Annotated in this window: 203 protein-coding genes, 4 pseudogenes and 1 riboswitch (2 of these 208 cut by a window edge); of the genes and pseudogenes, 118 read left to right on the plus strand and 89 right to left on the minus strand. The window is 64.3% G+C overall.

Going from position 1 to position 226,571, the window contains the following annotated elements; translation table 11 throughout:
* From GWG67_RS13970 to GWG67_RS13990, 5 genes are all read right to left on the minus strand, one after another.
* On the minus strand, positions 1–405 hold the beginning of the coding sequence (locus tag GWG67_RS13970; RefSeq protein WP_275169906.1) for an ABC transporter substrate-binding protein. The gene continues 879 nt to the left of window position 1, outside the view; only the first 405 of its 1,284 coding nucleotides appear in the window; its start codon is at positions 403–405; its stop codon lies off the left edge, out of view.
* Between the two features lie 46 nt (positions 406–451).
* A complete protein-coding gene (locus GWG67_RS13975; RefSeq protein ID WP_275169907.1) occupies positions 452–1,525 on the minus strand; it encodes a branched-chain amino acid ABC transporter permease in 1,074 nt (357 codons plus the stop codon).
* Between the two features lie 3 nt (positions 1,526–1,528).
* Complete coding sequence (locus tag GWG67_RS13980; RefSeq protein ID WP_007612526.1) at positions 1,529–2,422, minus strand: branched-chain amino acid ABC transporter permease; 894 nt, start codon at positions 2,420–2,422, stop codon at positions 1,529–1,531.
* A 79-nt stretch (positions 2,423–2,501) separates the two neighbouring features.
* Positions 2,502–4,433 carry a long-chain fatty acid--CoA ligase gene (locus GWG67_RS13985; RefSeq protein WP_275169908.1) on the minus strand — a complete coding sequence of 644 codons (1,932 nt, stop codon included), beginning with the start codon at positions 4,431–4,433 and terminating at the stop codon, positions 2,502–2,504.
* Positions 4,430–5,251: an ABC transporter ATP-binding protein gene (locus GWG67_RS13990; protein ID WP_275169909.1), complete on the minus strand. Its 822-nt coding sequence runs from the start codon at positions 5,249–5,251 to the stop codon at positions 4,430–4,432. The genes GWG67_RS13985 and GWG67_RS13990 overlap by 4 nt, the downstream gene beginning before the upstream one ends.
* A gap of 333 nt (positions 5,252–5,584) precedes the next feature.
* Here GWG67_RS13990 and GWG67_RS13995 point away from each other — a divergent pair, with 333 nt between their 5' ends.
* On the plus strand, positions 5,585–6,259 hold the full coding sequence (locus GWG67_RS13995) for a Crp/Fnr family transcriptional regulator (protein WP_106946375.1): 675 nt from the start codon (positions 5,585–5,587) through the stop codon (positions 6,257–6,259).
* Here the strand turns inward: GWG67_RS13995 and GWG67_RS14000 are convergent.
* Entirely contained in the window at positions 6,256–7,518 is a 1,263-nt protein-coding gene (locus GWG67_RS14000; RefSeq protein WP_275169910.1) for an MFS transporter, read from the minus strand. The two genes, GWG67_RS13995 and GWG67_RS14000, sit on opposite strands and share 4 nt — an antisense overlap.
* A gap of 129 nt (positions 7,519–7,647) precedes the next feature.
* On the minus strand, positions 7,648–8,487 hold the full coding sequence (locus GWG67_RS14005; RefSeq protein WP_275169911.1) for a uroporphyrinogen-III synthase: 840 nt from the start codon (positions 8,485–8,487) through the stop codon (positions 7,648–7,650).
* A gap of 140 nt (positions 8,488–8,627) precedes the next feature.
* Here GWG67_RS14005 and purU point away from each other — a divergent pair, with 140 nt between their 5' ends.
* A complete protein-coding gene (gene purU, locus GWG67_RS14010) occupies positions 8,628–9,491 on the plus strand; it encodes a formyltetrahydrofolate deformylase (RefSeq protein ID WP_275170195.1) in 864 nt (287 codons plus the stop codon).
* A 38-nt stretch (positions 9,492–9,529) separates the two neighbouring features.
* Here purU and GWG67_RS14015 read toward each other — a convergent pair whose 3' ends face one another.
* Positions 9,530–9,814 carry a hypothetical protein gene (locus GWG67_RS14015; RefSeq protein WP_275169912.1) on the minus strand — a complete coding sequence of 95 codons (285 nt, stop codon included), beginning with the start codon at positions 9,812–9,814 and terminating at the stop codon, positions 9,530–9,532.
* A 524-nt stretch (positions 9,815–10,338) separates the two neighbouring features.
* On the opposite strand from GWG67_RS14015, the gene GWG67_RS14020 reads away from it, so the two are divergent.
* The 6 genes from GWG67_RS14020 (at position 10,339) to GWG67_RS14045 (ending at position 16,190) form a co-directional block, all read left to right on the plus strand.
* Positions 10,339–11,529 carry an ABC transporter substrate-binding protein gene (locus tag GWG67_RS14020; protein ID WP_275169913.1) on the plus strand — a complete coding sequence of 397 codons (1,191 nt, stop codon included), beginning with the start codon at positions 10,339–10,341 and terminating at the stop codon, positions 11,527–11,529.
* 155 nt (positions 11,530–11,684) lie between these two features.
* A complete protein-coding gene (locus GWG67_RS14025) occupies positions 11,685–12,554 on the plus strand; it encodes a branched-chain amino acid ABC transporter permease (protein WP_007612509.1) in 870 nt (289 codons plus the stop codon).
* 8 nt (positions 12,555–12,562) lie between these two features.
* The gene (locus GWG67_RS14030) at positions 12,563–13,591 is read left to right on the plus strand and encodes a branched-chain amino acid ABC transporter permease (protein WP_275169914.1); all 1,029 of its coding nucleotides are present in this window, start codon (positions 12,563–12,565) and stop codon (positions 13,589–13,591) included.
* A complete protein-coding gene (locus GWG67_RS14035; RefSeq protein WP_275169915.1) occupies positions 13,588–14,343 on the plus strand; it encodes an ABC transporter ATP-binding protein in 756 nt (251 codons plus the stop codon). Before GWG67_RS14030 ends, GWG67_RS14035 begins: the two co-directional genes overlap by 4 nt.
* Positions 14,336–15,052 (plus strand): ABC transporter ATP-binding protein, encoded by a 717-nt coding sequence (locus GWG67_RS14040; RefSeq protein WP_275169916.1) that lies wholly within the window; start codon positions 14,336–14,338, stop codon positions 15,050–15,052. The genes GWG67_RS14035 and GWG67_RS14040 overlap by 8 nt, the downstream gene beginning before the upstream one ends.
* Before the next feature lie 19 nt (positions 15,053–15,071).
* Positions 15,072–16,190 (plus strand): cobalamin-independent methionine synthase II family protein, encoded by a 1,119-nt coding sequence (locus GWG67_RS14045; protein ID WP_275169917.1) that lies wholly within the window; start codon positions 15,072–15,074, stop codon positions 16,188–16,190.
* A 222-nt stretch (positions 16,191–16,412) separates the two neighbouring features.
* Here the strand turns inward: GWG67_RS14045 and GWG67_RS14050 are convergent, their stop codons facing one another.
* Positions 16,413–18,131 (minus strand): caspase family protein, encoded by a 1,719-nt coding sequence (locus tag GWG67_RS14050; protein ID WP_275169918.1) that lies wholly within the window; start codon positions 18,129–18,131, stop codon positions 16,413–16,415.
* 172 nt (positions 18,132–18,303) lie between these two features.
* Here GWG67_RS14050 and GWG67_RS14055 point away from each other — a divergent pair, with 172 nt between their 5' ends.
* From GWG67_RS14055 to GWG67_RS14070, 4 genes are all read left to right on the plus strand, one after another.
* Positions 18,304–19,659, plus strand: coding sequence for a hypothetical protein (locus GWG67_RS14055; protein WP_275170196.1), 1,356 nt, complete (start codon positions 18,304–18,306; stop codon positions 19,657–19,659).
* A 60-nt stretch (positions 19,660–19,719) separates the two neighbouring features.
* Positions 19,720–20,916 carry a methionine adenosyltransferase gene (gene metK, locus GWG67_RS14060; RefSeq protein ID WP_247290184.1) on the plus strand — a complete coding sequence of 399 codons (1,197 nt, stop codon included), beginning with the start codon at positions 19,720–19,722 and terminating at the stop codon, positions 20,914–20,916.
* 125 nt (positions 20,917–21,041) lie between these two features.
* Entirely contained in the window at positions 21,042–22,463 is a 1,422-nt protein-coding gene (gene ahcY, locus GWG67_RS14065; protein WP_275169919.1) for an adenosylhomocysteinase, read from the plus strand.
* Between the two features lie 158 nt (positions 22,464–22,621).
* On the plus strand, positions 22,622–24,082 hold the full coding sequence (locus GWG67_RS14070; RefSeq protein WP_275169920.1) for an NAD(P)/FAD-dependent oxidoreductase: 1,461 nt from the start codon (positions 22,622–22,624) through the stop codon (positions 24,080–24,082).
* A gap of 22 nt (positions 24,083–24,104) precedes the next feature.
* Here the strand turns inward: GWG67_RS14070 and GWG67_RS14075 are convergent.
* The 3 genes and pseudogenes from GWG67_RS14075 to GWG67_RS14085 all read right to left on the minus strand — a co-directional run.
* Positions 24,105–25,343, minus strand: a pseudogene (locus tag GWG67_RS14075) (YbfB/YjiJ family MFS transporter); the annotation flags it as partial.
* Between the two features lie 32 nt (positions 25,344–25,375).
* Complete coding sequence (locus GWG67_RS14080; RefSeq protein ID WP_275169921.1) at positions 25,376–25,612, minus strand: 4-oxalocrotonate tautomerase family protein; 237 nt, start codon at positions 25,610–25,612, stop codon at positions 25,376–25,378.
* Between the two features lie 18 nt (positions 25,613–25,630).
* Positions 25,631–26,341, minus strand: coding sequence for an SDR family NAD(P)-dependent oxidoreductase (locus GWG67_RS14085; RefSeq protein WP_275169922.1), 711 nt, complete (start codon positions 26,339–26,341; stop codon positions 25,631–25,633).
* 213 nt (positions 26,342–26,554) lie between these two features.
* Here GWG67_RS14085 and GWG67_RS14090 point away from each other — a divergent pair, with 213 nt between their 5' ends.
* On the plus strand, positions 26,555–27,478 hold the full coding sequence (locus tag GWG67_RS14090; protein WP_275169923.1) for a LysR family transcriptional regulator: 924 nt from the start codon (positions 26,555–26,557) through the stop codon (positions 27,476–27,478).
* Positions 27,479–27,622: 144 nt separating this feature from the next.
* Positions 27,623–27,778: a hypothetical protein gene (locus tag GWG67_RS14095; RefSeq protein WP_007612486.1), complete on the plus strand. Its 156-nt coding sequence runs from the start codon at positions 27,623–27,625 to the stop codon at positions 27,776–27,778.
* 21 nt (positions 27,779–27,799) lie between these two features.
* Here GWG67_RS14095 and GWG67_RS14100 read toward each other — a convergent pair whose 3' ends face one another.
* Positions 27,800–27,946, minus strand: a complete 147-nt coding sequence (locus tag GWG67_RS14100) for a hypothetical protein (protein ID WP_275169924.1) — start codon at positions 27,944–27,946, stop codon at positions 27,800–27,802.
* A gap of 308 nt (positions 27,947–28,254) precedes the next feature.
* Complete coding sequence (locus GWG67_RS14105) at positions 28,255–28,797, minus strand: hypothetical protein (RefSeq protein ID WP_275169925.1); 543 nt, start codon at positions 28,795–28,797, stop codon at positions 28,255–28,257.
* Between the two features lie 127 nt (positions 28,798–28,924).
* Here GWG67_RS14105 and GWG67_RS14110 point away from each other — a divergent pair, with 127 nt between their 5' ends.
* Positions 28,925–29,383 carry a nuclear transport factor 2 family protein gene (locus GWG67_RS14110; RefSeq protein ID WP_275170197.1) on the plus strand — a complete coding sequence of 153 codons (459 nt, stop codon included), beginning with the start codon at positions 28,925–28,927 and terminating at the stop codon, positions 29,381–29,383.
* A 77-nt stretch (positions 29,384–29,460) separates the two neighbouring features.
* Here GWG67_RS14110 and GWG67_RS14115 read toward each other — a convergent pair whose 3' ends face one another.
* From GWG67_RS14115 to galE, 3 genes are all read right to left on the minus strand, one after another.
* Positions 29,461–30,162 (minus strand): fumarylacetoacetate hydrolase family protein, encoded by a 702-nt coding sequence (locus GWG67_RS14115; RefSeq protein WP_275169926.1) that lies wholly within the window; start codon positions 30,160–30,162, stop codon positions 29,461–29,463.
* A gap of 35 nt (positions 30,163–30,197) precedes the next feature.
* Entirely contained in the window at positions 30,198–32,000 is a 1,803-nt protein-coding gene (locus tag GWG67_RS14120; protein WP_275169927.1) for an ABC transporter ATP-binding protein, read from the minus strand.
* A gap of 118 nt (positions 32,001–32,118) precedes the next feature.
* On the minus strand, positions 32,119–33,132 hold the full coding sequence (gene galE, locus GWG67_RS14125; RefSeq protein ID WP_247290164.1) for a UDP-glucose 4-epimerase GalE: 1,014 nt from the start codon (positions 33,130–33,132) through the stop codon (positions 32,119–32,121).
* 125 nt (positions 33,133–33,257) lie between these two features.
* Here galE and GWG67_RS14130 point away from each other — a divergent pair, with 125 nt between their 5' ends.
* Positions 33,258–34,295, plus strand: a complete 1,038-nt coding sequence (locus GWG67_RS14130) for a glycosyltransferase family 4 protein (RefSeq protein ID WP_275169928.1) — start codon at positions 33,258–33,260, stop codon at positions 34,293–34,295.
* Positions 34,296–34,475: 180 nt separating this feature from the next.
* On the opposite strand, the gene waaF is transcribed toward GWG67_RS14130, so the two are convergent.
* Complete coding sequence (gene waaF, locus GWG67_RS14135; RefSeq protein ID WP_275169929.1) at positions 34,476–35,546, minus strand: lipopolysaccharide heptosyltransferase II; 1,071 nt, start codon at positions 35,544–35,546, stop codon at positions 34,476–34,478.
* A 243-nt stretch (positions 35,547–35,789) separates the two neighbouring features.
* Between waaF and GWG67_RS14140 the strand changes: the two genes are divergently transcribed.
* The 7 genes from GWG67_RS14140 to GWG67_RS14170 all read left to right on the plus strand — a co-directional run bounded on the left by GWG67_RS14140 (position 35,790) and on the right by GWG67_RS14170 (position 44,372).
* Positions 35,790–36,200, plus strand: a complete 411-nt coding sequence (locus GWG67_RS14140) for a hypothetical protein (RefSeq protein ID WP_275169930.1) — start codon at positions 35,790–35,792, stop codon at positions 36,198–36,200.
* A gap of 205 nt (positions 36,201–36,405) precedes the next feature.
* Positions 36,406–37,386: an ADP-glyceromanno-heptose 6-epimerase gene (gene rfaD / locus GWG67_RS14145; protein ID WP_275169931.1), complete on the plus strand. Its 981-nt coding sequence runs from the start codon at positions 36,406–36,408 to the stop codon at positions 37,384–37,386.
* Positions 37,387–37,397: 11 nt separating this feature from the next.
* The gene (gene rfaE1, locus GWG67_RS14150) at positions 37,398–38,882 is read left to right on the plus strand and encodes a D-glycero-beta-D-manno-heptose-7-phosphate kinase (RefSeq protein ID WP_275169932.1); all 1,485 of its coding nucleotides are present in this window, start codon (positions 37,398–37,400) and stop codon (positions 38,880–38,882) included.
* Complete coding sequence (locus GWG67_RS14155) at positions 38,879–40,168, plus strand: O-antigen ligase (RefSeq protein WP_275169933.1); 1,290 nt, start codon at positions 38,879–38,881, stop codon at positions 40,166–40,168. The genes rfaE1 and GWG67_RS14155 overlap by 4 nt, the downstream gene beginning before the upstream one ends.
* Positions 40,169–40,291: 123 nt before the next feature.
* The gene (locus GWG67_RS14160; RefSeq protein WP_275169934.1) at positions 40,292–42,205 is read left to right on the plus strand and encodes a nucleoside-diphosphate sugar epimerase/dehydratase; all 1,914 of its coding nucleotides are present in this window, start codon (positions 40,292–40,294) and stop codon (positions 42,203–42,205) included.
* A gap of 2 nt (positions 42,206–42,207) precedes the next feature.
* On the plus strand, positions 42,208–43,428 hold the full coding sequence (locus GWG67_RS14165) for a glycosyltransferase family 4 protein (RefSeq protein WP_275169935.1): 1,221 nt from the start codon (positions 42,208–42,210) through the stop codon (positions 43,426–43,428).
* Positions 43,425–44,372 (plus strand): NAD-dependent epimerase/dehydratase family protein, encoded by a 948-nt coding sequence (locus GWG67_RS14170; RefSeq protein WP_275169936.1) that lies wholly within the window; start codon positions 43,425–43,427, stop codon positions 44,370–44,372. Before GWG67_RS14165 ends, GWG67_RS14170 begins: the two co-directional genes overlap by 4 nt.
* Here the strand turns inward: GWG67_RS14170 and GWG67_RS14175 are convergent.
* On the minus strand, positions 44,360–45,379 hold the full coding sequence (locus tag GWG67_RS14175) for a glycosyltransferase family 4 protein (protein WP_275169937.1): 1,020 nt from the start codon (positions 45,377–45,379) through the stop codon (positions 44,360–44,362). The genes GWG67_RS14170 and GWG67_RS14175 overlap by 13 nt on opposite strands.
* Positions 45,376–46,335, minus strand: coding sequence for a lysylphosphatidylglycerol synthase transmembrane domain-containing protein (locus tag GWG67_RS14180; RefSeq protein ID WP_275169938.1), 960 nt, complete (start codon positions 46,333–46,335; stop codon positions 45,376–45,378). The genes GWG67_RS14175 and GWG67_RS14180 overlap by 4 nt, the downstream gene beginning before the upstream one ends.
* A 266-nt stretch (positions 46,336–46,601) precedes the next feature.
* On the opposite strand from GWG67_RS14180, the pseudogene GWG67_RS14185 reads away from it, so the two are divergent.
* The 10 genes and pseudogenes from GWG67_RS14185 to GWG67_RS14230 form a co-directional block, all read left to right on the plus strand.
* Positions 46,602–46,870 (plus strand): annotated as a pseudogene (locus GWG67_RS14185) (UDP-glucuronate 5-epimerase); the annotation flags it as partial.
* A 7-nt stretch (positions 46,871–46,877) separates the two neighbouring features.
* On the plus strand, positions 46,878–48,290 hold the full coding sequence (locus GWG67_RS14190) for a mannose-1-phosphate guanylyltransferase/mannose-6-phosphate isomerase (protein WP_275169939.1): 1,413 nt from the start codon (positions 46,878–46,880) through the stop codon (positions 48,288–48,290).
* Between the two features lie 183 nt (positions 48,291–48,473).
* The gene (locus GWG67_RS14195) at positions 48,474–49,478 is read left to right on the plus strand and encodes a Gfo/Idh/MocA family protein (RefSeq protein WP_275169940.1); all 1,005 of its coding nucleotides are present in this window, start codon (positions 48,474–48,476) and stop codon (positions 49,476–49,478) included.
* A 9-nt stretch (positions 49,479–49,487) separates the two neighbouring features.
* Positions 49,488–50,663, plus strand: a complete 1,176-nt coding sequence (locus GWG67_RS14200; RefSeq protein WP_275169941.1) for a DegT/DnrJ/EryC1/StrS aminotransferase family protein — start codon at positions 49,488–49,490, stop codon at positions 50,661–50,663.
* Positions 50,664–50,890: 227 nt separating this feature from the next.
* On the plus strand, positions 50,891–52,417 hold the full coding sequence (gene murJ / locus GWG67_RS14205) for a murein biosynthesis integral membrane protein MurJ (protein ID WP_275169942.1): 1,527 nt from the start codon (positions 50,891–50,893) through the stop codon (positions 52,415–52,417).
* Positions 52,418–52,578: 161 nt separating this feature from the next.
* Positions 52,579–52,995 (plus strand): SRPBCC family protein, encoded by a 417-nt coding sequence (locus tag GWG67_RS14210; protein WP_247497915.1) that lies wholly within the window; start codon positions 52,579–52,581, stop codon positions 52,993–52,995.
* Positions 52,996–53,281: 286 nt separating this feature from the next.
* Positions 53,282–53,560, plus strand: coding sequence for a DUF1127 domain-containing protein (locus GWG67_RS14215; protein WP_275169943.1), 279 nt, complete (start codon positions 53,282–53,284; stop codon positions 53,558–53,560).
* A 278-nt stretch (positions 53,561–53,838) separates the two neighbouring features.
* Positions 53,839–56,148 carry a xanthine dehydrogenase family protein molybdopterin-binding subunit gene (locus GWG67_RS14220; RefSeq protein WP_275169944.1) on the plus strand — a complete coding sequence of 770 codons (2,310 nt, stop codon included), beginning with the start codon at positions 53,839–53,841 and terminating at the stop codon, positions 56,146–56,148.
* A gap of 104 nt (positions 56,149–56,252) precedes the next feature.
* The gene (locus GWG67_RS14225; protein WP_275169945.1) at positions 56,253–56,699 is read left to right on the plus strand and encodes a cytochrome c; all 447 of its coding nucleotides are present in this window, start codon (positions 56,253–56,255) and stop codon (positions 56,697–56,699) included.
* A gap of 335 nt (positions 56,700–57,034) precedes the next feature.
* Complete coding sequence (locus GWG67_RS14230) at positions 57,035–58,330, plus strand: cystathionine gamma-synthase family protein (protein ID WP_275169946.1); 1,296 nt, start codon at positions 57,035–57,037, stop codon at positions 58,328–58,330.
* A gap of 76 nt (positions 58,331–58,406) precedes the next feature.
* Here GWG67_RS14230 and GWG67_RS14235 read toward each other — a convergent pair whose 3' ends face one another.
* Positions 58,407–58,823 carry a CHRD domain-containing protein gene (locus GWG67_RS14235; RefSeq protein WP_275169947.1) on the minus strand — a complete coding sequence of 139 codons (417 nt, stop codon included), beginning with the start codon at positions 58,821–58,823 and terminating at the stop codon, positions 58,407–58,409.
* Between the two features lie 155 nt (positions 58,824–58,978).
* Here GWG67_RS14235 and GWG67_RS14240 point away from each other — a divergent pair, with 155 nt between their 5' ends.
* Positions 58,979–59,908, plus strand: a complete 930-nt coding sequence (locus GWG67_RS14240) for a cytochrome c (protein WP_275169948.1) — start codon at positions 58,979–58,981, stop codon at positions 59,906–59,908.
* A gap of 23 nt (positions 59,909–59,931) precedes the next feature.
* On the opposite strand, the gene GWG67_RS14245 is transcribed toward GWG67_RS14240, so the two are convergent.
* Positions 59,932–60,177 (minus strand): Lrp/AsnC family transcriptional regulator, encoded by a 246-nt coding sequence (locus GWG67_RS14245; RefSeq protein WP_007602021.1) that lies wholly within the window; start codon positions 60,175–60,177, stop codon positions 59,932–59,934.
* Positions 60,178–60,306: 129 nt separating this feature from the next.
* Between GWG67_RS14245 and thiD the strand changes: the two genes are divergently transcribed.
* From thiD to GWG67_RS14265, 4 genes and pseudogenes are all read left to right on the plus strand, one after another.
* The gene (gene thiD / locus GWG67_RS14250; RefSeq protein WP_275169949.1) at positions 60,307–61,107 is read left to right on the plus strand and encodes a bifunctional hydroxymethylpyrimidine kinase/phosphomethylpyrimidine kinase; all 801 of its coding nucleotides are present in this window, start codon (positions 60,307–60,309) and stop codon (positions 61,105–61,107) included.
* A gap of 185 nt (positions 61,108–61,292) precedes the next feature.
* Complete coding sequence (locus GWG67_RS14255) at positions 61,293–62,105, plus strand: UDP-2,3-diacylglucosamine diphosphatase (protein ID WP_247287409.1); 813 nt, start codon at positions 61,293–61,295, stop codon at positions 62,103–62,105.
* Positions 62,106–62,118: 13 nt separating this feature from the next.
* Positions 62,119–63,151, plus strand: a pseudogene (locus tag GWG67_RS14260) (glycosyltransferase family 4 protein).
* A 63-nt stretch (positions 63,152–63,214) separates the two neighbouring features.
* A complete protein-coding gene (locus tag GWG67_RS14265) occupies positions 63,215–64,198 on the plus strand; it encodes a threonine/serine dehydratase (protein WP_035994560.1) in 984 nt (327 codons plus the stop codon).
* A gap of 73 nt (positions 64,199–64,271) precedes the next feature.
* Here the strand turns inward: GWG67_RS14265 and GWG67_RS14270 are convergent, their stop codons facing one another.
* The gene (locus tag GWG67_RS14270; RefSeq protein WP_275169950.1) at positions 64,272–66,089 is read right to left on the minus strand and encodes a caspase family protein; all 1,818 of its coding nucleotides are present in this window, start codon (positions 66,087–66,089) and stop codon (positions 64,272–64,274) included.
* Between the two features lie 164 nt (positions 66,090–66,253).
* Here GWG67_RS14270 and GWG67_RS14275 point away from each other — a divergent pair, with 164 nt between their 5' ends.
* Positions 66,254–66,697, plus strand: coding sequence for an RbsD/FucU family protein (locus tag GWG67_RS14275; protein WP_275169951.1), 444 nt, complete (start codon positions 66,254–66,256; stop codon positions 66,695–66,697).
* Positions 66,698–66,727: 30 nt separating this feature from the next.
* Here the strand turns inward: GWG67_RS14275 and GWG67_RS14280 are convergent, their stop codons facing one another.
* Positions 66,728–67,045 carry an antibiotic biosynthesis monooxygenase gene (locus GWG67_RS14280; RefSeq protein ID WP_275169952.1) on the minus strand — a complete coding sequence of 106 codons (318 nt, stop codon included), beginning with the start codon at positions 67,043–67,045 and terminating at the stop codon, positions 66,728–66,730.
* Positions 67,046–67,166: 121 nt separating this feature from the next.
* Between GWG67_RS14280 and GWG67_RS14285 the strand changes: the two genes are divergently transcribed.
* Entirely contained in the window at positions 67,167–67,526 is a 360-nt protein-coding gene (locus tag GWG67_RS14285) for a hypothetical protein (protein WP_007612410.1), read from the plus strand.
* Positions 67,527–67,800: 274 nt separating this feature from the next.
* On the opposite strand, the gene GWG67_RS14290 is transcribed toward GWG67_RS14285, so the two are convergent.
* Positions 67,801–69,186, minus strand: coding sequence for a hypothetical protein (locus GWG67_RS14290; protein WP_275169953.1), 1,386 nt, complete (start codon positions 69,184–69,186; stop codon positions 67,801–67,803).
* A 75-nt stretch (positions 69,187–69,261) separates the two neighbouring features.
* On the opposite strand from GWG67_RS14290, the gene GWG67_RS14295 reads away from it, so the two are divergent.
* The gene (locus GWG67_RS14295; RefSeq protein ID WP_275169954.1) at positions 69,262–70,458 is read left to right on the plus strand and encodes a major facilitator superfamily domain-containing protein 6; all 1,197 of its coding nucleotides are present in this window, start codon (positions 69,262–69,264) and stop codon (positions 70,456–70,458) included.
* On the opposite strand, the gene dgcA is transcribed toward GWG67_RS14295, so the two are convergent.
* The gene (gene dgcA, locus GWG67_RS14300) at positions 70,428–71,423 is read right to left on the minus strand and encodes an N-acetyl-D-Glu racemase DgcA (protein WP_275169955.1); all 996 of its coding nucleotides are present in this window, start codon (positions 71,421–71,423) and stop codon (positions 70,428–70,430) included. The two genes, GWG67_RS14295 and dgcA, sit on opposite strands and share 31 nt — an antisense overlap.
* A gap of 143 nt (positions 71,424–71,566) precedes the next feature.
* Here dgcA and GWG67_RS14305 point away from each other — a divergent pair, with 143 nt between their 5' ends.
* From GWG67_RS14305 to GWG67_RS14315, 3 genes are read left to right on the plus strand one after another with little or no spacing between them, the layout of a single operon-like run.
* Entirely contained in the window at positions 71,567–72,700 is a 1,134-nt protein-coding gene (locus GWG67_RS14305) for an ABC transporter permease (protein ID WP_275169956.1), read from the plus strand.
* 2 nt (positions 72,701–72,702) lie between these two features.
* Entirely contained in the window at positions 72,703–73,473 is a 771-nt protein-coding gene (locus GWG67_RS14310; protein ID WP_007612400.1) for an ABC transporter ATP-binding protein, read from the plus strand.
* A 16-nt stretch (positions 73,474–73,489) separates the two neighbouring features.
* On the plus strand, positions 73,490–74,371 hold the full coding sequence (locus GWG67_RS14315) for an MlaD family protein (RefSeq protein ID WP_275169957.1): 882 nt from the start codon (positions 73,490–73,492) through the stop codon (positions 74,369–74,371).
* 196 nt (positions 74,372–74,567) lie between these two features.
* On the opposite strand, the gene GWG67_RS14320 is transcribed toward GWG67_RS14315, so the two are convergent.
* Positions 74,568–80,276 carry an apolipoprotein A1/A4/E family protein gene (locus tag GWG67_RS14320; RefSeq protein WP_275169958.1) on the minus strand — a complete coding sequence of 1,903 codons (5,709 nt, stop codon included), beginning with the start codon at positions 80,274–80,276 and terminating at the stop codon, positions 74,568–74,570.
* Between the two features lie 396 nt (positions 80,277–80,672).
* On the opposite strand from GWG67_RS14320, the gene GWG67_RS14325 reads away from it, so the two are divergent.
* Together GWG67_RS14325 and GWG67_RS14330 are read left to right on the plus strand one after the other, a co-directional pair.
* Positions 80,673–81,047 carry an Hpt domain-containing protein gene (locus tag GWG67_RS14325; protein WP_275169959.1) on the plus strand — a complete coding sequence of 125 codons (375 nt, stop codon included), beginning with the start codon at positions 80,673–80,675 and terminating at the stop codon, positions 81,045–81,047.
* A gap of 165 nt (positions 81,048–81,212) precedes the next feature.
* On the plus strand, positions 81,213–81,533 hold the full coding sequence (locus GWG67_RS14330) for a 2Fe-2S iron-sulfur cluster-binding protein (RefSeq protein WP_007602043.1): 321 nt from the start codon (positions 81,213–81,215) through the stop codon (positions 81,531–81,533).
* Between the two features lie 12 nt (positions 81,534–81,545).
* On the opposite strand, the gene GWG67_RS14335 is transcribed toward GWG67_RS14330, so the two are convergent.
* Positions 81,546–82,013, minus strand: coding sequence for a thioesterase family protein (locus GWG67_RS14335; RefSeq protein WP_275169960.1), 468 nt, complete (start codon positions 82,011–82,013; stop codon positions 81,546–81,548).
* 179 nt (positions 82,014–82,192) lie between these two features.
* On the opposite strand from GWG67_RS14335, the gene GWG67_RS14340 reads away from it, so the two are divergent.
* From GWG67_RS14340 to GWG67_RS14350, 3 genes are all read left to right on the plus strand, one after another.
* Complete coding sequence (locus GWG67_RS14340; RefSeq protein ID WP_275169961.1) at positions 82,193–83,221, plus strand: NAD(P)/FAD-dependent oxidoreductase; 1,029 nt, start codon at positions 82,193–82,195, stop codon at positions 83,219–83,221.
* A 116-nt stretch (positions 83,222–83,337) separates the two neighbouring features.
* Positions 83,338–83,940, plus strand: a complete 603-nt coding sequence (locus tag GWG67_RS14345; protein WP_275169962.1) for a DUF2147 domain-containing protein — start codon at positions 83,338–83,340, stop codon at positions 83,938–83,940.
* A gap of 380 nt (positions 83,941–84,320) precedes the next feature.
* Positions 84,321–84,677, plus strand: coding sequence for a hypothetical protein (locus GWG67_RS14350; RefSeq protein WP_275169963.1), 357 nt, complete (start codon positions 84,321–84,323; stop codon positions 84,675–84,677).
* 89 nt (positions 84,678–84,766) lie between these two features.
* Here the strand turns inward: GWG67_RS14350 and garD are convergent, their stop codons facing one another.
* From garD to GWG67_RS14380, 6 genes are all read right to left on the minus strand, one after another.
* A complete protein-coding gene (garD, locus tag GWG67_RS14355) occupies positions 84,767–86,308 on the minus strand; it encodes a galactarate dehydratase (RefSeq protein ID WP_275169964.1) in 1,542 nt (513 codons plus the stop codon).
* Between the two features lie 118 nt (positions 86,309–86,426).
* Entirely contained in the window at positions 86,427–87,875 is a 1,449-nt protein-coding gene (locus tag GWG67_RS14360; protein ID WP_275169965.1) for an aldehyde dehydrogenase family protein, read from the minus strand.
* Positions 87,876–87,892: 17 nt separating this feature from the next.
* The gene (gene gudD / locus GWG67_RS14365) at positions 87,893–89,236 is read right to left on the minus strand and encodes a glucarate dehydratase (protein ID WP_275169966.1); all 1,344 of its coding nucleotides are present in this window, start codon (positions 89,234–89,236) and stop codon (positions 87,893–87,895) included.
* Positions 89,237–89,261: 25 nt separating this feature from the next.
* Positions 89,262–90,206 carry a 5-dehydro-4-deoxyglucarate dehydratase gene (gene kdgD / locus GWG67_RS14370; RefSeq protein WP_275169967.1) on the minus strand — a complete coding sequence of 315 codons (945 nt, stop codon included), beginning with the start codon at positions 90,204–90,206 and terminating at the stop codon, positions 89,262–89,264.
* A 123-nt stretch (positions 90,207–90,329) separates the two neighbouring features.
* On the minus strand, positions 90,330–91,235 hold the full coding sequence (locus GWG67_RS14375) for a LysR substrate-binding domain-containing protein (protein ID WP_275169968.1): 906 nt from the start codon (positions 91,233–91,235) through the stop codon (positions 90,330–90,332).
* A gap of 122 nt (positions 91,236–91,357) precedes the next feature.
* Positions 91,358–92,710 (minus strand): MFS transporter, encoded by a 1,353-nt coding sequence (locus tag GWG67_RS14380; protein ID WP_275169969.1) that lies wholly within the window; start codon positions 92,708–92,710, stop codon positions 91,358–91,360.
* Positions 92,711–92,973: 263 nt separating this feature from the next.
* On the opposite strand from GWG67_RS14380, the gene GWG67_RS14385 reads away from it, so the two are divergent.
* Positions 92,974–94,059: a hypothetical protein gene (locus tag GWG67_RS14385; RefSeq protein WP_275169970.1), complete on the plus strand. Its 1,086-nt coding sequence runs from the start codon at positions 92,974–92,976 to the stop codon at positions 94,057–94,059.
* A gap of 63 nt (positions 94,060–94,122) precedes the next feature.
* Here GWG67_RS14385 and GWG67_RS14390 read toward each other — a convergent pair whose 3' ends face one another.
* Both GWG67_RS14390 and GWG67_RS14395 read right to left on the minus strand, forming a co-directional pair.
* Positions 94,123–96,072, minus strand: a complete 1,950-nt coding sequence (locus GWG67_RS14390) for a hypothetical protein (RefSeq protein WP_275169971.1) — start codon at positions 96,070–96,072, stop codon at positions 94,123–94,125.
* Between the two features lie 154 nt (positions 96,073–96,226).
* Entirely contained in the window at positions 96,227–97,309 is a 1,083-nt protein-coding gene (locus GWG67_RS14395; protein ID WP_275169972.1) for a YbhN family protein, read from the minus strand.
* A gap of 425 nt (positions 97,310–97,734) precedes the next feature.
* On the opposite strand from GWG67_RS14395, the gene GWG67_RS14400 reads away from it, so the two are divergent.
* From GWG67_RS14400 to GWG67_RS14410, 3 genes are all read left to right on the plus strand, one after another.
* Positions 97,735–98,241, plus strand: a complete 507-nt coding sequence (locus tag GWG67_RS14400; protein ID WP_027566868.1) for a ferritin-like domain-containing protein — start codon at positions 97,735–97,737, stop codon at positions 98,239–98,241.
* A 148-nt stretch (positions 98,242–98,389) separates the two neighbouring features.
* Positions 98,390–99,796: an MFS transporter gene (locus tag GWG67_RS14405; RefSeq protein WP_275169973.1), complete on the plus strand. Its 1,407-nt coding sequence runs from the start codon at positions 98,390–98,392 to the stop codon at positions 99,794–99,796.
* Between the two features lie 112 nt (positions 99,797–99,908).
* On the plus strand, positions 99,909–102,308 hold the full coding sequence (locus tag GWG67_RS14410) for an EAL domain-containing protein (protein ID WP_275169974.1): 2,400 nt from the start codon (positions 99,909–99,911) through the stop codon (positions 102,306–102,308).
* A 2-nt stretch (positions 102,309–102,310) separates the two neighbouring features.
* Here GWG67_RS14410 and GWG67_RS14415 read toward each other — a convergent pair whose 3' ends face one another.
* A complete protein-coding gene (locus GWG67_RS14415) occupies positions 102,311–102,745 on the minus strand; it encodes a hypothetical protein (protein WP_275169975.1) in 435 nt (144 codons plus the stop codon).
* 79 nt (positions 102,746–102,824) lie between these two features.
* Here GWG67_RS14415 and GWG67_RS14420 point away from each other — a divergent pair, with 79 nt between their 5' ends.
* Positions 102,825–103,412, plus strand: coding sequence for a hypothetical protein (locus tag GWG67_RS14420; RefSeq protein ID WP_275170198.1), 588 nt, complete (start codon positions 102,825–102,827; stop codon positions 103,410–103,412).
* A 26-nt stretch (positions 103,413–103,438) separates the two neighbouring features.
* Here the strand turns inward: GWG67_RS14420 and GWG67_RS14425 are convergent, their stop codons facing one another.
* Complete coding sequence (locus GWG67_RS14425) at positions 103,439–104,782, minus strand: PLP-dependent aminotransferase family protein (RefSeq protein ID WP_275169976.1); 1,344 nt, start codon at positions 104,780–104,782, stop codon at positions 103,439–103,441.
* 183 nt (positions 104,783–104,965) lie between these two features.
* On the opposite strand from GWG67_RS14425, the gene GWG67_RS14430 reads away from it, so the two are divergent.
* Positions 104,966–105,202, plus strand: coding sequence for a DUF1127 domain-containing protein (locus GWG67_RS14430; protein ID WP_275169977.1), 237 nt, complete (start codon positions 104,966–104,968; stop codon positions 105,200–105,202).
* Between the two features lie 921 nt (positions 105,203–106,123).
* Here GWG67_RS14430 and GWG67_RS14435 read toward each other — a convergent pair.
* The gene (locus GWG67_RS14435; RefSeq protein ID WP_007602088.1) at positions 106,124–106,549 is read right to left on the minus strand and encodes a universal stress protein; all 426 of its coding nucleotides are present in this window, start codon (positions 106,547–106,549) and stop codon (positions 106,124–106,126) included.
* A 110-nt stretch (positions 106,550–106,659) separates the two neighbouring features.
* Entirely contained in the window at positions 106,660–107,190 is a 531-nt protein-coding gene (locus GWG67_RS14440) for a histidine phosphatase family protein (protein ID WP_275169978.1), read from the minus strand.
* A gap of 209 nt (positions 107,191–107,399) precedes the next feature.
* Here GWG67_RS14440 and GWG67_RS14445 point away from each other — a divergent pair, with 209 nt between their 5' ends.
* The 9 genes from GWG67_RS14445 (at position 107,400) to GWG67_RS14485 (ending at position 121,050) form a co-directional block, all read left to right on the plus strand.
* Positions 107,400–108,884: an FAD-binding oxidoreductase gene (locus GWG67_RS14445; RefSeq protein WP_275169979.1), complete on the plus strand. Its 1,485-nt coding sequence runs from the start codon at positions 107,400–107,402 to the stop codon at positions 108,882–108,884.
* A 56-nt stretch (positions 108,885–108,940) separates the two neighbouring features.
* Positions 108,941–109,453, plus strand: a complete 513-nt coding sequence (gene msrB / locus GWG67_RS14450) for a peptide-methionine (R)-S-oxide reductase MsrB (RefSeq protein WP_085357245.1) — start codon at positions 108,941–108,943, stop codon at positions 109,451–109,453.
* Positions 109,454–109,723: 270 nt separating this feature from the next.
* Complete coding sequence (locus tag GWG67_RS14455; protein WP_275169980.1) at positions 109,724–111,985, plus strand: flagellar hook-basal body complex protein; 2,262 nt, start codon at positions 109,724–109,726, stop codon at positions 111,983–111,985.
* 34 nt (positions 111,986–112,019) lie between these two features.
* Positions 112,020–113,903 carry a flagellar hook-associated protein FlgK gene (gene flgK / locus GWG67_RS14460; protein WP_275169981.1) on the plus strand — a complete coding sequence of 628 codons (1,884 nt, stop codon included), beginning with the start codon at positions 112,020–112,022 and terminating at the stop codon, positions 113,901–113,903.
* A gap of 21 nt (positions 113,904–113,924) precedes the next feature.
* Positions 113,925–115,808, plus strand: a complete 1,884-nt coding sequence (locus GWG67_RS14465; protein WP_275169982.1) for a flagellar protein — start codon at positions 113,925–113,927, stop codon at positions 115,806–115,808.
* 72 nt (positions 115,809–115,880) lie between these two features.
* The gene (locus GWG67_RS14470; RefSeq protein ID WP_275169983.1) at positions 115,881–116,663 is read left to right on the plus strand and encodes a hypothetical protein; all 783 of its coding nucleotides are present in this window, start codon (positions 115,881–115,883) and stop codon (positions 116,661–116,663) included.
* On the plus strand, positions 116,653–118,302 hold the full coding sequence (locus GWG67_RS14475) for a hypothetical protein (protein ID WP_275169984.1): 1,650 nt from the start codon (positions 116,653–116,655) through the stop codon (positions 118,300–118,302). The genes GWG67_RS14470 and GWG67_RS14475 overlap by 11 nt, the downstream gene beginning before the upstream one ends.
* Before the next feature lies 1 nt (position 118,303).
* A complete protein-coding gene (locus GWG67_RS14480) occupies positions 118,304–119,557 on the plus strand; it encodes a hypothetical protein (RefSeq protein WP_275169985.1) in 1,254 nt (417 codons plus the stop codon).
* On the plus strand, positions 119,554–121,050 hold the full coding sequence (locus tag GWG67_RS14485) for an aspartate aminotransferase family protein (protein WP_275169986.1): 1,497 nt from the start codon (positions 119,554–119,556) through the stop codon (positions 121,048–121,050). Before GWG67_RS14480 ends, GWG67_RS14485 begins: the two co-directional genes overlap by 4 nt.
* Positions 121,051–121,169: 119 nt before the next feature.
* Here GWG67_RS14485 and flbT read toward each other — a convergent pair whose 3' ends face one another.
* Entirely contained in the window at positions 121,170–121,610 is a 441-nt protein-coding gene (gene flbT, locus GWG67_RS14490; RefSeq protein WP_275169987.1) for a flagellar biosynthesis repressor FlbT, read from the minus strand.
* Positions 121,611–121,929: 319 nt separating this feature from the next.
* Here flbT and GWG67_RS14495 point away from each other — a divergent pair, with 319 nt between their 5' ends.
* From GWG67_RS14495 to GWG67_RS14520, 6 genes are all read left to right on the plus strand, one after another.
* Positions 121,930–124,209, plus strand: a complete 2,280-nt coding sequence (locus tag GWG67_RS14495) for a DUF1522 domain-containing protein (RefSeq protein ID WP_275169988.1) — start codon at positions 121,930–121,932, stop codon at positions 124,207–124,209.
* Positions 124,210–124,568: 359 nt separating this feature from the next.
* The gene (locus tag GWG67_RS14500) at positions 124,569–126,848 is read left to right on the plus strand and encodes a DUF1522 domain-containing protein (RefSeq protein ID WP_275169989.1); all 2,280 of its coding nucleotides are present in this window, start codon (positions 124,569–124,571) and stop codon (positions 126,846–126,848) included.
* A gap of 318 nt (positions 126,849–127,166) precedes the next feature.
* The gene (locus tag GWG67_RS14505) at positions 127,167–129,446 is read left to right on the plus strand and encodes a DUF1522 domain-containing protein (protein ID WP_275169990.1); all 2,280 of its coding nucleotides are present in this window, start codon (positions 127,167–127,169) and stop codon (positions 129,444–129,446) included.
* Positions 129,447–129,661: 215 nt separating this feature from the next.
* Positions 129,662–131,953, plus strand: a complete 2,292-nt coding sequence (locus GWG67_RS14510; protein ID WP_275169991.1) for a DUF1522 domain-containing protein — start codon at positions 129,662–129,664, stop codon at positions 131,951–131,953.
* A 291-nt stretch (positions 131,954–132,244) separates the two neighbouring features.
* The gene (gene flaF, locus GWG67_RS14515; protein ID WP_007612319.1) at positions 132,245–132,613 is read left to right on the plus strand and encodes a flagellar biosynthesis regulator FlaF; all 369 of its coding nucleotides are present in this window, start codon (positions 132,245–132,247) and stop codon (positions 132,611–132,613) included.
* Positions 132,610–132,753 carry a hypothetical protein gene (locus tag GWG67_RS14520; protein ID WP_275169992.1) on the plus strand — a complete coding sequence of 48 codons (144 nt, stop codon included), beginning with the start codon at positions 132,610–132,612 and terminating at the stop codon, positions 132,751–132,753. The genes flaF and GWG67_RS14520 overlap by 4 nt, the downstream gene beginning before the upstream one ends.
* A 3-nt stretch (positions 132,754–132,756) precedes the next feature.
* Here GWG67_RS14520 and GWG67_RS14525 read toward each other — a convergent pair whose 3' ends face one another.
* From GWG67_RS14525 to GWG67_RS14540, 4 genes are all read right to left on the minus strand, one after another.
* Entirely contained in the window at positions 132,757–133,116 is a 360-nt protein-coding gene (locus GWG67_RS14525) for a hypothetical protein (protein WP_275169993.1), read from the minus strand.
* 159 nt (positions 133,117–133,275) lie between these two features.
* Positions 133,276–133,773: a hypothetical protein gene (locus GWG67_RS14530; protein ID WP_275169994.1), complete on the minus strand. Its 498-nt coding sequence runs from the start codon at positions 133,771–133,773 to the stop codon at positions 133,276–133,278.
* Positions 133,774–133,784: 11 nt separating this feature from the next.
* A complete protein-coding gene (gene flgJ, locus GWG67_RS14535; protein WP_275169995.1) occupies positions 133,785–134,150 on the minus strand; it encodes a flagellar assembly peptidoglycan hydrolase FlgJ in 366 nt (121 codons plus the stop codon).
* A complete protein-coding gene (locus GWG67_RS14540; protein WP_275169996.1) occupies positions 134,150–135,274 on the minus strand; it encodes a flagellar basal body P-ring protein FlgI in 1,125 nt (374 codons plus the stop codon). The genes flgJ and GWG67_RS14540 overlap by 1 nt, the downstream gene beginning before the upstream one ends.
* A 270-nt stretch (positions 135,275–135,544) precedes the next feature.
* Between GWG67_RS14540 and GWG67_RS14545 the strand changes: the two genes are divergently transcribed.
* On the plus strand, positions 135,545–135,958 hold the full coding sequence (locus GWG67_RS14545; protein ID WP_007602121.1) for a flagellar assembly protein FliX: 414 nt from the start codon (positions 135,545–135,547) through the stop codon (positions 135,956–135,958).
* 4 nt (positions 135,959–135,962) lie between these two features.
* On the opposite strand, the gene GWG67_RS14550 is transcribed toward GWG67_RS14545, so the two are convergent.
* Positions 135,963–136,334: a helix-turn-helix domain-containing protein gene (locus GWG67_RS14550; RefSeq protein ID WP_275169997.1), complete on the minus strand. Its 372-nt coding sequence runs from the start codon at positions 136,332–136,334 to the stop codon at positions 135,963–135,965.
* Between the two features lie 148 nt (positions 136,335–136,482).
* On the opposite strand from GWG67_RS14550, the gene GWG67_RS14555 reads away from it, so the two are divergent.
* From GWG67_RS14555 to GWG67_RS14565, 3 genes are all read left to right on the plus strand, one after another.
* Entirely contained in the window at positions 136,483–137,094 is a 612-nt protein-coding gene (locus tag GWG67_RS14555) for an NAD(P)-dependent oxidoreductase (RefSeq protein ID WP_275169998.1), read from the plus strand.
* A gap of 216 nt (positions 137,095–137,310) precedes the next feature.
* On the plus strand, positions 137,311–137,676 hold the full coding sequence (gene dksA, locus GWG67_RS14560) for an RNA polymerase-binding protein DksA (RefSeq protein WP_008554760.1): 366 nt from the start codon (positions 137,311–137,313) through the stop codon (positions 137,674–137,676).
* 519 nt (positions 137,677–138,195) lie between these two features.
* Positions 138,196–138,975 (plus strand): 2-keto-4-pentenoate hydratase, encoded by a 780-nt coding sequence (locus GWG67_RS14565; protein ID WP_275169999.1) that lies wholly within the window; start codon positions 138,196–138,198, stop codon positions 138,973–138,975.
* Positions 138,976–139,224: 249 nt separating this feature from the next.
* Here GWG67_RS14565 and flgH read toward each other — a convergent pair whose 3' ends face one another.
* Genes flgH through flgF form a run of 4 tightly spaced genes read right to left on the minus strand, consistent with a single transcriptional unit; the run spans position 139,225 to position 142,712 of the window.
* Positions 139,225–139,992 carry a flagellar basal body L-ring protein FlgH gene (gene flgH / locus GWG67_RS14570; RefSeq protein ID WP_018456424.1) on the minus strand — a complete coding sequence of 256 codons (768 nt, stop codon included), beginning with the start codon at positions 139,990–139,992 and terminating at the stop codon, positions 139,225–139,227.
* A gap of 3 nt (positions 139,993–139,995) precedes the next feature.
* The gene (flgA, locus tag GWG67_RS14575) at positions 139,996–141,135 is read right to left on the minus strand and encodes a flagellar basal body P-ring formation chaperone FlgA (RefSeq protein ID WP_275170000.1); all 1,140 of its coding nucleotides are present in this window, start codon (positions 141,133–141,135) and stop codon (positions 139,996–139,998) included.
* Between the two features lie 10 nt (positions 141,136–141,145).
* Positions 141,146–141,934 (minus strand): flagellar basal-body rod protein FlgG, encoded by a 789-nt coding sequence (flgG, locus tag GWG67_RS14580; RefSeq protein WP_007602131.1) that lies wholly within the window; start codon positions 141,932–141,934, stop codon positions 141,146–141,148.
* 16 nt (positions 141,935–141,950) lie between these two features.
* Entirely contained in the window at positions 141,951–142,712 is a 762-nt protein-coding gene (gene flgF / locus GWG67_RS14585) for a flagellar basal-body rod protein FlgF (protein WP_275170001.1), read from the minus strand.
* Positions 142,713–143,090: 378 nt separating this feature from the next.
* On the opposite strand from flgF, the gene fliL reads away from it, so the two are divergent.
* The 5 genes from fliL (at position 143,091) to GWG67_RS14610 (ending at position 146,811) form a co-directional block, all read left to right on the plus strand.
* Positions 143,091–143,582: a flagellar basal body-associated protein FliL gene (fliL, locus tag GWG67_RS14590; RefSeq protein WP_275170002.1), complete on the plus strand. Its 492-nt coding sequence runs from the start codon at positions 143,091–143,093 to the stop codon at positions 143,580–143,582.
* Between the two features lie 19 nt (positions 143,583–143,601).
* Positions 143,602–144,804, plus strand: a complete 1,203-nt coding sequence (gene fliM / locus GWG67_RS14595; protein ID WP_027567600.1) for a flagellar motor switch protein FliM — start codon at positions 143,602–143,604, stop codon at positions 144,802–144,804.
* Positions 144,801–145,247, plus strand: coding sequence for a DUF6468 domain-containing protein (locus tag GWG67_RS14600; protein ID WP_007612299.1), 447 nt, complete (start codon positions 144,801–144,803; stop codon positions 145,245–145,247). The genes fliM and GWG67_RS14600 overlap by 4 nt, the downstream gene beginning before the upstream one ends.
* Positions 145,248–145,256: 9 nt before the next feature.
* Entirely contained in the window at positions 145,257–146,015 is a 759-nt protein-coding gene (locus GWG67_RS14605; RefSeq protein ID WP_275170003.1) for a MotE family protein, read from the plus strand.
* Positions 146,016–146,613: 598 nt separating this feature from the next.
* Positions 146,614–146,811 carry a hypothetical protein gene (locus GWG67_RS14610; RefSeq protein ID WP_275170004.1) on the plus strand — a complete coding sequence of 66 codons (198 nt, stop codon included), beginning with the start codon at positions 146,614–146,616 and terminating at the stop codon, positions 146,809–146,811.
* Positions 146,812–146,832: 21 nt separating this feature from the next.
* Here the strand turns inward: GWG67_RS14610 and GWG67_RS14615 are convergent, their stop codons facing one another.
* On the minus strand, positions 146,833–150,975 hold the full coding sequence (locus tag GWG67_RS14615) for a VCBS domain-containing protein (RefSeq protein ID WP_275170005.1): 4,143 nt from the start codon (positions 150,973–150,975) through the stop codon (positions 146,833–146,835).
* Between the two features lie 417 nt (positions 150,976–151,392).
* Here GWG67_RS14615 and GWG67_RS14620 point away from each other — a divergent pair, with 417 nt between their 5' ends.
* From GWG67_RS14620 to GWG67_RS14630, 3 genes are all read left to right on the plus strand, one after another.
* On the plus strand, positions 151,393–152,019 hold the full coding sequence (locus GWG67_RS14620) for a FecR family protein (RefSeq protein ID WP_342761035.1): 627 nt from the start codon (positions 151,393–151,395) through the stop codon (positions 152,017–152,019).
* A gap of 135 nt (positions 152,020–152,154) precedes the next feature.
* The gene (locus GWG67_RS14625) at positions 152,155–152,985 is read left to right on the plus strand and encodes a tetratricopeptide repeat protein (RefSeq protein ID WP_275170006.1); all 831 of its coding nucleotides are present in this window, start codon (positions 152,155–152,157) and stop codon (positions 152,983–152,985) included.
* Positions 152,986–153,201: 216 nt separating this feature from the next.
* Positions 153,202–156,948 (plus strand): tetratricopeptide repeat protein, encoded by a 3,747-nt coding sequence (locus tag GWG67_RS14630; protein WP_275170007.1) that lies wholly within the window; start codon positions 153,202–153,204, stop codon positions 156,946–156,948.
* Positions 156,949–157,234: 286 nt separating this feature from the next.
* Here the strand turns inward: GWG67_RS14630 and GWG67_RS14635 are convergent, their stop codons facing one another.
* From GWG67_RS14635 to GWG67_RS14645, 3 genes are all read right to left on the minus strand, one after another.
* The gene (locus tag GWG67_RS14635) at positions 157,235–158,440 is read right to left on the minus strand and encodes a multidrug effflux MFS transporter (RefSeq protein ID WP_275170008.1); all 1,206 of its coding nucleotides are present in this window, start codon (positions 158,438–158,440) and stop codon (positions 157,235–157,237) included.
* 187 nt (positions 158,441–158,627) lie between these two features.
* Complete coding sequence (gene fliP / locus GWG67_RS14640) at positions 158,628–159,389, minus strand: flagellar type III secretion system pore protein FliP (RefSeq protein WP_275170009.1); 762 nt, start codon at positions 159,387–159,389, stop codon at positions 158,628–158,630.
* Complete coding sequence (locus GWG67_RS14645) at positions 159,386–160,357, minus strand: flagellar biosynthetic protein FliO (protein WP_275170010.1); 972 nt, start codon at positions 160,355–160,357, stop codon at positions 159,386–159,388. The genes fliP and GWG67_RS14645 overlap by 4 nt, the downstream gene beginning before the upstream one ends.
* Before the next feature lie 350 nt (positions 160,358–160,707).
* On the opposite strand from GWG67_RS14645, the gene flgB reads away from it, so the two are divergent.
* The 9 genes from flgB to atzF all read left to right on the plus strand — a co-directional run bounded on the left by flgB (position 160,708) and on the right by atzF (position 169,677).
* On the plus strand, positions 160,708–161,112 hold the full coding sequence (gene flgB / locus GWG67_RS14650) for a flagellar basal body rod protein FlgB (protein ID WP_275170011.1): 405 nt from the start codon (positions 160,708–160,710) through the stop codon (positions 161,110–161,112).
* 18 nt (positions 161,113–161,130) lie between these two features.
* Positions 161,131–161,556: a flagellar basal body rod protein FlgC gene (flgC, locus tag GWG67_RS14655; protein WP_027567607.1), complete on the plus strand. Its 426-nt coding sequence runs from the start codon at positions 161,131–161,133 to the stop codon at positions 161,554–161,556.
* A gap of 16 nt (positions 161,557–161,572) precedes the next feature.
* Positions 161,573–161,881 carry a flagellar hook-basal body complex protein FliE gene (gene fliE, locus GWG67_RS14660; protein WP_275170012.1) on the plus strand — a complete coding sequence of 103 codons (309 nt, stop codon included), beginning with the start codon at positions 161,573–161,575 and terminating at the stop codon, positions 161,879–161,881.
* 153 nt (positions 161,882–162,034) lie between these two features.
* Positions 162,035–162,298: a flagellar biosynthesis protein FliQ gene (gene fliQ / locus GWG67_RS14665; RefSeq protein WP_007612284.1), complete on the plus strand. Its 264-nt coding sequence runs from the start codon at positions 162,035–162,037 to the stop codon at positions 162,296–162,298.
* A 17-nt stretch (positions 162,299–162,315) separates the two neighbouring features.
* Positions 162,316–163,086: a flagellar biosynthetic protein FliR gene (gene fliR / locus GWG67_RS14670; RefSeq protein ID WP_275170013.1), complete on the plus strand. Its 771-nt coding sequence runs from the start codon at positions 162,316–162,318 to the stop codon at positions 163,084–163,086.
* Positions 163,087–163,097: 11 nt separating this feature from the next.
* Positions 163,098–164,177, plus strand: a complete 1,080-nt coding sequence (gene flhB / locus GWG67_RS14675; protein ID WP_275170014.1) for a flagellar biosynthesis protein FlhB — start codon at positions 163,098–163,100, stop codon at positions 164,175–164,177.
* Positions 164,178–164,331: 154 nt separating this feature from the next.
* Positions 164,332–166,914 (plus strand): cell cycle histidine kinase CckA, encoded by a 2,583-nt coding sequence (gene cckA / locus GWG67_RS14680; protein ID WP_275170015.1) that lies wholly within the window; start codon positions 164,332–164,334, stop codon positions 166,912–166,914.
* A 205-nt stretch (positions 166,915–167,119) separates the two neighbouring features.
* Positions 167,120–168,124, plus strand: a complete 1,005-nt coding sequence (locus GWG67_RS14685) for a Tim44-like domain-containing protein (protein WP_275170016.1) — start codon at positions 167,120–167,122, stop codon at positions 168,122–168,124.
* A 167-nt stretch (positions 168,125–168,291) separates the two neighbouring features.
* On the plus strand, positions 168,292–169,677 hold the full coding sequence (gene atzF / locus GWG67_RS14690; protein ID WP_275170017.1) for an allophanate hydrolase: 1,386 nt from the start codon (positions 168,292–168,294) through the stop codon (positions 169,675–169,677).
* A 10-nt stretch (positions 169,678–169,687) separates the two neighbouring features.
* Here the strand turns inward: atzF and GWG67_RS14695 are convergent, their stop codons facing one another.
* The 4 genes from GWG67_RS14695 to GWG67_RS14710 form a co-directional block, all read right to left on the minus strand.
* Positions 169,688–170,377, minus strand: coding sequence for a Crp/Fnr family transcriptional regulator (locus GWG67_RS14695; protein WP_275170018.1), 690 nt, complete (start codon positions 170,375–170,377; stop codon positions 169,688–169,690).
* 126 nt (positions 170,378–170,503) lie between these two features.
* A complete protein-coding gene (locus tag GWG67_RS14700; RefSeq protein WP_275170200.1) occupies positions 170,504–171,343 on the minus strand; it encodes an ABC transporter ATP-binding protein in 840 nt (279 codons plus the stop codon).
* Positions 171,344–171,363: 20 nt separating this feature from the next.
* Positions 171,364–172,212, minus strand: coding sequence for an ABC transporter permease (locus GWG67_RS14705; RefSeq protein ID WP_275170019.1), 849 nt, complete (start codon positions 172,210–172,212; stop codon positions 171,364–171,366).
* Positions 172,203–173,216 (minus strand): NrtA/SsuA/CpmA family ABC transporter substrate-binding protein, encoded by a 1,014-nt coding sequence (locus tag GWG67_RS14710; protein WP_275170020.1) that lies wholly within the window; start codon positions 173,214–173,216, stop codon positions 172,203–172,205. The genes GWG67_RS14705 and GWG67_RS14710 overlap by 10 nt, the downstream gene beginning before the upstream one ends.
* 365 nt (positions 173,217–173,581) lie before the next feature.
* Between GWG67_RS14710 and GWG67_RS14715 the strand changes: the two genes are divergently transcribed.
* Together GWG67_RS14715 and GWG67_RS14720 are read left to right on the plus strand one after the other, a co-directional pair.
* On the plus strand, positions 173,582–174,259 hold the full coding sequence (locus GWG67_RS14715; RefSeq protein WP_275170021.1) for a lectin: 678 nt from the start codon (positions 173,582–173,584) through the stop codon (positions 174,257–174,259).
* Between the two features lie 185 nt (positions 174,260–174,444).
* Positions 174,445–175,152 carry a glutathione S-transferase gene (locus GWG67_RS14720; RefSeq protein ID WP_275170022.1) on the plus strand — a complete coding sequence of 236 codons (708 nt, stop codon included), beginning with the start codon at positions 174,445–174,447 and terminating at the stop codon, positions 175,150–175,152.
* Between the two features lie 77 nt (positions 175,153–175,229).
* Here the strand turns inward: GWG67_RS14720 and GWG67_RS14725 are convergent, their stop codons facing one another.
* From GWG67_RS14725 to GWG67_RS14735, 3 genes are all read right to left on the minus strand, one after another.
* Complete coding sequence (locus GWG67_RS14725; RefSeq protein WP_275170023.1) at positions 175,230–175,904, minus strand: isoprenylcysteine carboxylmethyltransferase family protein; 675 nt, start codon at positions 175,902–175,904, stop codon at positions 175,230–175,232.
* Between the two features lie 116 nt (positions 175,905–176,020).
* A complete protein-coding gene (locus tag GWG67_RS14730) occupies positions 176,021–176,194 on the minus strand; it encodes a hypothetical protein (RefSeq protein WP_007612258.1) in 174 nt (57 codons plus the stop codon).
* 234 nt (positions 176,195–176,428) lie between these two features.
* Complete coding sequence (locus GWG67_RS14735) at positions 176,429–176,902, minus strand: hypothetical protein (RefSeq protein ID WP_275170024.1); 474 nt, start codon at positions 176,900–176,902, stop codon at positions 176,429–176,431.
* Between the two features lie 247 nt (positions 176,903–177,149).
* Between GWG67_RS14735 and GWG67_RS14740 the strand changes: the two genes are divergently transcribed.
* On the plus strand, positions 177,150–178,805 hold the full coding sequence (locus GWG67_RS14740) for a fumarate hydratase (protein ID WP_275170025.1): 1,656 nt from the start codon (positions 177,150–177,152) through the stop codon (positions 178,803–178,805).
* 157 nt (positions 178,806–178,962) lie between these two features.
* Here GWG67_RS14740 and GWG67_RS14745 read toward each other — a convergent pair whose 3' ends face one another.
* The 6 genes from GWG67_RS14745 to GWG67_RS14770 form a co-directional block, all read right to left on the minus strand.
* Positions 178,963–179,883, minus strand: coding sequence for an SH3 domain-containing protein (locus GWG67_RS14745; RefSeq protein WP_275170026.1), 921 nt, complete (start codon positions 179,881–179,883; stop codon positions 178,963–178,965).
* 15 nt (positions 179,884–179,898) lie between these two features.
* Entirely contained in the window at positions 179,899–180,195 is a 297-nt protein-coding gene (locus tag GWG67_RS14750; protein ID WP_247497827.1) for a hypothetical protein, read from the minus strand.
* A 103-nt stretch (positions 180,196–180,298) separates the two neighbouring features.
* Positions 180,299–180,853 (minus strand): inner membrane-spanning protein YciB, encoded by a 555-nt coding sequence (locus GWG67_RS14755; protein ID WP_275170027.1) that lies wholly within the window; start codon positions 180,851–180,853, stop codon positions 180,299–180,301.
* A 12-nt stretch (positions 180,854–180,865) separates the two neighbouring features.
* A complete protein-coding gene (locus tag GWG67_RS14760) occupies positions 180,866–181,441 on the minus strand; it encodes a hypothetical protein (RefSeq protein ID WP_275170028.1) in 576 nt (191 codons plus the stop codon).
* A 77-nt stretch (positions 181,442–181,518) separates the two neighbouring features.
* A complete protein-coding gene (locus GWG67_RS14765) occupies positions 181,519–181,782 on the minus strand; it encodes a hypothetical protein (protein WP_275170029.1) in 264 nt (87 codons plus the stop codon).
* A gap of 40 nt (positions 181,783–181,822) precedes the next feature.
* Complete coding sequence (locus tag GWG67_RS14770; protein WP_275170030.1) at positions 181,823–183,220, minus strand: carotenoid oxygenase family protein; 1,398 nt, start codon at positions 183,218–183,220, stop codon at positions 181,823–181,825.
* Between the two features lie 107 nt (positions 183,221–183,327).
* On the opposite strand from GWG67_RS14770, the gene GWG67_RS14775 reads away from it, so the two are divergent.
* Together GWG67_RS14775 and GWG67_RS14780 are read left to right on the plus strand one after the other, a co-directional pair.
* Positions 183,328–184,053, plus strand: a complete 726-nt coding sequence (locus GWG67_RS14775; protein WP_275170031.1) for a TetR/AcrR family transcriptional regulator — start codon at positions 183,328–183,330, stop codon at positions 184,051–184,053.
* Between the two features lie 49 nt (positions 184,054–184,102).
* Positions 184,103–184,378 carry a hypothetical protein gene (locus tag GWG67_RS14780; RefSeq protein WP_275170032.1) on the plus strand — a complete coding sequence of 92 codons (276 nt, stop codon included), beginning with the start codon at positions 184,103–184,105 and terminating at the stop codon, positions 184,376–184,378.
* 15 nt (positions 184,379–184,393) lie between these two features.
* Here GWG67_RS14780 and GWG67_RS14785 read toward each other — a convergent pair whose 3' ends face one another.
* A complete protein-coding gene (locus tag GWG67_RS14785) occupies positions 184,394–185,014 on the minus strand; it encodes a hypothetical protein (RefSeq protein WP_275170033.1) in 621 nt (206 codons plus the stop codon).
* Positions 185,015–185,177: 163 nt separating this feature from the next.
* Between GWG67_RS14785 and GWG67_RS14790 the strand changes: the two genes are divergently transcribed.
* Positions 185,178–185,738: an SET domain-containing protein gene (locus GWG67_RS14790; RefSeq protein WP_275170201.1), complete on the plus strand. Its 561-nt coding sequence runs from the start codon at positions 185,178–185,180 to the stop codon at positions 185,736–185,738.
* A gap of 143 nt (positions 185,739–185,881) precedes the next feature.
* On the opposite strand, the gene GWG67_RS14795 is transcribed toward GWG67_RS14790, so the two are convergent.
* Together GWG67_RS14795 and GWG67_RS14800 are read right to left on the minus strand one after the other, a co-directional pair.
* A complete protein-coding gene (locus GWG67_RS14795; RefSeq protein WP_275170202.1) occupies positions 185,882–186,280 on the minus strand; it encodes a hypothetical protein in 399 nt (132 codons plus the stop codon).
* Positions 186,281–186,325: 45 nt separating this feature from the next.
* Positions 186,326–186,547: pseudogene (locus GWG67_RS14800) on the minus strand (hypothetical protein); the annotation flags it as partial.
* 101 nt (positions 186,548–186,648) lie between these two features.
* Here GWG67_RS14800 and GWG67_RS14805 point away from each other — a divergent pair.
* Positions 186,649–187,470 carry a helix-turn-helix domain-containing protein gene (locus GWG67_RS14805; protein WP_275170034.1) on the plus strand — a complete coding sequence of 274 codons (822 nt, stop codon included), beginning with the start codon at positions 186,649–186,651 and terminating at the stop codon, positions 187,468–187,470.
* 67 nt (positions 187,471–187,537) lie between these two features.
* Complete coding sequence (locus GWG67_RS14810; protein WP_275170035.1) at positions 187,538–188,203, plus strand: DsbA family oxidoreductase; 666 nt, start codon at positions 187,538–187,540, stop codon at positions 188,201–188,203.
* A 7-nt stretch (positions 188,204–188,210) separates the two neighbouring features.
* Here the strand turns inward: GWG67_RS14810 and GWG67_RS14815 are convergent, their stop codons facing one another.
* Complete coding sequence (locus tag GWG67_RS14815) at positions 188,211–189,374, minus strand: GNAT family N-acetyltransferase (protein ID WP_275170036.1); 1,164 nt, start codon at positions 189,372–189,374, stop codon at positions 188,211–188,213.
* Positions 189,375–189,544: 170 nt separating this feature from the next.
* On the opposite strand from GWG67_RS14815, the gene GWG67_RS14820 reads away from it, so the two are divergent.
* Positions 189,545–189,973 (plus strand): YeeE/YedE family protein, encoded by a 429-nt coding sequence (locus GWG67_RS14820; RefSeq protein WP_275170037.1) that lies wholly within the window; start codon positions 189,545–189,547, stop codon positions 189,971–189,973.
* 5 nt (positions 189,974–189,978) lie between these two features.
* Entirely contained in the window at positions 189,979–190,446 is a 468-nt protein-coding gene (locus GWG67_RS14825; protein ID WP_275170038.1) for a DUF6691 family protein, read from the plus strand.
* Positions 190,447–190,504: 58 nt separating this feature from the next.
* On the opposite strand, the gene GWG67_RS14830 is transcribed toward GWG67_RS14825, so the two are convergent.
* Entirely contained in the window at positions 190,505–190,834 is a 330-nt protein-coding gene (locus tag GWG67_RS14830; protein ID WP_275170039.1) for a hypothetical protein, read from the minus strand.
* Between the two features lie 110 nt (positions 190,835–190,944).
* Positions 190,945–191,349: a hypothetical protein gene (locus GWG67_RS14835; protein WP_275170040.1), complete on the minus strand. Its 405-nt coding sequence runs from the start codon at positions 191,347–191,349 to the stop codon at positions 190,945–190,947.
* 199 nt (positions 191,350–191,548) lie between these two features.
* On the opposite strand from GWG67_RS14835, the gene GWG67_RS14840 reads away from it, so the two are divergent.
* On the plus strand, positions 191,549–191,782 hold the full coding sequence (locus GWG67_RS14840; protein ID WP_007602200.1) for a hypothetical protein: 234 nt from the start codon (positions 191,549–191,551) through the stop codon (positions 191,780–191,782).
* Positions 191,783–191,815: 33 nt separating this feature from the next.
* The gene (locus tag GWG67_RS14845) at positions 191,816–193,831 is read left to right on the plus strand and encodes a pyrroloquinoline quinone-dependent dehydrogenase (protein ID WP_275170203.1); all 2,016 of its coding nucleotides are present in this window, start codon (positions 191,816–191,818) and stop codon (positions 193,829–193,831) included.
* A 49-nt stretch (positions 193,832–193,880) separates the two neighbouring features.
* Here the strand turns inward: GWG67_RS14845 and GWG67_RS14850 are convergent, their stop codons facing one another.
* Positions 193,881–194,120 carry a PilZ domain-containing protein gene (locus GWG67_RS14850; RefSeq protein WP_275170041.1) on the minus strand — a complete coding sequence of 80 codons (240 nt, stop codon included), beginning with the start codon at positions 194,118–194,120 and terminating at the stop codon, positions 193,881–193,883.
* A gap of 180 nt (positions 194,121–194,300) precedes the next feature.
* Between GWG67_RS14850 and GWG67_RS14855 the strand changes: the two genes are divergently transcribed.
* Positions 194,301–194,594 (plus strand): HdeA/HdeB family chaperone, encoded by a 294-nt coding sequence (locus tag GWG67_RS14855; RefSeq protein ID WP_275170042.1) that lies wholly within the window; start codon positions 194,301–194,303, stop codon positions 194,592–194,594.
* Between the two features lie 112 nt (positions 194,595–194,706).
* On the opposite strand, the gene GWG67_RS14860 is transcribed toward GWG67_RS14855, so the two are convergent.
* Complete coding sequence (locus tag GWG67_RS14860; protein WP_007612196.1) at positions 194,707–195,171, minus strand: PaaI family thioesterase; 465 nt, start codon at positions 195,169–195,171, stop codon at positions 194,707–194,709.
* A 361-nt stretch (positions 195,172–195,532) separates the two neighbouring features.
* Here GWG67_RS14860 and GWG67_RS14865 point away from each other — a divergent pair, with 361 nt between their 5' ends.
* Both GWG67_RS14865 and GWG67_RS14870 read left to right on the plus strand, forming a co-directional pair.
* Positions 195,533–195,844, plus strand: coding sequence for a hypothetical protein (locus GWG67_RS14865; protein ID WP_275170043.1), 312 nt, complete (start codon positions 195,533–195,535; stop codon positions 195,842–195,844).
* 105 nt (positions 195,845–195,949) lie between these two features.
* Complete coding sequence (locus GWG67_RS14870; protein ID WP_275170044.1) at positions 195,950–196,204, plus strand: hypothetical protein; 255 nt, start codon at positions 195,950–195,952, stop codon at positions 196,202–196,204.
* A gap of 9 nt (positions 196,205–196,213) precedes the next feature.
* Here GWG67_RS14870 and GWG67_RS14875 read toward each other — a convergent pair whose 3' ends face one another.
* Positions 196,214–196,447 (minus strand): hypothetical protein, encoded by a 234-nt coding sequence (locus GWG67_RS14875; protein ID WP_275170045.1) that lies wholly within the window; start codon positions 196,445–196,447, stop codon positions 196,214–196,216.
* Between the two features lie 185 nt (positions 196,448–196,632).
* On the minus strand, positions 196,633–196,821 hold the full coding sequence (locus tag GWG67_RS14880) for a hypothetical protein (protein WP_275170046.1): 189 nt from the start codon (positions 196,819–196,821) through the stop codon (positions 196,633–196,635).
* Positions 196,822–197,118: 297 nt separating this feature from the next.
* Here GWG67_RS14880 and GWG67_RS14885 point away from each other — a divergent pair, with 297 nt between their 5' ends.
* Complete coding sequence (locus GWG67_RS14885) at positions 197,119–197,376, plus strand: DUF2798 domain-containing protein (protein ID WP_275170047.1); 258 nt, start codon at positions 197,119–197,121, stop codon at positions 197,374–197,376.
* Positions 197,377–198,077: 701 nt separating this feature from the next.
* Here the strand turns inward: GWG67_RS14885 and GWG67_RS14890 are convergent.
* Positions 198,078–198,245 carry a hypothetical protein gene (locus GWG67_RS14890; protein ID WP_275170048.1) on the minus strand — a complete coding sequence of 56 codons (168 nt, stop codon included), beginning with the start codon at positions 198,243–198,245 and terminating at the stop codon, positions 198,078–198,080.
* A 251-nt stretch (positions 198,246–198,496) separates the two neighbouring features.
* On the opposite strand from GWG67_RS14890, the gene recA reads away from it, so the two are divergent.
* The gene (gene recA, locus GWG67_RS14895; RefSeq protein ID WP_007602214.1) at positions 198,497–199,585 is read left to right on the plus strand and encodes a recombinase RecA; all 1,089 of its coding nucleotides are present in this window, start codon (positions 198,497–198,499) and stop codon (positions 199,583–199,585) included.
* A 191-nt stretch (positions 199,586–199,776) separates the two neighbouring features.
* Here the strand turns inward: recA and gcvP are convergent, their stop codons facing one another.
* From gcvP to gcvT, 3 genes are all read right to left on the minus strand, one after another.
* A complete protein-coding gene (gcvP, locus tag GWG67_RS14900; RefSeq protein WP_275170204.1) occupies positions 199,777–202,641 on the minus strand; it encodes an aminomethyl-transferring glycine dehydrogenase in 2,865 nt (954 codons plus the stop codon).
* A 256-nt stretch (positions 202,642–202,897) separates the two neighbouring features.
* Positions 202,898–203,266, minus strand: a complete 369-nt coding sequence (gene gcvH / locus GWG67_RS14905; RefSeq protein ID WP_275170049.1) for a glycine cleavage system protein GcvH — start codon at positions 203,264–203,266, stop codon at positions 202,898–202,900.
* A gap of 11 nt (positions 203,267–203,277) precedes the next feature.
* Positions 203,278–204,426 carry a glycine cleavage system aminomethyltransferase GcvT gene (gene gcvT / locus GWG67_RS14910; protein ID WP_275170050.1) on the minus strand — a complete coding sequence of 383 codons (1,149 nt, stop codon included), beginning with the start codon at positions 204,424–204,426 and terminating at the stop codon, positions 203,278–203,280.
* A gap of 160 nt (positions 204,427–204,586) precedes the next feature.
* Positions 204,587–204,675: riboswitch (glycine riboswitch) on the minus strand.
* Positions 204,676–204,897: 222 nt separating this feature from the next.
* Between gcvT and alaS the strand changes: the two genes are divergently transcribed.
* Together alaS and GWG67_RS14920 are read left to right on the plus strand one after the other, a co-directional pair.
* Positions 204,898–207,591, plus strand: coding sequence for an alanine--tRNA ligase (alaS, locus tag GWG67_RS14915; protein ID WP_275170051.1), 2,694 nt, complete (start codon positions 204,898–204,900; stop codon positions 207,589–207,591).
* Between the two features lie 4 nt (positions 207,592–207,595).
* Positions 207,596–208,822 (plus strand): cyclic nucleotide-gated ion channel, encoded by a 1,227-nt coding sequence (locus tag GWG67_RS14920; RefSeq protein WP_275170052.1) that lies wholly within the window; start codon positions 207,596–207,598, stop codon positions 208,820–208,822.
* Positions 208,823–208,826: 4 nt separating this feature from the next.
* On the opposite strand, the gene GWG67_RS14925 is transcribed toward GWG67_RS14920, so the two are convergent.
* Both GWG67_RS14925 and GWG67_RS14930 read right to left on the minus strand, forming a co-directional pair.
* Positions 208,827–209,321: a DUF3455 domain-containing protein gene (locus tag GWG67_RS14925; RefSeq protein ID WP_275170053.1), complete on the minus strand. Its 495-nt coding sequence runs from the start codon at positions 209,319–209,321 to the stop codon at positions 208,827–208,829.
* Between the two features lie 99 nt (positions 209,322–209,420).
* On the minus strand, positions 209,421–210,635 hold the full coding sequence (locus GWG67_RS14930; RefSeq protein ID WP_275170054.1) for an NADP-dependent isocitrate dehydrogenase: 1,215 nt from the start codon (positions 210,633–210,635) through the stop codon (positions 209,421–209,423).
* Positions 210,636–210,992: 357 nt separating this feature from the next.
* On the opposite strand from GWG67_RS14930, the gene GWG67_RS14935 reads away from it, so the two are divergent.
* On the plus strand, positions 210,993–212,192 hold the full coding sequence (locus tag GWG67_RS14935; protein WP_275170055.1) for a TrmJ/YjtD family RNA methyltransferase: 1,200 nt from the start codon (positions 210,993–210,995) through the stop codon (positions 212,190–212,192).
* A 60-nt stretch (positions 212,193–212,252) separates the two neighbouring features.
* On the opposite strand, the gene GWG67_RS14940 is transcribed toward GWG67_RS14935, so the two are convergent.
* From GWG67_RS14940 to mddA, 4 genes are all read right to left on the minus strand, one after another.
* On the minus strand, positions 212,253–213,956 hold the full coding sequence (locus tag GWG67_RS14940) for an amidohydrolase (RefSeq protein ID WP_275170056.1): 1,704 nt from the start codon (positions 213,954–213,956) through the stop codon (positions 212,253–212,255).
* A gap of 159 nt (positions 213,957–214,115) precedes the next feature.
* Positions 214,116–214,865 (minus strand): PaaI family thioesterase, encoded by a 750-nt coding sequence (locus tag GWG67_RS14945; RefSeq protein ID WP_275170057.1) that lies wholly within the window; start codon positions 214,863–214,865, stop codon positions 214,116–214,118.
* 28 nt (positions 214,866–214,893) lie between these two features.
* Positions 214,894–215,871, minus strand: coding sequence for an NADPH:quinone oxidoreductase family protein (locus GWG67_RS14950; protein WP_275170058.1), 978 nt, complete (start codon positions 215,869–215,871; stop codon positions 214,894–214,896).
* Positions 215,868–216,617, minus strand: coding sequence for a methanethiol S-methyltransferase (mddA, locus tag GWG67_RS14955; RefSeq protein WP_275170059.1), 750 nt, complete (start codon positions 216,615–216,617; stop codon positions 215,868–215,870). The genes GWG67_RS14950 and mddA overlap by 4 nt, the downstream gene beginning before the upstream one ends.
* 148 nt (positions 216,618–216,765) lie before the next feature.
* Here mddA and GWG67_RS14960 point away from each other — a divergent pair, with 148 nt between their 5' ends.
* Complete coding sequence (locus GWG67_RS14960) at positions 216,766–218,334, plus strand: alpha/beta fold hydrolase (RefSeq protein ID WP_275170060.1); 1,569 nt, start codon at positions 216,766–216,768, stop codon at positions 218,332–218,334.
* A 70-nt stretch (positions 218,335–218,404) separates the two neighbouring features.
* Here the strand turns inward: GWG67_RS14960 and GWG67_RS14965 are convergent, their stop codons facing one another.
* Entirely contained in the window at positions 218,405–219,067 is a 663-nt protein-coding gene (locus GWG67_RS14965) for a TetR/AcrR family transcriptional regulator (RefSeq protein WP_275170061.1), read from the minus strand.
* Positions 219,068–219,313: 246 nt separating this feature from the next.
* Between GWG67_RS14965 and GWG67_RS14970 the strand changes: the two genes are divergently transcribed.
* The 3 genes from GWG67_RS14970 to GWG67_RS14980 are packed head-to-tail and all read left to right on the plus strand — an operon-like array spanning position 219,314 to position 221,949.
* On the plus strand, positions 219,314–219,856 hold the full coding sequence (locus tag GWG67_RS14970; RefSeq protein ID WP_275170062.1) for an OsmC family protein: 543 nt from the start codon (positions 219,314–219,316) through the stop codon (positions 219,854–219,856).
* Between the two features lie 34 nt (positions 219,857–219,890).
* Complete coding sequence (locus GWG67_RS14975) at positions 219,891–221,024, plus strand: acyl-CoA dehydrogenase family protein (RefSeq protein ID WP_275170063.1); 1,134 nt, start codon at positions 219,891–219,893, stop codon at positions 221,022–221,024.
* Positions 221,025–221,070: 46 nt separating this feature from the next.
* On the plus strand, positions 221,071–221,949 hold the full coding sequence (locus GWG67_RS14980) for a sulfurtransferase (protein ID WP_275170064.1): 879 nt from the start codon (positions 221,071–221,073) through the stop codon (positions 221,947–221,949).
* A 6-nt stretch (positions 221,950–221,955) separates the two neighbouring features.
* On the opposite strand, the gene GWG67_RS14985 is transcribed toward GWG67_RS14980, so the two are convergent.
* A complete protein-coding gene (locus GWG67_RS14985; protein ID WP_275170065.1) occupies positions 221,956–223,884 on the minus strand; it encodes a sigma 54-interacting transcriptional regulator in 1,929 nt (642 codons plus the stop codon).
* Positions 223,885–224,045: 161 nt separating this feature from the next.
* Between GWG67_RS14985 and GWG67_RS14990 the strand changes: the two genes are divergently transcribed.
* From GWG67_RS14990 to GWG67_RS15000, 3 genes are all read left to right on the plus strand, one after another.
* Positions 224,046–225,425: a CmpA/NrtA family ABC transporter substrate-binding protein gene (locus GWG67_RS14990; protein WP_275170066.1), complete on the plus strand. Its 1,380-nt coding sequence runs from the start codon at positions 224,046–224,048 to the stop codon at positions 225,423–225,425.
* Between the two features lie 169 nt (positions 225,426–225,594).
* Positions 225,595–226,434 (plus strand): nitrate ABC transporter permease, encoded by an 840-nt coding sequence (ntrB, locus tag GWG67_RS14995; RefSeq protein WP_275170067.1) that lies wholly within the window; start codon positions 225,595–225,597, stop codon positions 226,432–226,434.
* Positions 226,435–226,438: 4 nt separating this feature from the next.
* Positions 226,439–226,571, plus strand: partial view of an ABC transporter ATP-binding protein gene (locus tag GWG67_RS15000; RefSeq protein WP_275170068.1) — the start only. It continues 800 nt past the right edge of the window; the window shows 133 of its 933 coding nt (coding positions 1–133); its start codon is at positions 226,439–226,441; its stop codon lies beyond the right edge, outside the window.

Below are 226,571 nucleotides of genomic sequence, written 5' to 3' on the forward strand. Positions count from 1 at the left end.
GCCTTCGGGATCGGTGAGGGCGGCGGCGTAGGAGCCGGAGAGGTCGGGGATTTTATCTTGTGCGAGGAAGCCGGTCAGCGCCTCGGTGTCTGCCGTGCCCCAGCCCATGATCGCCGCGACTTTGGAGTCCGGCGCCGACCACTTCTTGTAGAGCGCGATGGCGCGCGGCACCTGGTAGCCATAGTCGTTGGTGTCGACGTTGATCTGCTTGCCGCCCACGCCGCCGTTCTTGTTGACCCAGGCGAAGGTGTCGGCGACGGCCTGGCCGTAGGGCGTGCCGACGTCGGACGTGCCGCCGGAATAATCGGCGAGATGCCCGATTGCGATCTGCGCCTGCGCGCCTGACGAGAATGCGGCGATCGCCAGTGCAAGCGATGCGGTGCTCAAAAGGGATTTTGTCTTCATTGGTTGCCTCCTCCTGTTTATTTGTTGGTTAGAGAGTTGCCCGCGCTCAATGGGAGAACGGGTAGAGTTTCCAATACGCCCTGATCTGTCGCCAGCGATGGGCGAGCCCGTCGGGCTCGAACATCAGGAACGCGATGATGATCACCCCGATCGCGATCTCGCGCAGGAAGGTTATGTTGTTGTTGAGCGACAGCGCCTTGTCGATCGCGCCGCCCTTCAGCGTCACGCTGAGGAACTCCATCGTCTCGGGCAGCAGCACCACGAACGCGGTGCCCATCAGCGTGCCCATGATCGAACCGGTGCCGCCGATAATGATCATGGCGAGGAACAGGATCGAGCGTTCGATGCCGAAACCCTCTTGCGACACCACGAGCTGGTAGTGCGCGTAGAGCGCGCCGGCGATGCCGGCGAAGAACGCCGCGAGCCCAAATGACAGCGTGCGGTACTTGGTGAGATTGATGCCCATGATCTCCGCGGAGAGATAATGGTCGCGGATCGCCACCAGCGCGCGGCCGTCGCGGGTGCGCATCAGATTGGTGACGAGGACGTAGCTTGCAACTACGTAGGCGAGTACGACGTAGAAATATTGCCTGTCGCCGCGCAGCGTGTAGCCGAAGATCGAGAACGGATTGGCGCTGGCCGGCACCGAGCCGCCGGTGAACCACTCCGCGCGGGAGAAGAAGTCGAGCAGGATATATTGCGCGGCGAGCGTGGCGATCACGAGGTAGAGCCCCTTCAGCCGCGCCGCCGGGATGCCGAAGATCAGCCCGACCAGCGCAGTGACGACGCCCGCGAGGGGGATCGCGAAGAACACCGGGATCGATGTGCCGTTAGAGATGTAGGCAGACGTGAACGCGCCGAGCAGGAAGAACGCGGCATGGCCAATTGAAATCTGGCCGGTGAAGCCAACCAGGATGTTCAGCCCGAGGGCCGCGATGGAAAAGATGCCGATCTGAATCAGGATGCTGAGCCAGTACCCGCCAAGGAATTGCGGCACGAGGCAGAGCAGTACTACGCCGGCGATCGCAAAATTGCGGCTGGTCGTGGTCGGAAAGATCGTGGTGTCGGCCGCGTAAGAGGTGCGGAAATCACCAGCAGGGATGAGCGCGGGGCCGGCCATGTATCAGATCCGTTCGATGTCGTGGGTGCCGAACAGGCCGTAGGGCTTGATCATCAGCACGATGATGAGGACGTAGAACGGCGCGATCTCGTAGAGATTGCCCCAGTGAAGGTATTCGCTGTCGACATATTGCGCGATGTTCTCGAGTAACCCGATGATGATGCCGCCGAGCACGGCGCCCCCGACGGAATCGAGCCCGCCGAGGATCGCCGCCGGAAACACCTTAATGCCGTAAGCGGCGAGGCCCGAGGATACGCCGTTCACGACGGCAACAACGACGCCTGCCACCGCCGACACCGTTGCGGAGATCGCCCAAGCCATCGCGAACACGCTCTTCACGGAAATGCCGAGAGATTGCGCGACCTGCTGGTTGAACGCGGTGGCGCGCATCGCAAGCCCGTACTTTGACGCGCGGAAGAACCAGGCCATGCCGATCATCATCGCGATCGAGACGACGAGGCTCATGACATAGACGGTTTGGATTTGGAGCCCGAACAAGCTGACGGACTGGCTCTCGAACACGCGCGGGAACGGCTGCGGATTGACGCCGAACATCCATTTCAGCGTCGCCTGCAGCACGGTGGACAGGCCGATCGTCACCATGATGACGGAGATGATGGGTTCACCGATCATCGGTCGCAGTATCAGGACCTGCACCGCGATGCCGAACACGAACATGAACACCAGCGTCATCGGCATGCCGATCCAGAACGGCACCTGATATTTCGCGAGCAGGGTCCAGCACACCCAGGCGCCGACCAGCAAGAGTTCGCCCTGCGCGAAATTGACGACTTGCGTGGCCTTGTAGATCAGCACGAACGACATCGCGACCACGCCATAGAGCGTGCCGACCACGAGGCCGTTGACCAGGAGCTGAATGAGAAAGGCGGTGTTCATGTTATGCTATCCTTCGCCTCACCCCGCTTGCGGGGAGAGGGCGTATCGACTGGCAGCGCGCGCCCGTTTGAAAGCGTGCTCACTCCGCGGCCTCCGCGAGCTGGCCCGGTTCACCCAGATCCACGACCCTCAGCGTTGTTCGTACGCGCTGCGTGGTGCCGTCCTGGAACCGGATCACAGTGTCCACGGGGATGTCGGCCTGCCCGCGGTAGATCGCGTCGATGATGCCTTCGTATTTTTCGTTGATGACGCTGCGGCGCACTTTCCGCGTGCGGGTAAGCTCGCCGTCGTCGGCGTCGAGCTCCTTGTAGAGCAGCAGGAAGCGCGAGATGCGCTGTGCCGGCGGCAGAGTGGCGTTGACGGTCTCGACTTCCTTCTTGAGCAGCGCATAGACCTCGGGCCGCGAGGCGAGATCGCTGTAGGTCGTGAACGAGAGCCGGTTCTTCTCAGCCCATTTGGAGATGATGGAGTAGCGGATGCAGATCATCGCCGCGAGCGCGTCGCGGCCTGCGCCAAGCACCACGGCTTCCGCGATATAAGGCGAGAACTTCAGCTTGTTTTCGATGAACTGCGGCGAGAAGCGCTCGCCGCGCGAGGTCTCGGCGAGATCCTTGATGCGGTCGATGACCACGAGCTGGCGATTCGCGTTGAAATAGCCGGCGTCGCCGGACAGCATCCAGCCATCCCTGACGTCTGCGACGCTCGCCTCCGGGTTCTTGTAATAGCCGAGGAACATGTGAGGATGCCGCACCACGATCTCGCCGACACCGTGAACGTCGGCATTGTCGATGCGGATTTCGATGCTGTCGGCCATCGGCACGCCGGTGGTGTCGGGATCGACCTTGCCCGCGGGATGCAGCGTGTAGGCCCCCAGCAGCTCGGTCTGGCCGTAGAGCGTGCGCAGCGGCACGCCCATCGCCTGGAAGAACTTGAATGTCTCGGGCCCGAGTGCCGCGCCGCCGGTTGCGGCTGAACGCAGCCGGGTGAATCCGAGGCGGTCGCGCAATGCACGGAACAGGATCGCGTCGGCAAAGCCGGAACGCTGGCCCTGTTCGAGCGCGGCAAGCCCGCTCTTCATGCCGATGTCGAACAGGCTTTGCTTGAAAGGCGTTGCGTCCATCACCCTGGCGCGGACGTCGGCGGCGATCGATTCCCACACGCGCGGCGCAAACAGGACAAACGTCGGCGCGATCTCGCGCAGATCGCTCATCATGGTCTCGGGCTCTTCGACGAAGTTGATCTTCATCCGGCACAAGAGGCCTTTGCCGAGCACATAGACCTGTTCCATGATCCAGGGCAGCGGCAGCACCGACACGTATTCGTCGTCCGGCCCCTTCGGGTCGAAAGCCAGATACGTCGCGCAATGGCCGAGCACGCGGCCGGCGGCGAGCATCGCGAGCTTTGGATGCGAGGTGGTGCCAGACGTCGTGCAGAGGATCGCGACGTCCTCGCCCTTGGTCGCGTCCACCAGCCGGTCGTAAAGCTCCGGTTCGCGCGTCGCCCGCGCCCGGCCGAGTTCGGCAAACGTCTCCGCCGACATCAAACGCGGATCATCGTATTTCCGCATGCCGCGTGGATCGGAATAGATGATGTGCTTCAGCTTTGGGACGCGGTCGGCGAGCGTGAGCAGCTTGTCGACCTGCTCCTCGTCCTCGGCAAAGACGAGCTGCGCCTCGCCATAGTTGAGGAGATACGAGGCTTCTTCGTCGAGCACGTCGCGATAGAGCCCGAGGCTCAAGCCTCCAACCGCATGAGTGGCGATTTCCGCCGCGACCCAGTCCGGCCGGTTGTCGCCGATGATGCCTATGACGTCTTGGCGCCCAAGGCCCAGTTCGACGAGGCCGAGCGCGAAATCGCGCACCCGCCTCTGGTAGGCGTTCCAGGTGAACGGGCGCCATAGCCCAAGATCCTTCTCGCGCAGCGCAATCTCATTGCCGTACTCCTTCGCATTGAGCCGGAGCATCTTCGGATAGGTGTCGGCCTGCGCGACGCGGCCTGCGTAATCCATCATGCCGCGCTCTCCTGCGCCGGCGGAGCATCGTCAGGATCGACCAGCACCTCGTCCGCTTCGCCGAGATAGGCGCGCCTGACGTGGGGATCGGCGAGCACGGCGGCCGGATCGCCCTCTGCGATCTTGCGGCCGAAATCCAGCACCATGACGCGGTGGGAGATGTCCATCACCACACCCATGTCGTGCTCGATCATCACCACGGTCATGCCGAACTCCTCGTTGAGATCGACGATGTAGCGGGCCATGTCCTCCTTCTCCTCGAAGTTCATTCCGGCCATCGGCTCATCGAGGAGAATGAGGCGCGGCTCCAGTGCCATGGCGCGCGCGAGCTCGACCCGCTTGCGCAGGCCATAGGAGAGGGTGCCGGCTTGCGCCTTTCGCACCGACTGGAGATCGAGGAAATCGATGATCTCCTCGACCTTGCGGCGGTGCTCGAGCTCTTCCTTGCGCGCGCCGGTGAACCAGTACAGCGAGCCCGTGAGAAAATTGTTCTTCAGGAGGTGATGGCGGCCGACCATGATGTTGTCGAGCACGCTCATGTGGTGGAACAGCGCCAGGTTCTGGAAGGTGCGGCCGATGCCGAGCGAAGCGCGCGCGTTGGGCGTCAGGCCGGTGATGTCGCGGCCCTGGTAGAACAGCTGGCCTTCGGTCGGCTTGTAGCGGCCGGAAATACAGTTCACGATCGAGGTCTTGCCGGCGCCGTTGGGGCCGATGATCGAGAACAGCTCGCCTTCCCTGATGGCGAAGCCGACATCAGTCAGCGCACGAACGCCGCCGAATCGCAAGGACACGCCGCGCACTTCAAGACTGGTAGCCACCAAACAGATCCCTCCCGGTGATGGCGCTTTCAGTGGCGCTCTTCGTCCGTTCTATCGGGCGATCCTAGTACGGCCGTGCCGGTGAGACCATGCAGCAGATGGTCTCGACCGGAGCCGCGCCGCTCTCGTTCCCGTTTGGGATCAAAAGCCGCATCGCCCGAGGTGGTCCTCAATAGGGGAAAGCGCTATTTTGAAATGTCTCCCGGCTGACAATTCTGCGACAAAGTTTTTGGATGGGAGCATCCTCCATCTTTCGTCGGATGGTGGTCGGAACGATCATGCTGCATTGCAGCAGAATAAGGAGTGACGCACGGTGCGGCTGGCTTCGGGATCATGATTTCAGAAGATCAACTGAAGCGCGTCGCTGCCTGGTCGCGCGAGCTCACGCAAGCGGAGATCGAGGTCGCTCGCGCCGGGATAACGGAGCGGTCCTACGGCACCGGCGAGACCGTCTTCATGCGCGGCGACACGTTCGACTATTGGGCGGGCATGGTCTTCGGCCTTGCCCGGATGGGCGGGGTCTCGCGCGACGGCAAGGAGACGAGCCTTGCCGGGCTGACGGCGGGGGCCTGGTTCGGCGAAGGCAGCGTGCTCAAGAACGAGCCGCGCCGCTATGACGTGGTCGCGCTGCGCAACAGCCGTGTCGCACTGATGGAACGTAGCGCCTTCATGTGGCTGTTCGAGAACAGCGTCGGCTTCAACCGCTTCCTGGTGCGCCAGCTCAACGAGCGGCTCGGCCAGTTCATCGGCATGCTCGAAGTCAACCGCACGCTGGATGCCACCGCGCGGCTTGCCCGCAGCATCGCCTCGCTGTTCAATCCGATCCTCTATCCGGAATCCACCGCGCATCTGGAGATCACCCAGGAGGAGATCGGCGCGCTTTCCGGCATGTCCCGCCAGAATGCCAACCGCGCGCTGAACCGGCTGGAGAAAGAGGGCTTGCTCCGGCTGGAATATGGCGGCGTCACCATCCTCGATATCGAGCGATTGCGCGGGTACGGGGATTAGCGTCCATTGGCGGGGGCGTGCACCGGCCAGAGGTCAGCGCGCCAGCGCACCGCGATCGCCATCATTGCGATGAACCCCGATACAGCATAGAGCGACCCCGTCGCGGAATAGCCGATGATGTCGATCAGGCTGCCGGCCGCGAGCAATCCGAGCGGCAGGCCGTAGATCACCATCATGCGCACGCCCATGACGCGGCCGCGAAGGTGTGCGCTGGCCGTCCGCATCAGGATGACGGCAGCTGATATCATCGACATGCTCTGGGCGATGCCGGCGAGCACGAGGCAGGCCATCGCCACCGGCATCGTCCTGATCTCGACGAACACCAGCAGCATGGCGTACCAGGCCAGCGTCGCGCCGATCAGGAGCCGGGCAATGCGCAATCCGCTGACGAGGCTGAGCGTGATGGAGCCGATCAGCGAGCCGACGGCGAAGCTCGCCGAGAGATAACCGAGGCCGGTCTGGTCAGTATGAAAGATATCCCGCGCGATGTAGGGCAGCAATCCGCCGGTGAAAGGAAATGCGGTCAGGTTGGCGAGGAAGGCGACGCACAACGCCGCGCGCATCGCCGGACCATTCCAGGCGTAGACGATCCCTTCCTTCAAATCGACCAGCAATCTCGAAACGGCGCGACTGTCCGCCGAAAGATGAGTTGTGGCAATGGTCCTTTCCGGCCGGGTCAGGCAGAGCATGAGCAGCGCGGCCGCGAGATAGAGGCAGACGATCACTACGTAAACGAGGCCAATGCCGAGGACGGCAAACAGCCCGGCCCCCGTCAACGCGCCGGCGATGCGCGCGCTGTCCTGGGTCGTGCGCGCAACGCTGATGGCGCCCACCAGTTGCTCGGCCGGCATGATGTCGGCGAGCAGCGCGCCGCGAACGCCGAGGTCCGAAGGTCGACTCAGGCCCATGATTGCGACGATGATCATGACGCTTAGGGGCGTCAGGTGACCGGTCAGCGCCAGAATCATGATGGTCGACGCCAGCACCATATAGGCAAGACGCATCGCGACCAGGAGATCGCGATGACCCATGCGGTCGCCGATCATGCCGAACACCGGCGCCACCAACGTCCCGACGAACTGGAGCGACGCAAGCACGGTGAGTAGCAGCACCGAGCCGGTCTCGACCATTATGTACCAGCCGAGCACCAGCGTCTCGATCTCGAATGCCCAGGAGGTGAGCAGATCGGACGGCCATTGAAAGCGATAGTTGCGGATGCGGAATGGCGCGAGCGCGGAAAGACGTATGGTCGTGCTCAAGACTCGACGACGGGTTTCACGGCGATTCCCTGCCCTTTGTTATTCGTTTTTCTGCTCGCAGGGTAACCCCGGCGATCCCGGTGTCAATCGGCGCTGCCGCATAGTGCCATGCTCGCCGACGACGCGCGATCAACGCGCAGGAGCTTGCTTCCGCTCCGCGAGCGCCGTCGCCATGGCCGAGATCAGGGGCCGCATGAAATAGGCTTCGTCGGCCGGCGAGACGTCCGTGCGCAAACCATGCGCGGTGAGCTCGCCCGAGACCGCCGGTCCTACCGACGCGATCAGCGTCCGCTCGAGACCTACGCGCAGCTTCGCCTCGCTGCCGTGGGCTTTCGCGGCTTCGATCAGCCGGCGGACCTGCCCGAGATTGGTCAGCGCGATGGAATCGATCCGCCCTTCGGCCATGTCGTCGATGGCGGTGACGATGTTGGCATCCGCCGCCTTGGAATCGTAGGCATAGGGCAGCACGCTATCGACCTCGGCCCCTTGCGCCGACAGCGCATCGGTCAGCGCGCTGTGGTCTTTGTCGGGATAGAGCTGGAGGCCGAGGCGATGCCCCTTCAGGTCGAGATTGCCCAACATCTCGATCACGCCCTCGGTGGTCGGCTTCTCCGTGGTCTGCTGCGCATCGAGCCCGACTTCGCGCAGTGCCTTGCCGGGCTTCGGGCCACGGGTGAATTTCCGCGATCCGGCAAGCGCCGCCACGAGGGCCTGATCGAGCCCTCGCGCGACGGCGAGCTTCATGATCCGCCGCAGCCCTTCGCCGGTCATCAGCACGAGATCGTCGAAGGGCTTGTCGATGGCACGGCGGATCCAGGCCTCGACCGGGGCGGGGTCCGGTGCATCCTGGATGGTGAACATCGGGCATTGCACGACCTCGGCGCCTTGCTCGGCCAGCAGCTTCGAAAACTGCGCCTCCTCGCGCGTTTCCAGGATCAGGATGCGGGTGCCGTTCAAGCGGTCGGCCATGAGCCTACTCCGGTCAGTCAAAGCAATGGTGCGTTCATCCTGACTCCACGGTCGGGATTGGCGCAAGGGTGGGGTCGGTGATAGAGCAGGGCGCAATCGCGGATCGTTCCGCAGCCGTTGCCCAAACCTTCATCAAGGCCATGCCAGATCATCAATATGTCCTGACCCTGTCCTGTCCGGATCGTCCCGGCATCGTCTCGGCGGTGTCGACCTTCCTGGCCCATAACGGACAGAACATTCTCGACGCCCAGCAGTTCGACGACATCGAGACCAACAAGTTCTTCATGCGGGTGGTGTTTACCGCCGCCGATCTCGCCGTGGAGCTGTCGGCGCTCCAGACCGGCTTTGCCGCGATCGCCGAGCGTTTCGGCATGGAATGGCAGATGCGAGATCGCGCCGCGCTTCGCAAGGTGATGCTGCTGGTATCGAAATCCGACCACTGCCTGGTCGACATCCTCTATCGCTGGCGCACCGGCGAGCTGCCGATGACTTTGGCCGCAATCGTCTCCAATCATCCGCGCGAGGTCTATGACGGGCTCGATTTCGGCGGGGTTCCATTCCACTATCTGCCTGTTACGAAAGAGACCAAGCGCGATCAGGAGGCGCAGATCCTCGACCTCGTCGCCAAGACCGGGACGGATCTCGTCGTGCTTGCCCGCTATATGCAGATATTGTCGGACGATCTCTCGGCAAATCTGTCGGGACGCTGCATCAACATCCACCACTCATTCTTGCCGGGTTTCAAGGGCGCAAAACCCTATCACCAGGCCCATGAGCGTGGCGTCAAGCTGATCGGCGCTACCGCGCATTACGTCACGCGCGACCTCGACGAGGGCCCGATCATCGACCAGGACGTCGAGCGCATCAGCCATCGCGACACGCCTGAGGATCTCGTCCGCAAGGGCCGCGACATCGAGCGCCGCGTGCTCGCGCGCGCGATCCGCTACCATCTCAACGACCGCGTCATCCTCAACGGCCGCAAGACCGTGGTGTTTGTGGATTGATTTGCTTCACTTCTCGCCGCAGCCGCGAGGCGGACGATTTAACGCACCGCGGTGCCGGGCGCTGAGCCCGTTGCGCCCTTCTGCGCCTGCTCTTCCTTTTCGCGATCCGCTGCCGGCATCAGCCGCTTGCGCTCGCGCTCCTTCATGTAGGCATCGTATTGCGGCGTGCCCGCCCGCGGCGGCGCGTCCGCCGGTAAGCCGCCGGCCCATTGCGGGACGTAGTCGCCCATGCCGGACGAGAGCTTTTCGTTGACGGTGCCGCAGCCGGACAGGCCCGCGGAGAGCGCGAGGAGGATCAGGAGGGAACAAGAGGATCTGGGCATTGTGCGGAGGGCGCGATGTCAGTCGTGTTGGACGCCAGGTTAGGCTGGCGCCCGGAGAGTAGCTTTCAACAAGGTAAAATAGACTTATTCGAGGTAGGTAACGAGCTACCGCAATATGCCGACCCCAGATCTTGCTGATGTTCAAATTCTGCAAACAAAAGACGAAATCCTCCATCTACCCGGCTAGCTGCGCTCCTACACTGGGGCAAGGGCTCCCGAGAAAGCGGCTTGATTTGCAAAGAAGCTTTTTCGTTGACAGGTCCATTTTGTTTGTACAATCGTACAAATGAAAGCGACCGCGGTCACGATGCCAGGTTGCCCCACGTGACCCGATATCGCTTCTGCCGTCGGCAATCGGAACGCTCGGCTTGCGCCGAATGGTCGCCAAACGTCCGATTGACAATAAGGGCGCGAAAGACGCCATGTGGCGCGCGACATCACGCGTGCGTGAGCTAAACTTAAGGCAAGGACCGGGCACTCGGTCCGGCGCACAAGAGATCAGGAATGAAGGGGAGGGACATCTGATGTTCGAACGCAAACAACTGTCTCGTACGACTATTTGGGCCGCTGCAGCTACCGCCATCGCGGGCCTTGCGGCCATCGCTCCGGCCAGGGCTGAGGACAGCGTCAAGGTCGGCCTGATCCTGCCGATGACTGGCGGCCAGGCCTCGACCGGCAAGCAGATCGAGAACGCGATCAAGCTCTACATGCAGCAGAAGGGCGACACCGTCGCCGGCAAGAAAATCGAGATCATCCTCAAGGACGATGCTGCGATTCCGGACAAAACCAAGACCGCCGCGCAGGAGCTGATCGTCAACGACAAGGTCCATTTCATCGCCGGCTTCGGCGTGACGCCGGCCGCGCTCGCGGCGGCGCCGCTGGCCACGCAAGCCAAGATCCCGGAAGTCGTGATGGCAGCCGGCACCTCCATCATCACCGAGCGCTCGCCCTACATCGTGCGCACTAGCTTCACGCTGGCGCAATCCTCCACCATCATCGCCGACTGGGCGGTGAAAAACGGCATCAAGAAGGTGGCGACCCTGACCTCGGACTACGCGCCGGGCAATGACGCGCTCAACTTCTTCAAGCAGAACTTCACCGCTGGTGGCGGCGAGGTGGTCGAAGAGGTGAAGACGCCGCTTGCCAATCCGGATTTCGCGCCGTTCCTCCAGCGTATGAAGGATGCCAAGCCTGACGCGATCTTCGTGTTCGTGCCGGCCGGCCAGGGCGGCAACTTCATGAAGCAGTATGCCGAGCGCGGGCTCGACAAGGCCGGCATTAAGGTGATCGGACCGGGCGACGTGACCGACGACGATCTCCTCAACAACATGGGCGACGCCGTGCTGGGCACTGTCACCGCGCACCTCTATTCGGCGGCGCATCCCTCGCAGATGAACAAGGATTTCGTCGCGGCCTACAAGAAGGCGTACGGAAACCGGCCGGGCTTCATGGCAGTGAGCGGCTATGATGGCATTCACCTGATCTACGAGGCGTTGAAGAAGACCAATGGCGACACCGACGGCACCAAGCTGGTCGAAGCCATGAAGGGCCAGAAGTGGGAGAGCCCGCGCGGGCCGATCTCGATCGACCCCGAGACCCGCGACATCGTGCAGAACATCTACATCCGGAAGGTCGAGAAGGTCGACGGCGAGCTCTATAACGTCGAGTTCGCGACCTTCGAGGCCGTCAAGGATCTCGGCAAGACTAAGAAGTAACGCACGAAAGCGCGTCATCCCCGAGCGCGCATCGGGGATCTCGCCCGCCACTCTCGTCATGACCGGGCTTGACCCGGGCAACCACGCGAGAGCCGAACCAAGAACGTGGATGGCCGGGACAAGCCCGGCCATGACGATAACTCCAAGCTGAGACGATGACCTCAATCCTCACCAACCTGTTCGATGGCGTTGCCTACGGCATGCTGCTGTTCGTGCTGGCTTGCGGGCTCGCGGTCACGCTCGGCTTGATGAACTTCGTCAACCTCGCCCATGGCGCCTTCGCCATGGCCGGCGGCTATGTCTGCATGGTGCTGGTCAACCGGATGGGCTGGCCATTCTTCGCTGCATTGCCGCTTGCCTTCGTCTCCTCTGCTGCGATCGGCATCGTGCTCGAGCGCACGCTGTACCGACACCTCTATGCGCGCAGCCATCTCGATCAGGTGCTGTTCACGATCGGCCTCACGTTCATGTCGGTCGCGGCCGTCGACTACATCCAGGGCTCCTCGCGGGTCTTCATCAACTTGCCGGCAGCGCTCCAGGGCCAGTTCGACGTGTTCGGCGTCGGCATCGGCCGCTACCGCCTGATGATCATCGTGATCTGCGGGCTGCTCACCATTGGTCTCCAGATGGTGCTGGCCAAGACGCGGTTCGGCAGCCGTCTGCGCGCCGCGGTCGACGATCCCCGCGCCGCGAGCGGCCTCGGCATCAACGTGCCGCAGGTGTTCGCTTTCACATTTGCCTTTGGTTGCGGCCTGGCTGGTCTCGGCGGCGCGCTGAGTGCCGAAATCCTCGGCCTCGACCCGTACTTTCCGCTGAAGTTCATGATCTACTTCCTGATCGTGGTCACCGTGGGCGGCTCGTCCTCGATCACCGGCCCGTTTCTGGCCTCGCTGCTGCTCGGCATCGGCGACGTCGCTGGCAAATATTACGTCCCGAAGATGGGGCCTTTCGTGATCTACACCATGATGATCGTGATCCTGATCTGGCGCCCGAACGGTCTGTTCGGCCGCACGGCCGCGCGTTGAGTTCGCCGATGAGCGCCTCCTCCGACGTCGGCTATCACGCCCAGCGCAAGGCCCGCTGGCATTATGGCGAGGCCGCTTTCTGGCTGATCGTGCTGGCCTGCGGCTTCGTATTTCCCACGCGTTATTTGATCATGACGGACATCCTGCGGCTCGCGCTGTTTGCGATGTCGCTCGATCTGATCCTCGGCTACGCTGGCATCGTCTCGCTCGGCCATGCCGCCTTCTTCGGCGTCGGCGCCTACGCGGCAGGGCTTCTTGCGCTGCACGGAATCATCAACGAACCCGTGCTTGCGCTTGTCGTCGCCGGCCTTGTCGCGATGGTGCTCGGATTCGCCACCAGCTTCCTCGTGATCCGCGGCGTCGACCTGACGCGGCTGATGGTGACGCTCGGCATCGCGTTGTTGCTCGAGGCGCTGGCCGAACGCTTCTCCAACATCACCGGCGGCACCGACGGCCTGCAGGGTATCGAGATGCAGCCGATCTTCAGTGAGATCCCATTCGATATGTTCGGCAAGACCGGCTTCTTCTATTCGCTCGCCGTTCTGTTCCTGTTGTTCCTGTTCGCCCGCCGCGTCGTGCATTCCCCGTTCGGACTGTCATTGCGCGCGATCAAGAACAACCCGCTGCGCGCGGCCGCTATCGGCATCCCCGTCAACCGCCGCTTGATTGCGATCTACACGCTCGCAGCGTTCTATGCCGGCATCGCAGGCGCGCTGTTCACCCAGACCACTGCGATCGCCTCGCTCGACGTGTTCTCCTTCGAGCGCTCGGCGGACCTGATGCTGGTGCTCGTGATCGGCGGCACCGGCTATCTCTACGGCGGGCTGATCGGCGCAGTGCTGTTTCGAATGCTGCAGGAATTGTTCTCCACCATCACCCCGCAATACTGGCAGTTCTGGATCGGCCTCGTGCTCGTCGTGATCGTCCTTGTCGGCCGGCAGCGACTGCATCGCTGGATGCTGTATGTGCCCAATCTGGTCATCAGGCAGATAGCCGGGCGCAAGGCCGTCGTCGCCGTACCGGAGAGCGACGCATGATCATTGCGCTCGAAACCCAAAGTCTCGAAAAGCAGTTTGGCGGTCTGCGTGTCACTCGCGACTTGTCGCTAAAAATCGAACAAGGCGCCCGTCACGCGCTGATCGGCCCGAACGGCGCCGGCAAGACCACGGTCATCAACCAGCTCACCGGCGTGCTCAAGCCGAACTCGGGCCGCATCCTGCTCGAAGGGCAGGACATCACGGATCTGCCCGTGCACAAGCGCGTCTTGCGCGGCTTGTCGCGCACCTTCCAGATCAACCAGCTCTATCCCGACCTGACTCCGCTCGAGACCATCGGTCTCGCTGTCTCCGAGCGCCTCGGCCATGGCGGCGACTGGTGGCGGCGGATGGGCACGCGCAGCGACGTCAACGGCGAGATCGCCGACCTCCTGACGCGCTTTCACCTGCTCGACGTCATGAACGAACAGACCGTGACGCTGCCTTACGGCAAGCAGCGCCTGCTCGAGATCGCGGTCGCGATCGCCGCCAAGCCGCGCGTGCTGCTGCTGGACGAGCCCGCTGCCGGCGTGCCCGAGAGCGAGCGCCACGACATTCTTGCCGTCGTAGGCAGCCTGCCGCGCGACGTCACCGTGCTGCTGATCGAGCACGACATGGACCTGGTGTTCTCCTTCGCCGACCGCATCTCTGTCCTGGTCTCAGGCGCGCTGCTCACCGAAGGTCCGCCCGAGCAGGTTGCGCGCGACCCGCAGGTCAAGGCGGTCTATCTCGGCGAGGAGGCGGTCAATGTCTGACCTGCTCGCGATCGACTCGCTTCGAGCCGGCTACGGCGAGGCCGTGGTGCTGCCGAACATGTCGCTGCGTCTAGCCGAAGGTCAGGTGCTGGCGCTGTTGGGGCGCAACGGCACCGGCAAGACCACGCTGATCAACTCCATCGTCGGCGTCACCCGTCGCTTCTCCGGCACTGTCGGGCTGGGTGGTACCGACGTCACGACCTTGCGGCCGGACCAGCGGGCGCGCGCCGGGATTGGCTGGGTGCCGCAGGAGCGCAACATCTTCCGCTCTCTCACGGTGGAGGAGAACATGTCCGCAGTGGCCCAGCCCGGCGCCTGGACCGTCGAGAGGGTTTACGAGATGTTCCCGCGGCTGAAGGAGCGGCGTAGCAATTTCGGCAACCAGCTCTCCGGCGGCGAGCAGCAGATGCTGGCGATCGGCCGCGCGCTGACCCTCAATCCGAAAGTGCTTCTCCTGGACGAGCCGACCGAGGGCCTTGCCCCCATCATCGTCGAGGAGCTCTTGAAAGCGATCGGGACCATCACGCGGGGGGGCGGCATCTGCTCGATCATCGTCGAGCAGAATGCCCAAAAGATTCTGGGGCTGGCCGACCGTGTTGTGATATTGGAGCGCGGAACGATCGTCCACGACGCCCCGAGCGCCGCGCTGAAGGCCGACCCGTCGGTCCTCGAGCGCCACCTCGGCGTCGCAGGGGCGGCGGCCCACTAAAAATAACTGGGAGTAAGAAATGCAGCGAACCAAAGCCCCCTTCCGCGCCGACGAGGTCGGCAGCCTCCTGCGTCCCGCCAAGATCAAGGAAGCCCGCGCCAGGCTGGAGAAGGGCGAGATCTCGGCCGACGATCTGCGCAAGATCGAGGACATGGAGATCGAGAAGGTCGTGCATAAGCAGGCCTCGCTCGGCCTGAAGCTCGCGACCGACGGCGAATTCCGCCGCTCCTGGTGGCATTTCGACTTCCTGGCCAAGCTCACCGGCTGCGAAATGTTCCACCCCGACACGGGCATCCAGTTCGCGGGCGTCGAGACGCGGCATGACGCGGTGCGGGTGATCGGCAAGCTCGATTTCCCCGATGACCACCCGATGCTGGATCACTTCCGCTTCCTGAAGAAGGTCGCCGACCAGGCCCACGTCACCGCCAAGATGACGATCCCTTCGCCGGCGGTGCTGCACTTCCGCGGTGGCCGCAAGGCGATCTCCAAGGACGTCTATCCCGATCTCGACGCCTTCTACGAAGACCTCGGCAAGACCTACCGCAAGGCCGTGAAGGCGTTCTACGACGCCGGCTGCCGCTATCTCCAGTTCGACGACACCGTGTGGGCCTATCTCTGCTCGCCGGACGAACTGCAGAAGGCGCGGGAGCGGGGCGACAATCCCGAGGGTCTCCAGCAGATCTATGCGCGCGTCATCAACTACGCGCTGGCCGAGAAGCCCGCCGACATGGTGGTGACGACGCATGTCTGCCGCGGCAATTTCCGTTCGACCTGGATTTCGTCAGGCGGCTACGAGCCGGTTGCCGAGACCATGCTCGCCGGCACCAATTACGACGGCTATTTCCTTGAATATGACAGCGACCGTGCCGGTGGCTTCGAGCCGCTGCGCTTCCTGCCCAAGGGCAACAAGGTCGTCGTGGTCGGCGTCATCACCTCGAAGTTCGGTGAGCTCGAGAACAAGGACGCCATCAAGCGCCGTCTCGAGGAAGCCGCCAAGTTCGCCCCGCTGGAGCAGCTCGCCCTCTCCCCGCAGTGCGGTTTTGCATCGACGGAGGAGGGCAACGTCCTCTCCGAAGAGGAGCAGTGGGCCAAGCTCAGCCTCGCCGTCGAGATCGCAAAGGAAGTGTGGGGCAATTGAGCTCTACGCAGCCCGTCTCGTGAGTGACGGTTAACTGGTGCAACACCCTCGGTGTCGTCCCGGCGAAGGCCGGGACCCATACCCCAGGGAGATGTTGTGGCGCGAAGGCGGCAACTCCGAGTCTTCGCCAAACTACGTCCTGTGGTTATCGGTCCCGGCCTTCGCCGGGACGACACTGAGTATGAGCACGACGCTTCGCCTCACCGCAGCAGACACGCCCCCTCACTTCTCCGCCAGATAAACCTCGCCCAGTAGCGACGAGTTCGACCACGGCACCTGCTTGTTCTTCGTTGTCGACACCACCTCGGCCCGCACTCGCGTCAGCATCTGCTGCACTTCCAGGCCCGGCGTGCCGAGATGGCGCGAGAGCGCGGCGGAGAACGGCGAGTTGGCACCCTCGCCGTCGAGCGCGACCTGGCCCGGTGCAGTGGCGAAAGCGATCAGCGTGCCGGCGCCGAGCGTCGCACCGGCTCCGAGACTCGTTGGCGCCGCGAGGCCCGAGGCAGCCTCGATGGCGCGGTTGACGCCGGCTGATGCGACCTGCCGTGCCATCGGATTATTGCGGCAGGCATCGAAGATCAAAATGTTGGTGCGGACCTGGTCGTCGAGGCCGGCCATGATCGTGTCCATGTCGATCATCGCGTCCGTCATCCTCGCACCCGGCTTGAGTTCGACGTCGACGGGAATGAGATAGTTGCGGCCGTCGACCTGCACACCGTGGCCGGCATAGTAGACCACCACGACCTGCGCTCGCGCCGCCTCCCGCAAGAAGTCACGCGTCATCTTTTGCATCGCCGCGCGGTCGAGATCGACGCCTTCCGACACGGTGAAGCCGATGTTGCGCAGGCTCTTCGCAACGGCGCGCGCGTCATTGGGCGGATTGGGTAGCGCCTTGACATGCGCATAGGCGCCATTGCCGATGATCAGCGCCATGCGCGTGCCACGCGCAGCTGGAGCAGGCGAGGGGGGCGACGCGGGACCCGTCTGCTGGGGAGCCGGCGCCTGTGCCGGCTCCGTCGTCGGTGACGGCGCATCGCGCGGGATCGGCACGCTTGCGTCGGTGACCAGCGACAGCCGCACCTTTGCGGTGGCCTGATTGGCCTTGCTGCCGGCATCGGAAGCCGCGATCGCCAGCGACGCCTTGTAGTCGTCCCTCGCGTGCGCGTAGTCGCCTTTCGCCTCATAGGCTAGCGCGCGATGGGTGTAGCCTGAGATCAGCACGCTGTTCGGCGGCGTCATGATATTGACTGGCGGCTTCTCTTTCGCGAGCCGGATCGCTTCGCTGCCGTCGGCAATCGCGCGATCGTAATCGCCTCTGACACGCCAGACCGCAGTCCGGTTGATCAGCGGCTGCGGCAGCGTCGGGTCGAGCCGGATCGCCTGGTTGATGTCGGCCAGTGCGCCGTCGAGATCGCCAAGTGCCTCCTTCGCGATGCCGCGGTTCTGGTACGAGAATGCCGATTTGGGATCAGCTTTGATCGACATATCGTAATCGGCAATGGCCTTGGCGTAGTCGCCCTTGCCGCGCCAGGCATTGCCGCGATTGTGGAAGATGGTACCGCTCGGCGGGCCTAGCTTCAGCGCGTCGTCGAAATCGGCGATCGCAATCTCGTACTCGCCTCTGTCGTAGTAGGCCGATCCCCTGAGATTATAGGCCGCCTGGCTCGGCTGGAGCCGGATCGCTTCCGTGGCGTCGGTGATGACCTTTGGGTAATCGCCCTTCTTGTTCCAGCCTACCGCGCGCCAGAAGTAGACCGTCGCGAACTGCTCGCCTTTGAACACCTTCAGCGCAATGATCTTGGTGCAAGCGTCGATCATCTGGTCGGCCGGCGTGGTGTCGGTGGTGCAGAGCGGCCCAAGCTGGTTGCGTGCCTGCGCAAAAGCGGATGCCGACCACAGGGTTGCGGCGAGCACGAAGAGCGCGACGAGCAGGCGACGCATTGGCAGTGGTCCCGTTGAGGAGAGGCGTCTGTTTGTTGCCCGGCAGCGCGTGGTGGTTCACGGCCTCGCTATTGTCCACACGGCAAACCAGGTGGATGTATCCCTATTCCCTCAGTGGGCAGATTTTGCTAGGAGGCATTACCCAACCCTTCTGCCCACTGCGTCCCACTTCATGAAGAATGACGAAATCCTGAGCCAAATCACCGAGTTCTGCCGTAAGGCGGACATGGCGGAGTCGACGTTCGGCCGGCGCGCGGTGAACGATGGGAAGCTCGTGCACCGCCTGCGCGAGGGCAAGCGCATCACGATCGATACTCTGGACCGGATCCAGGCCTACATGGCCGCATCGATGGCCGGTGGCGTGCCGCCGCCGCGCGGACTTCAGGTGCCCCCGGAAAAGCGCGATCCGCGCGGCAATTTCCGCTTTTTCGAGAATCGCCAGAAATACCTGCTGTTCGTCCACACTTGCAGCGAGAAGCGGGTGGTCGCCGAGCGCGTGGCGCTGGAGCTTGCCAGCATCCATCCCCGGCCGCCGGCGCTGCGCGTGTTCGATGCCGGCGTTGGCGACGGCACGGTGCTGGCGCGCGTGCTGCGCTCGATGCATCAGCGCTTTCCGCACATGCCGTTCTATGTCGCCGGCAAGGAGCTCAGTCTCGAGGACCTCCGCCTGACGCTGGACAAGGTGCCGGATCGCATTTTCGAGCATCCGGCCTCGGTGTTCGTTTTTACCAACATGCTCTACGCGGAGGCGCCCTGGCTCACGCCGGCATCGCCTGCGGCGGCAGCCGCGACCGTCTGGCACGAGGTTCCCTTGCGGGGTGCTTCCTCGGGCGAGTTCGAGACGCAAATTACGGAATTGAAGCCGTTTTTGGAGCAAAACTGGCGCGCGGCGGTCAGCCCGCGCACGGGGATGCCGCTCTATGAGCGGCCTGTCGTGCTGGTGCTCTACCGTGAAGACCAGCGGTTTCTGCTCGATTCGACCATTCCACGGCCGGGCCAGGCCGAAGCAAATTTCGACCTCGTTATTGCATCCCAGCCATACCGCGCGCTGTCTTCGGTTAATTTCAGGGCGAAACGGATCATTGCGCCCCTGGCGCGGGCCTTGCGGGCAGGCGGCCGCCTGATCGGAATTCACTCCCACGGCCAGGATCCGGGCATGGAGATGATCCAGGCGATCTGGCCTGGAGAAAATCCTTTCTCGGTGAGCCGTCATGAGCTATTGCGCGCGGTGAAGTACGAGCTCGGCTCGGTGGGCCGCGACTTAAATTTTAATGCTTATGCAGATAACCGCTCGATCTTCAGGTATGATATGGAAGCGCTGCCCAACGAGGTGACAGGCACTATCGGAACCTCGACGGCCTTTGCAGCCTGGAATGCGGCGGTGTATGTCGCTCAGATTGAGGACGACCGGTTGACGGAAATGACTCAAAACGGCCGCACTCTGGATGCCGCCAGGGACGTGCTGCGAAAGTACAATGGGCTCTGGTTTCTCGACGAATCCTACGTCATCTCGCGCCGGCGTGATTGACATCATTCAAAGCTAAATATCGCAACGCCCGCCAGCTAGCGGCGGAACAAGGGGTTACTGATGCGCGCGTCCTATCTCTTCACCAGCGAGTCCGTGTCCGAAGGCCATCCGGACAAGGTGTGCGACCGGATCTCCGACGAGATCGTCGATCTGTTCTACCGCGAAGGACCGAAAGCCGGCATCGATCCCTGGCAAATTCGCGCCGCCTGCGAAACGCTCGCGACCACCAACAAGGTCGTGATCGCCGGTGAGACCCGCGGTCCTGCGTCCGTCACCAACGAGCAGATCGAAGGCGTCGTCCGCGCCGCGATCAAGGACATCGGCTACGAGCAGGAAGGTTTCCACTGGCAGAAGGCGGACATCGAGATCCTGCTGCATCCGCAGTCCGCCGACATCGCGCAGGGCGTCGATGCGCTGCAGCCGGGCGAAGTCAAGGAAGAGGGCGCTGGCGACCAGGGCATCATGTTCGGCTACGCCACCAACGAGACGCCCGATCTGATGCCGGCGCCGATCTTCTACGCCCACAAGATCCTCCGCCTCATCTCCGAAGCGCGCCACTCGGGCCGCGAGAAGGTGCTGGGCCCGGACTCCAAGAGCCAGGTCACGGTGCAGTACGAGAACGGCAAGCCGGTCGGCGTGCGCGAGATCGTGGTGTCGCACCAGCATCTGGTCGAGGACATCTCGTCCAAGCAGATTCGCGACATCGTCGAGCCCTATGTGCGCGAGGCGCTGCCGAAGGACTGGATCACGGCGAAGACGATCTGGCACATTAACCCGACCGGCAAGTTCTACATCGGCGGTCCCGACGGCGATTCCGGCCTGACCGGCCGCAAGATCATCGTCGACACCTACGGTGGTGCGGCCCCGCACGGCGGCGGCGCGTTCTCCGGCAAGGATCCGACCAAGGTCGACCGCTCCGCGGCTTACGCTGCCCGCTACGTCGCCAAGAACATCGTGGCGGCCGGTCTTGCGGATCGCTGCACGCTGCAGCTCGCCTACGCCATCGGTGTGGCGCGTCCGCTGTCGATCTACATCGACACCCACGGCACCGGTAAGGTGTCGGAGGATCAGCTCGAGAAGGCCGCCGCCAAGGCGATGGATCTCACCCCGCGTGGCATCCGCAGCCATCTCGATCTCAACCGCCCGATCTACGCGCGCACTTCGGCTTACGGCCATTTCGGCCGCACGCCCGACAACGAGGGCGGTTTCTCCTGGGAGAAGACCGATCTCGTCGAAGCGCTCAAGCGCGCGGTCTGATCGCCGACGTCATTCCCGGGACGCCGCGACAGCGGCGAACCCGGAATTCTTCCATCGTATCGAGATTCCGGGCTCGCCTCTCCAGGGCGACCCGGAATGACCAATTCAACAACAGGACGCCCGCAATGAACGCGAAGCCCGGCTTCACCGATTACATCGTCAAGGACATTTCGCTCGCCGATTTCGGCCGCAAGGAGCTCTCGCTCGCCGAGACCGAGATGCCCGGCCTGATGGCCACCCGCGAGGAGTACGGCCCGAAGCAGCCGCTGAAGGGCGCGCGTATCGCGGGCTCGCTGCACATGACGATCCAGACCGGCGTGCTGATCGAGACGCTGGCAGCGCTCGGCGCCGACATCCGCTGGGTCTCCTGCAACATCTATTCGACGCAGGACCACGCCGCGGCGGCAATCGCAGCCGCCGGCATTCCGGTATTCGCCGTCAAGGGTGAGAGCCTTACCGAGTATTGGGACTACACCGCCAAGCTGTTCGACTGGCACGGCGGCGGTCACCCGAACATGATCCTCGACGACGGCGGCGACGCCACCATGTACGTCCATCTCGGCCTGCGCGCCGAGAACGGCGACACCAAGTTCCTGGACAAGCCGGGCTCGGAAGAAGAGGAAGTCTTCTTCGCGCTTCTGAAGAAGCAGCTCAAGGAGAAGCCGAAGGGCTACTTCGCCGAGATCGCCAAGAGCATCAAGGGCGTTTCCGAGGAAACCACCACGGGCGTGCATCGTCTCTATGACATGCAGAAGGCCGGCACGCTGCTATGGCCGGCCATCAACGTCAACGACAGCGTCACCAAGTCGAAGTTCGACAACCTCTATGGCTGCCGTGAATCGCTGGTCGACGGCATCCGCCGCGGCACCGACGTGATGATGTCCGGCAAGATCGCGATGGTTGCGGGCTTCGGCGACGTCGGCAAGGGTTCGGCCGCCTCGCTGCGCCAGGCCGGCTGCCGCGTCATGGTCTCCGAAGTCGATCCGATCTGCGCACTGCAGGCGGCGATGGAAGGCTATGAAGTCGTGACCATGGAAGACGCCGCGCCCCGCGCCGACATCTTCGTCACCGCGACCGGCAACAAGGACATCATCACGATCGAGCATATGCGCGCGATGAAGGATCGCGCCATCGTCTGCAACATCGGTCACTTCGACAACGAGATCCAGATCGCGGGTCTGCGCAACCTGAAATGGACCAACATCAAGCCGCAGGTCGACGAGATCGAATTCCCCGACAAGCATCGCATCATCATGCTGTCGGAAGGTCGCCTCGTGAACCTCGGCAACGCGATGGGCCATCCGTCCTTCGTGATGTCGGCCTCCTTCACCAACCAGACGCTGGCGCAGATCGAGCTTTTCGCCAACAACAAGGACGGCAAGTACAAGAAGGAAGTGTACGTGCTGCCGAAGTCGCTCGACGAAAAGGTCGCGCGCCTGCACCTCGCCAAGATCGGCGTCAAGCTCACCGAGCTGCGCAAGGACCAGGCCGACTACATCGGCGTCAAGCAGGAAGGTCCTTACAAGTCGGACCATTACCGGTACTGATCCGCTGATCGTATCCATTATCGACGCAAAGCCCCGGAGCGATCCGGGGCTTTGTTGTTTTGAGCGCGACGCACCTGCTTCCTCGCGGTTGTGTCAGGCCGATTGCCAGTTGACGAGCGGCGATCCCGGTCAGACAATCCTCGGCTGCGGAGGAAACAATGGCTCAAGACCATTTCGACGTGCTGATCGTCGGTGCCGGCCTGTCCGGCATCGGCGCGGGCTTCCACCTGCAGACCAAATGCCCGGGCAAGAGCTATGTCATCCTCGAGGGCCGCGATTGCATCGGCGGCACCTGGGACCTGTTTCGCTATCCCGGCGTCCGCTCCGACAGCGACATGTTCACGCTGGGCTATTCCTTCAAGCCCTGGACCGATCCGAAGGCGATCGCTGACGGCGCGCAAATTCTCAACTACGTTCGCGAAACCGCAGCCGAGAACGGCATCGAGAAGCACATCCGCTTCCACCATCGCGTCAAGCGTGCGGCGTGGTCGACGAGTGAGGCGAGCTGGACCGTCGAGGCCGAGCGCATCACCGGCGACGGCGCGACCGAAACCGTGCGTTTCACCTGCAATTTCCTGTTCATGTGCTCGGGCTATTACAAATACGAGGCGGGCTACACGCCGGAGTTTCCGGGCGTCGCGGATTTCGCCGGCCGCATCGTGCATCCGCAGAAATGGACCGACGACATCGACTGCGCCGGCAAGCGCGTCGTCGTGATCGGCTCGGGCGCGACCGCGGTGACGCTGGTGCCGGAGCTCGCCAAGACGGCCGCGCAGGTCACCATGCTCCAGCGCTCGCCGACCTATGTGGTGTCGCGCCCGGCGCAGGATCCCGTCGCCAACAAATTGCGGCGCAATCTGCCGACGCGGCTTGCCTATCACCTGATCCGCTGGCGCAACGTGATGTGGGGGATGTTCTTCTTCCAGCTCAGTCGGCGCCGCCCTGCGAAGGTGAAGGAGCTGGTTCTCAAGGGCGTGCAGATGGCGCTCGGCCCCGACTACGACGTCGCGACCCATTTTACGCCGCGCTACAATCCCTGGGACCAGCGACTCTGCCTCGTGCCGGATGGCGATCTGTTCAAGGCGATCCGCGAGCAGCGCGCGTCCGTGGTCACCAAAGAGATCGACACGTTCACGCGCGACGGCATCCGGCTGAAGGACGGCAGCGAGCTTGCGGCGGACATCATCGTGACCGCGACGGGACTGGTGCTCCAGGTCGTCGGCGGGTTGGAGGTGATCGTCGACGGCCGCGCCGTCGATTTCGCCAACACGCTGACCTACAAGGGCATGATGTATGCGGACGTACCTAACATGGCCTCCGCCTTCGGCTACACCAACGCATCGTGGACGCTGAAATGTGATCTCACCTGCGAATATGTCTGCCGTCTCATCAACTACATGGACCGGCATAATTTCCGTCAGTGCATGCCGCACAATGACGACCCCACGATCACTGCGCAGCCATCGCTCGATTTCACCTCGGGCTATGTGCAGCGCTCGGTCGCAAAGATGCCGAAGCAAGGCTCGAAGCAGCCGTGGCGACTCTACCAGAACTACGCGCTCGACATCGTCTCGTTGCGGTTCGGCCGGATCGACGACGGCGTGATGCAATATTCCTGATCGCAACGATTTCGGCGTTATATGCCTTGCGGGTGGTAAGCGGCAGCGCAAGATCAATCGCGAGTGCGAGCACCACGGCGCCGCCGCCCAGCGCGAACAGGATGAGATAATCGCCGCCGGTCTGCGCATAGATCCAGGAGAAGCCGTAGGCCGCGGCCGCCTGGAACAGCGCAAAGCTGGTTGTGGCATGGCTCCATGTCGTGCGCTGCTGCTCGGTCGAATGTGGGACCAGCTCATGGATGCGTCCGAGCACGAGCGGTACAATGCCGGGTGTGAAGCCGCCGACCACCACGCTCGACACGATCAGCGAGAGAGGCGCGGTACTGACGGTCGGGAGCAGCACGGCGGCCGCCTCGATCAGGAACGCGGCGCGCAGCGCGGGTCCAAACCCGGCGCGGTCGCCGAGATGACCGGTGACCAGCGGGCCGACAATTGCGCCAAGGCCATAGAGCACCCAATAGTGCGATCCCGCGGCGATACCGTGGCCGAGGCCGCGCGCGACAAAGTCTACGATGAAGACCATGTGCGGCACCAGCGCAACCGCGTTGAGGCCGTATTGGACGAGCAAGCCGCGAACAACGGGCGAAGCGTGGTCGTGCTTCGCGCGATACGATGGCACGGTATCGGCTTTGACTTCAGCAGGCCAGTTCCACCAGCTCACCAGCGTGAGCGTGCCCGAGAGCACGCCAAGGCCATACCAACTCTGTTGCAAGCCTTGCTGTAGCAGCAGTGGCACCAGCGTGCCCGATGCGGCCACGCCGAGCCCAACGCCCGCAAAGATCACGCCGCCGACGATGCCGCGCCTCACGGCCGAGGTATGCGGCAGAATGACGGAGGCCGCCAGCACCATGATGATTCCCCCGATGAGCCCCGACAGGAAGCGCCAGGCGAAGAACCAGGTGAACGACACCGGGGTTGAACTGGCAAAAAAGGAGAGGGGGGCGAGCAACATCATCGTCCGCACGGCACGGACGGCGCCGATGCGCGCGGCCACGGCCCGCGCCGCGAGCGCGCCGGCGAGATAGCCGGCCAGGTTAGCGGCACCGAGATAGACGACGTCTGACGCACCGAACCATTTCGCGGCGATCAGGGCCGGGATCAACGGCGTGTACGAAAAGCGCGCGAGGCCAAGTCCGACCAGCGATGCCGACAATCCTGCCACCGCATATCGCCAGGTTTGCCGGGAAGCTGCTTGTGATGCCGCTCCCGGCCGCCGCTGCGGCCGGGTATCGTGCTTGGGATTTGCATTGAGTTCGGTCATCTCATTCTCCTGCGCGCGCGATGGCGCGCGGATCAACCTGTCCGGGCGGCGCGGCGCCGCCGGAATTCCGGCACAGGCCGGCCGCCCCAGCCCCAGTTCTCGAGGTCGACCTCCTCGATCACGACAAAGGTGGAATCGAGCGGCTTGCCGAGCACGTCGAGCAGGAGCTCGCTCGATCCCTTGATCAACGCCGTCTTCTCCTCCGCCGTGAGCGAGGCCGTTCCCGGCGTCGTTCCTTCGCGAGTCACTTGAATGGTGACAATGGGCATATCGTCTCTCCTCTTGGCCTAATGGCCGGCGCTCTGGCCGCCGTCGACATGCAGGATCTCGCCGGTGACGAAGGAGGCACCCTCGAGATAGAGCACGGCGTCGACGATGTCGGACATCTCGCCCATATGGCCGACGGGATGCAGCGCATCGAGCTGGGCGTGCGTCGCGACGGGGTGCATCGGCGACTTGATGATGCCGGGCGACACCGCGTTCACGCGGATACCGCGCTTGGCATATTCGATCGCGAGCGACCTGGTCGCGGCGCTCAACCCACCCTTGCTCAGCGAGGCCAGCACCGAGGGCACATTCGAATTGGCCTGGTCAACCAGCGTGGTTGTGATCTGGACAACGTGGCCGGACCCCTGCTTCTCCATCTCGCCGATGGCAAGCTGCGTGACGTGGAAGAAGCCCGCGACGTTGGTGCCCATCACCGCCGCATAGTCCTCCGCCGTGTACTGCGTGAACGGCTTTGCGACGAAAATGCCGGCGTTGTTGACCAGCGTGTCGACACGGCCAAAGCGGGAGATGGCTTGCGAGACCACGCGCTCGGCGGTGCTCCGCTCGGCGATGTCGCCGGCAATGGCGAGGACATCGTCGTCGGCCGAGGGCTTGATGGAGCGCGCTGTCGCGACGACGCGATAATTGCGATCGCGAAAACCCTGGACCAGGGCGGCACCGATGCCCTGCGAAGCACCGGTGATGATGGCAACCTTCTGTTCGACACCCATGATGGGCTCCTGTTGTTGGCTTTCAGAACCTGCGCCAGCAGTGGCTGGCTTGGCGGATGAAATACGCCGCAGCGGGCCGGCTGCGAATATGCGCTGTCCGGCAGACACTCTTTCGCGGTGCGAACGAATGCCGCGCCGGCGCCAGCGGTGGTTGCTGCAGCGTGAGCGAACGCCTAGCTTGCAATCGGAGTTCGATGGGCTGGTGGGAGACGTATGGATCGTCTGGATGCGATGAAGGTGTTTGTCCTTGCGGTGGACGAGGGCAGCCTCGCGGCTGCGGGCCGCAAGCTCGGCCGTTCGCCGGCGGCGGTGAGCCGCGCCATTGCCTTCCTGGAGCAGCGGGTCGGTGCCGAGCTGCTGCACCGGACCACACGTTCCATCAAGCTGAGCGAGGAGGGCGAGCGCTATGTCTCGGTCTGTCGCCGCGTGCTCACCGAACTGGAGGAGGCCGACGATATCGCGGCCGGGCCGCGCACGGCACCCCGCGGCCTGCTCACGATCACTGCCCCTGTGGTGTCGGGCGAGATGGTGCTGCGGCCGATCCTCGATGCGTTTCTCGACGCCTATCCGACCGTGTCGGCAAAACTCCTGTTGTTCGATCGCGCCGTCAATCTGATCGAGGAGGGGGTCGATGTCGCGCTCCGCATCGGCCATCTCGCGGATTCAGCGATGGTCGCGCTGCGGGTCGGCGAGATCAGCCGCGTCGTGGTGGCATCACCACGCTATCTGAAGCAGCACCCGCGGATCACCGAGCCCGGCGATCTCGCCAAGCACCAGATCGTCGCGATGGCCCACCTTCCCAATTCGTGGACCTTTGCGCCGCAGGCCGGCTCGTCGGCTGCCCGTACGGTGCAGTTCACGCCGCGGCTCGTCGTCAACAGCACCTATGCGGCGGTAGCCTCGGCCGTCGCCGGCCGCGGCGTGGCGCGAATGTATTCGTATCAGGTGGGTGAGCAGGTCGCGCGCGGCGAGCTCGAGATCGTGCTGGCCGGCGACGAGGATCCCGAGATGCCCGCGCATTTGATCTGTCCGCAGGGCCGGCTCTCGGTGCCGAAGGTGCGGACCTTCACGGACTTTGCGGTGCCAAGGCTGAAGAAGCAGTTTGCTCAGCTCAAGAACGGCATCACGGCGCGGTGAGCCGCTGCGCACGGGCAATGCGTTGTTTTGCGTATACGGCCGCCCGGGTGAATCGGCCATGCTGCCCGAACGGTTAACGCCGGATTAACCGCGGAGTCCTAGCCTGTCTCGGCCGGGGTTACTTGCAAGGCCGAGGTGAGCCCAATGGAAGCCCAGAGAATCGCGGTCGACGCCGTCGTCGCGTTGACCGATTGCGACCGCGACGCCGTCATCGCATTCATCCGCCGCCTGTATCTCGCCGGCGTCACCGACCCCAAGCGCCTGACCTTCAAGGGTCTCCAGGCCCTGTCACGGGCGTGACCAGGGCCCCGTACAATCTATTTACTGGAGGGTCGGATCGCTGATCCGGATTGACGTGACGCGGTCCGCCTGCACTTCGAATGAGAAGGGCCATGGGTGATAGGTCCAGAGCTCGGTCTTCTCCAGCTCGCTCGGCCCGACATGGAAGGGGTCGCCGAACTGCGCCATCAGTTTCTCGGTGCTGCCGCCGAGATTGATGTAGTTGAAGCTGTGGCCGGGGGCCGGTGCCAGCCCGCTGACCGAAGCGCGATCACGCGGTTCGCTTTCACGGTTGCGGCGAGATAGGGAAACTGATCGGCCTTGCCGAGGAAGTACATATAATCCTGGCGTTGTTCGCCGGCGGCAGCTTGCGGTGCGGTTCGCCGAGCGCCACGCTCAGATATTCGCTGACGGCGCTGATCCTCGGCCTCATCGTGCTGTCGGCGTTGCGGTGATCGCGTTTGCATGGGGTGGCGAAGCAGACCGCCAGCATTCTTCTAATGACGGTGCTTGTGTCCTTCGGAGCTATCGGGCCGTTGGTAACCTCGCAGCTCCGCGTATCGCTGCATTTGGCTCTGATCGAGCAGGGCGGTTGTCGACAGATGATATTTGAGATGGCTTTCGCGGAGCAGTGCCTGGGTTTCCGAAATGGCAAGGAGGGCCGCCTTGAGTGACTCCGATGTCACGGCGCGGGTGAAGAAGAGCCGGTCCAATTCCGTTTCCTGCTCGAGCAGCTTGTTACCCAGCGGGACCGCCTCCTGCTTCATGGCATCGAAGAGGCGCTGAACCTGGATGCGCTGGTCCGCGGTCAAGTCAAGCCGATCACCTAGCTCAAGAACATGACTCGGACCGGGATATCCATTGAGCTCGGCGGCAAGCGCCAGGCCCATGCCACGTCCGGCTCGAAGATCGTCGATCTGCTGGTGCGACAGCGCCTTGATGGGGCGATGCTCAAGGCCAGCATAAGGCTGACTGGACTGCGCGCTGGCAACGTTGCACGAGACGATAAGCGTGGCTGCAAGCAGGAGAAGGCGTCTCATGAGTCTGGCTCCATGAAATCGGCCCGGTTCGTCGATCTCCACCGGTGCTCTCCGCGTATCTTGCTGGACAGTTCGCCCCATGGCAACAAAGAGTGCCGCGATTGAGTTGCCGAACATGGAGCAGGCGATGGCGTCCTTGCCGACCGCGAATACCGAGATCACGCTGTACTTTCGCCACTGGTTGGAAACCTTCGCGGGTTATGTCCGCGAGGTCGACTATGCTTCGGCGCGGCCGCTCTTCCATCCGGATGTGCTGGCCTTCGGCACCCACAACGACGTTATCCCCGGCCTCGACCAATGGGTCACGACGCAATGGGACAACGTCTGGCCGAAGACGTCCGACTTCCGTTTCGTCGTCGACCAGGCCTCGATGCTGGCATCGTCCGATGGCACAATGGCGACCGTGATCGTGCCGTGGACGAGCACAGGCTATCACCCCGACGGCAGCGCGTTTCCACGCCCGGGCCGGGCCACGATGGTGTTTTCAAGACATCGTGATGATTGGCTGTGCGTGCATTCCCACATGTCGCTCAATCGCGGTGTGCCGCAGGCAAGCCACGCTGATCGGCCGGTGAAGGCCCGGTAGATCGGCATCGTCGGCCATCGAAATGCAAAAGGCCCCGGACATGTCCGGGGCCTTCTTATTTGGAGTCGCCGTGAGCCTTACTCTGGCTGGCCGATCGAGACCTTCAGCGTACCGACGCCGTCGACGCCGCATTCGAGCTTGTCGCCGGGCTGGAGCTGCGACACGCCGGCCGGCGTGCCCGTCATGATGATGTCGCCGGCGGCGAGCTTCACCTGCTGCGAGAGCTGCCAGATGATCTCAGGCACGTTCCAGATCAGCTCGGTGAGGTCGCCTTTCTGCGCTTCCTTGCCGTTGACCGTGAGCCAGATCTTGCCCTTGGCAGGGTGGCCGATCTTCGATGCTGGCTGCACCGCGGAGCAGGGCGCCGAATAGTCGAACGACTTGCCGATCTCCCAGGGGCGCTCCTTCTTGCGCGAGGCGATCTGGAGGTCGCGGCGGGTCAAGTCGATGCCGACGGCATAGCCGTAGACATGGTCGAGCGCCCTGTCGGCGGGAATGTTGAGGCCGCCGCTCTTCATCGCGACGATCAGTTCGACCTCGTGATGCAAATCCTTGGTCAGCGGCGGATAGGGAATGGTGGCGCCGTCGGGCACCAGCATGTCGGCGTGCTTGGCGAAGAAGAACGGCGGGGCGCGCTCGTCATTACCCATCTCGCGGATGTGCTCGAGATAGTTGCGGCCGACGCACCAGATGCGGCGCACGGGATAACGGCCGCTTTCCCCGACGACGGGAAGCGAAGCCTGGGTCGGAAGCGGGATGACGTAGGAGGCGGCGTTCATAGTGCGATCTCGCTGCTCTTGAGGTGAAGGGAACTCTATGCGGTTGCGCTGATCGGCGCCAAAGCGCCGGCGTCGTGATGTTGCAGGCGGAAGAACGACGCATAGCGTCCGCCGCGGCGAAGCAGCTCGTCATGCCGGCCCTGCTCGACGATCTCGCCGCCCTCGACCACCAGGATCGCATCGGCGTGCATGATGGTGTGCAGGCGATGCGCGATCACGATGGTGGTGCGGTTCTGGCAGAGATGCTCGATCGCCTCCTGCACCTGCCGCTCGGACTCCGAATCGAGCGCGGCGGTGGCTTCGTCGAGCAGGATGATCGGCGCGTTCTTGATCAGCGCGCGCGCCACCGCGATACGCTGGCGCTGGCCGCCGGACAGTTGCGTGCCGTGCTCGCCGACGGGCGTGTCGTAGCCGAGCGGGAAGCCCATGATGAAATCATGCGCGCAGGCTGCTCTCGCTGCATCGATGATCTGGTCTTCGGTTGCGCCCGGCTTGCCGAAGGCGATGTTGCTGCGGATGGTGTCGCGGAACAGATAGACGTCCTGGCCGACATAGGCGGTCTGAGCCCGCAGCGATCTTCGCGAGACCGCGCCGATCGACTGGCCGTCGATCACGATGTCGCCTTGCGTCACCTCGTAGAAGCGCAGCAGCAACGCCAGCACCGTCGATTTGCCGCCGCCGGAGGGGCCAACCAATGCGGTGACCTTGCCGGGCTCGGCAACAAAACTCATGCGGTTGAGGACGGTCTCACCGTTGCGATAGGAGAAGCTGACGTCACGCAGCTCGATACGGGCAGTCGACAGTTTCAGCGCCGGCTTGTCGTCGTCGGAATGCTCGCTCGCGGGGCTGTCGACGACTTCGAGCAGCATGCGTGCGCCGACGAGCTGGCTGTTGAGGTCGATGTTGAGCCGCGCCAGCCGCTTGGCCGGCTCGGTCGCCATCAGGAAGGCGGTCATGAAGGAAAAGAACGCGCCGGGCGTGGCGTTGAGGGCGACCACGCTGTAGCCGCCATAGAGCAGGCAGCCCGCGACCGCGAAGCCGCCTAGCATCTCCATCAGGGGATTGGAGCGGTTGGCGACGCGGGCCATCTTGTTGGCATTGCGCTCGACGATCGCGATGTTCTCGTCGATGCGGCTCTGCATGGTGTCTTCGAGCGTGAACGCCTTCACCGTGCGGATGCCCTGCAGCGATTCCTGCATCGTCTCGAGAATGTCGGCGGTGCCGGTGAACTGGTTGTAGGCGAGGCCCTTGATGCGCTTGACCAGCTTGCGCAGCACCAGCATCGCCGGCGGCACGGCGACGAGGCCGATAAACGACATCACGGGATCCTGCCACACCATCACGCCGATCATGGCGAGCAGCATCATGAGGTCGCGCCCGACCGCATTGACCAGCATGTTGAGGACATCGGTGATGGACTTTGCGCCGGCCGTCAGCCGCGCCAGAAATTCCGACGAATGCCGCTCGGAGAAGAAGCCGACGCTCTCGCGCATCAGCTTGGCGAACAGCTGGCGCTGGTTGGTGGCGAGGATGGCGTTGGAGATCTTGGTCAGGATCACCATGTGGCCGTAAGTCGCCACGCCCTTGATGAAGAGCAGGATCACCGTGATGCCCGAGAACATCGCGATGCCCGGGATGTTCTTGTCGACATAGGCCTGGTTGATGACCTGGCCGAGCACGTAGGTCGCGCCCGCGGTCGATCCGGCGGCAAGCGCCATCAGCGCGAAGGCGACGAGATAGCGCCGCCAGTAGATGATCCCCTGTTCCGTGACCAGGCGGCGAATCAGCACCGCTGCCGCATAGGGATCGTCGGTGATTTTCTTTGGAAACTGAGCCATCCGCAGTCCATTGACGGCACAGGAATAAGCCTGCCCGCGCGTCAGGGATCGAACGGCCTCTGTGCCCGCTAAGCCAGCGCTTTTCAAGCCCAATTAAGGGCTTGCGCCCGGATGGAATCTAGGCCGAGGCGGCGTGGCGGAGCTCGCCGTGACGCTCGCGGAACAGCTTGTCCTCCCAGGCCAGCGCATGGGCTGCAATGGTCTCGAGGTCGTCGTATTGCGGCTTCCAGTCGAGTAGGCCGCGGATGCGGCTGGTGTCGGCGACCATGGTCATGATGTCGCCGGGCCGGCGCGGGGCGTATTGCACGGCGAAGCTGCGGCCCGAGACGCGGCGTACCGCGTCGATGGTCTCCAGCACGGAGTAGCCGCGGCCATAGCCGCAATTGAGCGTCGTCGAGGCGCCGCCGTTGCGCAAATAGGCGAGCGCCGAGCGATGCGCCTGCGACAGGTCCGTGACATGGATGAAGTCGCGGATGCAGCTGCCATCCTGGGTCGGATAGTCGGTGCCGAACACGTCGATCTTGGCGCGCTGGCCGGTCGCGGCTTCCACCGCGATCTTGAGCAAATGGGTGGCGCCGGCGGTGGCAAGGCCGATGCGGGCCTGCGGATCGGCACCCGCAACGTTGAAATAGCGCAGGGTCACGTATTGCATGCCGTAGGCGGCGGCGACGTCGTGCAGCATGATCTCGGTCATCAGCTTCGACGACCCGTAGGGCGACAATGGCCGTGTCGGCGCATGCTCGGGCACCGGCACCTGGTCCGGATCGCCGTAGACCGCCGCGGTCGAGGAGAATATGAAGCGGTCGATGCCGCGCTTGACCGCGACATTGAGCAGGTTGCGCGCGGTCGTGAAATTGTTGCGGTAATAGCCGAGCGGATCGCGCATGGAATCCGGCACGACCACCGAGCCAGCGAAATGGATGATGCTCTCGATGTTGTGCTGGGCGATCACGCCTTCGAGCAGGTTCTCGTCGCCGGCATCGCCAATGAACAGCGGCACGCCTTCGGGCAGATAGGCCGAGAAGCCGGTGGAGAGATCGTCGATCACGACGACGTCCTCGCCAGCTTCCGCCAGCGCCAGAACCGTGTGGCTTCCGATATAGCCGGCACCGCCGGTGACAAGCACAGTCATGATCTCACCCGTCTTCGATCAACGCTCCAAGCTAACGTTTACGTGGTGAAGAGTGGGTATCGGCGCGGCTGAACTGGTCACTATGCTTAATGTTGCGTATAGGGACTTTCGAAACGGAGCGTGGCGTGGCGAATTCCCCAAGCGATCTCGAAGTGATCGTGCCAAATCTGCACAGGCGCTATTCCGGGGTCACCGCGACCAACCGGATGGTGGCGCCGCGGCTGGCAAAGCTGTTTCGCGCCGCGTGGTTCGGCTCCGACGCGCCGGAGGGGATCGCGCGCCTGAACGGTGCCGATCTCTTGAGATTGTGGCGCCGCAAGGCGCCGGTGATCTGGCACGCGCGCCGCAACAACGAGATGATCGCGGGTGTGCTGTTGCGCGCGCTCGGCTGGCCGCTCAAGCTCGTCTTCACTTCGGCGGCACAGCGCCACCATAGCTGGATCACGCGCTGGCTGATCCGGCGCATGGACGCGATCATCGCGACATCAGATCTTTCGGCCTCGTTTCTGAAAGTGCAGGCGAGGGTGATTCCGCACGGCGTCGACACCGCCGTCTATGCGCCGCCGGCGGATCGCACTGCCGCCTTTGCCGAAGCCGCGCTGCCGGGCCGCTACGCGATCGGCTGTTTCGGCCGCGTACGCGCGCAGAAGGGCACCGATGTGTTCGTCGATGCGATGTGCCACCTGCTGCCGCGCTATCCGGATTTCACCGCAATCATCGTCGGCCAGGTCACACCCGAGCAAACTGTTTTCGCAAACGACCTGAAGAAGCGGATCGAGGTCGCCGGCCTGCAATCGCGCATCGTCATCACTGGCGAACTGCCGATCGAAGACGTGCAGCGCTGGTATCAGCGGCTGACGATCTACGCCTTCACCTCGCGCAACGAAGGCTTTGGCTTGACGCTGATCGAGGCGATGGCGGCCGGCAGCGCGCTGGTCGCCGCGCGCGCCGGTGCGGCCGAACTCGTGGTCGAGGATGGCGTGACCGGGGTGCTGATCCCGACCGGTGATGCGGATGCGCTGGCTGCAGCGGTGGAGCCGCTGATGCGCGATGTGGCCACGGCAACCGCGATGGGCGAGCGCGGGCGGGCACGGGTGCTCGAACGGTTCAGCCTCGATGCGGAAGCTGCGCGGATCGGCGAGGTCTATCGGCCGCTGCTTTGAGTCACTGCTGTCGCATCCCCAAAACAAAAACCGCGAAAACAACCCCATGCACAGTAGCCGGGGCCAACGAAATCAATGGCTTGGCCGGCGGGTCATTGTTCTGCTGATTTTACGAAGTCGGTTTGACTCGTCGGGCAAAACACCGGTATGATGTCATTATCGGCGTAGCCTCGACGGCCTTCAGGTCATGGCCCGCAAGCCGGCCTCACCCAGCACCCGCTGCGCAATGTCGACCACTTCGCTCGCCGCGATATCTCGCATGCAACGATGATCGTTCATCTTGCAGATCGTGCTCTGGCAGGGCTGGCAGGAGAGCACGCTCTTGTCCTGGACCACGGTCGCGGCGAGGCCGTTGAGGGGGGCCCAGAGGTAGGGGCTGGTCGGCCCGAAGATGCCCATGGTCGGCGTGCCCAGGGCGGCTGCGATGTGCATCAGGCCGGAATCGTTGGAGATCGCGACGCCGGCCGCAGCCATGGCCAGCACGCCGTTCCGCAGATCATTACCGGTGAGGTCCCGGACCCCAGCGCCGCCGGCCGCGACGATCTCCTGGGCCAGGCCCTTTTCCCCGGGCCCGCCGACCACCCAGACATCAAGGCCGCGCTCGGCGAGCAAGCGGGCGGCCTCGGGATAGTAGGTCCAGCGTTTTGACACCCCGACCGAGCCGGGGGCGAGCGCTACGGCAGCGCCCGCGCTGAGGCCGTTGGCCTGCCGCCAGCGGACGATGTCCTCGGCCGGGACCCGCAACTGCGGCACCGGCCATTCCGCCGGCAGCGGGGCGCCATCGGGCTGGGCGAGGGCGGCGTTCTTGTCGATGAAGCGGGGCAGCTTCTTTTCGCCCCAGCGCCAGCGATTGAGCAGGCCGAACCGGAGCTCGCCGACGAAGCCGACCCGTTCGGGAATCCTGGCCAAAGCGGGCGCGATGGCGGCCTTCCAGGTCCGGGGCAGCACCAGGGCGGTGCCGTAGTTCCGCTCACGCAGGAGCTTCGCCAGGCCGAGCTGGCGGCCTACGGCGAGCTGTCCGCGCGGCAGATCCCAGACGATCGCACCGCGCACGCCGGGCATGTAATCGACCAATGGCGCGCACAGGGACGTCGTGAGCAGATCGACCGGCCGGTTAGGCCAGCGCTCGTTCAGGACCCGCACGACGGTGTGATTCCGGACGAAATCGCCGATCCACATGTAGGGGACGATTAGGATCGGGCGCGTGTCGCTCGGGTCGTCTTTCCCCCTAAGTTGCGAATCTCGGTTCATTCGTTAAATGGTCTGGGGGCTCTGATGGAGCGATTCGATTAGCTGCTCCGGGCCGGCAGGTAAAGCTGGCAGAAGCGCTGGCGCCAAAATGCGGCAGTGGGTCAGTTTGAAACTGACCTCGAAAGAAATCTCCTTGGTTAACTGGATCCGGTTGCCCTATGCCTATTTCTCAACCGAAATGGAAGACTATCGCCGCCGGGGGGCGGGTTTCTGGCCAAGCTAGTCGAGCCATACGAGATCGAGGTGATGGGGGACGCCCATCAATGTGCAACGCTCGTAGAATTGCTAGAATTGGACGATGGCGAGCCTTTTGTCTCGATTTTATGTCGAGGCGACCATGGTTCTTGGGGTGGCTTCCAATTCATGGAGTTGAGCTTCGAGGTTCAATTTATCGTGCTGGGAGAGGTCTTTACGACGCAAAACCCGGCTGTAACCCAGCAGCACTTGCCTGCTCAGTTCCGGGCGGAAATACTCCCAATGGTCGCGAGGTGCTACGCCGCAATTTTAGAGAAGTTCAGGCCAGGTTTTGTGTACAGAGCTTGCGCTCACCCGAATTTGCCAGAGGAAGCGCTAGAAAAACACCATTTCCTAACCAGAGCAATCATAGCCTGCGGCTACTATAAGGGCATTGCCAGCGACGTCGCCCTTGAATAGGGCGCAGACGGCGAACTTCCCACCCTGTTTTACGATCTTCCAGCCAATGCGCTCCGTCATCGCTCCAATATGCGCCTAGAATCGCTGCCGTGCCACCCTGCCGGCTGCCACAATTAAACCGACCCACTACCCAAAACCGCTTACACTTTGGCAGATCATGCGCTAGGGCAGAATCGGACCTTAGAAATTCGGGCAGGGACTAGAAATGTTGCTGGTGACCGGCGGGGCCGGTTTTATCGGATCGAATGTCGTCGCCGCGCTGAACGAGGCCGGCCGCAGCGACGTCGTGGTCTGCGATTTCCTTGGCAACGAGGGCAAATGGCGCAACCTCGCCAAGCGGCAGCTCGTGGATATCGTCCCGCCGGCTGAGCTGCCGGATTGGCTGAAGGGCCGCAAGCTCGATGCCGTGATCCATCTCGGGGCGATTTCCGCGACCACGGCGACCGACGGTGACCTCGTGTTCGAGACCAACTTCCGCCTGTCGATGCGCCTGCTGGACTGGTGCACGGCGAATGAGGTGCCGTTGATCTACGCCTCCTCGGCGGCGACCTACGGCGACGGTGAGGCAGGTTTTGATGACGACAGCTCTGTCCCTGCGCTGAAAAAATTGCGGCCGATGAATCTCTACGGCTGGAGCAAGCATCTGTTCGATCTCGCCGTCGCCGAGCGCGCAGTGAACGGCGAGAAACTGCCGCCGCAATGGGCCGGGCTGAAATTCTTCAACGTGTTCGGCCCCAACGAATACCACAAGGGCTCGATGATGAGCGTGCTGGCGCGCCGTTTCGACGACGTCAAAGCGGGCCGTGTCGTGCAATTGTTCAAGTCGCATCGCGAGGGCATCGCCGACGGCGACCAGCGCCGCGATTTCATCTATGTCGACGACGTCGTGCGCGTGATCATGTGGCTGCTGGCGACGCGCTCGGTGTCCGGCATCTTCAATGTCGGCACCGGCAAGGCGCGCAGCTTCAAGGATCTGATGCTGGCGGCTTATGCCGCGCTCGGCGCCAGCCCCAACATCGAATACATCGACATGCCCGAGCAGATCCGCGGCAGCTACCAGTACTTCACCCAGAGCGAGTTCGATCGCCTCCACCGCGCCGGGTATAATGGCGGTTTCACGACGCTCGAGGACGCGGTGAAGGCCTATGTCGGGGATTATCTCGACCGGCCCGACCGCTTCCGCTGAGGCCCATCACCATGCCAACGCCCATTCTCGATTTCGATGCCCTCGTGCAAGCCATCTCGGGCCGTACGGTACTGTGCATCGGCGACATCATGCTGGACGAGTTCGTCTATGGCGAGGTGTCGCGGATCTCGCCGGAAGCGCCGGCGCCTGTCATCGCGGCACAGCGCAGCGAGATCCACATCGGCGGTGCCGGCAATGTCGCGCGCAACGTCGCCGCGCTCGGCGCGCGCTGCATCTTCGTCGGCCTCGTCGGCGATGACGAGGCGGGCAGGCAGCTCGCCTCGACGCTTGCGGAGCAGGGCGCAATCGAAAGCGTGCTGGTGTGCGATCCCTCGCGTCCGACCACGCGAAAGGTCCGTTTCGTCTCCGAGCATTTTTCCACGCACATGCTGCGTGCGGATTGGGAGCAGGCACAGCCTGCTTCCGATACGATCGAGACGAAGCTGATCGAAGCGATCCTGCCGCAGATCGCGCGCACCGACATCGTGCTGCTGTCCGACTACGCCAAGGGCGTGCTGACCGCCCGCGTCATCCGCCACACCATCGACGCCGCGCGAAAACTCGGCAAGCCCGTGATCGTCGATCCCAAGAGCCTGAACTGGGCGATCTATCGCGGCGCCACGCTGCTCACGCCCAATCGCAAGGAATTTTCGGAAGCGACCCGAAGCCGCGCCGACACGCCGCAGAGCATCGTCGATGCCAGCGAGGACGTGATGCGGCTCGCCGATTGCGAAGCGATCCTGGTCACCCAAGGCGAGCACGGCATGACGCTGGTGCCGCGCAACGGCGAGGCCGTTCATGTTCCGGCGTTTCCGGTCAAGGTACGCGACGTCTCCGGCGCCGGCGACACCGTCGCCGCGGCGCTCGCGGTGTCGCTTGCCACCGGCGCGGACTGGGACACGGCGCTGCGCATGGCCAGTGCCGCGGCCGCCGTCGCCGTCGGCAAGCAGGGCACCGCCAGCGTGAGTGTGGCCGAGTTGAAGCGAAAGATATTGCCGCATGCCTATCTCGCGGCCGAAGAGAAGATCGTGCTCGAGCCCGGTGCGCTCGACGCGCAGCTTGCGGAATGGAAGAAGCAAGGCCAGCGCGTCGGCTTCACCAATGGCTGCTTCGACATCCTGCATCCCGGCCACGTCAAGGTGCTGACAGCGGCGCGCTCCGCCTGCGACCGCCTGATTGTGGGCCTGAACAGCGACGCCTCGGTGCGGCGGCTGAAGGGCGCCGACCGCCCCGTTCAGGACGAGCGAGCGCGTGCGGAAGTGCTGGCGGCGCTCGAAGCCGTCGATCTCGTCGTTATTTTCGATGAGGATACGCCGATCGACCTGATCACCCGCATCAAGCCGAGCGCGCTGATCAAAGGGGGCGATTACACCCGCGAGCAGGTGGTCGGCCATGAGGTCGTCGAGGCCGCGGGCGGCACGGTCGTGCTGGTCGACATTCTCCAGGGCTTCAGCACGACGGCGCTGGTTCATCGCGCGCGGGGAGAGAGCAAATGACGACGCTCGCCGGGGAGACGACCGGCCAGGTGCTGTGGCGGCGTCTGCGCAGTCCGGCGGCCTGGTCCGAGACGGTCGATCTGTTTGCAATCCTGACTGCGGCCTCGCTGCCATGGTCGACGTCGCTTGCGGCGATCTTCAATGTCCTGATGCTGCTCTCTCTGGTGCCGTTCCTCGACGCCCGAGAGTTCCTGCAATCGCTAAAGCGTCCGATCTGTGCGGCGCCGATTGCGCTGGTCTTGCTCGCGCTGATGGGGACGCTGTGGTCGGACGCCGCCTGGGGCGCGCGCTTCTACGCGGTCAATCCGACCGTCAAGCTGCTGGTGCTGCCGGTCCTGCTCTATCATTTCGCGCGCTCGCCGCGCGGACATTGGGTGTTCGTCGCCTTCCTGGTGTCCTGCGCGCTGTTGTCGGTGATGTCCTGGGTCGTCGCCTTCTACCCTGATCTTGCGCTCAAATCCGATCGCGTCGAGCGCGGCATCTTCGTCAAGAACTACATCGACCAGAGCCAGGAGTTCACGCTCTGCGCGGTCGCGCTCGCCTATCCGATCGTGCAGTTGCTGCGCCAGAAGCGCTACTGGATCGCCGGGCTGCTCACGGCGCTTGCGCTCGCCTTCTTCGCCAACATGGCGTTCGTGGTGGTATCGCGCACCGCGCTCCTCACGATTCCGATCCTGTTCGGTGTGTTTGCGTTGCTTCATCTGAGATGGCGCAACATCGCGATCATCTCCGCGGCCCTGCTCGTGGGTGCGGTTCTCGCCTGGCAGGCCTCGCCGCAATTGCGCAAGACCGCTGACAGCTTTGCCAGCGACTACACACGCTATGTGGAAAAAGGCGAGTCGACCTCGGCAGGCTTGCGGCTCGAATTCTGGCGGAAATCCCTCGGTTTCTTCGCGGAGGCGCCGATCAGAGGGCACGGTACGGGTTCGACTCGCGGGCTATTCGAGCGTGCCGCGACGCCGGGCAGTGGTCTGTACCAGGCGTCCGCCGAGGTGATCGGCAACCCGCATAACCAGACGCTGAACGTGGCCGTGCAATGGGGCGTCATCGGGGTCGCCGCTCTTTACGCCATCTGGATCCTGCATCTGCTTTTGTTTCGTGGCGACGGGCTCGCAAACTGGGTCGGCCTCCTGGTCGTGGTCCAGAACGTCTTCACCTCGCTGTTCAACTCCCATCTGTTCGACTTCCACGAGGGCTGGATGTACGTCATCGGTGTGGGCGTTGCCGGCGGCATGGTGATCCGGGCCCAGCAGGCCGAGGCGAAGGCGGCAGTAGCCGGTTCCTGAACGGCCGCCCGGATGGCAAACCTTGACGGGCAAATCTTGAGGGGCAAGCCTTGACTGGCATGTCCGGCCGAGATGGGATATCAGCGCGATCAGGTTGCATCTAACTGGATTTTCGGTCAGCGGATGACGCGTCTTTCGCATCTCACCTTGCGCAATGCCATGATCGCGCTCCACGACCTGCTGGCGACCACGGCGGCGCTGTTCGCCGCCTTCTATCTGCGCTTCGAGGGCGGCGACGGATTCTTCGACCGCCTGCCGCTGCTGATCCAGATCCTGCCCTATTTTCTGGCCTTCAGCTTGGTCGTGTGCTTCGTCTTCAACCTGACCACGACGAAATGGCGCTTCATCTCGCTGCCCGACGCGCTGAACATCATCCGCGTCGCGACCGTGCTCACGGTTGCACTCCTGGTGCTCGACTACATCTTCGTGGCCCCGAACGTTCGCGGCGCCTTCTTCCTCGGCAAGGTGACCATCGTCCTCTACTGGTTCCTCGAGATCTCCTTCCTCAGCGCGTTGCGCATGACCTACCGCTATTTCCGCTACACGCGGGTGCGGCGTCACGCCCGCACCGGAGATGCCGCGCCGACGCTGCTGATCGGCCGCGCCGCGGATGCCGAGGTGCTGTTGCGGGGAATCGAGAGCGGGGCGATCAAGCACATCTGGCCGGTCGGCGTGCTCTCGCCGTCGAGTTCCGATCGCGGCCAGTCCATCCGCAACGTCCCGGTTCTGGGCGGCGTCGACGACATCGAGGATGTCGTCGCCGACTTCACCAAGCGCGGCAAGGGGATCGCGCGCGTCGTGATGACGCCGACGGCATTCGAGCCGGAGGCCCATCCCGAATCGATCCTGATGCGGGCGCGCAAGCTCGGCGTGATCGTGAGCCGCATGCCCTCGCTCGAGAGTGGCGACACGCCACGGCTCACGGCCGTCGCCGTCGAGGACCTGTTGTTGCGGCCGAGCGAAAAGATCGACTATGCGCGGCTCGAGGCCCTGATCGAGGGCAAGGCGGTAATCGTCACCGGCGGGGGCGGCTCGATCGGTTCCGAGATCTGCGAGCGCGTCGTCGCGTTCGGCGCGGCGCGCCTTCTGATCGTGGAGAATTCCGAGCCGGCACTCTACGCGATCACGGAAACGCTCGCGGCGCTCGGCACCGCTGCTTCGATCGAAGGGCGGATCGCCGACATCCGCGACCGTGAGCGCATCATGCGCCTGATGGCCGAGTTCAAGCCGGACATCGTGTTCCATGCCGCCGCGCTAAAGCACGTGCCGATCCTCGAGCGCGACTGGAGCGAGGGCGTCAAGACCAACATCTTCGGCTCGATCAACGTCGCCGATGCCGCGCACAGCGCCGGTGCCGAAGCGATGGTGATGATCTCGACCGACAAGGCGATCGAGCCGGTGTCGATGCTCGGCCTGACCAAGCGCTTCGCCGAGATGTATTGCCAGGCGCTCGACCATGATCTTGCGGCAGGGCTCGGTGGCGCCAGGCGGTCGATGCGGCTGATCTCGGTCAGGTTCGGCAACGTGCTGGCGTCGAACGGCTCGGTGGTGCCGAAGTTCAAGGCCCAGATCGATGCCGGCGGTCCCGTGACGGTCACGCATCCCGACATGGTCCGCTACTTCATGACCATCCGCGAGGCCTGCGATCTCGTCATCACGGCGGCAACGCATGCGCTGGGAACGCAGCGTTCGGACGTGTCGGTCTACGTGCTCAACATGGGCCAGCCGGTGAAGATCGTCGATCTTGCCGAGCGCATGATCCGTCTGTCGGGCTTGCAACCCGGCTACGACATCGAAATCGTGTTCACGGGCATGCGGCCCGGCGAACGCTTGCACGAAATCCTGTTCGCCTCCGAGGAGCCGACCCGCGAGATCGGCGTCGCCGGCATTATGGCCGCGCAGCCGAACGAGCCGCCGATGCAGACGCTGCGCAAATGGATTGCGGCGCTGGAGCAGGCGATCGCGCGCGACGATCGGGCCACCATCAGGACCATCCTGAAGGACGCGGTTCCGGAATTCGGGTCGACCGCGGCCTGATCATGCAGCCTCGAGGCAAGATCGTCGTGGCGAGCCAGCACTACCCGCCTGATCCGAGCACGACTGCGGCGATCATGGCCGAGATCGCCTGCCGCATCGCCGGGGATCACGAGGTCGTGGTGCTGTCGGGCTCATCAGGCGCGTTGCCGGCCGCGCAGACCGGCCCGGGCAAGCCGCGGGTCGTCGCCGTCAAGAACCGGATGGCGGGCAAGGCGGCGCTGGTGCGGCGCGGCGCCTCCGAGCTGCTGTTCGCGGCGCGCACGTTCCTGGCGCTGACACGGGAGCTGAGGCGAGGTGACGTCGTGCTCACCGTCACCGCACCGTTCATGCTGCCTTACGCGGTCGCTGCGGCGGCGAGGCTGAAGGGCGCGCGTTCGGCGCTGATCATGCACGACCTCTTCCCCAACGTGCTGGTGATGGCGGGCCTGCTGAAGCCCGGTTCGATCGTGACCATGACGATGCGCGCCGCCAACAGCCTGATGTTCCGCGCGCTCAATGCCGTCATCACCATCGGCCGCGATGCGGAACGGCCGCTGCTGAGCTATTCCGGCATGACGCGAAACAAGATCCGTTTCATCCCGAACTGGGCGACGCTGGTGGCCGCACCCCGGCCGGTGACGGCGGATAATCCGTTCCGCAAAGCGCTCTCGGCGGGTTTCGTTGTCGGCCTGTCGGGCAATCTCGGCTTCACCCATGATCCGGAGATCGTGTTCGAGGCGGCGCGTCTTTTGAGGGCCGAGCCTGACATCCACTTCCTGCTCTCCGGCTGGGGCATCGGCTTCGAGCGATTGAAGCAGTTGCAGGCCGATGCGAACTTGCCCAATGTCTCCTTCGTGGGGCGGGTCGAGGATGCCGAGCTCGAGACACTCCTGGCGGCGGCCAATCTCTGGATCATTCCGTACCGGAAGGACGTTGCGGGGGTGTCGGTGCCGAGCCGGTTCTACAATCTGCTGGCGGTCGGCCGTCCCGTGGTGCTGGTCTCCGAACCGGAGGCCGAGGCCGCGTTGACGGTGGTGGAGAACGGGCTGGGCTGGGTGGTGACGCCGGGCCGTGCCGATCAACTGGCCGAGGTCATCCGCGCGGCGTCTCACTCCGACGGTGTCGCCATTGCGGAGCGCGCGGTAAAGGCGGCAGCGAAATTCGATCGCGTCGCCGCGATGAACGCCTATGCTGCCCTGGTCGACGAATTGTTGCGCAACCCCGAACTGGCGGAGCAACGATGAACGAGCGCAAGCCAGTCGTGCTGGTGACGGGTGCGAGCGGTTTCGTCGGCCGTCATGTCGTACCCGCGCTGGCGCGCGAGGGGTGGTCGGTCCGCCGCGCGGTGCGCAGACCGGAAGGCATGGACGACGAGGTCGTGATCGAGACGATCGGGCCTGACACCGACTGGCAGGCGGCACTTGAAGGCGTCGATGCCGTCGTTCATCTCGCCGCGCGGGTGCATCACAAGCACGAAGAGCATGCGGTCCAGCTCTATCGCAACGTCAACATTGCCGGCACGCTGCACCTGGCGCGCAGCGCGGCGACGGCCGGCGTGCGCCAGTTCATCTTCATCAGCACCGTTCTCGTGCACGGTCGCAGCAACGAGGGCCGCGCGCCGTTCAGCGAGAACGATATCCTGACGCCGCGCGGTCTCTACGGCATGTCCAAGGCCGCGGCCGAAGCGGGCTTGAAGACGCTGGCGCGCGACAACGCCATGACGATCTCGGTGATCAGGCCGCCGCTGGTCTATGGTGCGGGCGCCAAGGGCAATTTTGCGCTGCTGACGCGTGCAGTGAACCTCGGTCTGCCGCTGCCCTTTGCCGCGATCCGCAATCACCGCGCCTTCCTTGCCGTGCAGAACCTGTCGTCGTTCATCCTGCGACGGCTCTCTCATCCAGATCCCGCGAGCAATTTCGAGATATTCCTGGTGGCCGACAGGGAGCAGGTCTCGACGCCCGAGTTCATCGCGCGGCTGGCCAAGGCTGCCGGCAAGAACTCGCGGCTGTTCGGCATGCCGCAGGACCTGCTCAGCACGCTGCTGAGAGTGATGGGCCGGGAGGATACGCAGGACAGCCTGATCGGCTCGCTCGAGCTCAACCTCTCCAAGGTGACCGCGACCGGGTGGCAGCCGCAGGTGTCTCTGGACGAGGGGCTGCGGCTGGCGCTGGTGGCTCAGGACGCCTGAGGGCGGGAGAACCGCCGCAGCACGATGCCGATCGCGATTGCGCCCGCCAGCAGCGCGATCAGCGTGATCGTCACCGAGCCGGCGCGAGCGGTGACGATGGCAAGCCCCGCGAGCACGATATTGAGGGCGAACACCTCCCCGATCACGCGAGAGACCGTGAAGCCGTGGTCGGTGGCGCGCTGGTAGAAATGCGAGCGATGCGCCGACCAGAATTGCTCGCCCCTTGCGATGCGCCGAAACAGCGTGATGGTGGCATCCACGAGGTAATAGGCCGGCAGCAACAGAGCCGCGGCGGGCTGCCCACGCCAGGCGAGCTCGAGCAGGCACCAGCCGAGCAAAAGGCCGATCGGCAGGCTGCCGACATCGCCCAGGAAGACTTTTGCGACCGGCTTGTTGAACGGCGCAAAGCCGAGCATGGCGCCGCACAGCGTCGCGGCGATCAGCGCAGCCGGCCACGATAAATCGCCAAGGAGTGCCAGCAGCAGCAGCGTCGCGGTGACGGGCACGACTTCCGCCACCGTCATCAGATCGAGCCCGTCCATGAAGTTGACGAGGTTCAAGAACCACACGCCCGCCAGCAGGATGAGTCCGCGCTCCAGCGCGAGCGGCAACGCCGGCACGATGCGCGCGGTCTCGGGCGTGGTGAACACGACGACGCCGACCGCTGCGGCCTGCAGCACGAGACGCACGAGCACCGGCAGCGACTTGATGTCGTCGGCAAATCCGACCAGGGCGATCAAGACCGTCGCAGCGATCAGCGCCGGCGGAATCGCGACGTCCGCCCAGGCTGCCCAGGCTGATGCGACCAGCAGCGTCGCTGATATCACCGCGATGCCCGCACCCTGCGGGGTCGGGATACGGTGAGAGGACCGCGCGTTGGGCCGCGCCAATGCGTAACGCTGCAGCAGGGGGCGGCTGGTCCAGGTGATGACGCCCGACACAAGCGCGGCAATCGCAACGGCAAGCAGCGATGGTAGCGCGCCGAGCGCGTCGACGGCCGCGTTCACTCCGGCACCCCTAGCGGCGCCGATCCCTGCGCGGCTTTCTCGGCGCTCAGGATCCAGACCAGACCGCCGATCGCGCCGACGATGAAGTACACGGCGCCGAACAGCAGCGAGACGTTGACGCCCTCGTTCGTGGCGAGGCCCGCGAAGCCGAAGGCGAGACTCATGGTGGCTTCACGCACGCCCCAGCCAGCGATCGAGATCGGCATCATCGTGATCAGCATCACCGGCGGCACCAGCACAAAGACGTCGCTGAAGCCGACCGGCGCCGCGATCGACTGCACGACGCACCAGGCGACCACGACGGCCAGCACATGCACGGCGAGCGACAGGACCACGACGGCCGGTCCGCGCGAGCGGCTGAAGATCACGCGGTTGGCGATCACGGCACAGGCGTGAATGTGATGCGTGGCCCACCAGGTTTTCAGCCACCGCCATTGCAGCGCGCCGAAGACCAGGAAGCCGAGACCGCCCGCAAGCGCCGTGAAGTCGACGAGCAGCAGCGCGGAGCGCCCGTGCGGATCGGCGATGAGGGCGTAGCTCCAGGGCAGGCTTGCCACGATCATGATCGCGAGCGCGATCAAACCGATCGCACGGTCGACGAAGATCGAGTAGGTCGCCGCGCGCCAGCCGGCGCCGGCGCGCGCGACGAGCCACAGCCGGACCGCATCGCCGCCGATCGCCGAGGGCAGGGTCTGATTGAAGAACGATCCGATCACGTTGTAACGCATGGCCCGGCTGAGCTCGAGCGGGGCGCCGCATTCGGCGCTGATCTCGCGCCAGCGCAACACGCCGACGAAGATTTGCAGGAACGCGATCGCGATCGCCAAGCCGATCCAGAACAGGCTGGTCACGTTGAAACGAGAAAACAGTTCGGACAGATCGACCTTGCGCAGCGCCAGGTAGAGCAGCGCTCCGGAAATCAGGATCTTGGCCGTCGACAGCAGGATTCGGCGCATTTCGCCCGCATGAACAAGGGTTTTGAAGCAACCCGACGCAAGGCGCCGAATTCGGCCGCTTTGGTATGGTTTTGGCGCCGATCTTGCAATAGCGGTGATCGGGAGCCCGCATGCAGGGCGGCGGGCTATTGCGACGCCGTCGACGCCGAGGCTAAAGAGGCGCCGCGGGCGAAAGATCGAGCGACGGATCGGGCGAAGCAGTCTTTGGGAACAGGATGACGGATCAGGCGATTTTGGTCACGGGTGCCGCCGATTTCATCGGCTTGGTGCCCGCAGGTGACCCGGCTGCCGCAAATGCGCCGTCTAAGGTCTACAATGTCGAGAACCACCACCCGGAAGAGCTGACGCACGTCGTCGGAGTTCTGGAGCAGGAGCTGGGTCGGACGGCGATCAAAGAATTGCTGCCGAGAAACCTTTGGAAACGTTCGCGGATGTCGAGGATCTGATGCGCGACGCCGGCTTTGCACCGTCAAGGCCGATCGCGCACGGAGTTCGTAATTGTGTCACCTGGTATCGGGACGACTTCAAGGTTTGAGATGACGATGGACAAACGCATTATCCCCCTGATCATGTGCGGCGGTGCCGGAACGCGGCTGTGGCCGGCTTCGCGCGAGGTGCGCCCCAAGCAGTTCCTGCCGCTGTTCGGCACGCGCTCGACCTTCCAGGACACGCTCTCGCGCGTTTCGGAGGCGTCGCTGTTCGATCGCCCGATCGTCATCACCAATGCCTCCTACCGCTTCATGGTGCTGGAGCAGCTCGCCGAAATCGGCATCGAGGCCGACGTGATCCTCGAGCCGATGCGGCGCGATTCCGGCCCGGCGATCGCAGCCGGCGCGGTGTTCGCGCAGAACCGCGCGAGTGAAGCGATCGTGCTCGCGCTCGCCGCCGACCACGTGGTGCAGGACAATGCGGCCTTCGTCGCGGCGTGCCGCCAAGGCCTCACCGCCGCGGGTGCCGGGCGCATCGTCACGTTCGGTGTCAAGCCGGAGCGAGCGGCGACCGAATACGGCTATATCAGCCCGGGCGAGGTCATCTCCGGCGAGGTGCACGCGGTCGCGCGCTTCGTCGAGAAGCCGGATGCGGTGAAGGCGGCCGACTACGTCAATTCCGGCTATCTCTGGAACAGCGGCAATTTCATGTTTCCGGCCGCCGTCCTGCTCGACGAATACCGCAGGGTCGATGCGGCGAGCGTGGAGGCGATTTCCAATGCCGTCACCCATGCCGGCCGCGATCTCGGCTTCGTGACGCTGGAGCCCGAGGCGTTCGGCGCGGCCAAGGCGATCTCGATCGACTATGCGGTGATGGAGAAGACCGCGCGCGCCGCGGTCGTGCCGGTGTCGTGCGGCTGGTCCGACGTCGGCTCCTGGCACGCGGTGTGGGAATTGTCGGACAAGGACGCGCAAGGCAATGCTTCACATGGCGCCGCCGTGTTCGAGGATTCCCGCAACTGCAACGTCACCACCGATGCCGCGCTGGTCGCACTCGAAGGCGTCGACGATCTTATCGTGGTTGCGACTGCCGATGCGGTGCTGGTCTCGCGTCAGAAGGATGCCAACGGGCTCAAGCGGCTGGTCACAAAACTCAAGGCGGTCGCGCCGAAGGTCACCGAGGAACACCTCAAGGTGCATCGGCCCTGGGGCAGCTATCAGTCGGTCGACAATGGCGAGCGCCACCAGGTCAAGCGCATCGTGGTGAAACCGGGCGGGCGTCTGTCGCTGCAGAAGCACCATCATCGCGCCGAGCACTGGATCGTCGTCCGCGGCACCGCCCGCGTCACCGTCAACGAGACCGTCAAAAGCGTGCACGAGAACGAGTCGATCTACATCCCGATGGGCGCGGTGCACCGGATGGAGAACCCGGGTAAAATCATGCTGGAACTGATCGAGGTCCAGACGGGAAGCTATCTCGGGGAAGACGACATCATCCGGATTGAAGACGATTATCAAAGGTCGTAACCAGCACACTCCGAATCACGCGACCCGGGCCAAAACAGTGGTCTCTTTCAGAGGCTTAAGCCCGGGGAGCGTGTAACTGTTTGAATCAAATCGTGTCCGGACCGCTAGCTCCGCATTCGCCACAAATGTGGCGTCCGTGCTAGAAGCGCCTCGGGGATTTGCGTTGAATCGGGGTTTGCTCAAATGAGTTCCACAGGATCTGCACCGGCAAAGGCCGGCTTGCGCGTCGGCGTCATTGGCGCCGGTGTGATGGGCAGCAACCACGCGCGCGTGCTTGCGGGTCTTCCCGGCGTCAGCCTCGTCGGCGTCGTCGATCCTTCGCCGGCACATCGCACCCGGGCGATGGAGCTTGCCAATTGCGCGAGCTTCGAGACGCTCGACCAGCTGCTGGCCGAAGGCGTCGATGCGGTCACCATCGCGGCGCCGACCCATCTGCATCACGAGGTCTCGCTCGCCTGCATCGCCAAGAACATCCACGTGCTGGTCGAGAAGCCGATTGCGTCCACGGTCGCGGAAGGCCGCGAGATCGTCACGGCTGCGCAAAAGGCCGGCGTGACGCTGATGGTCGGCCATGTCGAGCGCTTCAATCCGGCGGTCGCCGCCGTCAAGCAGGCGATCGCGGGCGAGGATATTCTGTCGATCGCGATCACGCGCGTCGGCCCGTTCCCGCCCCGCATGTCCAATGTCGGCGTCGTCATCGATCTTGCCGTGCACGACATCGACCTGATCCGCTGGTTCACCGAATCCGACATCGTCGAGGTGCAGCCGCAATTGTCGAGTGCGGTCGCCGAGCGCGAGGACATCGCGCTCTTGCAGTTCCGCACCGCCAACGGCGTGCTCGCGCACATCAACACCAACTGGCTGACGCCGTTCAAGGCACGCAGCGTCACGGTCGCGACCCGCGGCAAATACGTGATGGGCGATCTCTTGACGCGCCAGGTCACCGAATGTTTCGGCTTCAAGCCTGACGGCAGCTATTCGATGCGGCATCTGCCAGTCGGCCATGACGAGCCGCTCCGCGCCGAGCTGATCGCGTTCCTCAAGGCCGTGCGTCATGGCGAGACGCCGGCGGTCACCGGCGACGAAGGCGTCGCCAGCCTCGAGATCGCGACGCAGTGCCTGGAAACGCCGTCCCGCCCCGCAGCCTCGTCGTCTGCCCGCAAGGGTCCGCGCCGCGTTGCCGGCTGAACTCTTTCCATGTCGACCAGCCAAGAAGGCGCCATGAACCAGCATCTGCGTTCCGAACCCATTCCCTTTATCGACGTCGCCTCGCAGCGCCGCCGGCTCGGCGACTCGCTCGATGCCGCCGTGAAGCGGGTTCTCGATCATTGCCAGTTCGTCAACGGCCCTGAAGTCGCCGAGCTCGAGAAGCAGCTTGCCGCCTATTGCGGCGCCAAGCACGTCATCGGCTGCGCCAGCGGCACCGATGCGATCCTGATGGTGATGATGGCGAAGAATGTCGGGCCGGGCGACGCCGTGCTGTGCCCGTCCTTCACCTTCATCGCGACCGCGTCGCCGGTGGCGCGGACCGGCGCGACGCCGGTTTACGTCGACGTCGACGAGACCACCTTCAACATGAGCCCGGAATCGCTCAAGCGCGGCATCGCGACGGCCCGCAAGGCCGGCCTCAAGCCGGTCGCGGTCATTCCGGTCGATTTGTTCGGACAGCCCGCCGATCACGACGCCATCGCCGACATCGCCAAGGCCGAAGGCCTGTTCGTGCTCGACGACGCCGCGCAAGGTTTTGGCGCGAGCTACAAGGGTCGCAAGCTTGGCACCTTTGGGCTCGCCACCGCGACCAGCTTCTTTCCCGCAAAGCCGCTCGGCTGCTTCGGCGACGGCGGTGCGATCTTCACCGATGACGACGAGCTCGCGGCGACGCTGCGCAGCATCCGCGTGCACGGGCAGGGCGTCGACAAATACGACAACGTCCGCCTCGGCCTGACCGGCCGGCTCGACACCATGCAGGCCGCGATCCTGATCGAGAAGCTGAAGATCTTCGACGACGAGATCGCCGCCCGCAACAAGGTCGCCGAGCGCTACGCACGAGGCCTCAGCAATGTGGTCACCGTGCCGCGCGTGGCTCCCGGCAATACGTCGGTCTGGGCGCAGTACACGATCCGCCTCCCTAAGGGTACCGACCGCGACGGCTTTGCCGCCGCGCTGAAGGCGCAGGGCGTGCCGACGGCGATCTATTACGGCAAGTCGATGCATCAGCAGACCGCCTACAAGCAGTACCCGGTCGCCGAGGGCGGCCTGCCGGGCTGCGAGAGCCTGTCGCAGGATGTCATCAGCCTGCCGATGCATGCCTACCTGACCGAAGCCGATCAGGAGCGAATCATCGCGGCCGTACGCGGCGCGCTTTCAGCCTGATTTCGCTGTTCTTGCCCTCTCCCCTTGTGGGAGAGGGTGGCTCGCCGCAAAGCGGCGAGACGGGTGAGGGGTCTCTCTCCGCCCGGAATGCGCGGGGAGAGACCCCTCACCCCAATGAGTTTGCGTCTACTTGCGGCGCTGCCCTCTCCCACAAGGGGAGAGGGCACAGCAATGCGCATTCGCAAGATGCAATCGACCTCTGTTCGATAAGCCTCTAAAACAGACGCATGCTCGGACGTATCTTCACGGTTGGTGGTTACACGCTGCTCTCGCGGCTGACGGGGTTTGCCCGCGACATCATGCTCGCGGCGATTCTCGGCGCCGGCCCCGTGGCCGACGCCTTTTTCGTGGCGCTGCGGCTGCCCAACCATTTCCGTGCGATCTTTGCCGAGGGCGCCTTCAACGCCGCCTGGGTGCCGGCCTATGCGCACGTCCATGGCGAGCGCGGGGAGGGGGCGGCAAGGTTGTTCGCCGACCGCATCTTCACGCTGCTGCTGGCCTCGCAGGTGATTCTGCTGATCGTCGCCTGGTTGTTCATGCCGCAGGCCATGAGCATTTTGGCGCCCGGCTTTTCCGAGGACGCCGAGCAGCGCAGGCTCGCGATCGAGCTGACCCGGATCACCTTTCCCTATCTGCTGCTGATCACGCTGGTGACGCTCTACGGCGGCATGCTCAACGTGATGCAGCGCTTTGCCAGCGCCGCGGCCGCGTCGATCTTCCTCAACATCTCGATGATGATGACGCTGGCAATCGCCGCCTGGTTTCCCAGCGCGGGCCACGCTGCCGCCTGGGGCGTCCTCATCTCCGGCTTCCTGCAATATGCCCTGCTCGCCGGCGATCTCGCCCGCCATGGCGGCCTGCCGCGCTTTGCGCCACTCAAGCTCGACGAAGACGTCCGCGCATTCTTTAGGGCGTTGGGACCTGCGACGCTGGGCTCGATGGGCACGCAGCTCGCGCTGTTTGCCGACACCATCATCGCGACCTTCCTGCCCGCGGGCGCGTTGTCGGCGCTGTATTATGCCGACCGTCTCAACCAGCTCCCGATCGGCGTGATCGGCATTGCCATCGGTACGGTGCTGCTGCCGGAGATGTCGCGGCGGATCACGGCCAACGACCATGACGGCGCGATGAAGGCGCAGCGCCGTGCGTTCGATTTCACGCTGCTGTTCTCGGTGCCGTTCGTCGCCGCCTTCCTCACCGTCCCCGACGCGATCATGCGCGCGTTGTTCGCCCGCGGGGCGTTCTCGAAAGCCGATGCCGCCGCCGCAGGCGCCACGCTCGCGGCCTATGCCATCGGTCTCATCCCCTTCGTGCTGATCCGCAGCGCGGTCGCGACCTTCTATGCGCGCAAGGATACGGCGACGCCGGTTCGCGCCTCCCTGACCGGCATCGCAGTCAACGTCGCCCTCAAGGTCGCCTTGATGGGATCGCTGGCCCAGATCGGGCTTGCGCTTGCCACTGCCGTCGGCGTCTGGACCAATCTGCTGCTGGTGCTGTTCTTCGCGGTGCGGCGAGGCTTTCTCGTGCTGGACCGCGCCTGGCTATTGTCGCTCGCCAAATTCCTGCTGACCGGGATCATCCTGGCCGCTGCCTTCTGGCTCATCGCGCGCTTCGGCGGTCCTTCGTTCGGCTCGATGCACTTCCGGGACGAATTGACGCTGCTTCTGCTGGCCGTCGGGGGCACGATCGTCTATGGGCTCGCCATCCTCGCGCTGTTCGGCCGCCGCTGGCTGGTCTCGCTGGTGCGGGGTTAACTTTTTCCTATTTTCAACGCATTGACGGCTCGACCTTGTCGGCACGGGCCAGTCTCGATCGTCCTTGGATGGACACATCTCGGAAGTGCTGGATGAACCCTGCACAATTGACGTGATGCCGTCACCTCGAGCCGGCAAAAATCGAACCAGGAGCACTGTTTATGAGGATCACCGTAGAAACCAACGTAGCAGCCCCCATCGATCAGGTCTGGCGCGCTTATACGACGCCGGCCGACATCATGAAGTGGAACGCCGCGTCCGACGATTGGCATACGACCAAGGCGACTGTCGACCTGCGAGAAGGCGGTGTCTTCTCATCGCGCATGGAGGCCAAGGACGGCAGCATGGGCTTTGACTTCGCCGGTACCTACACGAAAATCATCGAGCACAAGCGGATCGAATATTCGTTCGGCGAGCGAAAAGCTGAAGTCGAGTTTGTGCCCGGCCCGAAGGGCATTCTCGTCCGCGTGGTCTTCGATGGCGAATCGACGCATTCGGTCGAGCAGCAGCAAGGCGGTTGGCAGGCAATCCTCGACAACTTCGCACGATACGTGGAAGCGAAGCAGAAGAAGTCGTGAAGACCGTTTAAGGGGGAAGAAAGCGCCAGAGTAAGGTGCTCGCCCCCAGGATGTGACGGACGACCATACATCCCTTTGATATCGCGCAGTGGCTGTGGTATTGGCGTCTCATGATCAAATCGTCGCGCAAACTCAACCGCAACCACATGACCCGCTTCGGCTGGGCCCTGGAAGGAGTCGCGCGCTAGAATTCGACGACGACATCTTTTCACCAGGCCCCGCCGGCATCGGACGGGGCCTTTTGTTTGGCCACGCTTCCCTGCCGGCACAACAGCAGGAGCGTCCGATGCCACCCCAACAGACGAACATCACATCCGAGGCCGAGGGGCTTCCCCTCGAGCTCGCATCAGCGTGGAGCGTCCCAGGTTTGCTCGCGCAATACTGGCGTGCGCTTCAGGAGTGGCGCTGGCGGCAGCGCCCACAAATCGCCTTGCAGGACCTGAGTGACAGGGAGCTGATGGACATCGGCTTGACCCGTGGCGAGGTCGACTACATCTCGCCTGAACGAACTATCGATAGGTTGAGGGATCACGCCACGCACCTATGGAGCCGCGCGGGAATGTAAATGTTCAGTCATCCAAAGCGGACATGCGCCTTGTGAGCAAGCAGTCGTCAGCACGCCTGCTTGTTCTCAGGCGTGCACCGCGGGGTGGGTTCGGCAACTATCATGCCATCAAGCGGACCGATCCTCACAGCGAAATGACCGAGTTGCGGCTCTTCCGTTCCATCCTGCTCTGACATGTGAGGGCGGTGGACGGTTTTCGCATTGCTAAACCCGTTTGCCTTGCCAGTTTTTCCACGGCAATATGCCGGCAAAACAACCATGCGAAACGGGATGAGAAAATGGCAGCCCCTATCAAGTTCGGCGTCGGCCAAAGCGTGTTGCGCAAGGAGGATGACGCGCTGATCCGCGGCAAGGGCCGCTATACCGACGATTATGCGCCGCAGGCCGCGCTTCGCTGCCTGATGCTGCGCTCGCCGCACGCGCATGCCAAATACACCATCGATGCGAGCCGCGCCCGCACCCTTCCCGGCGTCGCGCTGATCCTGACCGCAGATGACGTTGGGGATCTCGGCAATCTGCCCTGCCTGTTCAATCTCGAGACCGATCCCTTCACCGGGCCGCCTTACCCAATCCTCGCCAAGGACGAGGTGCGCCATGTCGGCGATTCCATCGCCTTCGTGGTGGCCGAGACCATCGACCAGGCCCGCGACGCGATCGAGGCGATCGACGTCAAATGGAGCCCGCTGCCGGCAGTGACCGGCGTCGTCAACGCCGTGAAGAAGGGCGCGCCGCAGGTCTGGCCGGACAAGCCCGGCAACGTGCTGTTCGACGTCTCGATCGGCGACAAGAAAGCGACCGAAGCGGCGTTCGCCAAGGCGCATGCGGTGGCCGAGATCTCGATCGTCAATCCGCGCGTCGTCGCGAACTTCATGGAAACGCGCGCAGCGGTGTGCGAATACGACGCCAAGCGCGACCATCTGACGCTGACGGTCGGCAGCCAGGGCAGCCATCGGCTGCGCGATATCCTCTGTCAGAACGTGCTCAACATCCCGACCGACAAGATGCGGGTGATCTGCCCCGACGTCGGCGGCGGCTTCGGCACCAAGCTGTTTCCCTATCGGGAATACGCCCTCCTGGCGGTCGCCGCGCGCAAGCTGAAGAAGGCGGTGAAATGGGCGGCCGATCGCACCGAGCATTTCATGGGCGACGCGCAGGGCCGTGACAACGTCACCACCGCGAAGATGGCGCTGGCCGAGGACGGCAAGTTCCTCGCGATGGATTGCGACCTGATGGGTGACATGGGCGCGTATCTGTCGACCTTCGGGCCCTATATCCCGCATGGCGGCGCCGGCATGCTGCCGGGCCTCTACGACATCCAGGCGTTCCATTGCCGGGTGCGGACCATCTTTACCAACAGCGTGCCGGTCGACGCCTATCGCGGCGCCGGGCGGCCTGAGGCTGCTTACGTCATCGAACGTCTCGTGGACGCCTGCGCGCGAAAACTCGACATGGGGCCGGATGCCATCCGCCGCAAGAATTTCATCCAGCCGAAGGCGCTGCCCTACAAGACGGCGACCGGCAAGGTCTACGATTCCGGCGACTTCGCCGCGCATCTGAAGCGCGCGATGGAGATCGCCGAGTGGAAGGAGTTTGGCAAGCGCGCCAAGGCGGCCAAGAAGAATGGTCTGATCCGCGGCATCGGACTTGCGAGCTATGTCGAGGTTTGCGGCACCATGGGCGAGGAGACCGCCAATGTGCGGATGGACCCCAATGGCGATATCACCGTCCTGATCGGCACCCAGTCGAGCGGACAGGGCCATCAGACCGCCTATGCGCAGATCGTTGCCGAGCAGTTCGGCGTTGCGCCCGAGCGCGTGCACGTCCACCAGGGCGACACCGACATGATCGCCACCGGACTCGGGACCGGCGGCTCGGCTTCGATCCCGTCAGGCGGTGTCAGCGTCGAGCGTGCGACCCGCGAACTTGGCGCGCGGCTCAAGGAGATCGCGGCGCAGGCGCTGGAAGCCAGCGCCGGCGACCTCGAGATTACCGATGGCCTGGTGCGCATCGCCGGCACCGACCGTTCGATCTCGTTCGCCGATCTGGCCAAGCGTCCCGGCGTCGATCCGTCGAAGCTCAATGCGAGCGCGACCTTCGCCAGCGCCGACGGCACTTATCCGAACGGCACACACGTCGCGGAGGTCGAGATCGATCCGGCCACCGGCATCATCAAAATCGTCAACTACGTGATCGTCGACGATTTCGGCATGACGCTCAATCCGCTGCTGCTGGCCGGCCAGGTCCATGGCGGCGCCATGCAGGGCATCGGGCAGGCGTTGATGGAGCAGGCGGTCTATGGCGCGGGCGACGGCCAACTCGTCACCGCGACCTTCATGGACTATGCGCTGCCGCGCGCGGCGGACGGGCCGGACTTCGTGTTCGAGACGGCCAACGTTCCCTGCAAGACCAATCCGCTGGGGGTGAAGGGCGCGGGCGAAGCCGGTGCGATCGGGTCCTGCCCGGCGGTCGTCAATGCCATCGTCGACGGGCTCTGGCGCGAATACAAGATCGACCACATCGACATGCCGGCGACCCCGGAGCGGGTGTGGATCGCCGTCAACGAGCACCATCGCCGTCACAGCCTGTGACAATTTTTCAGGGAATGAAATCTGCCAGGCGGTGTTGGCCCCATTGAGGGGTCAGCACGATCCTGCATCAAGGCGATCTTGCAGCAAGGAAAGGGATTTTGCGAATGAAGCGAGTGTTGGTTGTTGGGGGCGCGCTTTTGCTCGGTATGGGCGCGGTTTGGGCACAACAGGACTCCGTCAAGGAGGTCCAGATGCTGATGAAGGGCAACGGCAAGAACGCCGGCGCGGTGGCGGCGATCGTCAAGGGCGAGAAGCCCTACGATCAGGCCACGGTGGACAGCGCACTGGCGCAGTTCGAGGACACCGCCAAGAAGCTGCCGAACCTGTTTCCCGCGAGCGCCAAGGGCATGAAGCCCGAGGGCGACTACAGCGCCTCGCCGAAAGTGTGGGAGGACAAGGCCGGATTCGATGCCAAGGTCGCGAGCTTCGCCAAGGTCGTCGCCGAGGCCAAGGGCAAGATCAAGGATCTCGACTCGCTCAAGGCGAATTTTCCCGCGGTCGGCAAGGAATGCGGCGGCTGCCACGAAACGTTTCGCGTGAAGAACGGCTGAGGCAAAAATCGTAGCCCGGATGGAGCGCAGCGCAATCCGGGAAATCCAATCGAGCTGACAGACTGCCCCGGATTGCGCTGCGCTCCATCCGGGCTACTGGGAATCAAGAAGGGCGGCCTGCGAAAGCAGCCGCCCTTTTAATTGCGTCGCGTGTCACCGCTGGAAATTCTGTTCGCAAGGCCTGACGGATCGCTGCCGGAGCAGCTATCTTTGCTCCAGCCGCCGCGGCATTGGCGTGAGCTTTTGACGCTGACGCATCTCGCTTCTGACTACGTCACGACATCAGGAGTTCCAATCCGCGGCGAGCACCTCAATCAGCAACAGCGAGACAAGCCATGGTAAAACCGTTCCCGTCGAAGACGCACATCGGCAACCATATGCTGCATCCCGAAACGCTGATGCTGACCTATGGCTATGATCCGCAATTGTCGGAAGGCGCGGTCAAGCCACCGGTGTTCCTGACCTCGACCTTCGTGTTCAAGACGGCCGAGGACGGGCAGGACTTCTTTGATTTCGTCTCTGGCCGGCGCGAGCCGCCGGAAGGGATGGGCGCCGGCCTGGTCTATTCGCGCTTCAATCACCCCAACAGCGAAATCGTCGAGGACAGGCTCGCGATCTACGAGCGCACCGAGAGCTGCGCGCTGTTCTCATCCGGCATGGCGGCCATCGCAACTACGATCCTGGCGTTCGTCCGCCCCGGCGATGTCATTTTGCACTCCCAGCCGCTCTATGGCGGCACGGAAACCCTGCTGACGAATACGCTTGCGCGTCTGTCGATCGGCGCCGTCGGCTTCGCCGATGGCGTCGACGAAGCCGTGGTCGGTCAGGCCGCGGAGGAGGCCATGCGCAAGGGAAGGGTTTCGATGATCCTGATCGAAACCCCGGCCAATCCCACCAACGGGCTGGTCGACATCGCGATGATGCGGCGTGTCGCCGACACCATCGGAAAGACCCAAGGACACGTTCCGATCATTGCCTGCGACAATACGCTGCTCGGACCGGTGTTTCAGCGACCGATCGAGCACGGGGCCGATATTTCGCTGTACTCGCTCACGAAATATGTCGGCGGTCATTCAGACCTGATCGCGGGCGCCGCGCTGGGGTCGAAGGCGGTCGTGAAAGGCATCAAGGCGCTCCGGGGCGCCATCGGCACCCAGCTCGATCCGCATTCCTGCTGGATGATCAACCGGTCGCTCGAGACGCTGAGCCTGCGCATGGAAAAGGCCGATGCGAATGCACGCCTGGTGGCGGACTATCTGCGCGATCATCCCAAGGTGGCCAAGGTGCACTATCTCGGTCATCACGATGCGGCGTCGCCGGATGGACGTGTGTTTGCGCGGCAATGCACAGGGGCGGGGTCGACGTTCTCGTTCGACATCGTCGGCGGCAAGGCCGCGGCCATGAAATTCCTCAATGCGCTGCAGATTCTCAAGCTGGCGGTGAGCCTTGGTGGAACGGAGTCGCTTGCGAGCCTGCCTGCCACCATGACCCACTCCGGCGTACCCGCCGACATCCGCCGGAAAATCGGCGTGCTCGATTCCACGATCCGGCTGTCGATCGGCATCGAACACCCGTCGGATCTGATCGCCGACCTCGCGCAGGCACTGAACGCGGCCGAACCAGAGGCGTGACGCCTGCGCCAGCGTACGCGGAATCGAAAAGGGCGGCTGCGATGGCAGCCGCCCTTTTTGCTGACCTGTGCGAAGTTTACTTCATCACCTGGCCGCGGATCTCGCCGCCCGGATTGGCCGCGGTGTGGATGTTGACGTAGAGCTTGCCGCCGAGCAGATCGGCCGCCTGCGCGTCGGTCAGTGTCGCCGAGCCCTCGGCCGGGCTGGTGGCGGCGCCGGGAATCGGGATCGCAACGCCGGCGTTCTTGCCGGGCTCGGCAGGTCCGTGGAAATGCGCGGCGGTGGCAGGACCGGACAGGCCGGAATAGGTGACTTTCCAGGACAGCTTCTTGCTGGCGGCGTCGTAATCCAGATCAGCTGTTCCGGTGCCGCTGCTGGTCGTTGCCGGGACTTCGGACTTGGCATCGAGCGTTGCTTTCAGCTTTTCCGCGCTGGCCGAACCCGCAAAAGCAACGGCGCCAAGCACTGACATGGCGATGACGATCTTGTTCATGAAGTTTCTCCCTGCTGAACCCGTTTGGGCTGCCAAACTTCCAACAGCCGGCATTTCAGTTTATTCCCGTTTCAGGCTGCGGTGGGCTAAATTCTTCGTGGCTGGAGCCGCGAGGACATCGGTCATAAGCTTCGCTGCGACGACGAAAGGACCGCATGTTGCGACGAACAATCTCCGTGGCGCTGCTCGCCGCACTCGCCGCAGCCGGTGTCTATTGGTGGCTCAGCGCGCCGGTGGTGGCGGCCGCCGGCACCGCGCCTGCCCGCGCCCCTGACCTTGCCAATGGCCAGGTGATGTTCAACGCCGGCGGCTGCGCCTCATGCCATGCCGTTCCCGACCAGCCCGATCGTCTCAGGCTCGGCGGCGGCGTCGCGATCAAGTCGCCGTTCGGAACGTTCTACGCGCCGAACATCTCGTCCGATCCGACCGACGGCATCGGCAAATGGAGCGAGGCCGAATTCGTCAACGCGGTGATGCACGGGGTCTCGCCCGACGGACGGCATTATTTTCCGGCCTTTCCCTATACGTCCTATCAGCATGCCAGGCGCGAGGACGTGCTCGATCTCTTTGCGTATCTGAAAACGCTGCCGGCCGTTGCCGGCAAGGTGCGCGACCACGACGTGGGCTTTCCGTTCAACATCCGGCGCAACGTCGGCATCTGGAAATTTGTGTTCATGGACGGCAAGCCCTTCGTCGCCGACAGCGCGAAGTCGCCGCAGTGGAATCGTGGCGCCTATCTCGTCAACAGTTTTGGCCATTGCGCAGAATGCCACAGTCCGCGCAATGCGCTTGGCGGCATCATCGCCGGACAACGCTTCGCCGGCGGGCCCAATCCGGAAGGCGAGGGGTGGGTGCCCAACATCACCCAGAAGGGCCTTGGCGAGTGGAGCGCGAAGGATTTTGCCTATTTCCTGAAGACCGGCGAATTGCCCGACGGCGACAGCGTCGGCGGCGCGATGACGCGGGTGATCAAGAACACCTCGCAATTGCCGGACGACGATCTCGCGGCGATGGCGGACTATCTCAAATCACTGCCGCCGGTGGACGGTCCGCCGCGCCCCAAGCGCAAGGAGGGCGGCGCCTGATCAGGGCCGCCCTTTCCGGACGGTCAACTCGCGCCAAACGCCTTGAAGGTGATGATGGTGAGGGTGTCCTGGATGCCGGGCAGCACCTGCACCTTCTCGTTGACGAAATGGCCGATATCGGTGTCGTTGTCGACGTAGAACTTCACCAGCAGGTCGTATTGACCGGCCGTGGAATAGATCTCGGAGGCGATCTCGGCTTCGGCAAGCGCATTGGCAACCACATAGGATTGGCCGAGCTTGCATTTGATCTGGACGAAAAAGGGAACCATCGCGGTCACTCCGAAAGCATATCTGCTGGCTAATAGGCCAAACCCGACCGGATTTAGCAAGCGAACTTGCTGGGCTGGCGGAGGCGCGCTAGGACGGGCCATGGCTTCGAAAACGCGGAATATCGCCCCATGACGACGCCCGTCGCGCTGACCATTGCCGGCTCCGATTCGAGCGGCGGCGCCGGCATCCAGGCCGACCTGAAGACCTTCGCCGCTCTCGGCGTTTTTGGCGCTTCCGCCATCACGGCGCTGACGGCGCAGAACACGCGCGGCGTCACCGGCATTCACACCGTGCCCGCCGAATTCGTCACCGCGCAGATCGATGCGGTGTTTTCCGATCTCGAGGTCGGCGCGGTCAAGATCGGCATGGTGGCGCAAGCCGCCAGCATCGATGCGATCGCGGCCGCGCTGTCGCGCTGGGCGCCCCGGCATATCGTGCTCGATCCCGTGATGGTGGCGACATCGGGCGATCGCCTGCTCGCGTCCGAAGCCGTCGACGCCCTGCGCATCAAACTGATGCCGCTGGCTTCGGTGATCACACCCAATCTGCCCGAGGCCGCGGCTCTGCTCGGCGAACCGGTCGCGGCCAGCGAGGCCGAGATCGAGAGCCAGGGACGTCGGCTGCTGGCGCTCGGCTGCCGGGCGGTCCTGATCAAGGGCGGGCACGGCGAGGGCGCCGAGAGCATCGACTATCTCGTCGATGCCAGCACCACGATCGCGCTCGCCGCGCCGCGCGTCGCCACAAGCAACACCCATGGCACCGGCTGCTCGCTGTCCTCGGCGGTCGCCGCCGGGCTCGCCAGAGGCGAGGATCTCGAGCGCGCCGTGCGCAACGCCAAGACCTGGATCAGCGCGGCGATCGCGGCCGCCGACCGCTTCAGCGTCGGCCACGGCCACGGCCCGATCCATCATTTCCACAATTTTTACTGAACGCCGCTCGCGAGCGCGTCGCGGTTCCGGATTCTTGCGGAGGGCGCTGCGACGCCATGTCGCCTGATTGTCGCATGCGACTGATATTCGCGGGGTGGGCGAGGCAAGCGCGATTCGTATCCGAAGGTGCCTCAAAGGTTCAATTGGTCATCCCCCTGTCACGGGACATTGTTACAGGCTGGCGCATGGGAAGTTACGATGTGAGTGACGAGAGCCCGGAGCGGCGCTTTCGCACGTTGTTCATCTCCGACGTTCATCTCGGAGCCCGCGGTTCTCAAGCCGACCTTCTGCTCGACTTCCTGCGTTTCCATGATGCCGACACGATCTATCTCGTCGGCGACATCGTCGACGGCTGGGCGCTGAAATCGAGCTGGCATTGGCCGCAATCGCATAACGACCTCGTCCAGAAGCTTTTGCGCAAGGCGCGCAAGGGCGCCAAGGTCATCTATATCCCCGGCAATCACGACGAGTTCCTGCGCAACTATTACGGCACGCATTTCGGCGGCATCGACGTGGTCGAGAACACCGTCCATACCGGCGCGGACGGCAAGCGCTATCTTGTCATCCACGGCGACATCTTCGACCTCGTGGTGCAGAACGCACGCTGGCTCGCCCATCTCGGCGACAAGGCCTACGACTTCGCGATCCAGCTCAATCGCTTCGTCAACTTCTTCCGGCGCATGTTCAAGGTGCCCTATTGGTCGCTGTCGCAATGGGCCAAGCAGAAGGTCAAGAACGCGGTCAACTATATCGGCGCGTTCGAGCAGGCGCTCGCCGCCGAAGCGCGGCGCCACGACGCCGACGGCGTGATCTGCGGCCACATCCATTACGCGGTGATCCGCGACGAGGGCGGCATCCGCTACATGAATTGCGGCGACTGGGTCGAGAGCTGCACGGCGCTGGTCGAGCACGATGACGGCCGTTTCGAGATCATCACCTGGGCGGACCAGGCCGAGAAGCCGGCACAGGTCCCGCAGGTTGCAGCCAGAGCTGCATGACAAAGGCAGCCTGATGCGCATCCTGGTCGCGACCGACGCCTGGCACCCGCAAGTCAACGGTGTGGTTCGGACGCTGACCAAGCTTGCCGACGCAGCCAAAAGCCTCGACGTCGAATTCGCGTTCCTGACGCCGCAATCGTTCCGCACCTTTGCGATGCCGAGCTATCGTGACGTGCGGCTGGCCATGCCGCGGCCGGGCAGAATCGCGAAGCTGATCGAAGAGGCGCGCCCGGACAGCATCCACATCGCGACGGAGGGTCCGATCGGCCTGATGGTTCGGCGTTACTGCCGCCAGCGCAAGCTGCCCTTCACGACCAGCTTCCACACCCGATTTCCCGAATATGTCCGCGCCCGCGTGCCGGTGCCGGGCTCGCTGATCTGGCGGGCGCTGCGCCGATTCCACAGCCCCAGCCGCGCCGTGATGGCGGCAACCCCTGCGCTCGCCAGCGAGCTGACCGAGCGCGGCTTCGACAATGTCGTGCTGTGGCCGCGCGGCGTCGACACCCATTTGTTCCATCCCCGCGCGATCGATCTCTGCCTGCCCGCGCCGGTGTTCCTCTCAGTCGGTGGAGAAGAATCTCGAGGCGTTTCTCGACCTCGACCTGCCCGGCACCAAGGTGATCGTCGGCGACGGTCCGGAACGTGTCGCGCTGGAGGAGGCCTATCCGGACGCGATCTTCCTTGGCGAAAAGCACGGCGAGGAACTGGCGGACATTTACGCGGCCGCCGACGTCTTCGTGTTTCCGAGCAAGACCGATACGTTCGGCCTGGTTCTGCTCGAAGCGCTGGCGAGCGGCCTGCCGGTCGCGGCGTTTCCAGTGAAGGGCCCCCGCGACGTGATCGGCGATGCGCCGGTCGGCGCACTCGATCACGATCTGCGCAGCGCCTGCTTCGCCGCGCTGGACGTCCCCCGGCAGGACTGTGTCGAATTCGCCGCCAACTACACCTGGGAGGCCTCGGCCCGGGCTTTTGTCGACAGCATTTTGGCGGTCGGTGCGGTGCTGCCGGGCCGGAACGGGGCGGAGCCGGCGCGATTCGTCGCCTGAGAGCCCAAAATCCTCGCGCGGAGATGTCTTGCTCGCGCCGCATCCGCCGCGATAACATCGGGCATGACAGAACAGCTCCTCCCGATCGGCCCTGCCGATATCGATGCCGCAGCGCGCGTGATCGCGCCGTTCGCCGTCCGCACCCCGCTGTTGTCCTTTCCGGTGCTCAACGAGCGTGTCGGCGCAAAGGTCTATCTCAAGCCGGAGATGCTCCAGCGCACCGGTTCGTTCAAGTTCCGCGGTGCTTTCAACAAGGTCGCCTCGATCCCGCAGGACAAGCGCGCCGGCGGCGTGGTCGCGTTCTCCTCCGGCAACCATGCCCAGGGCGTGGCTGCGGCGGCAAAGATCCTGGACATGCAGGCGACTATCGTGATGCCGGCGGATGCGCCGTTGTCGAAGCGCGAGCGTACCAAATCCTACGGTGCCGAGGTCGTGCTGTACGACCGCGACCGCGATGACCGAGAGGCGATCTCGCGCGGCATCGCCGAGAAGCGTGGCGCGACGCTGGTCAGGCCCTATGACGATCCCTTCGTGATCGCCGGCCAAGGCACCGCCGGCCGCGAGATCGCCGAGGATATGGCGGCGCTCGGTCTCGCCCCCGACATCGTGGTGGCCCCGGCCTCCGGCGGCGGCCTGATCGCAGGCGTCGCGACGGCCGTGAAAGCACGCTACCCGCTGGCCCAAATCGTCGTCGCCGAACCGGAGGCGTTCGACGATCACGGCCTGTCGCTGACCGCAGGTCATCGCGAACCGCACGGGCCGGCAGGCCGCACCATCTGCGATGCGCTGATGGCTCTGATCCCCGGCGAGATGACGTTCGCGATCAACAGCAAGCTGCTCGCGCGCGGCGTGACCGCCTCAGACAAGGAAGTCGGCGCGGCCGTCGCGTTTGCCTATCGCGAGCTGAAGCTCGTGGTGGAGCCGGGCGGCGCGGTGGGCTTGGCCGCGCTGCTTGCGGGACGACTTGATGTTGCCGGCAAGAACGTCGTCATCGTGCTGTCCGGCGGCAATGTCGATGCCGATCTGTTTGCGGAGCTGGTGGCCTGATATTCTAATCATCTGACGTGAAGAAGGGCAGCGCGTCACCGCTCTGCCCTTTGTTGTGTGCGGCCGACCGCAATCAGTGCATGAAGCCGCGGTGGTTGTTGCCGCCGTTACCACCCTGGCTCTGGTTCATCGACTGGCGGAAGTTGTTGCTGCCGTTGTTGACGATGCGGTTGGTCGTGTTGAACTGCGGGCGGTTGTTGTTCTGCACCTGCACCTTGTTCACCGGGTTGTTGTTGATCTTCGCGCCGTTGTTGATGCGGATCGGGTTGTTCTGCGTCTGAACGTTGACGGGCTTTGCATCGATGGTCGTGCCGCCCTTGCCGACATTCACCGGCATGCTCACGATCTTGCCAGGATTGCCATTGGTTGTGCCATTGGCAGTGCCGCCATTGTTGCCGCCGTTCTGCGTCTTGTTGGTCGCAGGCAGCGTCACGATCTTGCCGATGCCGCCCTTGGTGGTCGTGGTGTTGGTCGGCGCGGGCAAGGTCACGATCTTGCCCGGGGTCTGCGACGGCGTGCCGTTCTGCTGGTTGGGCTGGTTGTTGCCCGCCGGCAGGTTGATGATCTGGCCGCCATTGCCGAACTTGCCGAAGCCGGTGTTGTCGCCCGACTTCTGCACGATCGGCAAATTGCCGTTCACTTGCGCGCCGCCATTACCCTGCTGCAGCGGCATGTATTTGGGCTGGCCGAGATTGCCGATCTTGAAGGTCGGGGCGATATTCTGCGGCGCCAGGAACTTGGTCGCCTGCATCAAGGGAATCTGCTTCGGCTGCATCTGGAGCTTCAGCGCGACCTGCGCATAGGGCGTGTTGCCGTAGCTGTCGTAGAAGTTCTTGTAGGCGACCGGCGAGTTCGCGAGCACCGTCTTGTGCCAAGCCTGCGTGAGCAGCAGGTTGTTGAGCAACCAGCGGACGTGATCGCAGAGCGGGTCGTGCGGATACATCGTGATGAACTCCTGATAGTACTCCGCCCGGGCTTCGGACACGACGTAATCATAGGCCTGGCGTGTGGAGCGGCTCGGCAGGTTGGAGGCCATCTGCACCACAGGCGCATTCACCGGCGCGCGGTTGGCGGCAACGGCGGTGTCGCCGAAGAAGGTGAAGTCGGATGTCAGCGACGAGCTCTCCCACGGGATCTGCGCGCCGCTGGTGGTCTGGTTGACTTCGAGGCGCACGCGCTTGAACAGCTGCTCGATCGGCACGTTGGGCTCGCGCGCGACGTTCAGGAAGGCCTGCGTGTAGGGGCTGTGGCCGCCGGTGCCGTCCTGCGCTTCCGCGCCCGGGGCGGTGGAATAGCCGACGATCGAACCGTTCGGCGCATCGACGATGGCCAAGCCCCGGCCGGCGTCGTTGACGTTCGGGAACGGGTTGTTGCGGCAGGCGTCGAGGATGACGATGCGCATGCGGCTCGGAATTGTCTCCAGCGTCGACATCACGTCGACCAAGCGGACGGAGTTGCTGACGAGCTCGGTCTGGCTCGAGACCTTGGCGTCGACGGGAACGAGGTAGTTCTCGCCGGCGAGCTGCACGCCGTGACCGGCGTAGTAGACCATCGCCACCGTGTTCGGACCGCGCGCCGACACTTTCGCGGAAAAGTCCTGCACCACGCGGAGCATGTCGTTCTGGGTCAGGTCGGTCGCGGCGACCACTTCGAAGCCGGCCGAATTCAGGAACTTCGCCATCGACTCCGCGTCATTGTCGGGGTTGGCGAGCTGCGGCGCGTTCTGATAGTTCGAATTGCCGATCACCAGCGCCACCCGCTGTTCCGGACCTTGCAGCGCGGTGGGAGCCGGCTCGACCGGGGCGACTTGCGCGGAAACAGGGCCGCAGGCGAAGCCGAACAGGCTTCCCAGCAGGCTGGCGGTCATCAGGAAAGGTTTTAGGCGGAACATGGCGTGCTCCTTTGGCACTGATCTCGATACGAGATTGGTTGCCGGGAAGCTTGGCCGCGTTCGAGTTTGAAGTCCGTGATCGCCATCACCATGGTAGGCTGCGTGATCTGAATCACGCTTGGAACCCGCCAAGGTGGGCGCCCAATGGGAGGACAGTCCGTCACATGCTGAAATCGATCGATCCGATCCTCACGCCCGACCTGCTCTGGCTGCTGGCTTCGATGGGCCATGGCGACGACCTCGTTTTCGTCGACGCCAACCACCCCGCGGCACGCATCGCGCAGAGCACGAATTCGCAGCGCCTGATTCAGTTGCCGGGCATGAGCATGGAGACCGCAATCCGCGCCATCATGTCGGTCTATCCGCTCGACGATTTCGATCCCGATCCGGTGCGCGTGATGATGCCGGTCGATGATCCCGACCGCGTCCCCGACGTGCAGCGCGCGGTGCTCGCCGAGATCGAACGCGCCGCCGGCCGGCCTGTCACGCCCGGAAAACTCTCCCGGCCTGATTTTTATCGCGCGGCGGCGGCGAGCTTTGGCGTCGTGCAGGTCGGCGACAGCAGCAGTTACGGATGCTTCCTGATCAGGAAGGGCGTGATCGGCTAGCAGCGCACGATCGAACGATGCGGGGCCGCGTCACACGTGCTCGAATGGTCCGACCTCACGGATCACCTTGCAGATCTGCAGGAAGCCACTGGCGTAGAACTCGGCATGTCCCCGCTTCATCGTCTCGACATGTTCGGGGTGGGTCCGCCAGGCTTCGAGCGCTTCCTCCGAGGCAAAACGGAACACGGTGAGCTCCTCGCCGTCGTCGGCCTTGAACGACTTGATCGACACAAAGCCGGGAAGGCGGCTGACGATGTCGTACATGCGCGCGCCGAGTCGGTCGTGTTCGTCGACAGAGGCGCCGTCACGCAATTGCAGATCGCCAATGACAATCACTTCGCCAATCATGTTTCCTTGCCCCTCGGTGATGGATTTCCGTTCCCGATATCTTCGGTTTCGCGATGGCTTTGTTACATCGCCCACCCGAATTTGAATGGCCTGCCGGCATCCGACTGTTTATGGTCGGACCATGTCGCGCCTTATGTGTCTATCTGTCGCTATCGTCCTATCGCTGCTGCCGGCTGTCGCGCCGGCTGCTTCAATCCAAAAGCGTCCCAAGCAAGCCTGGCATGGCTACGGCTTTCTGCCGGGCTATCGCCAGCCGCTGAGCAACAGCATTCCGCTCTACAAGCAGAAGGAAGCGATGCGGCGGATGTCGCCTAGCGACCGCCGCCATTGGTACATCGATCCAGTCCCGCAATATTACGGCTGGGACGGTGAGTGGCGCTATTTCGGCCGGCCCGGCTTCGGCGGCGGCCGCTACAATGGCGGCAGTTTTGGGCCGTGCTGGACGCGGACGCCGATCGGCGCGGTTTGGAATTGCGGTTGATGGGCTGAGCGCGCGGCGGCCTATCCGTCATTGCGAGCGCAGCGAAGCAATCCAGACTGCCGCTGCGGAAAGACTCTGGATTGCTTCGCTACGCTCGCAATGACGTTGAGGAGAGGGTGCTTTCCCACGCCGCTCTCGTGTCCCGGACGCAGCGCAGCGTCTCTTCGACGGTGCGCTGCAGAGCCGGGGCCCATGTTGGGGCGGACGCTGTGGCTCCGGGGTCCCGGATCTGCGCTTCGCCTGTCCGGGACACGAGGCCGAGTTGGCGCTCCCCTTACGAGAAGAACGCGATCTTCTCGGCCTGGGTCATGCGGCGGATTGGTGCCATGGGATCGTTGGCGGCGGCGCGGGGCTTTTGCAGGATGCCGCTGGCGAGGATGGTGGCGCCGAGTGAGGCTTCCGGGACCGGCGAGGGCATCGGCAGCGTCGTGGCCTGCGCCGCGCCGAATGTCGCCGTGGCGGCCATGACAGGCGACGGCTGCTCCATCACTTCGGCGGCGGCTTCCGCAATGGCGTTGGTGAGGCGCGCAAGCGATTCCATCGCGATCGGCGCTTCCTCTACGGGCTCCTCCACGACCGCTGCGGCGGCGACTGGCTCTGGTGCGAGCGGCTCTGGTGCGATCGGCTCCGCTATCTCGGCTGCGATGGGCGCTGCGGCCTCCGCAACCACCGGCTCGGGAACCGATGCTTCCATCTCGACCGGCTCGATGATCTCGTCGAATTCCGGGTCGGGCGCGGCCATCTCCAGCGCGATCGCGTCGAGGATGGCTTCGTCCTCGGCTTCGGCAGCGGCATCGAGCGAAAATTCGTCCGTCACCTCGGCGAAGGCGGCGGGCTCTTCAAGAGCGGCGTCTTCGGGCGCGATCCGGCTCTCGGCGACGGTCTCCGGCTCCAGCGTGGCGTCCATCGCCTGTTCCGCAACGGAGAAGACTTCAGCGACGCCGGCCGTCTCCACGGCGGCTTCGGGATCGATCGCCTCTGCGATGTCCTGCGGCTCCGTAAAAGCCACGGCGGCTTCGCCGGCCATTGCCGCAGGTGCGGCCTCCGCAAGCGGAGCTTCCGCAACGGGCGACGGTGCGTCCTGCACCGGAGCCGGCGAGGGGCGCGCGGCCCGCGGCGTTGCGTCAGCGTCGGTCTGGTCGATCCGGTCCTTGAGCAGATCGAACGCGGCCTTGAGGTCTGCGCGGGGGTCGATGGTCGAAACCTGCGCGCAGGCTGCCTCGATGGAGGCGAGCTGCGAATCAATCAGATCGCAGATTCGCCCGTCGGCGCCGATCTCGCGCCAGCGCCAGGAGATCTCCTTGATGATGCGCAGGCCGCGCGGGATCGGCGCGAGGCTCGCCTCGATCGCCCCGGGATCGAACGCCGCGATCGCGATCGTCTCGGCCTCGCGGATCGCGTGCCGGATCGCGACCAGCGCCTCGGGCAGGCGGTCCTCGACCACGGGTTGGCGCTGTGCCGCAAGGGTTTCTTCGATTTTCGCGACCGCGTCGAGCACCATGCGGGTGTCGGCATTGCGGTTGCGCTTGGCGTATTCGCCGAGGAACCAGCGGCCGCGCGCGGTCTCCATGAAGGCTTCGCGGATCGCGTCGTAATCCTGCTCGTTCGGCTCGGCCGCGCGGGCAGACATAGGCGAGAGGGCGAATGCTTCGTTGGCCATGTCAATCTCGTCGCGCAAATCACCGCGCGTTACAGTAACGATCACCACGATATCGACCGAATCGCAATTGGTTTGATGGCACCCGAATCACAAATCCCCATCGCAGCATCTCAGAAGCGGCGATTCGCCGTCAGCCTCGCGCTGTTCTACTCGGCCGTGTTCGCGGTATCGGGAACGCATCTGCCGTTCTTTCCGGTCTGGCTGAAGGCGATCGGCATCGACGCTGCCTGGATCGGCCTCATCAACGCGCTGCCCGCGATCACGCGCTTCACCACGCTGCCGCAGATCACCGCCTTTGCCGAAAAGCGACATGCCATTCGCGCCGGCATGATGGTGTCCGTGCTGGCGACGGCGATCGGGTTCACGGCGGTCGGCTTGCAGCAGCAGCCGCTGGCGCTGTTCCTGATCTATGCGCTGACCTGCATGATGTGGACGCCGACCATGCCGCTGACCGACGCCTATGCGCTGCGTGGCGTCGCCCGCTACGGGCTCGACTACGGGCCGGTGCGGCTGTGGGGCTCGGCAGCCTTCGCGGCCGGCTCGCTCGCCTGCGGCTATCTCGTAGACCACATCGCGCCGCGCGATCTGATCTGGGTCATCGTCGCCTGGGCCGTGATTGCGGTCGCCGCCGGCATGCTGCTGCAGCCGCTCGACGATGTCAGGCGAAGGACGACGGCGGTGCACGACAGCAAGGCGCTGCTGCGCGATGCCGGCTTCTGGGCCATCATCGTCTCTGCCGCGCTGATCCAGGGCAGTCACGTCGCGTATTATACGTTCTCGGCCATCAACTGGCAGGCCCACGGCCTCGGCGGGCTGACGATCGCGGGCCTCTGGACATTAGGGGTGATCGCCGAGATCGCCGTCTTCGCGCTGTCGCCGCGCTTCTCGCTGCATCCGTCCTCGCTGATGGCGATCGGGGGCGCGAGCGCGGTCGTGCGCTGGGTCGTCACCGCATACGATCCGCCACTCGCGCTGCTCGCGGTCGTGCAGCTTGGCCACGGCCTGACCTTCGGAATGACCATTCTCGGCACCATGAGTCTTCTGGTGCAGCGGGTGCCGTCGCATCAGATCGCGCGGGGGCAGGGCTACTACGCCGCGTGCAACGGGCTGTTGGGTGCGACCACCTCGATCGCGTCAGGCGCGATCTACGCCCGCATCGGCGATGGCCTGTATTACGTCATGGCAGCGATGGCCGCTGCCGGCGCACTTCTGATCTGGTCGGCGCGGCACCAGCTGAAAGCTCATCCCCACAGCGACGAGTCCGGCGGATAGATCAGGCTGTCGTCGTAACGAAGGCCATGATCGCGGTCGCGCGCCAGCAGCAGCGGGCCGTCGAGATCGACGAAGCGCGCCTGCGGCGTCACCAGCATCGCCGGCGCCATCGACAGCGAGGTTGCGACCATGCAGCCGATCATGATCTCGAAGCCGAGCGCCTGAGCGGCATCGGCCATTGCCAGCGCCTCGGTGAGGCCGCCGGTCTTGTCGAGCTTGATGTTCACGGCGTCGTAGCGCTCGCGCAGGGGTGCGAGCGAGTGGCGGTCGTGCACGCTCTCGTCGGCGCAGACCACGAGCGGCCGCTTGATCCGCGCCAGCACGTCGTCTTTGCCTGCGGGCAGCGGTTGCTCGACCAGGGTGACGCCGACGGCCTCGCAGGCCGCAAGATTGTGCTCCAGATTGGCCTCGGTCCAGGCCTCGTTGGCATCCACGATCAGTTCGGATTCAGGAGCGGCCTCGCGCACGGCGGCGATCCGCTCCCCGTCGCCGTCGCCGCCGAGCTTGATCTTGAGCAGGGGCCGGTGCGCCGCTTTGGCGGTCGCGGCAGCCATGGCCTCGGGCGTGCCCAGCGAGATCGTGTAGGCCGTGGTGCGCTCGCCCGGCGACGGGCGGTCGAGCAGGCTCCAGGCCCGCAGGCCGGCGGCCCTGGCTTCCAGATCGATCAGGGCGCAATCCAGCGCGTTGCGGGCCGCCCCGGGCGGCATGGCGGCTTGCAGGGCCTGGCGGGTGAGGCCGCGGGCCACGGCCTCCTGCATGGCCTGGATGGCGGCAAGGGTCGCCTCGGGCGTCTCGCCATAGCGGGGATAGGGCACGCATTCGCCGCGGCCGGTCAGGCCCTCCCGGCTGACCTCGGCCAGGACGGTCACAGCCTCGGTCTTGGCGCCCCGGCTGATTGTGAAACTGCCCGCGATGGGAAAGCGCTCGATTCGCGCAGAGAGAACAGGAACTTTGCTGGAAGTCATTTTGAACTCTGGCGAAATCTGAACCTGCTGGTTACCTCTAGCAACTAAGGTTAACCAGTTGGGGATACCTTCTCTGGGTAAGGGCGCGTGCGCAACCATCTGATTTCATCCGTTTCTCGCGCCGCGGCACGGGAGCGGACATCTTGAACGGCGATCCGAAGCTGGAACGGATTGCGAAGGGCAATGCGCTGGCACTCTGCGCCACCGGAACCTGGACCGCGAGCTTCGCGCCGGTCCTGGAGCGGATGGTGGCTGACGCCGAGAAGCTCGCCGGCGGCTCGCAAAGCATCTTCATCGACGTTTCCGAGGTCTCCAAGCTCGACACTTTCGGCGCCTGGCTGATCGAGCGGCTACGCCGCAGTCTGACGCAGGGCGCCGTCGAGGCGCAGATCGCCGGCCTCTCCGCCAATTATTCGAGCCTCGTGGACGAGGTGCGGCGGGTCAGGGCAACGCCCGTCATCGACAGCAGCACGATCACCATCACCGGCATGCTCGAGCAGATCGGCCGGGCCGTGGCCGGCGTTGCCGGCACCGTGGCAGGCCTGATCGACATGCTCGGCGCGGTGCTCGCGGCGGTCGCGCGCACCCTGATTCATCCGCGCTCGTTCCGCCTGACCTCGACCGTGCATCATCTCGAGCAGGTCTGCTGGCGCGCGGTGCCGATCGTGGTGCTGATCACCTTCCTGATCGGCTGCATCATCGCCCAGCAGGGTATCTTCCACTTCCGCAGGTTCGGCGCCGACCTGTTCGTCGTTGATATGCTCGGCGTGCTGGTGCTGCGCGAGATCGGCGTGCTGCTGGTCGCGATCATGGTCGCGGGCCGCTCGGGCAGCGCCTACACCGCCGAACTCGGCTCGATGAAGATGCGCGAGGAGATCGACGCGCTGCGCACCATGGGTTTCGACCCGATCGAGGTCCTGGTGCTGCCGCGCATGCTCGCGCTCGTTCTCGCGCTGCCGATCCTGGCCTTCCTCGGCGCGATGGCCGCGCTCTATGGCGGCGGCCTCGTCGCCTGGCTCTATGGGGGCGTGCAGCCGGAGGCTTTCCTGCTGCGGCTGCGCGATGCCATCTCGATCGACCATTTCATCGTCGGCATCGTCAAGGCACCTGTCATGGCCGCGGTGATCGGCATCGTCGCCTGCGTCGAGGGGCTCGCGGTGCAAGGCAGCGCCGAATCGCTCGGGCAGCACACGACGTCGTCTGTCGTGAAAGGCATTTTTTTCGTCATCGTCATGGACGGCGTGTTCGCCATCTTCTTCGCCGCGATCGGGATGTGACGATGGCAGGCGAGATCCAGAACCCCATCATTCGCGTCCGCGACATCACCGTGCAGTTCGGCGCGACGCGCGTGCTCGACGGGCTCGACCTCGACGTCAAGCGCGGCGAGATTCTTGGCTTCGTTGGTCCTTCCGGCGCGGGCAAGTCCGTGCTGACACGCACCATCATCGGCCTCGTGCCGAAGGTCGCAGGCAGCATCGAGGTGTTCGGCGTCGATCTGGATGCCTCCAATACGTCGCAGCGTCGCAACGTGGAGCGGCGCTGGGGCGTGCTGTTTCAGCAGGGCGCGCTGTTCTCCTCGCTCACGGTGCGGCAGAACATCCAGTTTCCGATGCGCGAATATCTGCGGGTGTCGCAGCGGCTGATGGACGAGATCACCATCGCCAAGCTCACTATGGTGGGTCTCAAGCCGGAAGTCGCCGATCGCTTTCCGTCGGAACTGTCGGGTGGCATGATCAAGCGCGTGGCGCTGGCGCGCGCGCTGTCGCTCGACCCGGATCTCGTGTTCCTGGACGAGCCGACCTCGGGCCTCGACCCCATCGGCGCCGGCGACTTCGACGAGTTGGTCAGGACGTTGCAGCGTACTTTGGGGCTGACCGTTTTCATGGTAACCCACGATCTCGATAGCCTTTACACAGCATGTGACCGCATCGCCGTTTTAGGCAACGGTAAGATCATTGCGGCAGGGTCGATCGCCGACATGCAGGCCTCGCAGCATCCCTGGCTGAGGCAATATTTCCATGGCAAGCGCGCTCGCGCGGTGATGGGCTGAGGTGCCGGAGTAGCTGATGGAAACGCGCGCAAATTACGTGCTGATCGGATCGTTCACGCTGGCGGTGATCGCCGCCGCGATCGGCTTCGTGCTGTGGTTTCAGTCGTTGCACACCACCAAGCAGCGCAGCCCGCTGCGCGTCGTGTTCGAGGGCCCGGCCGCGGGCCTGCGCAACGGCGGCAGCGTCAATTTCAACGGTATCCGGGTGGGCGAGGTGGTCTCGGTGAAGCTCGACAACCCGCGGCGGGTTGTCGCACTCGCCATGGTCGAGAACAACGCCCCGATCCGCAAGGACACCCTGGTCGGCCTCGAATTTCAGGGCCTGACCGGCGTTGCCGCGATCTCGCTCAAGGGCGGCGAGGAGGCCGCGCCGTCGCCGCCGCTCGACGAGGACGGCATCCCCACGCTGACGGCCGATCCCAACAAGCTCCAGGACGTCACCGAGGCGATCCGCGGCACGCTCCAGAACATCAACAAGATCGTCGCCGACAATCAGGAGTCGGTGAAGAACTCGCTGAAGAATCTCGAGACCTTCACCAACTCGCTCGCCCGCAACTCCGAGAAGATCGACGGCGTGATGGCCAAGGTCGACGGCGTGATGCTCAAGGCCGATAGCCTCATGCTCGGCCTCAACACGCTCGCCGGCGGCAAGGATGGCGGCGAGCTGTTCCAGGCGGTGAAGTCGATCCGGGAACTGGCCGACGATTTCGACAAGCGCTCCGGCGCATTGATGACCGACGGCCGCCGCACGCTCGGCGACATCAGTCGCGCCGTCAACAATTTCGACCGTAACCCGACCCGCGTCCTGTTCGGCGCCAGCAACAGCGCACCGCCGGCCGCTCCGCCTCCGCCGCCAGAGCCGCCGAAGCCGGCCGCGCCGGAGCGCCGGCGGCAGTAGCCGCGTTGCACTCGTCTCTCACCTCGTCATTGCGAGCGAAGCGAAGCAATCCAGACTGCCTCCGCAGAAGCAGTCTGGATTGCTTCGTCGCAAGAGCTCCTCGCAATGACGAGTTTTTGGAGGCGCAGCGATGTGCCCCAAAACAAAACGGAGCCCGCGAGGGCTCCGTTTTTCATTCGCTATCGCCGCGAACCGCTCACCCCAGCCGGCCCGCTGCGTGCGCGAGCAGTGTGTACACTAGGCCCGTTTCCGAGGTCAGGTGGTTGCGCAGCTCCTGCGGGCCGCGGCCGTCGCGGGCGACTTCGTCGAGCAGACGTTCGAACTCGGCGACATAGCGGTCGACCGTGCCCTTGAAGTTGCGGTCGGAGCGATACTTGCGGGCGACCTCATCAAAGGCCTTCTGGCCGGCGGGCGTGTAGAGGCGCTTGGTGAAGGCCTTGTTCTCGCCGCGCTGGTAGCGGTCCCACATCTCGGACGCGAGGTTGCGGTCCATCAGCCGGCCGATGTCGAGCGACAACGATTCCAGCGGATTGCCGCCACCTTGCGGAGCCTGCGGCTGCGGAGCCGGTGCAGCCTGGCGGGCGCGCGGGGCCTCACGTCCGGTGGGTGCACCCTGGTTGGCGTCCGTGCGGCTCAGCAGGTCGGACAGCCAGCCGTCGCGGCCCTGGTCGTTTCCGGCCGGTGCGACCGGCGGCGCTTCGGTGCGGCGCGAGGAGGCCGGCATGCCGAGGTCCGGCGGCGGCAGCGTCGAGGCGCTGGCGCTCTCGCGCATGCGCGTCTCGGTGCTGCGCGCGCCGACCGCCGCCAGCATCGGCTCTTCCTGACGCTGCACGCTGGCGCGGCCCGTCGTGGAGACGTCGAGGCCACGGCCGTGCTGGGCCACGATGCGGTTGAGCTCGGCGAGCGCCTCGATCTGGTCGACGATCACCTTGCGCATCTGCGCAGTGCTCTCGGCGGCCTCCTGGGGCATCTCGAGCACGCCGCGGCGCAGCTCGTTGCGGGTGGCTTCGAGCTCGTTGTGCATCTCGAACGCCATCTGCTTCATGCTGGAGACGAGGTTGGTGAACTTCTCGGTCGACTGCTTGAACATCGCATCCGCCTCGTCGGTGGTCTGGCGGTAGATGTCGTGCATGGCCTCGACGGTCTGCCGGTGCTCCTCTTCGGAGGCCGACCGCACCGCCTCGAACTGGCGGGTGATCGCGGCGGAACCGGCGCCGGCGGTCTCCGCCACGACGCGGGCGATGTCGCGGGCACGCTCTTCGGCGGCTGCCAGCGATTCATCGAGCAGGCCGGTGAAGCGCGACAGGCGCTGGTCGAGATCGGCCGTGCGCAGGTCGATCGTAGTGACGAGCGATTCCAGCGCCTGCTTGCGTTCGGCGAGCGAAGCGGTGGTGTTCTTGTTGCTCTGCTCCACGACCTGCGCGGCCTCGACCAGTGCCTTGCCGTGCGCGTCGAACTGGGTCGACAGCTCGCCGAGATCCTGGAGCGCCCGCGTGGTCTTGCTGTTGAAGACGTTGAGCTGGTCTTCCAGGTTCTGCGTCGCAGCGCCGTTGCGCGAAGTGACGTCGTTCATCGCCGAGACGAAGTCGGCGACGCGCGTCACCAGCGCCCGCTCGAGCGAGTTGAGGTTGTCGTGCGCACCGGTCAGCACCTCCTGGAGCAGGATGTTGCCTTCGCGCAGGCGCTCGAACAGGGCGACCGTGTCGGTGCGCAGGATCTTGCTAGTCTCCTGCATCTCGGTGACGGCCGCGATCGAGACCTGGCGCGACTGGTCGATCGCCGCGCGGGAGGCCTGCTCGAGGTCCTTGAGCGACTTGTTGACGGCACCCGTCGCCATCTCGCTCGCCGAGTTGATGGTTCGCGCCACCTCGGAGCCGTTGCCCATCATGGTCTGCGAGAACGCGTGGCCGCGGGTCTCGATCGACTTCAGCGCGTCGGACGTGACGCGGTCGATGTCGAGCGTGAGCTGGCTGGTCTTGGAACCGATCGCGTCCACGAGCGAGCCGCGCTTGGCGTCGATCATGTTGGCGAGACGGTCCGACTGCTGCTGCACGTAGGTGACAATCTCGTCGGTCTTGCCGGTCATGGCCTGGCCGAAGCTGCTGCTGGCGGCGAGCACCGAACGCTCGACGTCCGCCGAGCTCGACTTGACCCGCGAGCTTGCCTCGTTGGAGGCGTTGATCAGCGCGTTCTGGGCGTTGAGCGCGCTGGTCTGGATGTCGTTGGTCGCGTTCGCGGTGGCCGTGCTCAGCGTACGCTCGATCTCGCTCGAGATCGTGCGGATCTGGCTTGCGGCATCCGCCGAAGTCGAGGTCAGCGAGGTCTGCGCCTCACGCGCGCTGTTGAGGATGGTCGAGGCGGTGTCGGCGCCGACCGAGGTCAGCGTGCGCTCGATGTCCGTGGTCAGCGACTTGATCTGGCTCGCAGCGTCCGTCGAAGCGGAGATCAGCGTGCCCTGGGCTTCGCGTACGCCGCTGGTGAGCGCCTCGATGGTGGCGCCGCCGGCGGTCGCCAGCGCGCGCTGCATCTCGGCCGCCAGCGAACGAACCTGGCCGGTCTGTTCGGCGGAAACCGCCAGCAGCGTGCTCTGGGCATCGCGGGCGCTGGTCGTGATCGTCTCGGCGGTCGACTGGCCGACCTGCGAGAGCGACCGATGCACTTCGGCGGCGAGAGACTTGACCTGGCTCGCCGCATCCGAGGACGCGTTGACGAGCGTGCTCTGGGCTTCGCGCGCGCCGGTCATGATGGTCTCTGCCGTCGCGGTGCCGGCCATCGAGAGCGAGCGCTGCACGTCCGAGGACAGCGCCTTGATCTGGTTGGCGGTCTCGCTCGAAGCCGCGACCAGCGCGCTCTGCGCGTCGCGGGCGCCGGCGGTGATCGATTCCGCCGTGGCGGAGCCGGCCATCGACAGCGAGCGCTGCACGTCGGCGGTGAGGGTCTTGACGTGGTTGGCCGCGTCTGAGGACGCCGTGACGAGCGTGGTCTGCACCTCGCGGGCACCGGCCAGGATCGAGGCGGCGGTCGCCGAGCCTGCCGACGACAGCGTGCGTTCGACGTCGGCCGTGAGCCCCTTGATCTGGTTGGAGGCATCGCCGGATGCTGCGACCAGCGTCGACTGCGCTTCGCGGGCGCTGGTCAGGATCGAGTTCGCGGCACCGGTGCCGACCGCGGTCAGCGCGCGCTCGACCTCGGCGGAGGTCATCTTGAGCTGGGCGTTGACGTCGGAGGAAACCGTCATCAGCGACTGCTGTGCGGTGCGCGCACCGGTTTGGATGGTCTCGCTGGTGTTGACCACGAGGTTGGTGAGCGAGCGCTCGGCGTCCTCGACATGCGAGCGGATCGCGGTCGAGATCATCTCGGCGCGGGACATCATGTCCTCGCTGGCCTGGCGTCCGCTGCTTTCGATGCGGCCGGCGACGGCCTCGACGCGCGAGCCGAGCAGGTCCTCGAACTGCGCCACGCGCACGTCGATGTCGCTGGCGACCGAGCCGACCTTGGTCTCGATGGCCTGCTGGATGTCCTGGAACCGCGCCGTGACCGTGTCGGTCAGGTGCATGCTGCGGCCGTCGATGATCTCGGTGACGCCGGTGATGCGGCGGTCGACCGCCTCGATCGCCTGCGCGGTGCCGTCCGTGAGCGTCGAGGTCAGGAGGGTGAGGCGGGTGTCGATCGACTGCACCGCCTGCGAGGCGCCGTTCGTCACCGCGGTGGTCAGATAGGTGAGGCGCGTGTCGATGGATTCGAGCGCCTGCGACGCGCCGCCGGTGAGCGTGGTCGTCAGATGCGTGAGGCGCGTGTCGATCGTCTGGATGGTCTGCGATGCGCCATCCGTCAGCGAGGTCGTGAGGTGGTTGAGGCGGTTGTCGATCGTCTCGATCGCCTGCGATGCGCCATCGGTTAGCGACGTCGTGAGATGGGTGAGGCGGTTGTCGATCGACTGGATCGCCTGCGCGGCACCGTCGGTCAGCGACGAGGCGAGCGTGTTGAGCCGTCCGTCGATGGTCTCGGTGACCGACTTCGCACGGGTATCGAACGACTGTTCGAGCGCGGCGACGCGGCCGACGAGCTGCTCGTCGAAGGTCTTGATGTGACCATCGATCGTCGAGTCGAGGCTGGAGATTTTGCCGTTCAGCGAGGTGTCGAGGTTGCTGACGCGCTCGCCGACCGTGGTCTCGAACTGCACCAGGCGCTGGTCGAGCACAGCCGTGATCGCGCCGCCGTTCGAGGTGAAGCGGGTGTCGAAATTGTCGACATAGGTCTTCAGCGACTCATGGATGTCCTGGGTGCGCTGGCCCATCCGATCGACGATCTCGCCGCCGAAGGTTTTCACGGTGCGGTCGAACTCGGAGATGTGGCGGGTGATCAGCGCGCCCAGCGTGCCGGAGTCGCGGGCGAACTTCTCGACCAGCTCGGTGCCCTGGTTCTTCACCAACTCGTCGAAGGCGCTCATCTGGAGCGACAGCGAGTCGTGCGCGGTCTCGGTCTGGCTGACGACCTTGGCGACCAGCGTGTTGACGGTGGCGTCGAGCGCTTCGCTCGCCTTGTCGCCGGAGGTCATGATGTGGCCGGCGAGGCGATTGCCGGCGTCGTCGATCTTGGCAGAGAGGTCGTTGGAGCGCAGTTCGAGCTCGAGCAGCAGCGAGTCCGACGAATTCTTCAGGCTGTCGTGCACCTGCTCGGTGCGCTCGGAGATGCCGTCGACGATCGCGGCGGAGCGCTGCTCGAACTCGCCGGTGATGCGGTCGATGCGCTCGTTCAGCATTTCGTGGACGCGGTCGGCGAGGTCGACGAACTCGTCGTGAACGTGGCCGGTCTTGAAATTGAGGCTGGTGGTCAGCCGCTCGCTGGCGTCGAGCACGGCGCGCGTGGTCTCGTTGCTGGCCTCCTCGAGGCGGTCGAGCAGGTCGCCGCCGCGCTCGCCGAGCGCGAGGATCATATTGTCGCCGGCGTTGCTGAGCGCACCGGTGATGTGGGCGCCGCGCTCTTCGAGCGCGCCTGTGATGGACTTGGCGACCTCGTCGACGCGCGAGGCGATCGCGTCCGAGATCAGCGCGATGTCGTGGCGCAAATCGATCTGCACACCGGAGATGGCGCTGCGGACCTGCTCTGCCTGGCCGACCAGATTGTCGCGCTGATGCGCGATGTCCTGGAGCAGGGCGCGGATGCGCACTTCGTTGTCCGAATAGGCGCGTTCGAGCGCCGCGACCTCGTTGGCGACCAGCGTCTCGAGCTCGCCGGCGCGCGCGATGGCGCGCTCGATGCCGTCGCCCATCGCCGCAACCTCGCGGCGGATGGCCTGGCCCACGGTGACCATCGAATCCGAGGCCGAGCCTTCCGGCTCGGAGAAGCGGATCGCAACCTGGGCCATTGCTTGCGCGACCGAGCTCATTTGCTGGCCGCGCCAGACGAGGCTCGCCAGGAAGAAGAACAGCATGATCGGCGCGAAGAACATCGTGACGAGGCCGGCAATGGCCAACACGCCGCCGCTCTGGCCCATCGCCGCCTGGATCGAAGGCAGGAAGCCGACCGTCAGCGCGGCGCAGGCCGCCAGCCAGATGACGGTGAAGATTGTCGCGCCGGTATAGATGTTGCGGGTCGGGCGTCCCGTTTGCAGCGTCTGCAAGAGCTGGCCGATGGTCGCACGGTCGTCATTGGCGGCGCGGCGCGAGGAGCGCGGCTCCTCGACCTGGTCGAACATCGCGCGTTCGTTCGCGGCAGGACGCGGGTCGAAGCTCGGTTCGTCGAAGATCGGGGGAGCCGGTGGCCCGACCGGGGGCGGCGTTTCGCTGCGCATCGAGGCATTGCGGCTGGTGTCCGCAGCCGTGTCGCTGATGTTCAGGGCTTCCTGGATTGCAGAAAGCGCATCTTCTGTGGGGTCTTTGACCTTTTTCGGAGTGTTTGCCATGTTCAGTCCGAGCCCTCGTTACTTGTACGCGTCCCCCCGCGAGCTCTGCGCGCTACGCAAGCCCACAGTCCGGATCATGCCGCTTGCGCGGATCTCCGAGCCATCCCCACCCGGACGGCTTGTCCGCCAATTTCTCCAACATCCTATTGGCAGAGCGTCGCGAATGAAATGCCCGCGATTAAGACATTCTTAATCATCGTTAACAGGATCGTGCCGTAAGGCCTTAGCAATAAATGGAATTCTCCACGGAACTCGCCGGATTGCGGCAACTTTTCGTCAATAAACAGGCAGATTTGCGTAAAACGGCCGGAACATTTCGTTAACCATTTCCGTGCTTGGGTGGAGGGAACTTGACCGCCGGACCGGCGGACAACGCGCGATGCCGGGGCCTGCGCCATGACGCCTGAACTGCAACGGATGGACTGGATGCCCTCGCCCCCGCTTGCACCCATCGACAGCCCGCTCGACCTCGATCATCTCTCCCGCATGACGCTCGGCGATTCCGAGCTGGAACAGGAAGTGCTGGCGATGTTTGCCGAGCAGGCGGTGCGCCTGATCGCGGCAATGGCAGCGCTGCCCGCCGAGGCCGGTGTACTCGCCCACAAGCTCAAGGGCTCGGCGCGCGGGATCGGCGCCTTTGCGGTGGCGGATGCCGCAGCCAGCCTGGAGACCGCGATCCAGACCGGCCAGGGCCGGCCTCACGCCTTCGCCGCGCTGAAAGAGGCGGTGACCGAAGCGCGCGCCGCCATCGGGGCGATCCTCAACCCTTAGGCTGACAGGGCCAGAGCCGTCCTCTAGTGTTTTGTTTTGACGGGTTTTCTTCCCGCGAAGCGGTATTCACGACTTATCAAAACGCTATGGCGCCGGGCTGATCGACCCGTTATAGGACAGCCCGGACCCTCCTTCATTCCCTAGATCGCGGCAGTACGAGCACACATGGCCAAAATTCACTTTGTCGATCACAAGGGCGAAACCCGTACGGTGGACGTCGAGAACGGCGCGACTGTGATGGAAGCCGCCATCCGCAACAGCATTCCCGGCATCGAGGCCGAATGCGGCGGCGCGTGCGCCTGCGCCACCTGCCATGTCTATGTCGACGAAGCGTGGCGCGAGAAGGTCGGCAGCCCGACGCCGATGGAAGAGGACATGCTCGACTTCGGCTTCGACGTACGCCCGAACTCGCGCCTGTCCTGCCAGATCAAGGTCTCCGACGATCTCGACGGCCTCGTCGTGGCGACGCCGGAGCGGCAGGCCTAACTCTCTTAGCTATCATGTGCTCGGCGGCGCGACCTCGATGCCGCACTTGTGCCAGGGGCTGAGCTTCTTGAGCACTTCCGCGGTGAGTGGCGTTGGCCGGCGCGACGCTTCGTCGATCATCACGGCGACCGACGTCGCCGATGCAATGCACTTCCCTTCCGAAAATACCACCTGCTCGAACGTCACCGACGTTCGTCCCAGCTTCGCGACGCCGAGGCCGAGTTCGATTGTGTTCGGCCAGTGCAACTCGGCGCGAAAATGGATGTCGAGCCGCACCATGATCCAGGCAAGTCCCGGCGGCGTCAGCCCGTATTCCGGGAGCTTCGTCAGCGTGACACGGCCGGTCTCGAAATAGGTAGCGTAGACCGCGTTGTTGACGTGCTGGTTGGGGTCGAGATCGCCGAAGCGGACATTGTCGCTGAGGCGAAAAGGATAGTCCTCCAGGCGCGGCGTCGTATCGAGGCGGCTTGGTGCGTTCACCGATTGATCTCCGTCATAGCGTTGCTGGTTACAGCCCAGTTATCCTGACCCGGCAAGTGGGTGCGGCTGCGGGGCGCTCCCGCTTTTATGCCTTCCCTGATCCATCCCCGTTGGCTAGACAGGCAGGGTCACCTCGGCCCAAAGGGCGCCGTCCCACCGAACGACGATAAAGAGACGACATGAGCGACGCGATCAAAACGGATGTGCTGATTATTGGCGCCGGCCCCTGCGGTCTGTTTGCCGCTTTCGAGCTGGGCCTTCTCGACATGAAGACGCATTTCGTCGACATCCTCGACAAGGTCGGCGGCCAGTGCGCAGAGCTCTATCCGGAAAAGCCGATCTACGACATTCCCGGCATTCCGCAGGTTTCGGGGCAGGGCCTCACCGAAGCCCTGATGGAGCAGATCAAGCCTTTCCATCCGACCTTCCATCTCGGCGAAATGATCGAGACTGTGGAGAAGATCGGCCATCCCCTGTTCCGCTGCACCACGGACGCCGGCAAGGTGTTCGAATGCAAGGTGCTGGTGATCGCTGCCGGCGGCGGCTCGTTCCAGCCCAAGCGTCCACCGGTGCCGGGGATCGAAGCTTATGAAGGAAGCTCGGTGCACTATGCCGTGCGCAAGATGGAGACGTTCCGCGACAAGAACGTGCTGATCGTGGGTGGCGGCGATTCCGCGCTCGACTGGACGCTCAATCTGCATCCGATCGCCAAGCGCATCACGCTCTTGCACCGTCGCGACGATTTTCGCGCCGCCCCCCACAGCGTCGAGCAGATGCGCGCGCTGGTCTCTGCCGGCAAGATGGATCTGCGGCTCGGCCAGGTCACCGCGTTGTCGGGCAACGAGGGCAAGCTGAGCGGCGCCACCGTCAAGGGCAACGACAACAGCGTAATCGAAATTGCCTGCGACACCATGCTGCCGTTCTTCGGGCTGACCATGAAGCTCGGTCCGGTCGCGAACTGGGGCATCGCGCTGGAGAATAATCTGGTGCCGGTCGAGACATCCGCGTTCGAGACCAACGTGCCGGGCATCTTCGCGATCGGCGACATCAACACCTATCCCGGCAAGATCAAGCTGATCCTGTGCGGCTTCCACGAGGGTGCGCTGATGTCGCAAAAAGCCCATCGCTACGTGTATCCGGAGAAGCGGCTCGTGTTCCAGTACACGACATCGTCCTCCAGCCTGCAAAAGAAGCTCGGCGTCAACTGACGGCGGCGGGCGATGCCCCATGTTTCTGGTGCTGGAACAGTTCGCGAAATCGCCGTAGTCTGCGGCCATTGCAGTAGGCGGCTTAGCAAGGCGATTGGCTCAGCAAGGTGATGATAATGCGGACTCTCTTTTCCAGCTTTCGGTTGTTCTCGCTCCTCGCGCTCGCGATGTCGCTCGGCGCGGTGAGCCCGGTTGCGGCGCAAGTGCAGCAGCCGACCGCCGCGGGCCTCTGGCAGAAGGTCGAAGACGGCAAGACGGTGGGATGGTTCCTCTTCGTCGACCACAACGGCATCTTCGAAGGCGTCATCGCAAAAACCTTTCCGCGGCCCGGCGACGATCCGAACGAGATCTGCGCGAAATGCACGGATGATCGCAAGAACGCGCCGGTGCTCGGCCTCTCCTTCATCCGCGACATGAAGCGCGATGGCTTGAAGTATGACGGCGGTAACGTGGTCAATCCGCGCGACGGCAACATCTGGAAGGCCAAGATGACGGTCAGTCCGGATGGGCAGACCCTGACGATGCGCGGCTTCCTCGGCATTTCCCTGTTCGGCAAGGATGAGACCTGGACGCGTCTTCCCGACGCCAACATCGCGCAGGTCGATCCCGCCATCGTCGCGAAATATCTCCCGGCGCAAGCAACCGCTGCGACAAAGCCGGTGCCCGCGCCTGCGGCGAAGAAGGGCGGCGCGATGATGGCGCCGGCGCCGAAGCAGTAGGGTCTACGTCGCGCGCTTTGCCGCCCGAACTTCCGTAGCTCCACACACCGCCGTCATTGCTCGCGAAGGCCGGGGGGCTCCAGTACGCCGCAGTCTCTCAGCGTTCTTGCGCGGTGTCCGTGGCCCCGTGCGCAATCGCGCATGCGGCCGGCGATGACCGCGGAGATCTTGGCGCGCGAGTAGCGGTCATACCGGTCGAAAGACGAATGCGTGCCGGCCGCGCGCCAGTAGTTCCCCGGAATGCGCGGTGGCGCCGGATTTGCATAGCTTTCCGCAAAGCTGTTGGGGGATGAGTCGCCGTCCTTGACGCCTTCGCCGAGTCGCGGAAGGCGGACGGCAACTATCGCCCCGCGGCGATGACCTCGATCCGCGGAGACGACATGAGACGTGCAATAACGTGTGCCGCCATGCTGCTGGTCCTGACGGTGCTGTTGACGGCCCCGATGATGGCGCGCGACGACGGGCGCTACGCCAACTCGCCATTAAAGCCCTGGTTCGAGAGCCTGCACAGCGAATACGGCCAATGCTGCTCGGATGCCGATGGCTATGTGGTCGCCGATGTCGACTGGGAGTCCGACAAGGGCCGTTATCGCGTACATCTCGACGGCGAATGGGTGGTCGTGCCCGACGGCGCCGTCATCACCGAGCCGAACAAGATCGGCCGCACCATGGTGTGGAAGCACTATATCGACGGCCATCCGCGCGTGCGCTGCTTCATGCCGGGCAGCATGACGTAGACTGAAGCGTCATCCCGGGCGAAACGTAGCGTCGAAACGGGACTCGCACCAATGCATCCACGCGGCGAGGCAGCGCCCGCGCGCGGCGCTCAGGTCACCGGCGCCGGATTGAACAGCGTCAGATCGTTGTGGATGCCCCAGCGATCCGACCACGGCTTGGTGCGGCCGCTGGCGACGTCGAGGATCAGGCGGAACAGGTCCCAGCCGGTCTCCTCGATGGTCTTTTCGCCGGTGGCGATGCCTCCCGCATCGAAATCGATCAGGTCCTTCCAGCGTCGTGCGAGCTCGCTGCGGGTCGCTACCTTGATCACGGGCGCGGCCGCGAGGCCATAGGGCGTACCGCGGCCGGTGGTGAACACCTGCAAGGTCATGCCGGAGGCGAGCTGGAGCGTGCCGCAGATGAAGTCGGACGCCGGCGTTGCCGCAAACAGCATGCCTTTCTGCGTCGCCTTCTCGCCGGGCGAGAGTACGCCGGTGATTGCGGACGATCCGGACTTGACGATCGAGCCGAGCGACTTCTCGACGATGTTGGCAAGCCCGCCCTTCTTGTTGCCCGGCGTGGTGTTGGCGCTGCGGTCAGCGCCGCCGCGGGCCAGATAGGAATCGTACCAGGCCATCTCGCGGACCAGTGCGCGGCCGACGTCCTCGTTGATGGCGCGGCGGGTGAGGAGCTGGATCGCGTCGCGCACTTCGGTGACTTCCGAGAACATCACGGTGGCGCCGGCGCGCACCAGCAGGTCGGCCGCGAAGCCGACCGCGGGATTCGCGGTGACGCCGGAGAAGGCGTCGCTGCCACCGCATTGCAGGCCGATGACGAGATCGGCGGCCGGGCAGGTCTCGCGGGTGCGCTTGTTGAGGATCTTCAGGCGGGCTTCGGCCTGGGTCATGATGGCGTCGACGATGGCGCCAAAACCGTCGAAGGCTTCGTCCTGCATGCGCACGATGGCATTGCTGACGCCTTCCGGCACCAGACGCTCGGGCGCGAGCTTTTCGCATCCCAAGCTGACGACCAGGATCTCCCCGCCGAAATTCGGGTTCTGCGCGATGTTTTGCAGCGTGCGGATCGGAATCACAGCGTCGGGCGCGTTGATGGCGACGCCACAGCCATAGGCATGCGTCAGCGGCACGACGTCATCGACATTCGGATATTTCGGCAGCAGCTCGGCGCGGATGCGCTTCACCGCGTATTCCATCGTGCCCTTGACGCATTGCACGGAGGAGGAGATGCCGAGGATGTTCTTGGTGCCGACAGAGCCGTCGGAGTTGCGAAAGCCTTCGAATGTGAAACCTTCGAGCGGCGGCAGCGGCGCGGGAACGGCGGTCGAGATCTCCAGCTTGTCGAGGGCAGGGGCCTCCGGCATGCGGATGCGCGCTTCGTCCACCCATTCGCCGGCCAGGATCGGCGCGAGCGCATGACCGATCACCTCGCCGTAGCGGATGATCGGGGCGTCCTGGGGGATGTCGACCAGCGCCGTCTTGTGGCCTTGCGGCACGAAGGCGCGCAGCGTCAGCCCGCTGGCAAAGCGCGAGCCGGCGGGAAGCCCGAAATCATTGACCACGATCGCGACGTTGTCGCGATCGTTGAGCTTGATGTAGCGCGGCTGCTCTTTCGCTGCGACCGACTGGTCCATGGAAGGACTCCGAAGTGTAGGGTGGGTTAGCGCAGCGTAACCCACCACCGTCTGCATCCGTCGAACCACAAGAGGTGGGTTACGCTGCGCTAACCCACCCTACGACACCTACGATCCATCAACCGGGATAGGTATAGGCGGTCTTCACCGTCGTGTAGAACTCGCGGGCGTAGGAGCCCTGCTCGCGGGCACCGTAGCTCGAACCCTTCCGGCCGCCGAACGGCACGTGATAGTCGACGCCGGCGGTCGGCAGATTGACCATCACCATGCCGGACTCGCTGTTGCGCTTGTAGTGCGAGGCGTATTTCAGGCTGCTGGTGCAGATGCCGGAGGCAAGGCCGAACTCAGTGTCGTTGGAGATCGCGAGCGCCTCTTCGTAGTTCTTGGCGCGAATGACGGCGGCAACCGGGCCGAAGACCTCCTCGCGCGAAATGCGCATGTTGTTGTTGGCCTCGGTGAACAGCGCCGGCTGGAGGTAGTGGCCGGGCGTTTCGCGCTTGAGCAACTCGCCGCCCCAGGCGAGCTTGGCACCCTCGTCCTGGCCGATCTTGATGTAGCGCAGGTCCTGGTCGAGCTGGCTCTGGTCGACCACCGGGCCGATATGCACGCCGGCCTTGAGCGCGTCGTCCACCGTCAGGCCTTTCAGGCGCTCGGTCACCGCCGCAACGAAACGGTCGTGAATACCTTCGGTGACGATCAGGCGGGACGAGGCGGTGCAGCGCTGGCCGGTGGAGAAATAGGCGCCGTTGACGGCGACTTCGACGGCGGTCTTGAGATCGGCGTCGTCGAGCACGACCAGCGGGTTCTTGCCGCCCATCTCGAGCTGGAATTTCTTCATGTTGCTCGAGGTCACGCAGGCCTGCGCGATCTTGCGGCCGGTCTGCACCGAGCCGGTGAAGGTGATCGCGGCGACGTCGGGATGCTCGATCAGGGTCTGGCCGACCACGGAGCCCGAGCCGACAACGAGGTTGAACACGCCGGCCGGGATGCCGGAACGGGTGATGATCTCGGACAGCGCATGCGCCGAGCCCGGCACCAGCTCGGCAGGCTTGAACACCACGGTGTTGCCGTAGCAGAGCGCCGGGGCGATCTTCCAGGCGGGGATCGCGATCGGGAAATTCCAGGGCGTGATCATGCCGACGACGCCCATCGGCTCACGGGTGAGCTCGACGTCGATGCCGGGACGCACCGAGGCCCCCTTTTCGCCGATCATGCGCAGCGCCTCGCCGGCGAAGAACGCAAAAATCTGGCCGGCGCGGGCGACCTCGCCGATGCCTTCGGGGAGGGTCTTGCCTTCCTCGCGGGCGAGCAGGCGGCCGAGCTCTTCCTTGCGGGCGATGATCTCGAGCGAAATCTTGTTCAGCGCGTCGTAGCGCGCCTGCGGCGTCGACTGCGCCCAGGCGGGGAAGGCGGCCTTGGCGGCTGCGATCGCCTTCTCGGTCTGCGCCTTGTCGGCCTTGGCGTATTCGCCGACTAGGTCGTTGGTGTTGGAGGGGTTGATGTTCTTGGTGACGCCGGAGCCGTCGACCCATTCGCCGCCGATGAAGTTCTTCAGGATCGCAGTCATAGCTTCCTCCAGAGTTTTTAACGAACCAGGCAGGGACGCTTGTCGTCGAAGGTCCAGCCGGGGATCAGGTCCTGCATGGCAATAGCGTCATCGCGGGCGCCGAGTCCATGCTGCTTGTAGAGGTCATGCGCGGCGTCGATGGCGGCCCTGTCGATTTCGATACCCAGGCCCGGCCTATCAGGCACAGCGATCTTGCCGCCCTTGATCTGGAGCGGCTCCTTCGTCAGCGCCTGGCCGTCCTGCCAGATCCAGTGCGTGTCGATCGCGGTGACCTTGCCGGGGGCGGCGGCGCCGACATGGGTGAACATGGCGAGCGAGATGTCGAAATGGTTGTTGGAGTGCGAACCCCAGGTCAGGCCGTTGTCGCGGCAGGTCTGAGCCACGCGCACCGAACCTTGCATGGTCCAGAAATGGGGATCGGCCAGCGGAATGTCCACCGCGCCGAGGCGCAGCGCATGGGACAATTGCCGCCAGTCGGTCGCGATCATGTTGGTTGCGGTCGGCAGGCCCGTGGCACGGCGGAACTCGGCCATGATCTCGCGGCCGGAGAAGCCGCCTTCGGCGCCGCAGGGGTCCTCGGCATAGGCGAGGATGCCGTGCATGTCCTTGCAGAGGCTGACAGCCTCGTCGAGCGACCAGGCGCCGTTCGGGTCCAGGGTCACGCGGGCATTGGGGAAGCGTTTTGCGATTGCTGTGACGGCCTCGATCTCCTGCTCGCCGCGCAGCACGCCGCCCTTGAGCTTGAAATCAGCGAAGCCGTAATGGTCGTGGGTGGCTTCCGCGAGCCGCACCACGGTTTCCGGCGTCATCGCCTGCTGATGGCGGAGGTTGAACCATTCGGGCTTGCCGGTCTCGCCGCCGATATAGTCGAGCTTGGATTTGCGCCGGTCGCCGACGAAGAAGAGATAGCCGAGGGTCTCGACGCTGTTGCGCTGCTGGCCTTCGCCGAGCAGGGCTGCGACGGGCAGGTCGAGATGCTGGCCGAGCAGATCGAGCAGCGCCGACTCCACGGCCGTGACGGCGTGGATCATGACGCGGAGATCAAAAGTCTGCTTGCCGCGGCCGCCGGCATCGCGATCGGCGAAGGCGGTCCTGATATCGGCGAGGATGTTGTTCATCGCGCCGACGGTCTTGCCGATCACGAGATCACGGGCGTCCTGCAGCGTCTGCCAGATCTTCTGGCCGCCCGGCACCTCGCCGACGCCGGTGTGACCGGCATTGTCGGTGAGAATGACGATGTTGCGGGTGAAGAACGGCGCATGCGCGCCGCTCAGATTGAGGAGCATGCTGTCACGACCTGCGACCGGGATCACCTGCATCGCGGTGACGACCGGTGCGCCAGTGATCTCGGTCTTGGCCATCGCAGGCTCCTCCCTGTGTCGTTTGTTATTCTGCAGCCTGTTGTGACGATCGGATGGCGGGCAGATTCTTCACCAGCGCGGCCACTTCCGCGATCTCCTGCTCGGTGAGGTCGGTCAGCGGCGGACGGACCGGGCCGGAATCGCGGCCGATCACCTTCATGCCGGCCTTGATGATCGAGACCGCATAGCCCTTCTTGCGGTTGCGGATCGCGATCAGCGGCAGGATGAAGTCCTTCAGCCCGGCGTGGATCGTCGCGTGGTCGCGCTTGCGCACGGCGGCGTAGAAGTTGGTGGCGAATTCCGGAACGAAGTTGAACACCGCCGAGGAGTAGGTGGTCACGCCCATGTCGAGATAGGGCAGCGCGAAGGTCTCTGCGGTCGGCAAGCCCCCGATATAGGTCAGGCGGTCGCCGAGCTTGGTGTAGACGCGGGTCATCAGCTCGATGTCGCCGATGCCATCCTTGTAGCCGACGAGGTTGGGGCAGCGTTCGGCGAGGCGGGCGAGCGTATCGGGCTGGAGGATGGCATTGTCGCGGTTGTAGACGATCACGCCGATCTTCACGGAGGCGCAGATCGCTTCCACGTGGGCAGCAAGCCCATCCTGCTCGGCATGGGTGAGATAGGGCGGCAGCAGCAACAAGCCGTCGGCGCCGGCCTTCTCAGCGCCGATCGCGATCTCGCGCGCGGTGGCGGTGCCGTAGCCGGTGCCGGCGAGCACGGGCACGCGGCCCTTGGTCTCCTCCACGGCGATCTTGACGACCTGCGGAACTTCGGCGGCCGTCAGCGAGAAGAACTCGCCGGTGCCGCCGGCGGCGAACAGGCCTGCGACGTCATAGCCGCACAGCCACTCCATGTTGGCGCGGTAGGTCGCCTCGTCGAAGGAGTAATCCGCCTTGAACGGGGTGACGGGGAAAGACAGGAGGCCGGATCCGATCTTCTGGGCCATCTCCTGCGGGGTCATCTTGCTCATGGGCGCTGCTCCCTTGCCTCGTGTTGTGGAGGACGCAAGCCTGCGCGTCCATGCGCCGTGGTTTAGGAGACCGTTCGATGCGGGTCCAAGCCAAAGCCTATATCGACCGATGCGAATTCAGCATCAATCTTCCATCGCCTCCGCCGAGGACAATTCGCTCGCGATTTTGATGAGCGCCGACAGCAGCGGGTTCTCGTCGTCGCGGCGCCAGACCATGAACAACTCGACCGGGACACGGGTTCGCAGCTTCAGCGGCCGCAGGCGGACGTCCGCGATCTTCAGGCTCGCCGCCGCTGCCGGCACGATGGCAAGGCCGAGGCCGGCGCGCACCATGGCGAGGATCGAGTGGATCTGGCTCAGGTGCTGGACATAGCGCGGCAGGATGTCGGCGCGGGTGAACAGCGCCACCAGCACGTCGTGAAAGTAGCGGCTCTCATAGGGCGAATACATCACGAAGGGCTGGTTGTCGAAATCCTTGATGGTGACGCTCTCGGCATTCGCCAGCGGATGCTTTTTCGGGATCGCGGCGAGCAGGGGCTCGGCGACGACACGGCGGCTGGCGATTTCGGGGCGCGCGATCGGCGGCCTGAGCAGGCCGGCATCGATCTGGCCCGAGGTCAGCGCCTCGAACTGGTCGCCCGACACCATCTCCTTCAGTGAGAAGTCCACCTCGGGCAGCTTGGCGCGGCAGGCGGCGACGAGTTCGGGGAGGAAGCCGTAGGCCGCGGCCGCGGTGAAGCCGATCTTCAGCGAGCCGGACTTGCCGAGCGCGATACGGCGGGCGACCTGCGAGGCGCTTTCCGCAAGCTTCAGGATGCGCCGCGCTTCCGGCAGGAAGCTGCGCCCGGCAGGCGTCAGGCGCACCGAGCGGCTGGTACGCTCCAGCAGCGGCGCATCGATGATGTGCTCGAGCACCTGGATCTGTCGGGACAGCGGCGGCTGGGTCATGTTCAGCCGCGCGGCGGCGCGGCCGAAATGCAATTCCTCCGCTACCGTGACGAAACAGCGGAGCTGGTTGAGGTCGAACATCGATACATGCCTTAGATGGATAAGGCGTTTCCCCGGCGCTTCTAGCATCGATTACTCCCAAAACAAAGACGGCGGCCGTGAAGCCGCCGTTAAGTTGCCTGGTCAAGCTCCCATGGGAGCCCTCAGGAGGAACGTTTGAGCACCACGCGCTCGATCTTGCCGACGACCACGAGATAGGCGAATGCGGCCACCAGCGCGTTGGCGCCGACGAAGATCAGCGCGCCGTTGAACGAGCCGGTCGCGGCCAGGATGTAGCCGATCACGATCGGGGTGCTGATCGAGGAGAGGTTGCCGAAGGTGTTGAACAGGCCGCCCGAGACGCCGCCGGCTTCCTTCGGCGAGGTGTCTGAAACGACAGCCCAGCCGAGCGCGCCGATGCCCTTGCCGAAGAAGGCGAGCGCCATGAAGCCGACCACCAGCGCCTGGCCGTCGACATAGTTGCAGGCGATGATCGACATCGACAGCAGCATGCCGCCGACAATCGGGATCTTGCGCGCCATGGTCAGCGAGCCGGTCTTGCGCAGGATCGCGTCGGAGATGACGCCGCCAAGCACGCCGCCGATGAAGCCGCACAGCGCCGGCAGTGTCGCGACGAAGCCGGCTTGCAGGATCGACAGCCCGCGCTCCTTGACGAGGTAGACCGGGAACCAGGTCAGGAAGAAATAGGTCAGCGTGTTGATGCAGTACTGGCCGAGATAGACGCCGAGCATCATGCGGTTGGAAAGCAGCTGGCGGATATGGTCCCACCCGGAGCCGGCCTCGGGCGCGCGCTCTTGCTTCAGATCCTCTTTGGGCGCGTCGAGGTCGACCAGCGCACCTCCGGCCTTGATGTAGTCGAATTCGGCCTCGTTGATGCCGGGATGCTCCTTCGGGCCATAGATCGTCTTGATCCAGACCAGGCCCATGATGATGCCGAGTGCGCCCATCACGAAGAACACGTAGCGCCAGCCGTAATCATGCGCGATCCAGCCCATCAGCGGCGCGAAGATCACGGTGGCGAAATACTGCCCGGAATTGAAGAAGGCGGACGCGGTGCCGCGCTCGTTGCTGGGAAACCAGGCCGCGACGATGCGTGCGTTGGCGGGGAAAGACGGCGCTTCGGCGATACCGACCAGGAAGCGCAGGCCGAACAGCACGATGATCGCGGTGCCGGCGCTGAAGAATCCGACCCAGCCCTGCAGCGTCGTGAACAGCGACCATACGATGATGCTGAAGGCATAGACGAGGCGGGAGCCGTAGCGGTCGAGCAGCCAGCCGCCCGGCACCTGCGCGATCACATAGGACCATCCGAACGCCGAGAAGATGTAGCCCATCGCGACGGGATCGAGATGCAGCTCCTTGGAGAGCGCGGGGCCCGCGATCGACAGCGTGGCGCGGTCGGCATAATTGACGGTCGTGACCAGGAACAACATGGTCACGATGAACAGCCTGACGCGAGACCTTCTCACATCCGCTGCGGACATCACTGCGCTCATTCCGCGCCTCCTTAGAACACGAACGTTTCCCCACAGCGACTCCTAGAGGTGCGCGCGGCAAAGTGTCCAAGTTCAAGGCAGTATCGATCGATGCCGCTTTTGGATTGATGCAACGGCAGGTGGGGGAACGATTGTGAGAATGCCGAGACGTGAGCCCCACCGTCATTGCGAGCGCAGCTCCGCCGAAGAAGCAAAGTAATGGGTTGCAATCTGTACTTGTGGGCCGATTTTGGCTAGCGTTCAGTATGGCCGCCGGAGGAAGAATGTTGACGCAAATCTTCGCTCACTTGAAATCTCCTGCGAGGGCACGATCATTGCATCGGGTTTTCCTTGCCACCCTGTTGAGCGCAATCATGTTCGCGCCGGGCGGCCTCGCTGCGGCCGCATCAGATGCGAACAAGTCGGTGACGCTTCGCGGCGCCGAAGCCTTCAACCTTCTCGTTGGCAACACGTTGCGGTCGGTTGGTAATAGCAAGCTGATCCCCGCGTTTCGATACTTCATGACGCAGCAGTTCGAATATCGTTGCAGCGGGTGGGATCCGTCCGGCCTCGCTGCGCGGGATATCAGACTCCACAGCGAGGCTGGGGGGTGCGAGTTGCTCTTCGTGGCGCTCAGGCAAGGTCGGCTCTGCGAGAGCTATCAATACGAGGAGTGTCAAGAGCACGAACTCGAGCTCACTTTTGCCCGGCGCTCCGATCCGGCGAAGGTTGCAGAGGGGGAGGTGTTCGGTGTTGTCACCTTGCCGGAAACTGGCAGGACGGCGACCGGCCCAAGTGATCCTGATCTGATCAAAGGAAAGTTCGAGCTTGTCAAAGGGAACGGAACAATCTTTCCGAATTTCGATCCCGTTCCGAAACCCGATCTTGTGCGACCGGACCCTCTTGCATTGTCTCTGCCCCCGCAGGATTCCGGCAGGACACAGCGGTTGATCGGGCTGAGTGATGCCGAAGCAACCACGAAAATCATCGGAAACACCATGGTGCGGCTCGGCCCGGACAGGAAATCAGACGGCCGTAGAGGCGAGTACTATACTCCCGACGGACGGATTATTGTGATCTCCATTCCCAAGCCGCCGGAAGGCATTGACCTCTTGCATCCCTCGGCTGAGATTGCTGGAACGATCTTCATCAATCGGTGGAAGATAATAAACGGCGCACTCTGTCGCACTGAGAACGACGAGCCGACGAAATTCAATTGTAACGTCTCCCTGTCTCTGGAGCCTCCTGAGCAGGCTGGCGATCAAGGCACTCCACGCTATGTCGCAGGCAACAGCGGAGTTGGGCAAGGCGCCTATCTCGCGAAAGGAAATTCGTTCGCGTTTGACTTCGGCAAATCGGTGCGGAAGTAGGGTGTCTACAGGCGGTCGCTGCGCTCGCGATGACCGTGTGGAGAGAACTCGCTCTCGTCGCTATTAGCGCGCGCCCGGCAGCAGTGGCGCGAGCAACTCGCGTGTCACGCCCGGGGGCGCCGCATCGAGCCCCAGCACGGCGCTTGCGGCCGGCAGTGCCGCGTCCGCCATCGCGGCGTGGCCTTCGGCGCTCGGATGCACGGCGCCGCCATAGACGGCGGAGAGCACGCCCCAGGTCGCGTCGTGAATGTCGGTCGGCTGGCTCGCCGCCGGCAAGCCTTGCGGATAGGTCATCGCGGCGAAGTAGCTGTCATTGGCGTCGCGGATCCAGCGCGCGCGCGGCAAATAGGCGCGGAATTCGGAGGCGCCGCGGCCGCACAGCATCGGCTGGCTCGCCGCGCTCACGATGTCGGGATTGAAGCTCTGGCCGTTCTCGGCAAAGCAGGTGCGGTCGAATTCGGGATCGTTGCCCGAATGCGCGCAGAAGCCGTGATCGGCGAACGCCGCCTGATGCGAATCCACGAAGGTCATGCGGTCGGCCTCGGGATCGCGGCACAGCGCGCCGCGGGTGCAGGTGGCGAGCCCCTTCAGTTGCGGCAGGAATTCGGTGTCCACGAAGCTCGAGACGCGGGCGAGGCGTTGCGGATCGGCGTTAAAGGAGGGATGGATGTCGAAGCCGGCGCGGCCGCCGCGGCAGGGCACGCCGCCGTCGGCGAGCGCCGGGTTGGCGTAGGAGACGTAGACCACATGCGAGAGGTCGCCGCCGACCAGCGGCTTCAGCGCCTCGCGCAGCTTGACGAAATTCTGCGGCAGCTCGCGCGCCAGCGCATCGCGGGAATCATCGACGCTCGCCATCACGCCGGAGCGCCGGAAGATCGCGCGCTCGGTTGCGGTCTCGACGATCACGTCGGCGACGAGGCCGGAGAAATAGACGTCGTTGGCGCCGACCGAGAGCAGCACGAGGTCGAGCGTGCGCTCGGGCTGGCGTTTCCTGGCGGCGGTCAGCGCCTCGCGCAGCTCGGCGACCTGCGCGTTCACGCTGATGTTGCAGACGCCGGTCTTGCCGGGCGGGCATTCGCGGGCGCGCTGCGAGCCGAGCAGCCCGTCGCTGATGCTGGCGCCGGTGCAGGCGAGCGGCAGAAAGGTCACCGCGACGTGGGTGTAGCGTACCGCGAGCGCCAGCGCGGTGCGCGCCTGATAGCTGTAGAGCGATCGGTGGCAGGGCGAGTTGAACCAGAGCGCGCTGTAGCGCTGCCAGTTGGCAAGCGTATCCGGCGCTTCGCAGGCGCGGCCGCCCTTGAAGCCGGCGCGGCTCGGCCGGTAATACTGCGCACCGGCGGTGCCGAGATAGGAGCGGAAGCAAAAACCTTCGTCCGACAGCGCCAGCGGCCGGTCCGGATTGCCTTCGCCCGAGGCGATGCTGTCTCCGAGACCAGCGACGAAGATGTCCCGGACCTGGATCTCGGTCTGGACGCGCTGGGTGGGATCGGAGCCGGAGGAGACGTCGACGCTCGCGACCGTCTGCTTGCCGTAGCGGACCCGCAGATTGACCGGCTCGGCGCAGTCGAAGGTGGATTGTTGCGGCCCGTCGCCGTCGTCGAACGACCAGGCGCAGGTGGCGCCGACCGGCACCGCGCCGGCGAGGCGCACGGTGACGGGATGGTCGAGGGGGGTGAGGTAGTTTTCCGTCGTGTTGTCGCGGGTGCAGGGCTGGTTGACCCGGCCCTGGAGGTCGATGCAGAGCCGGTTGACCATGTTGCGGGCCCAGCCGCGGCCCTCGCTCTGGAGCTCCAGCGATTGCTCGGCGGCGAGGATGCTGCGGTTACGCGCGTTCTCGACATGGAGCAGGAAGTCGCGCTCTTCGCGGAACAGCCGGAAGCGGTTGCGGACCTCCCAGCTGATCTGCATGGCGCCCGCGTCCTGCGCGGCCGCCTGCTCCAGCGGCAGCGCGGTGAGGAGCCCGGCGAGCAGCAGGGCACCGGCGAGGAAACGGCGAAGGAATACAGGGATCATGGCCTGCGTTTTCAACGGCAAAGTTGAGGCGGAAATAAGAGAGCTGCCCTCCGCCTGCAACATTGGTCTGATGCTTTTGCCAGCTGGCGTCTAGCGGACTATCGTTGGAGCATGATCTTCCCGGAAAACCGCTTCGCGCTTTTCCGGAGCACGCTCAGCGTTTGCTGGCCTGCCGCAGCGACCGCTCGCGCTCCATCGCGGCCACCTGCTTGGGCAGGTTGGCCTGCGCGCAGGCCTCCGCCAGCCTTCGGCGCTCCTGCCAGGGCTCCACCACATTCATCCAGAGCTCGCGTGCGCCCATGATGGAGATGGCAAGACCGAACGGGATCACGAAATAGAGGATGCGGAAGACGAGGAGCGTGGCCAGAAGCTGCTCGCGGCCGAATTCGGGCAGCGCCACCAGCATGGCGGCGTCGAACACGCCGAGCGAGCCCGGGGCGTGGCTGGCGAAGCCGAGCAATGTCGCCAAGATGAACACCACGGAGAGCGACAGGAAATCGATCTGCGGAGTGGCCGGCACCAGAAGGTACATCGCCAGCGCGCAGAATCCGAGATCGACGACGCCGATCAGGATCTGCACCAGCGTCAGAGGCGCTGACGGCAGCACCACTTTCCAGCCCTTCTGGCCTAGCTCGCGGCGCTTCTCGCCCATGCACAGCCAGACCAGATAGGCGCCGATCGAGGCGAGGCCGCCGAGCGCAATCAGCCGGTTGATCGACGACGGCAGCTGATCCATGTAGGAGGCGGCATCCGGATGAATGGCCATGCCGATCGAGAGCACGAAGATGTTACCGAGCCAGAAGGTCAGGCCCGACAGGAAGCAGATTTTTGCGACGTCGATCGCATTCAGCCCGTAATCCGAATAGATCCGGAAGCGGATCGCGCCGCCGGTGAAGACGGTGGCGCCGATATTGTGGCCGATCGAATAGGACGTGAAGCTGGAGAGCGCTGCGATGCGATAGGGCACGTGCTTCTTGCCGATCGTTCGCAGTGCAAAAAAGTCGTAGAAGGTCAGCGTACAGAACGCGAAGCATACGCAGATCGCCGCCAGCCCGATATTGGCGCGGGGGATCTCGGTCAACGCCGTCAGGATGACACCGGTGTCGATGCCCTTGAGCGTCCGTACCAGCGTGGTGATCGCGAACGCGATAATGAAGACGCTCGCCGCAACGCCGAGTCGCCGCCAGCCGATCCATCTCTTGAAGCCGCGCTTCAGCGCGGTCAGCAGTCCGTGCATTCATCCTCCCGGCGGGGGGCAAGACCGACCAAGCCAGACATTGGCCGGTCGGATGCGATCAGTGCCCGATGTGGGCTTTGATCGCTAGGCATGATGTAGCTCATTTAAGGCAAAAACACTGACTTGTGCAGCCCTTGACAAGGATAGGTTCTGCCTTGGACCAGCTTGGACCAGCCACTTTGTCATACGCGGTTCACATCGGACGCGCGTTAAGCATATGAGTCGTGGGACTGGTCGCGTCCGTCCGTGACATGATTTCAGATCCTGCAAGGCCGGCATTGTTCCAGCGCAAGGGATGCGGGCTTTTTTGGAACGACGATGCCGTGCGCTGGTTAGTCCCCCATCAGCAATCGAACATGGCGGAATAACCGGCTTCTCCAGCAAGCCGGTGCCTCCGTGTTCCCACAACCGAGAGGATCGGACCGATGGGATTGTTCACAAAAGACATCAAAACCATGAACGACCTGTTCGTGCATCAGCTCCAGGACATCTATTACGCCGAGCAGCAGCTCACCAAGGCTCTGCCGAAAATGGCGGATAAGGCGACCGATCCGCAGCTGAAGCAGGGCTTTTTGACGCACCTCGAAGAAACCAGGGAGCACGTCAAGCGCCTTGAGGAAGTGTTCAAGATGCACGGTGCGCAGGTGAAGGCGGTCGACTGCCCCGCCATCGACGGCATCATCGAGGAAGCCGACGAGACGGCCGGCGAAGTCGCCGACAAGGCGGTGCTCGACGCCGCGCTGATCAACGCGGCACAGGCGGCGGAGCACTATGAGATCGTCCGCTACGGCAGCCTGATCGCCTGGGCCAAGCAACTCGGCCGCAACGACTGCGCCAGCGTGCTCGCCAAGACGTTGGAAGAGGAGAAGGCGACCGACAAGAAGCTGACCACGCTCGCCGAGAGCAAGGTGAACCTGCGCGCGGCCAGCTAGGGCCGGGCGTCTCCAGGATCGGGATAGAGCGTCGCGCGGTCATCCGCGCGACGCTTGCGCATTACGCATCCATCATTCGGTCGTTATCGTAACATGATGGCGCGCGGGAAGCCTATCGTTCGCATGGGGCTGCAATCGAGATGGCAGCATGCGAGTAAGCACCGTCAAGTACGAAACCTTCGGAGCCGGCGCGCCGAATGCCGGCTCCCGTCTTGCGACATCCCTCACCCTTGCCGCGATGAGCCTTGGTTATGGCGTGGTGCAGCTTGATGTCACCATCGTCAATACCGCGCTCGACGCGATGGGCAGGACGCTCGGAGGCGGCGTCGCCGAGCTGCAATGGGTTGTCAGCGCCTACACCATCGCGTTTGCCGCGTTCATCCTGACGGCCGGCGCGCTCGGCGACCGGATCGGCGCCAAGCGCGTCTTCATGGCGGGGTTCGCCATCTTCACTGCGGCCTCGCTCGCCTGCGCATTGTCGCCCAATGCGACCGTGCTGATCGCAGCGCGGCTGGTCCAGGGGCTAGGGGCGGCGATCCTGGTGCCGAATTCCCTTGCGCTGCTCAATCATGCTTATCCGGACGACCACGAGCGCGGCCGCGCCGTTGCGATCTGGGCCGCCGGTGCGAGCCTCGCGCTCACTGCCGGCCCCTTCGTCGGCGGCGCGCTGATCACGCTGGTCGGCTGGCGCGCGATCTTCCTGGTCAATCTGCCGGTCGGCCTCGTTGGCCTCTGGCTGAGCTGGCGTTACGCCAGCGAAACCACGCGGGCGCGTTCGCGCGAGATCGATCTGCCCGGCCAGCTTGCCGCGATCGGCGCGCTGGGAGCGCTCGCCGGAGCGATCATCGAAGGCGGCGCGTTTGGCTGGGAACATCCAGCCGTGATCGCGGCCTTCGTCGCAGCCGCAATTCTCGCCGTGCTCTTCGTCTGGCGCGAGAGCCGCACGGCGCAGCCGATGTTGCCGCTGTCGCTGTTCGGCCAGCGGCTGTTCGCGCTGACCTCGCTCGTCGGCCTGCTCGTCAACATCGCGATCTACGGCCTGATCTTCGTGCTCAGCCTGTATTTCCAGAGGATCAACGGGCTTTCGGCGTGGTGGACCGGTCTCGCCTTCGTGCCGATGATGGGAGTGGTGCTGCCGGTCAATCTGCTGGCGCCGCGCCTCGCCGAGCGTATCGGGGCGGCGTGCCCGACCATCGTCGTCGGCGCCTGCGTCTCGGCGCTCGGTTGCGTCGGCCTGCTCTGGATCGAAGCCGGCACGAGCTATTGGGCGATCTTTGCTCAGATGATCGCGATCAGCGGCGGACTTGGGCTGCTGGTGCCACCGCTGACCTCGACCTTGCTGGGCAGCGTCGAGAAGGCGCGCTCCGGCATCGCGGCCGGCGTCCTGAACGCGACGCGGCAAACCGGGAGCGTCCTCGGCGTCGCGCTGTTCGGGTCGCTGGTGGCCTCGGAGGGGGCGTTCATGACGGGCCTGCACCTGTCGCTGGTCGTGTCCGCGGCCGTGCTGATGCTCGCCGCCGCTGTGATCGGCCTCGGCGCGCCGGCGCGCGGATGAACAATCCGAGCGAATGAACACAGCTTCCGTTCACCATCCCCGAAACAGTCGCGTAGCCGGTTACCGACTGTCCATTTCTGTCGGTTGAAGTGCGGGTCGATAGGGGCCCGCAATGTATCAAGTTCTCTACTGTCTCGCCGAAGAACACGACTGGCGGCTCGTCGCGCTTGGCGGCGCGGTGTGCCTGCTCGCAAGCGCGGCGGCGATCAGCCTGTTTCACCGGGCGCGCGCGACGCACGGCCCCGGGCGCCTGGTCTGGATCGCCCTGGATGCCGCCGTCAGCGGATGCGGCATCTGGGCGACGCATTTCATCGCGATGCTCGCCTACGGGCCGGGCGGCGCCGGCGCCTACAACATCCCGGTGACGATCCTTTCGCTGATCTTCGCGATCTCCTTAACCTTCGTGGGGCTGAGTCTCGCGGCATCCTCCGTGCGCGCGCCGTGGGTCGTGCTCGGCGGCGCCATCGTTGGCACCGCGGTCGCGACGATGCATTATACCGGCATGGCGGCGCTGGAAATGCCGGCACGCGTCAATTGGATCGGGAGCACGGTTGCCGCCTCGGTGCTGTTCGGAATTGTCTTTGCAGCGCTCGCCCTGTTCGTCGCTGCGCGGCGCGACGACCTCTTCCATGCGCTGACCGCGAGCACCCTGCTGACGGTCGCCATCGTCGTACATCATTTCACAGCGATGGGCGCGGTCGTGCTGACGCCGGATCCGACACTCGCGATCAGCGGGTTATCGATCCCGGCGGACTCATTGTCCTTCTTCACCGCAAGCGCCGCGGTCGCGATCATCGCGATTGCGTTGGTGGCCGCGCTACTCGACCGCCGCGCCAAGGGCGAACTGGGCCGCCAGCAGATCGTGCTGGACACGGCGCTCGAGAACATGTCGCAGGGACTGTGCATGTTCGACGCGGAGGGCAAGATCATCCTGTTCAACGAGCGGTATGCCGCGATGCTCGGCCGCACCGACACCCTGCTCACCGGCCGGCTGCTGGTCGACGTGCTGCGGGAGGAACAGGCAAAGGGTCAGTGGCAGGGCGATGCCGGCGAATTCTTTGCCCGGCTCGTCGCCGACGCGCGCGAGAGCCGGACCACGACCGACGTCGTAACCAGGTTCGGCCGCTCCATCCGGGTCGTCAACCAGCCGATGCAGGGCGGCGGCTGGGTCGCGACCTTCGAGGACATTACCGAATGGCTGGAGGCCCAGGCCAAGATCTCGCACATGGCCCGCCATGACGCGCTGACCAGCCTGCCGAACCGCGTGCTGTTCCACGAGCAGCTCGTGCAGGGACTGCGCCGGACCAGATCGGACGACCAGCTCGCGGTGCTTTGTCTCGATCTCGACCACTTCAAGGACATCAACGACTCGCTCGGCCATCCCATCGGCGATGCGCTGCTCAAGGAGGTCGGGCGCAGGCTGAAGGCCACCGTCGGCGAGAGCGACACCGTGGCGCGGCTCGGTGGCGACGAGTTCGCCGTGGTCCAGATCGGACGTTCCGAGGAAACCGCGGCAAGGTCCCTTGCCGGCCGCCTCGTCGAAGTGATCTCTGCGCCTTACGAGATCGACGACCATCAGATCATCATCGGCGTCTCGATCGGCATCTCGCTGTCGCCGCAGGACGGCAGCAATCCCGACGAGCTGTTGAAGAATGCCGACCTCGCACTGTATCGCGCCAAGGCGGACGGCCGCGGCACCTATCGGTTCTTCGAGACCGGCATGGATGCGCGTGCACAGGCTCGGCGCCTGCTGGAGATGGACCTGCGCGCCGCGCTGCAACGCAACGAGTTCGAGGCCTACTATCAGCCGATCCGCGACGTCGTCAGCGGCCGTGTCGTCGCGTTCGAGGCGCTGCTGCGCTGGAACCATCCGCAGCGCGGCCTGATCGCGCCGCTGAACTTCATTCCGCTGGCCGAGGAGACCGGACTGATCATTCAGCTCGGCGAGTTCGTGCTGCGCTCCGCCTGCACCGACGCGGCCACCTGGCCCGACGATGTCGATGTCGCGGTCAACCTGTCGCCGGTGCAGTTCAAGAATCCGAACCTGATCGCATCCGTGACCGAGGCGCTGGTCGCTTCCGGGCTCGACGCTCGCCGCCTCGAGCTCGAGATCACCGAATCCGTGCTGCTCCAGAACAGCGAGGCGACGCTGGCCACACTGCATGACCTCCGCGCCATGGGCGTACGCATCTCGCTCGACGATTTCGGCACCGGCTATTCATCGCTGAGTTATCTGCGCAGCTTCCCCTTCGACAAGATCAAGATCGACCGCTCCTTCGTGTCGGAACTCGCGACGCGCGAGGATTCCATGGCGATCATCCGCGCCGTGACCGGGCTGGGCCGGAGCCTCGGCATCGTCACCACGGCAGAGGGGGTCGAGAACGATGCGCAGCTCGAGCTGCTCCGGCGCGAAGGCTGCACCCAGGCGCAGGGCTATCTGTTCAGCAAGCCGCGGCCCGCTGCCGATGTCGCCATCATGCTGGACCGGCCGCCGTTGCGCGCGACCGCCTGAGATTAGCCGCGGCGCAGCGCGAAATGTGCGCCGCAGAATGCCATCACGGCACCGAGGCCCAGCGCGGCAATCCCGGCCAGCACGCCCGAGACCGTCGGCACCGGGCTCGGCGCCGAGGCCACTTGGCCCGCGCCCGCAAGCAGCAGCACGCCGACCGCGATCAGGAACTGCCGCATCCGTCGCGGAATCTGGCCCGAGACGGCGCTCTGCATCAGGGTCGCCGTGAAATAGCCGCCGGAGAAGCCGACGGAGGCGATCAACCACCAGGCGATCGCCGCGCCCGCCGGTATGAACACGTGGGTGTCCGAGTGCCAGAGGCCGCCGAGGTCGAGCCCGTAGCGGGCGCCCAGCATGTGCACGGCGAGCGCGAGCAGCACGCCGGAGATCACGGCCGCGCCGAGAATCAGGCGGCGCGGAAAAAAAATCGTCTCAGCCATGTCTCGCTTGTAGGATGGGGCAGGGCGCTCGCGCAAGCGGATCGCAGACTGGATCGCCCGGATTGGATTGTTTGTGAAGATGCAGGATTCGGGAGCTGAGGCGGCTGCGGGTGCGAGCTATGCCTATAAGGCTTCGTTGATCGGCTCGGCGCATCGATTCGAGCTGACGGAGGAGGGGCTGTCCTGGCACATCGCCGGCCGCAGCTCGCTTTGGCGTTATGACGAGATCAGTGCAATCCGGCTGTCGTTCCGCCCGGTGTCGATGCAGCAGCACCGCTTTCGCGCCGATGTCAGCCACTCCAATGGCGGCCGCATCAGGATTCTGTCGACGAGCTGGCAGACGGCGGCGCTGATGGCACCGCAGGACAATGGTTTTCGGGATTTCATCGTCGCGCTGCACGCGCGCATGGCGCAGGCCGGCAGCCGCGCCGAGTTGACCGCGGGCCTTGGCCGCAGGACCTATTTGGCGATGCTGGCTTTTCTTGCGGTGCTTGCAGTAGCGATGACTGGGCTCCTGATCCGCGCGCTCGCGATCGGCGAATTTGCCGGCGCGCTGTTCATCATCGGCTTTGCCGCGCTGTTCGCCTGGCAGGTCGGCGGCTTCGTCCGGCGCAACCAGCCGCGGAGCTACGGTTTCGATCGCGTGCCGAGGGCCTTGCTGCCTTAAATGGCCGTGTTGCCCTGGACGGCGCGTTACTCCGTCGAGTCGAAATCCTCTTCCTTGGTGCCGAGCAGCGACGCGATCGTGCGCAGGCCGGAATCGAGTTGCTCGAACGTGGGCGGGGCGAGCGCGAGCCGCACTGCGTTCGGTGCGTGGCCATGGGCGATCGCGAAGGTCGAGGACGGTGTCAGCGCGATGCCGCGCCGGGCGGCTGCGGCGACGAAGGTCTGCGAGCGCCAGTGTGCCGGCAGCGTGAGCCAGAGGTGATAGGAGCGTGGATCGGCGGAGAGCTGGTAGCCGGCGAGCAGCCTTGCCGCGGTCTGCTGGCGGCGCGCGGCGTCGATGCGTTTCAGCCGCGTCAGCTCGGCGACGGTGCCGTCTGCCATCAGCCGCTGCCCGGATGCGAGCGCATGGCCTGACGCAATCCAGCCGCCGGTGCGGACCGCGCTCATCACGCTCTCACGCAATCGCGGCGGCGCGACGAGGATGCCGAGCGCGAGGCCCGGCGCGACCTTCTTGGACAGGCTGTCGATCACGATGCAGCGGTCGGGGCCGAGCGCGGCCAGCGGGGTGTCGTCGGCCAGGAAGCCGTAGACGGCATCCTCGATGATGGTGAGATCGAGCTTCTCGGCAACGCGCATGATGTCGGCGCGCCGCGTCGCGTTCATGGTGACGCCGAGCGGGTTCTGGATGATGGGCTGGAGATACAGCGCCGACAGGTGTGCCTCGCGATGCGCCTTCTGGATGGCGTCGGGGCGCGCGCCGAATTCGTCCATCGGAATCGGGACCAGCGTCACGCCGAGCCGCGCGGCGATGCTCTTGACGTACGGATAGGTCAGCGCCTCGACGCCACAGCGGCCGCCGGTGGGAACGAGGGCTGCGAGGGCGGCCGCGAGCGACTGCTTGCCGTTGGCGGTGAAGACGATCTGCTCGGCCTGCGGCGCGAAATCCTTGCGCGCGAGATAGGCGGCGGCTGCATTGCGCGCGCTCTTGGTGCCGGTGCTGGTGGAGACGCGCAGCGCGGATTCGAGCGCGTCGACGCGTTCGAGACCGGCAAGGCTCTTGGCGATCATCGCCCATTGCTGCGGCAGCAGCGGGTAATTGACCTCGAAATCAATCCGCGCGTCGCGCGGTTCGCTCAGCGCCTCGACCTCCCGCCTGATGGCGCCGGAGATGAAGGTGCCTCGGCCGACCTCGCCGACGACGAGGCCGCGGCGGAGCAACTCCGTATAAACCCGGCTCGCGGTCGAGACCGCGATGCCGCGGTCATAGGCAAAATTACGCTGCGGCGGCAGCCGGTCGCCCGGCCTTAACGTGCCGTTAGAGATATCGAGAGCAATGGCATCGGCAAGCTTCACGTATTCGAACTTGGACATTATTGCACCGAGAGCAATGTTTCACTTGCTCCGAGTAGTGTAGTGGAGCATTTAAGTTCCATCAAGCTCCATGATTGAGCCGAGGAGAGCGAGAGCAATCCGAGGCAAATGAGGTGCAGGCGCTCGGGCGCTTGCGCCAACGGCATCCGTTTCGCCGCGTGGACAACAGGCCGGAGAAGGACAATGACCACGATCTCGCAGACCGCCGGGCGGAGTTTACGCTCATCCGCGTCAGACGGATTTTTCCGCAAGCTGGCCAACGGCGCCTATGCGCTGTTCGACAGCCTGGAGCGCCGCTCCGCCGTCAAGACGCTGAACGACCTCGATGACCGCGCCTTGCGCGACATCGGGATCACGCGCAGCCAGATCGAGGACGCGGTCTACGGTCAGGCCAAAGCAGAACTGACGCGCTATCTGTAAGCGCTTCGCTCTTGTCCCGGACGCGCTGCGTCCGGGGCACCAGACTGAGTTTTCAGGCACACCCGCTTCAACATCGTCATTGCGAGCGCAGCGAAGCCAATCCAGAATCACACCGCGGAAAGACTCTGGATTGCTTCGCTGCGCTCGCAATGACGGCATTTGTGGGTAGCACTGTCGCTCCTTTAGCTCGTGCTTTCATCGTAGACATACCTTCGCCCTCTCGCGGCTTGGTTCGCCCGAGCTTTGCTTCATCGCCTTGCCCTCTCAAGAAAGAGGGCGCAGGGAAGACCGGGCGCCGGCTGGCACCCGCGGTCCACTGTGCGAAAGTTGCAGTAAGAAAATCTGCACAGCGGCATACAGGTGAAGCCAAAACGTCCGGCCTTCCCTTCGCAGCGGTTTTACGGCTTATGCCGTGCTCTCCCCGGGGAGCGATGCACTATTGCCCCCGTCGCCTCATGGATCGCTGATGCTGCGTGCCCGGTCGGTCCGCCACATCACCACAAGACTTGACGCACAGACCCCGGGCGTCAGGACGACACGGTTTTGCCGTACGCTGTCAACACCGGTCGTGTGCGCGACGCCTACGCTCACGGTTGCCCGCCCTGCGAAGCCATTCGCGCCGATGTGGCCCAGCGTCCGCCGCCGTCCGGCCCGCGTTCGTGACGATCGCGATACGCCCCTCTTCCTTGGGCCGGGTTGCCGCGACACATACGTGATTTCCGAAGTTCGGTAAAGTAGAATATTTTCAGCGGCGGGCGTTGACCTGCAGTTTTGGTATTTTGCCCGACGGGCAACGCAGGGGCTTGTAGCCCGGATGAGCGAAGCGATATCCGGGAATCGTGACACGAGCTGTCCCGGGTATCGCTTCGCTCACCCGGGCTACGACCTGGCAGCTTGCAATGCTGAGTTTCGCCGCAACGCTCAGTGCCTCACCACCAGCACCGAGCACTTGGCGTAGCGCACGACATGCCCGGCATTGGAGCCGAGGAAGTAGGTGCGCATCGCCGGCCGGTGCGAGGTCATCACGATCAGCTCGGCTTTCATGTGCACGGCTTCCTCCAGGATCTCGTGGTAGATGCCGCCCTGGCGCACCACGCTGGAGATGCGGGATGGCTCGATGCCGGATTCGCGTGCGACGATGGCGAGGGCTTCTTCCGAGGTCTGGCGCTGCTGTTCGTCGAAATCGGCCGGGACGTATTCGGCCAGCATCACCGGCGTCATCGGCAGCACGTTGAGCAGGCGCACCACGCCGCTCCAGGTCTGCGACAGCGTTGCCGCGGTCGCGATCGCCGGCTTGGCCAGATCGGTGTCGGCGAGGTCGATGGGCACGAGGATGGACTTGAACATCTGCGCCTCCAATCTTGCGGTCAGGACGTCTTGCGATCAGGAAGTTTTGGCTGGATCAACCGGTCGAGACGGCGCGCTACGCGTCTCATTCCGATCGAAGCAGCCATAAGCTAACGAAGCAGCTTTGGGCTGACGAACTGCACCAGTTTGCCGCGGCGGTAGGCCACGTCGGCCCAATCCTTGACGTCAAAATCGAAGATCGCAAGCCCCGCGGTGGGGAGATTGTCGGCGAGCGCCTTGGCGGCGGCCGGATCGCCGCCACCCGTCAGCATCAAGGCGACCTCGTGCATGCCCGGATTGTGGCCGATCAGCAGCAACTGCTTCGGGTCGGCCGGGACGGTCGCGGTGCGAATGGTCTCGAGGATCTGCGCAGGATCGGCGCCGTAGAGTTCCGGCAGGATCTCGACCTGCGGCGCCGCGACGCGGTCCTTCATCGCCTCCCAGGCGATGTCCCAGGTCTGCCGGGCCCGGACGGCATGCGACACCAGCACGGTCTCGGGAAAGGGCGGATGGGTGGCGATCCAGTCGCCGAGCTGCGCGGCATCCCGGCGGCCGCGGTCGTCGAGACGCCGATCCTGGTCACGGCCGCTCGGCGCGTCGGTCTCGGTTTTGGCGTGACGCAGCAGCAGCAAACGGCGCATGGCATTCTCGAATCGTTGCACGACCAAAGGACAATCTGAGAGGATAATCTACAGGCGCCGGTCGAGGACAAGGTGACAAGCGGCCGCTCAGGCTTTTAAAGCGCGATGAGATTAGGGCGAATCGTCATCGCGCTTTAGGTTATTGTTTCGAGCATGATCTTTCGGAAAACCGCTGCACAGTTTTCCGGATCATGCTCTAAGAAAACGACATGAGCGAGACTTTCACAAGCGTGTCCCAGGAAGAAGCCGGCTTTCGCGACCGGGCGCGGCTGTCGTTCGACCTCGATGCGGACATTTGCGTCATCGGGGCCGGGCTTGCCGGACTCTCCATCGCGCTGGAGGCGGCCCGGCTCGGGGCCAGCGTCGCGGTGCTCGAGGGCCGCCATGTCGGCTGGAACGCCTCCGGCAACCAGCTCGGCACCGTGATGCCCGGCTTCGCGCTGCCGCTCGCCGAGCTGATCGAGCGCATCGGCTTCGAGGACGCGCGGGAATTGTGGACGCTGTCGAAAGAGGGCGCCGAGTTCGTCCGGGCCAACGCCACCGAAGAGAACATGCCGGGGATCGGCCCGAGCGACGGCGTGCTGGAGGTCTCCAACGTCGATGCCGGCGACCGGCTGATCAGCCGGTTGCAGATGCTCACCGAGGATTTCGACACCGAGGTCGAGGGCTGGCAGGCCGATCGCGTCCGCGAGGTGCTCAAGACCGATCACTACTTCCACGGCGTGTATTATCCGAGGGCGTTCCAGGTCGACGGGCGCAAATATGTGCACGGCCTCGCGGCGCTGGCGCGGCGGGCGGGGGCGCGCATCTTCGAGGATACGCCGGTCGTCAGCATCGATCATTCCGGTATCCGCAAGCGCATCGTCACGCCCTCGGCGCGGCTGCGCGCCACCCACATCGTGCTTGCCGGCAACATCCATCTCGGGGCGCCGTTGCGGCGCCTGTCGGAAACGCTGCTGCCGGTCTGGCGCTATACCGGCATCACCGCGCCGCTCGGCGAGCGCGTGCACGAGATCATGTCCTTCAGGGGATCGGTGATGGATTCCGACGGCGTCGATCATTTTCGGATCGTCGATGGCGACCGCCTGATGTGGGAGAGCCCGGAGACCACCTGGGCGGCGCGCCCGCAACGCTTTGCGGGCGCCGTCAGGCGGCGGATCCGGTCCATCTTTCCCCAACTCGGCAATGTCGAAATCACCGAAACCTTCGGCGGCGCCACCGGCCAGACCGTGCATGGCATGCCGCAGATCGGCCAGTTGCGCAAAGGCCTGTGGGTGGCCAGCGGGTTCGGCCGCCAGGGCATGAACACCTCGGCCATGGCCGGGCAGATGATCGCGCGCAGCATCCTGTGGGGCGACGAGCGCTGGAAGCTGTTCTCACCGTTCGAGCTGGTCTGGGCCGGGGGAACGACGGGGCGGGTTGCCGGCCAACTGGTCGGAATCTGGGGCAGGGCGAGTTCCGCCGCGGCAGGCTCGCTTGCGCGCTATCGTGAACGTGCCAGGATCAAGGACCGGCAACGCGAGACGCGCCTCGCCGAAGCCAACCGGGCTGCCGGCACCGGGCCGCGCCGGCCGCCGTCAGGTGTCAGGCCGCGGCTTACCCAGCCGAAAACTGCGTCCGAAACCGTGGAACGAGCCTCGCGCGACGACAGCGTCTCGCACGAGACCCGAGAAAAATCCCGCCCGGAAGTGTAACGTACGCGGTTAAAGCCCGTATCTCAGGGCATGGACGCTCCCTCATGGAGAATGAGATGTTTGACCGCCGCATCCTGTTGACGACTGTCGCCGGCCTGTTTGGCCTTGCGGCCTTCCGCTGGCTCAGAGCATCGCCCGCGGAGGCTGGAGAGAAAGCCGCACAGAAATTCGAGATCGAGAAGACGGACGCCGAATGGCGTGCCCAGCTCACGCCGCAGCAATATGAGATCCTGCGCAAGGAAGGCACCGAGCGGCCGGGCTCCAGCCCGCTGCTCAAGGAGCACCGCAAGGGCGTCTTCGCCTGCGCCGGCTGCGACCTGCCGCTGTTCGCCTCCGACACCAAATTCGAGAGCGGCACGGGCTGGCCCAGCTTCTACCAGCCGATCGAGGGCAATGTCGGCAAGACCGAGGATCGCACCTTTGGCATGCTCCGCACCGAGGTGCATTGCCGGCGCTGCGGCGGCCATCTCGGGCACGTGTTCGACGACGGTCCGAAGCCGACCGGATTGCGCTACTGCATCGACGGTTTCGGGCTGGTCTTCCACCCCGCGGCTGCATCCGCAACGTAGGCCTTTCTCCTCGTCATTCCGGGGCGGTCCGCAGGACCGAACCGGGAATCTCGAGGTTCCGGATTCGATGCTGACGCATCGCTCCGGAACGACAATCGTGCCGGCAATTGTTGCCGGTCCCGGCAATTGTGCCCCGGTCATCAGACCGGGGCTTTTTCGTCAAGTCATTGATTTCCTGAGAAAACCCGCATTGGCATAGCCCTTGCGACAGTCTCCTCCGACTGCGGCCATGGTCGACCGGCCGCCGAGATCGGATCTGGAGACAAAGTTATGGGTATCTTCGATGCAATGAACACCTCGGTGGGTGGCCTGCAGGCGCAGTCCTACGCGCTGCAGAACATTTCCGGCAACATCGCGAACTCATCCACCACCGGTTACAAGGGCATCGGGACCAGCTTCGTCGATCTCATTCCGGACGCCTCGGTGCCGAGCAAGCAGGTCGCCGGCGGCGTGACCGCCAATGCCAAGGCCACCATCACCACGCAAGGCACGATCTCGGGCTCCACCGTCGCCACCAACATGGCGATCACCGGCGACGGCTTCTTCTCGATCCAGAAGGCAACCGGCATCGTCGACAACTCGCCGGTGTTCAGCGGCGTCACCTATTACACGCGGCGCGGCGACTTCCAGCTCAATGCCAACGGCAATCTGGTCAACGGCGCCGGCTATTACCTGATGGGCGTCACGGTCGACCCGAAGACCGGCAACCCGCAAGGCAACGTTGCGACGGTCCTGAAATTCCAGAACAACTTCATCCCGGCACAGGCGACGACCTCGATCCAGTACGCGGCGAACCTGCCGACCCAGCCGAACACCGTCGCGAGCACGACTGCGGCGACCAAGACGCTGCTCGCGGCTGGCGGAATCAATCCGTCGGACTTCCAGGCCAACCCCTTGCCGGTGGGCACACCGCCCGCGCCCTATACCAGCGCGACGGTGTCCGGCGCAGCCGCCACGGGCAACATCCGCTCGGCCTATTCGTCAACGACGGGGACGGGCACGGTCCCGCTCCAGAACAACTCGTCCGCGGTGGCATCGGGCACCACTTCGCTCGACAATGCCGTGGGCACGCATCTCGCCTCCAGCATCCTCACAGCGCTGAGCGGCCAGACGCTGACCATCAACGGCAACACAATTACCTTCGACGGCAGCACCACCGTCGCGACGGTTGGCAGCAACACCACGATTGGTCTCGGCGCGGGCACGACGGCGACCGTGGCCAGCATCCTGAATGCGATCCAGACGGCCGGCGGTGCCGGTGTCACGGCCTCGCTCTCCGCCAGCGGCAATATCCAGATCTCGACGGGTACCGGCACCGACGTGGCGGTCAACAGCGGCACCGCAGCCACGGCACTCGGCATCAGCAGCGTGGCGCGGGGCGGCAACGTGCTGTCCTCGCCCTCGATCACAGGCGCCACGGTGCTGAGCGGCGCGGCAACGGCCGGTGGCGCCGAGGTGCTCTCGTCCGGCTTTTCGGCAGGCCCGCCCGCCGACACCATCACCGTCAACGGTCAGACGCTGACCTTTGTGGCCTCGGGCGCCACCGGTCCGAACCAGATCAACATCACCGACAACATCACGACCCTGCTCGGCAAGATCGACGCTCTCTCCGGCGCGTCGGGGTCGTCGATCAGCAGCGGCGGCGTCATCACGCTGAACACCGGCACCGTCTCCAATCTCTCGGTAGCCAGCTCCAACAGTGCGGCCTTCGCCGCGCTCGGCTTCACCTCGACCATCAGCAAGAATCGTGACGGCGGCGGCACCGCCGGCACCGGCGGCGTCATCGGCAACGACATCGCGACCTTCACCAAGGAATCGATCAGCGGTGGCGCGGTGACCGCCTACAACGCCGCCGGCACGCCGGTGAACCTGCAATTGCGCTGGGCCAAGACCGACAGCGCCTCGCTCGGCGCCGGCCATGCCGATACCTGGAACATGTTCTACCAGACCGACCCGAATGCGACCGGTTCGACGGTCGGCTGGGTCAACACCGGCCAGGCCTTCACCTTTGCCTCCGACGGCTCACTGACCTCGCCGAGCGGCTCGGGCATCACCATCAACAACGTCAGCGTCAGCGGGCAGTCGCTCGGCTCGGTGTCCTTCAACATCTCCTCGGGCGGGCTGACGCAATATGCCAGCACCAGCGGCGCGGTGACCATCAACACCATCACCCAGAACGGCTACGCCGCGGGTCAGCTCCGCTCGGTCGCCGTCAACAACAACGGTCTCGTGGTCGGCACCTTCTCCAACGGCCAGAACCTCGACCTCGCACAGGTCTCGTTGTCGCACTTCAACGGCACCAATTATCTCAAGGCGATCGACGGCGGCGCTTACGCTTCAACCGAGCAGTCGGGGCCCGCGATCGACGGCGCGTCGGGCACCATCAGCGGCTCGTCGCTGGAAGGCTCGAACACCGACATCGCCGACGAATTCACCAAGCTGATCGTGACCCAGCAGGCCTATTCGGCCAACACCAAGGTGATCACGACCGCGAATTCGATGGTGCAGGACCTCTTGAACGTGTTGCGCTGATCGCGCGTGACGTAACCAAAGGCGGCAAGTCAACATGGGTTTGAGTTCAGCCCTCGCCAGTGCGATGAGCGGTCTGCGTGCCAATCAGGCTGCGCTCTCGATCGTTTCCTCGAACGTCGCCAACTCGCAGACGCCGGGTTACGTCGTCCAGACGCCGAACCAGATCGAGGTCACCACCGGCGACTTCGGCTCGACGGTGATGACGACCGGCGTCAGCCGCGAGCTCGACACCTATGTGCAGAACCAGCTGCGCACCGAGACCGGCGGCAGCGGCTACGCCGACCAGATGGCCAACATCCTGAAGCAGCTTCAGAATGTCTATGGCACGCCCGGCAACAGCGGTACGCTCGAAAACGCGCTGAACAGTTTCACCACGGCGCTGCAGGCGCTGTCGACCAACGCGGGCTCGTCGTCGGCGCAGACGGTTGCGCTCGGCGCGGCGCAGACGCTGGCGCAGCAGCTCAACCTCGCCACCAAGGGAATCCAGTCGCTGCGCTCCAACGTCGAGCAGGATCTTGGCACCTCGGCGCTAGCCGCCAACGCGGCGATGCAGCAGGTCGCCGACATCAACGGCAGGCTCCAGGGCCTGTCGGCAAACGACCCCTCGGCCGCGACGCTGATGGACCAGCGCGACCAGGCCATCAACACGCTGTCGAAATATGTCGACGTCCACGTCACCACCGACGGGTCCAATCAGGCCAACATCTACACCACCACCGGCATCCAGCTGGTCGGCGCCGGCCTGGCCTCGCAATTCACGTTTGCGTCCGCCGGCGCGCTGTCGGCGACCTCGCTCTACAACATCGATGCGGCCAAATCCGGCGTCGGCGCGTTCAACATCAGGCTCCCGAACGGATCCTCGGTCGACGTCATCGCCAACAGCGTGGTGTCTTCGGGCCAGATCGCGGCCGATCTGAAGCTGCGCGATCAGACGCTGGTGCAGGCGCAGAACCAGATTGACCAGTTCGCCGCGACGATGTCGAGCGCGTTGTCGGACAAGACCACGGCCGGCAGCACGGTCACCGGCCCGCCGGCCGGCTTCGATCTCGATCTTGCCGGGGCGGCGCCGGGCAACAGCGTCAACTTCACCTACACCGATACGACCACCAACACGAAGCGACAGGTCACGCTGGTCAACGTGACCGATCCGACGGCGCTGCCGCTCCAGAATGCCACCAACGCCAATCCGATGCAGATCGGGGTGAACTTCGCCGGCGGCATGAGCGCGATCGCCTCGGCGCTCAACACCGCGCTTAACGGCTCGCATCTGTCGTTCGCCGCCGCCCCGTCGCCGGCGACGGCCACCACATTGCGGGTGACCGACGACAACAGCGGCCTCGCCAAGGTCAATTCGGCCTCGATCACCAAGACGATCTCGTCGCTGACCTCGGGCAATCCGCAACTGCCGCTGTTCACCGATGGTGGGCAGGCGCTCTACACCGGCGCGATCACGGCATCGGGTTCGCAGATGACCGGCCTTGCCGGGCGCATCGCCGTGAACACGCAGCTCGCCACCGACCCGACCAGGCTGTCGGTCTACAACACCTCGCCGGTGACGCCCACGGGCGACACCACGCGCTCGGACTATCTCTATTCGCAGCTCACCTCGGCGGTGTTCTCCTATTCGCCGCAATCCGGTCTGGGCTCGGCAAGCCAGCCCTTCACCGGCAGCGTCTCGAACTACCTCCAGCAGTTCCTGAGCATCCAGGGCAATGCCGCGACCCAGGCGACCCAGCTCCAGCAGGGCCAGAGCGTCGTGGTCTCGACGCTGCAGGCCAAGTTCAACTCGACCTCCAGCGTCAATCTGGACTCGGAAATGTCGAACCTGATCCAGCTGCAGAATGCCTATGCCGCCAACGCTCATGTCATGTCGGTGGTGCAGAGCATGATGAATACGTTGCTCCAGGCTCAAGTGTAACAAGTAACAGGGCTCTGAAACATGTCGATCAGCAGCATCAACTATTCCTCGTCGGTTCTCGGTTCGCAGATCCGCAACATCAATCAGCAGCTCACCGACCTATCGACGCAGCTCTCGACCGGCAAGCTGTCGCAGAACTATTCCGGGATGGGCACCAACGAGGGCTTTGCGATCGCCGGGCGCGCGCAGCTCTCCAACATCGCCGCCTATACCGACACGATGACCAACGTCAACGTCAGCATCAACCTCGCCAATACCGCGTTGCAGTCGCTGACCACGATCCGCAACACGGTGCAGACGGGCTCGGCCAACACCGCGCAGGATCTCAACGTCAACGGCCAGACGGTTGCGCAGAACACCGCGGCTGCGCAATTCGGCTCGATGGTCGGCGTTCTCAACACGCAGTCCGGCAACCGCTATCTGTTCTCCGGAACCGCCTTCAACACGCCGTCGGTCGCGAATGCCGGCGACATCATCAACGGCACCACGACGCAGGCGGGCTTCAAGACCGTCATGGCGGAGCGGCAGGCCGCCGACCTCGGCGCCAACGGCATGGGCCGGCTGGTACTGGCGACGCCACAGCCGACGCCGAGCTCGGTAATGGTGTCCGAGGACGCCGCGGCATCGCCATTCGGCCTGAAGATCGCCGCGGTCTCCTCGACGCTGACCGGCGCGACGGTCACCGGCCCGAGCGGCTCGCCGGTGTCGTTCTCGGTCGACCTCAACGGCGTCAATCCGAACAATGGCGACAAGCTCAGCGTGCAGTTCACGCTGCCCGATGGCTCGACCGAGCAGATCGACCTGACGGCATCGACGGCGACGCCGACACCGCTCGGCAGCTTTGCCATCGATGCAAGCGTCCCGGTCAACCCGAACAACACGGCGACGAACCTCAACACCGCGCTGAACACCGCGATCAAGAAGCTCGCCGGCACCTCGCTGGTGGCGGCCTCCGCCGTCACCGCCGGCGACAATTTCTTCAACACCGACAGCTCGGCGATCGGGGTTGCCAAGACCAGCCAGGCGTCCGTGCCGATCAGCGGCACCACCGCGCTATCCGGCACCTCGCCCTCGGACTCGATTGCGCCGGGCTTCTCCGCCGGCGACACCCTGACCGTCAACGGCACCACGATCAGCTTCGTCGCTTCGGGTGCGACCGGCAACCAGCTGAATATCGGCGACAGCATCCAGGCCCTGATGAGCAAGATCGACGCCATCACGGGCACCTCGCGGCCGTCTACCGTCCATGGCGGCTCGATCACGATCAACACCGACGATGCGGCGAGCCTGAACATCACGAGCTCGAATACGGGTGCTCTCGCCTCGCTCGGTTTCAGCTCGACGCCGATCACCGCCACGCAACCGCCGCTGCGGGTCGGCTCGTCGCCCGCGAGCTCGGCGACCACGCTGGTCAACGGCTCGGCCACCACCGTGAAATGGTACCTGGGCAATGACGGCCCCGGCTCGCCGCGCTCCACCGCGATGGCCCGGGTCGACGATTCCGTCACGGTGCAGTATGGCGCGCAGGCCAACGAGGACGCGATCCGCAAGGAGCTGCAGGCGGTCGCCGTGTTCGGGACGTTCTCGACCTCGCCGACCGGGCAGTACTCGGGCGGGCAGGTCGCCGCGCTGAGCCTGCGGGTGACGCAGGCCTTGACGAAGCAGCCCGGCCAGCAGCGCATCGAGGACATCCAGACCGACATCGCGATGGCGCAGAACACCATGAAGGGCGCAAGCTCGCGCCAGACCCAGGCCAAGGCGCAGCTCCAGACCATCATCGACCAGGCGGAATCGGCCCCGCCGGACCAGGTTGCGAGCGAGATACTGGCGCTCCAGAATGCCCTCCAGGCGTCCTACCAGGTGACATCGAACCTCTCGCAGCTCTCGCTCGTCAAGTTCCTGTAAGCCGGGCGTTAAGGCGCCGTTAACCATGCCTCTTTACCTCTTGGTGAGGATTGCAGCGGGGCGGAGCTGACGATGTCGGAGAAGATGAAACTGGTGGTGGCCACGCCATGTTTCGGCGGGCAGGTGACGAGCATCTATGCGAGCTCGATCTTCGCGCTCCAGCGCGCCGTGCACGGCATGGCCAATCTCGAGCTCAAGGTGCAGCTGCGCGACGGCGATGCGCTAATCACGCGCGCACGGGCCAATCTGGCGGCGATGTTCCTGGACGATCCAGAGGCGACGCATTTCCTGTTCATCGACGCCGACATCGGCTTCAAGCCGGAGCAGGTGTTCCGGCTGATCGAGTGCGGCGCGGACGTCGTCGCCGGCTGCTATCCGATCAAGCGGATCAACTGGGACAAGGCCGCGCGGGCGATCCAGTCCGGCCGCGCCGACGTGCCGGCGGCATCGCTCGACTACGTGCTTGAGATCGAGGACCCCGACCGCATCGTGGTGGTGAACGGCTTCACCCGCGTGCGTTACGCCGGCACCGGCTTCCTGATGATCCGGCGCTCCGTGCTGGAGACGATGTGCCGTCATCCGGATTACGCGGCCTTGCAATTCTTCCGCGAGCATTCGCACGATACGCTGGCGGCGAGCCTGAACCGGTTTGCCTTGTTCGAATGCATGATCGATCCGGCGACCGGCACCTATCTGTCCGAGGACTTCGCCTTCTGCAAGCGCTGGACCGACATCGGCGGCGAGATCTGGGCCGACATCGAGAGCTCGCTCGATCACGTCGGACCGTCGGTGTTCCACGGCGACATCACCTCGCAATTCGCACCGGCGCCCGCGGCGGCGGCCGATGCGGCGTGAGCCTTTCGGGATGAGCGCCGGCGCATCCCGTCTGTCAGCCAGCGAGCGCGCGTCTGACGGCGGCTCGCGCTATCGCCTGCGCGATCTCTTCACACCGCTGGATACGCTGCTCGCCTCCGGCGGAGATCCGCGGCTGGCGCTCGATGCGAACGACCGTGTCAACGCTTATGGCTGCGCGGCTTCGCCGGAGCCGGAGCTCTGGAATTTCGCCTCCGCGACCGCGTCGACGATCTCGCAGATGGCCTACGACCGCGCCGCGCTGGCGCGCGAAGATCTGATGCACAAATGCCTGTTCGACGAGGTCGAAATCGCCTTCGATGCCCGCTGCGAGGACATGCGCGAGGAGCTGCGCGGCCACCTTGCGCTCTCGTCGCGCATCGACGTCGTGTTCTCGCCGTCCGGCACGGACTCCCAGCTTCACGCCCTGTTCGTGGCGCGCGCGGTGCTCGGTGCGGCGCCGGTGACGATCGTGGTCGGCGCCGACCAGACCGGAAGCGGGACGCCGCATACCGCACGCGGCCACCATTTCAGCACGATGACGCCAGGCGGCGTGGCCGTGCGCAAGGATGGCGCGGTGACGGGGCTCGCCGGCGATAGCATTGCGGTGCCGCTGATCGACATGGCGACCGGCATTGCGATGCGCACGGACGCCGATGCCGCGGTGCTGCGCGCGGTCGAGACCAGCCTCACGCAAGGCCGCCGCGTTTTGTTGCAGATCATGGATTCGTCAAAACTCGGTTGGCGTGCCCCAAGCGAGGCCTGTCTCGACGAGATCGCGCGGCGCTGGCCGCGCAAGGTTCAAATCGTCGTCGATGCATGTCAGGCGCGGCTCGGCCGCCGGCGGCTGCGCGCCTATCTCGACCGCGGTTACATGGTGCTGATGACCGGCTCGAAGTTTTTCGGCGGCCCCGCCTTCAGCGGTGCGCTGCTGCTGCCGAAAGGCCTGTCGCGCTCGATCGACCGGATGGGTGCGATCGCGCCCGGCATCTTCGACTATGCCGGCCGCTGCGACTGGCCGGTGGCGTGGACGACGCTACGCTCTCGCTTCGAGCGCCGGCCGAATTTCGGTCAATGGCTGCGCTGGGAGGCCGCGCTGGCCGAGATCGGCAGCTACTACGCCGTGCCTGGGGCTTTCCGCGCCAGGATGCTGGCCGAACTTGCAGCCGGCATCGACAGCATGATCGCGTTGTCGCCGTCGCTTCGTGCCGTTCCAGCCGCGATCGAGAAGTCAGGCGCGGACGACGAGGAATTCGCGCAAGCCACGATCTTTCCGTTCACGCTGCTGCGCGGCGGCAAGTCGGTCTCGATCGCCGAGACCAGCGCCGTGCATCGGGCGCTGGCGCGCGACATGGCCGAGGAGATCAGCGACAGCGCGGCGGATCGGCAAGTGGCCGCCCAGCGCTGTCTCGTCGGCCAGCCGGTCAGACTTGAGCGGCAGGACGGTGCGCCGCAGTTCGTGTTGCGCCTCTGCGTCGGCGCACGATTGTTGACCGAAGCCTGGTCGCCGGATCCAATGCAGGCGCAACGCAATGTGCAACACGTTCTCGATCGCATCGCCCATGTGCTGGTGAAGATCGAGCTGTTGCTTGACCGTGGCGCGGTCACGGCCGCGCCGGCAAAGTCCGCGTTCGAGGTGTGAGATGCAACATCCAGTTTCCGCGCAGAGCGGCGTGACCGCGCCGAACCATGCCGACCGCATCGGCTTTGCGCAGTTGACGCGCCGCGCCTTCGAGGGCGGCGACCTGCATCCATTGCGCGAGCGACTGCTGGCGCGGATCGAGGAAGGGACGGCGGAGGCCGGCGAAGGCCTCGATCTCTCGCTGATTGCCCAGCTTCTCGGCGAGAAGGAGGCCGGGCTGGTGATCCAGACCGAAGTGCTCTCCTTCCACCAATTGTTTCGTACGCCTTGCGCTGCTGCAAAACCCCGGCTGCGCGTGCTCGCGCTCGCCGCCGATATCGACATGGGCGGCAACACGCCGATCGACTTCCTGCTTGAAGACTCCGACATCGAGCTGTTGACGCTCTACGTGGTCAAGGGCATCGGCCTGCCGGAGACTCTGCCCGAGCACGACGTCGCCATCGTGATCGCATCCGATTCCGAGGAGTGCCGGCAGGCGCTCGCGCTGATCGAAAAGGCTGCGCCACACTGGCCGAGGCCGCTGCTCAATCGTCCCGATCTCATCGGCAATCTCGATCGCGACAAGCTGTATCGTCTGCTGGCGGGCGTACCCGGTCTCGACATTCCAGTGACCGCCCCCACGACGCGCGCGCAATTGTCGGAGCTCTCGCAAGGCAAGATCGTTTGCGAGGAGATCACGGGCGAACTGCGCTTTCCGATGATCGTGAGGCCGCGCGGCACGCATGCCGGCGTCGGGCTTGCCAAGCTCGACGACGCGGCGGCGCTCGCGGCCTATCTTGCCGAGCGGAAAGAGCAGGACTTCTTCGTCGCGCGCTTCGTCGACTATGCGAGTCCCGACGGGCTCTACCGCAAATATCGTCTCGCCATGGTCGATGGCAAACCCTACGCCTGCCACATGGCGATCGCCGATCGCTGGGACATCTGGTATCTCAACGCCTTCATGGCGTTCAGCGAGGAGAAGCGGGCCGAGGAAGCCATCTTCATGCTCGACTTCGACCAAGCGTTCGCGGCGCGCCACAAAATCGCGCTGGACGAAATGAGCAGGCGCGTCGGCCTCGATTACTTCATCGTCGATTGCGCCGAGAACCAGAACCGCGAGCTCCTGGTCTTCGAAGCCGACAACACCGCCGTCGTGCACAACATGGATCCGCCGGCCGTGTTTCCGTACAAGCCGCCGCAGATGCGCAAGATCTTTGCGGCATTCACGGCGATGCTGTCGCGGCACGCAAGAGCGGGCGAGGAGAGTGCGGCATGAACGAGATCATCCGTAACACGCAAAGCTCCGTCACGCCCACTTCGCTCGATCCGCAGGACTGGAGCGAGTTTCGCGCGCTCGCCCATCGCATGCTCGACGAGACGATCGACAGCATCGCCAACGTTCGCGCGCGTCCGGTGTGGCAGCCGATCCCCGAGGGCGTCCGCGCGGGATTCAAGGCCGACGTACCGCGGGAGGCGAGCGATCTCGCCGACGTCTATCGCGACTTCTCCGAACACGTCGCGCCCTATGCGACCGGGAACGTCCATCCCGGTTTCATGGGCTGGGTGCATGGCGGCGGGACCGCGGTCGGCATGGTCGCGGAAATGCTCGCGGCAGGCCTCAACGCCAATCTCGGCGGCCGCGACCACATGCCGATCGAGGTCGAGCGCCAGATCGTCGACTGGATGCGCAGCCTGTTCGCCTTCCCGGAAAGCGCGAGCGGTATCTTCGTCACTGGCACGTCGATGGCGAATCTGATGGCGGTGCTGGTGGCACGTACGAGCGCGCTCGGCACGCTCGCGCGGCAGTACGGCATCGGCAATGACGGTGCGCTTCTCACCGCCTATACATCGCAGGCGGCGCATGGCTGTGTCTCGAGGGCGATGGACATCGCCGGGCTCGGTACCGATGCGCTGCGCAAGATCGACGTCGATGCCGGTCATCGCATGGACGTTGCCGCGCTACGTGCGCAGATCGCGATCGATCGCGAGGTCGGCTTCAAGCCGTTCCTCGTCGTCGCATCCGCCGGTACGGTCGATATCGGCGCGATCGACGATCTCCGCGCGATCGCGCAGCTGTGCCGCGAGGAAGGAATCTGGTTTCACGTCGACGGCGCCTTCGGTGCGCTCGCGATCCTGTCGCCCGAGCTTGCGCCGCTGCTCGGTGGCGTCGAGCTTGCGGATTCCATTGCGCTCGATTTCCACAAATGGGGACAGGTGCCTTACGACGCCGGCTTTCTGCTGGTACGCGACGGCGAGCAGCATCGGCAAGCCTTTGCGCAGCCCGCGGCCTATCTGCGTCGCGAGGCGAGGGGGCTTGCGGCCGGCGCGATCTGGCCGTGTGATCTCGGCCCCGATCTGTCGCGCGGCTTCCGTGCGCTGAAGACGTGGTTCACGCTGAAGACGTTCGGCACCGATCGGCTTGGTGCGGCGATCACGCGAAGCTGTGCGCTGGCGAAATATCTGGAGACGCGCGTCCTCGCCGAGCCGCGGCTGGAATTGCTGGCACCTGTCAATCTCAGCATCGTCTGCTTCCGTTACCGCGCTGCCGAAGAGGTCAATCGCGAGATCGTCGCCGACATCCAGGAGTCCGGTATTGCGGCGCCATCGAGTACGACGCTGGACGGCAGGTTTGCGATCCGCGCCGCGATCGTCAATCACCGTACCAACGAGTCCGACATCGACGCGCTGGTCGCGGCCGTGCTGGAATTCGGCGGAAGACGGACCGGGGGAGTGATCGACGTCGAGGCGCCGCCGCTCGCGGCGCAGTAGCCTTGAAGCCGGCTTGAAACGACAACGGCCCCGGAGGCGATCCGGGGCCGTTGTCGTTTCAGGCTGGTCGTTCGTCCGGCCCGGTCGTTCGCCCGGCGTGGGCCCGCGAACGCGTGGGATCAGGCGGCGGTGCTGACGTCGTCCTGGCCCGCTTCCGTCTTGGGATGCGTGGCCTCGAACTGGCTCCGTAACTTCTCTTCATAGGCGATCAGCTTGCGGGCATCCTTCAGCGCGCGATAGAGGTCGCCGTTGAGGATGTTGTTGTTGATGCCTTCGATGATCGGCCAGGAGCTCGGCACCGCGGTGACGATGTCGCGCACCAGGTTGAAATAGGTGCCGTGCTGGGTCTGCGGATCCGGCGAGATGTACATAAGCTGGACCGCCAGATAGACGAGCTTGGCGGGCGAGTCGGCGGTCTCCGGCGTGAGGATGTCGCGCTCGCGCAGGATCGGCACGTTGTCGCCGTCGATCAGAAGGCGGGCGCGCTGGTCGGTGTTGGTTATCACGCAGTTGCCGACGATGATGCGTTCGTGCGGTCTGAGCTCGACCTTGAGGGCCATGCCTGTTCTCCATCAACGCTTTCGTAACCGAGCGTGTGTTGCGGCGGATCAGGGCGCAATACTCCATCAAGACTAGTTAACGAGTTGTAAATCCCGGTCATTGCCGCGAAAAAACTCAATTATATCAACGTCGAAATCACCCGGCGGAGCGGCGTCACGGGCCTGCATATCGGCCGAATCGCACGGCGACTCAGCAAAAGTGCCCATTTCATTTCATGTTTCGTTAGAGGACTCCGCCCCACGGTCCGCCGGTCGCTGGGTCACTCGATCCATGCAGACGCGTAACAGTAAGCGTCGTTTACCAGAAAGGTAACACCCAATGTCCGGTATCGTTCTCTCCTCCTCGGTTCGTCAGAACCTCCTCTCCCTCCAGTCCACCGCTGATCTTCTCGCCACCACGCAGAACCGTCTGTCGACCGGCAAGAGCGTCAATTCGGCCCTGGACAATCCGACCAACTTCTTCACGGCACAGTCGCTCGACAACCGCGCCAGCGACATCAACAATCTCCTCGACGGCATCGCCAACGGCGTGCAGGTGCTGCAGGCCGCTAACACCGGCATCACCTCGCTGCAGAAGCTGATCGACTCTGCGAAGTCGATCGCCAACCAGGCGCTGCAGACCACCGTCGGTTACTCCACCAAGTCGAACGTCTCCGCCACCATCGCGGGTGCGACCGCGGCTGACCTGCGCGGCACGACGAGCTTCGCCAGCGCGACCGCAAGCAGCAACGTCGTGTTTAGCGGCGCGGCGGGCGGCACCACGGCGGCGACCGGCACCACGACCCTCGGCGCCACCATCGGCTCTTTCGCCAGCACCGGCGCGACGGCCGGCGACGGCACCACGGCCCTGACCGGCACCATCACGCTGATCGCCACCAACGGCACGACCGCAACCGGCCTGTCCGGCAACGCCCAGCCCGCCGACGGCGACACGCTGACCGTGAACGGCAAGACCATCACCTTCCGCAGCGGCTCCGCTCCGGCTTCGACCGCGGTTGCGTCCGGTTCGGGCGTCAGCGGCAATCTCGTCACCGACGGCAGCGGCAACACCACCGTCTATCTCGGCACCGCGGGCACCCCGGCTGCGAACGTCAACGATCTGTTGACCGCAATCGATCTCGCCAGCGGCGTGAAAACGGTGTCCATCACCGCGGGTGCAGCGACGTTCGCCACCAGCGCCGGCCAGACCGCTTCGACCGCTGCCGGCGGTGCCGTCACGCTGAAGAGCTCGACGGGTGCGGATCTGAGCGTCACCGGCAAGGCCGACCTGCTCAAGGCTCTCGCCCTTACGACGGCCGTGGGCGGCGGCAACGCCACCGTGAGCGTCAACCGGACCACCAGCGCCGGCTCGCTGGGTGCGACCATCGCCGACGGTTCGACGCTGAACGTCGACGGTCACGTCATCACCTTCAAGAACGCGCCGATCCCGGGCTCGACCGGTGCTCCGAGCGTTCCGAGCGGGTATGGTGCGGGCGGTAACGTCCTCACCGACGGCAATGGTAACTCGACGGTCTATCTGCAGGCTGGCACGGTCAACGACGTGCTGAAGGCGATCGACCTTGCCACCGGCGTGCAGACCGCGACGGTCAACGCCAACGGCACCGCGACGCTTGCGACTGCGACCGGCCAGACCAACTCGTCGATCAACGCCTCGGGCCAGCTCAAGCTCTCGACCGGCGTCAATGCCGACCTCTCGATCACCGGCACCGGCAATGCGCTGAATGCGCTTGGCTTCGCCGGCAATACCGGAACCTCGAGCGCCTTCACTGCGGCCCGTACCTCGGGCGTCGGCGGCCTCACCGGCAAGACCTTGACCTTCTCCTCCTTCAACGGCGGCACGGCGGTCAACGTCACCTTCGGCGACGGCACCAGCGGCACGGTCAAGACGCTCGATCAGCTGAACACGAAGCTTCAGGCCAACAACCTGACGGCGACGATCGATGCCAACGGCCTGCTGACGGTCTCGACCACCAACGACTACGCGTCCTCGACCATCGGTTCGAGCGCCGCGGGTGGTGCGATCGGCGGCACGCTGACTTCGGCGCTGACGTTCTCGACGGCTTCCAGCCCCGTCCAGGACACGGTTGCCCAGACCTCGCGTTCGAACCTGGTGTCTCAGTACAACAACATCCTGAACCAGATCGACACGACCTCGCAGGACTCCTCGTTCAACGGCGTCAACCTGCTGAACGGCGACCAGCTCAAGCTGGTGTTCGACGAGACCGGCAAGTCGAACCTGAGCATCACGGGCGTGACCTACAACTCCAAGGGTCTCGGCCTTGCTGCGCTGACCAGCGGTGTCGACTTCATCGACAACTCCGCGACCAACAAGGTGCTGTCGAACCTGAATGCCGCGTCGAGCACGCTGCGTTCGGAAGCGTCGAGCCTCGGCTCGAACCTCTCGGTGGTGCAAGTGCGTCAGGACTTCAACAAGAGCCTGATCAACGTGCTGCAGACCGGTTCGTCCAACCTGACCCTGGCCGACACTAACACCGAAGCGGCCAACAGCCAGGCGCTGTCGACCCGCCAGTCCATCGCGGTCTCCGCGCTGTCGCTGGCCAACCAGTCGCAGCAGAGCGTGCTGCAGCTGCTCCGCTAACAAGCGGACGACATCGCAAGCAAGATCCGGCGGCGGGGCTCAGGCCCCGCCGCTTTCTTTTTGCGCCGGCACCAGAGAGTGCCGCGGCAAAGCGCAGACGATGCATTCGGATGCAGCCGATTGCTCACTCTCAGTTATGGTTGACAAGTCGCAAACGTCGCGTCGCTGCACGGAAAAGCGTCATCCAATCATGACGATATGAGCGAGCCAGATCCGGCTTCGATCGCGCACATGGTGAATCCGCGCAAGGACTGGCGCGACACGCTTCATGCTTTGTTAGCCGTCTGCGTTCACCGTCCCGGACATCGATTAATCCTAATCGAAGTTTGTTGCGTTGCGTACCAGAAGGGTAACACTCAATGTCCGGTATTGTTCTCTCCTCGTCGGTTCGTCAGAACCTGCTCTCCCTCCAGTCCACCGCTGATCTTCTCGCCACCACTCAGAGCCGCCTGTCGACCGGCAAGAGCGTCAACTCGGCCCTGGACAATCCCACCAACTTCTTCACGGCACAGTCGCTCGACAACCGCGCCAGCGACATCAACAATCTCCTCGACGGCATCGCCAACGGCGTGCAGGTGCTGCAGGCTGCCAACACCGGCATCACCTCGCTGCAGAAGCTGATCGACTCTGCGAAGTCGATCGCCAACCAGGCGCTGCAGACCACCGTCGGTTACTCCACCAAGTCGAACGTCTCCACCACCATCGCGGGTGCGACGGCGGCCGACCTGCGCGGCACCACCTCCTTTGCCAGCGCGACCGCGAGCAGCAACGTCGTGTATAACGGCACGGCCGGCGGCACCACGGCGGCAACCGGCACCACGACCCTCGGCGCCACCATCGGCTCCTTTGCCAGCACCGGCGCAACGGCCGGCGACGGCACCACGGCCCTGACCGGCACCATCACGCTGATCGCCACCAACGGCACGACCGCAACCGGCCTGTCCGGCAACGCCCAGCCCGCCGACGGCGACACGCTGACCGTGAACGGCAAGACCATCACCTTCCGCAGCGGCTCCGCTCCGGCTTCGACCGCGGTTGCGTCCGGTTCGGGCGTCAGCGGCAATCTCGTCACCGACGGCAGCGGCAACACCACCGTCTATCTCGGCACCGCGGGTACCCCGGCTGCGAGCGTCAACGATCTGTTGACCGCAATCGATCTCGCCAGCGGCGTGAAGACGGTGTCCATCACCGCGGGTGCAGCGACGTTCGCCACCAGCGCCGGCCAGACCGCTTCGAGCGCTACTGGCGGCGCCGTCACGCTGAAGAGCTCGACGGGTGCGGATCTGAGTGTCACCGGCAAGGCCGACCTGCTCAAGGCTCTCGCCCTGACGACGGCCGTGGGCGGCGGCAACGCCACCGTGAGCGTCAACCGGACCACCAGCGCCGGCTCGCTGGGTGCGACCATCGCCGACGGTTCGACGCTGAACGTCGACGGTCACGTCATCACCTTCAAGAACGCGCCGATCCCGGGCTCGACCGGTGCTCCGAGCGTTCCGAGCGGGTATGGTGCGAGCGGTAACGTCCTCACCGACGGCGCCGGCAACTCGACGGTCTATCTGCAGGCCGGCACCGTTGCCGACGTGCTGAAGGCGATCGACCTTGCCACCGGCGTGCAGACCGCGACGGTCAATGCCAACGGCACCGCGACGCTTGCGACTGCGACCGGCCAGACCAACTCGTCGATCAACGCCTCGGGTCAGCTCAAGATCTCGACCGGCGTCAATGCCGACCTGTCGATCACCGGCACCGGCAATGCGTTGAATGCGCTTGGCTTCGCCGGCAATACCGGCACCTCGAGCGCCTTCACTGCGGCGCGTACCTCGGGCGTCGGCGGCCTCACCGGCAAGACCTTGACCTTCTCCTCCTTCAACGGCGGCACGGCGGTCAACGTCACCTTCGGCGACGGTACCAACGGCTCGGTCAAGACGCTCGATCAGCTCAACTCGAAGCTTCAGGCCAACAACCTGACGGCGACGATCGATGCCAACGGCCTGCTGACGGTTTCGACCACCAACGACTACGCGTCCTCGACCATCGGTTCGAGCGCCGCGGGTGGTGCGATCGGCGGCACGCTGACCACGGCGCTGACGTTCTCGACGGCTTCCAGCCCCGTCCAGGACACGGTTGCCCAGACCTCGCGTTCGAACCTGGTGTCTCAGTACAACAACATCCTGAACCAGATCGACTCGACCTCGCAGGACTCCTCGTTCAACGGCGTCAACCTGCTGAACGGCGACCAGCTCAAGCTGGTGTTCGACGAGACCGGCAAGTCGAACCTCAGCATCACGGGCGTGACCTACAACTCCAAGGGTCTCGGCCTTGCTGCGCTGACCGGCGGTGTCGACTTCATCGACAACGCCGCCACCAACAAGGTGCTGACCAATTTGAACACCGCGTCGAGCACGCTGCGTTCGGAAGCCTCGAGCCTTGGTTCAAACCTCACGATCGTGCAGGTTCGTCAGGACTTCAACAAGAACCTGATCAACGTGCTGCAGACCGGTTCGTCCAACCTGACCCTGGCCGACACCAACGTCGAGGCGGCCAACAGCCAGGCGCTGTCGACCCGCCAGTCCATCGCGGTCTCCGCGCTGTCGCTGGCCAACCAGTCGCAGCAGAGCGTGCTGCAGCTGCTCCGCTAACAAGCGGACGACATCGCAAGCAAGATCCGGCGGCGGGGCTTCGGCCCCGCCGCTTTTTTTGTTCGTCATTCGAGCAGCCGTGCGACGCTCTGAAAAGTAACCAGCGGTTATGGTTAATGGAGAGTAAGCGCGGATAAATACCAATGATTTCAGCCTGATTGCCGGCCGCGACCACGCCTTCCGCGCGCTTATGGTGAACCCGCGCTTAATGCGGGCGCGTGTCGCTTCACCCTTTGTTAGCCATGTCGCGGCACGCTGTCCCCGTCACTCGATCCGAAGCGATCGAACGAAGACGCGTAAACCAGAAGGGTAAGAGTCATGTCCGGTATTGTTCTCTCTGCGTCGGTTCGTCAGAACCTGCTGTCTCTCCAGTCCACCGCTGATCTTCTCGCCACCACACAGAACCGTCTGTCGACCGGCAAGAGCGTCAACTCGGCCCTGGACAATCCCACCAACTTCTTTACGGCACAGTCGCTCGACAACCGCGCCAGCGACATCAACAATCTGCTCGACGGCATCGCCAACGGCGTGCAGGTGCTGCAGGCCGCCAACACCGGCCTGACCTCGCTGCAGAAGCTGATCGACTCCGCGAAGTCGATCGCCAACCAGGCGCTGCAGACCACCGTCGGCTACTCCACCAAGTCGAACGTCTCCACCACGATCGCGGGTGCGACGGCGGCGGACCTGCGCGGCACCACGAGCTTCGCCAGCGCGACCGCGAGCAGCAACGTGCTCTATAACGGCACCGCCGGCGGCACCACGGCGGCAACCGGCACCACGACGCTCGGCGCCACCATCGGCTCCTTTGCCAGCACCGGCGCAACGGCCGGCGACGGCACCACGGCCCTGGCCGGCACCATCACGCTGATCGCCACCAACGGCACGACCGCAACCGGCCTGTCCGGCAACGCCCAGCCCGCCGACGGCGACACGCTGACCGTGAACGGCAAGACCATCACGTTCCGCTCGGGCGCCGCTCCAGCCTCGACCGCGGTTGCGTCCGGTTCGGGCGTGAGCGGCAATCTCGTCACCGACGGCAGCGGCAACACCATCGTTTATCTCGGCACCGCGGCTACCCCGGCTGCGAACGTCAACGATCTGTTGACCGCAATCGATCTCGCCAGCGGCGTGAAAACGGTGTCCATCACCGCGGGTGCAGCGACGTTTGCCACCAGCGTCGGCCAGACCGCTTCGACCGCTGCTGGCGGCGCCGTCACGCTGAAGAGCTCGACGGGTGCGGATCTGAGCGTCACCGGCAAGGCCGACCTGCTGAAGGCCCTCGCCCTGACGACATCTTCCGGTGCAGGCAATGCGAGCGTGTCCGTCAACCGGACCACGACCGCAGCCTCGCTAGGCGCGACCATCGCCGACGGTTCGACGCTGAACGTCGACGGTCACGTCATCACCTTCAAGAACGCGCCGGTTCCGGGCTCAACCGGTGCTCCGAGCGTTCCGAGCGGCTTCGGTGCCTCCGGTAATGTCCTCACCGATGGCAACGGCAACTCGACCGTCTATCTGCAGGCAGGCACGGTCAACGACGTGCTGAAGGCGATCGACCTTGCCACCGGCGTGCAGACCGCGACGATCAACGCCAACGGCACCGCGACGCTTGCGACCGCGACAGGGCAGTCGAACTCGTCGATCAATACGTCCGGCCAGCTCAAGCTCGCGACCGGCATCAATGCCGACCTCTCGATCACGGGCTCTGGCAATGCGCTGAATGTGTTCGGGCTGGCCGGCAACACCGGCAATGCGACGGCCTTCACCGCGGCGCGCACCTCGGGCATCGGCGGCATCGCCGGCAAGACCTTGACCTTCTCCGCCTTCAACGGCGGCACGGCGGTCAATGTCACCTTCGGCGACGGCACCAACGGCACGGTCAAGACGCTCGACCAGCTCAACACGCAGCTTCTGGCCAACAACCTCTCCGCGACGATCGACGCCAACGGCCGACTGACCATCACCGCGTCCAACGACTATGCATCCTCGACGCTCGGTTCGACGACGGCGGGCGGTGGCATCGGCGGCACGCTCACGTCGGCGCTGACCTTCTCGACGGCGTCCAACCCCGTCCAGGATGCGGTTGCACAGACGGCGCGTGCGAATCTGGTGTCTCAGTACAACAACATCCTGAACCAGATCGACACGACCTCGCAGGACTCCTCGTTCAACGGCGTCAACCTGCTGAACGGCGACCAGCTCAAGCTGGTGTTCGACGAGACCGGCAAGTCGAGCCTCAACATCACCGGCGTGACCTACAACTCCAAGGGTCTCGGCCTCGCTGCCTTGACCGTCGGTGTCGACTTCATCGACAACGCCGCGTCCAACCGCGTGCTGACCAATCTGAACGCCGCGTCCAGCACGCTGCGCTCGGAAGCCTCGGCGCTCGGCTCGAACCTCTCGGTGGTGCAGGTGCGTCAGGACTTCAATAAGAACCTGATCAACGTGCTGCAGACCGGTTCTTCGAACCTGACGCTGGCCGATACCAACGTCGAGGCAGCCAACAGCCAGGCGCTGTCGACCCGCCAGTCCATCGCGGTTTCCGCGCTGTCGCTGGCCAACACCTCGCAGCAGAGCGTGCTCCAACTGCTCCGCTAAGTAGCTGGCATCACTGAATAAAACCAGAGCGGCGGGGTCGTTTGCCCCGCCGCTTTTTTGCGTCCGGAGGCGGGCAGGGGCGTTCACCGGCCATTAACCCTATCCCTTAAACCGGCGTTAACCATACTTTAAAGGACAGCCTCTAAGACTGGACAAAAGCCCGCTTTCAAGACCGCGCGGCCGATTCGTACCTGGTTCAAGAGGAAGACTCGCCAATGTCCAACATCGTTCTCTCGGCGTCCGTTCGCCAGAACCTGTTGTCGCTGCAGTCGACGGCCGACTTGCTGGCCACGACGCAGGAGCGGCTGTCGACCGGTAAGAAGGTCAACACGGCGCTCGACAATCCCACCAACTTCTTCACGGCCCAGGGGTTGGACAACCGGGCGAGCGACATCAGCAACCTGCTGGATGGCATCAACAACGGTGTGCAGGTGCTCCAGGCGGCCAACACCGGCATCACCTCGCTGCAGAAGCTGATCGACAGCGCCAAGTCGATCGCCAACCAGGCGCTCCAGACCACGGTCGGCTATTCCACCAAATCGAACGTCTCCACCACGATTCCCGGTGCGACGCCCGCCGACCTCCGCGGCACGACCTCATATGCGAGCGCGACCGCCAAGAGCAACGTGCTCTATACCGGCGCAGCCGGTGGCGTCACCCCGGTCACGGGAACCGCCGCGCTCGGCGCCTCGCTCGGCTCGACCGCCGGCGCCTTTACCGGCACAGCGGCGCTCGCCGCCGACGGCACCACCGCACTGTCCGGTACCGCCACGCTGCTCGGCACGACCGCATCTACCACCTTCAGCACGGCGCCCGCGGACGGCGACACCCTCACGGTCAACGGCAAGACCATCACCTTCCGCACCGGTATCGCTCCGAGCACGCAGCCGACCGGCTGGGGCCTCGACGCCAGCGGACACATCGCCACGGACGGTAACGGCAATTCGATCGTCTATGAGGGAACGGCGGCTGCGCCCGGCGCGACCGTCAACGACGTTCTCAGCGCGATCGACCTCGCCAGCGGCGTCAAGACCGCGGCCATCAGCGCAGGCGCCGCAACCATCGCTGTCAGCGGCTCGGCCGGTCCTGTCGGAACGCTCCAGGTGGCATCGTCCATCTCGGGAGGCGGCGCGGTTACGCTGAAGAGCTCGACCGGTGCCGATTTGAGTGTGACGGGCAAGGCCGATTTCCTCAACAAGCTCGGTCTGACCGCGGCGACCGGTGCAGGCAATGCCAGCGTCACTGCGGCCCGATCGACCACCGCGGGCTCGCTCGGCTCTCTCGTTCAAGACGGCTCGACGCTGAACATCGACGGCCACACCATCACCTTCAAGAACGCCCAGACGCCCCAGTCGGCGATCAGCGTGACCTCCGGTGGCGTCAACGGCAACATCGTCACCGACGGCAACGGCAATTCGACCGTCTACATCCAGAGCGCGACGCTTACCGACTTGCTCAACTCGATCGACCTCGCCACCGGCGTCAAGACCGCCAGCATCTTCAACGGCGCGGCGACGCTGTCGACCACCGCGGGCCAGATCCCCTCGTCGGTCAACAGCAGCGGTCAGCTTGCGCTCTCCACCGGCATCAACGCCGACCTGTCGATCACCGGCACAGGGAATGCGCTCAACGCATTCGGTCTCAGCGGCAATACGGGAACGGCGACCGCTTTCGCCGCCGCGCGCAACTCCGGTGTCGGCGGCGTCAGCGGCAAGACGCTGACTTTCACGTCCTTCAACGGCGGCACGCCGGTGAACGTCACCTTCGGCGACGGCACCAACGGCACCGTCAAGACGCTCGACCAGCTCAATGTGCAGCTTCAGGCCAACCACCTGACGGCGACGATCGATGCCAACGGCGTGCTGACGGTCACCACCGTCAACGAATACGCATCCTCGACCCTCGGCTCGACTGCCGCCGGCGGAACGGTCGGCGGTACGATCACGGGCGTGCTGGCCTTTACCACCGCGCAGCCCCCGATTCAGGATCCCGTCGCGCAGACCGCGCGCTCCGGCCTGGTCAGCCAGTTCAACAACATCCTGGCGCAGATCGACACGACCTCGCAGGACTCGTCCTTCAACGGCGTCAACCTGCTCAACGGCGACACGCTGAAGCTGGTCTTCAACGAGAACGGCAGCTCGACGCTCGGTATCAACGGCGTGGTGTTCAACGCGGCCGGCCTCGGTCTCAGCAATCTCGTTCCGGGCACGGACTTCATCGACAACGGTGCAACCAACAAGGTGCTGGCCAGCCTGAATGCCGCTTCGAGCACGCTGCGCTCCGAGGGTTCGTCGCTCGGTTCGAATCTGTCGATCGTGCAGGTGCGTCAGGACTTCTCCAAGAACTTGATCAACGTTCTGCAGACCGGCTCGTCCAATCTGACGCTGGCCGACACCAACGAGGAAGCGGCGAACAGCCAGGCGCTGTCGACCCGCCAGTCGATCGCGGTGTCCGCGCTGTCGCTGGCCAACCAGTCGCAACAGAGCGTGCTGCAGCTGCTCCGCTAATTTCGCGGCGCAAGATCACTCATCGATTTCGCGGCGGGGCTAACGCTCCGCCGTTTATTTTAGGGAGATCGCTAAGGCAGGATTAGCTGAGATCGACGCGCACAACGCGTGACGTGTTTACAGCGTGCACATGCGCGTCTAGCTTCACGATGACGAAGAACTCCGAGACCCGTAATAATCCGGAGTGCTTCCAAGCACACATGTAAGCAAATCTTAAGCGGTGCTGCCTAGGGTCGGGAAAGAAATCCTTAAGCGCGTTCAACGGGCTAGGTAACCTCCAGGGTGTGATTGATGTCGAATTCCGCTGCCTCGGCCTACGCGCGTGTTGCAACGACCACCGCATCTCCTCGCGACATCGAAGCGCAGACCCTGCTCAAGGCAGCGAACAAGCTTCAGGATGCGATCAACAGCGCCGAGCCGTTCAGTGAGCAGACCACGCAGGCCCTGATGTTCAATCGCAAGCTCTGGACGATTTTCCTGAGCGAGGCCATGCGCGAGAACAATCCGCAGCCGATCGACGTCCGGCAGAAGATCGCCAACATCAGCGTGTTCGTGCTGAGCCAGACCGCCGCGCTGCAGATGAGCCCGCAGTTCGATCACTTCCGTCCGCTGATCGAGATCAACCGCAATATCGCCGCTGGTCTGTCCGGCCGTCCGTGATCGAGCACGGCTCGTTCCGCTTCGGCAATACCAAGTTCATGCTGACGGATAGCGGCAAGGCGCAGATCAAGAACGTCGTCACCGATCCCGCGACCGGTTCGAGCGATCTCGATGTTGCCGTTGCGACGCTCGACGCCTGATCGTCAGGCGCTGCGGTCGGTACTTGCCGGACGCGAGGGCTCGGATTTCAAATCCTGCGCATGGAAATAGGCCCGCCGGCGTAGCATTGCTTCGTCGGGGAACTGGTTGACCACCGCGTCGGTCCTGTCGTTGACGACCTGGAAGACGAACGACGCCGCCGCCTGGTCGAACACGACCTGGCGTGAGACGTTCTCGTTGCTTCGCAAATCATTACGTGCAGGCGCGCTCGCATCGCCGGCGACCACTGTCTGGCTGACGGGCAGATCGGTTTGCACGGCCTCGTTCGCCGCCGCATTCGACGTCGTTACGATCTGCATGGCGGCCGGTATCCCCACCGGCCTGATGCTGAAATCTGTACTCATGGCAGCCTCCTGGTTGCCTCACGTGAGTCAAATCCCAACCCCTCTCAATACGCAACCATGGAACACCGGGATTGAACATCCGGTAAGGAAACGTGCCTAACCGCGCGACGATGTTGCCGCGCGACTTTTCGTAAAATTGTCGCTTGTTCTTGCGCGCGCTCAGAGCGAGCGGCTGACCGCGAGCGGCGTGATGTGGCGCGGGCCCGGCGCGGCGCGTCGTCCCGCGGCCGTATAGGTGTTCGGCACGTTGCGCTTCTGGATCTCGGCGTTGACGCCGCGCACGACGCTCTCCGAGACCGCGTGAGCGGTTGCGAGCACGGTAAGGTTGACCTGGAGCATCGCGCGGAATGCATCGTGGTGCCGATGCAGCGTTGAGAGCAGTTCGGGCGCGGATTTGGCGAGCTGGGCCTGGTTCGCCTTCAACTGGGTGACGGCGCCGACATAGTTTCGCGACAACTCCTGCTTCGTGCTCTCGAGGGTCATCGCCTCGCGGACCTGACCGGCGCGCACGAGCTCGGTCTCGCGCTCGATCAGGCCGAGCAGCGCACTCATCGCATCCATCAACTGCTCGGCGATCTTGCGCGCCTCGGCGCTGCCGGGTGCGGTGTTCGGGCGCTGCGCTTGCACCGGCTGACGCGAGGCGTTGAAGTGGTTCATCTCGTTTGACCTTATGCCGTGCGGATCGTTTTTGCCTGCTGCATGATCAGGGTGCGATAGACGTCGGTGGCGATGCCGACGCCGCCGGCGTTGGCGAAATTCTTGGAATATTGCTCGGTCAGCATCGAGCGCCACACGCCGGTGCCAGGCGTGTCGCCGAACGGGCCATCGCCCTTCAGGCCCGAGGTCATCTGCGAGAACATGCTGTTGAGGAACATCGCCTCGAAGTCGGTGGCGATCTTCTGTGCCTTGGCCTGCTGCTTCGGCGGGACCTTCTGCAGTGCTGCGGCGAGATCGAAGTCCGGCCGGCCGTTGCGGCTCTCCACCGAGAAGGCGGAGCTGGCGACCCGTGCGGTGTTGACCATGCCGGTCTGCATCACATCACCTCGATGTCGGCTTCGATCGCGCCGGCGGCCTTGATCGCCTGGAGGATGCTGATCATGTCGCGCGGGCCGATGCCGAGGCCGTTGAGACCGTCCACGAGCTGCTGCAGCGAGATGCCGTCCTTGACGACGGCCAGCTTCTTGCCGTCCTCGGTGACGGTGACGCTGCTGCGCGGCGCGACCACGGTGCGCCCCCGCGACAGCGGGTTGGGCTGGCTCACCTGCGGGCTCTCGGAGATCGTGACGGTGAGGTTGCCCTGTGCGACCGCAACGGTGGCGACGCGGACGTCGCGGCCCATCACGATGATGCCACTGCGTTCGTCGATGATGATCTTGGCGGCGAGATCCGGATCGACCTGGAGCTGCTCGATCTCGGTGAGAAAGGCGACGACGTTACCCTTGAACTCCGGCGGGATCGCAAGCTGCACGGTCGATGGGTCAATCGGCTCGGCGGTCTTGACGCCGAGATAATCGTTGATCGCAGCGGCGATCCGCTTGGCCGTGGTGAAGTCGGCATTGCGCAGCGCAAGGCGGACGTTCGGCAGGCGATTGAGCGCGAACTCGATCTCGCGCTCGATGATGGCACCGTTGACGATGCGTCCGACGGTCGGAACGCCACGCACGATTTTCGCCGCCTCGCCCTCGGCCTGGAAGCCGGAGATCGCGAGCGAGCCCTGTGCGACCGAGTAGACGTTGCCGTCGGCGCCGAGCAGGGGGGTGACGAGCAGGGTGCCGCCCTGGAGATTCTTGGCGTCGCCAAGCGCGGAGACGGTGACGTCCATGCGCGTGCCCTGGGTGGCGAAGGCCGGCAGATTGCCTGTCACCATCACGGCGGCGACGTTGCCGGTGCGGATGGTGGCGCCGCGGATGTTGACGCCCATGCGCTCGAGCATCGCTTGCAGCGACTGCTTGGTGAAGGGGATGTTGTTGAGGGTGTCGCCGGTGCCGTTGAGGCCGACGACGAGGCCGTAGCCGATGAGCTGGTTCTGCCGCACGCCTTCGATGTTGGCGAGATCCTTGATGCGCGATGTCGCGCATGCAGAATTGACCGAGAGCACCAGCGCTGACAGCGCGGCGCAGGCCACTCCCACAAGTCTCACCCAACGAACGCTTGGCATCCTCTGCTCCCCGAGGCTCCTCAAATCGAAGGACCATCACGACACTCCCATGACGAGCTGGTCCGACGCTGTCCTTGCGAGCGCTGTGCCAACTCGGGGCAGCGGGGGTAGGTAGCTGAATAGGTTGAATAAATCTGTTTCGAGCGATCTCAGCCTGTGTTGTCCCTGAGGAGCGAAACTGCCGCCTGTCGGCAGATTTTGCCGGGCTGTTTACGGGCCGTTAACCATAAAACGGCGAATGTGGCGCATCGATCACCCGGATTGCTTCCGATGCGCATCTACGGACCGAACGGCACCACGCTTGGAACGCCGGCCAGCCAGGCCAGGCGGACGAGCTCCGGCACCTTCGTGCTGCCCGACACCTCGTCGGCTCCGGAGACGCGGGGCGCCGCCGCACCGAAGGCCGCCGCCAACATCGACGGGCTGCTCGCGCTGCAAGGCATTGAGGAGGATCCCGTCGAGCGTCGCAAGCGCTCTGTCGTGCGCGGAAAGACCGCGCTCGACGTGCTCGACGATCTCAAGATGGGACTTCTCTCCGGCAAGCTCGACGCCTCGACCGTGATGCGGCTGCGTGACGCTGCGGCGAACCTGAAATCGTCCTCCGGCGATCCCGGCCTGGATTCGGTGCTGTCCGAGATCGAGCTGCGCGTCGAGGTCGAGCTCGCCAAGGCCGGGCAGGCGTAGCGTCTTAAGCCGCTTCATCCTTCAACTGCGCGTCGTAGCGGCGCTGGGCGGCGAGCACGTCCTTCAGATTCTGCTCGGCCCAATCGCGCAGGGGATCGACGGCGGCGGCGAGCGTCACGCCGAGCTGCGTGATCGAGTATTCCACGGTCACCGGCACGGTTGCGATGGCGTGACGCTTGAGCAATCCATCGCGCTCGAGCGACTTGAGAACCTGGCTCAGCATCTTCTGCGAAATGCCTTCGATCGTCCGGCGCAACTGATTGAAGCGCATCGGCTCCTCGCGCAGCAGCAGCAGAATCAGCACCGCCCATTTGTCGCCGACGCGGTCGAGGATCTGTCGCGTGGGGCAGTTCGCTGCATAGACGTCTGGCTTCATCGTCGGGTCCTCACGATCCATTCCGCCCATTTGCCGGCGCCGCCGGTTACTCCTGTGTAATCAGGTAAGCACAAAGTGCTCTCTTAACACCAGCGCTCTTTGCGATATCTAGTTACCGATAGTTACCAACGAAGCAAAGGAGCCTTCCATGAAAATCACAGTTGCCGGCGCCTCGGGCCGGGCCGGGTCGGAGATCACCAAGGAACTGTCCCGCCGCGGCCACACGGTTACTGCCATCGCCCGCAACCCCGAGAAGATCGCGGCCCTGCCGAACGTCATCCCGACCAAGGGGGACGTGCTCGACCAGTCAGGCCTTACCAAGCTGTGGGCCGGGCACGACGTCGCCGTGAGTTCCGTGCACTTCCTGGCCAGCGACGCGCTCAAGCTGATCGGCGCGGCCAAGGACTCGAAGGTCGGTCGTTACCTCGTCGTCGGCGGCGCCGGCAGCCTGGAGGTCGCTCCGGGCGTCAAACTGGTGACAACTCCCGGCTTTCCGGCTCAGTACAAGGCTGAGGCGGAGGCAGGTTCGGCCTTTCTCGACCTGCTGCGGCAGGAAAAGGCGCTGAACTGGACTTTCATCTCGCCGTCGGCCCTGTTCATCGAGGGGGAGCGCACCGGCAAGTTCCGGCTTGGGACGGATCAGCTTCTCGCAGATGCGAACGGCAAAAGCTGGATCACCTTCGCGGATTACGCCATCGCGCTCGCCGACGAGATCGAGCGGCCCGCCCATGAGAGGCAACGTTTCACGGTCGGCTACTAGGCCTACGGCCGCTCCCGGGCCCTTCAGGATAAACCTTTCCTGTGCAAGGGCTTGGGGGCGCCGGTCGGACGATCAGGGAAACATTGTCTGTCACAGGAGGCCGCTATATAACGCCCCGCTCAGCGGACCCCGTTCCGCGTACGAGTCGTTGCTTAGACAGATAGGCCGCCCTTGGAAAAGTTGAAAAACTACCGACCGACCGAAAAAGAGCCTTTCATGAACGACAGGCAGAAGGAGTACTTCCGCTTGAAGCTCCTCGCCTGGAAGGATGAGATCCTCAAAGAGTCCAAGCTCACCCTGCAAGCCCTGCAGGAGGAGAACGTGAACCACCCCGATCTCGCCGATCGGGCATCGTCCGAAACCGACCGCGCCATCGAACTCCGTGCCCGCGACCGCCAGCGCAAGTTGATCGCCAAGATCGACGCCGCGCTCCAGCGTATCGAGGACAACACCTACGGCTATTGCGAGGACACCGGCGAGCCGATCTCGTTGAAGCGGCTCGAGGCTCGTCCCATCGCGACGCTCTCGGTGGAGGCGCAGGAGCGCCACGAGAAACGCGAGAAGGTCTATCGCGACGAATAGAGTCCGAGCCGCAGCGATGCGGCTCTTTGTTTTTTGACGCAAGGCGCGCCTTTTCGCGCCCTGATCGGCATTTTGCCTGTCGCTTGCAACCGCGCGCTTCGGCGCGCGAGCGCAATCGCGAAAAGTGAATCGCGATCAATGGGCTAGACTCAACTCCTCCGAGCTCACGTGAGTTCGGATGAGAAACAGCCTTCACTTCAGGTGCGGGAGGTTTTGCGAGTCGCATCAAGGACATCGACTCGAATGCTGAGGCACTGATCCAGCAGCTTCACGTCTTGCTGCATCAGGCCTGTTGCTACGCTCTAAGGCGCGCATCCCCATAAAGCCCGGACCAGCTCAATATTTCCTTAAACGCCGGCGCAGCCCATGCGGCTTGCCATGATGTGGCCGCTCAGCGTCAGCAGCTCATCCAGCTTGGGCTCGCAATGACGTGCAGCCGCGCGGCCTCCTGCGCTTGTCACGCCCCGGCGGGGATGCTGAAGTGCCGTCCTCGATTGTGGTGTGTAGGAGCCGGCGCCGATGGACAGAATTCTCGCAGCCGCAAAGGCGATCGCGCTGGCGCGCCGCAACCATGCGCCGCTCGCGCCGCTCGAAGTTCCTCCGGCCGATGAAGCCGAGGGCTATCAGGTCCAGCGCGCGCTGCACGATCTGCTGCTGCCGCATGCCGGCCCGCTGGTCGGCTACAAGATCGGCTGCACCAGCCAGGTGATGCAGGATTACATCGGCATTCCACACCCATGCGGCGGCGGCGTGTTCCAGAAGGGCGTGCACGACACCGGCGTGCAGCTCGCGGCTGCCGACTATGTCCGGGTCGGCGTCGAATGCGAGATCGCGGTGCGGCTGAAGCGCAATCTCGCCGCCGGCGAGGCGCCGTTCACGGCCGAATGGGTCGGCGAAGCGGTCGAGGCCTATCATCCCGCGATCGAGATCGTCGACGACCGCTATGTGAAGTGGGAAACCATGGGCGCGCCGACGCTGATCGCCGACGATTTCTTCGCCGCCGGCTGCGTGCTGGGCGAGGTCGTGCCGCGCTCGTCGGTGCCTGACCTGAATGCGATCAAAGGCCGCGCCATCGTCAACGGCGAAGAGGTCAGCCATGGCACCGGCGCCGACGTGCTCGGCCATCCCCACAACGCACTCGCCTGGCTCGCCAACCATCTCGCCGCCGAGGGCAAGGGTCTGCACGCGGGACAGCTCGTTCTCACCGGGAGCCTGGTGAAGACGCTGTGGCTGAAAGCCGGCGACAAGGTGCGGATGGAGCTGGACGGGCTGGGCACGGTGGAGGCGGAGTTTACGTGATCTCTCCGCGTCATTGCGAGCAAAGCGAAGCAATCCAGAGTCCCTCCGCGGTGGCGGTCTGGATTGCTTCGCTTCGCTCGCAATGACGGAGGTTAGGGCAGCGGTGTCGCTACGATCGCGCATCTGGCCAGTTGTATGCAGCCATCGCCAAAATACATGCGGCCCTCGCCAGGGGAGCTAGCGAGGGCCGCGTCGTACATCGTCGTCCGCGCCTAGGTTCGCGAACACGATGTGGGAGCTCGGGAGAAGTTAGAAGGGCAGCAGCACGTCCATGACTTGCTGGCCGTAGCGCGGTTGCTGCACGTCCATGATCTGGCCGCGGCCGCCGTATGCGATGCGGGCCTGCGCGATCTTGGTGGAATCGATGGTGTTGTCGCTCTGGATGTCTTCGGGGCGGACGATGCCGGCGACGATGAGCTCGCGAATTTCGTAGTTGACGCGGATTTCCTGCTTGCCTTCGACCACGAGGTTGCCATTGGGCAGGACCTGTGTGACGACCGCCGCGACGTTGGTCTGCAACGCTTCCTTGCGGTCCACGCTTCCTTTGCCCTCGCTGGACGCGGTCGAGTCGGCGGTGAGGATGCGTCCGGGCAACACCTTCTGCGCTTGGGCGCCCAAGGTCTTGGCGCCGATGAAGTCGGTGATTCCGGAATCTTCCTTGTTGGTGCGGCTGCGCTGGGTGTCGTTTTCGATATTGGCCTTGTCGGTGATGTTCACGGCCACCGTCAGGATATCGCCGACCTGATGGGCGCGCTGGTCCTTGAAGAAGGCGCGGCTGCCGCTGCGCCACAGCGAGTTCGGATTGTAGGAGGCGACCTCGGGCTTCGGCATCGGCATCTGCACCGGCTTGTAGCCGGGCTGCGTCGTCGGATTATCGATCGCCGACAATTTCGGCTGCTCGCCGATCTGCGACAGGCGGTCGATCGAAGAGCAGCCGCTCGCCAGCGCGCAAGTCGCCAGCAGCAGGGCAGAGATCGCGATGCGACGGGGACGAAAAGCCGAACTGAACGTGGACATGACTTACTCTGACTTGGCTGGAGCTTGCGAGACGCGGACTTGCGGGATCTGGGCTTGCGCGATCTGGGCCGGGGATGCCGGGGTCTGGACCAGGTTCCGAACGAGGGCTGCGGTATCGACGGGGGCGGGCGCCTCGTCGCGCTTGAGCGAGGAGGTCTGCTCGACCGCAGCCGGCATCGGCGCGGCCTGGCTGGCGCCCTGGACCGTCACCTGCCCGCGGCCTGTGACGACGCCGCTCAGCGTGCGCTTGGTCTGCAGGTTGAGCACGCTGATGGTGTCGCCCTCGGCGCCGCTCTCGATCGCCTTGCCGCGCGTGGTGAGATAGATTCCGGGAACCTGGTAAATGACGGTGACGTTCTGGTCGCGTTGCACGAAATCGGGCTTGACGATGTCGGCGACGCGGATCGGCGTTCCCGCCCGCATCGGCCGGCGAAGCTGCATGCCGAGCGTGCGATCGCGCGAGGCGGCCTCACCGGTGACCTCGGCCTTCGGCCGGCGTTCCATGGCGACGTCGGAGGACTTCAGGAGATCGACGCGATCGATGTCGCGCGTCAGCACGGCCACTTCCACCGTCTCGATCGCGTTGCCGGTGAAACGCAGCTTGGTCGGCGCCGGATTGTTGTCGTTGTTGATCTCGAAGGCGATGTCGAAACGGCCGCTGCGGGCGTCGTAGCGGGTTGCGACCGGCTGCAGCACGCCGGTGTTGGAGGCATCCAACCGCATGTCGGCGATGCCGCGGTCGAACGTGACGGTGATGTTGGCGGCATCGCCAAGTCCGAAGCGGCGCTCAAGCGCCGAGGCGACCGCGGTTTCGAGGTCCTTGTTCGCCAGCGTGCGGGCGAGACGAGTGACCTGGACCTCCTTGATGTCGCCGGTCATCACGCCGATCACCTGCTTTGCGCGCAACACCGCCAGCACCTGCGCGACCGGCAGCGCACCGGTGGTGCCGAGATCGGGCGAGCGGTAGAGCGGGATCAGCGCGGCCGAGCCGGCATTGTCGATGAGATCGCCGACCCGCACCACGTCCGAGGTTACGGTGATGCTCGCGCGCAGCGTCGGCGTCGCGATGAAATCGTCGGCGGCCCGTGCGGGCAGCGCCAGCACGAGGAGAGCGGAGATCGTGGCGAGGGTGGTGCGGATCATCGTCATCACCTCAGCGGAACAGCGCCGTGGTCGATTGCATCATCTGGTCGGCGGCGCTGATCACCTTGGCGTTCATCTCGTAGGCCCGCTGAGCGGCGATCAGGTCGCTCATTTCCGAGACGACGTCGACATTGGCCTGCTCGAGGCTGCTCTGGGTGATGTTGCCGAAACCCTCCGAGCTCGCGGTGCCGTCCTGCGGCGGGCCGGAGGAGGGCGTCTCGGTGAACTGATTGTTGCCGACCGGCTGGAGGCCGGCTTTGTTAATGAATCGGGTCAGGCCGATCTGGCCCTGGACGGCCGAGGTCGACGAACCCGGCAGCGTCACCGAGACCTGGCCCTGCACGTTGATGGTGAGGCCCGAGGCGTTGTTCGGGATCGTGATCGTCGGTTGCACCGGGTTGCCCTGCGCGGTGACGATGCGCCCCTGATTGTCCATCTGGAAGGTGCCGTCGCGGGTGTACTGGTAGCTGCCGTCGGGCATCAGGATCTTGAAGAAGCCTTCGCCCGTGATGGCCATGTCGAGGTCGTTGCCGGTCTGCGACAGCGTGCCCTGGGTCATGCTGCGCGGCGTGCCGACGGTCTTGACGCCGCCGCCGATGTCGACGCCGACCGGCAGGATGGTGCCCTGGTCTGAGGACTGGGCGCCGACGCGGCGGACGTGTTCGTAGATCAGGTCCTGGAACGCCGCGGTCTGCTTCTTGAAGCCGGTGGTGCGCAGGTTCGCGATGTTGTTGGAAATCACCTGAACGTTGAGTTCCTGTGCCGCCATTCCGGTTGCTGCGGTGTGAAGCGCCTGCATGTCAGTTCTCCCTCAATCAGGCCGGAACGTCGGCGAGCTTCTCGATCGCCGACTTGTGCATGTCACTCTGCTGCTGGAGCAGGTTGGCGATGGCGGTGTAGCTGCGCATGACTTCGACCATGCGGCTCATCTCACCGACCGAGTTCACGTTCGACTTCTCGACATAGCCCTGCTGCACGGTCGACTTGGTGTCGGCCTGCGGGACCGCGGAGCCGATGTTGTAAAGGTTGGCGCCGAGCTTGGTCAGCTTGGCCGGATCGTCGAACGAGGCCATGCGGATCTTGCCGCGGATCGAATCGTTCTTGGCCGTGCCCTCGAGCACGGTAATGGTGCCGTCCGGCGCGACGTTGATGTCGTGGTCGGTCGGCTGGAAGGTGATCGGGCCGCCGGTGCCCAGCACGAGGTTGCCGTCGGAGGTGACGAGCTGGCCGGTGCTGTTGAGCGAGAACTTGCCGTCGCGGGTGTAGCGCTCGGCGCCATTGGCCTGAACTGCGAAATAGGCGTTGCCGCTGATCGCCATGTCGAGCGGATTCTTGGTCGGCTCCATCGGCCCCTGGCCGACGTCGCGGAAGGTGCCGCGGTCCTGCACATAGGAGACCCGGCGGTCGGAGCCGACGAAATTGTCCTCACGCGCGTTCGAGTTGAGGTACTCCTCGAACAGCGAATGATCGGCCTTGAAGCCGTTGGTGTTGGCGTTGGCGACGTTGTTGGCGATGACATCCATCTGCCGTTCCAACGTCATCTGTCGTGACAAGCCGATCAGAAGCGCGTTCTGCATCGGAAATCTCCCCTGAGTGAGATCTGCCAGCTCGCTCTCCCAAGCGCATTGGCCGATCCCGTGAACGAAACCTTGGGTTCTCCCAAACCTTGGGTCTCGGTCCTTTCTCAGCGAAAGTCGTGCCAAGCTGGAAAACTTTGTAAATTCAACGTTTTGTCTATTTTTCGAGGGTGCGGGGAGGCGGCAGAAAGGGTCTGTTAGCCATGTTTGCCCGGCAGATTTTTCCTAGCGAAGGTCCAATCGAAAGGTTCCGTTAACCATTATTACCGTAGCGTTTGCGGGTAAGAGGAGCACTGCGCTGGGGCATTTGTATCGCGTCACTGTCTGCCAGGAGCTTCGCTCTTTCGACCCCTTGAGAGATGAGCGAGCGCGGCGATCATGGCAGAGAATGAAGCGGAAGGCGGCGCAGGCGCGGAAGCCGCTCCGCCCAAGAACAAGTTCAAGCTGATGATCATGGCGGTAGGCCTGCTCGCCGTTCTCGGCGGCGGCGCCGCGACCTGGTTCTTCTTTTTCCGTCACGGCGACGACGAGCATCACGCCGAGGTGGCGCCCCCGCCGAAGCCGCCGTCTTTCGTCGAGGTTCCCGACATCATGGTCAACCTCGCCGGCGCGCCGGGCGAGCGCGTCCAATATCTGAAGCTCAAGATCGTGCTGGAGCTGAAGGAAGAGAAGCAGGTCGAGGCGATCAAGCCGACGATGCCGCGCATCACCGACATCTTCCAGACCTATGCGCGCGAGCTCCGCTCCTCCGACCTCAACGGTTCCGCCGGCATCTTCCGCCTCAAGGAAGAGCTGACCAAGCGCGTCAACGCGGCGGTCGCTCCGGTCCAGGTCAGCGCGGTGCTGTTCAAGGAAGTCGTGATCCAGTGAGCATGACGGGCTAGGGATCATGGCAGGTACCGACCAACCAGACCAGGATGCAATTGCCGCCCAATGGGAGGCCTCGCTCGATTCCGAGGATCCCGCCGAGGCCGCGAAGGCTGCTGCCGAAAACGAACTATCCGAGACCATGGCCCTGCAATGGGCGGCCATGGTCGAGGATGGCAGCCGCGATCTCGGCGCCGGCAAGAATTCCGGCGAACGGGTGCTGTCGCAGGAGGAGATCGACAACCTCCTCGGCTTTGCGGTCGGCGACGTCACGCTCGACGATCATTCCGGCATTCGCGCCATCATCGATTCGGCGATGGTCTCCTACGAGCGTCTGCCGATGCTCGAAATCGTCTTCGACCGCCTGGTGCGGTTGCTGACGACCTCCTTGCGCAATTTCACCTCCGACAACGTCGAAGTCTCGCTCGACCGCATCACCTCGGTGCGCTTCGGCGACTACATGAACTCCATCCCGCTGCCCGCCGTCCTCACCGTCTTCAAGGCCGAAGAGTGGGACAATTTCGGCATGGCCGTGGTCGATTCCAGCCTGATCTACTCGATGATCGACGTGCTGCTCGGCGGCCGCCGCGGCTCGAGCCAGCTCCGCATCGAGGGCCGGCCCTACACCACGATCGAGACGGAATTGGTCAAGCGGCTGGTCGAAGTCGTCATGGCCGATGCCGAACAGGCGTTCCGGCCGCTGTCGCCGGTGACCTTCACCATCGACCGGCTCGAGACCAACCCGCGTTTCGCCGCGATCAGCCGTCCTGCCAACGCCGCGATCCTGGTGCGCCTGCGTATCGACATGGAAGATCGCGGCGGCAACATCGAGCTGCTGCTGCCTTACGCGACCATCGAGCCGATCCGGGGCGTCCTGCTCCAGATGTTCATGGGCGAAAAGTTCGGCCGCGACCAGATCTGGGAAGGCCATTTCGCCACCGAGATCGTGCAGGCCGAGATCTCCGTCGACGCCGTGCTCTACGAAGCCGACATTCCGCTCAAGCAGCTGATGCGGCTGAAGGTCGGCGACACGCTGCCGCTTGACATGCGTGCGGATGCCAACGTCACCGTTCGCTGCGGCGACGTCACCATCACCGAAGGACGCATGGGCCGGGTCGGCGACCGCGTCGCGATACGGGTGACGAAACCCTTGCGCAAGCCAAGTACGACACTTGCGATGTTCGAAAAGGTCGACGAGCAGAACAAGATGATGGAGGCCCCATGAACCACTCCCTAGGAATGGCGATCGAGACGCTGGTGGCTATCCTGTTGATGCTGACCATCGTCTACTGCGTCACGCTCAACAAGCGACTGACGCGGCTGAAGGCGGACGAGCATTCGCTGAAGGCGGTCATCGGCGAGCTGATCACCGCAACCGAGATCGCCGAGCGCGCGATCGGCGGGCTGAAGCTCGCCGTGCGCGACGTCAACGAGAACCTCGGCAGCCAGCTCGCGTCGGCGACCCAGATGTCCGAGCAGCTCTACAAGCAGCTCGGCGAAGCCGACAACGTGGTGCGGCGCCTGTCCAAGATCGCAATCGCCGCGCGCCCCGTGACGAACCCGGAAACGGTCGCCGCGCCCGCAGCCAAGCCCTCGTCGGCGAAGGCGGTGGCGGCTGCGGCCGAAGCCTTCTCCGAGCGCCGACGCTCCAACGGTCTTGCCGCATAAAGTCAGGGTATGAAGTCTTTTCGCAACATCCGCGTCATTCCGATCGTGCTGGTTGCCGTCGCTGGCCTCGCCACGCTGAAGGTCACGGGTCTTGTGATCAATGGCGGCTATGTCTTCGACTACAAGTCGGGGCCGACCAAGAAGTCCTGGGCGCAGGAGAATCTGAACTTCCCGGCCAGCCGTGAGGATCCCGATATCACCGGCTCGACCCATGGCGCGCCGAAGGAGGCGCCGAAGCCGGCCGCACCGGACACCAAGTCCGAAGGCGCCGCGGTCAGGGAGGAAGCCCAGCCGCAGATCTCCGCCTCGGAGCACGCGATCCTGGAACGCCTGCAGTCGCGCCGCCAGGAGATCGAGGCCCGCCAGCGCGAGATCGACATCCGCGAGAGCCTGTTGAAATCCGCGGAGAAGCGCATCGAAAACAAGGTCGAGGAGATGAAGGCGGTAGAAACTCGTATCTCCGCGACGCAGGCCGAGCAGAAGGCCGCCGAAGCCCAGCGCATGAAGGGCCTCGTGACCATGTATGAGGGCATGAAGCCGAAGGACGCCGCACGGGTCTTTGACCGGCTCGAGATGGGCGTACTGATCGAGATCGCCTCGCAGATCGCGCCGCGAAAAATGTCGGACATCATGGGATTGATGTCCCCGGAGGCCGCCGAGCGGCTGACGGTCGAGATGGCCCGTCGGGCCAATGGCGGCGGCGATCAGTCCGCCTCGGCCGGCGAGCTGCCCAAGATCGACGGCAAGCCGACCCAAAAGCCGAATTGAGGGCTCAAGTCGAAGCGTGCTTCGGCAACCCGCGCGCTATTCCGCGGTGCTTCAGCGAGGCCGAGCGAGAGGCTCGCGTGTCTAGTTCACGAGCGCCGGTTGCACCCTGCGGCCAGCGAGGCGCAACTGCTTCTCCCCACGAGGAAGAATCCGAGACTGCTGCTTGGTCAGCGCGGCCTTCGTGATACGAGTCACGAGCTGCAGCGTGCTATGGCAACAGGAACATTCATATACTTTCAGGGCATATCCTCTGGCGATCGGAACGACTGCGACGACCGCTCTCGCCCTGCTACATACAATGCAACCGGCTTCTCCGCTCATTGATTACCCCCCAAGCTAACCAATCGATTCTTCGCCGAGATCGCATCTGATTCAGAGTCGCTCGCGAACCGCAACTCCTCGGAGGTTGTGAGTGCGCGCGCTCAGCAACTCATCGAAGCCGCGGATCCAAGCTCCCGCCGCGGATGCAGACGCAGCAGGCGGCACCTTCTGAGACTGCGATGAGTTGACGCGCGCAGATGTGAGGTGGCGTACAGTGACGCGTTAAGACTTCGTCCTAGGCTTCCACCATTCGCAATCAGCAGCGCAGGAGGAGGCCATGAACTACTCGTCCGCGGGAGAACGCGTCATTGAGGCCGTCAACCGTCTCCTCATAGCGGCGATGACGTCCGCCTGGACATCCACCCTAAGTCACCAGCATACAGCGCCGCCCGAAGAGGGCGAAAGCAACGATGACGAATCTTGTCTCGATGGAGAGAATTCCTCCGCGCCGGATGGCGCCGGCAAGCGACACTGAAGACGCGGTCGGCTTACGGCGTCACACGACCAGATCGTGTAACATATGGCCGTGAACTGCACTTGCCCCGTAAGGTGGATCAACATCGAGCAGGGATGCTTCAGACAAGGACTCCAACTCGGACCCGTGGGTGCCTCCAGTGTGGTCGTGATGACGGGCGAGGTCTGAAAGATGATCCAGCACTGCACCATGCTGTGAACCCTGCGAAGTGTCATCCTTGAACTGGAATGAGTCGCCGAGCTGCGGGGAATCGGCAGGTATTGACCCAGCCGCTGCATGGGGCTGCTCGTGCTGCTCGGCCGCCTTGCTTGAGGGCGAATGGTCGACTCCGCCGGTCGACGACTTCGGAGCGCCCGGGTTGAGCGCAATGTTTGCCTCGTCATTGCTGTTATGGCCGTGGGCATTGGCGGCGTGTTCCGGGTACAAGTCGCTATGATCCCGGGCATCACTCCCTGGCTGAAGGCCGAGGCCGGTCTGCTGGTCGGCGGCGTTGTGAGCAAGATTCAGCGCGGCGACAGCGATGTCAGGCATCTGGCCGGTTCCGGCGGTCATGCCATGGTTGCCAGTCGTGTCCGTGTCGAGCTTTGCCCAGTGATCGAAGACAAAGCTGCTGTCCGTCGGTGTGGCCACGTGTTGCAAGATCGTGGACATTCCGAGGGCTGCGGGCGCTAACGCGTCACTGTAGGGCGTTTCGGTTGCGTACGTTTGCTCCCCGTCTGAACCGGAGAGGCTGGAATGGTCGGTCCGTCCGATCTGGACCCAGCTCGAATCGAGGCTGTAGATCGACTGGATTGTCGAACTCCCGTCGGCGAGGAGCGTGCCGTCGCCGCTCGTGGAATCGGACCAGCCCCCGGAAGAGGTTGCCGTCACGACAAGCGCGTCACTCTGCGCCGCTGCGGTGAGGTCGAGCAGCTCGCCGGCATTCGCCATCACAGGTACCGCCGCCGGTGCCTGGATGAAGTCCGCCGCGTCGATGGTTGCGATCCCCTGCAAATGGATTTCGAGCAGACTGGAATCGCCGATGTGCAGGGTCTGGTCCGTTGGATTGACGTATACGATGGTTTCGTTAGCAGCGCTGTCATAGAGCCAGGCGATCGCATGTGCCGGCACGGCCGTGCTGGTTGAGCTCAAGGCCAAGATGACGAACCCAAGCGCGCCAAAAGCGGTCAAGTCGATCTTGTCGGCCCCCGATGCGAAGTCGGTGATGGTGTCGTACTGGCTTGCTTTGGAATCGGCTACGAACAAGTAAGCGAAGCGGTCGTTCCCATTGCTGCCGGTGAGTTGGTCCGCACCAAATCCACCGGTAATGGTGTCGCTGCCGTTGTTGCCGTTGATTGTATCGTTGCCCGAGCCCCCGTAGATGGTATCATCCCCATCGTTGCCTTTGATTGTGTCATTGCCGGAGCCGCCGTAGAGAACGTCCGCTTTGCCGGTGCCGTTGACGGTATCACTGCTGGCCCCGGCGTAGATGATCTGACCTGTGTCGCCGCCGCCCGCGATGGTTTCGCCCCCCGGCGTTCCATACACGTTGGGGGGATCCGAGATCACGACAGATCCGGTGGCCAAGTAATCAAAATCGTTGGGGTCTGCGTCACTGGCGCCATGGATGGCGATGGTCACCACCTGCGTCGTACCATCGATGGCAGTGACCGCGAAGGTGTCGGTCAACGTGTCGCCGACCTCAAGCGACTGAACCACACTATTGTTGTTGTCGAGGGTGTAAGTCCATACGCCGGCTGCCGTCATGGCGAAGGTGCCGTAGCCGTCGTCGCTCGCGGTAGCCGAAGAGACCGCGGTAAAGGTGTTCGGCGGGTTGTCGACGTCTGTATCGGTGAGCGTGCCGGTCGCGAGGGGAAGCCCGGCCGAGAAAGTGCCTGCCTCGGTCACCGAGCCGGTCGTAGTGCCGGAAATGACGGCCGCGTCGTTGGTGCCTTGGATGGTGATCGTCACCACCTGCGGCGTTCCATCGAGGGTTGTTACAGTGAAACTGTCGATGAGTGTGCCGCCGACATTGAGCGCCTGTACCGCGCCGTTGGCGTTGTCGAGCGTGTAGGTCCACACGCCGGCGGCGCTTATCGCAAAAGTGCCATAACCGCTCGTGCTTGCCTTGGGCGAACTCACGGGTGTGAAAGTATTGGACGTATTGTCAACGTCCGCGGCAACGAGCGTGCCCGTTGCGCTCGGCGTGCCTGGTGTCGCGTTGGCAACGCCTCCGGCCTCGGTCAGCGAGCCGGCCGTGGCGCCGGAAATGATGGCGGCATCGTTGTTGCCGTGGATGGTAACCGTCACCACCTGGGCAGTTCCGTCCAGAGTGGTCACTGTGAACGTATCGATCAGTGTCTCGCCGGCATTGAGCGCCTGCACTGCAGGGTTGGCGTTGTCGAGGGTATAGGTCCACACGCCCGCCGCCGTCATGGTGAAGGTGCCGTAGCCGGCCGCGCTCGCCGTTGCCGTGCCGACTGCCGTGAAAACATTTGCGGTCGTGTCGACATCAGTGTCGGTGAGCGTGCCGGTCGCGGTGGAGGTGCCGGGGTTTGCATTGGCGATGCCGCCAGCCTCGATCACAGCACCGGTTGCCGCGCCGGAGATGATCGCCGCGTCACTGGCGCCGTGGATCGTGATCGTCACCACTTGGGCCGTGCCTCCGATCGTGGTCACCGTAAAGCTGTCGGTCAGCGTCTCGCCGGAATCGAGCGCTTGCACTGTGCTATTGGTGTTGTCGAGCGTGTAGGTCCACACGCCGGCTGCGGTCATCGTGAAGGTGCCATAGCCACTGGTGCTCGTTGCTGGCGAACTCACTGCCTTAAAGGTATTGGGCGGATCGTCGACGTCGGTGTCGGTGAGGGTACCGCTCGCAATCGGCGTGCCGGCTGTTCCGTTGGTGATATCGCCAGCCTCGACAACTGAGCCGGTCGTGGTTCCGGAGATGAATGCGGTGTCGTTGACGCCGTTAATGGCGATCGTGAAGGTCTGGCTGACAGAGGCGGATCCGTCGGAAACAGTCACCACGAAGCTCTCGGTCGTGGGCGCCGTCAGCGCGTTGATCGCGGCGCTGTTGGGCACGAACGTATAGGCGCCGCTCGCGCTGTTGACGTAGAGCGCCCCGTAGGGATCTGTCTTCGACAGATCGTATGTCACTCCGCCGATAACCGTGTTGCCGGCGCTCGCCCCGATGACGCCGAAGGTCAGCTTGGCATCACTATCGTTGCTGCTCGCGGTGAACGTCCCGCTCGTCGCCGTGAATGTGTCAAACACCACGGTATCGAGTTCGGCCGGGCCGGCTCCGATGCTCAGCGTCGGCGGTGCATGTATGATCAGGGGCACAGGGATGATGAACGGCGGGGCATGCGCAAGCGGATCTTGCAGTGCGGGAGCCTCGGGCGGAATGAAATTGATCGGCTGTAGCGGCTGGGATTTGACGAAGGGGGGTGTGCCCGACCCGTGGGGTCCTTGCCCTTGAAGATTGGCGAGCGCGTCCTGTTGCGCGGCCCTCAACTCCTCCATGTGAGCAGCAGTGTTCGTGACCTGGTTTACGCTGACCGAGGACCCCACCTTTTTGAGCACGATCGTCTCGCCGGGATCCTCGACGATGATGTGCCGTGGGATCGGCTCCTTCGTCACGAGCTCGAATGCGCCGTGGGCAAGGTCCTTGTAAGTGATGGAATCGTCATCCAGAATTGTCACATCCGGGTCCGCGGCCTCGCCATTTTTAGCGGCGGAGAAAGTCAAGGCTGCAAGCGTCAGGATCCCGAAACCGCCCGCGTGGCCCCGGGCGCGAATGCCTGCAACTGGCGTATTCAGCCGGAGCGACCCGGCTTCTGCCAGCCGGCCTGGCACGAAACCGAAGCTCCCTCGGCTCACGTCGAGCAAGGCCGAATGTGATATGCCTTCGGCTTCGAAGACAAATTCGCTCAGAGCGACGTGAGTGCCGCAGGCCAGGTTGAAAAGAGTACCGTCGATGAAGCGAATTGTAATCTGTCCGTCGGCACCGGTTTCTATCACGTCAGCCCGGTTGACCGGCGCACCAGCTACGGCTTGTGTGGCGACGCCGCTGGCTCGCCTGAGCGTACCGCAACCGATCACTGTATGAATGTGGCCGATGATTGGGACGGACAGGGCTATGGCGGCCTCGTTCCCAACCTGGATGCCGGACGCAACTGACATGGCTCGACCTCGCTTGGGTGATCGATTCAGGCTCGGCGCGCTGCCATGGTCTTGCTCGGCTCCGTCCTCGCCTAGGGACAACAAATATCCTGGGCGCCAGCAGCCGAAGGCTTGCCCGCCGAACTAATCAAGTCTGCTCTAGAGAGAGGCGCATTGCGCAGCGAACAGCGACGCGTACTTCCGATCCCCGCCGTGCCCTGCCCTCCCGTCAAAAGTGATTGAATTTACAAACGCGGAGCATTTAATTTGTGGCGTTTCCGTAACCCTGGAGATAAATTAAAACGATAAAACAAATTAAACAAGAATTATATATGATATTTTGTGGCAGCTAGGCTTCGCGGTTCAAAAAATGGGCCGACGACAGCGACAAGATCTTCTCAGAAAGGGTGGATCATGTGCAGATCTATGATAGCCGCATTGGCGACCAGCTTTGTTTTGGCGCTTGTCAGTTTCCTGCCGAGTGCGGCTCGAGCGCAAATCGATTCCGCCAAGCCCGCCGTCGTTAGCTCGTCATCGAAACCCATTGGTAAGGTAGTGGCGGCCACAGGCTCGGTCTCGATCGAGCATGCGGGCGCAGTGATCGTTCAGGCGAATGTCTCGGGTGAGCCCGGCCGGGCCAACACGGGCGATCCCGTATATCTCGGTGACGTGGTGCGGACCGGGGCCGACGGCCGAATCGGCATCAACTTTACGGACGGCACCTCGTTCAATCTGTCGAGCAATGCCCGTATGGTGTTGGATCATTATGTGTACGAGCCGGACGGCAAGTCTAATGCGACGCTGTTCAATCTCACCAGGGGAACGTTCACGTTTGTCGCTGGCAGTGTCGCAAAGACCGGCGACATGAAGGTCGATACTCCCGTCGCCACGCTAGGAATCCGAGGCACGACGCCGCATATCGAGATTTCGGATGATGGGTCAGTCAAATTCTCGACCCTGATCGAAGAGGGCAAAAGCAAGCTCCTGAAGAAGCCGCCGGCATCCGCAGCAGCGGAGCCCGATCGAAGCAGCAACCGCAGACTCAACATCTGTCGGGGATGTTGAGAACTTTGCTCGTTCCGAAGCGCCGTGATACCCGCAATGCCGGCCGGGCAGAGAGCCCCAGGGTTAGCCCTTCGTTCACGCAGTCAAACGCTTGGTTTGAAAATGATCGCAAGAGCCAGTGTCATCAAGACAGTGATGCTCATTTTCGTCATTGTGCTGTCCGGTCCGTCGGCTTTAGCGCAGAAGCCGAAGAAGGTCAGTTCGCTCAAGAATGTTGAACTGTGTAACGGCTCAGATCGCGTATTGCCCGAAGCTCGGATCGATGGCTGCACGGCGTTCATCGATGCGGGCGAGGGGACGGCGAACGGCTTCGCTGTCGCTCACAACAACAGGGGCAATGCCTACAGCGCCAAAACCGACTATGAACGCGCGATCAGTGATTTGGTTGAAGCGACCAGGCTCAATCCAGATTATGCGAAAGCTTTCAACAACCTCGGCGTGGCTTATCTGAGGAAAGGCGCGCACGACCTGGCCCTTGTCGCTTTTGGGGAGGCGCTCAAGCTCAACCCAAACTATGGCGCTGCTTTTGCCAACCGTGCGGCAGCCTACCTGAAGAGGAATGCGTACGACCGTGCAACGCAGGACTATGATGAAGCAATTCGCCTCGATCCGAATCTGGAGGCGGTGTGGAGCGGACGCTGTTGGGCCCGAGCCGTCCTCGGCGCCTTGCGGGCCGCGCTGGAAGACTGCGATAGGGCGCTTGAATCGGGATCAAACAATGCCGCAACATACGATTCGCGAGCTCTGATAAACCTGAAAATGGGGCAATTCTCCGCGGCTATCGACGACTACAATTTTGCGCTGCGGTTCGCGCCCAAGCTGGCACATGCGCTCTATGGCCGCGGAGTTGCCAGACTTAAGCTCGGCGACAGAGCTGGCGGCGATAGCGATATTAGCGCGGCAAGAAGAATCGACGCTGGAATTGGCGAGGACTTTGCCCGCTATGGAGTGCCGTCTAACGATTGACAAATCGCGGCGGCGCTGTTGCGTGGGTGTTAACAACTCCTTAACCGCCTGCGTCTCAACTCCAAAGCTGGGGGCCGACCACGCTCGATCCGGCAGGGCGTGCGGCCCCAATCAAAATATAGCATTAACAAGTCCTTAATTGGCGAGACCTACAGTCAATGGCACCGGCCGGCGCGATGGCCGGCTTGGATTGTCAGACCGGAAGAAATGCTGCCAATGGCGCAGAAGGCTGCCGATGGATTGTGGTCGCGAGCCCGCGCTTTGGCGCAGGGCCTGTCGCGTCATGTCTGCGCGGCGCCGCTGCTGGCAGCCGGCCTGCTGATCGGCTTCACGGCGCCTGTCCCGGCGGCCGATGCTATCCGGGGCGAGGCGACTTTCTCGGCCGGCGGCGGCTTTGCCCGTCTCGTGATCAAGCTCGGAGAGGACGTCCCCTCCGAGGTGACGACGGCCGGCTCCATTCTCGTCATCCGTTTCGACCGGCCGGTCGACGTTCCCGTCGACCGCGTCCCGGAAGGCGCGCCCGACTACGTCAACTCCGCCCGCCGCGATCCCGATGGCGGCGCCATCCGCCTGTCGCTGGCGCGGCGCGTCACCGTCAACACCATGAATGCCGGCGAACGTACCTTCATCGACCTCTTGCCGGAGGGTTGGAAGGGGCCGCCGCCGAGCCTGCCGATGGACGTGGTCAAGGAACTCGCCGAGCGCGCGCGCGTCGCCGAACGCGCGCTGCGCGCCCAGCGCGCCGCGGCGGAGAGCAAGAAGCGTCCGCAGATCCGCGTGCGCGCCTCGGTGCAGCCGACCTTCGTCCGCTTCGTATTCGAGATGCCCGACGGAGTCGGGGTATCCTCCGTGCTCAACGAGCAGAAGCTCACGCTCGCCTTCAACGCCAACCTCAATTTCGATCTGGCGGACGCGGTCGTCGCGGCGCCGCCGAACGTCGCCTCCATCAAGCAGAAGGCCGATATCGACCAGACCAGTGTCGAGATTGCGCTGATCGGCGATTCCGACGTGCATTCGTTCCGCGACGAGAAGAACTACGTCGTCGACATCTCCTTCCAGCCGGACAAGGGCAAGATGGCCGCGTCGGCGGAGGCTGCGATCGCGCAGGCCAAGCCCGCCGCTCATGGACCGGCGCCTGCGCCCGAGAAGCCGGCGGTCGAGAAGCCGAAGGAGGCGCAGCGCGAGATCGCGCCACCGACGTCCGAGACGATCGCGCGCGAAGCCAGGATCGACGTCAAGCCCGAGGTGAAGCCGGAAGCACCCGCCGCCATGCAGCCTGCTGAAGCGCCGAAGCCGATGCCGGCTCCTGCGTCCGAAGCCGCGCACGCTGCGCAAGCGCTCAAGGAAGCGCCCAAGGAAGTTTCAAAGACTGTCGCGCCAGTTGCAGAAACTGCGGTCGCGCCTGCCAAGCCGGTCATGGCCGAAGCGCCTCAGGAGGCCGTGAAGGAAGCTGCCAAGGAGCCCGTCAAAGAGCCGGTCAAGGCCGCGCCAGCAGAGGCGTCCGCCGCGCCGCAGCCGATTGGTGCCAGCGTCGATGTCCGTCGCGACAGCGACGGCCTGCGCGTGACCTTCCCGCTTCAGGTCGCAACGCCTGCGGCGGCGTTCCGCCGTGGCGACACCGTCTGGCTGGTGTTCGATACGGCGAAGCCGATCGACGTCGAGGCAATCCGCACCAGGGGCGGTGCGATGATCGGCGAGGTCGGCCGCGTCCCGCTCGAGAAGGGACAGGCGGTGCGCATCCGTCTCACCCGGCCGCTGGTCTATTCGCTGACGAGCGAGGAGGTCGGCAAACAGACCAACTGGCTCTTGACCCTCGCCGACAAAATCCAGGCGACGCCGCTGCCGCTGATGATCTCGCGCAACATCACCGACCCGGCGCTCGCCAACATCGCGATCCCCTTCGCCAATCCGGGGCTCCTGCACAAGCTCACCGATCCCGATGCCGGCGACACGCTTTATGTCGTCACCGCGCAACGGCCGGTGCGCGGCTTCATCAAGCGGCAGGACCTCGTCGATCTCGCGCTGCTGGAATCCGCGCATGGCATCGCGATCCGGCCGAATTCCGACGAGGTTGGCGTCGAGGTCGGGGCCGACAAGGTCATCCTCGGCAAGAAGGGCGGGCTGACGCTGTCGCCGGTCGACATCTCGGCCGAGCGCGCGCCGACCGCAGTGCGGCCGGTCTTCAGCCCCGAAGGCTGGCGCAAGGGCCAGTCGGAAAACTTCATCGCGCGTCAGAACGACCTGATCACCGCGATCTCCAGCGTCGAACCGGCGATGCGTTCGCTGCCGCGGCTCGACCTCGCGCAATTCTACATGTCGCGCGCGATGTATCACGAGGCCAAGGCCGTCACCGAATTGATGCTGGCCGATCCCCTCAACAAGGAGGAGAGCGGTGCGCTGATCATGCATGCGATCGCGAGCATCCTGATCGGCCGGCCGGCACAGGGCCTGAAGGACCTCGCCAATCCCGTGATCGGCAACAGCCACGATTCCCAGCTCTGGAAGGCGCTCGCCTATGCGCGCCAGGGCAAATGGGCGGACGCGCGCGAGAAGTTCAAGAACGTCGAATTCGCCATCGCCTCGCTGCCGCTCGACGTCCAGCGCATCGTGACGATGGAGGCGATGCGCGCTTCGCTCGAGGTGAAGGACTATGCCGGCGCCTCCAAGCGCCGCAGCGAGCTCGAGGTGGTCGGCGTTTCGCCCGAGGCCGCGCCCGGCTTCGCCGTGCTGCGCGGCCGGCTCGCCGAGGCGCTCGGCCACGACAAGGACGCGCTCGACGACTACAAGTTCGCGGCCGGCTCGTCGGACCGGCCGGCTGCGGCCGAGGCCAAGCAGCTCGAAGTCGCGCTGCGGCAGAAGCGCGACGAGATCGGCAAGGAAGACGCGTTGCGTGAGCTCGAAACGCTCGCGATGACCTGGCGCGGCGACTCGATCGAGGTCAAGACGCTCCAAATGCTGTCGCAGATGTTCGCCGAGAACGGGCGCTACCGGGACGCGCTCACCGCGGCGCGCACCGCGACAAAGCTGCAGCCGAACGCGGAAGCCTCGCGCCAGGCGCAGGATCTCGCCTCCGACCTGTTCACGCAGATCTTCCTAGGGCCCAAGGGCGACGAGCTGCCGCCGATCGAAGCGCTGGGGATGTTCTACGAGTTCCGCGAGCTGACGCCGATCGGCCGCCGCGGCGACGAACTGATCCGACGCCTCTCCGACCGTCTTGCCTCGATCGATCTGCTCGATCAGGCCGCCGAGCTCCTGCAATACCAGGTCGACCACCGCCTCGAGGGCGCGGCGCGTGCACAAGTCGCCGCGCGCCTGTCCATGATCTATCTGGCCAATCGCAGACCCGACATGGCGATCACGGCGTTGCGCGCGAGCCGTATCAGCGACCTCTCAGGTGAACTCAGGCAGCAACGCCTGCTGCTGGAGGCGCGTGCCCAGAGCGACGTCGGCCGCCACGACCTCGCGCTCGACATCGTCTCCAACGTTACGGGGCGCGAGGTGCTGCGGCTGCGCTCGGACATCTTCTGGGCGGCGCGGCGCTGGCGCGAATCCGCCGAGCAGATCGAGCTTTATTACGGCGAGCGCTTTCGCGACTTCAAGCCGCTCAATGCGGTGGAGAAAAGCGATATCATCCGCGCCGCCGTCGGGTATGCGCTCGCCGACGACTCGATCGGCATGTCGCGCTTCCGCGAGAAATATGCGCCGCTGATGAGCGAGAGCGCCGATCGGCTCGCCTTCGACATCGCGAGCAAACCGACCGGCGCCTCCAGCGCTGAATTCGCCGATATCGCCAAGCTGGCTGCCAGCGTCGACACGCTCGACGGCTTCCTGCGCGAGATGAAGCAGCGCTTCCCCGACGCAACCGCGCGGGCGCCGGCCTCGCCGCAAGCCAAGGACCAGTCCGACCACACCGGCTCGCTGCCCACGATCCCGGTGGTGCGGCAGATCAAGATGACGCGGTAGGATCGCTGCTCCTTCTGGGCCTCGCGACAGGCGCCCGTGAGCAAGCTCCTCGAAGTGACGGGGAGGGGCCGAAGACTATCGCCCAGGGGCGCGTACTCATCAACCCGATCAGCCCCGCGGACCTAGGCCACGTCCATTCAGTCTTTGAGACCGGACAATGGCCCGTTTGCCTTTGCTAGTCGGCTGAGGGCTTCAGGTCCATTGTGAGAAACATATGCTCCGCAAACCGACCTTAGGGCGTAGAAACAGGGAAGCAGCTAAGGGCCAGGAAGCGATCTTAACGGGCTTAGTTGAGCTTTACCCGCACCTGATAGATTGCCGAGGCCAAGGTCGAGGCAAGCACTAGCACGAGACCAAGCCCGATCATGGGGTTCCTTGCGGTCACCGCCGCAAGCGATACCCCCAGCGCCGCGGCCAACATCTGCCAGAAACCCAACAGGGCGGAGGCAGCACCGGCGCGATCGCCGAATGGCGAAAGAGCTTGCGCACTGCAGAGCGGATTGACCATGCCCATGCCTAGCAGGAATACGCATGCGCCGACAAGAAATGGCAAAAAGCGGCCGTCGAAAAGCGCGAATAGCAACACCATGCCGCCACCGACACAGGCCAGCGCGAGGCCGATGCAAATCGATCGGTCGAGACCAAGATGCGGAACAATTTTTGTTGCGATAATGCCAGCGCTAAAGACGATCATGACAGTGCCTGCGAAGAACAGGCCGAGTTGCATGGGCGTGAAGTCGAGGCCTTCTATCAAGACACGCGGCAACGCCGAAAACATTGCAAACAGCGCACCTAAGATGAGGCTAACAGTTGCGGCAGGAACCAAGAAACGGCGGTCAGTCGATAGCGACCAGTAATTCTTGGCGATCGTCGAGGAATTGAACTCGGCGCGTGGCGCGTGGTGCGTTTCTCCGAAAGCCGCAAGAAATGCTGAAGCAGCGACGACGGCGAAGATACCGACGAACACAAATGCTGAACGCCAGCCAAAAAAATGATCCAGCGCGCCACCGACCAGGGGCGAGAATCCGGGCGCCGCTGCCATCGCAACCATAACAAAGGTGAGCACACGCGCTAGCTGTTCGCCCTGAAAGAGATCTCTTGCGATAGCTCGCGAAAGGACAGACGTGGCACATGCGCCACCGGCCTGCACAACGCGACCCATCAATAGTGCCGCCAAATCATTGGCTAACGCGCACCATATGCTACCTGCGAAAAATACAGCAAACCCGATCATCACGGGTACGCGCCGGCCGAAACGATCCGACAACGGACCGACAACAAGTTGTCCGACCGCGAACATGGCTAGGAATATGGTGATAGCTGACGTTACCTGAGCGCTGGAGACGCCTACCGCGACGGCGATACTCGGTAGCGAAGGCAACAGGATGTTGGTGGCCAACGTGCCACTCGCAGACAACGCAGCAAGAACGGCGACCTGAAGACCAAGCGGCACGACTCGAGCGAGCGGACGGTTTTCGACGTTGCTGGTCATAAGCCGCTTCGGATCAATGAATGATAACCATCATATCAACGACCCATTGAATGCGCAACCTGAGCATATTCCGGTATGTCACGAACCGCCGAACGCGCTCACGGTCCGCCTTGCGCTGGTAAGCTGAAGTGCACGCCTACAAACCTCGGGCCAGAGGGATGGGGTCGCTGACCGCTCCCCAGGCTCGCTACCCCCCGTAACTCTGCACCAGGCTCCCCGCCACCAACGACCAGCCGTCGACCAGCACGAAGAAGATCAGCTTGAACGGCAGCGAGATGGTCGCGGGCGGCAGCATCATCATGCCCATCGACATCAGCACGGACGCGACGACGAGGTCGATGATCAGGAAGGGAAGGAACAGCAGAAAACCGATCTCGAAAGCACGCTTCAGCTCCGAGATCATGAAAGCGGGGACGAGGATGCGTAAGCCGAGCTCGTCGGGGGTCGCGGGCGGCGGCTCGCCGGAGAGATCCAGGAACAGCTTGAGGTCCTTCTCGCGCACGTTCTTTTGCATGAAGCCGCGCAAGGGGACGGAGGCGCGCTGAAGCGCGTCCTCGACGCCGAGCTGATTGGCGACCAGCGGACGGATGCCTTCGTCGTAGGATTTTTGCAGGACCGGTCCCATCACGAAGAAGGTGAGGAACATCGCCAGCGCGATGATCACCGAGTTCGGCGGGGCGGTCGCTGTGCCCATCGCGGTGCGCAGCAGCGACAGCACGACCACGATGCGCGTGAACGACGTCATCATGATCAGGATCGACGGTGCGATCGACAGCACCGTCAGCAGCGCGATCAGCTGGATCGCGCGCTCGGTGACGCCGCCACCGCCAGCGCCTCCGCCGCCGAGATTGATGCTGATGTCCTGCGCATGCGCCGGCATCGCGAGCGAAGCCGCGCCGATCAGGACAGAAAGAAGAAAAACTCTACGCGGGAGGGCCGGCAGACTCACGAAGACGGCTTCGGACGGCCGAGCAACGAGGCCATCTCGTCTTCGAGATTTTCAAAGCTGGTCTTTTCCGGAGCCGGCTTTGCGGCAGGGGCCGCTGGTGCCGGCGGCTCGCTACGGGCCACACGCGGAGGAGCGGCCGGGGGCTCCGGGGCGACCGGAGGGGCAAGCGTCTCGCCGGCGGGGCGGCGCAGCGCAGCCTCGAGCCGCTGCGCCATCTCGGCGAGATTCTGCTCGGCGCTCGATGGCGCCGCAGGAGCGGGCGCCGGCGGCGGAACGGGCGGGGCCTGCGGCACAGGCGGAGGAGGAGCGGCTACGCGCTCGGCGCGCACTGGAGGCGCCTTCACCGGCTCGCTCTGGCGCGGCGGACGCGGCATCAGAGGGGGTTCGTTGCGCGCAACGCGCGGCGGAACAGGTTCGGGACGCAGCTCGCGCTCGGGGCGCGGCGCGATCGGCTCGGAGCCGAAGCCGGCCAGTGGCGGCTCGTTGCGGCGTTCGGCCAGCCCGGGAGCGGGCCGGCGCACCTCGTCGGCAAAGGAGGGGCGCGCGGGCCGCGGTGGCGGCTCGGGCATTTGCTGCTCGGGATGATCGAGCAGTTCGGGCCGCGGTGCTTCGTCGGCCCAGCTGCTGGAATCATGCATCGGTGCAAGACGCGGCGGCTCGGCGGCATTGGGACGCTGCGGGAGCTGGTCGCGGCCGGGCGCTGCACGCACGATGTTGGGTTCGACGACGATGTCGGTGGGGCCGCCGATCATCAGAAGATGCTCGACATTGTCACGCCGGACCAGCACCAGACGGCGGCGGCCGTCGACCGCGGCGGCATCGATCACGGCGAGCCGGGGCATCCGGCCGCGCTGGGTGTTGGCGCCGAGCCGGCTGGTGGCGAATCGGCGAACCAGCCATGCAGCGACGCCGATCAACCCCAGAACGACGATGAACGCGACGATGAAGGTGATAGGGCTGCCTTGCATACTTGTCCCCGACAAATGGCGCTTTTCTCGGGCCCGTGGTCAGATGCGCCAACCACCGGCTTACGTTGCCCCAAACTGCGATTTCTTAACGTCCCACGGCAAGTTTTGCCGTCCCCAACTCTTAATAACCCATGAATCGCTCGATCCAAAACGACTTCTTGGCCTGTGTACGCACCGCCAAGCGGTTGGGTTAATGCCGCTTTTGGAGGCGTAGAATCACGGGGTGCGCGCATTCGTGTCCCGGCGGGGGACAACTGCCTGCGACTCCTTAACCAGCTGTTAACCATACAGGCGGCAAATTCTGCCTAGCTTCGGTCCATGGGTCCTGCGAGGCGGAAGGAGCCGCAACGATGTCCATCAACGATCTTCCGGTGCTATCGGCGCTTCGCACCAAGATGCAATGGCACCAGGAGCGCCAGCGCGTCCTGTCCGAGAACGTCTCCAATTCCGACACGCCCAAATTCCGGCCGCGCGACCTCGTCGAGCCGCAGCTGGACAAGAGCGGGGCCGTCACGGGTTCGATGGGCCCCCTGACGCTCACCCGCACCAGCGGTTCCCACATGGCGCCGTCAGGCGCGGCTTCCGGATTCGACCAGAACAAGAATGCGGGTTTTGAGACCCGCCCCGCGGGCAACGCCGTCAATCTCGAAGAGGAGATGATGAAGGCCGCCAGCAACCAGATGGATTATGCGGCGGCGACCTCGCTCTATTCGAAGAGCCTGCACCTGCTCAAGACCGCGATCGGCAAAGGCTAGAGCTAGAGGAAGCGCATCATGGCGAATGACAGCAGCGACTTTGCCCGTTCGATGGCGATCGCGACCTCCGGTCTGCGGGCGCAGGCCGGGCGCATGCGGGTGATCTCGGAGAACATCGCGAACGCGGATTCGACATCACAAAGCGCTGGCGGCGATCCCTACCGGCGCAAGGTGCCGACCTTCTCCTCCGCGCTCGACCGCACACTCGACGCGCAGGTCGTCACCCTCGGCAGGATCAAACCCGACCAGTCCAATTTCCGCACCAAATACGAGCCGAACAATCCGGCGGCGGATGCGACCGGCAACGTCAAATATCCGAACGTGAACTCGGTGGTCGAGATGACCGACATGCGCGACGCGCAGCGGTCGTACGAGGCCAATCTCAACATCATCAGCGCGACGCGCCGGATGATCCAGCGCACCCTCGACATCCTCAAGAGCTGAACAGGACATTTGAACCATGGCAACACCGACAATTGCCGCCAACGCCTATGCAAACCTCGCCCGCGTGCTGGAGAGCAGCGGCGCCGGCAAGGGCAGCGAGCCGAGCGGGCAGTCCTTCGCCTCCCTTTTGAAAGACACTGTCGGCAGCGTCCTGGAGTCCGGCCGAAAATCCGATGCGCAGACGGTGGCGATGGCCGCCGGCAAGGCCAACGTGATGGACGTGGTGACGGCGGTCGCAGACACCGACGTCGCCGTGTCCACGCTGGTCTCGGTCCGCGACCGCGTGATTGCGGCCTATGAAGACATCATGAAGATGCCGATCTGATTTTCTCCGTCGTCATTGCGAGCGTAGCGAAGCAATCCAGAATCTTTCCGCGGTGGCAGTCTGGATTGCTTCGCTACGCTCGCAATGACGAGGAGAAGTTCGTGCGGTCCTCACCGAGCGGTGCGGATGAGACTTGAATAAAGGAACTGCGAAATGACCGGACCGGAAACCCTCGACGTCGCGCGCGATGCGATCTGGACCATCGTGATCGTGTCGTCGCCACTGATGGTGGTCGGCCTCGTGGTCGGCGTCGTCGTGTCGCTGTTCCAGGCGTTGACGCAGATCCAGGAGCAGACGCTGATCTACGTGCCGAAGATCCTGGCCATCTTTGCCACCATGCTGTTGGCCTTGCCGTTCATGGCCGACGCGCTGCATTCCCACATGCTGCGGATATCGTCGCGAATCATCGGCGGCTGAGGCACAATGCGCCCGTCATGCGCATCGACGTCTCGCTGCTGCCGGCGCTTGCCGCCTCCTTCATGCTCGCCTTTGCCCGGGTCGGCGCGATGGTGATGCTGTTGCCGGGGCTGGGCGAGACCAATATCCCGACACGGATCAAACTGTCGATCGCGCTGCTGCTCACGCTGATCATCCTGCCGCTGCATCGCAACGCCTATCAGGTCGACATGGGCTCGATCGCGCCGCTGCTGGTGCTGATGCTGCATGAGATTGTGATCGGCATCGTGCTGGGGGCGACCGCGCGGGTGACGTTGTCGGCGCTCCAGGTTGCCGGTTCCGTGATCGCACAGCAGATGGGGCTAGGTTTCGTCACCTCGGTCGATCCGACGCAAGGGCAGCAGGGCGTGCTGGTCGGTAACTTCCTGACGATACTGGGGGTCACGCTGCTGTTCGCCACCGACAGCCATCATCTGGTGATCGCGGCACTGAATGACAGCTACACGATCTTCGCGCCGGGCGAGACGGTGTCGAGCGGCGATATCGCCGCGCTGGCGACGCGCGCCTTTGCCGCCGCGTTCCGCCTCGGCTTGCAACTTTCCGGACCCTTCCTGGTGTTCGGCCTCGTCTTCAACATCGGGCTCGGCGTGCTGGCGCGGCTGATGCCGCAGATGCAGGTCTATTTCGTAGGCGTGCCGCTCTCGATCTTCGCCGGCTTCCTGGTGCTCGCCGTCGTGCTCACGGCGATGATGGGCACCTATCTCGACTATTTCATCGGTGTCATGCACCAGATGATGCCACTCAAGTGACCGGGTGATCGATGGCGGAAGACAACGATCCAGAGAGTCAAACAGAAGACCCGACGCAAAAACGTCTCGAAGAGGCGCTCGAACGCGGTGACGTCGCCAAGAGCCAGGAGATCAACACCTGGTTCATGATCGCGGGCGCCACGCTCGTGGTCTCGAGCTTCTCCGGATCGGTCGGCAGCGGGCTGTTGGCGCCGATGCGCAACCTGATCGCCAATTCCTGGATGATCAAGACCGACGGCAGGGCGCTGCTCGCCCTGATGCAGCAGATCGAAGTCGCGGTGCTGGCGGCGATGGGCGTGCCGCTGCTGATGCTGGTGCTGGCGGCAATTGCCGGCAACATGCTGCAGCACCGCCTGGTCTGGTCGGCCGAATCCCTCAAGCCCAAGTTCAGCAAGCTGTCGCCTGCCGAAGGCCTCAAGCGCATCTTCGGCAAGCAAGCGGCGGCAAACTTCCTCAAGGGTCTCGGCAAGCTGATCGTGCTCGGCGCGGTCATGACCACGATCCTGTGGCCGGAACGGCATCGCATGGAGGCGATGGTCAGGCTCGATCCGGCCGCCATGCTCGGCGCCACCACCAGCCTGACCATTCACCTGCTCGGCGCGGTGGTTGCGGCGCTCGCGATCATCGCCATCGGCGACTACTTCTTCCAGTATCGCAGCTGGTTCCAGCGGCAGAAGATGTCGCTCCAGGAGATCAAGGAAGAGTACAAGCAGTCCGAAGGCGATCCGCACATCAAGGGCAAGCTCAGGCAACTGCGCCAGCAGCGCTCCAAGAAGCGCATGATGGCGGCGGTTCCCAAGGCCTCTGTGATCATCACCAACCCGACCCACTATTCGATCGCGCTGTCCTACGAGCGCGGCATGTCTGCGCCGATCTGCGTCGCCAAGGGCGTCGACAACCTCGCTTTCAAGATCCGGGAGATCGCGCGCGAGCACGACATCCCGATCGTCGAGAACGTGCCGCTCGCCCGCGCGCTCTACGCCACCGTCGAGATCGACGAGGAAATCCCGACCGAGCACTACCATGCGGTGGCCGAAGTCATCGGCTACGTCATGCGTCTGAAGAGCGGATTTGGCGCCAGCCGGCAATAAAACCCCTGAAAAGTACTGGAAATGGCCGTAATCTGGGAATCAGCGTACCTTTCGCCCCTGCTGCCCTTGCGCCTGCGGGTCCGATTCAGGCAGGGAGGACCCTGCGCGCCCTGTAGCGCGTTGATTCTCTGCCGACAGGCTGTGCCAGCTTGAGATGACTGCCGAGACCGACCACGACCTCACACGCGAGCCCGTTGCGGCGCACGAGCCGTCGCCGCGCTCGGGCAGCATTGCGCTGGTGCTGCTGGTGGCTGCCGGCCTCGTCGCCGTCGCCGTCGGGCTGATGACGCTCGGGCGCGCGCAGGCCCAGCCCTATATTCTCGGCATCCTCGCCGTGCTGGCGATGGTCGGCCTGTTCAACCTGTTTGCCTTCGCCGCCGGCATCATCCGCTTCGTCGATCGCAATCTCGACGATCCCGTGATGGGGCGCATCGCCGACCACGCCTTCGACGGCCTCGCCGTGACCGACCCGCGCGGCCATGTGGTCTATTCCAATGCGGCCTATCTGACGCTGACCGGCGCCGCCGGCCCGCAGGACGTGCGCCCCGTGGAGCGCGTCTTCATCGGCAACCCCGACGTCTCCGAGGCGGTGTTCCGCCTGTTGAAAGCCGCGCGCGAAGGCAAGCGGCAGCAGGAAGAGGTGCGCATCTCCGGCAATGACGGCAGCCAGGGCCGCTGGCTGCGCATGCGGGTGCGGCCCCTCGGCACCGGCAAGCGCGAGACGAGATACGCAGTGTGGTCGATCGCTGACATCACCCGCGACCGCGAGCGCCAGGAGGACGTGTTCCAGGAACTCCAGCACGCGATCGAATATCTCGATCACGCGCCCTGCGGTTTCTTCTCGGTCAATCCGGCCGGGGAGCTCGCTTACGTCAACGCGACGCTGGCGAACTGGCTCGACTACGACCTCGCCGAGATCGGCTCGGGCGGGCTGAAGCTCACCGACATCGTCTCCGGCGATGGCGCTTCGCTGCTCACGGCGATCGTGGCGGTGCCGGGCGAAGTCAAGACGGAAGTCTTCGACATCGACCTGCGCATGCGCACCGGCAAGACCATGCCGGTGCGGCTCTATCACAAGCTCGCCTTCGGCGCCGACGGCGCGCCGGGCCCGTCGCGAACGCTGGTGATCAGCCGTGCCCGCGACGAGCGCAGCGATCCGGATCGCGCCGCCGAAGTGCGCTTCATGCGCTTCTTCGACCATACCCCGATGGCGATCGCCACCGTCGACCGCGGCGGCAACGTCGTGCGCGCCAATGCGCGCTACGCCAAGCTCGGGCAGGCGCTGGGGCTCGATAGCGCCAGCAAGTCGATCTTCCGCGCGGTCAATTCGCGCGACCGGCACCTTTTGATCGCGGCCATCAATCAGGCCGCGGAGGGCCAAGCCGACGTCGCGCCGGTCGAAGTGGCGCTCGAAGGAACCAAAGAGCGCTGGGGCCAGTTCTTCGTTACGCCGGTGGACGCGGCCGAGAACGATGCGGAAGTCGCCATCGTGCACATGCTCGAGACCACCGAGCGGCGCGCGCTGGAAAACCAGATCAACCAGTCGCAAAAGATGGAGACGGTCGGCCAGCTCGCCGGCGGCATCGCCCACGACTTCAACAACGTGCTCTCCGCCATCATGATGGCGAACGACTTCCTGCTGAACGCGCACAAGCCGACCGACCCGTCGTTCCAGGATATCATGCAGATCAAGCAGAACGCGACGCGGGCCGCCACGCTGGTGCGGCAGTTGCTGGCGTTCTCGCGGCGGCAGACGCTGCGGCCGCAGGTGCTCGACCTCGGCGATGCGCTCTCCGACCTCGCCATGCTGCTGCGCCGCCTGATCGGCGAGAAGGTGAAGCATGAGACCATCCACGGCCGCGATCTCTGGCCGGTCAAGGTCGACGTCTCCCAGTTCGAGCAGGTCATCGTCAACCTCGCGGTCAACGCGCGCGACGCCATGCCCGACGGCGGCAAGCTGATCATCCGCACCGCCAACGTCACCACCGAGGAAGCGGCCAGGCTGGCCTACAAGGGCATGCCGGCCGCGGACTACGTGCGGATCGAGGTCGCCGACACCGGTACCGGCATCCCCGCCGATATCCGCGACAAGATCTTCGAGCCGTTCTTCTCGACCAAGGAAGTCGGCAAGGGCACCGGCCTCGGGCTCTCCACTGTCTACGGCATCGTCAAGCAGACCGGCGGATTCATTTACGTGGACTCGGAGCCGGGGCAGGGCACCTCGTTCCACATCTTCCTGCCGCGCCATCATGCCGAGCCGGAGGTGCAGGTCGAGCAGCCGGCGCCGGTCGTTGGCGCCAGCAATGGTGCCGCGAAGGACGCCGGGCCTGCGGCGGACGCCAAGCCCCGCACCGATCTCACCGGACAGGGCACCATCCTCCTGGTCGAGGACGAAGAGGGCCTGCGCGCGCTCAACGCACGCGGTCTGCGCTCTCGCGGCTACACCGTGGTCGAGGCCGAGAATGGCGTCGAGGCGTTGGAGGTGCTGGAAGAACAGAGCGGCGGAATCGATCTCGTCGTGTCCGACGTCGTGATGCCGGAGATGGACGGCCCGACACTGCTCAAGGCGATGCGCGAGAAGAACCCCGACATCAAGTTCATCTTCGTCTCCGGTTACGCCGAAGACGCGTTCGAGAAGAGCCTGCCCGAAGGCCAGCAGTTCGACTTCCTGCCCAAGCCGTTCACGCTCAGCCAGCTCGTGGCGGCCGTGAAGGAGACGATGGCGAAGGCGGGGTGAGGGCCTCAACGCAATGATGACGGCAAAGCGGAATTCCCGTCGCCAAAGCGACCGGTAACCCGCGACCGCGGCTCCTTTGCACACCCGGCCAAGCCGCCGCCAAATATGGGCTTTTGCCACATCCCCGCGACTGAGGGCCGCAGCCATAAGTTCCGATAGTGGCTTCCTTTTTACGGAAGGCTGCCCATCTTAGGGACACGTCCCCATGCCGGGGATCTGGGAAACGAACATGAATTTCTCGCAACGCTCCCGCAGCATCTTCAAGACGATTGCCGTCGTGCTGGCGCTTGCGCTGCCGACTGCGCTGGCGATCTCGTCCGCCGACGCGCGCGTCGGTGGCGGCATGTCGTCGGGTTCGCGCGGTTCACGCACCTATTCGGCCCCGCCGTCGACCACGACCGCGCCGGGCTCGACCTCGCAGTTCAATCGGACCTACACCCAGCCGGGCGCAGGCATGAATTCGGCTGCCGCCGCACCCGCGCGCGGCGGCCTGTTCGGCCGGGCCGGCGGCTTCATGGGCGGCCTTGCGGCCGGCTTCCTCGGCGCAGGCCTGCTCGGCATGCTGTTCGGCGGTGGCCTGTTCGGCGGTCTTGGCGGCATGTCGTCGATCATCGGCCTGATCATCCAGATCGTGCTCGTGGTGCTCGTGGTTCGCTTGGCGATGTCCTGGTGGCAGCGCCGCCACACCCCGCAGGCGGCCTATGCCAACGCTGAAGCCGGTGCCGGTCCGGGACCGCAGGCGAACAACCGTAGTGGCCTTGGTGGCGGTCTTGGCGGCGGCTTCGGCTTCGGCGCCAACAACGCACCGCTCGAGATCAAGCCGGACGACTATGAGGCGTTCGAGCGCCTGCTCGGCGACGTCCAGTCCGCCTGGTCCAACGAGGACGTGGCCAAGCTGCACACGCTGGCGACGCCGGAAATGGTCTCCTATTTCGAGCAGGACCTCGGCCAGAACCGTGCGCGGAACGTCGTCAACAAGGTCAGCGATGTGAAGCTGATGCAGGGCGACCTCGCGGAATCCTGGCGCGAAGGCGAGACCGATTACGCGACGGTGGCGCTGCGCTTCGCGCTCACCGACAAGACGCTCGACCGCAATACCGGCGCAATTGTCGCCGGCAGCGAGCAGCCGGGCGAGGCCACCGAAGTCTGGACCTTTGCCCGACGTCCGGGCGGCGCCTGGGAACTGTCGGCGATCCAGCAGACCAACTGATCGCGCGTATAGCGACAAACGAGGGCGTCGTGCTTCGGCACGGCGCCCTTTTTGTTTGAGCGGCGCGTTTCCGGTCAGGCGGCCATTTGGGCGAAGCACTTAATTGCTTGTTGGCCGCGCAGAGCTGCCGCAATTTCGCGCCTGCCGGTCGGATGAGGAGATATTCCGTGAGCCAGTGTGTCGCGCGCCTCAGGACAAACTACGAAGGCATTGCCAGGAGTTCGTCCCTGCTGCTGGAGGCGATCGGAACGGCGTATGACCGGATCGAGGCCGAGCGCGACCGCAATTGCTGGATCTATCTTCGCCCGCGGCAGGAGGCACTCGAAGAATGCCATAAGCTGGTGGCGCGCGCGCGGACGGGCGAAAATCTTCCGCTGCTCGGCATTCCATTTGGTGTGAAGGACAATATCGACGTCGCGGGAATGCCGACCACTGCCGCATGTCCGGCGTTCAGCTATACGCCCTGGAATTCCGCGCATAGCGTCGAACGCCTCATCGCGGCCGGCGCAATTTGCCTCGGAAAGACCAATCTCGATCAGTTCGCCACAGGCCTATCCGGCGTGCGCTCGCCCCACGGCCCCTGCGCGTCGGTTGCCGACGCGCGCTATGTTGCCGGCGGCTCCAGTTCCGGGTCCGCGGTCGCCGTGGCGGCCGGGCACGTCGCCTTTGCGCTCGGCACCGATACCGGCGGCTCGGGGCGCATACCTGCCGGGTTCAACAACATCGTCGGAATCAAGCCGACCATTGGGCTGGTGTCATCACGTGGCCTGGTGCCGAACTGTCCGACGATCGATTGCGTGTCGGTATTCTGCAATACGGTCAGCGATGGCGAAGCGATTCTCGACATCATCGAAGGGTTTGATTTCGAAGATCCCTACAGCCGCCAGCCCAGAATTGTTTTCTCCGCCAACGGGCCGGCGCCATCATTCCGGTTCGGCCGCGTTGCGCCAGCGGATCTCGAATGCTTCGGCATGTCGGAATGCGGCGAACTTTACGAGAGCGCCTGCGAGCGTTTTTCTCATATCGGAGGAACGGCGATCGAGGTGGACTTCGCCCCATTCCGCCAGGCCGGGGAGTTGATGTTCAGCGGTCCCTGGGTCGCGGAGCGGCACTCTGCCATCGCTTCGCTCATCGACGTCCAATCCGGCTCCTTGCTTGATGTCACGAGGACCGTGCTGGACTCAGCCGCCGGCTATTCGGCGATCGACACGTTTGGTGCCATTCACCGGCTGCACCGGCTTCGTCGCGACGCCGAAGCAATCTTTGCCGGCATCGATGCCCTGGTGGTTCCGACTGCACCGCGGCCGTTCACACTGGAGGAGATGCATCGTGATCCGATCACCCTCAACAATCGTCTCGGCTACTACTCGTACTTTGCCAATCTACTCGATCTCTGCGGCGTCGCCGTTCCGAATGCGAAATTGCCAAACGGCATGCCCATGGGCGTGACCCTGCTGGCGCCGGCCTGGCACGATCGCGCGCTGATCGGACTGGCGCGGCGGTTCGAGGCCGGCGCAGACGGAGCGGCGTTCGAATTAAAGTCTGGCGGCTAAAGGGCCGACATTATCCCATCGCCTGCCCGAGCGTAGAAACATCCAGAATCGAAATCACGGATCTTTCGTATCTGATCACGCCTTCGTCCTGGAGCCGCGCGAGTTGCACGGTCACCCATTGGCGGGTGGATCCGATGAGGTTGGCGAGATCCCCGTGGGTAAACGGTATGCCGACGACGATCTCACCGTCGCGCTTTACGCCGTAGACGTGAGACAGGAAGATCAGCAAGCTGTGCAGCCGCTCGGTGACCGAACGCGTCCCAAGCATCTGAGCCATTGCCGAATAGCATCGCGCCTTGAATGCGAGGGCATCCAGCAAGGCGACGGCGATTGCCGGCGATTCAAGCGCAAGCCGCCGCAACGCCAGTCCGGGCATGAACGTCAAGCGGCTGCGCTCGGCCGCAACCGATGTCCACATGTGCGGGCCCGTCCCGAATATGTCGGGCCCGCCGACGAAGTTGCCGGGAAACCAATAGGCGAGCGTGACTTCGCGCCCCGACGGTGCCGCATAGTAGCTGCGTATGCGGCCCTCGCTGATCAGGTAAATTCCGGCCTGCGCGTCGCCCTGAGACCAAACCAGTTGGCCGGCTTCCAGGATCTTTTCGCGTCCGATCGCACGCAACCGGTTGCAATCAGCCCGGTTGAGACCATCCAGCAAGCCGGGCAGCGGTCTGACGAGATCGTCCGACTCCGCGAGCATCACACCTGCCGCAATCGCGCTGTTCGCCCTGTGCATGGCCGGCTCCGCATGTGAGACCCGGCATCGACTATTCAAGAACCATGCCAGCCCGCTGCGGTCCGCCTCAGACCCGAGGGCTCCGGGTCATCAGTCCGCGTCCGACTGATTGAACGCCCGCAACCCTTCTGCGCGGATGACGTCGAGACAATCCTTCTTGAGCGAAAGATAAGCTGGCTCGACCATGACAGAACTCGACCGTGGGCGCGGCAGCTTGACCGCGACTTCGCGCAGGATGCGGCCGGGTCCCGCGCTCATGATGAGAACGCGGTCGGCCAGCACGATGGCTTCATCGATGTCATGCGTCACGAATACGATTGTCGCCTTGATCCGGTCGCGCAACGCCAGCAGATTGTCCTGCATCACCGCACGGGTCTGTGCGTCGAGCGCCCCGAAGGGCTCGTCCATCAGCAGCACACGGGGCTGATTGGCCAACGCTCGCGCGATCGCCACGCGCTGTTGCATGCCGCCGGACAGCGTGTTCGGATAAGCGTCGGCGAAACGCTTGAGGCCGACCATCGCGATCAAATCGTCGGCGATGGCATACGCTTCCGTCGTGGACTTCCCGAGCATCCTGGGACCGTGGGCGATGTTGCTGCGGACGGACTTCCAGGGGAAGAGATGCGGCTGCTGGAACACCATGCCGACATCGGGACGCGGACTGTAGACGGGCGCGCCCTCGACCAGGATCTCGCCTTCGAACGGCACTTCCAGCCCGGCGATCGTATTGAGCACCGTCGACTTGCCGCAGCCGGAGGGACCGGCGATGCAAACGAACTCGCCAGGCGCCACGTCAAACGAAACGCGATCGACCGCGATGATCTGCCCGCGCTTGGTGTCGAAAACGATGCTCAGGTTCGAGACTTGAATGGCCGGTTGTGTCCGCGCCGATTCGACGGAGGCAGGCGAACTTGCCAGCGCCAGGTTCATGCCCGATCGAGATCCCGACATCAGCGCCACCAGACGATACGTTCGGCAAGAGCCGCAAACAGCCGGTCGGCGATGAACGAAATCAACCCGAGCGCTGCGAGCCCGCCCATGACCTGGCCCGTTTGCAAATTCTGCTGCGCAATCTCGATCCTGTAGACAATGCCGGCGAAAGCGCCAGCCAGTTCAGCCGCGACAAGCGTGTAGAAGGAGATGCTGACGGCGGTGCGCAACCCGACCACAATGTAGGGAAGCGCGCCCAACAGCACGATCTCCTGCAGCATCTGCCGTCGGGGCGTGCCGAGCATCAACGCCGCCCGAATAAGGCCACGGTCGACCTTCTGCACGCCGATGTGAGTCGAAAGCCATACCGTGAAGAATACGCCCCATACGACGAGGAACAATTTTCCCGCCTCCGACAGGCCGAACCAGAGGATGACGATCGGCACGAACGCAATCGGCGGAATTGGCCGCAAGATATGGAATAGCGGGGACAGCAAGCTCGAGATAAGGGGGAATTGGCCGGTGAGAACACCGAGCAGGATGCCGAGCGCGCCGCCTATGATGAATCCCGTGGTGACGCGAAAAAGGCTAGCCAACAGATCGCTAAAGAACTGTCCGCTTCGTATCCATTCAAGCACGGCCGCAGCAACCACCGTCGGCGGCGGAAACAGCACCATGTTGACGGTCCCGGAACGGGAGACCAGTTCCCAGAGCCCAATGAACAAGGGAAGCGAAAGCGCCCCGACCAGAATATTGAGGCGGCGAAGCCGAACCGAATTCGGCCGCCGAGCGCGACCGCCAGTGCGGATGGCAATATCGCGTCCCGCTGAAGTGGCTTCCTGCATGGCCGCGCGGGTGGCTATTTCCATGACAGGGTGACGCGTGCGGGATCGACCTTTTTCAGTGGCTCGGTGACGACGACCTTGCTGAAGTCGGGCATCGCCGCTCCCGGAGGATGGTTGCCGCTCTCGAGGCGCCATGCGGAATGGGTCTTCAGAATCTCGATCAACCGGTCGTCGAGACGCACCCGGTAAACATAGTCGGCCCAGATGGGAGCGAGTTCGTCCCGCTTCATTCCAACCGCGTCCGCCACTGTCGTGATTGCTTCATCCGGCTGTGCTTTCATCCAGATCTCGGCATCGATCAGTGCGGCGATGAATTTCTCGACCAGCACTGGGTTGGCGTCCAGATAGGGCTTCATGACGACGATATTGAACGTCTCGGAGTAGGTGCCCTTTGTATCCACCTCAGCGACGGCTTCGCCCAGGGCCTTCTTCGCGTTGGCCACGTGGGGCTCCCAGGTGTCGATCGCGTCGATGCTTCCGGCGGCAAGTGCCGGCAGCATCTCCTGCGGCCGCAGATTGACGAGGGTGACATCCTTGGGCGTCAATCCCGCCGACTTCAGCAAGGTCGCCGTGTAAACCTCGCTACCGGTGCCGGCAGTGAAGGCGATTCGCTTGCCGCGAAGATCTGCCCTGGTCTTGACGCCGGCCTTGGCCGCGACGAGCGTCTTGAGATCGGAATATTCCATCCCGGCGACGAAGGCGATGGGCTGGTTTGCCATCGTGGATGCGGTGACCGGCGCCTCCGCCGTGGTCGCGATGTCGGCACCGCCCCCGATCACGGTGTCCAGGCACTGCTTGCCGGACGTGAAGTTCGAAACCGTGATGTCCAGTCCGTGCTTTTCGAAGATTCCCTTCGACTTGGCGATGATCGCAAGGCCGGAGATCGGTGCGAGATTTTGCGCCAGCCGGGCTTTGAGCAGTTCCGCGGCCAAGGCGCAGTTCGGACCCAGGGCAAGACCGACGGCAAGGCAGCAAAGGGTGGCGCGGCCGGCAATTGTCGTGATTGGGCGGATGGTGGTCCGGTGCATGAACGATCTCCCCTTGCGCCGCGCGCTACGCAGCCCCGATGTGATCGCGGATACCGCCCTGAACGGTCCCGCCACAGTCCCCCGCGTCCTCCCCTGGACGATCACTTGAGGATCGGCCCATTTGGTATGCTCGCCCGGCACCATTGTCCCGGGAAGCAATTAATCGACATGGCAGTCGGGAAGCGGCTGGGAATCGTCGGCGATCCCGCCGACCAACTGATCGCAGACGACATGAAAAAACCAGGGCATCGTGCTTCTTGCACGGGGCCTTTTTCTTTTGGGCGTCTCGCATCGCGGCATCGGAATAAGCGGGCCTGCGTCGGGTTGAAATCTGGCGGCCAACGACAACACAAATGGAGGACAGGATGATCCGCATTGAGAGAACCGTGACGATTTCAGGCCTCGCGCTCGCTGCGGCCTTGCTTGCGGCGCCATCGGCGCAGGCGCAGTCGGCGAACATGACGTTCTTCGTGACTTCCAGCGGTCCTGGCAAAGGCGCTGATCTCGGCGGTCTGGAGGGGGCCGATGCGCAGTGCCAGAAGCTGGCCCTGGCCGGCGGCGCCGGCAGTAAGACCTGGCGCGCCTATCTCTCCACGCAGGCCGCCGACGGCAAGCCGGCCGTCAACGCGCGCGACCGCATCGGCAAGGGACCGTGGCAGAACGCCAAGGGCGTGGAAATCGCCAAGGACGTGGCCGATTTGCACAGCGCCAACAAGATCAGCAAGGAGACAGCGCTGACCGAGAAGGGCGAGATTGTAAACGGCTATGGCGACCAGCCTAACCGGCACGACATTCTCACGGGATCGCAGTCCGACGGCACCGCGTTTGCGGGTCCCGACGACCGCACCTGCAAAAACTGGACGTCGAGTACGCAAGGCGCGGCGATGCTCGGCCACTCCGACATCAACGGCCCTGCGACCAACCCGACGGTCAAATCCTGGAACACCGCACACCCCTCGCGCGGACCCGATGGCGGCTGCTCGCAGGCCGATCTGAAGAGCACCGGCGGCGACGGCTTGCTCTATTGCTTCGCGTCGAATTGAGGCTTCCGTCATTGCGAGGAGCGCAGCGACGAAGCAATCCAGAGTCCCTCCAGGGTGACAGTCTGGATTGCTTCGCTGCGCTCGCAATGACGGAGCGTGTGGTGCCGCCCTTCCGCCCCATCCTGACGGAACCTTGTCGCGCGTGATAGATTGGTCCTGTCGCTTCCACGCTCACGGACCCTTCCATGAAATACGAGCTCTATTATTGGCCCGAGATCCAGGGCCGCGGTGAATATGTGCGGCTGGCGCTGGAGGAGGCGGGCGCGGCATACGTCGACATGGCGCGTGGCCCACGCGGCACAGCTGCGATGATGAAGATGATGGATGCGCACAAGGGCACGCCGCCCTTTGCACCGCCGTTCCTCAAAGCCGGCAAGCTCGTCATCGGCCAGACCGCGAACATCCTGCTCTATCTCGGCGCCCGCCACGCCCTTGCCCCGAAGTCGGAAGCGGGTCAACTCTGGGTGCATCAGCTCCAGCTGACGATCACCGATTTCGTGGTCGAGATTCACGACACCCATCACCCGCTCGGGCCCTCGCTCTACTACGAAGATCAGAAACCGCCGGCAAAGAAGCGCACCGCCGACTTCTGGGGCGAGCGCGTGCCGAAATATCTCGGCTATTTCGAGCACCTCCTTCAGGACAATGGCGGCGCCTATGTCACCGGCCGCAAGCTGACCTATGTCGATCTCTCGCTGTTCCAGCTCGTCGCGGGACTACGCTATGCGTTTCCGAAGCGGATGAAGGCGTTCGAGACAGATATTCCGGCCCTCGTCGGCATGCACGACCGCGTGTCGGCGCGCCCGAACATCAAGGCTTATCTCGAAAGCGAGCGCCGTATTCCCTTCAACGAGCAGGGCATCTTCCGCCGCTACCGCGAGTTGGATGGCTAGAGCGCCTGCGAACGCTTCGGCCGACGTCAGTCGATCGGAGGAAACGCTTTCCGCGAATTACAGAGTGATGCGCGCGCTCACCAGACGCCGGGCAGCAGGCGATAGCGCACGCGCGTCACATAGTCGGCATAGCCCGGCAGGCCCTCGCGCAGCGTGCGCTCCTCGATGCGAATGCGGATCGCAAACAAGAGGAGGAACAGCGGCACCATCATAAGTCCCCACCATGAGCCCAGAAGCAGCGGCACGCCGGCGAAGAACAGGATCATGCCGCTGTACATGGGATGGCGCACATGGGCATAAGGCCCCGTCGAGATCACGTGCTGCGCGCGCTCGGCTTGCAGCTTCACCACGGGCGCCGCGAACGAGTTCTCGCGGAAAACCCAGAGGATGAACAGCGTCGAGAGCAGGAACAGGAAGAGGCCGAGCATCTGCAGCGCCAACGGCATGTCGGAGGACCGCGTACGCCGGTCGAGCCCTATCGCCGCAAGCCAGACCAGCATCGCGACGACGAAGACGGTCATGAACACCTTGTCGGCAGCGGGCTGGTCCTTTTGCAGGACCGGCCGCAGACGTTCGGCGAGCAGTGCGGGGTCGACCCGGTAAAGCCACCAGCCGCAGAGCGGGCCGAGCAGGGCGGAGGTCGCGAGGAACACCCAGGCCGACGGCCAATGCAGGGTTCCGGCGGACGCGAACAGCAGCGCGCCCATGGCGGCGGTGGTGATCGTGCTCTGCAACAGCAGTCTTGCGATCATGCGCAGGTCTCAGAGTAGCCGCGCACGATTTTGGTCCCGCTATTCGGCAAAGATGCGGCCGGACACGGGAAAAGCCCGATCGACCGGATCGGGCATTTCATCTTCGACGCGGCGGATCAGGCGAGCTGATCGATCCGCGTACCCTGACCCGGCGGCAGCGGCGCAGGCGGCGGCGGCTTATAGGTCGGGTCGTTGTCCTTGGTCTTGATCTGATCGTCCTGCTGCTTGGTCGTGTCGTAGCTCGGCACCACGATCGCGATCGGCGGCGGCGAAACGGTAGAAACGCTCATCCACAAATCCTCACATATGGAAACAATTGACCCTGCGCCGCGAGACGCGAAATTTCCTTCAAGCCAATCGTTAAAATGCGAGGGATCCGGTGCGGTGGAATGTGCTCTCGGACCTCTCCTCGTCATTGCGAGGAGCCCTTGCGACGAAGCAATCCAGTCTGTCACCGCAGAGACAGTCTGGATTGCTTCGCTACGCTCGCAATGACGGAATGTGTGGAAAGAGGGGCGCCCCGCCTATTCGTCCTTGCCGCGCGTGATCGCGATGGACGCATCCGTCTTGGTGCGGGTGCATTCCATGTTCAGACGCCGGTAACGCATGCTGATCTTGTCGCCGCGCAAGAGCCCCATCCGCTTCAGGCAGCGTGTCGCGCCCGTCGTCGTATCGTCCTTGGTCACGGTGAAGACGATCGCTGCCGTCGACCCCACCAGCGCCAGGAACTCCGGCTTGGGCTTGCGATCGCCCTTGGCATAGAGCTCGATCGAATATTTGTCGCCACGGCAAGCCACGGACAATTCCTTGGCCGCGGGGTGGGTGAGGTAGACCACGTTGGCGGCGCGAAAATTCACCTTGAGTCTATCGACCTGGTTCGCCAGTTCCTTGGCGCTGTCGTCGCAGCGGTCCGCGCGGGCGGGCGAGGCGAGGGTCACAAGGCCGGTGATGGCGGCGGCGACCAGGATCGCGCCGCGGACGTGCAAGTTCAATGTCATGATGAAGAGCCCCTTAGCGGGCGCATTCAACCGTCGTCCCGCGCGTAGCGCAAGGGGTGCACCCAGGGTCTTCACTGGCATCATGAGGGCCTCGTGTCCGCCGACAACCGCCGAAGATAGCTCGCCGTGTCGCCGAATCGGGATGCCCCGACCGCACCAGAGCGCCTTCCCTTTGCGGCAAAAAAGCTTAGAACGCTTCTATGAAAGGGGCCCATGCGAGGGCTCCAAAACCCCGAGATTCCAGCCCATGAACGCTCCCACCGCCTTCCCCGACCCCGCAAAGCCCGTTCCGCCCTACAAGCACACCCCGCTGTTTCCGCTGGGCAAGGACGAAACACCCTACAAGAAGATCACGGCCGAGGGCGTGCGGGTCGAGAAGGTCCTGGGGAAAGACATGCTGGTCGTGTCGCGGGAGGCGCTGCGGGCCCTGTCGGAAGCGGCCTTTGGCGACATCAACCACTATCTGCGCCCCGGTCATCTGAAGCAGCTCCGCGCGATCCTGGAGGACGGCGAGGCGAGCCCCAACGACAAGTTCGTCGCGCTGGACTTTCTGAAGAACGCCAACATCGCTGCCGGCGGCGTGCTGCCGATGTGCCAGGACACCGGCACCGCGATTATCATGGGCAAGAAAGGCTGCAACGTCATCACCGACGGTGACGACGAGGCGGCGCTGTCGGAAGGCGCGCGCGATGCTTACCTGCGCCGCAATTTGCGCTACTCGCAGGTCGCGCCCTTGTCTATGTACGAGGAGAAGAACACCGCCAACAACATGCCGGCGCAGTGCGAGATCTATGCCGAAGGTGATGATGCCTACAAGTTCATGTTCATGGCCAAGGGCGGCGGCAGTGCCAACAAGAGTTTTCTGTTCCAGGCCACGCCTTCGGTGCTGACCAAGGACCGGCTGCTCGCCTTCCTCAAGGAGAAAGTGTTGACGCTGGGCACTGCAGCGTGCCCGCCTTATCACCTCGCGATCGTGATCGGTGGCACCTCGGCCGAGCTCTGCATGAAGACGGTGAAGCTGGCGTCTGCCCGCTATCTCGATGCGCTGCCGACACACGGCTCGCCCGACGGCAACGCCTTCCGCGACGTCGAGATGGAGCAGGAAATTCTAAGGATGACGCAGTCGCTCGGCGTCGGCGCGCAGTTCGGCGGAAAATATTTCTGCCACGACGTGCGCGTGATCCGCATGCCGCGTCATGGCGCCTCGCTCCCGATCGGGCTCGGCGTCTCCTGCTCGGCCGATCGCCAGGTGCTCGGCAAGATCACCAAGGAGGGCGTCTATCTCGAAGAGCTCGAGCACAACCCGGCGCAGTACCTGCCTGAGGTCGAGCAGTCGCTGGGCGGCGAGGTCGTCAAGATCGACCTCAACCAGCCGATGAAGGATATCCTGGCGACGTTCGCGAAATATCCGACCAAGACGCGGGTCTCGATGACCGGCACCATGATCGTTGCGCGCGATTCCGCGCATGCCAAGCTGCGCGAGCGGCTCGACAAGGGCGAGCCGCTGCCGGACTATTTCAAGAACCATCCCGTCTATTACGCGGGCCCCGCCAAGACGCCCGAGGGCTACGCCTCCGGTGCGTTCGGCCCGACCACCGCGGGCCGCATGGATTCCTTTGTCGATCAGTTCCAGGCCGCCGGCGGCTCGATGGTGATGGTCGCCAAGGGCAACCGCGCGCCGGCCGTGCGCGAGGCCTGCAAGAAATATGGGGGCTTCTATCTCGGCTCGATCGGCGGTGCCGCGGCGAACCTTGCCGAGCACTGCATCAAGAAGGTCGAGGTGCTCGAATATCCCGAGCTCGGCATGGAAGCGATCTGGCGCATCGAGGTCGTCGACTTCCCGGCGTTCATCATCATCGACGACAAGGGCAACGACTTCTTCAAGGAGTTGAACTTGGGCTGAGAGAGTTCATCTCTCGACTCGTCATGGCCGGGCTTGTCCCGGCCATCCACGGCCTTCCGGGATCGCGAAGAGGCGTGGATCACCGGGACGAGCCCGGTGATGACGCCTGTGTGCGAGGCGAGCCAGCGCCCATATTTCGAAGCGCGCACTCATTCGCTCAACTGCAATTCGTGACCTGGTTGGAGCACAGGCCGCGCCACCAGCCGCGGACGCCGTCCGCGCTTTCGACGAGGCCCCAGAGGCCGCTGCAAGCAAAGATGTGCTTCGGCCCGCCGTCGGTGTCGATGGGGCCGCCGAGCTCGCGCTGGGCCGGCATCCACTTCGCATCGACGAAAGGCGCCTGGAATAGGCCGCCCATGCGTGTCGCGCCATTGGCGTAGGACGCGCCGACCTTGTTGGAGGCGACCCAGCCGCGTCCGGCATAGGGCTTTGGCGCGCTACGCGGATATTTCTTGTCGTCCTCGTAGTCCTTGCCCGGCGGCTTGGCGCCTTCGATCAGAAACCAGCCGTTCTTGAAGCCGATGATGCGGAATTCGGTGAGCCAGCCGCCATCGGGCGTGTTCTCGCTGCCGCCGAGCTTGAGGCGGTAGGGTGGCGGAAGCGTGCCGAGCACACGCGCCTTGACCGATGGTTCGGCACGCACGTTGAGGCCGTTGGGATCCTTGTCCACGGACCAGGCGCCGAGATCGCAGGGCTCGGTGCCGTCGGGGAGCGTTGACCGCTTGGCGACGAGTTCGGCGTGCAGCTTTGCGAACTCAGTGTCGTCGTTGTCAGGATCCGGCCCATTACGCGGCTTCAATTCGGCTGAGACTGCGCGTGTCGCATCCGGCGTCAGGGCGACCACGAGAGCCTGGCGCGCAGCGAACACGCTTGCAGGTGACTTGGGATCGTTCGACGAGGTCGGATAAACGGCGAGGTAGCCCGTCGACCCTTCGGTTCGATAGGCCGTGCCGGCGACATAACCTGCCGGTATCATGGCGAGCGCGCTCGCCCGCCACGGCGGTTCGGCATCGTCCGCGCGCGCCGCTTGTGTCGCGACACACAGGATCGTCGCCGCGATGAGACGGAGCGCTCGCATCGGTGCGGCGCGGGCTTACGCGCGCGTGCCGGTGAACGGGAAGCTGCCCATCGGGCCGATGCCCATCTCCCCGCTCATGCTGTCGCCGGAAACGGTTCCGATGAACTCGAGCGTCAACGGCATCGGATTGGTGATCGAGACCTTCCAGTTGACGGCATCGCCGCTGACGGTGCCGTCGAAAATCTCGGCGGTATTGCCTTCCGCACCCTGCGTACCCGTAAGCGTGCCGCCCGCGGCAGTCAGGCTCAGCGTCGCCTTGCGCTCGCCCATGGGCGTCGTCATGGTCAGAGTCCAGTTGCCGTCCACGGCCATTCGCGTCTCCCATATCCCGGTGGACCGCGACGATCCGCGGACCAGTCCCGGCCGAGCGTATAGCGCAACTCGCCGCTCGCGCCTAACGCTCCGTTGGAGGCATTTAGGCGCGGGCGGCGGCACGCCGTCGGCTGGTGACGATGAGGCGGAGCACGACATATTGCACGGCGAAGGCGACGATCTTGGCGCCGCCCGCGACGACCGTGATGTAGAACGCCCACAGCTTCAGATCGCCTGTGGAGGCGACGGCGATCATTCCGGCGCCGATCACGAACATCAGCGCCGCCCAGGCATAGCCCGCTGCCGTCACATATTCCGGAACGGTCTCAACGACGATCGGCGGCATGTAGCGCAGCATCCAGCCGCGCTTGAGCATGATGGCGCCGATCGCGAAATGCGCGATCGAGGGCTTTGCGAGCATGAAGCGGGGATCGTTGGTGAGCAGCGTGACCGTGCCGAGCACGACGACGAGTGCGACGCTCGCATAGGTCATGTAATTCAGCTGCTGCCCCTTGACGCGCGCGTAGATCACCTGCGCGATCGCTCCGGCAATTGCCACCGACGTTGCCAGGACGACGTTGTCGGTAACGAGGTAGATGACCAGGAAGACGATGGCGGAGAAGAGGTCGGAGGCGAGGCGGGCGAATACGTCCTTCATCGTCGATCCTGTTCAGCGGGAGTTGGGCATTGCGCTGGCCGGCGCACCGTACTTGATCTGCCGATATTCGGGATACCATTTTGTGAAGTAGATCGCGCTGTTGCGGGCGGCGAAGGCGACCGCAAGGCTCGACCAGAGCGGCAGGCCGGGGACGTAGAGCAGCACGAGATTGGCGGCCGCCATCAGCAGCGCAGCCGCAGTCCATGCGCCGGTGATGACGTAGTTGGCATAGAGAAAGCCGGGCATTGCCGCGGTCTCGGCCGGCACGGATTCGAGCGCGTATTGCAGCGTGAAGGGGCGGCGGACCAGCATCGAGCCGAGCGAGATGACGAAGATGCCGATGTCGATCGACAGCTTGACACCGAGCGTCCCGAGTGCGGGGTTGAACAGTGCGAGGTGGAGGCCTATTGCGGCGAATAGCAGCGCCGAGCCCACGGCCAGGATCTTCACCGAGCGGCCGCGCACGACATCGATCGTGACGGTCGCGAGACAGATTGCCGACGCCGCGAACACGCTGATCGTGGCTGATGTCATCAGCATCAGGAAGGTGAAGGCGCCGTAGGGCGCGAGGATCAGGAAAATCACCATGGTCCGCCTCGGTCAGGCTTTATCTTTACGGTGTAAAGATCAATAAGTCAGGAGCGAGGCGGGGTCAAGCAAAATCTTTACAGTGTCAAAATGACGTAGGCGACTTCCAAAAAATGAGTGACTGCAACGGCTTGAGCGGCCATCTCGTCGATGAATCCGGCCCATGGCAGGTGCGACAGGACAGGTAACGCACAGGCGATCGAGAGGACGAAGGCGAGCAGGATGCCGCCGTTGAAGATAGTTTGGCCGCTCCGCCGCGGCCGGATCATCTGAAGTGTGAGCGCGGCGCAGATCAGGACGAGGACGACGAGATAGTCCGCGGTGAGCGAAGGCATATGCATGAGAGACCTTTTTGATGACATCCTCGATGACGAGGAACAGCTACTGCGCGTCGACCCAATTGCCGTGAAAGCCCTCGGGCACCCGATGGCCGAGCTGCACCAGCGCGACGGGGCCGGCCTCGACATCTCCAGCGTTGAACACGGCGAGGTCGCTGCGGTTCTCCCGCGCGCGCCAGACCACCGCCAGCAGCCAGCCGTCGCCTTCCGCGGCATCCTTCGACCGCTCGACGAACACGGGCTCGGAGATGGTGTCGCCGGCCGGCAGCAGATAATGGCCGAGGCGCTTGCCGTTGCCGTCGACATGGACGACGCCGGATAGCGCGCCGAACATCGGCAGCTTCGGATTGGCGCAGGCGTACCAGCCGTGACGGCTCTTCAATCCAGCGCGGCGGTCGTCCATGCGCGGGAATTCGCCGGTGAGATCGTCGAGATAGGTCTGCTGGAAGCGGTCGGTGTCGCCTGAGAGATCGAACGTCCAGCGGCAATGGCGGGCGCGCGACTTCTCCGGATCGGTCGGTCGGCCGTCGGGATGTGTAAATAATGGTGCTTCATCGAACTGCATGACGTCGGCGATGATGCGGTCACCTTCCTCCCACGCATTCATGACGTGGAAGACGTAGCAGGCTTCAGCGCGAAACCAGACGATGTCCTTCGCCGTGCCGTTGCGTTTCATCACGCCGACATAGGCGCCTTTGTCCGGCTCCCAGGCATAGGGCGGCCGCCCGCTCATCGCGCGCTCCATGCTGCCGGTGATGGGCAGGATCGGAAACAGCACATGGTGCTCGGTAACGATGAAGTCGTGCACCATGCTGGCATAGGGCGCTTCGAATCGTTCGAAGTGCGTCGCCTTGCCTGACGCGTCTATCGAGCCGTAGGAGAGGGCGGGCGTTAGCGGTCCCGCGGCATTGTAGCCGAAGAACACCAGCTCGCCCGTCACGGGATCGATCTTGGGATGCGCGGTAAAACTGCCGGCGACGCGGCTCTGATAATTGTGATAGCCGCGCGTTGCGAGCGTGCCCGGCTCGATCTCGGTCGGCAGATGGGCTTCTTCCAGCGCCAGCAGCTTGCCGGCATGGAAGATGATGTTGGTATTCGCGACGCCGCTGTCGGTGAGGTCTTGCGGCGCATCCGGCAGCTTGCGGCCAAAGCCGCCGAACAGCGCGCGGCCGGCATCGTGCTCGGCCAGCCATTTCGGCGTGCGGATCCAGCGGTTGCGATAGCTGGCGCGGCCGTTCTCGAGATGAAAGGCGTGCAGCATGCCGTCGCCGACGAACCAGTGCGCGCCAGGCGAGTCGAACTGCGGGTTGGGACCATTGCGATAAAGCGTGCCGTTCAGCTCGCGTGGCAATTCACCGATGATTTTCAGGAAGGGCGCGTCGGCCTCGAATGGAATCGGACCGAGGTTATGGCGGCGTTCGGCAACGGCGTCCTGCTGCACAGCGTATCCCTCTTTATCTTTACATCGTAAAGATCCAATTAGCCGTACGAGGGGCGCTGGTCAAGTGAAATCTTTACACTGTCAATATTGCGTCCTATAGCTGCCCCATGGGCAAGAGCGAAATCAGGACAGCAACCGCGCGCGGTGCGCGCACCCCAAAGAAGGCGAGCGCGCCGGCGCGTCCCGTGCCACGGCCGGCGCGCGTCAAGGCCGAGGCGCCCTATCATCACGGCGCGCTGCGCGAGGCGCTGCTTCAGGCCGCCGAACGGGTGCTGGAGCGTGACGGGCTCGCCGGCCTGACATTGCGCGCGGTGGCGCGCGAGGCAGGCGTCTCGCATGCCGCGCCCACCCATCATTTCGGCGACCTCACCGGGCTTCTCAGTGAGCTCGCGGCCGTCGGCTTCCGCCAGTTTAATGCGGCGATGGCGTCGTCCTCCAACGCCGCCACCACCCCGCTCGAGCACGCGCTGGCGCGGCCGAAAGCCTATGTCGCCTACGCCCAGGCTCATCCCGGCATGTACGGCATCATGTTCCGCACCGAGCGGCTCGACTATTCCAGGCCGTCGCTGCACGAGGCCGCCGAGGCGTCCTTCGCGGGGCTTGCCAATGCCGTCGGCATGATGCGGCAGGAGCAGATCCGCGGCGACGCGCTGACGCTCCAACAGGGCGCCGCGATCGCGCGCGCCTGGTCGATGGTGCACGGTTTTACCATGCTGCTGCTCGATGGGCGGCTTGAGGATATTCTGGGCCGCCTGCCCGAGGGGACGACTCCCGAACGCCTGCTCGAAGCGATGCTGATGTCGCCCGTGACGGGGAAGCCGCCGGGTCCCTGATTCAGTCGGGCTCAACGCAACCCCAGCCATGATGCGGCGTTGACGCCGCATGGCAAGAGCACCCCGCGCCCCCTGGAAACGTCAAAATCCGCGCAAGCGCGCCGGCAGGGCGTCCAAGCATCTCACGCCCGCGCAGAAATCGGCGGCCAAGGCGCGTGCCCGCCGCGCCGGGCGCCGCTATCCCAACCTCGTGGACAACATGCGCATGGCAGCGAAGAAAACGTCCAAGGCCAAAGCTTCAAAGAAAAAATCCGCGAAGAAATCGCCCAAGCGCAAGGTTACAAAGAAGGCCGCAACGAAGAAGGCTGCAAAGACGTCGCGCTAACACCGCACCGGAAGCCTAGCGCATCGTCGCCAGCTCGACCGCACGGCCCCGTGCGCCGATGATCTTCACCTCGTCTTTGCCGCACGTGAAGCTGCGGGCAAGGTCGTCTGCGGCGTTGCGCGCCAGCTCATTGGCGTTCGGGTTGGCGATCGCGTCGACATAGGCGACGTGGCAGACGGGGCCGGGTGGCAGCCGGGTCACGATGAGCATGGCCTTGGTGTTCGGCCGACCCTGCTTGTCGGGGTCGGTGCCATCGGCGATGTGCCAGCGCTGGATCATCGCAAACGGCTTGGCGGCCGCGGTGCGCCATTCGACGGTGGTCTCGGACGAGTTGAACGGAGCGAACCAGACTTTTGCCGCCGGTTCCTCGGCCGCGGCCTTGCGATTGCGGCCAACGGAGACGACCTCACGAAGATCGTCCTCGGCGATCAGGACCACGAGGCCATCTTTGCCCTTGCATACCCGCGCGGTGCTGCCGTCGAGCTCGCTGGGCTTGCCGATCTGGCGACAATCCTTCGGCGCCGTCGAGGTATATTGGCTGCCCACGGATTGGGCGTCGGCGCGGTCGAGACCGCTGCACATCAGCAACATGGCCAACAGCAATATGGCCAAGCCTGCGGTGGTGATGCGGAACATGACGACGCCTTTGATCGAACGGGAACTCCGTACATCAGACGTCTTGATTGTGGGCAAGGTTCAAACAGGGTCGACAGACACCTGACAGCGGCGCGGAATCGTTCTAGAAGAGCGGCTTCGCTTGGCTCTTTCAGCCTCGTCCGCGTCCTCGTTTTTCGTGATCATGCCAGCCACCTCTTCGAACAAACCTTATCGCGTCGGCCGCTCGAAAACCGGGCTCGGCCTCTTCGCAACCAAGCCGATCAAGAAGGGCACCCGGATCATCCGTTATTACGGACCGATCCTGGACTCCCGGATTCCCGAGCACGACGACATCGAGAACAAATACCTGTTCGAGCTCAACGGCCGCTGGACCATCGACGGCTCGGTGCGCAAGAACCTCGCGCGCTACATCAACCATTCGTGTCGGCCCAACGCCGAATCCGACGTCCGGCCGCGCGAGCGGAAGGTCTTCATCCGTGCCATCAAGAACATCGAGCCGGGCGACGAGATCAATTACGACTACGGCACCGATTATTTCAAAGCCTACCTGAAGCCGATCGGCTGCAAGTGCGAATCTTGCGAGAAGAAGCGCAAGAAGCTGCGCGCCGAGGCGCGGACCGAACGCGCCAAGGTGAAGGCGCGCACGGAGCGCAAGGCGCAGAAGGCGGGGGCGAAGCCCGTCAAAAAGAAGAAGCTCAACGGCGTCGCTGTTGGCAAAGCCAACGGGCGCGCGCGGGCGTAGCCTGAGTTCGAGCTTCTGGCACAACTGTCATGCTCCGCGAAAGCGGGGCATCCAGTACGCAGCGGCCTCTCCGTATGCGACGACTGCCTCTGGAATATTGGGTCGCCCGGTCAAGCCGGGCGACCACAGCGAGTGATGTGGCCTCACGCGGCCAGCACACTCCCGCTCCTGCGCAAGCCCACATATTGCAGTTCGGCAAACACGCCGGTCGCGATCGCCTGTGCCACGACCATGAGCTCGCCGGCAAGATTCGGCGACACCGCGCCCGAGAGCAGCAGCGCGATGCTGCCGACCGTCCAGGCCGCGTTGCCGACCACGACCAGCAGCACGAGCGGCTTTGCCACGGAGGCGCGTGAAGCGAGCCAGCCGACGAGTGCGGTGTAGGCGATCAGGAACAGGCCGGTCTCGCGCAGCAGCGCTTCGGGCAGGTTGAACAGTGACGCGAACGCGCCGGCGCCGAAAGTGAAGCCGAGAGCGGCGATACCGCTGAAGATCGCGTCGGCAAGAAGCGCGCGGCGAAGGAAGGTGGATGCGTCGATCATCGTGGTCTCCATGGTCGGGGTGGGCTCGGGAATAAACTCAGTCCATCCGCGCCACCAGACGCGGAGCAGGCGGGCGATGCGGAACGGGCAGAGGCTCCTGCCGACGCTGTGCTCGAAGGCCGTGACCTGCGCGACGACATAGTCGCCGGTCGAATGCACCAGCGGCTCCGGCATGTTGAGGCTGCGCGCCAGCATCCGGGTTGCGAGCGCCATGGCCCAGGGGACAAGGTGGTCTGTGACGGTCCGGTAGAGCAGCAGTGCGATCATGGTCGTCTCCTGTTACGACCGAAGATGCGCCGGCCCGAGGCCCAATTCGATTACCTCTGACGTAATGGAAGCGCCGAAATCTGCGTGCTAGGTTTTCGACCATGAACGCACATGCATCTACGGCACAGGCCGAACGCAGCCAACCGGTCCATATCGGCGACCATTTGCGCGAGTGGCGGCAGCGCCGCCGCATGAGCCAGCTCGATCTCGCCGGCGAGGCCGAAATCTCGGCGCGACATTTGAGCTTCGTCGAGACTGGCCGCGCCGCACCCTCGCGCGACATGGTGCTCAGACTCGCCGAGCGCCTCGACGTGCCGTTGCGCGAACGCAACGTGCTGCTGGTCGCCGCCGGCTATGCCCCGGCCTTTCCGCAGCGCCCGCTGGAGGATCCCGCCTTGAAATCAGCTCGCCAGGCGATCGACCTCGTCCTCAGGGCGCACGAGCCCAATCCGGCGCTGGCCTATGACCGGCACTGGAATCTGGTCTCGGCCAATCGCATGCTGGCGCCGCTGCTTGCCGGCATTCCGCAGCGGCTGCTCGGCCAGCCCCTCAACGTGCTGCGGCTCGCCTTCCATCCCGAGGCGCTGGCGCCGCGAACGGTCAATCTCGCGGAATGGTGCGGACATCTCCTGGAGCGGCTGCACCGGCAATGCGAGGCGACCGCCGATCCCGAGCTGATCAAGCTGTACAACGACCTGAAGAGCTATCCGATCCCGGCGCGCGCGGCGCCGCTGTCGAGCGACAATGTCGCGATCCCCTTCAAGCTGCGACACGACGGGGAGATCCTCAGTTTCTTCTCCACCACCATGGTGTTCGGCACGCCCGTCGACATCACGCTGTCGGAGCTGGCTCTGGAAACCTTCTTCCCGGCCGACGACCGCACTGCCGAGCGGCTCCGACAAATGGCAGCAGCCATGAGCTAGCGGCCTTGCCTCGGCATGGGTTCGGCTTATCTTTGGGCACAACCCGCAATGCCCGAAGGAGGCGCTCATGAGCACCCTAAAGCCGCTCCAGATCGACGTCGTTTCCGACGTGGTATGCCCCTGGTGCTATATCGGCAAGCACCGGATCGAGAGCGCGCTGGCGCTGGTGCCGGACGTTCCGGTCAAGCTCAATTTCCGTCCCTTCTTCCTCAATCCCTGGGTGCCGTCCGAGGGCATCAGCCGGGAAGAGTATCTCACCAAGAAGTTCGGCTCGGTCGAGGCCTACAAGGGTATTGCGGGGCGCGTCGTTGCGGCCGCGGGCGAGGAGGGGCTCGTCTACCGGCCCGAGCTTGTCGCGCGTCAGCCCAACACCACCGACTGCCACCGCCTGATCCTCTGGGCCGAGGCGATCGGCAAGGCGCCCGAGATGAAGCAGCGCCTGATGGAGCTCTACTTCCGCGACGGCGGCGACCTCACTGATGTGAACGTGCTGGTGCAGGCGGCTGCCGATGTCGGCCTCGATGCCGACGACGTGCGCAGGCGCCTCGCCACCGACGAGGACGTCGCGCGGGTATCGGCGGACGCGCAGGAAGCCGCCGAGAAGGGCATCTCCGGCGTGCCGACCTACGTGTTCGCGCAAAAATACGCCGTCTCAGGCGCGCAGGATCCCAACATGCTCGCGCGCGCCATCCGCGAGGTCTCAGCGGAGATCAACGCCCAGGCGGCGGAGTAGGAGCTATCTATTTGCGAAGCAGGCGAACTGCGCGGCGCGCCGCCGCGTAGGCGATGCCGTGCGCCGCGAGCGCTCCGTGCACGAGCGCCACGATGGGGTCCTTCCGCCGCAGCGGTATCAGCACGTCGCCGACGGCGAAGCGCCCGCGCCAGATCGGGTTGATCATGGGGTGATCGGCGCTCGCGGTGGAATCCGCGCTGGCGATGGCGGGATCGGCGCAGAGGCGGCGGGTGAGCTCGAGCGTGAGCTGCACGCCCGGCGAATATCTTGCAAAGCGCTCGTCGATGCCGAGCTTGAAGAAGAAGGCGCGGTCCTGATGCCGCAGCACGATGCCGGCGGCCACCGGCGTCGCGCCGGCGCGAAGGGTGACGATCTCGCATTGCGCGGTTTCTGCCAGCGCGGGAACGGCGCGGCGGATGAAGGTTGCATCGCCGGCATGCTGGACCAGCGCGGTGCCGCGCTTGCCTTTCCAGCCACTGGCTTCGAGCCGCAAGAATGTTTCGAGCGCCGGCCCGATCTCGTCGGGGCTGTGCGCGACATCGAACACGACGGCGCCGTGTTCCTCGAGGCGATGGCGCTGGCGGCGCAGCTCCTTCACCTTTTTGGTACCGAGCGCGTCGCGAAGCAGCGCCTCGCCGTCCTGCGTCGCGTCGAGGCTGGCGCGGCTGTAGGAGCTCAGGAGGCGCGGCTTCAAGCCGTCGCGATTCAGAACCTGGTTGACGGCGGTCATTGCCGCCCCCTCGAGCGCGACGTCCTTCAGCACGAGCGCATGCGCTCCGGCCGCGCGGGCCTGCTGCAACAGGCGCGCCGCTGCCTCGATCGGGGCATCGCGGTCGATCAGGGGGCTGCACAGCGTGCCGTAGGGATGCGCGCTCACCAGCGCGGGCAGGGGAATCTTCCATGCCCGCCAGAGCGAGATCACCGGCATCAGCCCGATCAGCCGCGATCCATCGTATGCAGGAAGCGCCGAGGCATCCGTGCGGCCGCGCGCGGTTGCACTGACGGCGAGCTCCCAGCCAGGCAAGTAATATCCGTTCGGCTCGATGGCGCGCTGCGCGAGTGCGCGCCACTGGCCGGGTTCGATCGCCGTAAGCGGAACACGCGCGCGCGAGGCCGCGGCATGCTCTGCCGATGCCGGGTTGATCGCAGCCTGGTGCGCGATATCGACCACGTCCCGTCGTCCCCGTTCAGGAGGCCATGCTTAGCGCAAAGATTGGAAAATACCGTTGGGACACCGCTTCAATTCGAGTGGTAATATTAACGTCTCGTTGAGCATCCGGCCGCGAGCCGGCCGGATGTCTCGATGGATAAGCCAGAATGCTCTCGACCCGGAGGATCATCATGGTCGCCACACCTTTTACGCCGATTGCGTCGCTCCTTGGCGGCGCGATGATTGGCCTGTCCGCCGTCCTGCTGATGTGGACGACGGGACGGATCGCCGGGGTCAGCGGTATCGCGGCGCGGCTGTTTCCGCCTTACGAGGATCGGCAATTCGCCGGCCGGCTCGCCTTCGTCGCGGGCCTTATCGTCGCGCCCGTCCTGGTGCGCCTTGTCACCGGAAGCCTGCCGGCGCAAACGATCGCCGCCGGAACGCCGCTTCTGATCGTCGCGGGATTGCTCACCGGCTTCGGCGCGGTGTGGGGCAGCGGCTGCACCTCGGGCCACGGCGTCTGTGGCTTGTCGCGGTTGTCGGTGCGATCGCTGATCGCGACGATGACCTTCATGGCGGCAGGCATGGCGACCGTCTTCGTGATGCGGCACTGGAGCTGACCGCGATGACAATCCTCATTCAATTCGGGATCGGTCTGGTCTTTGGCCTCGGCCTCATCGTCTCAGGTATGTCGAACCCGGCAAAGGTCTTGAATTTCCTGGACGTTGGCGGCATCCCGGCAGGAACGTGGGACGCAAGCCTCGCTTTCGTGATGGCCGGCGCGGTCGCGGTGACCTTCATCGGCTTCAGCCGCGTCTTGAAACTCGCACGACCTGTCTTCGCCGACCGCTTCTACGTCCCAACGCGAAACGATATCGATCCGAGAATTATCGCCGGTCCCGCCATCTTTGGTATCGGCTGGGGCCTCGTAGGCTTTTGTCCAGGCCCGGCGTTGACCGCGCTCGGATTTGGCTCGGCCTCCGCCTTCATCTTCGTCGCCGCGATGTGTGCCGGCATGGTGCTCGCCCGCTTCATCGCGCAGGTCCCGTCGGCAACGCGTAGCGTCACCCCGGGAGAGCCGCTCGAGATCTGACATGGAACAGGACCGGGCGAGTTGTCTCGTCCGGTCCCGCCTGTCATGGCTTCATCGATTACCAGCGATCGCCGACACCGACGCCAACACTGACGCCGGGCGCGCGAATGCCAACGCCACCGCGCGGACCGTCGTCCCAGTCGCGATAGGTGCGGCGCTCATAGTAGCGATCACGCGGCATGGTCGCGTAGGAGTCGCGCACGATCACGCGCGAGCCGCCGCGGGTGCGATAGCAATTGCCGGAATCGTCGCAGACCAGCCGCACTTCCTGGACGAGATCGGGGCTGGTGTATTCGCTGGTCGTATAGACGTCGGCGGCCTTCGCGCCGCTTACCGCTGCCAAGGCTCCGACGCCAGTCAGCAACGCAATCGTGAATGTCCTCATCATGTCCTCCTCGAAACTGCCCTCGGCGGTAACAAGAAGGGGAGGCCATGATCGTTCCGGCAAAATTACACGTTTTTCCCGGAACCGGATCGGATGTCGGCTTGATCCGTTCCCTAGATCGGCTCGTAGCTTTCAGACCCGCAGATGTCGTCCGCTTCTGCGCGGCGGCGATCGACCACCTTTCCGCTTGATATGGTCACGATGTAGGTCTGTGGCCCGAGCGGCGAGCCGGTCGCCGAGGTGAGCTGGGCGCGGACGCAAGCTGTCCAGCCCGGTCCCCGCACCTCGCGATGGGGTGAGGCGACATGCACCTCACGCGGATAGGACGTACTGAGAAAGACGAATTCGATCTGCTCGCGCACGACGCGTTTGACGTCGGGCGGCGATTCGGGCGGCGGCTGCTCGGCCTCCTTCATGCGCATGAACTCCGGCACCGGTGCGCGGCTGTCGGCAAAACCGCAGGCCCCGAGCGCGAGCGCGCTGGCCAGCAGCGCGGCATGAGCAATAATTCGTAACATCCGTGAAGGTCCCCTGCGGGCCAAAACATAGGCACGAATGCGATCCGACGAAGACCCGGCCGATCAAGATTTGCTGAAGCCAGAATTTCTTGGAGCCAGGATTTCCTGAAGTCAGGATTCCTGAAGTCTTGGAGCTCGCGGCATTGGCTATTCCATCATTGCCGGCTAGTTTGTACCCCAGACGAGGGGGATTGCGCCCATGAGGATTTTGGTCATAGCGGCCGCCGTGCTGGCGCTGGCGGTTGCCTCCGCGCAGGCGCAGATGGGCGGCGGCAGGCGTCAGCCTAACGAGGGCGGCCAGAAGGCGGACAACAAGCCCAAGGTCGACGAGAAGGCCTACAAGGCCGCACTCGAGCGCATTCCCGAGTCCAAGGAGAAGTACGATCCGTGGAGCGGGGCGCGTCCGCCTGAACCTGCCAAGAAGCCGAAATAGGTGAGGCGGGCGTTGGCGACCCGCTCCTGCTATTTGACCGCTCTCATCACGCTCCTGTTGTTTTCGTCGCGGCCAGGCCTCGCCTGGGAGAGCTGGGGTGGCGATCCCGGAGGCTCGCGGTTCTCGTCATTGCGGGAGATCACGCCCGACAATGTCGGCAACCTGGTTCGGGCCTTCGAATTCCACACGGGTGATCTCGCGGCGCGGCCGCCCGGGGTGATGCGGCGAACCAAATTCCAGGCGACGCCGTTGTTCGTCGAGAACAGCCTGGTCTTCTGCTCGCCTTTCAACGAGGTGATCGCGCTCGATCCCGGCACGGGTGCGCAGAAATGGCGCTACGATCCGAAGATCGCGATCAACCAGCGTCCCGCCAACCGCTACGTCTGCCGCGGCGTCGCCTACTGGATCGACGACGAGGCGCCTGCGGATGCCGCATGTCGATCGCGCATCTTCATGGGCACCAACGATGTCCGCCTGATCGCGCTCGATGCGAAGACGGGAATCCCCTGTGCCGGTTTCGGCAGGGGTGGCGAGGTCAGGCCCGATATCGGCATGAAGCTGGAATGGCCCGGCGAATTCCAGATCACCTCGCCGCCGGCGATCGGCCGCGGGGTCGTCGTGGTCGGCTCCGCGATCGGCGACAACCGCCGCGTCGACGCGCCGAGCGGTGTGGTGCGCGCGTTCGATGCGCGCAGCGGTCAGCCGCGCTGGACCTTCGAGCCGCTCAAGCGCGACGGTATCGAAGCCGGTCACGCCAATGTCTGGGCGCCGATGTCGGTCGACGCCGCGCGCGGGTTGGTATTCCTGCCGACATCCTCGCCATCGCCGGATTTCTGGGGCGGCAAGCGGCCGGGCAACAACGAGCATGCCAATTCGGTGGTCGCGCTGCGCATTGAGACCGGCGAGTTCGTATGGGCATTCCAGACCGTGCACCACGACGTCTGGGATTACGATCTGCCGGCGCAACCGACGCTCACGCGCATCGACACCGGCGAAGGTCAGCGCGATGTCGTGATCCAGCCGACCAAGCAGGGCTTTGTCTTCGTGCTCGATCGCGATACCGGCAAGCCGGTGTGGCCGGTCGAGGAGCGCAGCGTTCCGCAGGCGGCAGCGGAAGGTGAACGGCTGTCGCCCACGCAGCCATTCCCGACGCATGTGCCGCCGCTGGTTTCCCAAAAAATCTCGACTGAGGATGCGCTCTCGTTCCTTCCTGGCCTGCGCCGCTCAGCTTGCGAGACGCAGTTCGCGGAGGCACGTAACGAGGGGCTGTACACGCCACCCTCAACGCAAGGCACGCTGGAGTTTCCCTTCACCGGCGGCGGCGTCAACTGGGGCAGCGCAGCCTTCGATCCCGTCAACCAGGTTCTCTATGCCAACACCAGCCGGGCCGTTCATCTCATCAAGCTGATTCCGCGGGCGGAGGCGGCCGGATTTGATCCTCCGCCCGGCCATGATTTCGGCCAGCAGAATGGTGCGCCGTTTGCGATGTCGCGTGCGGTGGCAACATCGCCGCTTGCTTTTCTTTGCAACAAACCGCCCTGGGGCGAGATGGTCGCGGTCGATCTGAAGGCCGGCAAGATCCTCTGGCGTTCGACGGTGGGCACCACCGAGGATCTCGCCCCGCTCGGCGTGCCGCTGCCGTGGGGTGCGCCGCTCGTCAACGGGCTCGCGGTCACGGCAGGCGGTCTCGTCTTCACCGGAGCCATGGATGCCTATTTGCGCGCCTTCGATGCACGAAGCGGAAGGGAGCTGTGGCAAGGCCGGCTGCCGGTGCCCGGAGTCGCCAATCCCATGACCTATTTCTGGAAGGGCGAGCAGTATGTCGCCATCGGCGCCGGCGGCCACTCCGAGGCAGGCACCTCGATTGGCGACAGTGTCGTTGCGTTTCGCCTGGCACGGCCGGGCGAAGCGCCGTCGCTGTGGTCGCGTACCATCGATCGCCCCGGTGGACGATTTTTTGCGACATCTTCAATGATCGCGCTCGCGATCGTCTCGCTTGTGATCGCAAGCCTGCGCTGGCGTCGCCAGCGTCGTATCGCGCGAAGATAACACGGCATCGCGCGCGCGATGCGAACGATCGTTCACATCATATGCACTACTATACGAAAGCGAGGCCGATGCGCCTCTCGGTGCGCCAGACGGTGCGGCATTTCCGCACGAAATTGTCGCGCGCGATCGCGAGCGTGAACGATTGCGGTAATGTGACGAGGACATCGAGGTCGATTGCGGCACCGTTCGCCGACATATTTCGCACCGTGCATGTGATGCCGCAATTTTCAAAGGTGATCTTTCCACCCTTGAAAACACGGTAACGCTGCGCCGCACGCTTCTCGATCATCCGCGTTAATCCATAATGATGTTTGTGAAGTAGTGCATAGAAATTACGTTGAACTAAACTCAATACTGGCGCTACTTGCATAGCGCTTCAGACTTCGTTTACGACGTCGAAGCGGAGGTCACTCCGCCGACTTTCCCCGAGCCCTTCTTTTTGTGGCGCTACGCGCCGATGGAGATATTGATGAAGACCACGTTTTCGCTTCTGTTCGCCGCAGCGCTCTCGCTGTCGTCCATGCCCGCCCACGCCACCAAGCTCGATCTCGCGACCATGAGCTGCAAGCAGTTCCTGGAGAGCGGCGACGAGACCATCAAGATGGTGCTGACCTGGATGGACGGCTGGTACAAGGGCGACGAAGAGAACGCGATCATCGACACAGACGTGTTCGTCGAGAACGCCAAGCAGTTCGGCACCTATTGCGGAAAAAATCCGAACGTCAGCATCGTCACCGCGGCCGACGAAGTGCTCGGCAAGTAATTTCCCGCCTGGCCGTGCGAAGCGCGATCGCCATCGCGTTTCCTCGACATGACGCCATCGAGAGCCGCGGTGCGCTTTGCCCTCCCGCGGCTTTCGTCTCTTCGGATGATGCTCACCCCGGCAGCATCGCGAACGCGCTGGACACCATCGCCACCGGCTTGTTGTCGGTGGCCGAGAGCAGCGTGACCCGGCCAAAGCTCATGGTGCGTCCGAGCCGCACCACGCGGGCGTCGGCCAGCACGTCCGACGAGGAGACGGCGCGCATGAAATGCGTGGTCTGGTCGACCGTCGTCATCGGACGATAGCCGCGGTTGGCGGCGAGGTTCGCGATCACCATCGCGGTGTCGGCGAGCGCCATCAGCGCCTGGCCGCAGACCACGCCGCCGTTGCGGCACAGCCGTTCCGAGAACGGCATGCGCAGGAGCGCTGCGGGCTGCCAGTCCGGCACGTCCGGCGGCGGCAGGTGCTCGATGCGCTCGACCGAGAGGTTGAGATCCTGGACCCAGGGCGCAAAGACCTCGCCGAGGATGCGTCGGGCTTCCGTGATGCCGAACTCGGCTTCTGGCTGCGATGGCATTGCTGTCGTTCCCTCCTGTATTGCCGGATGTTCGGCATTGCGAGCAGACCGGCGCGGCAAAGTCACCCGGTCTGCCGCGGGTCCCGTCGGCTTGAAAATGCCTGACTTCGCCCGGTATGATGCCATGGAGCGGGTATGGGTGGGTGATGTTGCGTCGGTATGTCCTCGTGTTTTGTCTGGCCGGGCTCGGCCTGTTGCTGAACGGGTGCACCAGGTGCGGCCCGATCTGGGACGACTGGCTCCACGCGCCGAAATCGTGCAGATCGGACCGGCTCTAGCGGGTCGAGCGGCCCCTGCGGTAATGACAGGGGTGACAAGGCGCGGACGACCCGCGCCGCCACGGATAATCAAGGAGTCAATGATGAAGCTTTTCCGTATGGCCGCGGTGCTGGCTGTCCTGGCCGGACCGACCGTGCTGGCGGGACCGGCCTATGCGCAAATGCCCAATATCAACTTGCTGCAGGACGGTCCGAGCAAGACTCCAGAGGAGAAGGCCGCGGAAGCCGAGCGTGAGAAGGCCTACAAGGAAACGCTGAAGAAGATTCCGGACTCCAAGGCCTCCAACGATCCCTGGGGCGGCATGCGCTCCGACCCGCCGAAACAGCCGGCGGCGCCAAAGGCGTCGGCCGCAACCGGTGCGCCGAAGAAGAAATCCGGCACGGCTGCCAATTGACCTTCTCGTCGATCGGAGGCGGCTGTTGCCTCCGGCCGGGACTCCTCATTGATCGGCCTGCTTCCTACATTGCGCGGGAGCGTATTGCGTCGAGGAGAGCAGAACATGGCCGATCGTCCGCGGGATCTCGCCGAGCGGATGGCGCGCCGGCGCAAGATGGGCGGCAAGCCCGACCCGATGGCCGGCGACGGCTATCTGCGCGAGACCTTCACGCTGCCGCGCGCGGCGGCGCGGGAGAGGGCGCAGGCTTTCTTCGCCCGCTACCCCAAGGCCGGCTATATGAGCGCGGTCGAGACTTGGCGCGAGCTGCCCGGCGGCGACATCGAATTCACGATGCGGCGGCTGCCCAGCGCGGATTAGGGACGGCCCCTATTCGAAGGTTTCGGATGTGATGCGGATCCGGAACACAGGCTCCTTGGCCTCGTCCAGCAGCTCCATGTGCCATTCGGAATTTTCCTGCAGCTTGCGGGCGATGCCGGCGGCCATGTCGGCGCAGACGCTGGTCATCTCCTTCCAGGCCGAATCGCGATCGGCAAATTCCGACGCCTGGTCGGCACAGCCGGAATAGCTGCCGTTCCGGATTCGAAAAAAGTAGAGCGGCATGGTTCGCACCGATCGCGCCTGATGGCTCAGTCCCCACGGCCATAATCGCGGCAGTCCAATCCCAAACCATCGGCAGATCAATTCCGGGCGGCTACGGAATAGCCCCATGGACGCCGCGCGCCCTGCTGTCATGGCGGCTGCAGCGCGCAGGGGCGCCATCCCGCCGACGATCTCGGTCCGGCCGTTCAGGCGGTTTCGCGCCCGATCGCCTTCAGCTCCCGATCGATGCGGAGCTGCACCCGCCGGATCGCCAAGAGATCGATCTTGGTCTCGGTCCTGCCGGTGTTGATCTGCTCGCCGATCCGGAACTGCCACTGCCAGATGCCGGGAAGTGCCGTTTTGGCGACGGTGAACTCGACGCCCCTGTGATTCATGGCCTTCTCCCACGATTCACTTCCATCACCGCAAACAATGCTGGGCGGCACAATATTCCAGGGAAAGCTAATTCTATCGGTAAGCCCCGGATCGCTCACGGCTATCTCGCGAGCGCACGCGCTCCGAAACATACGAAATCGAAATTCGAAAAGCGCCGGCCGCCCGGCGGCGGCGCGAGGCCTCTCCCGTGGTTCTCCGGCCATGAACAGAGTTCCTGGACCCGGCAGCGGCGTCGTCCGGCGCGCGGCGGCATGTGCCTTGCTTGGCCCGATGAGGCTAAGGAACATGGGCGCATCATGCTGGGCATTCCCCGCCGCTATTCTCATTTCGTGTTCGGAATCATCCAGTCCGGACTGACCTCGCTGATCGCCGCGGGCATCGCCAGCCTTCCCGCAGGGAACGCGCTGGACTTCCTCGCGCACTGGCTGGTGTCGTGGCTGATCGCATGGGCGGCGATGCTGCCGATCGTGCTGCTCGCAGCGCCGGCGATCCGCGCCTTCTCGCTGCGGCTGACGCAGGAGGAGGGCGGTTCGCAAACCGGCCGGCCGGCATAAAGTCGGCGTGAAAACCGGCATGAAAAAACCCCGCTTGGAGAGCCAAGCGGGGAAAAGGTTATTGGAGGCTGAGGTGCTGGGCTGCAACACCATAGCCGGGGGACCGTAGCCGGCTCAGCTTACGACAGCCTGACAGGGCGACGGCGGCAGCGAAGGCCCAGAGCTCGGGGCCGCACACTGGCCCTGCACCGGTCCCAATTTCGACATCCGTTCGCACAACTCAGGACACAACCGCAGGCGAGATTCCGCAGCGACGGTGCTGCCATGGGGGAAACGTGGCGTGCCGGCAACGGGGTGGCATCATGGACAACGTAGAGCGGTCATTCGCCGCCGCGACGGCGGCTGGCTTCGTAGTGCTGGTGATCGGCATCGGGTTGCTGGTTCTGCTGTAGGCGGCGTTGGGTGCCGGGACACGGGGTCGAAAGGCCCATGTGCGCCTTTCAAAAACGCGAAAACAACCCCATGCACAGTAGCCCGCCTACAAATTCCATCGTCCAATCAACGGTTTACTGGTAGTATTTAGATACCGTATCGGCTCGGATTCGCCTCCGCGGCCATCCGATTCCCGTGCCAATCTGCTTGAAATCAACAGGCGGCCGCTCCGGCATCGTCGCCGGAGCATTGCCGCTGGCGAACACCTCCATCGCCCCACGAGTCGCAAGCGGGCCTCGGTCAGCTCCTAAACCCTCGTCGTGGCGGCCTTATTGAAGCTTGATCGCGTCCAGCGGCAAATGGAGCTCGGCGGCACGCTCTTGGCGATCTTTCTTGCGGAACTCGTTTTCCTTGCGCTCGAACTTGATCATCTCCTCCCGCGCCGCCTCCAACAGCGGATTGCGGCGGGTCGTATCGTGATGCGTGTTGTTCGTCATGACTGAGGTCCCCAGAGTTGCGGTCCCATCCAAGAGAAGACCGCAGGCCCGCAAAAGGTTCGGTGCCGCAGGATTACGGAATTCTGACGGCGCGCAGCTCATCCGTCTTTGATGCGCGTCAGGCAGCGCCATAATCCGCAAAAGAACATATTGCGAACCTAGAACAAATAGGGTACATTGATTTTATCGCCGCGCCGCCTCGCCAGCCGTTTGTCCCTCTAGCGAATCCTCGCCATAAGGAGCACGACCCAATGTCCACCACTGCCCTGCGTATCGTCGAAGGATCTTCCATGGACAAGAGTAAAGCTCTGGCCGCCGCGCTCTCCCAGATCGAGCGGCAGTTCGGCAAGGGCTCGGTGATGAAGCTCGGCAAGAACGACCGCTCGATGGATGTCGAGGCGGTCTCCTCGGGCTCGTTGGGGCTCGACATCGCGCTCGGGATCGGCGGCCTGCCGAAAGGGCGCGTCGTGGAAATCTACGGGCCGGAATCCTCGGGCAAGACCACGCTGGCGCTGCACACGGTGGCGGAAGGGCAGAAGAAGGGCGGCATCTGCGCCTTCATCGACGCCGAGCACGCGCTCGACCCGGTCTATGCGCGCAAGCTGGGCGTCAACATCGACGAGCTCCTGATCTCGCAGCCGGACACCGGCGAGCAGGCGCTGGAAATCTGCGACACGCTGGTGCGCTCCGGCGCGGTCGACGTGCTGGTGATCGATTCGGTCGCGGCGCTGGTGCCGAAGGCCGAGCTCGAGGGTGAGATGGGCGATGCGCTGCCGGGTCTGCAGGCCCGCCTGATGAGCCAGGCGCTGCGCAAGCTGACGGCGTCCATCAACAAGTCCAATACCATGGTGATCTTCATCAACCAGATCCGCATGAAGATCGGCGTGATGTACGGCTCGCCGGAAACCACCACCGGCGGCAATGCGCTGAAATTCTATGCCTCCGTCCGCCTCGATATCCGCCGCATCGGCGCGATCAAGGAGCGCGACGAAGTGGTCGGCAACACCACCCGCGTCAAGGTCGTCAAGAACAAGCTGGCACCGCCCTTCAAGCAGGTCGAGTTCGACATCATGTACGGCGAGGGCGTCTCCAAGATGGGCGAGATTCTCGATCTCGGCGTCAAGGCCGGCATCGTCGAGAAATCCGGCGCATGGTTCTCCTATGACAGCCAGCGCCTCGGTCAGGGCCGCGAGAATTCGAAGGCGTTCCTGAAGGCCAACCCCGACATCACCGCCAAGATCGAGACCTCGATCCGCCAGAACTCCGGCCTGATCGCCGAGCAGATTCTCGCCGGCAGCCCCGAGCGTGACGCCGACGGCGAGGAGCCGGGAGACGAGTAAGCTTCAACGTTAAAGTTTTTCGCGAGGAGCGGGCGCTGAGGACGTTGAGTTGCCGACGTCTTCGGCGCCTGTTTCGTTTTGCGTGGGGTGATGGGTTTCACTTCGCTCTACCCATCCTAAGAAGCTGAACTGACAAACGAGCGGCTGTGGCGATGGGATCGCGAGAGCCGCTCATTGGTCGCGCCCTATTCCTACTCCGCCGCCTCTGCGTAATCGCTCACCGGCGGGCACGAGCACACCAGATTGCGGTCGCCATAGACGTTGTCGACGCGGCCGACCGGGCTCCAGTATTTGTCGGTACGCGAGGTGCCCGCGGGGAAGCAACCCTCGGCGCGGGTGTAGGCGCGCTTCCAATCGTCATCCGCGATGTCGTGCACGGTGTGCGGGGCGTGGCGGAGCGGCGACGCCTCGATCTTGAAGCGGCCGGCCTCGACCTCGGCGATTTCCTTCCGGATCGCGATCATGGCATCGCAGAAACGATCGAGCTCCGCCTTGGATTCCGATTCGGTCGGCTCGATCATCAGCGTGCCCGGCACCGGGAAGCTCATGGTCGGCGCGTGGAAGCCGTAGTCGATCAGGCGCTTTGCGATGTCGTCGACGGTGACGCCTGAGGTCGTCTTCAGCGCGCGGGGATCGACGATGCACTCATGCGCGACGCGGCCTTTCTCGTTCTTGTAGAGCACCGGGAAGTGCGCATCGAGCCGTGCCGCGACGTAGTTGGCGTTGAGGATCGCGATCTCGGTGGCGCGCTTGAGGCCTTCGCCGCCCATCATCAGGATGTAGATGTAGGAGATGGTGAGGATCGAGGCTGAGCCGAACGGCGCTGCCGAGACTGGGCCGACCGGCGCATCCCCGTTCGCTGCTGGATGCCCCGGCAGGAACGGGGCGAGATGCGCCTTGACGCCAATCGGGCCCATGCCCGGGCCGCCGCCGCCATGCGGGATGCAGAAGGTCTTGTGCAGGTTGAGATGGCTGACATCGGCGCCGTAATCGCCGGGCCTGCTAAGGCCGACCTGCGCATTGAGGTTGGCGCCGTCGAGATAGACTTGGCCGCCATGGCCATGCACGATGTCGCAGATCTCGCGGATATGCTCCTCGAACACGCCATGGGTCGAGGGATAGGTGATCATGACGGCGGCGAGGTCGTTCGAATGCTTCTCGGCCTTGGCGCGGAGATCGTTAACGTCGACGTCGCCGTTCTTCTCGCAGGCGACCACCACCACGTCCATGCCGACCATCGCGGCCGAGGCCGGATTGGTGCCGTGGGCGGAGGAGGGGATCAGGCAGATCTTGCGATGCGTCTCGCCACGCGTCGCGTGATAGCCGCGGATCGCGAGCAGCCCGGCATATTCGCCTTGCGCGCCCGAATTCGGCTGCAGCGAGATCGCGTCATAGCCGGTGATGTCGCACAGCCACTTCTCCAGCCGCGCGAACAGCGCGTAGTAACCCTTCGCCTGCTCGCGCGGGGCGAACGGGTGCAGGCTGCCGAATTCCGGCCAGGTCAGCGGCATCATCTCGGTGGTCGCGTTCAGCTTCATGGTGCACGAGCCGAGCGGGATCATCGCGCGGTCGAGCGCGAGGTCGCGATCGCTGAGCTTGCGCATGTAGCGCAGCATCTCGGTTTCCGAGCGATGCGCATGGAAGACGGGATGGGTGAGGAAGGAGGTCGCGCGCTTCAGCGCGTCCGGCAGCGCCTCACGCGTGGTGGCGTCGATCTCGGCATAGGCAAGCTGGCCACCGAAGGCGCGCCAGACCGCTTCCACCGTCGCGGGCGTTGTGGTCTCGTCGAGCGCGATCCGCAATGCGGTTTCGCCGACGCCAAGGTTGATCTTTTCGGCAGCGGCGCGCGCGACGATCTCGGCGCGTTTGCTACCTGGATCCACGCTGAGCGTGTCGAAAAAACTGTCGGACTGCAGCGTAAAGCCGAGCTTGCGCAGGCCCGCGGCGAGCACGGCCGCGCGGCGATGCACGTTGCGTGCGATCTGCGAAAGGCCTTCAGGGCCGTGATAGACCGCATACATCGAGGCGATCACGGCGAGCAGCACCTGCGCGGTGCAGATGTTGGAGGTCGCCTTCTCGCGGCGGATGTGCTGCTCGCGGGTCTGCAGCGCGAGGCGATAGGCAGGCATTCCGCGCGAGTCCACGGACAGGCCGACGATGCGGCCCGGCAGCGAACGCTTCAGCGCATCGCGCACCGCCATGTAGGCCGCGTGCGGTCCGCCATAGCCCATCGGCACGCCAAAACGTTGCGCAGAGCCGATCGCGATGTCGGCGCCGAGCTCGCCGGGCGAGGCGAGCAGTGTCAGGGCGAGGAGATCGGCGGCGATGATCGCGAGCGCGCCCTTGGCCTTCAGGCTGGCGATCGCAGGCCTGAGGTCGCGCACAGCGCCTGAACTGCCCGGATATTGCAGCAGCGCGCCAAGCACGTCCGTCTTGTCGAGATCGGTGAGGGGATCGCCGACGACCAGGGTCCAGCCCAGGGGCTCCGCGCGGGTGCGCATCACGGCGAGCGTCTGCGGATGCACGTCCTTGTCGACGAAGAAGGCTTTTGCTTCAACTTTCGAGTGCCGCTCCGCGAGCGCCATCGCTTCCGCCGCCGCGGTGGCCTCGTCGAGCAGCGAGGCGTTGGCGACGTCGAGCCCGGTGAGATCGCAGATCATGGTTTGGAAGTTGAGCAGCGCCTCGAGCCGGCCCTGGCTGATCTCGGGTTGGTAGGGCGTGTAGGCCGTGTACCAGGCCGGGTTCTCCAGAATGTTGCGCTGGATCACCGCAGGCAAGATCGTGCCGGAATAGCCTTGTCCGATCAGCGAGGTGAAGACCTGGTTCTGGGCGGCGAGCTCGGCCATATGCGCGATCGCTTCGATTTCGCTCAAGGGCTTGCCGAGATCGAGTGGAGTCGTCTGCCGGATCGAGGCGGGCAGCGTCTCTGCCATCAGCGCGTCCACGCTCTTGGCGCTGACAGTCTCGAGCATCGCGGTGACGTCGCGTGCCGAGGGGCCGATGTGGCGGCGAACGAAGCTGGTGGTGTCGCCGTTGGATTTGCGGTGCGCGGTCATCATGGGTCCTCGCTTCAGGTCATCTGTCGTCGTCGTGCCCCGCAGGCGCGGGGGTAATCGCATGGCACGTCCGTGCCACAAACTCGTCATGCCCGGGCTTGTCCCGGGCATCCACGTTCTTGGTGCCGCGCGAAGGCCGTGGATGGCCGGGACAAGCCCGGCCATGACGTTGTGGAAACATCGCGTACACTCTCATGCGGTAGCCCTGCGCCTTCGCGGGGCATGACAGGTGAGTGTGTGGAGATGGCTCGCCTCCTCACGCCGTGTGGGCCTTGTACGCCGCCTCATCCATGAGGCCGCCGAGCTCGCTCTTGTCGGCAATCTTGATCTTGAAGAACCAGGCCGCGCCTTGCGCATCCGAGTTCACCAGCGCGGGCTCGGCGGCGAGCGCAGCGTTAGTCTCGAGCACTTCGCCCGTGACGGGCGCGTAGACGTCCGATGCGGCCTTGACCGATTCCACGACGGCGGCGGCTTCCGCCTTCTTCAGCGTGCGGCCGAGCTTGGGCAATTCGACGAACACGACATCGCCGAGCTGCGATTGCGCGTAGTCGGTGATCCCGACCGTGGCGACATCGCCGTCGATCGCGAGCCATTCGTGGTCGGAGGTGTAGAGCGTCGTGGTCATTTTCTCAGTCCTCAGCGTTTGTAGGTGTTTTTCACGAAGGGCATGGCGGCGACCTGCACGGCCAGGCGTTGGCCGCGCACCTCGGCGAAGAGCTTTGTGTCGATCGCGCTCGATGCGGTGGGCACATAGCCCATCGCGACCGGCGCATTCAGGCTCGGGCCGAAGCCGCCCGAGGTGACCTTTCCGATCGGCTCGTGAGACGTAGCGTCCGCAAACAGCAGCGCGCCCTCGCGCACCGGCGCGCGGCCCTCGGTACGCAGGCCGACGCGGCGGCGGGATGCGCCGTGGTCGAAATGGGCCAGAATCCTTTCCGCGCCGGGAAAGCCGCCGGCGCGCGCGCCGCCAGTGCGGCGGCTCTTCTGCACCGACCATTCCAGCGCGGCCTCGACCGGCGTGGTCGCGGTATCGATGTCGTGGCCGTAAAGACAGAGCCCGCCCTCGAGCCGCAGGCTGTCGCGGGCGCCGAGCCCGATCGGCATGACGTCGGGATTGTCCAGCAGGGCCCTGGCGAGCCGTTCGGCATCGCCGGCAGGAACCGAAATCTCGAAGCCGTCCTCGCCGGTGTAGCCGGAGCGCGAGACGAAGCAGTCGAGGCCGGCAACCCTGTGCGGGCCGGCATCCATGAACTTCATGGCGGGCGCCTCTGCACATAATTTCGCCAGCGCCGATTCCGCCTTCGGGCCCTGCAGCGCGATCAGCGCGCGGTCGGCCAGCGAATCGATCATGCAGTCGTCCGAGAGATTCGCGCGCAGATGCGCCTCGTCCTCTGCCTTGCAGGCGGCGTTGACGACCAGGAAGAGGTGATCGCCGAAATTGGCGACCATCAGATCATCCAGAATCCCGCCCTCGGCATTGGTGAACTGGGCGTAGCGCTGCCGGCCCGGCGCGATCGCCAAGCTATCCTGCGGCACCAGCCGTTCCAGCGCGCGGGCGGCGTCCTCGACCTTGCCCGATCTCGGCCTGAGTGCGAGCTGGCCCATGTGGGAGACGTCGAACAGGCCGGCCGCATTGCGGGTATGAAGGTGCTCCTTCAGGACTCCGGCCGGATATTGCACGGGCATGTCATAGCCCGCGAACGGCACCATCTTGCCGCCGAGCGAGACATGCAGGTCGTAAAGGGGGGTGCGTTTCAGGGAGTCTTTGTCGTCACGCGCAAGCATCGGGGGGCCCTCGGCGGTTCCCCGGGAACGATTTCCCGTGGACACCAGTCGAAGCCCCATCTGTCGCTGTGCCTGAGAGTATTATCCCGTCGGCGGACGCTGTCCGAACCAACCCTTCTAAAAGGTCTTGGCCCGTCGGCGCCTCTTTCCAGATGCTGTCAAAGCCACGCGGTCCTTTTGCCTGAGAGTTTCCGGGGCGGTTGCTCCTTCGGCGCCGGCACCAGTGCCGGTCTCTCCCGACGTGGCCGTACGATACAGATGGGTAAAGACCACAGGCCGGCCAAGCCTGTCAACGCGGCATCGGCGGCTTTCCAACGGATTGCGCGACTGCGGCAACGCCTTGATCTGTCTGCACAGTTTCTGGACAGCGAAGCTGGCCTTGTCTAAAAGCGCTTTGACCCGCAGATATCAGCCCAAACTCGCGGTTTGGATGGCTGGAAGGCGGGTGCAAGCACACCCGATTGGATGAACATGAGCGGCGTCAACGAGATCAGGTCGACCTTTCTGAACTTCTTTGCCGAGAACGGCCACGAGATCGTGTCGTCCTCGCCATTGGTGCCGCGCAACGATCCGACGTTGATGTTCACCAATGCCGGCATGGTGCAGTTCAAGAACGTCTTCACCGGCGTCGAGAAGCGGCCCTATCAGCGCGCCACCACCTCGCAGAAATGCGTGCGCGCCGGCGGCAAGCACAACGACCTCGACAATGTCGGCTACACCGCGCGCCATCTCACCTTCTTCGAGATGCTCGGCAACTTCTCGTTCGGCGACTATTTCAAGGAGCGCGCGATCGAACTGGCCTGGACGCTCATCACGAAGGAGTTCGGGCTCAAGAAAGACAAGCTGCTCGTCACGGTCTACCACACCGACGACGAGGCGGCGGGCCTCTGGAAGAAGATCGCGGGCTTCTCGGATGACCGCATCATCCGCATCCCGACCTCGGACAATTTCTGGGCGATGGGCGACACCGGCCCTTGCGGCCCGTGCTCGGAGATCTTCATCGATCGCGGCGATCATATCTGGGGCGGGCCTCCGGGCTCCCCGGAGGAGGACGGCGATCGCTTCCTCGAATTCTGGAACCTGGTGTTCATGCAGTACGAGCAGGTGACGAAGGAGGAGCGCGTGGCACTGCCGCGTCCCTCGATCGACACCGGCATGGGGCTGGAGCGCATGGCCTGCATCATGCAGGGCGTCGACAGCGTGTTCGAGACCGACCTGTTCCGTCATTTGATCGACGCGACCGCGTCGGCTCTCGGAAGCGGACCGGACGAGAAGACCGTGGCCTCGTTCCGCGTCATCGCCGACCATCTGCGTTCGTCGGCCTTCCTCGTCGCCGACGGCGTGCTGCCCTCGAATGAGGGCCGCGGCTATGTGCTGCGCCGGATCATGCGCCGCGCGATGCGCCATGCGCAGCTGCTCGGTGCGCAAGAGCCGCTGATGCATCGGCTGGTCTGGGCACTGGTGCGCGAGATGGGCCAGGCCTATCCGGATTTGATGCGCGCGGAAAATTTGATCGAGGAAACGCTGCGGCTGGAAGAGACCCGCTTCCGCAAGACGCTGACACGCGGCCTCGCCATTCTCGACGAGAAGAGCGCGTCCTTAAAGAAGGGCGACATGTTCGACGGCGACGTCGCCTTTACGCTGTACGACACCTACGGCTTCCCGCTCGATTTGACGCAGGACGCGCTGAAGTCGCGCGGCATCAGCGTCGATCAGGCCTCGTTCACCGACGCGATGGAGCGTCAGAAGGCCAAGGCACGCGAGTCCTGGAAGGGGTCTGGCGAAGCTGCTTCCGAGGCGATCTGGTTCCCGCTGCGTGAGAAGCTGGGCGCAACCGAATTCCTGGGTTACGAGACCGAGAGCGCCGAAGCCGTGGTGACCGCGCTGGTCAAGGACGGCAAGGAAGCCACGAGCCTCAAGGCCGGCGACACCGGCGCGATCGTGCTGAACCAGACGCCGTTCTACGCGGAGTCCGGCGGGCAGGTCGGCGACACCGGCGTATTGACCGGCGAGGGCGGCATCAAATTCCGCGTCACCGACACGCAGAAAAAGCTCGGCGATTTCTTCGTTCACGTCGGCACGGTCGAGAGCGGCGAGCTGAAGCTCGGCACCGCGCTGCAGCTCGAAGTGGATCACGGCAGGCGCTTTTCGATCCGCGCGCATCACTCGGCCACGCATCTCATCCACGAGGCGCTGCGCCAGGTGCTCGGCGACCACATTGCCCAGCGCGGCTCGATGGTCGCGCCCGACCGGCTGCGTTTCGACTTCGTGCATCCGAAGCCGATCACGGCAGAGGAGCTTGCGCGCGTCGAGGACATCGCCAACGACGTGGTGCTGGAAAATGACGAAGTCTCGACCCGCGTCATGGGCGTGGACGAGGCCCGTGAGGCCGGCGCGCGCGCGCTGTTCGGCGAGAAATATGGCGACGAGGTTCGCGTCGTCTCGATGGGCCGGACCGCGCGCGAGCGCGGCGCCAACGCACTCGGCTGGTCGGTCGAACTGTGCGGCGGCACCCATGTCAGGCGCACCGGCGACATCGGGCTGATCACGCTGACGGGCGAGAGCGCGGTCGCCTCCGGCGTGCGCCGCATCGAAGCGCTGACCGGCAACTACGCGCGAAAACACGCCAACGACACCATGGCGCTGGCGAAGACCGCCGCGCACGAGCTGCGCACGTCGATCGACGACGTTCCGGCGCGCATTGCCGCGCTGATGGAAGAGCGCAAGAAGCTCGAGCGCGAACTCTCCGACACCCGCAAGAAGCTGGCGATGGGCGGCGGTGCAGCTTCGAGCAACGGCGCGGCCTCCGGCGTGCGCGAGGTCGGCGACGTCAAGCTGATGGCGCGCGCGGTCGAGGGCATCGAGATGAAGGATCTCAAGAGCCTTGCCGACGACGGCAAGAAGCAGATCGGCTCCGGCGTCGTCGCCATCGTCGGCGTCACCGAGGACGGCAAGGCTGGCGTGGTGGTCGGCGTCACCGCTGACCTCACCTCGCGCTTCAATGCGGTCAATCTGGTGAAGATCGCCTCCGAAGCGCTCGGCGGCAAGGGTGGCGGCGGGCGGCCCGACATGGCCCAGGCCGGCGGCCCCGATGGCGCGAATGCGGCCGCAGCACTCACGGCGATCGAAAAAGCCATGACTGAACAAAAATCGAACGGCGCGTAAGCAGGTGCGCCCCGTTCCGCGAGGACGTGGCTCAACTGATCCCAACCTCAGGGATCGCCTCTACGAATTGCTGGAGCACGATCCGCTGGCCTACTCGGTCGGGTCGCGCTTCATCCAGCTGATCATTGGCGTCATCGTGCTCGACGTCGCCGCGATGATCCTTGCCTCGGTGCCGGAGCTGGACGCGCAATTCGGTGCGCTGTTCGCAGGCATCTCCATCCTCGCCGTGATCGTGTTTGCGCTGGAATATGCCGCGCGGCTGTGGACGGTGGCGGGCCATACCCAGCGCCCGGCGTCCGCGCTGTCCGACCGGCTCAGTTATGTCTTCTCCGCACTCGGCATCATCGATCTCCTCGCGTTCCTGCCGGCTGCGGTCGTGCTCGCTACTGGCCGCCATGCGACGCTGGCGGCGCTCGGCGTGCTGCCGTTCTTCAAGCTGGTGCGCTATTCGCCGGCGATGCGTTCGCTGCTCGCCGCCGTCCATGCCGAGCGACGGGCGCTGATTGGCTGCATCGTCATCCTGATCGGCGCGGTTCTGACGTTTGCCTCGCTGCTCTACGCCATCGAGCGCGACGTGCAGCCCGACAAGCTCGGCACCATTCCGCAGGCGATGTGGTGGGCGATCGTGACGCTCGGCACCGTCGGCTACGGCGACGTCGTGCCGGTGACGGCGCTCGGCAAGTTCATTTCCGTCTTCACGATCATCAGCGGATTTGCCATGATCGCGCTGCCGGTCGCGATCATATCGACGGCCTTTGCGGAAGAGGTGAAGCGGCGCGACTTTGTCGTGACCTGGGGCATGCTGGCGCGGGTGCCGCTGTTCTCGCATCTCAGCGCATCCGAGATCGCCGACATCATGCGGCTGCTTCGGGCGCGCACGATCGAGCAGGGCGAGATCCTGGTGCGGCGGGGCGATGCGGCTTCGTCGATGTATTTCATCACCGCCGGCGAGGTCGAGATCGCGCTGCCGAACCAGCAGGTGCGGCTCGCGGATGGCACCTTCTTCGGGGAGATCGCGCTGCTGCACAAAACCAAACGCAGCGGGACGGTGACGGCAACGCGCAAGACCCGGCTGCTGGTGCTCGACGCCCAGGACTTTCACGCCCTGATCGAACGCATGCCGACGCTCGCCGCGCACGTCCACAAGACCGCGAAGGCGCGGCTGGAGGGCAGCGGTGACCTTGCGGTGGCGGAGCTGGCGCAGGCGGAGCGCGAAGGCACCGACCGCTGAGGGCTCAGCCCTTCTTCAGGAAGACGTAGTCGGCCGAATAGGGCGCGCTCTTGAAATCGCCGGCCTTGTCGCAAGAACCATCGAGCTTGCCGCCATGGGTGTTGATGCGCTGAACCGTCGTAACGGGTGCGAGGACGCCGCTGCCGCGGTGGGCGGTCACTTCCAGCTTCAGCCAGGGAATATCGGCCGCGGTGGTACCCGGCGCATTGCCGGCGGCCTTGGCGGCGACGGCGCTGCCGTCGGCATGCTCCCAGTTCGGCCCGGCATAGTGCCGGCCGATCGTCTTGCCCTCGGACAGCAGCGTCGCGATCGGCTCGCGGAACGTCCAGGCGAGCTTGCCGTCGGTGCCGGCCTTGCACTCATAGACCTGCGCGCCCTCGGCGTGGACGCTGAGCACGATGCTCTCGCCGGGGGCCGCGATTGCGTCGGGGAGCGGGTCGGCGGCCACAGCCGGTCCAGCGAGCAGCAACAGGCAGGGGACGGCTAGCTTGATCGACATGGTCGCATCTCCGCGCAAAGGTCCAAAAAAGCGAACGGGCCGCGCTTGCGACGCGGCCCGTAATGATGTCCGACCCAGTCGGGCGAAATTGCGGACGGCTTACGCCGCCAGCGCCTTCCCGAGGTTCTCGGCGACCTTGTCGAGGAATCCAGTGGTCGAGAGCCAGCGCTGGTCGGCGCCGACCAGCAGCGCGAGGTCCTTGGTCATGTAGCCTTCCTCGACAGTGTCGACGCAGACCTTCTCCAGGGTGTTGGCGAACTTGGCGAGCTCCGCATTGTTGTCGAGCTTGGCGCGGTGCGACAGGCCGCGTGTCCAGGCGAAGATCGACGCGATCGAGTTGGTCGAGGTCTCCTTGCCCTTCTGGTGCTCGCGGTAATGGCGGGTCACCGTGCCATGGGCGGCTTCGGCTTCCACCGTCTTGCCGTCGGGGGTGAGGAGGACCGAGGTCATCAGGCCGAGCGAGCCGTAGCCCTGCGCCACCGTGTCGGACTGCACGTCGCCGTCGTAGTTCTTGCAGGCCCAGACATAGCCGCCGGACCATTTCAGCGCCGAGGCGACCATGTCGTCGATCAGGCGGTGCTCGTAGGTCAGGCCCTTGGCGTCGAATTCCTTCTTGAACTCGCGCTCGTAGATATCCTGGAAGATGTCTTTGAAGCGGCCGTCATAGACCTTCATGATCGTGTTCTTGGTCGAGAGATAGACCGGGTAGTTGCGCAGCAGGCCGTAGTTCAACGAAGCGCGGGCGAAGTCGATGATGGAATCGTCGAGATTGTACATCTGCATCGCGACGCCGGCGCCCGGGGTCTTGAACACTTCCTTCTCGATGACGGTGCCATCCTCGCCGACGAACTTCATCGTCAGCGTACCCTTGCCCGGGAACTTGATGTCGGTGGCGCGATACTGGTCGCCATAGGCGTGGCGGCCGATGATGATCGGCTTGGTCCAGCCGGGAACCAGGCGCGGCACGTTCTTGCAGATGATCGGTTCGCGGAAGATCACGCCGCCGAGGATGTTGCGGATGGTGCCGTTCGGCGACTTCCACATCTGCTTGAGATTGAATTCCTTCACCCGGGCCTCGTCCGGGGTGATGGTGGCGCACTTGACGCCGACGCCAACCTTCTTGATGGCCTCGGCGGCGTCGATGGTGACCTGATCGTTGGTCTCGTCACGGTATTCCATGCCCAAGTCGAAATAGAGCAGCTCGACATCCAGGAACGGGTTGATCAGCTTGTCCTTGATGTACTGCCAGATGATCCGGGTCATCTCGTCGCCATCGAGTTCGACGACGGGGTTGGACACCTTGATTTTTGCCATGATCGGGGAAGCCTCTTGGGAACGGCGCTTTGGCGCGCCACGGGAATATCCGCCGCCTCTTAGCACCGGGACGCGGCCGGCGAAAGCCAAGGGATTATGCACTTTTAGCTCATCCAGCCCCCGCAGATGGGGGACGGGAGCAGCCCTGCCGCGGAGGCCGGGCTGAAGTTTCAGGCGAGATTCAAAAGTCGAATCCAACCCGTTATTTCCCTTGAGAATTTCGTCAGGACAGGCAAACGACAGGCGAACGGGCAGCCGGCCCGAGAGCAGGTCGAGACCAGGTCAGGACCGGCCTTGAATCAATTCATGAAGAGCGCCTGTCCAAGGCCTTGAGAACCAGTGTGAAAGCGAAGCGAGATGTCGGGGACTGACAAGAGCAAAGCGGGCCTTTCCCTCGACGGTCCCATCGTCATCCTGGTCGAGCCGCAGCTTGGCGAAAACATCGGCATGGCCGCGCGCGCCATGGGCAACTTCGCGCTGAGCCGATTGCGCATCGTCAACCCGCGCGACGGCTGGCCGAATATCGCCGCCCAGCGCGCCGCGGCCGGGGCCGACCATATTCTGGATAGGGTCGAATTGTTCGCCACGGTCGGTGAGGCCGTCGCAGACCTCGACCTGCTGTTCGCCACCACCGCGCGCCCCCACGACCAGGCCAAGCCGGTGGTGGGGCCGGAAGCCGCAGCCAGCGAGATTTCCGGGCACGTCGCTGCGGGCGGCAAGGCCGGTATCCTGTTCGGCCGGGAGCGCTGGGGCCTGACCAATGAGGAGGTCGGGCTTGCCAACCGCATCATTACGTTCCCCGTCAATCCGGGCTTTGCCTCGCTCAACCTCGCCCAGGCGGTGCTGCTGGTCGGCTACGAATGGTTCAAGCGGGCAACCTCCGGCGAGCTGCCGCACGCGATGCCGGAGCGCTCCGAGCGCGCCTCGCAGCACCAGATGCAGGCGTTCTTCGACAATCTCATCCGCGAACTCGACCGGGTCGAATTTCTGCGCCCGGCCGAGAAGCGCGACACCATGCTGGTGAACCTGCGCAACATCTTCAGCCGGATGGAGCCGACCAAGCAGGACATGCACACCCTCCATGGGGTGGTGATGGCGATCGCCGAAGGCCGCAAGGGCCCGGCCAAAGGCGGCGTGCTCGACGGCGAGCAGGCCACGCGGCTGCGCGCGCTGCTGGCGGAGCACGGGCAGGGCGGCGGGGTGCCCGACAGCGGCTCCACCGTGCGCGGCCTCGCCCGCCTGCTCCGCCGCAACCCGACCGATGCCGAGCGCCTGCTCTGGCAGGCGCTCACACGTGATCGCCGCTTCGCCGGCCAATTCAAGCGCCAGACCCCGGTCGGCCGCCACATCCCGGACTTCGTCTCGTTCCCGCACCGGATCGCGATCGAGCTGGTGAACGCGGGTGAGGGCGAGACCATCGCCGCCGACCGCGCGGGCCGGCGGGCGTGGCTCGAGGCGCGGGATTATCGGGTGATCGAGATGCGGGCAGCGGATGTCGAGCGCGATCTGGAGACGGAGCTGGCGCGGCTGCAGGGGATGATCGCGCAGGGCGTGTAGATTTCGTCGGGAAGCGGAGCGGATTGTCGCTCCCGCTCACCTTGGCCAATCAGCGCCGGTTCAGCGCTGGAAGACAACCTTGCCGCCGACCAGGGTCAGGTCCGCCCTGATGTCCTTGATCTGCTCCTCCGGCACGGCCGCGTAGTCAGCGGAGAGCACGACGATGTCCGCCAGCTTTCCGGGCTCAATGGTCCCTTTGCGCGCTTCATCGAACGTGTAGCGCGAAGCCGCGCTGCTGTAGAGCCGCAGGGCCTGCTCGCGCGTAATGGCTTCTGCCGAGCCATAGACGTTTCCGTTGGGGTCCTTCCTGGTCACCATGATGTACATGTTGAGGAAGGGGTTGATCGGGTTGACCGGAAAATCCGTCCCGGCGCCGAGGCTGTCGAGCCCCATTTTTTCGATCAACGTCCTGGTCGGCACGGCGCGGTCGGCGGTCGCTTTCCCGAGAAATCGTTCGACCGTCGCTCCCTTGTCCCACATGAAAACGTTCTGGAAATCGATGCGGACTCCCAGTCTTTGCGCACGCTCCATCTGTTCTGGCCGGATCAGGCTAGCGTGGATGAGGACGAAGCGACGGTCGCGGATCGATTTTTCTTTATCCGCTGCCTCGAAGGCATCGAGCACCTGGTCAATACCCAGATCGCCCACCACGTGGACACCGACACGCCAGTCATAACGGTTGCAGACGGAGATGAGTTGCTTCAGCCGCTCGGGAGTCTGCTGCGTGATGCCGTGATAATTGTCGTGTGAATCGGGATACACGTCACGCATGAGCGCCGTCTTCAGCGTCATGCCGCCGTCGTAAAAGATCTTGATGCCGGCGAACTTGAGCCAATCGTCACCGAACCCTGATGAGGCCCCATTGCCTGACATGATCGCTTCCCATGCGGTCAGATCGGCTGGGGGCTCCGGTCGAAACATCACGCCGGTGCGCAAAGTGGCTTTTCCGGCTGCGACAAGTTTCTGCAGCGTGCGGACATCGCGTGGCTCTGTTGCGCCTTCGATCACACTGGTGATGCCGAAGCTGTTCAGCACACCTTCGGCAATGGTGAATTGCCGCATTTCGTCGTCTTCTGTCCAGGGTGGTACGGCCTTCTCGACCCGATCGATCGCCGTCTCCACGAGCACGCCGGTCAATTCACCGGCTGCGTCGCGTTCAAAGTTTCCACCACTCGGATCCGCGGTGGTCTTGTCGACACCGACCACTTGTAGAGCCATGGTGTTCGCCATCGAGAAATGCCCGACGGTGCGAAGATAGACCGGGTTGTTCGGAGCAACGCTATCGATCTCCTGCCTCGTCAGATAGCGCTTCTCGGCCAATTGTGAGGGCGGATGCCACGCGCCACCTACAATCCACTCACCCGGCTTTTTCTTCGTGGCGAATGATTTGATGGCTTCGAGCGCGTCCGCAACGGTCTTGGCGCGGCCCAGGTTCACGACATAGTCGCCCAGGCCAGCGGCCTTGAAGTGAGCGTGTGTATCGATCAATCCGGGGATGACGGTCTTGCCGGCCACATCGAGCACGCGGGTCCGGGCGCCTGCAAGCGCCTTGATCGAAGCACTGGTTCCGGTCGCGACGATCCTTCCATCTGCGACGGCGACTGCCTCCGTGACGGTCGATCGGTCGTCCAACGTCAGAACCTTGCCGTTAACGAGGACCAGGTCAGGCGCATTTAGCTCCGGCTGCTGCGCCTCGGCATTTGCGAGGCCAGCGATGAACATGCCCGTAGCAAGCATTGCAAATGCCGTTAACTTGCGGACCATCGCGTACCCCCTTGGATCTTTTTTGCGTTGGCGACAGCTGCAAGGGTATCTTTGATCAAATAGGGGTTCAATGCTTCTCGACGCTTGGCAGCGTCGCACGGTGGGCAAAGTGGAGTGCTTCCTTGTTAGGCGGAAAGCTGGCCGGCCGCCCACGTCCGTCTACGAAGGACGCCCGAGCTGCACCTCGCGCTCCACCGCAATCCATGTCGTGCGCGCCACCGCCAGCAACTTTCCGGCTCCATCATGCACCGCGGCGTCGGCCATGCGCTTGCGGCCGTCGCGGCCCGTCGGCCAGGCCGTGATGATGCAGGGCTCGCCGGGGCGTGGGCGGGCTTCGATCCGGGCCGACATCCGCCCCAGCAGCAACGGTGCCTTGTCGAAGCCGCCGCTCTGCGGATCGCAATTGCAGGCAAAACCGGTGGGGCAGTCGAGCGCCGACCAGAGGAATTCGGTGGCGACCAAGCCGTCCTCGGCGGCGAGATTCTTGTCCGGCGTCCAGTTCGCCGCGAGAACGGCGCTGTGACCACGGAGCGAGCCGGCAAAGATGCGCAGGCCGTCGCCTTTCGTCCTTGCAGGACCGCAGACGAAACATGTCGGCAGGGGATGCTCGTGCGGCTTCACCGGCGTCGATAGCTCGGCGGCGCAGGCGTCCTCGAAGCTGGCTGTTTCCATGCGCGCAAGCTCGACGCTTGCCGCTCGCCCGGTCGCGACGATTTTGTCGCCGTCGCGAAGCTCCCATGTGCCGTCGTTCGTCGCGACCGCATCGAGCGGCGTGTCCAGCGGCGGCGGTGCGCGCAGCGTCACCTCCGCAGCCCCGGGAATGTGGCGGGCCAGCCGGCCGCAGACATAGCCACCGTTCCCGGAGTTGGGAGGACCGCAAAAGCGTTTGTCGATGATGATCTGTGTCATCGGTTTTGTTCTCTCTGCCCGGTGTACTTTACCTGATCTTGAGGACAATTCGCCCCTGAACCGTTCGGTTGGCCACCGCACGCATGGCTTCGCCGGCCTCCTCCAAAGGGAGGACGCGATCGATGTGCGGGCGTATTTGTCCGTCGGCCAGTAATTGCATCAGCGCGGCGTTCATACGGGCGGCTTCGAGCGAGAATTTCTCCGCCCAGGCGCCGACGAAGACCCCGAGGATGGAATAGTTCTTCAGCAGCGGAAGGTTCATCGGAAGCGACGGGATATCGCCGCTGGTGAAGCCGATCGGCATCAGCCGTCCGCCCCATTTCATCAGCCGGGCCATCTGCTCGAAAATCGCGCCGCCGATGTTGTCGAACCCGATGTCGATGCCTTCTCCCGACGTGATCGACTTGATGCGGTCGCGCAGATCCTCGCTGCGATAGTTGACGATTTCGCTAGCCCCATAATTGCGAACCAGAGCAGCCTTGTCATCGGAGCCGATACCGGCGACGACGCGCAGGCCCAGATGGCGGCCGAGATCGACCACGGCAAGGCCAACTCCGCCAGCAGCACCGGTGACGAACAGCGTTTCGCGGCGCTGCGCCCGGGCCCGTTCGACCAGCGCATAATAGGCTGTGCCATAATTATGCAGGACCGTCGCCGCGGCTTCGAATGCGACGCCTTCAGGCAGAAAAACGCACTTTGAGTCCTTCGCTATCATCCGTTCGGCGTAGCCGCCGGTCCATGCGCTGCACGCCACACGGTCGCCGGGCGCAAATGCCGTGACCTCGTCGCCGACCGCGACGACGATGCCGGATGCTTCCGTGCCGGGCACGAAGGGCGTCGGCGGCCGCATCTGGTAGAGCCCCGAGACCATCAACTGGTCCATGAAGCTGACGGAGGCTGCATGGACGTCGATCAGGATCTCGTCGCCGGCCGGCTTCGGCTCGTCGATCTCGCCGAGGCGCAAATCGCCGGGTCCGGTGAACGATGTGCACAGAATCGCTTTCATCGGGGCGCTCCGAAAAGACGCGGCAGCAACATGGGAACGCGTCGGCGATAATCCTGATAGGTCGCGCCGAACTCGGCGATCAGATCCCGCTCCTCGAACTGCAGGGCGACCAGGATGTAGGCCGTGTTCGCAATCGCGAACAGCACATGGCCGACGGTCATCTCGGGCGTGGCCCAGAACGCGAGCAGAAAGCCGAGCATGAGCGGATGTCGCACGATCTTGTAGAGCAGCGGCGTTCTGAACGACTGACCTGGTATCTCGGACCCGCGGAACGCGACGAATGCCTGGCGGAGGCCGAACAGATCGAAATGATCAATCATGTGGGTCGAGGCGAACGCGATCAGCCAGCCGAGCCAATGCACGCCGATCAGCAACCAGGCCGCTATTCCGCTCGCTTGCCAGACCGGCGTCGGGATCGGACGCCACTGCCAGAACAGCAAAAGGAGGATCAGGCTGGAGAGCAGCACATAGGTGCTGCGCTGGCAGGCGAGGGGGAGGAATTTGGCCCACCATCGCTTGAAGGCCGGGCGCGCCATGACGCTGTGCTGGATTGCAAACAGGCTCATCAGCAGCAGGTTGACGACGATGGCCTCGCCCCAATTCGCGGAGCTGCCGACGCCGATCGACATATCGATCGATTTGGGCACGACATAATTGCCGACGAAACCGAGCGCATAGAGAAATGAGATCGTGAAGATGACGTAGCTCACGATGGCATAGAGCAGGATCAGGAGGCGCGAGATCATGTTTTTTCCTATTGTGCCTGATGCAGCCGTGCCGCATGCAGGAGCCTGAGTTGCTCGCCGGCGAGCAGGCTCGATCTGCCCCGATTGCTATTGCTGGACCGTCCCCTGTGCGTCCCCCGGGGGCGCCGCGAGGGGAGGGAGGACTTTCATGACGGTTTTCTCGCTGGGGACGTTCGGGTTCCCGGAGGTCCACGCCGACGGCCGCCCGATCAAGTTGGCCTTACGCAAGGGCCTCGCGCTGCTGGTCTATCTCGCGGAGGCCAAGGGCGCTGTGGCCCGCGAAATCGTGGCCACGCTGCTGTGGCCCGAGGCCGACCGCGACACCGGGCTTGCGCGATTGCGGCGCCTGCTTCACCGCATCGAGCTGACACTCGGTCAGAAGGTATTCGAGACCGACCGGACCAGCGTGCGATGGTCTCCGGCAGTCGCGCTGAAGGTCGATGCACATCTGTTCGAGAGCGCCTGCGATCGCGGCGATTTTGATGAGGCGTGCCAGGTCTACGGGGGAGATTTCCTCGCAGGCTTCTCGCCGGAGGGTTGTCCGGAATTCGACGACTGGGCGTTCTTCCGCCGCGAGGCGCTGCGGGGACGGCTGATGCATGCGCTGGAGCGTCTGGTGCAGGACAAGACTGCTGGCGGCGACTACTTTGCCGCGGCCGCGCATGCGACCCGTCTGGTCGAGCTCGATCCTTTGAGCGAGGTCTACGGCCGGCATCTGATCCGCAGCCTGCTGCTGGCGGGCGACCGTAGCGCGGCAGAGCGGCACCACGCGGCACTGACGCAGCGGCTGCGTGACGAGCTTGGCGTCGTGCCCGAGGCCGAGACCGAGGCGTTGATGAGTCCTGCGGCGGCAGACGTCGTTCCAGCGACGCGCTACGTGAAGGGCGCCGGCGTGCATCTGGCGTATCAGACCTATGGCAGCGGTCCGCTCGATATCCTGGTCATGCCCGGCTTCGTGTCGCATGTGGAACGCGCCTGGGAGCATCCCGCGAGCCGGACGTTTCTGGCCTCACTGATGAAGCTTGGGCGTCTGATCGTGTTCGATCGTCGCGGCATCGGGTTGTCCGACCGGGTTGGATCGGCGCCTGATATCGACGTCACCGCGGAGGATATCGGCACCGTGCTGCGGGCCGTGGATGCGCGCCGCGTCGTGCTGTTCGGCGCATCCGAGTGCGGGCCGGCCTGCATCAAATTTGCGGTCGACGAGCCGCGTCTCGTGGCCGGACTCATCCTGTTCGGTGCATTGGCCAAGGGTTGCTGGTCGCAGGACTATCCGCACGCATTGCGTGCCAGCCAGTACGACGCCTGGAGCAAGCACCTCATCGCGCAATGGGGAGGTCCGGTCGAGATTGAAACCTTCGCGCCCAGCCTTGCCGGCGATCCTCAGGCCCGCGCCTGGTGGGCGGGGTTATTGCGCGCGGCCTCCAGTCCCGGCGGCATCTCGGCGGTGCTCGAGGCGTTTCGCGACGCCGACGTGCGGCACCTTTTGCCGCAGATTGCCATGCCGACATTGGTGCTGCATCGTCGAGACGACAAGGCCGTACGGATCGCGGCCGGCCGCGATGTGGCGAGCCGGATCAAAGGTGCACAATTCGTCGAGCTCGACGGCAATGATCACTGGTTCTTCGCAGGCGATCAGGAGCCGGTGCTGGCGGCGATCAAAAGATTCATAGATCTGTTGCCGGGCGAGGTGATAGCGGGCCGTAAGGTGCTGTAGCCCGGATGGAGCGGAGCGCAATCCGGGACAGTGTCCCCGCATTCCGCTGCGCTCCATGCGGGCTACGAGGTCACACCGCCTCTAACTGATCCGCCGCGCGCTTCTTCTTTGGCTTCGACTGGCTGAGCAGGGGGCCCGCGGTCAGCGCCGCCGTATCCGCCACGCCCGGATCGCGCGACACCATCGCCGCGACGATCGCGCCGTCGATTAACAGGCCGAGCTGATGTGCGAGCACGACGGGGTCGTTCGATCCGAGCTCGCCGGCGAGCTTCTCGATGTGGCCGAGCACGATCTTCTTGTGCTTCATCGCGATGCTGCGGAACTGCTTGGCGTCCTTGTCGTGCTCGCCGACCGCGTTGATGAAGGGGCAGCCATAGAAGCGCTCTTCCGCGAACCAGCTTTTCAGCGCCGGGAAGATCCGCGTGAGTTTGGCTTGCGCGTCGCCACCGCCTTCTTCCATGGCGCCGATGAACCATTCGCGCCACTGCTTGCCTTCGCTTTCCAGCACCGCATTGACGAGATTGGTCTTGGAGCCGAACAATTTATAGAGCGTGGTCTTCGCGGTGCCGGCTTCCGCGATGATCGCGTCGATGCCGGTGGCGTTGATGCCGTTCTTGCAGAACAGATGCGTCGCGGCGTTGAGCAGGCGCCCGCGCGCTGACTCGTCGTCGCTGGTGCCGTGCGGCGACTGAGACTTCTGCTTAGACGTCTTGTTCGGTGAGGGCTTGGCCATGAGTCCAAACTTACCCGCAGCCGCGCCGCATCAGCAAGCCGCATCTGTTCCGCGCTGAAAAGATTCGCACGGGAAACCCCGTCTGCATCGCCTTTGAGCAAACGGCAGCTGATCAATCCGCAGGCAGCGTTCGCTAAGCGGCTCCAATGCTTCGCCTTTTGAATTTGGTCGGCTCTGGCACGCTCCATGCAAGGAAACAGACCGTTCGGTATCCTACCGATTTCCACTTCTGCCAGGGAGAAGATGATGACTGCCGTCGTTCAAAAGACAGTGCTGACGGGTTGCCTCGCGCCCATCGACAAGAATGGCCTCGAGCAACTGATCGCCAACGGCAAGGCCAATCCGAAGGTCATCAAGACCTTGAAGTGCAAGACGGTCGCGGAAGGAAAATTCCGCCACGCCAACTACATCCGCAGTCTGCCGCCGTACATCGTCGACGAGCCGCCGGGGCTTTTGGGCGACGACACTGCGCCGAATCCGTCCGAAGCCTCGCTCGCCGCGCTCGGCTCCTGCCTCGCCGTCGGCCTGCACGCCAACGCCGTGCATCGCGGCTGGACCGTCAACAAGCTCGAGCTCGAGCTCGAGGGTGACCTCAACATCACCGCGGTCTGGGGCACCGGCGACATCTCGGACAAGCCGGTCGGCTTCACCGACGTGCGCGTCAAGGTCGACATGGAATGTGAAGGGATCTCGCCGGATGAGATCAATGCGCTGGTCGCCCATGTGAAGCAATGGTCGCCGGTCGCCAACACCTTCACCCGCCCGGTCAATCTCGAGGTCGGCATCTAATAGACGGCAACAGGACAAGGTGCGGGAGACGATCATGGGTTCACTGGCTTTATCACGGGCCGAAGTTTTGGATCAGCCCGCACCGTCCATTGCAGGAGAGGTGGCGCGGATTGCGCGGGAGCAGCTCGCGCCGCTCGCCGCCGGTATCGATGCCGGCACCGTCTATCCCGCCGAGGTGCTGCGCCAATTCGGCGAGGTCGGCGCCTGGGGCAGTCACGTGCCGCACGAGGGGCCCGCGGACTTGCGCTGTGCGATCCAGGCCATGTCGGCGATCGGCGAGGTCTGCGGCAGCACCGCCTTCATGGCGTGGTGCCAGAACACACTGGTCTGGTACGCCGCCAACTCCACCAACATGACGCTGGCAAAGCGCTTCGGCGATGCGTTCTCGACCGGTCGCGTGCTCGGCGGCACCGGGCTTTCCAATCCGATGAAGAGCTTTTTCGGCATCGAAAAGCTCAAGCTGAAGGGGCGCAAGGTCGAGGGCGGCTACATCGTGCGCGGCGCGCTGCCCTGGGTCTCCAATCTCGGCCCGGGCCATTATTTCGGCACCATCTTCGAGCGCGAGGACGAGCCGGGCATCGCAAGCGGCGATCCTGGCACTGTCATGTTCCTCGCGGACTGCTCCGATTCCGCGATCACGCTGACGCCGTGCAAGCCGTTTCTCGCGATGGACGGCACCGGTACCTACGGCGTGCAGTTCCGTGACGCCTTCGTGCCGGATGAGCTGATCCTGGCCGATCCGGCCGGCCCTTTCGTGAAGAAGATCCGCGCCGGCTTCATCCTGCTGCAGGCCGGCATGGCGCTCGGGCTCATCAAGGACTGTATCAACATCATGGATGAGGTCGATAATCCGCTCGGTCACATCAACCGCTATTTGCCGCAACAACCGGTGCATTTCCGCGATCTCGCCGCCGAACTCGAGACCGAGACCATGATGCTGGCACGCGATCCCTACAATGAAGAGGAGACCTACTGGCGCAAGGTGATCGCGCTCAGGCTTCGCGCCGGCGAGGCCAGCGTCGCGGCGGCGCATGCGGCGATGCTGCATTGTGGCGCGCGCGGCTACCTCAAGTCCCACCGCGCGCAGCGCCGGCTGCGCGAGGCCTATTTCGTCGCGATCGTCACGCCTGCCACCAAGCAGCTGCGCAAGATGCTCGCCGATTCCTGAGTTTTACGAGCCCACCCACCATCTAACCTCAACGGAGAGGCTGCCAATGACGGACGTTCTGATCTCTGCCAGCGAACTTGCCGATCTCTTGAAAACCGAGCCCTGTGTCGTGATCGACACCCGCAACCCCGACGCCTATGGCGCCGGGCACCTTCCCAACGCCGTGAACGTGCATGAGATATTCACGTTCCTCGCGACCTCGACGCCGGAGGGCATGGCCGAGCTGAAGACCAAGTTCGCCGACGCCTTTGGCGGAGCGGGCCTGTCCGGCAAGGAGACGGCCGTGATCTACGAGCAGTCGATGAACTCCGGCTTCGGCCAGTCATGCCGCGGCTATTACCTGCTCACCATGCTCGGCTATCCCAAGATCAAGGTGCTGCATGGCGGCTTCGATGCCTGGGCGGCCGCAGGTCTTCCGGTGACGAAGGATATGCCGGCGCCGGCGAAGGCGTCGTTCTCGATCGTGCCTGAAGCGGGCGATATCCTGATCGACGCCAAGACCATGCTGGCGGCGGTCGGCAAGCCCGGCGTCGCCATTCTCGACGTGCGCGACGTCGACGAGTGGATCGGCGACAGCTCGTCGCCCTATGGGAAGGATTTCTGCCCGCGCAAAGGCCGCATCCCAGGTGCGGTGTGGCTGGAATGGTATCGCATGATGAAGCCGACCGCCGAGGGCCCGCGCTTCAAGTCCAAGGACGAGATTCTGGCTGAATGCGCCACTGTCGGCATCTCGCCGTCCACGCCGGTCTATCTCTACTGCTTCAAGGGGGCGCGCGCCTCGAACACGTTCCTGGCGCTCAAGAACGCCGGCGTGAAGGACGTGCGGATGTATTTCGGCTCCTGGAACGAATGGTCGCGCGATCCGTCGCTGCCGATCGAGCAGGGATTGCCGATCGCATCGGAGATGACGACCAAGGCGGCGTGATCGCCGCTAACCGCCGGCCCGCGGACGGGGCGCGATTCCCAGCGCCTTGATCCGCGAGGCCAGCGTGGTCGGCTTGATATCCAGCATCTCGGCCGCGCCACCGGGGCCGAACACTTTTCCGGCGCAGCCTTCGAGCGCGGCCAGGATGTTGGCGCGCTCGTGGTCGCGCATTTCGGATGACGTCATCACAGCGGGCCGTGCGTCAGCCTTCTGCCGCGCGGCGCCGGCTGGGGCCTGCGTGCCGGAGGAGTCGGGCAGATCGATCCGCAAACGGCCGTTCTGCGACAGGATCGCGGCGCGCTCGATCACGTTCTGTAGTTCGCGGACATTGCCCGGCCAGTCATAGCGCGTCAGCCGCCGCGCATCGCCTTCCGACAGGCGCAGATTGGATTTCAGCGCCTTGCTCTCGCGGGTCAGAAAATGCTGGGCGAGCAGCGCAATGTCCTCGCGCCGTTCGCGCAGCGGCACCGTCTCGATCGGAAACACGTTGAGGCGGAAATAGAGGTCCTCGCGAAAACGCCCGCGCTGCACCTCCTGCTTGAGGTCGCGGTTGGTCGCGGCGATGACGCGGACGTCGACCGCGCGGGTGCGCTCCTGGCCGACGCGCTCGAAATTGCCCTCCTGCAACACACGCAGCAGCTTGCCTTGCAATTCGAGCGGGATCTCGCCGACCTCATCGAGGAACAGCGTGCCGCCATCAGCAAGCTCGAAGCGGCCGATGCGGTCGCGCGTCGCGCCGGTGAAGGCGCCGCGGACATGGCCGAAGAACTCGCTCTCGAACAATTCGCGCGGGATCGCGGCGCAATTGACGCGGATCAGCGGCCGGTCACTGCGGGTGGAATCCTCGTGGATGGCGCGCGCGATCAGCTCCTTGCCGGTGCCGGATTCCCCGGTGATCATCACCGCCGCGCTGGTCGGTGCCACCAGCTTGACCTGGCGCAGCGTGGTCTGGATCGCCTCGCTGCCACCGATGATGCCGCGCGGATTGGTCTCGATGCGGATTTCTTCCTGGAGGTAGGCGTTTTCGAGCTCGAGACGTTCGCGCAGGCGATCGACCTCGGCGAGCGCGGCGTGCAGCTTCTCGTCGGCCTCGCGGCGCTGGCTGACGTCGCGAAACACCACGACGGCACCGACCACCACGCCGCGGTCGCGGATCGGCGTGGAGGTATATTCGACCCAGGCCGGCGAGCCGTCCTTGCGCCAGAATACCTCGCCGTCGACCTGGTGCACGGCGCCGTCGCGGAACGCCGCGTAGATCGGGCAATCATGGTTGTGATAGTGCCGCCCGTCATGGTGGGTGTGGTGCATGATGGGATGGATTTCCTTGCCGACCAGCTCCTCGGCAGTCCAGCCCAGCATCCGCTCGGCGGCGGGGTTCACGAAGGTGGTCTTGCCTTCCGCGTTGACGCCGTAAATGCCTTCGCCGGCGGCGCGCAGGATCAGCTGGTTCTCGCGCTCGATGTCCTGGAACACGCGCTCGACCCGCTGCCAAGTCGAGATGCCGCTGCGCATATGGTCTTCAGCGGCGGCATCGACATTGCGGCGGCGGCGCGCGTCGAGATCGGTGAGGGTGAGCTGGACCAGCGTGCGCCCATCATGGGGCAGGACGCAGCCGGCATATTCGAGCCGGAGATTTTGCCCGGTGGCATGGCGTGGGTTGAGCGCTGTGGTCCAGTAGGCGCCCTTGTGCAGCACGGCCTGGGTGAACACGGTCAGCGCCGGAAGCTCGCCGGCATGCAGCGTGCTCGCGCTGGTCTGGCGCAGCAGCGCGCGGTCGTAGCCGAGCAGGGCGCAGGCGGCGGGATTGGCATCCACGATCTGGTCGCCGAAGGGGTCGACCAGCAGCGTCGCCTCGACCGAGGATTCGAAGGCTGCGACGCGCGGATCGATGGTCAGGACCACATCGTCGTGGGCGAGTATTGGCGTCATTGCCATTACGAAATCTCGTTATTCAGCTACGAAATATCGTTTATCACGAATTTTCGTAATGACCAAGCGCGAGCGAAAGTGCTGCGTCATCAAGGCAACTGGCCGGCCAGAGGGCGGTGGCATGCTCCTTGCGTAATTCTCCTCGCAAATGACGCGCAGGAGGTCCGATGTCCACTTTCGACAATCCGTTTGATCCCGATCGCAACCTGCGAGCCGGCTGTGCCTGTGGTCAGCATCAATCCGCAGCGGAGCATGAGCAAGCAACCGCATTGCGCTGCGCTCCCGTCGAGAGCGAAGAGAAGCGCTACGAGGGCGTCGTCGCTTCCGCCGTGATGCGCGCGATCTTTCCGCAGGATCTGGCGCGGCGCGCGTTTCTGAAATCGGTCGGGGCCTCCACCGCGCTGGCGGCGCTGTCGCAGTTTTTCCCGCTTCAGACCGCCACCGAAGTCTTTGCGCAAGCCGGCGCGCCGGAAAAGAAGGACCTCAAGGTCGGCTTCATCCCGATCACCTGCGCGACGCCGATCATCATGGCGGCGCCGCTGGGCTTCTATGCCAAGCACGGCCTCAACGTCGACGTGGTCAAGACGGCCGGCTGGGCCGTGATCCGCGACAAGACCATCAACAAGGAATACGACGCCGCGCACATGCTGGCGCCGATGCCGCTCGCGATCTCGCTGGGCTTGGGTGCCAACGCGATTCCGTTCGCTGTACCTGCGATCGAGAATATCAACGGGCAGGGCATCGTGCTGGCGAGCAAGCACAAGGACAAGCGCGACCCGAAGGACTGGAAGGGCATGAAGTTCGCCATCCCCTTCGACTATTCCATGCACAATTATCTGCTGCGCTACTATCTCGCCGAACACGGGATCGACCCCGACACCGACGTGCAGCTGCGTTCGGTACCGCCGCCGGAAATGGTGGCAAACCTGCGCGCCGACAACATCGACGGCTTCCTCGCGCCCGACAACATCTGCCAGCGCGCGATCTATGACGGCGTCGGCTTCATGCATCTCTTGTCCAAGGAAATCTGGGACGGCCATCCCTGCTGCAGCTTTGCCGCCAGCCGCGAGTTCATCACGACGGCGCCGAACAGCTTTGCCGCGCTGACGCGCGCGATCGTCGATGCCACCGCCTATGCGTCCAAGGCGGAGAATCGCAAGCAGATCGCCGAGGCAATCGCGCCGGCGAACTACATCAACGCGCCGGTGACGGTGCTGGAACAGGTCCTGACCGGCACCTATGCCGACGGCCTCGGCGGCGTGAAGACGGATGAAAAGCGCGTCGATTTCGACCCGTTCCCCTGGCAGTCCTTTGCGGTGTGGATGCTGACGCAGATGAAGCGCTGGGGCCAGATCAAGGGCGACGTCGACTACAAGGCGGTCGCCGAGCAGGTCTATCTCGCCACCGACACCAGGAAGCTGATGACCGAGATGGGACTTGCGCCGCCAACCAGCAGCTACAAATCGTTCGCGGTGATGGGCAAGACCTTCGATCCGGCCAAGCCGGAGGATTATCTGGCGGGCTTCAAGATCAGGAAGGCGTCGTGAGCGGCCGCGATGTGCCTCCGCTGTCGTCCCGGCGAAGGCCGGGACCCATAACCCCAGGGCGGAGTTTGGCGAATATACGTTGTTCGGTACTACGACCTTTCGACTCCGCTGGATCACGCGGTATGGGTCCCGGCCTTCGCCGGGACGACGGGTGGAGAGGTCTTGCTGCATGACCGCCTCCCTTCGTCTCCGCGCCGGCCTCGTCTCGATCGTGCTGCTCGTCGCGTTCCTCGGGGTCTGGCATCTCGCCGTGCGCTCTTCGGCACCGGTGACCACGATGAGCCCGGAATACGCCAAGCTGATGGGCCTGACCGCGACGCAGGGCAAATCCGCCATGCCCGGGCCGTTCGATGTCGGCGCAAAACTCTGGGAGCATGTGAAGAGCCCGTTCTACGACAACGGGCCGAACGACAAGGGGCTCGGCATCCAGCTCGGTTATTCCATTGCGCGCGTCGGCACCGGCTATCTGCTGGCGGTGCTGGTCGCGATTCCGCTCGGCTTTCTCATCGGCATGTCGCCGCTGCTCAGCAAGGCGCTCGATCCCTTCATCCAGGTGTTGAAGCCGATCTCGCCGCTGGCGTGGATGCCGCTCGCGCTCTACACCATCAAGGATTCCTCGATCTCCGCGATCTTCGTCATCTTCATCTGCTCGATCTGGCCGATGCTGCTCAACACCGTGTTCGGGGTCGCGAGCGTACGCAAGGAATGGATCAACGTCGCGCGAACGCTCGAAGTCGGAACGATTAGGCGTGCCTTCACCGTGATCCTGCCGGCGGCGGCGCCGACCATCCTGACCGGCATGCGTATCTCGATTGGCATTGCGTGGCTGGTAATCGTCGCGGCCGAAATGCTCGTCGGCGGCACCGGCATCGGCTATTTCGTCTGGAACGAGTGGAATAACCTCTCGATCACCAACGTCATCATCGCGATCCTGCTGATCGGGGTCGTCGGCATGTTGCTCGACCAGATCCTCGCGCGTTTCACGCGCATGGTCACGTTTCCGGAGTAGGGCTGTGACCGATAAATTCGTCTCCATCGAAGCAATCGCCAAGCGCTATCCGGGCGCGGGCGGCGTGACGACGACGATCTTCGAGAATCTGTGGCTGTCGATGGCGCGCGGCGAGTTCGCTTGCGTGATCGGCCATT

It is taken from the genome of Bradyrhizobium sp. CSS354, from assembly GCF_029051725.1.
In the GTDB taxonomy this organism is placed as follows: domain Bacteria; phylum Pseudomonadota; class Alphaproteobacteria; order Rhizobiales; family Xanthobacteraceae; genus Bradyrhizobium.

Coding starts and splice junctions, on each gene's coding strand:
- GWG67_RS13975 (WP_275169907.1), bottom strand. CDS start 1,525: ATGGCCGGCCCCGCGCTCATCCCTGCTGGTGATTTCCGCACCTCTTAC.
- GWG67_RS13980 (WP_007612526.1), bottom strand. CDS start 2,422: ATGAACACCGCCTTTCTCATTCAGCTCCTGGTCAACGGCCTCGTGGTC.
- GWG67_RS13985 (WP_275169908.1), bottom strand. CDS start 4,433: ATGATGGATTACGCAGGCCGCGTCGCGCAGGCCGACACCTATCCGAAG.
- GWG67_RS13995 (WP_106946375.1), top strand. CDS start 5,585: ATGATTTCAGAAGATCAACTGAAGCGCGTCGCTGCCTGGTCGCGCGAG.
- GWG67_RS14005 (WP_275169911.1), bottom strand. CDS start 8,487: ATGGCCGACCGCTTGAACGGCACCCGCATCCTGATCCTGGAAACGCGC.
- purU (WP_275170195.1), top strand. CDS start 8,628: ATGCCAGATCATCAATATGTCCTGACCCTGTCCTGTCCGGATCGTCCC.
- GWG67_RS14015 (WP_275169912.1), bottom strand. CDS start 9,814: ATGCCCAGATCCTCTTGTTCCCTCCTGATCCTCCTCGCGCTCTCCGCG.
- GWG67_RS14020 (WP_275169913.1), top strand. CDS start 10,339: ATGTTCGAACGCAAACAACTGTCTCGTACGACTATTTGGGCCGCTGCA.
- GWG67_RS14025 (WP_007612509.1), top strand. CDS start 11,685: ATGACCTCAATCCTCACCAACCTGTTCGATGGCGTTGCCTACGGCATG.
- GWG67_RS14030 (WP_275169914.1), top strand. CDS start 12,563: ATGAGCGCCTCCTCCGACGTCGGCTATCACGCCCAGCGCAAGGCCCGC.
- GWG67_RS14035 (WP_275169915.1), top strand. CDS start 13,588: ATGATCATTGCGCTCGAAACCCAAAGTCTCGAAAAGCAGTTTGGCGGT.
- GWG67_RS14040 (WP_275169916.1), top strand. CDS start 14,336: ATGTCTGACCTGCTCGCGATCGACTCGCTTCGAGCCGGCTACGGCGAG.
- GWG67_RS14045 (WP_275169917.1), top strand. CDS start 15,072: ATGCAGCGAACCAAAGCCCCCTTCCGCGCCGACGAGGTCGGCAGCCTC.
- GWG67_RS14050 (WP_275169918.1), bottom strand. CDS start 18,131: ATGCGTCGCCTGCTCGTCGCGCTCTTCGTGCTCGCCGCAACCCTGTGG.
- GWG67_RS14055 (WP_275170196.1), top strand. CDS start 18,304: ATGAAGAATGACGAAATCCTGAGCCAAATCACCGAGTTCTGCCGTAAG.
- metK (WP_247290184.1), top strand. CDS start 19,720: ATGCGCGCGTCCTATCTCTTCACCAGCGAGTCCGTGTCCGAAGGCCAT.
- ahcY (WP_275169919.1), top strand. CDS start 21,042: ATGAACGCGAAGCCCGGCTTCACCGATTACATCGTCAAGGACATTTCG.
- GWG67_RS14070 (WP_275169920.1), top strand. CDS start 22,622: ATGGCTCAAGACCATTTCGACGTGCTGATCGTCGGTGCCGGCCTGTCC.
- GWG67_RS14080 (WP_275169921.1), bottom strand. CDS start 25,612: ATGCCCATTGTCACCATTCAAGTGACTCGCGAAGGAACGACGCCGGGA.
- GWG67_RS14085 (WP_275169922.1), bottom strand. CDS start 26,341: ATGGGTGTCGAACAGAAGGTTGCCATCATCACCGGTGCTTCGCAGGGC.
- GWG67_RS14090 (WP_275169923.1), top strand. CDS start 26,555: ATGGATCGTCTGGATGCGATGAAGGTGTTTGTCCTTGCGGTGGACGAG.
- GWG67_RS14095 (WP_007612486.1), top strand. CDS start 27,623: ATGGAAGCCCAGAGAATCGCGGTCGACGCCGTCGTCGCGTTGACCGAT.
- GWG67_RS14100 (WP_275169924.1), bottom strand. CDS start 27,946: ATGGCGCAGTTCGGCGACCCCTTCCATGTCGGGCCGAGCGAGCTGGAG.
- GWG67_RS14105 (WP_275169925.1), bottom strand. CDS start 28,797: ATGAGACGCCTTCTCCTGCTTGCAGCCACGCTTATCGTCTCGTGCAAC.
- GWG67_RS14110 (WP_275170197.1), top strand. CDS start 28,925: ATGGCGTCCTTGCCGACCGCGAATACCGAGATCACGCTGTACTTTCGC.
- GWG67_RS14115 (WP_275169926.1), bottom strand. CDS start 30,162: ATGAACGCCGCCTCCTACGTCATCCCGCTTCCGACCCAGGCTTCGCTT.
- GWG67_RS14120 (WP_275169927.1), bottom strand. CDS start 32,000: ATGGCTCAGTTTCCAAAGAAAATCACCGACGATCCCTATGCGGCAGCG.
- galE (WP_247290164.1), bottom strand. CDS start 33,132: ATGACTGTGCTTGTCACCGGCGGTGCCGGCTATATCGGAAGCCACACG.
- waaF (WP_275169929.1), bottom strand. CDS start 35,546: ATGAACCGAGATTCGCAACTTAGGGGGAAAGACGACCCGAGCGACACG.
- rfaD (WP_275169931.1), top strand. CDS start 36,406: ATGTTGCTGGTGACCGGCGGGGCCGGTTTTATCGGATCGAATGTCGTC.
- rfaE1 (WP_275169932.1), top strand. CDS start 37,398: ATGCCAACGCCCATTCTCGATTTCGATGCCCTCGTGCAAGCCATCTCG.
- GWG67_RS14155 (WP_275169933.1), top strand. CDS start 38,879: ATGACGACGCTCGCCGGGGAGACGACCGGCCAGGTGCTGTGGCGGCGT.
- GWG67_RS14160 (WP_275169934.1), top strand. CDS start 40,292: ATGACGCGTCTTTCGCATCTCACCTTGCGCAATGCCATGATCGCGCTC.
- GWG67_RS14165 (WP_275169935.1), top strand. CDS start 42,208: ATGCAGCCTCGAGGCAAGATCGTCGTGGCGAGCCAGCACTACCCGCCT.
- GWG67_RS14170 (WP_275169936.1), top strand. CDS start 43,425: ATGAACGAGCGCAAGCCAGTCGTGCTGGTGACGGGTGCGAGCGGTTTC.
- GWG67_RS14180 (WP_275169938.1), bottom strand. CDS start 46,335: ATGCGCCGAATCCTGCTGTCGACGGCCAAGATCCTGATTTCCGGAGCG.
- GWG67_RS14190 (WP_275169939.1), top strand. CDS start 46,878: ATGGACAAACGCATTATCCCCCTGATCATGTGCGGCGGTGCCGGAACG.
- GWG67_RS14195 (WP_275169940.1), top strand. CDS start 48,474: ATGAGTTCCACAGGATCTGCACCGGCAAAGGCCGGCTTGCGCGTCGGC.
- GWG67_RS14200 (WP_275169941.1), top strand. CDS start 49,488: ATGTCGACCAGCCAAGAAGGCGCCATGAACCAGCATCTGCGTTCCGAA.
- murJ (WP_275169942.1), top strand. CDS start 50,891: ATGCTCGGACGTATCTTCACGGTTGGTGGTTACACGCTGCTCTCGCGG.
- GWG67_RS14210 (WP_247497915.1), top strand. CDS start 52,579: ATGAGGATCACCGTAGAAACCAACGTAGCAGCCCCCATCGATCAGGTC.
- GWG67_RS14215 (WP_275169943.1), top strand. CDS start 53,282: ATGCCACCCCAACAGACGAACATCACATCCGAGGCCGAGGGGCTTCCC.
- GWG67_RS14220 (WP_275169944.1), top strand. CDS start 53,839: ATGGCAGCCCCTATCAAGTTCGGCGTCGGCCAAAGCGTGTTGCGCAAG.
- GWG67_RS14225 (WP_275169945.1), top strand. CDS start 56,253: ATGAAGCGAGTGTTGGTTGTTGGGGGCGCGCTTTTGCTCGGTATGGGC.
- GWG67_RS14230 (WP_275169946.1), top strand. CDS start 57,035: ATGGTAAAACCGTTCCCGTCGAAGACGCACATCGGCAACCATATGCTG.
- GWG67_RS14235 (WP_275169947.1), bottom strand. CDS start 58,823: ATGAACAAGATCGTCATCGCCATGTCAGTGCTTGGCGCCGTTGCTTTT.
- GWG67_RS14240 (WP_275169948.1), top strand. CDS start 58,979: ATGTTGCGACGAACAATCTCCGTGGCGCTGCTCGCCGCACTCGCCGCA.
- GWG67_RS14245 (WP_007602021.1), bottom strand. CDS start 60,177: ATGGTTCCCTTTTTCGTCCAGATCAAATGCAAGCTCGGCCAATCCTAT.
- thiD (WP_275169949.1), top strand. CDS start 60,307: ATGACGACGCCCGTCGCGCTGACCATTGCCGGCTCCGATTCGAGCGGC.
- GWG67_RS14255 (WP_247287409.1), top strand. CDS start 61,293: ATGGGAAGTTACGATGTGAGTGACGAGAGCCCGGAGCGGCGCTTTCGC.
- GWG67_RS14265 (WP_035994560.1), top strand. CDS start 63,215: ATGACAGAACAGCTCCTCCCGATCGGCCCTGCCGATATCGATGCCGCA.
- GWG67_RS14270 (WP_275169950.1), bottom strand. CDS start 66,089: ATGTTCCGCCTAAAACCTTTCCTGATGACCGCCAGCCTGCTGGGAAGC.
- GWG67_RS14275 (WP_275169951.1), top strand. CDS start 66,254: ATGCTGAAATCGATCGATCCGATCCTCACGCCCGACCTGCTCTGGCTG.
- GWG67_RS14280 (WP_275169952.1), bottom strand. CDS start 67,045: ATGATTGGCGAAGTGATTGTCATTGGCGATCTGCAATTGCGTGACGGC.
- GWG67_RS14285 (WP_007612410.1), top strand. CDS start 67,167: ATGTCGCGCCTTATGTGTCTATCTGTCGCTATCGTCCTATCGCTGCTG.
- GWG67_RS14290 (WP_275169953.1), bottom strand. CDS start 69,186: ATGGCCAACGAAGCATTCGCCCTCTCGCCTATGTCTGCCCGCGCGGCC.
- GWG67_RS14295 (WP_275169954.1), top strand. CDS start 69,262: ATGGCACCCGAATCACAAATCCCCATCGCAGCATCTCAGAAGCGGCGA.
- dgcA (WP_275169955.1), bottom strand. CDS start 71,423: ATGACTTCCAGCAAAGTTCCTGTTCTCTCTGCGCGAATCGAGCGCTTT.
- GWG67_RS14310 (WP_007612400.1), top strand. CDS start 72,703: ATGGCAGGCGAGATCCAGAACCCCATCATTCGCGTCCGCGACATCACC.
- GWG67_RS14315 (WP_275169957.1), top strand. CDS start 73,490: ATGGAAACGCGCGCAAATTACGTGCTGATCGGATCGTTCACGCTGGCG.
- GWG67_RS14320 (WP_275169958.1), bottom strand. CDS start 80,276: ATGGCAAACACTCCGAAAAAGGTCAAAGACCCCACAGAAGATGCGCTT.
- GWG67_RS14325 (WP_275169959.1), top strand. CDS start 80,673: ATGACGCCTGAACTGCAACGGATGGACTGGATGCCCTCGCCCCCGCTT.
- GWG67_RS14330 (WP_007602043.1), top strand. CDS start 81,213: ATGGCCAAAATTCACTTTGTCGATCACAAGGGCGAAACCCGTACGGTG.
- GWG67_RS14340 (WP_275169961.1), top strand. CDS start 82,193: ATGAGCGACGCGATCAAAACGGATGTGCTGATTATTGGCGCCGGCCCC.
- GWG67_RS14345 (WP_275169962.1), top strand. CDS start 83,338: ATGCGGACTCTCTTTTCCAGCTTTCGGTTGTTCTCGCTCCTCGCGCTC.
- GWG67_RS14350 (WP_275169963.1), top strand. CDS start 84,321: ATGAGACGTGCAATAACGTGTGCCGCCATGCTGCTGGTCCTGACGGTG.
- garD (WP_275169964.1), bottom strand. CDS start 86,308: ATGGACCAGTCGGTCGCAGCGAAAGAGCAGCCGCGCTACATCAAGCTC.
- GWG67_RS14360 (WP_275169965.1), bottom strand. CDS start 87,875: ATGACTGCGATCCTGAAGAACTTCATCGGCGGCGAATGGGTCGACGGC.
- gudD (WP_275169966.1), bottom strand. CDS start 89,236: ATGGCCAAGACCGAGATCACTGGCGCACCGGTCGTCACCGCGATGCAG.
- kdgD (WP_275169967.1), bottom strand. CDS start 90,206: ATGAGCAAGATGACCCCGCAGGAGATGGCCCAGAAGATCGGATCCGGC.
- GWG67_RS14375 (WP_275169968.1), bottom strand. CDS start 91,235: ATGTTCGACCTCAACCAGCTCCGCTGTTTCGTCACGGTAGCGGAGGAA.
- GWG67_RS14380 (WP_275169969.1), bottom strand. CDS start 92,710: ATGAGCGCAGTGATGTCCGCAGCGGATGTGAGAAGGTCTCGCGTCAGG.
- GWG67_RS14385 (WP_275169970.1), top strand. CDS start 92,974: ATGTTGACGCAAATCTTCGCTCACTTGAAATCTCCTGCGAGGGCACGA.
- GWG67_RS14390 (WP_275169971.1), bottom strand. CDS start 96,072: ATGATCCCTGTATTCCTTCGCCGTTTCCTCGCCGGTGCCCTGCTGCTC.
- GWG67_RS14395 (WP_275169972.1), bottom strand. CDS start 97,309: ATGCACGGACTGCTGACCGCGCTGAAGCGCGGCTTCAAGAGATGGATC.
- GWG67_RS14400 (WP_027566868.1), top strand. CDS start 97,735: ATGGGATTGTTCACAAAAGACATCAAAACCATGAACGACCTGTTCGTG.
- GWG67_RS14405 (WP_275169973.1), top strand. CDS start 98,390: ATGCGAGTAAGCACCGTCAAGTACGAAACCTTCGGAGCCGGCGCGCCG.
- GWG67_RS14410 (WP_275169974.1), top strand. CDS start 99,909: ATGTATCAAGTTCTCTACTGTCTCGCCGAAGAACACGACTGGCGGCTC.
- GWG67_RS14415 (WP_275169975.1), bottom strand. CDS start 102,745: ATGGCTGAGACGATTTTTTTTCCGCGCCGCCTGATTCTCGGCGCGGCC.
- GWG67_RS14420 (WP_275170198.1), top strand. CDS start 102,825: ATGCAGGATTCGGGAGCTGAGGCGGCTGCGGGTGCGAGCTATGCCTAT.
- GWG67_RS14425 (WP_275169976.1), bottom strand. CDS start 104,782: ATGTCCAAGTTCGAATACGTGAAGCTTGCCGATGCCATTGCTCTCGAT.
- GWG67_RS14430 (WP_275169977.1), top strand. CDS start 104,966: ATGACCACGATCTCGCAGACCGCCGGGCGGAGTTTACGCTCATCCGCG.
- GWG67_RS14435 (WP_007602088.1), bottom strand. CDS start 106,549: ATGTTCAAGTCCATCCTCGTGCCCATCGACCTCGCCGACACCGATCTG.
- GWG67_RS14440 (WP_275169978.1), bottom strand. CDS start 107,190: ATGCGCCGTTTGCTGCTGCTGCGTCACGCCAAAACCGAGACCGACGCG.
- GWG67_RS14445 (WP_275169979.1), top strand. CDS start 107,400: ATGAGCGAGACTTTCACAAGCGTGTCCCAGGAAGAAGCCGGCTTTCGC.
- msrB (WP_085357245.1), top strand. CDS start 108,941: ATGTTTGACCGCCGCATCCTGTTGACGACTGTCGCCGGCCTGTTTGGC.
- GWG67_RS14455 (WP_275169980.1), top strand. CDS start 109,724: ATGGGTATCTTCGATGCAATGAACACCTCGGTGGGTGGCCTGCAGGCG.
- flgK (WP_275169981.1), top strand. CDS start 112,020: ATGGGTTTGAGTTCAGCCCTCGCCAGTGCGATGAGCGGTCTGCGTGCC.
- GWG67_RS14465 (WP_275169982.1), top strand. CDS start 113,925: ATGTCGATCAGCAGCATCAACTATTCCTCGTCGGTTCTCGGTTCGCAG.
- GWG67_RS14470 (WP_275169983.1), top strand. CDS start 115,881: ATGTCGGAGAAGATGAAACTGGTGGTGGCCACGCCATGTTTCGGCGGG.
- GWG67_RS14475 (WP_275169984.1), top strand. CDS start 116,653: ATGCGGCGTGAGCCTTTCGGGATGAGCGCCGGCGCATCCCGTCTGTCA.
- GWG67_RS14480 (WP_275169985.1), top strand. CDS start 118,304: ATGCAACATCCAGTTTCCGCGCAGAGCGGCGTGACCGCGCCGAACCAT.
- GWG67_RS14485 (WP_275169986.1), top strand. CDS start 119,554: ATGAACGAGATCATCCGTAACACGCAAAGCTCCGTCACGCCCACTTCG.
- flbT (WP_275169987.1), bottom strand. CDS start 121,610: ATGGCCCTCAAGGTCGAGCTCAGACCGCACGAACGCATCATCGTCGGC.
- GWG67_RS14495 (WP_275169988.1), top strand. CDS start 121,930: ATGTCCGGTATCGTTCTCTCCTCCTCGGTTCGTCAGAACCTCCTCTCC.
- GWG67_RS14500 (WP_275169989.1), top strand. CDS start 124,569: ATGTCCGGTATTGTTCTCTCCTCGTCGGTTCGTCAGAACCTGCTCTCC.
- GWG67_RS14505 (WP_275169990.1), top strand. CDS start 127,167: ATGTCCGGTATTGTTCTCTCTGCGTCGGTTCGTCAGAACCTGCTGTCT.
- GWG67_RS14510 (WP_275169991.1), top strand. CDS start 129,662: ATGTCCAACATCGTTCTCTCGGCGTCCGTTCGCCAGAACCTGTTGTCG.
- flaF (WP_007612319.1), top strand. CDS start 132,245: ATGTCGAATTCCGCTGCCTCGGCCTACGCGCGTGTTGCAACGACCACC.
- GWG67_RS14525 (WP_275169993.1), bottom strand. CDS start 133,116: ATGAGTACAGATTTCAGCATCAGGCCGGTGGGGATACCGGCCGCCATG.
- GWG67_RS14530 (WP_275169994.1), bottom strand. CDS start 133,773: ATGAACCACTTCAACGCCTCGCGTCAGCCGGTGCAAGCGCAGCGCCCG.
- flgJ (WP_275169995.1), bottom strand. CDS start 134,150: ATGCAGACCGGCATGGTCAACACCGCACGGGTCGCCAGCTCCGCCTTC.
- GWG67_RS14540 (WP_275169996.1), bottom strand. CDS start 135,274: ATGCCAAGCGTTCGTTGGGTGAGACTTGTGGGAGTGGCCTGCGCCGCG.
- GWG67_RS14545 (WP_007602121.1), top strand. CDS start 135,545: ATGCGCATCTACGGACCGAACGGCACCACGCTTGGAACGCCGGCCAGC.
- GWG67_RS14550 (WP_275169997.1), bottom strand. CDS start 136,334: ATGAAGCCAGACGTCTATGCAGCGAACTGCCCCACGCGACAGATCCTC.
- GWG67_RS14555 (WP_275169998.1), top strand. CDS start 136,483: ATGAAAATCACAGTTGCCGGCGCCTCGGGCCGGGCCGGGTCGGAGATC.
- dksA (WP_008554760.1), top strand. CDS start 137,311: ATGAACGACAGGCAGAAGGAGTACTTCCGCTTGAAGCTCCTCGCCTGG.
- GWG67_RS14565 (WP_275169999.1), top strand. CDS start 138,196: ATGGACAGAATTCTCGCAGCCGCAAAGGCGATCGCGCTGGCGCGCCGC.
- flgH (WP_018456424.1), bottom strand. CDS start 139,992: ATGTCCACGTTCAGTTCGGCTTTTCGTCCCCGTCGCATCGCGATCTCT.
- flgA (WP_275170000.1), bottom strand. CDS start 141,135: ATGATCCGCACCACCCTCGCCACGATCTCCGCTCTCCTCGTGCTGGCG.
- flgG (WP_007602131.1), bottom strand. CDS start 141,934: ATGCAGGCGCTTCACACCGCAGCAACCGGAATGGCGGCACAGGAACTC.
- flgF (WP_275170001.1), bottom strand. CDS start 142,712: ATGCAGAACGCGCTTCTGATCGGCTTGTCACGACAGATGACGTTGGAA.
- fliL (WP_275170002.1), top strand. CDS start 143,091: ATGGCAGAGAATGAAGCGGAAGGCGGCGCAGGCGCGGAAGCCGCTCCG.
- fliM (WP_027567600.1), top strand. CDS start 143,602: ATGGCAGGTACCGACCAACCAGACCAGGATGCAATTGCCGCCCAATGG.
- GWG67_RS14600 (WP_007612299.1), top strand. CDS start 144,801: ATGAACCACTCCCTAGGAATGGCGATCGAGACGCTGGTGGCTATCCTG.
- GWG67_RS14605 (WP_275170003.1), top strand. CDS start 145,257: ATGAAGTCTTTTCGCAACATCCGCGTCATTCCGATCGTGCTGGTTGCC.
- GWG67_RS14610 (WP_275170004.1), top strand. CDS start 146,614: ATGAACTACTCGTCCGCGGGAGAACGCGTCATTGAGGCCGTCAACCGT.
- GWG67_RS14615 (WP_275170005.1), bottom strand. CDS start 150,975: ATGTCAGTTGCGTCCGGCATCCAGGTTGGGAACGAGGCCGCCATAGCC.
- GWG67_RS14625 (WP_275170006.1), top strand. CDS start 152,155: ATGCTCATTTTCGTCATTGTGCTGTCCGGTCCGTCGGCTTTAGCGCAG.
- GWG67_RS14630 (WP_275170007.1), top strand. CDS start 153,202: ATGGCGCAGAAGGCTGCCGATGGATTGTGGTCGCGAGCCCGCGCTTTG.
- GWG67_RS14635 (WP_275170008.1), bottom strand. CDS start 158,440: ATGACCAGCAACGTCGAAAACCGTCCGCTCGCTCGAGTCGTGCCGCTT.
- GWG67_RS14645 (WP_275170010.1), bottom strand. CDS start 160,357: ATGCAAGGCAGCCCTATCACCTTCATCGTCGCGTTCATCGTCGTTCTG.
- flgB (WP_275170011.1), top strand. CDS start 160,708: ATGTCCATCAACGATCTTCCGGTGCTATCGGCGCTTCGCACCAAGATG.
- flgC (WP_027567607.1), top strand. CDS start 161,131: ATGGCGAATGACAGCAGCGACTTTGCCCGTTCGATGGCGATCGCGACC.
- fliE (WP_275170012.1), top strand. CDS start 161,573: ATGGCAACACCGACAATTGCCGCCAACGCCTATGCAAACCTCGCCCGC.
- fliQ (WP_007612284.1), top strand. CDS start 162,035: ATGACCGGACCGGAAACCCTCGACGTCGCGCGCGATGCGATCTGGACC.
- fliR (WP_275170013.1), top strand. CDS start 162,316: ATGCGCATCGACGTCTCGCTGCTGCCGGCGCTTGCCGCCTCCTTCATG.
- flhB (WP_275170014.1), top strand. CDS start 163,098: ATGGCGGAAGACAACGATCCAGAGAGTCAAACAGAAGACCCGACGCAA.
- cckA (WP_275170015.1), top strand. CDS start 164,332: ATGACTGCCGAGACCGACCACGACCTCACACGCGAGCCCGTTGCGGCG.
- GWG67_RS14685 (WP_275170016.1), top strand. CDS start 167,120: ATGCCGGGGATCTGGGAAACGAACATGAATTTCTCGCAACGCTCCCGC.
- GWG67_RS14695 (WP_275170018.1), bottom strand. CDS start 170,377: ATGCTCGCGGAGTCGGACGATCTCGTCAGACCGCTGCCCGGCTTGCTG.
- GWG67_RS14700 (WP_275170200.1), bottom strand. CDS start 171,343: ATGAACCTGGCGCTGGCAAGTTCGCCTGCCTCCGTCGAATCGGCGCGG.
- GWG67_RS14705 (WP_275170019.1), bottom strand. CDS start 172,212: ATGGAAATAGCCACCCGCGCGGCCATGCAGGAAGCCACTTCAGCGGGA.
- GWG67_RS14710 (WP_275170020.1), bottom strand. CDS start 173,216: ATGCACCGGACCACCATCCGCCCAATCACGACAATTGCCGGCCGCGCC.
- GWG67_RS14715 (WP_275170021.1), top strand. CDS start 173,582: ATGATCCGCATTGAGAGAACCGTGACGATTTCAGGCCTCGCGCTCGCT.
- GWG67_RS14720 (WP_275170022.1), top strand. CDS start 174,445: ATGAAATACGAGCTCTATTATTGGCCCGAGATCCAGGGCCGCGGTGAA.
- GWG67_RS14725 (WP_275170023.1), bottom strand. CDS start 175,904: ATGATCGCAAGACTGCTGTTGCAGAGCACGATCACCACCGCCGCCATG.
- GWG67_RS14730 (WP_007612258.1), bottom strand. CDS start 176,194: ATGAGCGTTTCTACCGTTTCGCCGCCGCCGATCGCGATCGTGGTGCCG.
- GWG67_RS14735 (WP_275170024.1), bottom strand. CDS start 176,902: ATGACATTGAACTTGCACGTCCGCGGCGCGATCCTGGTCGCCGCCGCC.
- GWG67_RS14740 (WP_275170025.1), top strand. CDS start 177,150: ATGAACGCTCCCACCGCCTTCCCCGACCCCGCAAAGCCCGTTCCGCCC.
- GWG67_RS14745 (WP_275170026.1), bottom strand. CDS start 179,883: ATGCGAGCGCTCCGTCTCATCGCGGCGACGATCCTGTGTGTCGCGACA.
- GWG67_RS14750 (WP_247497827.1), bottom strand. CDS start 180,195: ATGGCCGTGGACGGCAACTGGACTCTGACCATGACGACGCCCATGGGC.
- GWG67_RS14755 (WP_275170027.1), bottom strand. CDS start 180,853: ATGAAGGACGTATTCGCCCGCCTCGCCTCCGACCTCTTCTCCGCCATC.
- GWG67_RS14760 (WP_275170028.1), bottom strand. CDS start 181,441: ATGGTGATTTTCCTGATCCTCGCGCCCTACGGCGCCTTCACCTTCCTG.
- GWG67_RS14765 (WP_275170029.1), bottom strand. CDS start 181,782: ATGCATATGCCTTCGCTCACCGCGGACTATCTCGTCGTCCTCGTCCTG.
- GWG67_RS14775 (WP_275170031.1), top strand. CDS start 183,328: ATGGGCAAGAGCGAAATCAGGACAGCAACCGCGCGCGGTGCGCGCACC.
- GWG67_RS14780 (WP_275170032.1), top strand. CDS start 184,103: ATGGCAAGAGCACCCCGCGCCCCCTGGAAACGTCAAAATCCGCGCAAG.
- GWG67_RS14785 (WP_275170033.1), bottom strand. CDS start 185,014: ATGTTCCGCATCACCACCGCAGGCTTGGCCATATTGCTGTTGGCCATG.
- GWG67_RS14790 (WP_275170201.1), top strand. CDS start 185,178: ATGCCAGCCACCTCTTCGAACAAACCTTATCGCGTCGGCCGCTCGAAA.
- GWG67_RS14795 (WP_275170202.1), bottom strand. CDS start 186,280: ATGATCGACGCATCCACCTTCCTTCGCCGCGCGCTTCTTGCCGACGCG.
- GWG67_RS14805 (WP_275170034.1), top strand. CDS start 186,649: ATGAACGCACATGCATCTACGGCACAGGCCGAACGCAGCCAACCGGTC.
- GWG67_RS14810 (WP_275170035.1), top strand. CDS start 187,538: ATGAGCACCCTAAAGCCGCTCCAGATCGACGTCGTTTCCGACGTGGTA.
- GWG67_RS14820 (WP_275170037.1), top strand. CDS start 189,545: ATGGTCGCCACACCTTTTACGCCGATTGCGTCGCTCCTTGGCGGCGCG.
- GWG67_RS14825 (WP_275170038.1), top strand. CDS start 189,979: ATGACAATCCTCATTCAATTCGGGATCGGTCTGGTCTTTGGCCTCGGC.
- GWG67_RS14830 (WP_275170039.1), bottom strand. CDS start 190,834: ATGATGAGGACATTCACGATTGCGTTGCTGACTGGCGTCGGAGCCTTG.
- GWG67_RS14835 (WP_275170040.1), bottom strand. CDS start 191,349: ATGTTACGAATTATTGCTCATGCCGCGCTGCTGGCCAGCGCGCTCGCG.
- GWG67_RS14840 (WP_007602200.1), top strand. CDS start 191,549: ATGAGGATTTTGGTCATAGCGGCCGCCGTGCTGGCGCTGGCGGTTGCC.
- GWG67_RS14850 (WP_275170041.1), bottom strand. CDS start 194,120: ATGATCGAGAAGCGTGCGGCGCAGCGTTACCGTGTTTTCAAGGGTGGA.
- GWG67_RS14855 (WP_275170042.1), top strand. CDS start 194,301: ATGAAGACCACGTTTTCGCTTCTGTTCGCCGCAGCGCTCTCGCTGTCG.
- GWG67_RS14860 (WP_007612196.1), bottom strand. CDS start 195,171: ATGCCATCGCAGCCAGAAGCCGAGTTCGGCATCACGGAAGCCCGACGC.
- GWG67_RS14865 (WP_275170043.1), top strand. CDS start 195,533: ATGAAGCTTTTCCGTATGGCCGCGGTGCTGGCTGTCCTGGCCGGACCG.
- GWG67_RS14870 (WP_275170044.1), top strand. CDS start 195,950: ATGGCCGATCGTCCGCGGGATCTCGCCGAGCGGATGGCGCGCCGGCGC.
- GWG67_RS14875 (WP_275170045.1), bottom strand. CDS start 196,447: ATGCCGCTCTACTTTTTTCGAATCCGGAACGGCAGCTATTCCGGCTGT.
- GWG67_RS14880 (WP_275170046.1), bottom strand. CDS start 196,821: ATGAATCACAGGGGCGTCGAGTTCACCGTCGCCAAAACGGCACTTCCC.
- GWG67_RS14885 (WP_275170047.1), top strand. CDS start 197,119: ATGCTGGGCATTCCCCGCCGCTATTCTCATTTCGTGTTCGGAATCATC.
- GWG67_RS14890 (WP_275170048.1), bottom strand. CDS start 198,245: ATGACGAACAACACGCATCACGATACGACCCGCCGCAATCCGCTGTTG.
- recA (WP_007602214.1), top strand. CDS start 198,497: ATGTCCACCACTGCCCTGCGTATCGTCGAAGGATCTTCCATGGACAAG.
- gcvP (WP_275170204.1), bottom strand. CDS start 202,641: ATGACCGCGCACCGCAAATCCAACGGCGACACCACCAGCTTCGTTCGC.
- gcvH (WP_275170049.1), bottom strand. CDS start 203,266: ATGACCACGACGCTCTACACCTCCGACCACGAATGGCTCGCGATCGAC.
- gcvT (WP_275170050.1), bottom strand. CDS start 204,426: ATGCTTGCGCGTGACGACAAAGACTCCCTGAAACGCACCCCCCTTTAC.
- alaS (WP_275170051.1), top strand. CDS start 204,898: ATGAGCGGCGTCAACGAGATCAGGTCGACCTTTCTGAACTTCTTTGCC.
- GWG67_RS14925 (WP_275170053.1), bottom strand. CDS start 209,321: ATGTCGATCAAGCTAGCCGTCCCCTGCCTGTTGCTGCTCGCTGGACCG.
- GWG67_RS14930 (WP_275170054.1), bottom strand. CDS start 210,635: ATGGCAAAAATCAAGGTGTCCAACCCCGTCGTCGAACTCGATGGCGAC.
- GWG67_RS14935 (WP_275170055.1), top strand. CDS start 210,993: ATGTCGGGGACTGACAAGAGCAAAGCGGGCCTTTCCCTCGACGGTCCC.
- GWG67_RS14940 (WP_275170056.1), bottom strand. CDS start 213,956: ATGGTCCGCAAGTTAACGGCATTTGCAATGCTTGCTACGGGCATGTTC.
- GWG67_RS14945 (WP_275170057.1), bottom strand. CDS start 214,865: ATGACACAGATCATCATCGACAAACGCTTTTGCGGTCCTCCCAACTCC.
- GWG67_RS14950 (WP_275170058.1), bottom strand. CDS start 215,871: ATGAAAGCGATTCTGTGCACATCGTTCACCGGACCCGGCGATTTGCGC.
- mddA (WP_275170059.1), bottom strand. CDS start 216,617: ATGATCTCGCGCCTCCTGATCCTGCTCTATGCCATCGTGAGCTACGTC.
- GWG67_RS14960 (WP_275170060.1), top strand. CDS start 216,766: ATGACGGTTTTCTCGCTGGGGACGTTCGGGTTCCCGGAGGTCCACGCC.
- GWG67_RS14965 (WP_275170061.1), bottom strand. CDS start 219,067: ATGGCCAAGCCCTCACCGAACAAGACGTCTAAGCAGAAGTCTCAGTCG.
- GWG67_RS14970 (WP_275170062.1), top strand. CDS start 219,314: ATGACTGCCGTCGTTCAAAAGACAGTGCTGACGGGTTGCCTCGCGCCC.
- GWG67_RS14975 (WP_275170063.1), top strand. CDS start 219,891: ATGGGTTCACTGGCTTTATCACGGGCCGAAGTTTTGGATCAGCCCGCA.
- GWG67_RS14980 (WP_275170064.1), top strand. CDS start 221,071: ATGACGGACGTTCTGATCTCTGCCAGCGAACTTGCCGATCTCTTGAAA.
- GWG67_RS14985 (WP_275170065.1), bottom strand. CDS start 223,884: ATGGCAATGACGCCAATACTCGCCCACGACGATGTGGTCCTGACCATC.
- GWG67_RS14990 (WP_275170066.1), top strand. CDS start 224,046: ATGTCCACTTTCGACAATCCGTTTGATCCCGATCGCAACCTGCGAGCC.
- ntrB (WP_275170067.1), top strand. CDS start 225,595: ATGACCGCCTCCCTTCGTCTCCGCGCCGGCCTCGTCTCGATCGTGCTG.